Below are 201,147 nucleotides of genomic sequence, written 5' to 3'. Positions count from 1 at the left end.
TGCTGTCAAGCCCGGGGCCGCCGCCCCGACCGGCCCGCTCCCGTTGAGCTTCCGGGTCGCCACCGAGGCCAAGCTGGTGACGGACGGCTCGTTCCAGACCTTCAGCTACACCGCACCGCCGAAGAAGCGGATCGAGATCGCCGACCTGGTGCTGCAGAACCCCCGCGGCGACAGCGGGATCCTGCGGATCTCGATCGGCAAGGACATCGTGCTGGAGATCGGGCTGGCCAACTTCCGCGACCTGGACTACCACTATCTCGAGCCGCTCAACGCGGCTGTCGGGCAACCGGTCGTGGTGTCGGTGAATTGCACGGCGGCAGGCGTCGGGTCGGATCGCTGCACGCCGTCGGTCTCGTTCTCGGGCCGGCTGCTGTCGTGATCAGATCAGGCCTTCCTTCAGCGCGTACGCGACCGCGTGCGAGCGGTTGCGCAGCTGGAACCGCGTCGTCACCCCGTGCAGGACGTTCTTCACGGTGCGCGGCGAATAGCTCAGCCGGTCGGCGATCTCGTCGGTGTCGTAGCCCTCGGCGACCAGCTTGAGGATCGCGGTCTCCCGCGGCGACAGTCCCGCCAGCCGCAGTCCGCGCGGAGTCAATACGTCGTTCTGCATGTGGGAGACCTGCCGGAACAGCCGGGTGAGCAGATCCGACGGCAGCTCGGCCTCGCCGGCCGACGCCCGCCGGACCAGCTCGGCCAGCCGGTCGGGGGTTACCTCGGAACGGCGGATCAGGGCGCAGACACCGGCCTCGATCACCGAGATCAGGTCGGCGTCGTTGAGGGTGGCGACCACCAGGATGATCTTGTCCACGCCGCGCCGGCGCAGGTCGGCCAGCGAGTCCAGCGTCGCGGGGTCGGGTGACTCGGCGGCGACGACGGCGACCACGCTGTCGTCCAGCCGGTCGTCCTCGACCACCCGGACCTCCGGCCGGAACCGGAGCTGACTCTCCACCCCCGATCGCGAGATCGAATCGGCCGAGTGCACGTACACCGGAACCCGTAGCCCCATCGTTCCTCCCCATGAGTGACGCGATGCGTACTACGATGCGCGATCGGCCGGTTACCCGCCCTAGGGTCAATCCCTAGGGGTGCCCCAGCACCCACCCGGTTCACACCCGTAGGCTCGGCGAAATGACCCGGATCCTCTTCGTCACCGGTACCGACACAGGCGTCGGCAAGACCGTCGTCACCGCGGCGTTCGCGGCCACGGCGCGGGGATCGGTCGCTGTCCTGAAGCCCGCTCAGACCGGTGTGACCGCCGACGAGCCGGGCGATCTGCAGGAGGTCCAGCGGCTGACCGGGGTGGCCGATCTGCACGAAGGGGTCCGGCTGCTCGAGCCGCTGGCGCCGACGACGGCCGGACGGCGGCAGGGGGTTGTGTTGCCGTCGGTCGACGATCATGCGCGGACGATCGAGAAGCTTGCGGTGGATCGTGATCTGGTGTTGGTCGAGGGCGCGGGTGGGCTGCTCGTCGGGTTGGATGACGATGGCAACGATCTGGCGGATCTGGCAGCCCGGTTGGAGATTCCGTTCGCGTTCGTTGTTGTTGCCCGCGCAGGGCTCGGCACGTTGAACCACACCGGACTGACCGTCGAGGCGTTGCGGGCGCGGGGGTTGCCGATCGCGGGGCTGGTGGTCGGGTCGTGGCCGGCTGAGCCGGAGCTGGCTGAGCGGTGCAACTTGGAGGACTTGCCGGCCACGACCGGCGTACCGGTGATCGGGCGGATTCCGGCAGGCGCTGGTGAGCTTGAGCGGGAGGCGTTCGTTGCGGCGGCGGCCAGTTGGTTCGAGTGAGTTGCAGGTTTTGACATCTCCTGGGCTGTAGGAGATCGGTTTCTCTGCGGGTAGGACAGAGCAGAGTCCGATCTACGGTGGGGGATAGATGAAGGTATTGGGATCGATGGCGCTGGCGGGTCTGCTGCTGGCGGGAGCGGCCGGGACGGCAGCGGCCGCGGATCCGGTGGGGACGAAGAAGCTCAACGGGGTGCGGTCGGAGCAGCCGCGGATCAGGGTGCTCGGGGCTTCGGCCGCCGGGACGCTTTACCAGGTGGGGCGGGTGGGTGACCCGACACCGGCGACGACTTGGGTGAAGCCGGCCGGCGCAGCGGCGTACGAGGTGGCTTTCGGGCGGCTGTCCGGGGACAAGGTCTACAGTCCGGGGCTGCAGACGAAGTACCAGGTGATCGGGGATCCGCAGGTCAGGACCTGTCCGGCCGGTACGCCGGAGCCGGCTGACGACGGCGGCGTCGATCAGTCGGACCTTGCGGTGCGGGCGGTGACTCCGTTCGGGTGGATCAGCGCGGATGGGCGGCGGGTTGATGTCTCCGCTGGTGGTTGCGTGGTGAGCTCACCTGGCTATCCGGCTGGGGATCAGATCGTTGCTACCGGACCGGCGGGATATCTGGTTGCGCCGGCTGGACCGACCGACGGGAAGATCATCGTCACCTACGTCCCGTACGCCGCGCCGTCGGCGCAGGTCGTGCTGGGCGACGTACTGGCGGGGAGTGTCTGGGCCTACTCGCTGTCCGCGACGCATGCAGGCTGGGCGCGGTTCAACCCGGCGACGGGTGGCAGCGAGATCTGGCTGGCGACGCTCGGTACTGCGGGGTCGGGGCACGCGATTGGGGATGTGCCCGGGCGCGTCTCGCGGACCGCGGTTGCGGGTACTTCGGCTGCCAGTACGTCGGTTGGCTGGGACGTGTGCTCGCTAGGGACCGCCGACGAGTGCACCTCGGGGTCGATCACCGCGGGCGGGGTCGCGAGCACGCTGGTCGGGACGAGGACGGTTGTGTCCAACGGGAGCAAGTTCTTGTACGACGTACCGGGTGAACCGGCTTCGATCGTGAAGGCGGCGGCTGTCAGCGCGGCGGCGGTGAAGACCCGGGTGCAGGCGGTGCAGCGGCTCGTGCCGGTCACGGGGTCGGTCGCGCTGGGTGCGGATCGGGTGTTCTACAGCGACGGGCGGGGCAAGGACACGCTCTACCAGCGCAGCTACAAGGTGCAGGCCGGGGCGGTCAAGCTCGGCGCGGAGACGACGGTCGCGCCGGTGGTCCGGGCGACGCAGGTGACGACGGAGAACCGGAGTACGGCGTATCTGGACGGGCATGGCGATCTCCGGCTGATCTCGCCTGATGGGAGCCAGTCGCTGGTCTTCGTCTCGGACCAGGAAGGGCTGCGGGCCTCGCCGGATTACGCGATGAGTGTGAGCGGGCGGTGGGTGCGGTGGACGCGGGAGCAGTACGCCGGACCGCCTTGTGAGGGTGGGGTTTGCGAGGACCTCTACTCGGATCAGACCGCGATGCTGTACGACCGGGCGACCGGGACCAACACGGTGCTGGGCGAAGAGGACTTCCTGCCGGTTGCCGATGGCAAGCTTTATCACTACGACGACGACTTCGCGATCGTGCAGAAGGACCTGGCGACAGGGACCGAGACGGTGATGCGGCCGGCGGGCTCGGAGACGGTGCTGGCGGCGGACGCGGACTCGCAGTACCTGGTGTGGCTGAGCTACACGGGTGCCGGGTATCGGATCGGCTACCGCAACCTGGCGACCGGGGTTGTGATCGAAGGGGTCTCGCTTGGAGGCGAGTTGGGCTTCGGGCAGCTCAAGGTGGGTGGTGGCAAGGCGGCGTACACGGTGCAGCAGGCTGGTGATCCGCAGGTGCGGCAGGTGCGGGTGCTCGATCTGGCGAGCGGTGCGTCGACGGCGGTCGGCGAGACCCGGCTCGGCTTCGATGTCTCGGGCAACGCGCTGGCGACGATCGGTGCGGACTGGACGGCGCGGATCACACCGCTCGGCTAGCGGCTCGAGGCGCTGGATCTACACTCGCTCGGTGACCCACTGCCCTGCCCGGTACGACGAATCGCTGGGTATGTGGGTCATCGACGAGCCGGCCGAGGTACGCGAGGTGTTGCTCGATCCGGCGACGTTCCGACCGGACAACGCAGTGGTCGCTCACACTGCGTTGAGCGTGAAGGCACTGCGCGTGCTGCAGGGTGCTGGGTTCGCGCTGCCGCCGACGCTGGCGAACAACGCAGGACCGTCCCACCGCCCGATCCGCGCCGCCGTAGCCCGCTTCTTCAGCCCCGCCCGGGTCGCTGCTGTCGAACCACTGACCCGACGGCTGGTCTCCGAGCGGATTGATGCTGCTCGCGCGGCGCTGGAGTTCGGTCCGGTCGATCTGGTCGAGGCGGTTGCTGCGGAGCCGCCGGCTTTGGTGCTGCTGCATCTGCTCGGGCTGGACGATGTCGACGTACCGGCGCTGAAGGCTTGGAGCCGGGAGTCGCTCGAGTTGTTCTGGGGCTGGCCGGACGAGGATCGGCAGTTGGAGCTGGCGCACAGCGCGGCGGAGTTCTACGGATGGTTACGGCAACGAGTGGGTGCTGCGAGGCGGCTGCCCGGCGACGATCTCTTCGGCGTACTGGTCACTCTCGGCCTGTCCGATGAAGAGATCTGCGCAGTCGCCTACTTCCTGCTGATCGCAGGCCAAGAGACAACCACCCAGTTGATCTCCACCGTTTTCCATCGCTTACTCACCGCCGCCGCGGCTGTGGTGGCCGATGCGGCCGCTGTCGTTGAGGATGCGCTGCGGGAGGCGTCGTCGGTGCCGACTTGGCGGCGAGTTACGGCTCGGCCTGCCGCAGTCGGTGGAGTCGAGTTGCCTGCTGGTGCGCCGATCCTGCTCGGGCTGTCCGGGCATGGAGGGCCGGCCGATCTGGCTTTCGGGCTCGGGATTCACCGCTGCCTCGGGGCCGGGCTGGCCCGGTTGGAAGCGCGGGTTGCGGTGGAATGTGCAGGGGCGTTGCTGTCCGTAGTACGGGCTGTGGAGGATCAGCCGCCGATGATTGAGTTGTTGTCGTTCCGGGCGCCTGCCCGGGTGGTGGTGGCCAGCGCGATTACAGCCGAGCTGACCTGCACCGATACCCTTGACAAGTGACTGAGCATGAGCTGGTTCTGGTCGTCGACTTCGGGGCGCAGTACGCGCAGTTGATCGCGCGCCGGGTGCGCGAGGCCAACGTGTACTCCGAGATCGTGCCGTCGTCGATGGCGGTCGAGGAGATGCTGGCCCGGAAGCCGAAGGCGATCGTCCTGTCCGGCGGACCGCAGTCGGTGTACGCCGAGGGCGCGCCGCGGGTCGAGTCGGGGCTGTTCGAGGCCGGGGTGCCCGCGTTCGGGATCTGCTACGGGTTCCAGGCGATGGCGCAGACGCTCGGCGGCGACGTCCGGCGTACCGGGCTGCGTGAGTTCGGCCGGACCCCGGTGACCGTCGGCGCGGCCGGCACGCTGCTCGCCGGGATCCCGGTGGACCTCAGCGTCTGGATGTCCCACGGCGACGCGGTGCACGCTGCGCCGGCCGGGTTCGACGTACTGGCTGCGTCCGAGGGTGCTCCCGTGGCGGCCTTCGAGGATCTGGACCGCAAACTGGCCGGTGTGCAGTGGCACCCGGAGGTGCTGCACTCGCAGGCCGGGCAGGCCGTGCTCGAGCACTTCCTCTACGACATCGCCGGCTGCAAGGGCGACTGGACGACCACCAACCTGGTCGACGAGCAGGTCGAGCTGATCCGCAAGCAGGTCGGCGACAAGCAGGTCCTGTGCGCGCTGTCCGGCGGCGTCGACTCCGCCGTCGCGGCCGCCCTCGTCAGCAAGGCGATCGGCGACCAGCTCACCTGTGTGTACGTCGACCACGGACTGCAGCGGGCCGGCGAGTCCGACCAGATCGAGAAGGACTTCGTCGCCGTCACCGGCACCCGGCTGGAGGTCGTCGACGCGGAGGACCAGTTCCTCGGCGCGCTGGCCGGCGTCACCGAGCCGGAGCAGAAGCGCAAGATCGTCGGCCGCGAGTTCATCCGCACCTTCGAGGCGACCGCCCGCAAGCTGGACGCCGAGCGCCACATCGAGTACCTGGTCCAGGGCACCCTGTACCCGGACGTGGTCGAGTCCGGCGGCGGGACCGGCACGGCCAACATCAAGTCGCACCACAACGTCGGCGGGCTGCCGGACGACCTGCAGTTCTCGCTGATCGAGCCGCTGCGGACGCTGTTCAAGGACGAGGTCCGTGAGCTCGGGATCGCCCTCGGGCTGCCCGAGTCGCTGGTCTACCGGCACCCGTTCCCGGGCCCGGGGCTGTCGATCCGGATCATCGGCGAGGTCACCAAGGACCGGCTGGAGATCCTCCGCGCGGCCGACCTGATCGCCCGCACCGAGCTGACCGCGGCCGGCCTGGACCGCGACATCTGGCAGTTCCCGGTGGTACTGCTCGCCGACGTCCGCTCGGTCGGCGTCCAGGGCGACGGCCGCACGTACGGGCACCCGGTCGTCCTGCGCCCGGTCACCAGCGAGGACGCGATGACGGCCGACTGGGCCCGCCTGCCGTACGAAGTACTGGAGAAGATCTCCACCCGGATCACCAACGAGGTCGACGAGATCAACCGGGTCACCCTCGACATCACCAGCAAGCCGCCGGGCACCATCGAGTGGGAGTAGCCCCCACCACGGTCCAGCTCATCGTCGTCCGCCACGGTCAGTCGACCTGGAACGCGGACGGCCGATGGGCCGGGCAGGCAGATCCACCGCTGACCCAGCTCGGCAGGCAGCAAGCAGCCGAGCTGGTCCGTCGTTGCCGCGACGCCGGAGTCGGAGCCGTCGGCTGCTCCGACCTGAGCAGAGCACGAGAGACCGCCGCAATCGTCGCCAAGACCCTGGGCCTCGCCGAGCCGACGGAGTTGCCGGACCTGCGAGAGCGGTGGAGCAGGACCCTCACCGGGCTCACGGGCGCCGAGATCGAGAGCGCCTTTCCCGGGGCGTTGGCTGCCTGGCGAAACGGCACCTCGACTGCCCTTCCGGGTGACAGCGAACCTTTCGATCTGTTGGCCGACCGCGTCCAGCGAGGGCTGAAGAGTGCCGCCGCCCTTGCGCCGGTGGTCCTCGTGGTTGCTCACGCAGGTGTACTCCGCGCCGTGGCCGCACTCACGGCGACCGCCACAGCCGGGCAGCTGCTGAACACGGACGGTCGGCGAATCGCGGTGGCGGGGGATCAGTTGAAGGACGACGGGCCGGCCTTCGGGAGCCAGTAGGAGCCCCGCCATGTGGTGGATTGCTGAGAGTTCCTGCAGAATTCGGGGGGATCGGTTGTGAGGCCGTGAGTCGAGACGCAGAGTAGGGATTGTGGGGACGTCTGTGGGTGGGGTGAGGCTGTCACGCCGTCGTCTGCTCGGATTCGGGGCAGTCGCCGTTGCCACGGGTGCGGCGATGGTCGCGACGTCGAACTCGGTCTCGGCGGACACCTACGGCTCGGGGCAGCTTGACCCGTGGGAGGGGCTGAACACCTCGATCTCCTCCGACGACCAGATCCGCCGGGTGCTCGCGGCCGACGGGGTCTTCCTGTTCGGTGACAGCATCATGGTCCAGGACGGCAACCACCTGGCCCGCCGGGTGCTCACGCTGACCCACAAGCCGATGGCCATGCACAACTGGGCCGGCCAGCCGACCGAGGCCGCCGTCGACGCGCTGGAACGCTGGAAGACGAAGTACGGGCTGCCGAGCCGGATCGTGATGGCAGTCGGCTCCAACGACATCTTCAAGCCCCCCGCCTTCGGCCCGCAGGTCGACCGCGCGATGCGCATCATCGGTCCCGCTCGCGAGGTCTTCTGGGTCAACACCTACGTCTGCCGCACCCGCGAGTCCGACCTGGTCCAACGGGCCGACCGCCGCAACACCAACTGGGTCAACCGCCAACTCGACGACGCCGAACGCCGCTACCCCAACCTCCACGTAGTCCGCTGGGCCGAGTTCATAGCCACGGTCAAATCCACCCGCCACTACGTCCGGGACGGCGTCCACACCACGGTCCCCCTGGGCCAACGCTTCCGCGACGAACTAATCACCGACGCCCTGACCTCCAGCCGCCAGGTCACCGGCTCCTGAACCAATCCCGCCGTACGCCGGCAGCCGTCCTCGCTCGCCACGAGCCGGCCGCACTGCAGAACCACGGGCGTCAACCCTCCTGCTGCACGAGTTTTGATCGGCTGGAGGTCCGGCCCCGACCGCCAGCGCACACCAAACTCAACGAGCAAACGCTTACCTCGGCGTTTCGCGACCGTTCGCGGGGGTTGTGTATGCGTGGCGAGCCGGTTTATTGGTTGGTGAGCCGGGTCTCCAGGGCTGTTGCTTCTTCGGTTTGGCCTTGGGTTCGGAGGCGGTCCAGGAGGAGGTAGCCGGAGCGGTACCAGAAGTCGTCGCCGGGGGTGGTTGAGTTGAAGATCTCGCGGGCCAGGGCTTCGTCTGTGGTGCCGTGTTCGGCGATGAGGAGTTTGGCGTTGGTCAGCTGGGAGTCGAAGGCGCCGCGTTCGTAGTACGCCGCGGCTTGGTGGGCTTGGGCTACGGCTGCGGCGGGGTCGCCTTTGCTGAGTTCGAGCATGGCTAGGTCCAAGTGGATGCCTGCTTGCTGGAAGATGACTGACTCGTCGGCTGAGGGCAGGGCTTCCAGTACTGGTTGGGCTTTGGCCAAGAGCTCCGGTACCAGGGGGAAGTTGCCGCAGTAGCGGGCTGACTGGGCGGCCAGGCGGATTGCCTGGACGTACTCGATCGGCTGCTCGGCGGCTTCGAAGTACTCGGCCGCCGCGACCAGGGCGTCGACTGCTTCCTCGTCGCGGTCCATGCGCTCGAGGAGCATGCCCTCGTCCTTGCGCAGCAGGCCCAGCCAGTGCGGGTGCGCCTCCTCGGGAGCGTCGGTCAGCTGGGCGCGGACCTTGGCCAGCGCGGCGTCCAGTTCGCCGAGAGCACGGTAGGCATCGACCAGTACGCCGCGAGCGTCCGCCAACGTCCAGGCGAAGTCAGGGTCGCTCTCCAGCACCGGCGACGCCTCCTCAGCCGTCTCGGCTGCCTCGAGCGGCCGCCCGGCCATCAGGTAGGCGCGCGCCAGGTCGACCTGACCGAAGGCGACGTGCGGTTGCGAGACGGGAAGGCCGGACGCGATGGCGATCCCCTCCTCCAGATCGTCGACAGCCTCAGCCGCGCGATCCAGCTTCGCCCGGACCCGACCGCGCTGCCGGTAAGCCACCGACCGAGCCAGGTCGTCGCTGGTGGTCAGGCCGACGGTCGCAGCCGCCTCGGCCTCCTCCAGCCGGTTCAGCTGGACCAGGAGGTTGCTCAGCAGGATCGACGAGCTGGCCAGTTGGTCGGCGTCGGTCTCGGGGAGTTGGCGGGCGGCGTCGAGCTCGGCGATCGCGTCTTCGAAGCGGCCGTCCTGGGCGTAGAGCGTGGCCAGCGAGTCCTGCCAGCCGGCGCGTCGGCGGGGTTCGTCGTTGGCGATCAGCCAGCGCATCGGCTGCTCACCGGTGGCCAAGGCCTCTTCGACTTGGCCCAGGTGACCCAGCATGCGGGCGATCCGCGCACGGTTGCGCAGGAGACGGGCCTCTTCGCCCAGGTCGGCGTACAGGCTCAGGGCGCTGCGCCAGGCGTCCAGAGCGACCTCCGGCTCGTCCTGGGAGGTCAGGCCCAAGAGGTCGAGCAGACGGGCACGGTCCAGCGCAGTGCGGGACTCCTCGGGGACCTCGGCTTCGAAGGACTTCCAAGCTGCGATGGCCTCGTCCCGCCGGTAGTGCTGCCAGGCCTCCTCAGCCCGGTCCAGCCACCCACTGCCATGGGGCGTCTCAGTCGGTACCTCCGCCGGCTCCGGTTGAGGCTGCGGTACTTCGACTCGTGCCCGAGCGCGCCGCGCTGTCTCGGACAACGGCAGGTACTCCACCCAGGGCTCAGCCGTAAGTACCGACTGGATGACCTGAGTCTGATGCTGGGTCCCATTGCGCTCGTCAAACCGAGCCGCGAGCCCGAGCGCTCGATCAGCCAGCTCCGCGGCGAGCTGAGGCGCCGGTACGTCGTCACCTTGGGGCCGACGGATCATGAGGGAGCCGACTCGCCCCAGCGCAAGGGATGCGGCTGCGGCGAAGTTCATCTCCGCCAGCGTGGTCGGCGGGTCGTCGAGATCCGCCAGGTGCCGCTCCACCAGCTCAACAGCCTTTGTTTCATTGCCGGTCCGGGCAAGGAAGACGACATGGTCGGCGTAGGCCTTCAGCTCACCGGGCAGATTGCGCAGCGCTCGATAAGCCCGCCGATGTGCGTCGACCGCCTCCGAATACATGCCCTCGGCAACATAAGCCGGCAGCAACGCGGTCAGCATCTGCTGTGGTTGCTCGTTGCAGGTCAGCGTCCCGTCCAGTACGCCGACAGCCAACGCCACCGCATCGGCCGGCCGCCCGATGTCGATCAGGTGGCTGACCTTCGAGGTCGGATCGCACCCGACGCAGTCCGACAACGAGTCGCGCGGCGCGGTCGACCAGAGCCGGTACTGCTCGGCTGCTGTCTCCGCATCACCGACATGACTAGCCACCAGCCAGCGGTACTGGTGCACCGCATGCATGCTGTGCCCGCCGGTACGCCACCGCCGCTCCATGTCATCCAGTACGCCGTAAGTCTGCGCCAACGGCACCTCAGGGAACTGGCTCAACGTGCTGGGCGCGTACTTGAACGTCCACAGGAACGTATGCGTGTGATCGCTGTACCGCTCCGGCTCCGCATCCCAGTCGGCCACGCACCGCGCGAACGGCACCAACGACTTCCGCGCCTCGCCACCCATCACGTACGCCGTAACCAGGCTCAGCCGCGAGTAGAACGACAGCTCCTGGTTCTCGGCCGCGTCAGCCCGGCGGACGACGTCCTCCAGCAACGCCGACCGCGCCTTCCCGTACGGCGTACTCTCCGCGCGCTGCAGCCGATCGACCAGGTCGTCACTCATCGCGGGTCCTCCTGCGAGGGAACGGCCTGGTCGAGCAGGCCGAGGAAGGAGCGGTTCACCAGGGCGGAGTCCGCGGGGCCGATCGGGTGGTAGCCGAGCATCAACGCGTGCCCGTACAGGCCTTCCACGGCCAGCCGGGTCAGCTCGGGGTCGGTCAGCGAGACCATCCGGCGTACCAGCGGGCTGCGGTGGTTGAGCACGAGCTGCGGCCGGCTGTCGTCATGCGTGTCGAGCGCGCCGAGCACCTCGGCCCACAACGCGTCTGCCTTGCTCTTCGTACTGCGAAGCTCAGCGGCGAACTGCGCCGACCGGTCGACCAGGTAGATCGCAGGCAACCCGGCCGGGTCGAAGGCGCGCACGACGACCTCGCACCCGACCGCATCCAAAGCATCCTGGGCAAGGCGGATGAACGGCCGCAACGCCAGCTCGGTGGCCGGATCCAGACTGTCGAAGCTGGTCGAGAGCTCGGTCGGGTCGAAGCGGCTCGTGGTCAGCTCGGGGACGACGTCGGGCAGCCGTTCGAGCAGCTCGCTGTCGTAGGTGTAGCCGCCGTTGACGACCGTGAGCTGCTGCGCGGCAGCGACGGCGGCGAGCTGCCGAAACTCCTCGATCGTCGCGACATAACGGATCTCGCCATGCCGTTCGTGCAGCTCGGCAGCGGTCATCCGGCCGTGGTTGGTCTCGAACCGCAGCCAGCGGTAGACCAGCCGGAGCATCTCGTCGTCGTGCAGCGCGAGCGCCTTCACGCCGAGCTGGTGGATGCCGAGGAAGCGGTCGAGCTTGGCCGGATCGGTACTACCGAGTCTGACCAGCCAGCCGCGCAGCTGAGCGCCGAGCGCCTCCCGGGTCGCCTCGAGGTTGCCGTCGTCGAACAGGGCCTCGCGACTCGCGGTCGGGCGCAATTCGGAGGTGTCGATGACAGCGCGGACGAAGAACGCCCAGTCCGGCAGCAGCCCCTCGACGCCTTCGGCGAGCAGCATCCGCTTGAGGTAGACGCGATGGGTCGCGCGCTCAGCTGGGTTGGCGGGGAAGGGCAGCACGAACGCGACGCCGGTCAGCCCGGCGGCCGGGATGTTGAGTGGGATGACGTCGAAGGGGGTGAACCCCAACTTGTCCTGCGCGTAGCCGAGTAGTTCGGCGCGTTGCGTAGTACCGGTTGCTTCCCAGGGGGCGCGGCCGTCGGTGACCTGCTCGCCGTTGACCTTGATCTCCAGTGGGAGCAGGGCGCCGAAGAGGCGGATCAGCTCGATCACGGTGGCCTGCTTGTACCACTGCTCGGCGCCGCGTCTCGCGGTCAGCGTGACGGTGGTGCCGGCCTCGTCGCGCGGGGCGGTCTCCTGGAGCGAGTAGCTGCCGTCCGCCGTACCGACCCAGAGCGTGGTGGGCCCGTCGGCCGGGCGGGTGACCACCTCGATCTCCTCGGCCACCATGAACGCCGACAGCAGCCCGATGCCGAACTGGCCGAGGAACTCGGTCCGCGCGAAGCCGATCTCGTCCCGCTTGGAGCTCCGCCCGATCGTCGCGAGCAGCTCGGTCACCTGGCCGGGGTGCAGCCCGATCCCGGAGTCGCTGACGCTGATCCGCCGGTCATCGACCTGTACGTCGATCCGCCCAGGCGCATCGGCGTCGCCGGCCCGGCGCGCGGTGATCGCGTCGACGGCGTTCTGCAGCAACTCGCGCAGGTAGACCCGCGGACTGCTGTACAGGTGATTGCTCAGCAGATCGACGACCCCGTGCAGGTCGACCTGGAACTTCTCGCTTCCCATCCCCACTCCTTCTTCGGCCGCCCCCCAGCGGCTGGGCACACGCTACTAGCACCCGCAGTTCACCTCCGAGTTGGTGACGAAGCGTGGCCGGGGCCGTACCTTGAGAAACAGGGGGCGAGGCTGGGGAGGGCTGATGGAGCTCACGGTGGGGACGTTCAATCTGAACAACCTGTTCGACCGGTGGAACTTCGCCGGCGCGGTCGAGGTGCTGGCAGCCGGGACGAGTTCGGTGCCGGCGACGTACACGTTCGACAACGAGGACCGGCGGCGGCTGCAGCTGGACGGGCACGGGAAGCTGCTGGTCGCCAAGCCGCCGGAGGACACGGCCCGGATCGCCGAGCGGCTGCTGGCGGCCGATGTCGACGTCTGGGTGGTGCAGGAGATCGAGAACGTCGACGTGCTGCGGGAGTTCAATCGCGACCACCTGGGCGGCGCGTACGAGCACGTGATGGTGATCGACGGCAACGATTCGGTCCGGTTCATCGACATCGGGATCCTGTCACGCCGGCCGCTGGGCGGGGTGACGAGTTATCAGCGGGTGTTCCATCCCGACGTACCGGACCGGCCGATCTTCTCCCGCGACCTGGTCGAGGCGGAGATCCTGGACTCGACGGGCCGCCGGATCCTGACCATCTTCGGTACGCACCTGAAGTCGAAGTTCGTCGACTTCACCGTGGCCGACCCGGTCGCGGCGGCCGCGGCGGCCCAACTGCTGCGGCAGCGGCAGGCCGAGACGATCACCCGGATCATCGCGGCCCGCACTTCGAGCCGCCAGCATTATCTGCTGTGTGGGGACATGAACGACACGCCTGACTCGCCGGCGCTGGTCGCGTACGAGCAGGCCGGGCTGGTCAGTGCGCTGCTGTCGCCGACCGAGGTGGGGACGGTGAAGACGACCGTCGAGCTGCCCGCGAGTCCGGCGTGGACGTCGACCTTCAAGGAGACCGGGCAGCCGCGGTCCTTCGATCTGATCGACCAGATCTGGCTGTCGCCCGCGCTCGCTCCGCGGCTGACCGGCGCCTTCATCGGCCGTCGGCGCAAGCTGGCCCGCGACGGAACCGACCACGACCCAGCTTGGATCACCCTCGACCTCTAGTCTCTTGGGGTGGACCTTGAACTGCTGATCGCCCAAGTGGACCGGCTGGTGTTCGGTGCGGATCCGGCGCTGGCGCTGGAGCCGTTCGGGCGGGCGGTGGCGGCGTACGACGCCGATCCGGATCCGGAGCAGCTCGACAGCCTGCTGACCACCTTCGGGTACGTCGTGCTGCAGTTCGACGAGTATGCCGGGTTGCCGCTGGATCGCACGATGGAGCTGCTCGACGATCTGGAGCGGCGGCATCGGGCGGCCGGGAACAGCCTGCGGATCGTGCATTTCTGCCGGTGGCTGGTGGCCCGGCATCTCGGTGACGCGGAGACGGCGGAAGCGCAGTACCAGGCGTGCCTGGCCGCCGAGCGGGACGACTTCGCTTGGTGTGAGGGTTGTGAGCAGGTCTACCAGGTCAGGCATTTGATCGAGACGGGTCGCGCTGCCGAGGCCGTCGCGGTGACCGAGGCGGCCTTCGCTTCGCCGGTTGATGGTTGCCATCAGCAACCGCAGGCGTTGCTGGCGGCGGCGCTGCCGGCGTACGTCGCGGTGGGGGATCTGGCGGCGGCCGCTGATGCTCATCGGGTCGCCTATCGGCTGGTGCGTGACGATCCCGACGAGTTGTTCGCGCATGCGCAGCACATCAGGTTCTGCGTGCTGACGGGGAATCCCGAGCGGGCTCGGGAGCTCGTCCAGCGGCATGCATCCGGTCTCGACGCGCAGGTCTCGTCGGCTGACGCGCTGGCCTTCTGCATCGCGGCCGGGCGGCTCGACGAATCGTTCACCGAGCAGGCGTGGAAGCTGGCGGCGGGCTTCGACGCCCGGAACGGCAACTGGCATCAGAGCGAGCTCGCCCGCGCGCAGCTGGCCGAGCGGCCATGGGTCGCTTCGCTGGATCTCTTCGGCGACGGTGGTTGCGCTGAGCAACTTGCTGCGGTCGCTGCCCGGCCGGACGACCCGGTGGCGGGCTGGGCGCTCGCCAAGGCGCGGATCGAGATGGCGCATCGGATGCACCTTCAGGAGCGCAACCTGGAGGCTGCGGAGATCGGCGAGCAGGTGCTTGGCATGCTGACCGATTCGGCTGTTGTTGCGCTGGCCGAGGCGGAGAGCTTGCGGGTACTTCGTAATGTGCTGTTTGCCGCTTACCTGGACCTCAATGAGCCGGCGGCCGCGTTGCCCCAGGCTGAGCTGGTACTGGCCGACGTACCGCCTGATGCCGGGCCGGAGTGGCTGGGCATGGTCCTGCGCAAGAAGGGTGAACTGCTCGAACAGCTCAACCAGGACTCCGAGGCTGTCGAAGCTCTGGTGGCCGCTGCAGCCCAGTACGCGCTGGCTGGGGAGTTGCACGACCAGGTGGCGGCGCTGCGGCTTGCTGCGCAGTCGGCGCGCTATACCGGCTCGTTGGACCAGGCGGAGGGGTTGCTCGACGAGGCCCGGGCTGTGGTCGACGAGTTGCCTGCGGATGACCTGCGGAGTCCGACGAGCGATGCGGTGGTGCATTGGGAGCTGGCGCTGGTACGGGACATGCAGGGGCGGTTGCTGGAAGCGATCGAGCTGGCGACGGTGTCGGCCGAGCTGTACGAGTCGGTCGGGCAGTTGGAGAGTGCCTCGAACGCTCGTGACTACATCGCGGATCGGCAGGAGCGGCTCAGGGCTTCAGGCTCGTGAGGGCCTCGATCAGCTCTTAAGGGCCGCGATCAGCGCTTGAGGGCCTCGATGCCGTCGAGGAGGCGGTCCAGGCCGAAGCGGTAGGACTCGTCTGCGGCTTCGCGGGTGCCGTCGCCGTAGCCATTGGCGTTCCAGATCGCTGTCATCGTGGGGTGGCGGTCCTGGTCGAAGTAGGTCTCCCAGAGGTCCCAGCGCTCGGTCCACCAGGCGTCATGGCTCTGGCCGGTCTGCCGCTCCAGCTGGTCGCTCTCCGCCTCCAGACCGGCTGCAGAGTCGATGTACGTCGTGATGGCAAGGGCAGCTGTGTTGGTCTGGCGGGGGGAGAGGCCTAGTACTGCACAGGCGGACAGCAGGTACTCGCGAGCGGCCAGCATGCCAGGGCCGACGGGTGGGCGGATGGTGGAGATGCTGGCCAGCCAGGGGTGCCGGTGGAACATGGCGCGGGTCTGCTCGGAGTACAGGTTGATCTGGTCTCGCCAGCCGGTGGGGCGTGGTTCGCCGGGGGCGGGGAGGTCGCGCTCGGCCAGCACCTGGTCGACCATCAGGTCCAGCAGTTCCTCCTTGGAGGGGACGTAGGTGTAGAGCGTCATCGTGCCGACGCCGAGCGCCTTGGCGACGCCGCTCATCGAGGCGGCGGCCAGGCCCCGTTCGTCGGCCAGCGCGATGCCGGCGTCGACGACCTTGTCGAGGTCGAGAGTGGGGCGGCGGCCGAGCTTGGTCGGCCGGCTCGGCTCAGCCTGCTTGTGGTTCCGCCAGAGCAGGGCCAAGGTGCGGTCGGCCGAACCGCCGCCGCTGTGCCGTACCGCCATGTCGCCTCCCCGTTTCCTGCCGTCGAGGAACTTTCTCATATGCATGCCCCTGCTATTCTCGTATAGGCTACGGAAATTGCTGTGGGGTCGGCGTGAGGAGTGGCGGATGACGATTCTGGTGACGGGCGCGACGGGCAGCGTGGGGCGGCTGCTGGTGGATGAGTTGGTGGCTTCCGGGGTGTCTTCTGTTCGGGCGCTGACGAACAACCCTCGGCGGGCCGCTTTGCCTGCTGGAGTGGAAGTTGCGGAGGGGTATCTGGGCCGGCCGTCGACGTTGCCGGCTGCGTTGAAGGGCGTGGACACGGTCTATCTCGCGCCGCTGCCTGCTGCGGTGGATTCCTTTGTGGAGTGCGCGGTGGAGGCGGGGGTGCGGCGGGTGGTCGTGTTGTCGGGGGAGCCTGCGGAGTACGAGGCTGCGGGGGATCCGTCGGGATGGCACTACTACAAGGTGGAGCGGGCTGTGGAGGAGGCCGGCTTCGAGTGGACGCATCTGCGGCCGGGGCAGTTCATGAACAACACGCTGGATTGGGCCGCGTCGATCAAGGCCGAGGGGGTGGTGCGGGCGCCGTATCCGGAGGCGGTGCAGACGCCGATCGACTTGGCGGATATCGCGGCGGTGGCACGGGTCGTGTTGCTGGATGAGCGCTATGCCGGGCGGAAGTTGGTGATGAGCGGGCCGGAGGCGATCACGCAGCCGGAGGAGGTGGCGTTGATCGGGGCGGCGATCGGGCGGTCGGTGCGGTTCGAGGCGTTGACGCGGGCGGAGGCGTTGGCGGCCTGGGCGCCTTCGATGGGGGTGCAGACCGCTGAGTGGTTGCTGGACGGGTTCCGGATGATGTCGGAGTACCGGATGACGCCTGAGCCGACCGTGCTGGAGGTGACCGGGCGGGCTGCTTTGCCTTATCGCGAATGGGCGGTGCGCAACGCGGCCGCGTTCATTTGATTCCTGACCGAACATGTGTTCGACTGTTGTCCATGCGATGGGCTGGGCAGCGGATCGAAGCAGAGGCGCCGGGTGCGCTGCCGGGGCTGGGGTCGATCGCGGGGCTGGTGCGGAGCGTGACGACCCCGGAGTTCCGGGGCGTCACGTTCCACGAGGTGCTGGCGCGCTCGGCCCTGAACTCGGTGCCGGGCTCGGGGATGCCGTTCAACTGGACGATCAATCCGTACCGCGGCTGCACCCACGCCTGTCGCTACTGCTTCGCCCGCCCGAGCCACCGCTATCTCGAGCTCGACACCGGCCTGGACTTCGACCAGCAGATCGTCGTGAAGACCAATGTCGCGGACGTCCTGCGCCGCGAACTGGCCCGCCCGTCCTGGGGCTTCGAACAGGTTGCCCTGGGCACCAATACCGACCCCTATCAACGGGCCGAGGGGCGCTACAAGTTGATGCCCGGCATCATCGAGGCGCTGGCCGCCTCAGGCACCCCGCTCTCGATCCTGACGAAGGGCACGCTGCTCCGGCGCGATCTCTCGGTTCTTGCGGCCGCCGCCGAGGAAGTCCCAGTCGGCCTGGGCGTCTCGCTGGCCCTCGCCGACGAAGACCTCCGCCGCTTGGTCGAGCCCGGTGTCCCGTCGGTGCGCGGCCGCCTGGACCTGATCCGCGCCATCCGCGAAGCCGGCCTCCCCTGCGGGGTGATGGTCGCGCCCGTACTTCCCTGGCTCACCGACTCACCCGAGCAACTCGACCACCTCTTCGGCGAACTGGCCGAAGCCGGCGCAACCGGCGTCACCACCCTCATCCTCCACCTCCGCCCCGGCGTCAAGGAATGGTTCATGAAATGGCTGGCCGAGGATCGTCCCGACCTGGTCCCTCGCTACGACCAGCTCTACTCCCACGGCTCCAACGCTCTGCAGAGCTACCGCAACGCCTTCGAGGAGAAGGCCCGCCCCCTCCTCGACAAACACGGCTTCGGCCGAGGCTCCCGCCACCGCTCCTCAACCAATGGAGTAGTAGAAGCCTCCGGCCCAGGCTCCCAATCCGGCTGGGGCGAACCAGACCAGACAAACGCCCGCTTCCGCACCCGCCGCCAACCTGTCGACTACACCAACCGCCGCTCCACCCGGCGCACTTCTGCACCAGTCCCGCCCATCACCCCAGACCCCAACCAGCAAACGCTCTTCTAGCGCAGTTGCCGCTGCTGCACGTGAGCGCAGGTCTGGTGGTGAGGGGTCAGCTCAGGAGGTCGCGCAGTGCCTGGACCTGGGCGAGGAAGTCTTCCTCGGGGATCTGCGGTTCTGGGTGCCGCGGTGCAGGGAAGGGGAACGGCTGGCCGGGGCGCGGGTCTTCGGTGTACCTCGGCAGTAGGTGGGTGTGCAGATGCGGACTGGTGTTGCCGAGGGTCTCGTAGTTGAGCTTGAGCGGCTGGTAGATCGCGATGACCGCCCGCGCGACCCGGAGCGTCTCCAGCCAGTAGCCGGCTGCCTCCTCGTCGGTCAGCTCAACCGGCTCGACGACGTGCCGGCCCTTCCAGATCGACAACGAGTAGCCCGTCTGGACGACCGCGCTCTGCAGGTAGGCGTCGATGTACTGCCCCTGGAAGATCCGCGCACCGTACTCGTTGCGGTCCTGCCCCATGCCCTGGCAGAAGTCGCATTCGGCCCCTGACACCAGGGCGGCCCAGTTCTCCGGCCAGCGCGCGGTCATCCGCGGGTCGTCAGGATCTCGGGGCCGTCCGGGGTGATGGCTACGGTGTGTTCGGCGTGGGCGCCTCGGGTTTGGTCTGTGGAGCGGAGGGTCCAGCCGTCTTCGTCTATGAGGTAGACGCTGCCGGGGCCGTGCCAGAACCACGGTTCGATGGCGATGACGTGGCCGGGACGGAGTTTGAGGCCTCGGCCGGGGTGGCCGCCGTTGGGGACGTGGGGTTCTTCGTGCATGCGGCGGCCGATGCCGTGGCCGCCGAAGTCGAGGTTGGTGCCGACGCCGGCCCGGCGGCCGATCTCGCCGATGGCTGCGCCGACGTCGCCCAGTCGGGCACCCGGTACGGCGGCGGCGATGCCCGCGGCGAGTGCTCGCTCGGTCGTCGCGATCAACTCGAGATCCTCGGCGCGCGGCGTACCGACGACGAAGCTGGTGGCCGAGTCGGCGCACCAGCCGTCGACCGAGGCGCCGCAGTCGACATTGAGCAGGTCGCCGTCGGCCAGCCGGAGATCGCTCGGCAGGCCGTGCAGGACCGCGTCGTTGACCGAAGTACAGATCACTCCGCTGAAAGGTCGCGTCGCGAATCCGGGCTGGTAGCCGTCGAACAGTGACACCGCGCCCGCGGACCGGAGTACCTCGCGGGCGACCTCGTCCAGCTCGCGGAGCGAGACGCCGACCGAGGCATGCTTCTTGACCGCGATCAGGGCTGAGGCGACCACTCGCCCGGCGACGCGCATCTGCTCGATCTGGTCCGCGGTCTTCAGTTCCACCATCCGCTGAGGTTAACCCGCTCACAGGGCCTCAACTTTTCCGGCCGCCACGGCGTCTCCTCAGCAGGACCGCGGCGTGCGGACCTGCTGAACCGGGGGAAACAGATGACAGGCTTGGGGCGGGCTGCACGAAAGACGGTCGCAGCGTTCCTGTTGACCGCGGGCATGGTGGCGCTCACCGGCTGCATCGCGGACACCGAAGCAGCGGAGAACAAACCTGCTGCCGCACCCAAGACGAAGCCCGCCAACGGATCGAACCAGCCGGACCAGCTGACCTTGGTCGCGACCGGTGACGTCCTCCTCCACGAGCGCCTCTGGAACACCGCCAAGCGCGACGGCGACAACGGCGAATGGGACTTCGCACCACTCCTCAAGGGCGTCAGACCCCTGGTAGAACAAGCCGACCTGGCCGTCTGCCACCTCGAGACCCCGCTCGGTACGCCACCCAAGGGCTATCCACTCTTCCAAGGCCCACCGCAGATCGTCCCGGCCCTGCTCAGTACCGGGTACGACGCGTGTTCCACGGCCAGCAACCACAGCTTCGACCAGGGAGCGGCCGGCATCGACCGCACTCTGAAGCTGCTCGACAAGGCAGGCCTGAAGCACACCGGCACGGCCCGCACACCCGAAGAGGCCGAGACCCCGACGATCGTCACCGTGCAAGGCGTGAAGGTCGCCCTGCTCAGCTACACCTACGGCTTCAACGGCCTCCCGTACCCAGACGGCCAGACGTGGCGGGCCGGCAAGCTCGACGTCGGCAAGATCAAGGCGATGGCGCGGAAGGCCCGCGACAACGGTGCCGAGATCGTCGTGGTCAGCTGCCACTGGGGCGACGAATACAGCAAGAAGCCCAACGAGCAGCAGCGTACGGTCGCCAGGGAACTCCTTGCCGACAGCAACATCGACCTGATCCTCGGCCACCACGCGCACGTGGTCCAGCCGGTCGAGCAGATCAACGGCAAGTGGGTCGTCTACGGACTCGGCAACCTCGTCGCCGCGCATCGGCAGCCGGAGAGCACGAAGGCCGAGGGGCTGCTGATGAAGTTCACCTTCCGCAAGGACGGCGACCGGTGGAAGGCGGACGCGCAGTACGCGCCGTTGCTGATGACCGACACGCTGCCTGTTCGTGTCCTCGACGTACAACGCGAACTGGCCAAGCCCGACGTGTCGGCGGCCAGGAGGGACCGGCTCGAGCTGGCGCAGCGGCGTACCGGCGAGACTTTCACGTCGTTGGGCGCGCAGCCGAAAATGCTTTGATGGCAAGGCGATCCACGTTCTAGGGTCGGGGTATGTCTGTGAACTACTTCGTGATGGTCCGTCGTGCCCGGCTACGGGCAGGCGAGGGGTGCCTGGGGATGGCATCCGCTCGATAGTCGTTGGGCCCAACGTGTCGTCGACGCTGCCGGAGTCAAGCCCGGTGACCTCGTCCTCGACGTCGGGGCCGGCCTCGGCGCGCTGACCGCGCCGCTGGTCCGGGCCGGGGCCCAGGTGGTCGCCGTGGAGCTTCACCCTGGTCGCGCCGACCGTTTGCAGCGGCGGTTCGCGGACGATCCGGTCACGGTGGTCCGTGCCGATGCGAGTGACCTCCGGTTGCCGTCACGGCCGTTCCGGGTCGTCTCCAGTCCGCCGTACGGGATCTCCACCGCGTTGCTCAAGAGACTGCTTGCCCCAGGCACCCGTCTGATCGCAGCGGACCTCGTCCTGCAACGCCAGGTGGTCAACCGCTGGACCAGCCACCAGGCACCGGCCGCTTCCAGATGGAGCCGGTACTACGACCTGTCGCTCGGCCTGCGTCTTCCCCGCAAGGCCTTCACGCCCCCACCTCACGTCGACTCCGCTGTCCTGACCGTCAGGCGCCGGTAGGTCAGGCGGCGGAGCAGTACCTCGAACGGCCCGCGCATGCCATGCCGGCGCATCAGGTCGGCCAGCAGGACTGTCAGTGCCCACGTGGCGAGGGCGAGGAAGGCCGCCTGCCACTGGTGCATGCGCGGGCCGAGGTCGAGGAGGTACGGGAAGAAGCAGATGGCCCAGACGACCGACTGGAGTAGGTAGCAGGTCAGGGAGCGCTGGCCGGTCGCCTGGAGCGCAGTGACGAGCCGGCCGGGCTTCTGGATGCGCAGGGCCCAGAGAGCGATCAGCGCCGCGTACGCCGGGCCGCCGGCGAACCCTGCGACTGAGTGGAGGAATGCGACCGGTACTACGTCCTGGCTGGTCCCATGCAGGATGCCGGAGGTGTAGAGGGCCAGCGGGACACCGCCCAGGAAAGAGGCCGTGACCCCGATGACCGCCATCCGGCGCAGGAGCTGCCGGTGGGCCGCCGGGTCCTCGAAGAGGCGGAGCCGGGCGGCCCAGACGCCGAAGAGGAAGGCGCCGGCCGCAGTGATCGCCAGGGCGGGGGCGGTGATGACGATGGAGACCGCTCGGTCGAGCATCGCCTCCAGTGGGTTGTGCTCGGTCGCCCAGGGGTAGACGGACGCCACGCTGCTCGGGTCGCTCGGTGCTGAGAAGACGGCGTACAGGCTGGCGCCGAGGATGGTCCAGATGCCGGCGGACGCCCAGCACGACCATCCAGCGGCCGCGGCGGCGCAGTAGCTTGCGGGTGCCGGGCCAGTCGGCGCCGCTGGCTTCTTGGCGGCGCATGATCTGCACCATGCCGTAGCCGAACAGTGCGGCGAACATCGTGTACGACCGGCCGTCGACGAGCGTGGTCTCCAGGAAGGCGGCGATGCGGTCCGGGAGGGCGGAGGCGATCGGCGTACCGCGGATGTCGCTGACGCCGGGTGGGTGCAGGAAGCCGTGGGTGTTCGCCAGGGCGATGAAGAGCAGGAGAAGGCCGCGGGCGAGGTCCGGCCCGAGCGCCCGGGCGGAGACGGCGGTCGGCCCTGGCAGAGTCATGGCTCTGACAGTAGGGCCGGGTTCGCCGTACGGCGTCTGACTTCGGTATCCGGTCACCCGCCGAAAGGAGCGGAGCACAGTTGGTGGGCGAGCTTCACTTTGCGTTGGGCAACGAGTTCCCGCCCCGCCACCTGGGGCGCTTGTGCTGGAACCATGCTGGTGATCGCGCATCGGGGAGCGAGTGGCTACCGTCCGGAACACACGCCGCAGGCCTATCGGCTCGCTGCGGCCCTAGGCGCCGACTATCTGGAGCCTGACCTGGTCCCGACGCTCGACGGCGTGCTGGTGGTCCGGCACGAGAACGAGCTGTCCGGTACGACGGACGTCGCCGACCACGCGGTGTTCGCGGACCGGCGAATCACCAAGATCGTCGACGGGACGGCCGTGACCGGCTGGTTCGCCGAGGACTTCAACTACGCGGAACTCCGCATGCTGCGGGCCCGTGAGCGGATGCCCGCCCTGCGCGCCGCCAACACGGCGTACGACGGCCGCGAGGGGATCCAGACCTTCGACGAGGTCGTCGCACTGGCGCGGCAGGAGTCGGCCCGGCTCGGCCGCCCGATCGGGGTCATCCCGGAGATCAAGCACCCGGCGTACTTCCGCCGCCTCGGCCTGCCGCTGGAGGAGCTGCTCGCGGAGCGCCTGGTCGCGCTCGGCCTGCACAAGGGCGAGGCGATGATCCAGTCGTTCGAGCCGACCAGCCTGCGCCGGCTGTCGGTGATGACGGACGTCCCGCTGGTCCAGCTGATCGACTCCGAGAACGCGCCCAACGACTTCCTCCGGGCCGGCGACACTCGCACCTTCGCGGACCTGATCGAGCCGGCCGGCCTGCGCGAGATCTCGACGTACGCGCAGGTCCTGGCGCCGCACAAGGACCTGGTCATCCCGCGGACGCCGAGTGGTGCTCTCGGCGAGCCGACCCGCCTGGTCGACCTCGCCCACCGCGCCGGCCTGTCGGTCCAGCTCTGGACCTTCCGTGCCGAGCGCCGCTTCCTCCCGACCGGCCTGGACCTGGCCGGCGAACTGGCCCGCTTCGCCGCCACCGGCGTGGACGGCGTCTTCTCAGACCACCCCGACATCGCCGTCGCGGCCGCGGCCAAGACCTCCCTGAAGGTCTAACGCAGCGCGGACCGCAGCTCCTTCAGAACGGTCCGTGCGGGTCCGGCCAGCTCCTTGTCGATGACCTGGCTCTCCTCGAGCTCCAGCTCTACGAGCGGGTCCTGCGCGGGCCTGGTCCGGATCAGCTTCGCGCGGAGATTCGTCGGCGGGTGAGTCGAGTCGCTGCGGGTCTCCCGCAGCCGGCTGACCCGGAGCCGCCGCTCGACCTCACGGGCCGGGATCCCGCTTACGGCCCCAGCAGCCGCCTCCAGCGGGTCGGCCTCCGAGTTGAAGCGCAGTGCCTGCTCCATGGCCCGGTACGAAGTCGAGCCGAGCTCGTACCGCTCCAAGGCGCCGGCGGCCGCGTCCGAGCCGGCGATCTCCGCAGAGCGCCGGTCAGCCAGGTACTCCTCGCGCTGCTGGGCTCTCAGGTCCGCTGTCGTCAGCACCCACTGCACGGCTCGGGCCAGCGAGCCGATCGTCGCGTCGAGGAAGCTGTTGACGGCGTTGTTGCTGTAACCGTGGAAGTAATAGGTCTGGACCTCCAGCCGGTACTCGTCGGACTCGTCGTTGCGCGACGTCATCTGAATCTCCTGCAGCGCATCCACCGCCGAGCCGACGACCCAGCGATGCAGGCCGTCACCGTTCTTGCCATGGCCGAGCTCGTGCGCCAGTACGGCGACCCGCTCCTGTGGCCCGAGCCCTGCCCACAGCGGCAGGCCGATCCTGATCACCGGCGTGAACCGCCACCCGACCTTGAGGAAGCCGATCCCCGGATACGGACTGAGCTCGATGAGCCCCACGCTCCTGGTACCGATCTTGGCGGCGATCTCGTCGACCAGGCCGAAGAGCCGGGGCGCCTGCTCCCGGTGGACCACATGGGTGTCGGGGCCGAGGCGATGGGCGCGGGGGCGGAGCAGGAAGGTGACCCCGAACGGGATGACGGACAGCAGCACGCCCATCCAGAGCGGCCGGTACGAGACAAGTGCGTAGACGCCACCGATCAGGCCGGCCAGGGGGAGGACCACCAGGATCACTGTGGACAGCAGATAGGTACCGACCCGTGCGACGGTCCAGCCCGGACGGCGGATCTCTCCGTGCTCCAGCTCCCGGAACAGCGTGTCCGCGAGCCGATGCTCGCGTCGCCGTCGCCTGGCGGAGACCTGATGGGTCGGGCCGGTCGGGTCCACATTCCAGTCGCACTGGTCACACCACGTCACGTACTGCGGATCAGTGGGGATCTCGTGGTCGCACTGGGGGCAGCGGCTGGTGCCCTGGTCGGTCTGCACTTGAGGAGTGTGGCAGGAGAAGCCAGTTACGGAGTGCTGTGAGCTCAACTGTTGCAGGAACTTGCAGCTCCGGACACTAGGTCAGTGCGGCGTCGGTCGGCACGGCAGCAAGTATGAGAGCGCCTATGGCCTATCTGTTGGCGCTGTCACCTTGCTGCCGTGCGTCCGCCCGTCACGCCGCCGGCGGCTTGTCGTCGTAGATGCGAGCGGCGATGTCGGACTCGGGGGTGGACTGCTGCTGGGGCTGCTGGACCGACTGCCAGACGGCCTTGCCGTCTGCCTCGGGCATCACGATCCAGGCGATCACGTAGCCGATCAGCGCGGTGCCGCCGGTGATCAGGGTCAGGCCGACGATGGCCAGCCGGACCAGCGTGGCGTCGATGTTGAAGTACTCCGCCAGGCCACCGGACACACCGGAGAGCATCCGCTGGTTACGCGAGCGGCGAAGGGACTTACCGGACAGGTTCGAGAACGGTGCAGTGGAGTTCGTCATGTCCACTACTCTGCCGCCGCGAACCCCTTCCCCACATCGGGATCGGTACCGACCCGACCCTGGTCGCACCCCTGGTCCGGGTCAGCCGGGGCGGCCCCGGACCCCTGACTACTTTCGATATTTTCTGTCGGTGGCGGGTCGTACCGTCGGGGGATGGATGCTGAGGCGGTGACGAAGATGCTGCTCGCCTTGCCCGGGGTGGAGGAGCACGTGGGGTGGGCCGGGCAGCCTGCGTTCAAGGTGCGGAAGAAGGGCTTCGTCTACCTGTCGGCGGACGAGACCTCGGTGATGCTGAAGGCGCTGCGCGAGGAGCAGGAGGCGCTGGTGGCGGAGAGTCCGGAGATCTACACGGCCTCGTGGGCGTCCGGGCGGTTCGCCTGGCTGGAAGTCAAGCTGGCGATCGCGGACGAGGACGAGTTGGTGGAGCTGCTGACCGAGGCCTGGCGGCTGACCGCGCCGAAGATGCTGATCGCGCAGCACGAGCAACCGTCTGCTTGACCGGCGTGCGCTGTCAGGTCGCCCGGCGGTAGGCGCTCGGGGTGGTGCCCACCTCGCGGCGGAAGTGGGCGCGGAAGTTGGTGGCGCTGCCGAAGCCGGTGGCGGCGGCTATTCGCTCGACTGACCAGTCGGAGGTCTCCAGCAGTCGGCGGGCGCTCAGCACGCGCTGCAGGGCGACCCACTGCATCGGTGGCATGCCGGTCTCGGTGGTGAAGTGCCGGATGAACGTCCTGCGTGGAAGGTTCGAGTGCTCGGCCAGATCCCGCACAGTGAGCGGTTCGCCCAGGTGCTGCATTGCCCACTGGCGGGTGGCCGACAGGTCTGAGCGGGGCGGGGTCAGTACGTCGACGTACTGGCGCTGATCGCCGCTCCGGGCAGGTCCTGCCACCACGTGCTTGCCGGCCTCGTATGCGGCCGCGGCGCCGAAGTCGGAGGTGATCACGTGCAGGCAGGCGTCGATGGCAGCGCCGCCGCCGGCCGAGGTGAGGATCTTGCCGTCCTCGACGAACAGGCGGTTCTCCAGGACGTTGACGAGCGGGTGGTTCGCGCGCAGGCGGGCCACGTACTCCCAGTGGGTGGTCGCGTCCCGGCCGTCCAGTACGCCGGCTGCCGCCAGCGCGAGCGTCCCGGTGCAGATGCCGACCAGCCGGGCACCTCGGTCGGCGGCTGCCCGGAGCAGGTCCAGGTACTCAGCGGGTAGGGGGACCTCGGGGTCGTCGTACCCGGGTACGACGACCATGTCGGCGTCGGCCGCCGCGGCCAGCGGGTGCGTGGACATCGCCTCTCCGCAGACGAGCACGCGGTAACCGGCGTACCGGCCGAGGATGTGCAGCGGAATGCTCAGATCGAGCGCGATCAGGCGCGGTACGCCGAGGATCGCCACCGTCAGGCCTGGCATCATCCTTGCCCCCTTTGGCATCGTCGCTCCTGGTGACGCGCGGTACCCGAATCCTACGGTTGATTCAATATTCAGCTTTCGGATCGGGAGAGACATGACCGCGACACAGGTGGAGAGCTTCGGACTTCCGTGGGAGAGCAGCTACGGCTACGCGCAGGCTGTTCGGCACGGGGACACCATCTACCTCTCCGGGCAGCTGGGGCACCGCGGCGAGGACCTGCTGGCGCCGGCGCCGCTAGACGCGGCCGGTGAGGTGACGGACTTCTCGGGGATGGCCGAGCAGATGCGGCAGACCTACGTGAACGCTGCCGAGCTGCTGGGCCGCTTCGGCGCCGGACTGGAGAATGTAGTCGAGGAAGTGCTCTACGTGCTCGACATACCGTCGGCCTTCGAGGCGGCGGGGCCGGTGCGCAAGGCGGCATACGGGCGGGAAGACCCGCAGGTCGCCAGCACTCTGGTCGGGGTCACCCGGCTGGCGCTGCCCGGCCAGCTGATCGAGGTCAAGTTCATCGCCAAGGTCTAGAGCGTCTTGCTGACCAGCACCCATTGGGGCGACGTGCGGCTGAGTTCTGTGAAGCCTGCCTCGAGGTAGACGGACAGTGGGCCGCGGTAGAGGTCAGCGGAGGGGACCCTGCCCGAGTAGGAGAGGTCCACCGCGCAGGCCTCCAGTACTGCGGCCCCCTGGGTGCGGGCGAAGTCGATTGCTCCCTGTAGGAGCTCCCCGGCCAACCCCTGACGGCGGTGACCGACCGGTACGACGAAGCAGGTGACCACCCAGGCGTCGGGGTCGCCGCCGCGCCAGTTGGGGGAGGCGATGACCCGGGGATAGGCCGAGCGGGGAGCGACGGCGCACCAGCCCATCGGCGTACCGTCGGCTGTCGCAAGGACGCCTGGTGGTCTGTCCGAGGCGACCTGAGCGCTGAGGGCGTCACGCTTGGCTGCGGGGGAGGTGTCGGACCAGTCCTTGCCGCGGAGGCGGAAGTACTGGCAGAAGCAGCGGGCGGGGTCGCCGCGCTCACCCATCACCGTGACGACGTCCGGCCAGCGGTCCGGGGTGGCCGGGAGGACCTCCAGAGTCATGCCGGCACCGTACTGCGGACGGGGACCTGGCTTGCACTCGCTTGGGTCGAGTGCTAATACTTGGTTAGCACTCGATGGGCGAGAGTGATAACGCTCCTGCCCGGACGGTGTGACCATAGACGGCCTCGATGAGGTGCCGGAGGCGTGGCGGGACGTGACCGCCGCACCGATGACACCGTCCGTCGCGGGCATCCGGCCGGCTGAACAAAAAACTCGACGCGGGAGGACTCGCGGAGAATGCCCAAGCTGATTTCTTTCAATGAAGAGGCGCGCCGTGGCCTCGAGCGGGGTATGAACACCCTCGCCGACGCCGTGAAGGTGACGCTCGGCCCCAAGGGCCGCAACGTCGTGCTGGAGAAGAAGTGGGGCGCCCCCACGATCACCAACGACGGTGTCTCCATCGCCAAGGAGATCGAGCTCGAGGACCCGTACGAGAAGATCGGGGCCGAGCTCGTCAAGGAAGTTGCCAAGAAGACGGATGACGTCGCAGGCGACGGCACCACCACGGCGACCGTGCTGGCCCAGGCGCTCGTGCGCGAGGGTCTGCGCAACGTCGCCGCGGGCGCCAACCCGATGGGCCTGAAGAAGGGCATCGAGAAGGCGGTCGACGCCATCAGCGAGCAGCTGCTGGCGCAGGCGAAGGACGTCGAGACCCGGGAGCAGATCGCTTCCACGGCCTCGATCTCCGCCGCCGACACCCAGGTCGGCCAGATCATCGCCGAGGCGATGGACAAGGTCGGCAAGGAAGGTGTCATCACCGTCGAGGAGAGCAACACCTTCGGTCTCGAGCTCGAGCTCACCGAGGGCATGCGCTTCGACAAGGGCTACATCTCGCCGTACTTCGTGACCGACACCGAGCGGATGGAAGCGGTCCTCGAAGACCCGTACATCCTCGTGGTGAACAGCAAGATCTCGAGCATCAAGGACCTGGTCCCGGTGCTGGAGAAGGTCATGCAGACCGGCAAGCCGCTGGCGATCATCGCCGAGGACCTCGAGGGTGAGGCGCTCGCGACCCTGGTCGTGAACAAGATCAAGGGCACCTTCAAGACCGTCGCCGTCAAGGCGCCGGGCTTCGGTGACCGCCGCAAGGCCATGCTGGTCGACATCGCCGTGCTGACCGGCGGTGAGGTCATCTCCGAGGAGGTCGGCCTCAAGCTCGACACCGTGGACCTGGAGCTGCTCGGCCAGGCCCGCAAGATCGTCGTCACCAAGGACGAGACGACCATCGTCGAGGGTTCCGGCGACGCCGACCAGATCTCCGGCCGGGTGAACCAGATCCGCGCCGAGATCGAGAAGTCGGACTCCGACTACGACCGCGAGAAGCTGCAGGAGCGCTTGGCCAAGCTGGCCGGCGGCGTTGCGGTCATCAAGGTCGGCGCGGCCACCGAGGTCGAGCTGAAGGAGCGCAAGCACCGCATCGAGGACGCCGTTCGCAACGCGAAGGCCGCCGTCGAAGAGGGCATCGTCGCCGGTGGCGGCGTGGCGCTGCTGCAGGCTTCGGTCGTCGCGTTCGAGAAGCTGGAGCTCGAGGGTGACGAGGCCACCGGTGCCGCGATCGTGCGGTCCGCGGTCGAGGCCCCGCTGAAGCAGATCGCCTTCAACGCCGGCCTCGAGGGCGGCGTCGTGGTGGAGAAGGTTCGCAACCTCGAGCCGGGCTGGGGCCTCAACGCCGCAACCGGTGAGTACGTGGACCTGATCGCCACCGGCATCATCGACCCGGCCAAGGTGACGCGCTCGGCGCTGCAGAACGCAGCGTCCATCGCGGCCCTGTTCCTCACCACCGAGGCCGTCATCGCCGACAAGCCGGAGAAGGCCTCGGCCGCTCCGGGCGGCGCGCCCGACATGGGCGGCATGGACTTCTGATCTCCTAGAAGTTCCTTCTGTACAAGAAACCTGGCTCCGGGCACTTCGCCCGGAGCCAGGTTTTTTTATGTGTCTCTTGCTGCTTTGAGCAGGCGGAGTTGGCCGATTTCGGCGGCGTTCTTCATCAGTTCGGTGTTGACCCAGGCGAACTGGTCGGCGGTGGAGCGGCGGGCTTCGGGGGGCCAGGGGAAGACGGCCGGCCGGGTGAGGTCGGTGATGTCTTCGAGGATGTGGGACCACTGGTCGCGCAGGGCCCGCATCCAGCCGAGGGTCTTGGCCAGGTCGCCCGGCCACAGCACCGCAGTACGGTCCGGTGGTACCGCGCCACGGGCGTGGGCGGCCGCGGTCGACCACCACCAGCCGATGTGCCAGGTGAGCCAGCCGATCGTTGGGACCGGGATCGGGTCGAGCGCGCTGTCGGACCAGTCCGCCCGCCAGTTACCGATGCTGTCCGGGCGGACTGTCCAGCAGAGTTTGGCCGGTTCCCAGAGCAGATCGTCGGGGGTCAGGCGCTCCAGGTGGTACTCGAACAGCGCCCAGGTGAGCTCGAACTGGTTGCGCAGTACGTTCTGGATGTCTGACGTCACCGGCCGATTCTCTCAGCCGTTCTCGTTCACCAGACAGAAGGACGCGTAGTGGTCGCCGGTGTAGTACACCGACACGGGCGTGGTGAGGGCGCCACCACCGATCAGCCGGCGGGCGCCGCGGGTGGAGGAGCCGGGCGTCTTCACGGTGTACTCGTGGTAGTAGCTGCTCGGCTTGGCGGGCAGGATCCCCTCGCGGTTCTGGAAGACGGTGCCGTCCTGGCTGTACGGGAACGGGCCGCCGGCGTGGATCAGGCGGAGGGTGGTCGCCGCCTCCGACGGGAGGGTGCTGAGGCCGCAGGAGGGGATCGCGGTGACGGCGGACGGTACGGCGTACCGGGTCTGGGTTGTTGTTGAGGCGGTCGCGGGGGTCGCGGTCAGGCCGATCGAGAAGACGGCGACGGCGGCTAGCGCGCTGAACTTGTGTGCGGTGGGCGTTCGCATGCCCTTCAGCTTTCCCGTGGCAAACGACGCCGGTACATCTCAACCATGAATAATCGGTGGACTATGACCTCGGGCGGGCTCTAGTGTCTGCGTGGCGAGAACGACCCCTCGAGTGGAAGGAGCGACCGATGAAAGCTCATGTTCCGGCGCGCCTGATCCGCTCGTCCAGCTCGCACTGAGCGGAATCGCGCGCCTCCTTTCTGGAGGACCTGTGAAGATCCGTACTACCGTCGAGTCCGACCTCGACACCATCCACACCCTGATCGCCGACCAGTCGCTCAACACGGTCACGCGGGAGCGGTGGGATTCCTACCTGCTCACCGGCGCCTACCGCCACGAGTGGTCCTGGGTTGCCGAGCAGGACGGCAAGATCATCGCCCTCGCCATCTGGTGGGGGATGGAGCAGTTCGCCCATCCGTTCAGCATCGACGGCCTGTACGCCGTACCGGGTGTCGACCGCGTTGCCGTCTGGAGCTCGTTGATCCGGCATGCGCTGGACACCTTCCCGACGGACGGGGAGGAGCCGGAGTACCACATCTTCCTGCCCAACGGCTGGCGTGATCAGCCTTCCGTCGTTGACGCGTTGGAGCCGCGACTGGCGGCGGCTGGGGCGGCTGGGTTGTCTCAGCTGACTGAACGTTTGCGCTACGAGTGGACGCCGGCTGATGGATTGCCGGCCCGGTCGACCCGGTTGCGTTTCGAGCCGGCCGACGACGATGCCTTCCTCGACGTCTTCCGTCGTGTCATCGAAGGCAGCCTCGATGCGGCGACTGCGCGGGCGGTCGCGCGGGTCGGGGTCGAGGGCGCGGCGAAGGAGGACCTGGAGATCTACCAGTCGATGCCGGGGGAGCGCTCGTGGTGGCGCCTGGCCTATGACGCTTCTGGCTCGTTGGTCGGCTTCGCCCTTCCGTCGGCCAACAACGGCGGCCCGGTCGTCGGCTACCTCGGCGTACTGCCCGAACACCGAGGCCACCGCTACAGCGACGACCTCCTGGCCGAGATCACCCACCTCCTGGCCGAGACTGGCGCCGACCGCATCCGCGCGGACACCGACCTGACCAACACCCCGATGGCGGCCAGCTTCGAACGGCTTGGCTACCGCAACCACGCAGTAAGAATGGTCGCCAGCTACCCCATCCGCTAACCGATTCCCCACGCTCGGCTCCTTCCTCGCTCCCACGGCGCTGAGCTCCCGCCCCGGGGCGCGGGCTGCTTCGCACGCCCGCTTGGTGATAGCGGGTTGTTGTGGAGCCGGGCTTGGGGGCGGGCTCCAATCGCGTCTGCCTGGTCTGGTGTGTCTCCGTGGACGCGCGCGATGGTGGGTGGCGTGCGTATTCAGGTCGTACGTCATCCACCGCTGGGGATTGCCTCGGACGAGACCTGCGGTACGCCCCTCAGCCTCCGACGTCGGTCTCCGGCCGACCTGATGGTCGTGCCCGTCGGCTCGGCGTACCTCGGTGAGCCGACGTCGGGGTGAGCCGCGCACTTCTGGTGGGTTTGAACACCATCCGGTGGGCTTGGACACCGTATTGCTTGTTCAAGGTCGCCATTTGGTGTTCAAGCCCACCAGGGGTGGGCGAGGGGTGCTGGGCGCCGGCGGGGGATTTCGGGTGCGAGGGGGAGACGGGGCGGGGTGGGAGGACTATGGTTCGCTGACATGTCAGGTTGTTGTGCTGATGCGTGATATTGCGCTGATTCTGCATGTGGTGGCTGGGCTGGTCGGGGTTGTGTTCGGGCCACTGGCGGTCGTTGTCACGTTGCGGGTGCGGCGGCTCAACTGGGCCGGGGAGATTTTTCACTGGGCGGTGGCGTTGATCTGTCTGACGGCGCTGGTGATGGTGCCGTACGACTGGGGGCGGCTGTGGGTGTTCTGGCCGTTGTCGATCGCGGCGTACCTGTTCGTGTGGCTCGGTCAGCGGGCCGCGGAGTCGACGGGTGAGCTTTGGTATCGGGGTGTGCTTCGCGGGTACGGCGGTAGCTGGATCGCCTTGTGGACGGCGGTTCTGGTGGTCAATGTGGCTGGTCGTCCGTGGAGCTGGCCGTTGCCGATCGTCCTCGGTGGGGCGGGGATCGAGTGGTTCAGCGCAAGGGGCGGAAGAAGGTTCGCAGGTCAGCCGTGAGCAGGTCCGGTACCTCCATCGCGGCGAAGTGACCGCCGCGTTCGTACTCGACCCAGTGCTCGATCTTGCCGGCCGGATCGGTCAGGCTCTTGATCGCCGTCTCGTTCCCGAACACCGCCACCCCGGTCGGCGGCCCAGCGACCTCGCCGACGTCGGAGCCCCGGTCGCCGGAGTCGCCCCAGCCCTGCCCCGCGTCGTCGCCCGAGCCCCAGCTCTGGGTCGCCAGGGCCTTCCAGGCGGCCATTCCTTCGTAGACGGCGTGCGCCGACGACGCGCCCGAGCCGGTGAACCAGTACAGGCTGACGTTGGTGAGCAACTGATCGCGGTCGACGGCCTCCTCGGGCAACCTGTACGCCGGGTCCGTCCACTCCGCGAACTTCTCCACGATCCACGCCAGCTGCCCGATCGGCGAGTCGTTCAACGAGTACGCGAGCGTCTGCGGCCGCGTCATCTGCTGGACCAGATAGCCGAACCCCTCGTCCATCAACGCGTTGAACCGCTCGGCCCGCACCCGGTCGGCAGCACTCAACCCATCAAGCGCGATCGGATCGCCGAACGGCGTCGACGCAGAAATCCCGGCCAGGTGGATCCCGATCACATGCTCCGCATCCACCATCGGCAGCATCCCGGCCACCCCCGACCCAGCATCCGTGCCGTGCGCGGCGTACCGCTCGTAGCCGAGCCGGTTCATCAACGACGCCCACATCCGCGCCACCCCGAACAGGTTGAACCCACCCTCGCCAAGAGGGTTCGAGAACCCATACCCGGGCAGCGACGGTACGACGACATGAAACGCGTCCGCCGCGTCACCGCCATGCGCAACGGGGTCAGTCAGCGGCCCGATCAGCCGCTGGAACTCAACAGGTGACCCCGGCCACCCGTGCGTCAGGATCAGCGGCGTCGCGTCCGGCTCGGCCGAGCGCTGGTGGAAGAAGTGGATCCGCTGCCCGTCGATCTCGGTCACGAACTGCGGGATCTCGTTGAGCGCCGCTTCCTGCGCCCGCCAGTCGAAGCCGTTGGCCCAGTACTCCGCCAGCTCCTTCAGATACCCGGTCGGTACGCCGCGGCTCCAGTCGTCGACCCGAGGCGCCGCCGGCCAGCGCGCGCCCAGTAGCCGGGCCCGCAGGTCGTCGAGCTCATTCTGCGGAATCTCGATCCGGAAGGTCTGAATCTCGCTCTGTTCCGTCGTCATGAGACAACGGTATGAACAGTAGCGGCCAGCTTCTGGCCGCTACTGCGATCGTCTTTCAGGCCTGGCCGGCCTGCTCCTCCGGAGTCGACTTCCGTACTACGAGACGCGTCCAAGCACCCACATAGACACGATCGTCGGCGTTCAGCTCCCGCCGTTGGCCAGGACTGATCGGGTCCTCGGGCAGCGGCCCGGACGACGGCCCGACGAAGGTGCCGTTGGAGGACTGCAGATCCTCAACCCACCAGCGTTGCCCGTCCGTGGTGAGCTGCGCCTGGCGCCGGCTGACCCCGGTGTCCTCGCCACAGTCGATCTCCGGAGTGATGCCGCGACTTTTGGAGGGGCGACCGACGAGGACGCTCTTCGCGGTGACCGGGATGACCACGGGCAGACCAGGGGACGGGCACGGGTCGTCACTCTGCTGGACCTCGTACCAGTCCGGGTCGACCCAGCGCTCCACCACCCAGTCGGCGACCTCCTGCGGCGCAGGAGGTACCGGAGGCGGCGTACCGAGGTCTAGTGCGGACGCCGGCCGGGGCATGGTGCCCGTGGTGAAGTCGTAGCCGCAGTTCTCGCAGAACAGCGCGTCCGGGGCGGCCGGCTCCGAGCAGTTCGGGCAGGCCTGCGTGGTGGGTCCAGAAGCCGCCACGGCGGGCGCCGGCACCGACGCAGCCGACGGTGTAGCGGCTGCCCCGATCGGCAGGCCGCAGACGTCGCAGTAGTCGGTGGAGACGGACGGGTGCCCGCTCGGACACGTCGCTGAGGTCATTTCTTCACCCGGGTGGTCTTGGTGGAGGCGGTGTCGAGTGCCATCTCGTCAGCCTTCTCGACGGTCCGCTTGAGCCGTACGGTGCCGTTGTCCTGGTCGTCGATGTCGACCACCTTGCGCAGCCGCGTGGTCGCTTCCTCGTTGCCGGTCTGCGCGGCGAGCTGCACTGCCCGGCCCAGCTTGGTAGTAGCCGTCACCGTGTCGCCGGCGGCCTTCGCTGCAAGGCCTTCCTGGATCGCATCGGCCAGCTCGGTCTGCCCGGTGTAGTGGGCGACCTCTGGGCTGATCCGGGTGGTCAGAGCCTCGTCCTCGGACCACAGCGCCCGTACGAGCCCCTGTGCCACCACCTGGTCGCCCAGTGCCAGCTGCACCCGAGCAGCGAGCTGCTCCTGGCCGATGCCCTTGGCAGCGAGCCGGATGGCCACGTGGTAGTCGCGGGACTCATCGCCCCACGAGCCGGTCGGGTAGGACCCGGTCAGCGCGTTCACCTCGGTACGCCGGGACGTCAGGTCATCCACTGTCGGGGCAACCTGCCGTACGAACAGCACCTGCGCGCCCTGTGGAGCCCAGACCCGCATGTCGGCCTGCGCGACACCCTTGCTCATCGCGTTCTGGATGATCTTGGCGAACTCGGCTGCGAGCTGGTCCTGCGCCGGGATGATGTCGACCGTGCCGAGCAGGGCGGTCGCGATCCGGCGTACCTCGTCGACCTGCCAGGCGACGCCGACACCGCGGCAGTCGCACTGGAACTGGCCGGTGACGGACTGGATCGCCTGGGTCAGCGCCTCGGGCGTCTCGTGCTGGTTCTCGCCGTCGGTGAGCAGCAGGGCGTGTTTCTGGGTCAGCGACGGCACGGTCGCGAAGACCCGCGAGGCCAGCCGCAGCCAGGTGCCCATCGCGGTGCCGCCGTCGGCGTAGAAGCGGGCCACCGCGTCCTTGGCAGCCTGCCGGGTGAACTGGTCCATCTTCACCATCACCGGCTCGGGCGACGGCGGGAAGGCAAGCTGGGCCCGGTCGTTGCCGGAGATGACCGCGAACCAGACCCCGTCGAGGATCTGGTCGAGCGCGGTCTGCGCGGCGAAGGCGGCGGCCCGGACGCCCTCGGCGCCCATCGAGCCGGAGGTGTCGACGATGATGATCTCGCCTGCGTCGCCGCTGCCGCTCTGGCCGGCCGAGCCCGCGCCGCTGCAGGACACCGTGACGATCGCGTGCACATCTGTGCCGCCGTCGGGCAGGAACTCGTTCTGGTACACGGTGGCGGAGAACTCGGCCATCTCAGGCGTCCTTTCAATACGGCGACTAGCGGAGCAAGATCAAATACGAGCGAGTGCGACGGTGATGTTGTCCTGGCCGCCCTGGGCGTTGGCCCAGTCGACCAGTGCGGACGCCGTGGCCAATGGCTCGTTCGCATTGGCTGCAGCGGTCTGACGTACCAGGTCGGCGAGTGGTGCCGCCTCGGAGCAGTAGTTCCAGAGCCCGTCCGAGCACACGACCAGCCAGCCCGGCCCGGCCACCTTCAGCGACGTAGTACGAGGTGTGTGGTCCGGAGCGTCCTTGCCGAGCCAGCGGGTGATCGCGTGCGCCTGCGGACCCGTCTCGGCCTCATGCCGCGGTACGCCGGTAGCGATCAACTCAGCAGCCCAGGAGTCGTCCACAGTCAACGCAACAGCCTCAGTGTTGTCCGGGAACCAGTACGCCCGGCTGTCACCCACCACCCCGGCCACCAGCAGGTCGCCCTCGAGCACAGTGGCCACGAACGTGCAGGAAGCCGGGTTAGGACTGTCCGGCGAGGTGTTCGCCAGTACTGCGTCGCTAGCGGCATCCGCTGCAGCCTTGAGCCGCGCGATGACCGCACTGTTCCGGGAGGACTCAGTTCCCATCCCCTGCGCATGACCAGCAGCCAGTACGTCACGCGCTGCGCGGGCAGCGGCCAGGCTGGCCACGTCGGAGTCGAGCGAGGAGCTCACCCCGTCGCAGACCACGAGCATGGCGCGGCTACCCGGCTCTGGGTCGGCAGCGATCGCCGCTGCGTCCTCATTGCGGCTGTGCCGGATCCCGCGGTCGCAGACGGCGGCCACCCAGGGAGCGGGCTGCTCGCTGAAGTGGTCGCGCGCCTTGGTCGCCTTGGTGCCGCAGGTCTCGCAGTACCCGTCGGCGCCGATCGTGCCGCCGCAGGAGCGGCAAGGGCCGGGCAGCGCTTCCGCACCGCGCGCAGCACCCGGGTTGAGCTCGACCGTCGGCTCAGTGTCCGTGTCGATAGCCGGTGTGGCCGCAGCCGGGACGGCCGGAGTGAGCTCGGCCCCACACGCCTCGCAGAAGCGGTCGGCGTCGGAGATCGGTCCACCACAGCTGGGGCAGACCGTCTGGGTCGTACTCGTCATCGCAGCGTCCATCCTCGAACATCGTTGGCCAGGTCGACCAGGGCGACACGTTCCTGCTGGCTGTGCGCGTGGCCGGCGAGTTCACGGTAGGCCGCCTCGAGCCCGTCCCGCAGGTCCGGCTCGACCGCCTCCCGGCCGGCGATCTTCAGCCCCGGCTGTGGGCCGCTGCCGAGGACCTCCGCCAGCGCGGTCCGGAAGATGCTCGCGGTCAGGTTCGCCCGGTCGACCGGGTCGATCGTGACGCTCTCGATGTTGCTCATGGCCTCGGCCAACGCAGACAGTCCACGCCCCGATCCTGCCAGGAGACCGGCTCGCGCCCGGCGAGCCCGCACATACGACCCGCTGGTCGGCGGTACCAGGTCGAGCGCGGCGACCGCGCCGTCGAGGTCACCCCGAGTCGATCGGATCGCTGACAGCCCGAAGGCCGAGGGGGCGATGTAGTTGGCGTCGGTACGGGCACAGGTCAGGTACAGGCCCTCGGCGACGTCGTACTCGCCGCTGGCCTCACAGGAGACGGCCAGCGCGAGCTTCGGCGCCAACTCACCCGGTACCTGGCCGTAGACCGCGTTGAACGCCGACTGAGCCGTAGCGGCGTCGTTGCGAGCCAGCGCGACGAGTCCGGACATCCAGACCGCACGCCACTCCCACGGGTCATCCGCGAGGAGGTCGGAGACCGCGGTGTCGACCATGTCGTACCGCGACGGGCCGATCTCCAGCGAGGTCTGCGCGATCTCCAGCAGGATCTGGGCAGAGGACTCGGGTGCATCGACCAGCAGATTGAGCCGCTGCTCCGGGTCGGGCACGCTCACGGTCTTCAGCCAGCCGGCCATCTTGTCGCTCTCGTCCCGCACCAGCGACGGCAACCGCCGCCACAGCTCCGCCTGGTCTCCCAGACCGGCAGCGAGGTCGCCCGGGCTGCCGAAGAGCAGTGACGAGGTGGAGTGCTGCGCAGCCTTCACACCCTGCTTGTCTGCCACCACCTCCCGCAGTACGCCGAGCAGCTGCACCCGGAACTCGTCAGCCGACACGAAGCGGTCGGCCGGGTCGGGCGCGCAGGCCTTCACCAGCAGCCGGTAGACCGAGTCGTACTTCTGGAATAGCGGCACCTCCGCCACCGGGGGCAGCGTGGCGACGTACTTCGACTGGTAGCCGCGGAACTCGAAGGCGAGCACGCACAGCGTCCGGCCGAGCGTGTAGATGTCCGACGCCACCGACGGGCCGACCTCAGCCACCTCAGGGGCCTGGAAGCCGACCGTGCCGTAGATGGCCGAGTCCATGTCGTCGATCCGCCGCACGCCGCCCAGGTCGATCAGCTTGACCGCGTCGCCGACCTGGATGATGTTGTCCGGCTTGAAGTCGCAGTAGACCAGCTCGAGGTCGTGCAGGTAGGAGAAGGCCGGCATGATCTCCAGCATGTAGGCGATCGCCTGGTCGATCGGCAGCGCGTCGTACTGGCCGCGGTTGGCCTCCATCCGCTGCTTGAGCAGGGTCTTCAGCGAGGTGCCGCCGACGTACTCCATCACGATGTAGCCGGCGCCGTCGTGGGTGACGAAGTTGTAGATCTCGACGATCAGCGGGTGCTCGACCCGGGCCAGGAACTGCTGCTCGGCGATCGCGGCCGCGACGGCGTCCGGGTCCTCCGAGTTCAGCAGGCCCTTCAGCACCACCCAGCGATTGGACACGTTCTGGTCCTGGGCCATGTAGATCCAGCCGAAGCCACCATGCGCCAGGCAGCCGCGAACCAGGTACTGGCCGCCGACCAGGTCGCCGTCCTTCAGCTTGGGCGAGAACGAGAACGGGCTGCGGCACTTCGGGCAGAAGCCGTCGGTACGGCCCGGCTGGTCGCCTCGCGAGCGGCCGACCGGGTTGCCGCAGTTGGGGCAGTTGCGGCGCTCCTCGGGGACCATCGGGTTCTTGAGGATCGCCTTGCTGGCGTCGATCGCGGGGATCGGCGGTACCTGGGTCAGGCCGGCGCCCAGTCGCGCTCCGCGCAGTCGCGTGGACGACGTACCGAGCTTGCGGGTGAGCTTGGAGCCGGCCGCTGTCGCCCGGGCCGAACCCAGTGGGGTCGAGGCCAGGCGGTTGGACGCACGGGAGACCGTCGAGGCGGTACTGATCGGGTCCAGCGCTGCTGAGCTGGATCCAGCGGCAGGTGTGCCGCAGACGTCGCAGTACCCGTCCACTACCGTCCCGGAGCAACCAGGTTGCTGGCAGGCGCCAGTAGCCGTGGGTGCTCCGGAGATGCCCGGCCGTCCGGTGACAGCCGATACCGGCGGCAGACCCGAGGAGGAGGTACCTCCAGGGGTACCGCAGACATCGCAGTAGCCGTCCACGATCGTGCCGGTGCAGCCCGGCTCTTTGCAGGCGTTGGTCGTCATGTCGTCACTCCCAGATACGTCTGGTACGCCGCAACGAGCGCGCCGAGCCGAACCAGGTCAACTGGTTCCGCGTCGAGCACCTCACGGCCGCGTCGGTAGAGCTCTGCCAGGTCTTCGGTCGTTCCACTGCTCCGGGGGACGCTGCCGGCCTTCACCTGATACGCGTCCAGCCGCCCGGCCAACTCATCCTTGCGCTCCAGTGCGGAGCCGTACGCCGTCTGCGCCTGCCCCAGTGCACGCCGTACTGCGTCCAGCCGGGTCAGGTACTTCTCCAACTCGGCCGGTGTGTTCGGCACCGGCCCCAACGCGGTGACATCGGGTACTGCGAGCCGTGGCGCCGGTGTGACCGCGGCGACGCAGCGATCGGCCAGCGTCCGTACAGCCTGCCCCTGCGCTTCGAGCTCGGTCCGTACCGCGCGAGCCCGGGCCACGTCGGCCGCGCGCTCGCGCCGGGTCGCAGCCCCGACGATGAGGTCCCGCTCGGCATGTGCGGCGTCGATCTCCAGCGGGCCGATCAGCCCGCCGATATCCGCGCCACGCTTGGCCCGCTCGGTCAGATCGGTGGTACGCCGGTCGAGATCGTGGTGCGTCGCGATCGCCGCGTTGCGGGTCGCTGCGGGCTCGATCGCGACCAGGTCGTTGATCCGCTCGACTCCCGCGCGCAGCTGGCGCAGACGTGCGGCCAGGTCGGCGTCGCCGGGTTCGAGCGCGAGCTTGGCCCGCAGCGTCGACGCCAGCGCGTCCGACAAAGTGCATGCCTCAGGCAACGAAACCGCGAGCGAGCCGGCCGCGCCGCCGGTGTCCAGGCCGCCCCAGATCAGGGTCGAGATCCGTTCGGTCTCGGTGGTCCCGACCCGGCCGGAGTCCCAGGTGACCAGGATCAGCTCGTACCGGTCCGAGACCGCCTTCCAGACCGCCATCGACAACACGATGTCGCCACTCAACGCGTCGGCGTCAGCCGAGTTCAGCGCCGCCTGGTCGAGCTCGTCCAGCTCCGCCCGCCGCCGATCCCGCCAACTACCCAAGGCGTCCAGAAACGCCAGCAGCTCCTTGGCAGGAATGCTGCTGCCGATCCGACCCGGAGGAGACGGCGCACTGGCCGTCGGTGTACCAACTGTCATTACGGCGCGACTCTCCCGTAGACAGCCACCGGCGGCGTCGCCTTACCAAGCGCAGGCTCAAGCCACCGCTTGTACGACGCCTGCCACGCCGTGTTGCCGGCCGGCTCCGTCTTCATCTTTTCCAGTACGCCGTTGACGAACCTGACGAAGTCGACCTGGTCCTTGTTGATCCCGAGGCCGTACGGCTCGTCGCTGATCTTGGCGGCGGTGGTCACCCGGGCGTACGGATCCTGAGCGGCGTCGCCGGCCAGCACGGTGTCGTCACCGGAGATGCCGACGACCTTGCCCTGCTGGAAGAGCGCCAGGCAGCCCGTGTCGGTGTCCGCGGTGACCGGGATGATCTTGGGATTCGCCTTCACCATGTTGTCGAAGCTGGTCGAACCGGCCGGTGTGCAGATCTTCTGGCCGCTCAGTTGCGACAGGTTCTCGACCTTCAGATCGCGCTGGACGAGCAACTTCTGGCCCGAGTGGTAGTACTCGGCGGAGAAGGCGATCTCCTTCCAGCGGGCGCAGTTGATGGTCATGTTGCGCGCCACGATGTCGACCGTCTTGTTCTTCAGTGACGGGATCCGTTGCGGGCTGGAGATCACCCGGTACTCGACGTGTCCCTTGGCCTCGCCGAAGATCGCGGCCGCGACGGCGTTGATCATGTCGATGTCGAAGCCCTCGATCACGCCGGTGATCGGGTTGCGCGACCCCAGGTTGAGACTGTCGGCCGAGACTCCGGCGATCAGCCGGTTACGCTCCTTGATCTTGGCCATCGTCGAGCCGGCCGGCATCTCCCCACCAGGGGTCGGCAGCGGTTCGGCCGGCGCGTAGGACTGCAGTGCGTTGGTGCAGTCCTGGGCAGCGGGAGTGGCCGGCTTGGCCGGGGTCGGTGCCGGTTTGGTCGGGACCGGGGTTGCGTCGTAGGAGCTGGAGCCGCAGGCGGTGGCGGCGAAGAGGAGTGCGACTGTGCCGGCGATCAGGCGGGTCTTGTTCATCGGTACTCCTCCAGTCGCTGGGAGAATCCCCAGGCGGCGAGCAGGGCGGCGGCGATGCCGATCGGCAGGCCCAGCCAGCCGATCGGCGGCAGCCCGTCGCGGGCGTCGGTCAGCTCGGCGCGGGTCTGGTCGCTGAAGTCGGCCAGCTTGCCGGCCGACTGGTCGTCGAAGGTCTTGAACGTCGCGTTGGACGTCCCGTTGGCGGACCCGATCGCCCGGTCGACCGCCTTGTCCCAGTCGCCGCGGTCGTCGAACCCGCGGATCTCGACGTGCACCTCGCGGTAGTTGTCCCAGGCCGAGCCAAGGCCGGGCGCGACGTTGCTGACGTCCCTGAGCCGGTCGCTGGTGTTGTTCGCCGACGCCTTCCAGCCTTCTTCGAACGTGCCACCCGAACCACGCGCGATCAGGGTCAGGCTCTCGTTCGACTTCGCGTCGTACGCCGAGATCCGGGCCTGGGAGAGGGCGAGCGTGTCGGCGTACGCGTTCTTCCTGGTGTCCTTGGCCGAGCTGGATGCGCCGGCAAGTGAGGCGCCGCCGACGACCATGGTGAGCAGGACCAGCGCGGCGGCTGCTGCGACCGGCAGGTTCAGGTAGCGGTGGGTGCGCTTGGCCAGCCACCACAGGGCGAAGCCCAGTACGGCCAAGGCGACCAGGCCGCCGAGAATCAACCAGATGTTGCCTTTGCTGACGCCGTCGAACTCGGTGTCCACCCGGGCCTGGTTGGCGTCGACCAGCGCGTTCAGCAGCGGCAGGGAGTCGTCCTGCAGGGTTGCGCTGGCGTCCTTCAGGTACTGGGAACCCAGGGGCAGGCCCTGGCGGTTGTTGGCTCGCGCCTGCTCGATCAGGCCTTGGTACGTGAGCAGCGTGACGTTGAGCTCGCCCAGTGCCTTCTGGTCGGCGGGCTGCGCGGTAGCGGCCTCGGAGATCAGCTTGGCGGCGGTCGTCATCGCGTCGGTGAAGTGCTGGCGCTGGGCGGGCGGCTCTAGGCCGCCGACCAGGAAGGAGTTGGTGGCGTCCGCGTTGGCGCTGACCAGGTTGGTGTGGATCGCCTGGATCCGGACCAGCTGGGCAGTGTTCGCCTCTGCCCGGCTGAGCGCTCCGTCGGACTGGTTGAAGCCCTGTGCCGCGGTCAAGCCGAAGACGACGCTGAACACCGCGGCGACGATGAGCATCGCGCGCATCCGCCCGGGCGTGCCCTCGAAGAGCTGGGCGACCCGGCCGCTCTGACGCTGCTGGGCCGGCGGCGGCGTCGGCAGGCCCGGCGTCGCGGCCTGCGGGACCACCGGCGACCTGGTCGCGGGTGGCGCACTGGCTGTCTGTGTCACGCCGTCTCTCCTTGCTCGTCCTCAGGCTCATCCGGTACTACGGGCTGCTCCGGTACTGCATCGTCCAGCTCTGCCGCGACGGCCGGCTTGTCCGGTACTGCGGTCTCTGGCTCTTCGTCGGTCAGGTCTTCGGCGAGGATCTGACGCAATTGCTCGGTGGTCGGTGCCGTCACGTCGCGCAGCCGCCAGGCGTGCCGGCCGATCGCGGCCTCCAGCATGTTGCGCGCGAACCGGCCGTTGCCGAACGAGCGGTCCCGCCGGGTCGACGCGAGGATCACCTTGAACTCGTCCAGCGCGTTCGGCGTCAGCTCGTAGTCGGCGCCCTCGGCCAGGCCGGTGAGGATGTCGGTCAGCTCGTCGTCGGTGTAGTCCTCGAACGCGATCGTGGTCCGGAACCGGCTGGCCAGCCCTGGGTTCGCCGCGATGAAGTCCTCCATAGGCTCGGGATAGCCGGCGACGATGACGACCAGGTCGTCCCGCCGGTCCTCCATCTCCTTGACCAGCGTGTCCACAGCCTCACGCCCGTACTGGTCCGCCCCCAACTCACCCGCCGTCAAGCTGTAAGCCTCGTCGATGAACAAGACCCCACCCGCCGCCGACGCAACCACCTCGGCGGTCTTGGTAGCCGTCTGCCCCAAATACCCAGCCACCAACTCGGACCGGTCCACCTCGACCAACTGTCCCTTCGAGAGCAGCCCCAGCGCTTTGTAGATCCCGCTCACGAGTCGGGCCACTGTCGTCTTACCCGTGCCCGGATTACCCGTGAAGACCAGGTGCCGGGTGATCGTCGGACTCTTGAGCCCTGCCTCGACCCGCAACTTCTCCACCCGGAGCACAGCAACCTGCCGATGCACTTCCCGCTTGACCTTCGCCAACCCAGTCAGCTCATCCAGCTCAGCCAGCAACTCCTCAACCGACCGCTCCGGCACAGCCGGCTCCGCCTCCACGGCGGGCTGCGTCGCGCTCGCCACGGCGCCGATGCCTGTCCCCGCGCCCGGCCCCGCGGGGCCACGCCCGCTTCCAGCGCCTTCGGCGCTGTCGCTCCCGGGTGCATTCGCGCCGAGCAGTCCTGGCGTTCCGCCCAGCAACCCGGGAGCTCCGCCTACTTCCAGGCGCCTTGCGCCCGCTGCTTGTAGCTGCGCAGCAGCTGCTACCGAGGCGTTGCCGATGACTCGCATGGTCGGTTCGCCTAGCGAGCAGGCTGCTGAGGCCACCTCGGCCAGGGCTACTGCGTAGGGGACCTTCTCGGCGGAGCCCTGGGCAACGAGGTCGGTCAGCACCGCGGTGGGTGCGCCGCGCCAGCGGCGGCCGCGGACTGCTGCGTCGAAGAAGTCCTGGGTGCCGAAGCCCGGGGTTACAGCGGCCCAGTCGGCGGGAGCGCCTGGGGCTGACTCGGCCAGGGCAGCGGCCAGCGAGAGAGCCTCCGCACGGGCGACCGACTCGTCAACACCTGCACGCACAGCGACAGCAAGCAGGCCGGCTAGTGCGTCCTGCAGCGAAGTACCCCCCGCGCCGCTCATGCGCCTCCTCGTCCAGGTGGTGGTTGCAGTGGGCCGGACCCGGTGTCCGGTGGTGGTGTCGACTCCGTCGGGCCGAGGGCGAGACTGCCACCCGTCGACCCGGTACCGAACTTCTCTTGCAGGAACCGGCCATGGGCGATCAGCGCCGCCGCGTCCGCCCGGTTCACCGCGTCGAAGACCTTGTCCATCGTCGACCCCAACAGGTCCAGCTGGTCGATCAGGATCATCAGGGACGTCTTGCCGCGATCCACCGGCCGGCTGTCCGCCCACTGGCGTGGCAGCCGCAGGTAGCCCCCGATGGCCTCCGGCAGGTAGTCCGTCGCGGTCGCCATCACGGAGTACGCCTGCGCACTGCCGCCGAGGTTGCCCAGTCGCGGGATGGTCTCCCGCACGATCCGGACCACCCGGTTCACCCGAGACGCCACCACGGCCGGTACCGCGCCGTCCGCGACCAGTTGCTCGACCCTGACCAGTGACTGCAACAGGTCGTCGTTGGTCGGCGCGCGGGGGATCGGGGCAGGCTCGGGCTCCGCCTTGCGGCCGGTCAGCCGCGCAAAGAAGTCACCCAGCGCCATGCAGTCAGTCCCCGCTTCTGTGGTCAACAGAGCCGGACCGGGCCTCACCTGCACCCGGCCGGCTGCTTCCGGCGTACCTGCTGTGTACTTGTGCTCAGCGGCCGAGGTCGAGCGTGCCCGAGACGACCCGCTGGTCCTGCTTGGCGACCCGGTCCAGGTAGCTGCGGGACTTGGTCACCTCGTTCTCCAGGGTGCCGATGGTCGCCGCCATGTTGTCCAGTGCCTCCGACTTGAAGGTGTCGATCGCGTCCATCGTGGCGTAGATGTTCGCGAACGCCGCCTGCAGCTGCGGCAGTCCGATGGTCGCCGACGCCGCCTGCTGCTGGATCGCGACCGAGTTGTCCCGCAGCATCTGCGAGGTGCGCTCGATCATGCCGCTGGTGGTCGTGTTCAGCGCGGTGATCTGGTCCAGCACCAGCTTCTGGTTGCCCAGTGCCTGCGCCACGATGACCGCGGTCCGCAGCGCCGAGACGGTCGTCGTGGACGCCCGGTCGACACCCTTGATCAGCTCGATGTTGTTCTTGATCACGATGTCGATGGCCAGGTAGTTCTGGATCGACACGGCCAGCTGGACGAGCAGGTCCTGGTGCTTCTGACGGACGTAGAACAAGACGTCCTCGCGCAGCGCCTTGGCCTTGTCCGGGTCGGTCGCCTCCAGCTCGGCGATGGTCGCCGACAGTCGCGCGTCGAGCCGCTCGGCGACGTACACGTACTGGTTCAGCCGGCCCATCGCGTCCCAGAGCTGCTGCTTCTCCAGGTTCAGCGCCGCGTTGTCCTTGCCGAGCTCGTCCTGGCCGTTGCGCAGCGAGTGCAGGATGCCCTCTAGGTGGCTCTGGGCGCTCTGGTACTTGCGGAAGTAGTCCTCGATCTTGTCCCCGAACGGGATCATCCCGAGCAGCTTCTTCGGGCCGGTGGCTTCCTTCGGGTCCAGGTTCTCGACCGTACGCCGAAGCTCCAGCAGCGTCTTGCCGACCGTCGAGCCCTCGGACAGGCCGCCACTGGTCAGCGCCTTGACCGGCGACTGCAGCAGCCGGTTCGAGCTCTCCGCGGCGTGCCGGATGTCGACGTCTCCCATGCTGCGGACGTCGCCGGCCTTCTGGGCGAACTCCGGCGAGCGCGGCGCGGCCGTCATCAGCGAGGTCAGGAACGAGTCGACCTTCGAGTCCAGGCCGGGCAGCGCGGCGGGGTCGACCGCCGGGGCCAGGCTGGGCGCTGCGGTGGCAGCTACTGGCTGTGTCGGTGCCGGCGCGGTTAGTATCAGGCCAGGCGCGGTCGCGGTGGGCGGCTGCAGTGGCGACATAGCCGGTGCAGCGGCAGCTTGCTGTGCCGCCGCCGGTGCTGCTGCGGCGCCTGGTGTGTTGTCAGCTTCGGTCATCGTCGTTCCCCTCGGTGGCCTACCGCGAGCCTCGGGCCCGCGTCCCCTGTCACACACTCCGTGACGCGCACACAATCTACGCGGTTCCCGGTCATCTGCGGGGAACCTTCCCCGATCCGTGACCAGCTCCTTGCCAGACAGCGATCACGGATCCAGAATCGGTGACTGACCGAGGGGGGCCTCGATGAAACGGTTACAGCGTGGAGTGAACATCCGTTTGTTCACACTCGTCTTCATAGGAACATTGATCGCGGTGCTGCTGACCGCAACCGGGGGCCGCGCGGTACAAGCCGCGACCGACCCCGGCTATGACTGGGACGACGGAACTCTCCAGGGGTGGAGCCTGGACTGGGGCGACGCGGCTCCGGTGAACTCCACGACAGCCGCCCGCAGCGGCGACCGGTCGCTGGCGCTGCCGGTGGAAGGGGACGAGTACCCCGGCTTCCAGTCGCCCGCCAAGCCTGCCGGACTCGGTGTCGGGTCCGTGGTGACGTACTACGTCTATGCGCCCAGGAACGCCAGGACGCTCGAGGTCAAGCCTTACGTGACCGACGACGCGTTCCTGGAGCACTTCGGCGACAAGGTGGACCTCAGGCCGGGTGAGTGGACCACTGTCACCTTCACGGTGCCATCGGTGCCGAACATCCACCACCTGGGCATAGAGGTCGACAGCGCTTCGTGGAGCGGGCGCGTGTACCTCGACGACGTGCAGTGGACGGCACCGACCGAGTTGCCGCCCGTGGTGACGACGGGGCCGGCCCGGGAGGTTCGCAGTACGACGGCTGTGGTCACCGGGACTGTGGATCCGCGCGGCCTGGCTACTACTTGCCACTTCGACTACGGCACCTCCAGGCGGTACTCCGCGGCTACGCCGGACGCTGCAGCCACAGCGGACGTGTCGGCCAAGTTGACCGGCCTCAAGGCTGGTACGACGTACCACTACCGCCTGAACTGCCAGAACTCCGGTGGGCGTCTCACTGGCGCCGACGCGACCTTCACGACGGCCACCAAGGCGACGGACCCGCGCGGCGCGCTCTTCGAGGCGCAGAACCTCATCTACGGCTCGCACATCGGCGCCTGGGACATGGACGGCGGTACTGCGATCAGCAACGCCACCGCAGGTGCCAACGTCATGGCCGCCAAGATCCGGGTCATCAAGTGGCAGATGTGGAAGCCACCGTGTGAGTTGCGCCCGACCGACTGCCAGACGGAGGCGCAGTTCAACACAGCCATCGACGGGATCCGCCGGCTCGGCGCGGAGCCTTTGATTGGCCTGCCACCGATCTGGGACCAGCAGTGCGCGACAGCACCCGACGCCTGGTCGCTTGCCTGGCAGCAGTGGATCATCCGGACCGCAGGTAGCCGGGTGAGGCTCTACGAGCTGGGCAACGAGCCGGACCACTACTGCAACATGACCGGGCAGCGGTACCACGACGAGCTCTGGGTGAACGCACCAGTGCTGAAGGCCTACGCCCGTACGCTCGGCCACCAGATCTTCATCGGTGGGCCCGGCGTGGCCAACACCGATGCGAGCACCCTGGCCAACGTCGAGACGTGGCTGGCCGCGACGAAGGCCGACTACCTGGCGAACGGCCAGAACCGTGACTGGATCCCGGACTTCGTCTCGACCCATACCTATCTGACCTCGGCCGAGAACGACACCCAGGCTCATGCCCAGGCCCGGATCGACGCGTGGGGAGCCTTCTACGACCAGCTGGGGGCGTTCATCGCCACCACCTTCGCCGGCCTGACCGACGAGGGCTTCCCGATCGCCGACCAGGTGAAGCTCGCGGACACCGAGTGGAACGACACGATCGACATCGACTGGCAGGGCAACGAGGACGGCGCCTGGACCGACTTCTACATCAACGCGATGTTCGCCATGCTCCGCGGCCACGGCGTCTGGCTGTCCAACCAGTCCACCATCGCCTCCCACAACGGCGGCTCCTTCGACCTCCTCCTGCCGGACGGCAACGCCAAGCTCCTCTACGAGTCCTACCGGACAGTCAGTACGTCGGACCCGCGCAACGACTGAGCAACGGCGGGAAGGATCGGGAAGCAACGGTGGGTGCAAATTTAACGATCTTTAGAGCCTTGACGTAACGGTGAGTAATCCGCAGACTAAAAGGCTCGCCGCGGAACGGCGAGCCCCGGAGGCTCAGGCCGTCTCGGGCTGATCGTTTCGTGCAAGGGGGAGCTGTTTTGTCTTATTTAGGGGACAACGACCGGTATGCACTGGTCGGTCGCAAGGCCGAGGAATGGGCGGCCAGTCTGGTCGACCTCGGACACCGGAACACACTGCTGCACTTCAAGGACACCAAGACAGCCAGTCTGGATCTGTCGGATGCGAGTCGATTGCCGCTGGACAGACTGCTGTCGGGATCGACCGAGTCGTTGCGGGCGTTGCTGCCCGAACCGCAGGCGCTGAAGGATGCCTGCGTGCGAGCCAGGAACGTCAGGCGGCGCATCGTCGCGCTGGAGGAGGAGCAAGGGATTCAGGCTGGGCGGATCGCACACGGCCTGGTGCGGCTGACCGCCCGTCCCGGTGCGAACGGACGTTCAGCACTGGCGTTGCGAGCACCGCTGTTGTTGAGAGCTGTGGAAGTTCAGGCGAAAACGGTCAGTGAGAGCGACTACGCTCTTCAGCCGGGCGACGATGTTGAGGTCAACCCGGTCCTGCTTTACTCGCTCGTGCACGAGCATGGAGCGGAGTTCAACCTGGACGAATTCACCGAGCGGCTCAATATGGTGGCTGCGGACGCTGTCGGGCCGCAGGCCCGGCTGCAAGAGGTCTACGAAACCCTTCGAGCGGAAGTCGCCCAGTGGGACATTGAACTGGACCTCGAGGCCAAGGCCACGATCGGCCTGTTCAGCTACGAAAAGCTGCCGATGGTCGAGGACCTGCGGAAGGCAACAGAGTTGCTGGCTGGCAACGATGTCATATCGGCGCTCGCAGGCGATGCCGGCGCGTTGAGCACATTGCAGGACGACGGGCGGGGGTTTACTTTTGTCGAGGTTGATGATATTTCCCCGAATGACGAAATCCTGGTGCAGGATGCCGATTCGTCCCAGGAAAAGGCAATCGCCGCCGCCCTCGCCGGACACAATGTGCTGATTGAAGGACCGCCGGGTACCGGCAAAAGCCAGACCATCGCCAATATCATCGCCGGCGCCGCGGCACAGGGGAAGAAGGTGCTTTTCGTCGCCGAGAAGCGGGCCGCGATCGAGGCGGTGACCCAACGGCTCGCCGACGTGGATCTTGACGGTCTGGTCTTCGATCTGCACCAGCAGAAGTTGAACAAACGGCAGTTGGCTCAGCAACTGGCGCAGAGCCTCGACCGCGCCGCCACTGAGCGTCCGGTGCGGGTGGACGAACTGAACGCGGGGTACGCCGACCGCCGTCGTCGTGCGGTCGGTTACGCGAAGGAGTTGCACACGGTCAGATCCCCTTGGGAAGTCTCGGCCTTTCAGGCGATGGAGGAGTCGTACCGGGTTCCGCCTGCAGGCGAGACCCGGCTGAGGTTCCGGGGAACGATTCTGCAGACTCTGAGTGCGGAAGTGGTTGCCCGCGTGCTTCAGGATCTCCAGGAATATGTGGATTCCGGCGGGCCGAGGATCAGACGGGGAGACTCACCGTGGGCGAACGCGACAGACGTACGAACGTCGGAGGACATCGATGACATCCTCCTTGAGCTCGACCAACTCACCGCGAAGACCCTGCGCCGCAGTACCCAGGACATGGACCTGATCCTTCGGCAGACAGGTCTGGCAAAGCCGGCCGGAATCGATGGTTGGAGCGAGGTCCTCGGAGTTCTGGGCGGAATCGAGCAGGCCGTTGCAGAGTTCGGTCAGGATGTCTTCCGTAGTGACCTCGACCTGCTCTATCTGGCGACAGCGGATCGCTCGGTACGGAAAGCAGACGGCCGGAAAATGTCCTTCGGCGATCGAAGGCGCCATCTCAAGATTGCCAGAGCGATGTCGAGGCGTGGTATCAAGCGGCGACAGGATCTCCATCGGGCGATCGTCGAAGTATGCCATCAGCAGGAGCGATGGCAACGACTCGGCGGGCAACACGGCAATCCTTCCGGCGTCGAGGGACTGGCCGACATCGTCAGTCACTACAGCGATCTGCGGAACCAGCTCGCCGCAGTCGCGCTGTGTACCCGGATCGAGGACCTGGACCGGCGCCCGGCCGAAGAAGTCCAGTTGCAACTCGAGGAACTCGATGCCGACAAGGACACACTGTTCCGGATGCCTCGGCTGACCGAACTGACGACGCGGTTCGAGGCGCTCGGCCTGGGCGCACTGTTGGACGAGATCGTCGAGCGTGGCGCGGACGCCGAGCAGGCCGCCGCCATCCTTCGGCATGCCTGGCTGCAGTCCCTGATCGACCAGTTCAAGGTGTCGTCCCCGGTGCTCCGCGACTTCGTGGCACGCTTTCACACCCGGACGATCGACGAGTTCTGCACGGCGGACGTCCAACTGCGCGACATCGCTCCCAACCGGGTCCGCCGGGAAGTCGCTCGGATGCTCAGTGAGGCCATTGACGCGTATCCGGACCAAGGCAACCTGGTGCGGAACCAGGCGAACCGCAAGACCGGGCACATGCCTGTACGCCGATTGGTGGAGAACGCCTCCGACGTTCTGCTCGCGCTGAGGCCTTGCTGGGCGATGTCGCCGTTGCTGGTGAGCAAGACGCTGCCCGCCGAGTGTCTCTTCGACATCGTCATCTTCGACGAGGCTAGCCAGATCCTGCCGCAGGATGCGATCACGTCGATCGTGCGGGGCCGCCGGATCGTCGTCGCCGGCGACGACCGTCAGCTCCCACCCTCGACGTACTTCCAGCGGATGCTGGGTGGCGCAGAGGACGATGACGAAGAGGAGGACAGCGCCGGCGATCTGAAGGACTACGAGTCGATCCTTGCCCGGCTCAGCGGCCTGCTGACGCAGCGGCACATGCTTCGCTGGCACTATCGCAGCAGGGATGAGCGACTCATCGCCTTCTCCAACAACGAGATCTACGACCGGCAACTGGTCACCTTCCCGGGGGTTCTGGAAGGGAGCCCGATCAGTCTCGATGTGGTGGACGGCCGCGCAGTACCAGGCCAGGACGGTTCGGCTGCCGCCGAGGTGGAAAAGGTTGTCAAGCTGGTACTTCAGCATGCCGCAGAGCGTCCGGACGAGAGCCTCGGCGTGATTGCCATGAGTCAGAAACACGCCGACCGGATCGACGCCGCCTTGCGGCAGTCATTGCGGAACAGGCCGGAACTGGAGTCGTTCTTCGGTGACGAGGTGGGAGCGTCGCGGCGGTTCTTCGTCAAGAACCTCGAACGAGTCCAGGGAGACGAGCGTGACGCGATCATTTTCAGCGTCGGCTACGCCCGTCGCCCCGACGGCCGAGTCGCTAGGAACTTCGGTCCCCTCAACTTCGAGGGTGGCGAGCGCCGGCTGAATGTCGCGGTCACCCGGGCGAAGCGCAGGATGATGGTCGTTGCATCCTTCTCGCACTTCGATCTCGAGCCACGTCAGGATCGCAGCGGTGCGGAGCTGCTGCGCCGGTTCCTGGAATTCGCCGAGCTGGGAGGTGACCTGACCAGAGTCGGCCGCATGACCGAAGGCAAGCTGAACGGATTCGAGGACAGTGTCCACACTGCGCTGCGTGAGGCGGGTGTACCGATCTACCCGCAGTGGGGTTTCTCGGATGGATACCGGATCGACTTCGCTCTCGGTCATCCCGAGCAGCCTGGGCGGATGGTGCTCGCGGTCGAGACAGATGGGGAGCAATACCACTTATCGCACAGTGCACGCGATCGTGACCGGCTACGCCAGTCGCATCTGGAGAACCTGGGCTGGCGGTTCCATCGACTCTGGTCGACAGCCTGGTTCTCCGATCAGGGCGGCGAGCTCGAGAGCATCCTCGAGAGCTGGCGGCGGGCGATGAAGGAAGATGGGCCGCCAGCTCAGGCCGTCGCTCGCCATGCGGCTCCACCTGTACAGGCAGCGGCTCCGGCCGAACCGCCTCGGTCACAGCCGCGGCCACGGGTTCGATCCGGGCAGAAGATCAACGAATACAGCGACTACGAGCTGGTGCAGGTCTTCGGTTGGTTGCTGTCCGACGAGCTTTACCAGACGCGGGACGCGCGGATCGAGCAAGCAATGAAGGAACTTGGGTTCAGCCGCCGAGGCAAGAACATCATCGACCGCCTCACCGCGGCTTTCGAGACGGCACGGATCCAGTACAAGGGAGATCACCGATGAAGCGGACGCTCGACTCGATGACGATCGACCGGCTGGCGAAGCTCGTTGTTGACCTGGGTGGCCCCAGCGAGCGCAAGGGGTACGAACTGGAGAAGCTGTTGCAGCGGTCCGCCTGGCAGGACCCTCCCGAGTACGACGGAACAGCCCGGATCCCGTGGCTGGTGGAACAGATCGAGGCACGTAACGGCCAAGGCGAGGACGTCGAGCATCTGCTCTGCCGGGTCTGCGACCCGCTGGAGTATGACGGTGGGATCGAGATGGCCAGGTACTTCGCCGAGTTGGTGAATGCGATCCTCGCCCCCGAGCAGCTGATGATCTCCTACGTGGGGCAGCGCCCTGTACTGGCCGGAGTCTCAGGCGATGGCAGTCAGCCGGTCTACACCGAGCCGGACGACCTGGAGAGGCGGTTGCATGTCCTGATCAAGGATGGGGCGACCGTCCAGGTCCTGATGAACCGGCTGGCCGAGACGCGGATCTGCGAGGCGAACGGGGCCTACACCTTCGCGATCATCGGGATCGGAAGCCTCGTCGAAGGAATCCTGCTGGCGGTCCTGACCGACAAGGACAAGGAGTTTCGTGAGGGGCGGGCCAAAGACCAGTGGGGGAAGACGGTGAAACCCGATCGTGCCGCCCTGGCCTATCTGATTGACCGGGCGGCAGAGCGTCGCCTGATTCAGTTCGACGCGACGAAGTTCATGCACACGGTCCGGGACTTCCGGAACTTCGTGCATCCCCGCAAGGAGCTTGTCGATCAACCGGCTTTCGATCGGGACAGCGTGATGCTGTGCTGGGGCCCAGTCGGTGCTCTCCTCAACGACCTGGAGGAGAACATTGAAGAGTCGATGACGACCGGGTGATGCCGAGGTCGCGTTCGTCGCCTAGCGAACGTAGGTGACGAACGCGAAACCGTCGTGCTGGGTGCGGGCGGTTTCGCGCCAGTCGGTGCGGTCGAAGGCAGGGAAGGTGACGTCGCCGTCGGGGGACTGGTCGACCTCGGTCAGTTCCAGGCGGTCGGCGTACGGGAGGGCCTGGCGGTAGATCTCGCCGCCGCCGGCCACGTACAGGTCGTTGCCGTCAGCAAGCTTCAGGGCGTCGTCGAGGTCGTGCGCGACCTCGACGCCGTCGACCGACCAGTCGGGCTGCCGGGTGACGACGACGGTACGCCGGCCGGGCAGCGGCCGGCCGATGGAGTCGTAGGTCTTCCGGCCCATCACCAGCGTGTGGCCGAGGGTGAGCGCCTTGAAGTGCTGCAGGTCCTCACGAATCCGCCAGGGCAGGTCGTTGTCCCGCCCGATCACGCCGTTGGCGCCGACCGCGGCGATCAGGATGACGGTCATACGGCGATCGGCGCCTTGATCCCGGGGTGCGGGTCATAGTCCTTCAGAACTACATCCTCGATCTCGTAGTCGTCTATCGAGTCTCGCTTGCGGAGCTCCAGCGTCGGCAATGGGCGAGGATCTCTAGCTAGCTGGCGCTCTACCTGATCCAGATGATTGAGGTAGATGTGTGCGTCGCCCAATGTGTGAACGAATTCGCCGACCTCGAGTCGAGTCTGCTGCGCGATCATGTGGGTCAGCAGCGCATATGAGGCGATGTTGAACGGAACGCCTAAAAAGATGTCCGCGGACCGTTGGTAGAGCTGACAGGAAAGCTTGCCGTCAGCAACGTAGAACTGGAACATCGTGTGACAGGGAGGAAGGGCCATGTCGTCGATGTCAGCAACGTTCCATGCGTTGACAATGTGGCGTCGTGAATCGGGGTTCTCTTGCAGCGACTTGATGACTGCGGCGATCTGATCGATACTCCGGCCGTCGGGCGCCGGCCACGAGCGCCATTGGAAGCCGTAGACCGGCCCCAGTTCACCCGCGGGGCCAGCCCATTCGTCCCAGATCGAGATGTCTCTTTCCTGCATCCAGGTAGCGTTGGTTGATCCGCTCAAGAACCAGATAAGTTCGCCGACGACGGATTTCATGTGGATTTTCTTCGTCGTCAGTGCTGGGAATCCTGCGCTCAAATCGAAGCGACTCTGATAACCGAACACGCTCAGAGTTCCAGTGCCGGTTCGGTCACTTTTCTTCGTGCCGTTGTCCCGGACATACCTCATCAGATCCAGATACTGGTGCACGGTCTGGACCATAGCAGCCACCTGCTGGGGCGTCTCGTAGCAACTCGCCCACTGGACGACGGACGCCTGAAGCTGCCGGTTCCGAGCTCGCGGCTGGTCACTCTCAGTCGATATCGACCGACTGCCTGTCTCTCGCCGAACGACATCCGGCGCCGTTGCGTGACTCCGGTCACGCTCTCAATCGACCTGGGATCTCACCTTGGAACCGACTGCAGTGGCGTGCAAATGTTCCCTGATTCCCTCTTTGTTTTGTTTGCATTTGGTCTTCTCTGAATAGGCTCTGCTCGATAACCCAGCTTCCTAGAGCTCAGTGGTCACTGGCAGACTCGTTGGGTGAGTTCTTTTGATTACGTGGCTTCGCCTGAGTATGTGCTGACGCTGGTGCTGCAGGTGGAGAAGGCGGAGCGGCCTGGGCAGACGGATGCGCTGGAGACGGCGGCGCGGACGGTGCTGGCGATTCTGGCGGATGAGCGGTCGGTGGGTGAGGGGGAGTGGGCCGAGGCGATGCGCGGCTGGCAGGACGCGCGGATCCGGAAGGTGGTCCGCCGGGCCCGTGGTGCCGAGTGGCGCCGGGCGGAGGCGCTGCCGGGGATCACGGTGACGGGCGGGACGGCCGTAGTACGGGTATTTCCACCGGTACCACTCGACGACGTCCCCAAAGACCTGGCCAAACTCCAAGTCACCGGCACCGATCTGGAGGATCCGGACGAGTTGCCCGCCACAGCTGACGGCGAGCCGGTGCTCTGGGTGAATCCAGGACTCGAGATGTCCACCGGCAAGACGATGGCCCAGGCAGGCCACGGCGCACACCTCGCCTGGTTCGAGCTGTCGGACGCTGACCGGAAAGCCTGGCAGGAGGACGACTTCCACCTCGCCGTCCGCACCGCCACCCCGGCCCTGTGGAAAGAGTTGATGGGCAGCGGCCTTCCCGTAGTACAGGACGCTGGTTTCACCGAGATCGACCCGGGCAGCTACACGGTCATCGCGGATCATCCCGCGCTTCGGTAGCGGTGCTCGTCTAACTGTTCGTGCCGGGTCGGTCACTGCGGCTACGTTCGCCGCATGGGCAAACGAATCGCAGGAGTCCTCGCAGTCTCGACGCTGTTGCTGACCGGCTTGTCGACCCAGGTCGCCTCGGCCTCGACCTCCACCGTCAACGCGTGCGCCCCGGGCCGGGTGTGCGGCTACAACGCGGGCAATCTCGTCTTCGACATCCTGCCGGTCAACTCCGGGCAGTGCCTGCGGCTGTTCAACTCGTCAGTGGACTATGTGGACAACGAGTCGCACCTCGACCAGCGGATCTGGTCCGGTACGAACTGCACCGGTCGTAACACCCTGATCCGCTCGGGCGGCCAGGGCAGCGTCGACCTCTTCTGGAGTGTTGGCGGGTTCTAACTGATCTTGTAGTGCAAGTGGGTGACCCGGTCGCCTTCGACGACTTTGGGGTCGTCGAAGAGTTGTTGATGTCCGGTGTAGTTGCCGAAGAAGGGGCGGCCGGTGCCGAAGACGACGGGGACCAGGTTGAGGACCAGGTCGTCCAGGAGGCCGGCTTCGAGGAGTTGGCCGGTGAGGTTGCCGGCGGCGACGGCGATGTCGCGGTCGCCGGCGAGGGACTTGGCCTGGGCGACTGCTGCCTCGATGCCGTTGACGAAGGTGAACGGGGCGTCGGGGAAGGGCCAGTCGGCCGGGGGTTCGTGGGTGACCACGACGACGTGGTCACCCACCGACGGTACGCCGTTCCAGCCGTTGGTCAGGTCGAAGAGGCGGCGGCCGATCATCGTCACGCCGATGCCCGGCCAGACGGATCCCAGGTAGTCGGCGCTCGCCTGGCTGAGGTGGAACGGGCGGCCGGGGTCGGCGCCGTAGAACTCCACCGGCCCGTTGTTGTACCAGTCGAACAGTGGACCGACGGCGTCCGACGTATCAGCGACGAAGCCGTCCAGCGAGACAGCGGCGGTCGCGATCACCCGGCTCATCTGCCCTCCCCGCGGGCGAGGAGTTCGGCGAGGCGGTCCATCGACTCGTTGATGCCGTGGACCATCCCGCTCTCGACGGCCGCGTCGCGGGAGGCGATCGACGGGAAGATGGACTGGGTGTGCAGCCGTACGCCGGTGTCGGTCTTCTCGTAGGTCGCCCGCTCCAGGCAGACCTCACCGGGTGCCCCTTCCCACTCGAAGGTCTGGATCATCAGCGTCTCCGGCTCGACGGTGTGGAAGACGCCGCGGAACGCGTACTCCTCGTCGCCGCGCCGGTGGAGGTACCGGTAGCTGCCGCCCGGGCGGACGTCGTACTGCTCGATCGTCATCTCCAGGTCGCGCGGGCCGAGCCACTGGACGACGAGCTCGGGGTCGGTCTGGACCCGGAACAGCTGGGCCGGCGTCGCGTCGAACTCGCGCGTCGTCTCGAGGAACGGCGTCCCCGCGGGTGCTTCGATGGTGGTCGGGTTGGTGCTCATTTCTCCTGCTCCTTCACGGTTTCGAGGACGGCGTCGATCCGGCGGAACCTGGCCTCGGCGGCCAGCCGGTACCCGTCGATCCAGCTCGTCAGGCTCTCCAGAACGGCCGGGTTGAGATGACACGGACGGCGCTGGCCGTCCCGGCTGCGGGTGATCAGACCGGAGGCCTCGAGGACCTGCAGGTGCCGCGAGATCGCCTGCTTGGTGATCTCGAACGGCTCCGCGAGCTCGTTGACCGTCGCCTCACCGCGCGACAACCGCGCGATCAGCGCCCGGCGGACCGGATCACCGAGCGCGGTGAACGCCCGATCCAGCGCTTCTTCGTCAACCGGCATCTTTATCAACCATTCCGTTGATCAACTGATGTGTTGAATATAGGCATCGCGTCCACGCAAGGTCAAGGGTGCGGTTTTAGCAACCTGGGTTGACAGTTGATGGTTGTCAACCTAAGTTGCTAAGCATGGAGAAGTTGGTGGAGGAGGACGATCCCGGCGCCGGTCTGGCGTCGGTGGTCGCGTTGCGGCGGCTGGCCGACCGGATCGAGGACAGCCAGGTGGAGCAGGCGATGCGAGCGGGCTGGAGCTGGTCCGACGTCGCCGAGGTGCTGGGCGTGACCCGGCAGGCCGTACACAAGAAACACGCCAAGCGGCTGATCGCCGCGGGCGTCGCCCTGAGGAGGCGTTGATGACGACGAAGGTGAACGATGTCCGCGCGGTGGTGGTCCACGGCGCCCGAGCCGAAGCTCTCGAGGACGGCTCACCCACGATCGAGGCCGAGCATGTACTGCTCGCCCTGACCGAACTATCCGGTACTACGACCGCCCGCCTCCTCGCCGACGCCGGCCTGACCCATGACGCCACGCGGGCGGCGCTCGACCGCGAATGGGAACAAAGCCTCGCAACAGCAGGCGTCGCCGTATCGATCGCCGAGTTGCCCAAGGCAACACCAGATCTCGGCCGGAACCCTCAGATCGGCGAAACCGCGAAGCTCCTGCTCAAGCGCGCGATGGTCGCCGCCTCCACAACCGGCGGCGGCCGCATCGGCGCCGCCCACCTACTGGTCGGCGCGCTCGACACCACCCTCGGCCGCATCCCGCGCGCCCTGGAGCTGGCCGGCATCGACCGCCAAGGCCTCCGCGACCAGGCCTACCAAGCAGCGATCCGCAGCGAGCACTGATGACCACCACGGCCCGGCTGCCGATGGTGCGGAACCGCTTGCTGGACTGCGGATTGCTCGCAGGGCCGCTGTTCGTCCTCACCTTCCTGCTCGAAGGATTCTTCAAAGGCGACGGCTACAGCCAACTCCGCCACCCCGTCAGCTCGCTTGCCCTCGGCAACAATGGCTGGATCCAAACCGCCAACTTCCTGGTGGCAGGCGTGCTGACGGTCCTGTTCGCCATCGGCCTGTGGCGCCAGGCGCGTGTGGCACCGGCACCCCGGGCCCACCTGGGTGCAGTGCTGGTGGGTATCTGGGGAGTCGGGTTGCTCGGTGCGGGAGTCTTCACCACCGACCCGGTCAGCGGATTTCCGCTCGGAACACCCGCCACGGTCGAGTACACAACCTCGGGTGCCTTGCATGACGCCTTCTCCCTTCCGGCCTTCCTGGCCTTGGCGGTGGTGATGGTCGTCCTGGCCCGTGGTTGGCGGCTCTACTCGCTGCTGAGTGCTGCTGCCTTCGCCATCACTTTCATGCTGGCCAGCGCAGGCTTCTCGCAGACCGGATCACTGGTCGACGTGGGCGGATTCTTCCAGCGGCTCGCCGTGATCATCGGCTGGACCTGGCTGGCCGCCCTCGCCTGGCGGAGGCGCTAGACCGTTTCGAAGGCGGCCATCATCGCCATGTCCTCGTGTTCGAGGTTGTGGCAGTGGATCAGGTATTTGCCCTTGTGGGCGGTGAATCTGACCAGGACGTCGACGACCTCGGCGGGGCGGATGTCGACGGTGTCCTTCCAGCCGGCGTCGTACGGACCGGGTTTGCCGCCGCCTCGGCGGAGTACCTGGAAGGGGGCGAGATGGATGTGGACAGGATGGTGGACGTCGGTGACGAAGGACCAGACCTCGTACTGGTCGAGCTTGACCGAAGCCTGCATCTTCTGGGGATCGAAGGCCTTGCCGTTGATCGTCCAGCCCTGGTGACCATTGGCTGAGCCCCGGCGGAAGCGCCACTCGCGGTGGATCAGGCCGGACGGTTCGGGGACAGCGGCGTACGACGAAAGCTTCGCCGGGACATTGCTGTCGTCGCCGGCCCTCCGCATGACCTTGAAGCGCATGACCTGGCCGGCCCGGCCACTGTCCAGCTTGTTGAGGAGAGTGACTTCCGTGCCGGGCTGGTACGCCGAAAAGTCCACTACCACGTCGAATCGCTCAGCCGGCGCGACCACCAGCGTCTTGTGTTCGACCGGCGCGCCGAGCAGCCCGCCATCGCTTCCGATCTGCACGAATCGAGCCGGCCCGCTGTCCAGCGCCAACTCGAACCGCCGAGCGTTCGACGCGTTGAGGATGCGGAACCGATAGCGCGCCGCGTCCACCTCGAGCACCGGCCAGGGAGCGCCGTTGACCAGCATGACGTCGCCGATCACACCCTCCATGTACTTCGCCTCGACCCCCGGCCCGTCCGTCGCGGCCGGGTAGAGGAACGACCCATCGGCCGCGAAGGCCCGATCCGCCAGCACGAGTGGGATCTCCCGATCGCCGCCAGGCAACGGAAGCGCGTCCTCCTCGGCATCGCGAATCAGGTGCAACCCGAACAGCCCGCGATAGACCTGCGGAGCCGTGTAGTCCATCCGGTGATCGTGATACCAAAGCGTCGCGGCGCGTTGCGTGTTCGGATACGTGTACTTCCGACTGCCCGTCGCCACGTCGCCGCCACCCATGCCGCCGTGCCCGGCGTGCTCATGGTGCTCGCCGTTGGGCATCAGCAGATCCAGTGGCCAGCCGTCGCTCGCAGCCGGCGTGTGCCCGCCATGGAGATGCACAGCCGTCGGTACGTCGAGGTGGTTGACCTGCTCGACGACCGTCGTCCGGCCGCTGCGTACGTCGAAGGTCGGGCCCGGTAGCAACCCGTCGTACCCGAGGATCTCGGTCTTCAGGCCGGGCAGGATCTCCAGCGACGCCTTCTGCTGGACGACGCGGTAGTAGTCGATCCCCGCTTGCGTGCGCAGAGGCATCTTCACGGGCGGGATCGGCAGCGGCACCTTGAACGCTTCGGGCAGTGGCGCTTCGCTCTTGAGGAGTTCGGCGCTCTGGGCGGGGGAGGTCTCGAGGCCGCAGTTGGCCAGTGTCAGGGCGAGGCCGGTACCACCGGCTGCTCCGAGGAATCCACGGCGGGACAGCTTCATTTGTTGACCTTTCGGCGTGCTCCGGAGCGGAACGACCAGACCGTCATCCAGAGCACGGTGATCACGATGGCGGTGCCGAGTGGCACGTGGACGGCGAAGTTCTGCTGGTAGCCGAAGACGACCTGGGTGAGCTCGGCGACGATCAGGCCGATGGTGACGAGAGCCGGCCAGAGGCGGCCACGGCCCGGGCGCCAGTACAGGATCGCGGCGATGAGCTGGATGAACGCGATCAGGAACAGCGACGACCCGATCGGCCCGTGCAACTCCATCGCGTCGACCTCACCGGACAGGAAATACCCGGCGAGGATCGGCTGCGCTGCGACGAAGACGGCGTGGAGGAGCAGCGTCAAGCGCAACATCCGCAGCGTCATGCCGGCACCTCCGACGAGGATCGCGGACGCCGTACTGCCGCTGCCGGGCGGAAGGTCCAGACGGCGAAGGCGCAGACCGCCGCCACGATCGCGATGCCGAGCGGGATGTGCAGCGCGAGTTGGCGGTTGTAGCCCATCGCGATCTGGAAACTCTCCGCGGCGAGGACCGGCAGCGTCACCAGTACGGCCGCGGCGCGGCCGCCGGAGCGCCAGTAGATCGTCGCGACCACCAGTTGGCCGAGCGAGACGAAGGCGAGGCCGAGCCCGATGGGCTCGTGCAGGCGCAGCGCGGTGCCCGAGCCGTTCAGGTAGACGCCCGCGAGCACGGGTTGCAGGCAGACCGCGACGGCGTGCGCCACCGCGACAGCCCGAAGGACCACCAAAGACTTCATGGTGGTGAGAGTAGTAGTCTGTCTACATGTAGCGCGACCAGTTAAGTCCCTGGCTGAACCCTCAGGTCAGATGGCCGAGAGGTGATACCGATATGCCCGCACGTTCGCAGACCCAGTGCGGATCGGGGCCGAGCTCGGGCTCGATCCGGAGTTCGTGGTCGTGGAGGTCGTCGCAGGCGGTGCAGCGTGGCCAGCGGACGCCGGAGTCGGAGAGGCGGTCCTGGACGTCCTGGGCGACCAGGCCGGCGATGTGCTCGGCCCCGTCCGGCCATTGGTCGAGCCACCATTGCCGTCCGGCGACGGCGTCCTCCAGCAGGGACACCATGATGGCGTCGTCGAATCCCCGCGCGGCCAGGTCGTGAAGCACCTGTGCCCGGGCCGTCAGCAACACACCTGGTTCGTTCATCGCCCTTCAGAGTGCCAGACGGAACCGACAAAACCCCAGGCCGATCGGCCCGGGGTTCTGTCGCCGTGGGAGTGGCTACTGGTGATCACCCGGCAAGCGGCTCGCAGCGCGGTGCCGGGTCGAGCCGATCGGCGAGCTTGAGCTCGCGCTCGGCAGCGGTTCGCAGTACCGCGCTGAGGCGGGTCCGGACGGCGAAACCGCGGCGCGCGGCCGGCTCGTAGTACTCCTCCTGGGGAGCATTCGGCAGTGCGGACTGGGCGAGGGACCTCGCGTTCTCCACTGCGGTGTTGCCGGCGATGAAGTAAGTCATGGTCGTGCTCCCTTCCGAAGGGCGTGGTGATCAGAACCCATGGCCGGGACGGCCATCGGCGAGCTGTGGTGGGTTGATTCAGTTGCGGGGTGCCGGACCGCTGCTGGCGCGGACCACCAGCTCGGTCGGCATCGTGAGGTGCCGCTCGGTCGCGTTCGGGTCGAGCAGCAGCCGGCCGACGGCGCGGCCCTTGTCCTTGATCGGCTGCCGGATCGTGGTCAGCCCGGCCGTCTCGGCGGCGGGGATGTCGTCGAAGCCGGTGACGGTGAGATCCCGGCCGGGGATCAGTCCGCGCGTCTTCATCGCTTCCATCGCGCCGAGCGCCTGCACGTCGCTCAGCCCGGCGATCGCGGTCGGCCGGTCCTGCGAGTCGAGCACCCAGCCGGCTGCCGCCAGCCCGGACCCGAACGCGTTGTGGCCACCCGAGACGATCCTGAGCCGCGCGTCGGGCATCGTCTTGCGCAGGCCCGCGATCCTGAGCTCGCAGTCGTCGCAGCCGACCTGGTCGAGGTCCAGCTCGATCGGCTGCCTGCTGGTCGCCTGGTGGCTGTCGACCAGTACGACGACGTCGCGGTGGCCGAGCCGGGCCAGGTGCTCGCCCATCGCCGCGGCGCTGTCCAGCTCGTCGATCGCCACCCAGCCGTCGGCCAGGTCGTGACCGCGCTGCGTCGACACCATCGGGATGCCCCGGTTCTTCAGCATCTCCAGGGCCGGGTGGCCGTGGTCCACGCAGAAGATCGCGGCGGTGTCGATCGCGGCCTGGCGGACCGCGTTCGTCCCGGACTCGATGTCGACCGAGCTGATCGGCATCAGCAGCAGGCTGGTGGTGAACTCCTCGGCGACCTCGGCCAGGCCGGCCAGGAAGCCGACCGCGTACGGGTCGGAGAACGCGTAGGAGAGCTTGTCGGTGAACAGCACGCCGACAGCACCGGCCTTGCCGCTGCGCAGGGCGCGGGCGGCGGCGTCGGGACCGGCGTACCCGAGCTCTGCGGCCTTGGCCAGGATGCGCTCGCGGACTGCGGCGGACAGCTGGTCAGGCTTGTTGTAGGCGTTGGAGACGGTCGACGGCGAGACCCCGGCGGCCTGCGCCACGGTCTTGATGGTGACTCTCGGTGTCATCGGCCCGCCTCCTTCTGCATCGTTCTACTAAATCGTTCTAGAAAAACGATACAGAAGACTTTCGGAGAGTGCAACAGGTATTTCCGGCGCTGTGCCGTGGGGCGATGCAGGATGATGGCGGGCATGGGTTCGTTGCTGGAGATCATCGCTTTGCATCCGGCGGATGCCGAGGCGGCTCAGGAGGGGGGCGCGGACCGGCTGGAGCTGTGCGCCTCGATGGAGGCCGACGGCCTGTGTCCGTCGGTGTCGACGGTCAGCGCGATCCGCCGGGTGACCGACCTGCCGTTGCGGGTGATGCTGCGGTTGTCCGACTCGTTCGGTACCGACGGCGCGGAGCTGAACCGGCTGACCGCGATGGCGCAGTCCTATCTGTCGGCGGGGGCGGACGGGTTCGTGTTCGGGTTCCTGAACGCGGACAACGAGGTGGATGTCGAATCGGCCGCTTCGCTGGCGAGCACCTTCGCCGGTACGCCGTGGACGTTCCACCGGGCGGTCGATGCCGTACTCGAGCAGCAGAAGGCGTGGCGGGCGCTGCGAAGCCTGCCGGGTCTGGACTGCGTGCTGACCGCGGGGTCGTCGCTCGGGGTCGGGCATGGGCTGGACGATCTGCTCAAGCTGGCGTCCGGCGACGAGCAGGTGGCGAAGGTGATGATGGCGGGCGGGTCGCTGCAACCGGAGCATGTGCCGTGGCTGTACGGCGCCGGGGTGCGGCGATTCCATGTCGGCTCGTCGGTGCGGCAGGACGGATCGTGGACGAAGGCGTACGTGAACTCGCGCTTCGTCCGGGCGTGGCGGAATCTGCTGGATGCGCAGGACGAGAAAGCATGATCTATATCGATCCGCCGGCCTGGACGGCCCACAACCGCCTGTGGTCGCATCTCGTCAGTGACACGTCCTACGAGGAGTTGCACGAGTTCGCCCGTGCCGCCGGGATCCCCGCGCGTGGCTTCGATCGCGACCATTACGACGTACCGTCCGACCGCTACGACGACTTGGTGGCGGCCGGCGCCGTCCCCGTCTCGAGCCGGGTGATCGTCGAGCGCCTCCTCGCCTCAGGCCTGCGCCACCGCAAAGGCAGCTGAGGTGGACCTATCGGCATTCGAGGGTCTAGGCGCGGTGGTCGGTGTATCAAACCGAGGCAACCGAGAGCTGGCAGCGACCGGTGCGACGGTGGACACGCCCTTCCGGATCGCATCCCTGACCAAGACGCTGACCGCGGCAGCGACGGTGCGAGCCCTGTGGGACAACGGGTTCGAGCTGACGACGCCGGTGGCCGCGATCCTTCCTGAGCTGGAGACCGAGCTGACGGTCGAGCAGGTGCTCGCGCAGTCCTCCGGCTTGAAGCAGACGGCCGATGCCGTGACGGTTGCCGCGCTGGGTGAAGGCGACGAGGTGTTCCTGGCGGCCGCGAAGCTGGTGATCGCCGGTGGGCAGGAGTATCCACCGGGAGACCGCTGGTCCTACTACAACGGCAACTACTTCCTCGCCGGCGCCCTGCTGGAGCGATTGACCGGTCGGACCTTCGAGGACGGTCTGCAGGAGTTGATTTCGGCGGCCGGGTTGAGCTCGACTGCTTTTACTTCCGGTGACTATCCAAGGGCTCGCCGGCCCAGTGGCGGGCTCTGGTCTACGGCGCCTGACCTGTTGGGCTTCTGTGAATTTCTTCTGCAGGACAAGGGGTTGCTGGCCGCGATCTCCACGCCACGGGTGTGGACGCCTCTGGCCTACGGGCTGGGGTGGGCGGTGGGGCCGGGTGGGATGTTGTACCTGAACGGGCGACTGCCGGGGTATCGGGCGGCGATGCTTTTGTCGCCTGCGGACGAGTGGGCTGCTGCCATGGTGGTGGACGACACCGATGCGTTGCCGGCGATCGCGGAGTACCTGGATGGGCTGCAGCGACCGCTTACCGGCGTACCGATGGCTGGGTTGATCGATGGGTTCGCGGCATAAGAAAGGTGCCCCGGGCAACTAGCCCGGGGCACCTTGTCTTCAATCCATCAGTTCGGTCACCGTGCCGGCGGCGACGGTGTGGCCGCCTTCGCGGACGGCGAAGCCGAGGCCTACCGTCATCGCGATCGGCTTCTCCAGCTCCACGCCGAGCTCGATCGTGTCGCCCGGCATGACGAGGGCGATCTCACCCAGGTCGATACCACCCGACACGTCCGTGGTCCGGAAGTAGAACTGCGGCCGGTAGTCCGAGGCGAACGGCGTGTGCCGGCCACCCTCGGCGGTCGACAGCGCGTGCAGTTGCGCCCGGAACTTGCGGTGCGGCTGGACAGTGCCCGGCAGTACCAGTACCTGACCACGACGGACCTCGTCGCGCTTGATGCCACGCAGCAGTACGGCCGCGTTGTCGCCCGCCTCCGCGGACTCCAGCGACTTGCCGAACGTCTCCAGCCCGATCGCCGTACTGGTGATCGTCGGGCCGAGACCCACGACCTCCACGGCGTCGCCGAGCTTGAGCGAACCCTGCTCGACCGCGCCGGTGACAACCGTGCCACGACCGCTGATGGTGAGCACGTTCTCGATCGGCATCAGGAACGGCTCGCCCAGCTCACGGTCGGGGACCGGTACGTACTCGTCGACCGCGTCGAGCAGGTCGCCGACCGCCTTCATCCACTCGGGGTCACCCTCGAGCGCACGCAGGCCGGAGACGCGCACGACCGGTACCTCGTCGCCCGGGAAGCCGTACTCCGACAGGAGTTCGCGGACCTCCAGCTCGACCAGGTCGAGCAGCTCGGGGTCGTCGACGGCGTCGGCCTTGTTCAGCGCGACGACCAGGTACGGAACCCCGACGCGTTGCGCGAGCAGTACGTGCTCACGGGTCTGCGGCATGGCGCCGTCCTGCGCCGACACGACCAGGATCGCGGCGTCCACCTGGGCGGCGCCGGTGATCATGTTCTTCACGTAGTCGGCGTGCCCGGGCATGTCGACGTGCGCGTAGTGCCGGTTGGCGGTCTCGTACTCGACGTGCGAGATGTTGATCGTGATCCCGCGCTGGACCTCCTCGGGCGCCCGGTCGATCCCGTCGAACGCGACGAACGAGTTGAGGCTCGGGTAGCGCTCGGCGAGCACCTTGGTGATCGCGGCGGTCAGCGTGGTCTTGCCATGGTCGACGTGCCCCATGGTGCCGATGTTGAGGTGCGGCTTGGTCCGCACGAACTGGCTCTTGGCCATGATGTGTGTTTCCCCTTGCTGGTCAGAAGATTCGACTGAGCCAGGACCCACGGCACCCGTCCGTACCAGCTGGTGTTTCAGCGGTCGGAGGGGGCCGGTTGCCAGCCACCCTCCTCCGCGGGTCCTGCGTGTCAGCAGGAGGAGGGTCGGCTTCGCGCGCCGGTGAAATCGACTGAATCGACTGACGCCCACGCAGCAGCGCCTGACAGGCCCAGGCCTGACAGGTACGCAACAGAATCCACGCGGAACATGCTCATCACGGTAGGTGTCAACGCTGCCGTCGGCAACGGATATTCCCGCTAGGCCAGCTTCTCCCGGGCGTACCGGAGGGTGGCTTTTTGCATGGCCGGTTCGTGGGTTCGGAGGAAGGTTCGCAGGGACGGTTCGTCCAGGATGCCGGCGTGTTTCAGGGCGATGCCTACGGGCTTGGAGACGACTGGGTTCTTGTCGTCGAGGAGTAGTTCGGCGAGGGCGTAGAGGTCGGTCAGGTCGGCGGGGGTGCCGTAGCGGGCGAAGTACAAGGGGGCTGTGATCGCTGTCCGGCGGCGTAGTGGGTCAGCGGTTCGGGCCAGGTCGAACAGTGGTGTTCTGTCGCGGGTCAGTAGGTGGAGGCCGATCACGTGCGGTGCGGCTCGGTCGACCATGTCCCAGCTGTCGATGGCGTCGTGCCGGTCTAGATAGAGCTCATAGGCTGCTTGCCGCTCGGCGGCGGTGGTCTTTTTGGAGCGGGCTTTGAAGTCTAGGACGCAGAAGGCGGCCAGGCGCAGCTCGTACGCCGGCTCGTCCATCAGCTTCGCTACCTCGGGCAGCGGCAGGGTGGTGAAGGTTTTGGTGGTGTCGAAGGTGTTCCGCATCGGCACCCCCAGCACTTCGCCGGTACCTGGGTAGTGCTTGTGTACGACCTCGCCGGGCCGCGCCTGCGCCCGCAACCTGTTGACGAGGGCAGACGCGGTGAGCTCCACGCTGGTCAGCTTAGAGCGGTACTGACCAGCTTGGCGGCGTCGGCGACCAGTTGGTCGTTGTACTGGGCGTCTTTGACGCCGCGGGTCGACAGGATGGAGATGACGATCGGGGCGCGGCCGGGAGGCCAGGCGATGGCTATGTCGTTGCGGCCGCCGTAGTTGGCTGAGCCGGTCTTGTCGCCGACCTTCCAGGTGGCGGGGACGCCGGCGCGGATCAGTTTGGCGCCGGTGGTGTTCGTGACCATCCAGTTGATCAGCAGATCGCGCTTGGGCTTCGGCAGGACGCCGTTCTGAAGGGTGAGCTTGCGCAGGCTGGTGGCGATCGAGCGCGGCGTACTGGTGTCCCGCGGGTCGCCGGGGATCGCCTCGTTCAGGGTGGGTTCGGTGCGGTCGGTGCGGGTGACGTGATCACCGATCCGCCGGAGTTCGCGCTGCAGTCCGGCGGGGCCGCCGAGTTCGCGCAGGATCAGGTTGGCGGCGGTGTTGTCGCTGTAACGCAATGCCGCGTCGCAGATCTCGCTGAGCGTCATGCCGGTGCCGACGTGCTGCTCGGTGATCGGGGAGTAGGTGACCAGGTCTGCTTCCGTGTAGCGGATGAGCTTGGAGAGGTCGGCGTGCTGCAGCAGGATGCCGACGGCGAGCACCTTGAAGGTCGATGCGTGCGCGAAGCGCTCACCGGCGCGGTAGCCGACCGTCCGGCCCGAGCCGGTGTCCAAGGCGAACACACCGAGCCGAGCCGCGTACTGCGCCTCCAGTTTGCGGAACTGCTCGGCACCCGGCGTGGGCTTGGCGGCGGCCACGGGCGCCGGCGTCGAGGGGGCAGGTGTCGACGCGGGTGCAGCTGTTGCTTCGGGTTCCGAGGAGCAGGCGGCGCTGATCAGCACCGCGGCGGAGAGGGCGGCTAGAAGGGCTCGTCGCATGCCCTCGACACTATTCAATCGATCAATTGAGGGCGAAGAGGCGGGTGCCGTCTGTGAAGATGGGCCGGCCAGTGGCGACTGTGACGGCCGGCTGGTTGCAGGTGACGTTCTTGGTGTCGGCTACCGAGGCTGCGGTCGGGCCGGGGACCAGGGGGCGTGGCTGGACGCCGGTGGTGCCGACCATGAGGGGGGAGCAGCTGCCGTCCGCTTGTGGCATCAGGGTGACCACCCGGCCGTCCGGGAGCAGGCCGAAGCCGTCGCGGGGGAACTCGGGGTGTTGCAGCTTCGGCGGCACCTGCAGCAGGTGGTGCCACTGTGGTGTGCCGTCCGACGGGTTGAGAGCGGACACGTCGTACGTCTGGTCCTCGCCCTCCTCGGTGCTAGTCCGGCAGGTGACCAGCACGATCGAGTTGTGCGTTGCAGCGAGCTGGGCGTCGCAGGATGCTCGCCCGAGCCGCGGCCTCGGCGTACCGGGCACTGGGTCGGTCCAGAGGATGCGGCCCGAGCCGACGTCCACTGACCACTGGTACAGGGTGCCGCCAGCCGCGCCGGTCCAGACGAGCCCGGAGACCTCACGGGTGTCCGGTACTGCGACCAGCTCGCCGATCCACGTCGACGGGTCCAGCTCGGCGCTGAGCTCGAACTCGATGCCCAGGTTGACCTCCCAGCGCTGATCCCCGTCCACGAGGTCCAGCCCGCGCACTACCGCGCCGTTGCCGCCGCATGCGTCCACCACGACGGCCTGGTCGGCCAGCAGCACGCCCTGGGTGACAGTGCACTTCAGCCGCGCCCTCCAGTGCGTCGGGCTGCTCACGCCGTGCGCCACGACCTCTGTACCTTCGGCCACCAGCAGCTGGTTGGCGTCGACCGCAAGCGCAGTACCGTCCGTGTGAACCTCGGTGAGCACCCGGCCGCTCACAGCGTCCAGTACTGCGTACGTCGGCAGCTCGATCCCGCGAGGAGCGTTCCCGTTGTCGTACGGCAGATGCGCTGCGATCGTCCGGCCGTCGCTGGAGACCAGTAGTCCGTCGGAGCCGTTGGACGCGGCATCGTCGACGTCTGCTCGTGTGTACCGCCACCGGGTCTGGCCAGTGGTCGCGTCGGACATCACCACACCGTCCGACCGCAGCTCGGCCACGCCACCCGCAGTACCGGCGATAGCGCCCGTCGCTGGCACCTCCCGGCTCCAGGCGACGCCACCGTCGAGCTGCACCGGCAGTGTCCCGGGTGCCTCGTCCGTAGTCGTGCTCACCGTGTTGGCCGTCTCCAGCCTGGCCTGTACGAACGGCTCACCCGCCGACACCACGATCCAGGCGAGCAGTGATGCGCACACCACGGTCACGCCGAGACTCAGCGCCCAGGGAGGAGTCAGCGCGTACGGAGGTGCGAGCCGTAGCCGCCGCGCCAGCCCGAGCAGCGCACCGGCGACCAGTAGAGCGAAGGACGCGAGGATGAGGTACGGCCAGCGCTCACTCATGGCCGCACCGGGCTTGGCCGAGGGCCACTGCCACCAGCAGATCCCGATGGAGATCACCCCGACCACGGCGAACACCAGCGCGGGGATCGTCACCAGTCGAGGCTGCGCCCGGCGAAACCATGCACACGCCAGTCCGGCCGCGACCGCCGTACCGGCGATCGGTGCCCAGACCGGGAAGCCATTGATGTCGCCGGGCCCGGCAGGCCAGCGTGCGGCCGCTCCGAGTCCGCGGCCGAGTAGTACAGAGGCTGCGATGATCACGCCGAGCGCTGCGCCCAGGTAGATCATCGGGATCAGCCCGGCGATCGGCCGGGCGGCCTTAGGGCCCCACTGCTTCAGCTCGCGCTTGAGGTTCTCCCGGGCCGCGTGCTCCCAGTGCTCGCGGCCGTGGTCGGTCGCGTACAGGGACGTCTCGGACAGGCCCTGCAGGAACTTCGTCCGGCCCCTGGCGAAGTCGCGGTCCGCGACGTGCGCGTACTCCGCGCGGATGCCGACCGCGTATTCGTCGTACCGTTCCGCGGACATGCTCAGCACCCGCAGGTCCGCGTCGCACAGGACCGCGCCGTTCGCGTCGCCGGGCTCGCAGTCGTGCTTGGCGGTCAGCCGGATCAGCCGGCCGATCTCGGCCACCTTGGCGGCCTCGACGCCGTACGCCGACAGTTCGAGCTCGGCGAGCTGGGCGGAGACCTCTTCGTTCTCACCCGGGTCGGCCTGCGGGTCGTAGATCGCGTCGTGGAACCAGGCCGCCAGCCGGACCGCCTCGACGTCCTTGGCCACCGCGGCGAGCTCGTCGATGGTCTCGAGCATCTCGGTCAGGTGCCGCTGGTCGTGATAATGACGATGTTGCTCTGCGTAACGAGCCAGCAGATCATCGCCCAACGGCTGCGCGTGCGGCAGCAGGCGATTCCACTGGTCGCGCAGGTCCATGGCGGTGAGTCTCGCACCCTGTGACGGCCTCCTCCGACCGATCCGGCGTTCCCGGTTAGGGTCGTGGCCAAAGCGATATCGGCTCGTCACCTGTTCGGGGCCGGCGGGGTGGGGAAGGCTGAAACAGTGGACGCCATGCGCTTCGGATTGGTCGGAACCGGGCCTTGGGCTCATTTGACCCAAGGGCCGGGGTTGAAGGCCGCCGAAGACGTTGAATTGGTGGGTGTCTGGGGCCGCAACGAAGGTAAAACGAACGTATTGGCTACTGATCTAAAGGCCGCGGCCTATACCGATTACGCAGAGTTACTCGCAGACGTCGATGCGCTGGCTTTCGCTGTACCTCCGAACGTGCAGGCGTCGATGGCGCTCGAAGCCGCGGCGGTCGGCAAGCACCTGCTGCTCGACAAGCCGGTGGCCGATTCGCTGGACGATGCCCGGGCGCTGGCCGACGAGGTGAACGACGAGGGGATCGCCTCAGTGGTCTTCTTCACGGGCCGTTTCCAGCCGGAAACACGGGTGTTTTTCGATCAGACCCAGAAGACCGGCGGCTGGAGAGGTGGCTGGTCCCGGATGCTCGCTTCGCTCGACGCACCAGGCAACCCCTTCGGCGGATCGGCCTGGAGGCGGGAACAGCGGGGTGCGCTCTGGGACGTCGGGCCACATGCGCTGTCCAACCTGATCGGTCTGCTCGGCCCGATCGGCGAGCTGCGCGCAGTAGGTGGTCAGGGCGACCTCGTGCACCTCGTCCTCACCCACGAGTCCGGTGCGACCAGTACCGCGAGCATGACCCTGTCGGCGCCGCCCGGGGGCATCAGCTTCGAGACCGCCGTCTGGGGAGAGACCGGTACTGCGATCTTGCCCGCCCCCGAGACCACGGCCGTCGAAGCCTTCGCCCTAGCCGCTACCGAGTTGGTCGCAGCCGCTGAGTCCGGGGACACGCACCCTGTCGACATCACCTTCGGCGCCAACGTCGTAGAACTCCTGGCGTCGGCAGAGGCTCAACTAGCCGCAGGGCGGTGAGGGCGCGAGGGTCAGTGCAGGGCGATGACGCCTGCTGGGCCTGAGGTCAGCACCAGGTTGCCGATGGCCACTGGGTCGCGGCTGCAGGAAATGCCGGTGGGGAGAGCTACCCGGCGGAAGCCGGTGCTGTCGATGATGTTGGCCGCGCAGCCGCCCGAGCTACTACCACCCAGCGACACGACCCGGCCATCGGCAGTCACTGCGACCCGAGTGCGAGGGTCCACCGGCGCGGTGGTCTGCCAGGCGGTGTCACCGGTCTGCGTGTCGATGGCTGTGACCACCGTCTTGGTGTTCTGCTGACTCTCCGGCCCCGGGCAGTCCACTACGATCAGCAGCCGCCCGGCCGCCTTCAGCAGCGTCCGGCAGGACCAGTTCGCCGGTACCGGCCACCGCCACTTCGTCTCGCCGGTACGCGGCTCGATCGCCACCAGCGCGACCGGTACATCGGAATCACCGCCCGGCTCGGCCACCACGACCAGCCCGCCGACCACGACCGGCCGCCGGTACATGTCGGTCGGCGACTTGCTCCACAGCTTCTTGCCGCTCTTCAGGTCGAGCCCGGCCACTTCATCGGGCTCGCTGCCGCAACTGTGCCCGAGGAACGCCACCACGGTCTGCGAGGTCGCCACCGCCCCGATGTCGGTGCAGCGGCCCGGCTCGAAGGTCCACCGGTTGTCGCCGTCCGGATCAACTCCGTAGAGCTTGTCGGATCCACGTGAAAACCGCTGGCCGGTCAGCAGCGGGTCGGCCTGCTGGATGCTGTGGTCCCGGGCGCTGCCGGGCCAGGCCGCCTCGCGCTTGCCAGTGTTCGCGTCGAGCAGGAGATATCCGATGTCGGGAAATGACGCCAGCACGTACTCGCCGTTGCCGGTAGCGACGATGTCCGGCTTCTCGTCCGAGTCGGACCGGCTGTAGCGCCACCGCAGCTCCCCGGTGGCCGCGTCCAGCATCTCCACCACACCGCTCTGCCGCGGTACAGCGATCCCGTACTTCGTCCCGACAGCCTCCTCGGCGCCGGCGCTGGTCAAAGCCCGGCTGACCCAGGTGACACCACCGTCGAGCAGCGAGGCAGGCATCTGCCCGGCCGGCCTGCGTGGACCTTCCGACCGCTCGTTGGAGCCCAGCACGTACCCCCTGGCGAGCGGTTGCACGACCAGGAGGAGCAGCAGTGCGATCACCCCCGGCACCGCGAGCCATGAGAGCTGCTGGCCGAGATTCCGGGTCGGCAGGAATCGTGCGTTCCTGGTCCGTAGCAGCGAGGCGACCAAGGCCGCAGTACCGGCTACGAGAAGTAGTAGGAGGGCGGAGATGACCAGTGGGACGCGGAGGCCGATACCAACGGCAGGGTTGGTCGCTGGGACTTTCGCCCAGGCAATCAACACTGCGGTGACTGCAACGGCCACCACCGTGCCAGCGATCAGCCTTGCGCGTTGACTCGCGCTGCGGGATGTCCGGAAGAGCAGTGGCGCGCAGAAGAGCGAGAAGACGGCCAGAGCGACCGGTGGCCAACCAGCCTCGGGCTCTACGGCCGGCACCTGCCAGGGAGCTCCAGCGGCGGCTATCGAGGTCACTGTCGCCGCTATCGCGGAAAAGGTCGCAGTGGCAGCCAGAGCAGCCTGCTGCCAACCACGCCAAGGCGCTGGCAGCTCGCTGTCGAGCCCGGTGAGCTCGGCCTCCAGGTTGGCGCGAGCGAGTGCGCCCATCCGCTGCCGAGCTAGTTGAGTCCGGTAGAGATGCCCGTCGAGCAGGACGCGCACTTCGTCGTACCGGCGTCCGATGGCGGCAGTGCGGTCACCCGCGTCCCGGCGTACCTCGGATGCATGGGCGGCATAGCGGGCCGGAGCCGTCGCCATGATGCCGTTGACCGCATCCAGCAGGACGTCGCCGTTCGCATCTCGCCGCGGCGGTGCGTAGGAGTCGGTGGGTGGAGTCGCCAGGTCACCGGTGAGCCGGACGAGCCGGGCTACCTCGGCGATGCGGATCGGATCCACCCCGTACGCCGGAAGCGTCTGCTCGACCAGCCGGGCCGACGACTCGGCGTCCTCGGCGGACCCGCCACCGGGCTGGTGCACGGCCCGATGGAACCAGGCCGCGAGCCGCACCGAGGTCGGGTCGGTACTGAGCTGGATCAGGGAATCGAGAGTGCCGAGGACCGCTTCGAGGTACTGGTCGCGATAGGCGCGACGGGTCCGCTCGACGTAGCGCGCGACGAGGTCGTCCGCCAGCGGCGCAGAGCCGGGCAGCAGCTCGTTCCACCGTTCACGCAGGACCACCACCGCCACAGTCTGCCAGCCCGATCGCAACGGTGACCGCTCGATCGCCGCACCTCTGCCTTGCGGTTGCGGATCAGCGGCGTGCGGCGAGGACTCCGGAGAGCAGGCCGGGGTAGAGCTCCTCCAGGTCTTCGCGGCGCAGCTTGCTGATCCGGCGGGTGCCCTCGGTGTGGGTGGACAGCACGCCGGCCTCGCGCAGCGTGCGCAGGTGATGAGCCCGGGTCGATGCCGTCACGGGCAGCTCGATCTCGCCGCAGGCGATGCCTTCGGGGACATCCGCCAGGGCCCGGACGATCTGCAACCGGACGGGCTCGCCCAGTGCCTGCAGGACGGCCTCGACGCGGATCTCCTCGCGGTCGGGCTGCGGCAGGGCTTTCGAGGTGCTCATGGGTCCATAGTACGACGTCGGTCGAAGTTCGACGATAATCGTAGTACGATCATCATCGAACAAGTGCCTGAGCCGAACCCTGAGTCTTCTGGAAGGTTGTTTCATGTCCGCACGGATCTACCTGCTGGCCGCCGGCGCCTTCGCCGTCGGCACCAGCGCGTACGTCGTGTCCGGGGTGCTGCCCGCGGTCAGCTCCGAGCTGCACGTCTCGCTGACCGCCGCGGGCCAGCTGGCCACCGCCTTCGCCCTCTCGTACGCCGTCGGCGCGCCGCTGCTGTCGACGCTGACCGGTCGCTGGGAGCGCCGCACGCTGCTGATCGCCGCGCTGCTGCTGGCCGCGCTCGGCAACGGGATCGCGGCGATCGCGACGAACTACCCGATCCTGATCGTCGGCCGGATCGTGGCCGCTTTCGGCGCTGCTGCTTACACGCCCGCGGCCACCCTGTTCGCGACCAAGTTCCTTCCCCCGGAGGAGCGGGGTCGAGCCGTGGCCGTCGTGTTCGGCGGATTGACCTTCGCGCTCGTTCTCGGCGTACCGGCGGGCAGTCTGCTCGGTGACAGCCTCGGCTACCGCGGGGTGTTCGCGCTGATCGCCGCCGTCTGCCTCGTGGTCACGCTGGCCGTCCGGTCCGCGCTGCCGACAGTCGAGGCGCCCGAGGCCGTGAGCCTGCGTGAACGCTTCGCCGGACTGACGGATCGCCGCGTGCAGACCGTCCTCGCGATGACCGTGCTCGCAGTACTGGCGACCATGAGCGTCTTCATCTACGTAGTGCCGCTGCTGGCCGAGACTGCCCACCTCAAGGGCGGCACAGTCAGCATCCTGCTCCTCGTGTACGGCGTAGGCGCGGTGCTCGGCAACCTGGTCGGTGGTCGCGCCACTGACCGCTTCGGCAGCCTGCGGACTCTCACTGTCACCCTCACCGGCTTCACCGTCGTCATCGCCACTCTGACGCTGACCGCCACCACCGTGGCCGGCGCAGCCGTCGCGCTCTTCGTGTGGAGCCTCTTCACCTGGGCGTTCAACCCGCCGATCCAGAACCTGCTCCTGGAGATGGGTGAAGGCGGTGGCCTGCTGCTGGCGATGAATGCGTCCGCCATCTACCTGGGCGCGGGTCTGGCAGCAGCGGTCGGCGGTGTGGTCATCCACTTGGTAGGGGTACAGATGCTGCCGCCCATCGCCGCAGTACTCGGCGTGGCCGTTCTCGGCCTCCTGGTGACGCTCCGCCGCGACCCTGCGCTACAGCAGGTCGAGCACCTGGACGAGGAAGCCGAGTACGCCCCCGAAGCGGCCTAGCTGAAGGACAGGTGGGCCAGCTTCTCGGGGTTCAGCATCCACTGGACCTGGTCGATCCCGTCGGACGAGGCGCTGACGGTGATCACCACGAAGACCTCACCGTCGCGGGAGGCCACGGCGGACCAGCCGCCGTTGGTCTCGGCGAAGGTGAGGTCGGAGCCGGTCCAGAAGGTGCCCGCGAAGGCGGCGGTGACCTTGGCGATCACGTCGGCGCCGACCAGCTCGACCCTGGTAGCACGGACGATGCCGCCGCCGTCGGAGTAGCTCACGGCGTCGGCGGCGAGCAACTCGACCAGGGTCGCGAGGTCGCCTTCCTGGGCGGCGGCCATGAAGGCCGCCAGCAACTTGCGCTGCTCGTCCTTGTCGACCGGCTCGCGGCGCTCCTCGGCCAGCCGCTTGCGCGACCGGCTGACCAGCTGACGAACGTTCGCCTCGGACAACTGGACGATCTCGGCGATCTGGTCGTACGGATAGTCGAACGCCTCGCGCAGGATGTACGCCGCCCGCTGCGTCGGCGACAGCTTCTCCAGCAGCACCAGCATGGCCAGCTCGAGCGCCTCACCGCGCTCGGCGCCCAGCGTCGGGTCCGCGCTGGTGTCGACCGGCTCCGGCAGCCACGGCCCGACGTACGTCTCCCGCCGGGCCCGGGCCGTCTGGCTGGCGTTGATCGCCAGCCGGGTCGTCGTGGTGGCCAGGAACGCGGCCGGCTCCCGGACCGTACTGCGGTCGTAGGCCTGCCACTTCACCCACACGTCCTGGACCAGGTCTTCGGCCTCCTGCACGCTCCCGAGCATCCGGTAGGCGATCCCGAACAGTCGGGGCCGCACCCGCCCGAAGTCGACAGCAGCCTCGTCCAGGTCAGTAGTCACGCACCCCAGCCTACGATCAGCCCTTCAACACCTCGGGCAGGTCCTCGCTGTGCAGTACGGCGAGCGAGGTGACCGCACGCGTCAGGCAGACGTAGAGGCGGCGCAGCCCGGTCCGCTCGTCCGCCTCGCCCGCGACGATGCCAGCCGGCTCCACCAGCACCACGTGGTCGAACTCGAGACCCTTGGCCAGCCCGGCCGGTACCACGTCCACGTGGGCCTCGACGTCGTCCACATCGCCCAGTACCGCGTAACTCAGTCCCTTGCCCTCCAAAGCCTTCCGAGCGGCCGGGACCAGGGCGTCAGGAACGATCAGCCCGATCGAACCGGGCCGGTCCATCACCCGGCTGACCGTGTCGACGGCGGCGGACATGCTGTCGGCGACCAGCGTGATGTCCAGCTCACCGCGGGACCGTCGTACCGCGGTGGGCGGGGTCAGGTGGGGTGCGATCTGCGGGAGGAGGCGGGCGGCGTACTCGATCACCTGGCCCGGTACGCGGAAGCCTGCGGTCAGCTCCTCGGTGTGGGCGCCGCTCTTACCCAAGTGCCTGAGGGCCTCGTCCCAGGAGGGTGTCGCCCACGGGGTCGTGCCCTGGGCGATGTCACCGAGCACGGTCATCGAGCCGGTCGAGCACCTGCGTCCCACTGCCCGGAGCTGCATCGCGGACAGGTCCTGCGCCTCGTCCAGTACTACGTGCCCCAGACTGGGGGTCCGATCGACCAGGTCAGCGATCTCGTCGATGAGCGTGGCGTCGGCGACTGACCACTTGGCGGCTCCGGCGGACCGGGGAGCCTTCTCCCAGAGCAGGAGCGCCTGCTCGTCCTCGGTGAGGATGCCCGCCGCGTGCTCGGCCAGTAGCTCGGCGTCGGTGAACAGCTGGAACAGCAGCTTGGCCGGGTCTATCGCGGGCCACAGCGCATCGGCGTACTGCTTCACTGGACGGCTACGGGCCACTGAGTCCTGCACGCGGTCGTCAGGGGAGTCACCGGCCGCTTCCATCCGCAGTAGGACGGCGTGCGCGAGCCGCTGCGGCAGCATGGCCCGGCCGGCGCCGTACCGGACTCCGCGGGTCCGCAGCTCGTTGACCAGCTCCTCAGCCTGGTACGCCGCTACGCGCCATCGGTGGGATCCCCTAGGGACTACTAGGGGTTCCTTGGGCAGCTGGACCTGCGACCAGACCGCCCGATGCAGTACTTCGGCCAGCCGCACATCCCCCTTGAGCACGTCCAGCGCGGCCGGACCCGGCCCGGCGACCTTCACCCGGGCGACCATCTCCTCGACCGTTGTCTGCTTCGCCTCGATCTCGCCCAGCGCCGGGAGCACGTCACCGATGTACCGCAGGAAGCTCGCGTTGGGGCCGACCACCAGGACGCCCGCCCGGCTGAGCTGGTCCCGGTACGCATAGAGCAGGTACGCCGCCCGGTGCAGCCCCACGGCCGTCTTCCCGGTGCCAGGCGCGCCCTGGACGCAGATGGTCTCCTCGACGCCGGCGCGGACGATGACGTCCTGCTCGGGCTGGATGGTGGCAACGATGTCGCGCATCGGGCCCGAACGAGGCCGCTCGATCTCGGCGTCCAGGATGTCGCTGTGCTGCTCGGGGACGGCCGCGCTGGTCAGGTCCTCGTCCTCGAAGGCGGTCATCTCGCCGTGCGTGAATCCGAACCGGCGGCGGATCCCGACGCCCATCGGCTCGGTCTTGCTGGCCCGGTAGAACGGCACCGAGATGTCGGCCCGCCAGTCCACCACGAGCGGCTCGCCGGCCTCGTCGTTCACGTGCCGGCGGCCGATGTGGAAGGTCTCCTCGGCCGGTTCGAGGTAGTCCAGCCGGCCGAAGAACAGCGGGACGTCGGGGTCGTCCTCGAGCTCCTTCATCCGCCGCCAGATCGCGGCCTTGAGGAACTCGGTGTTGACCGGGTCGGCGCTGGCGATCTCCAGCGATCCGGTCTTCTCGCGCATCACGGCCAGGGCGGCGCGCGACGTACTGAGATAGGTCTTCTCGGCGTGGAGGATGGGATCGTCTGGGGGCACGACAGAACCTCCGCAAGTGCGGTCGAGGGCAGGGAAGCCCCGTCACGTTACTTGAGTGCCAGCTCCGGAGCGACTGATTTATCCGCGCCCGGCCTGTCGGCGTGCAAGCCCGGCCGGAGCAGCAGCGGCAGCGTGACGGCCAGCAGGATCAGCGCGACGATGCCGTCGAGCCAGTAGTGGTTCGCTGTCATGACCACTACGGCGAAGGTGATGATCGGGTGCAGCAGCCAGAGCCAGCGCCACTTGGTCTTGGTGATCAGGATCATCGACAGCGCGATCAGGGCCGCCCAGCCGACGTGCAGGCTCGGCATCGCGGCGAACTGGTTAGCCACCCCGCCGGAGGCGTCGGGACCGTACACCGACTGCCCGTACAGCAGGCCGGTGTCGACGAATCCCGGCATCATCCGCGGCGGCGCGAGCGGGAACAGGATGTGGCCGACCAGGGCCAGTCCGGTCAGCGCGACGATCGTCCAGCGCACGTTGGAGTAGGCCTTGGGGCGCCAGATGCTCAGCCAGATCAGCACCGCGCCGGTCAGTGGCGCGTGTACTGAGGCGTAGTACAGGTTTGCTCCCTCGACCAGATGAGGGACTTGGAGGGCCGCGTGCTGCAGCGATGCCTCATTGGGCAGATGCAGCCAGTTCTGCCACGCCAGTACGTCGCGGGCATGGCCGCGGGCCGACCCGGTGTGCTTGCCGGCGAACTGCCGGCCGGCCGTGTAGATCCCGAACATGGTGGCCAGCAGGACTGCTTCCCGCACCACCCGCCACACCACCGGCGCAGCCCCCGATGGGGCGCGCCCCCGCTCACCAGCCAGCTCCACCTGCTCCAGTGCGTGTGTCCCCATACCCCTCGACGGTACCGGTCAAAGCCTCCGGAATGGCCCAGGCAGAGCCCTGATGTTGCCCTGGGCAACCCCTGAGACACGCTTCGTGACCGCGCCGTCACCCCCCAATCCCTGGTTGTCTGCCTTCTATTACGCAACCCGGCAGGGGACTGGTCCATTCCTTTTCCGCTCAGCCCTTCACCGCACCGGTCAGTACGCCCTTGGCGAAATGCCGCTGCAGGAACGGATAGACCACCAGGATCGGCACGATCGAGACGACCAGAATGGCCATCTGGATCGACGCCTGGGGCGGCAGCCGCTCGGTGCCCAGCTCGGCGCTGCCCAGCTGGGTGTCGTTGATGACGTACGTGCGTAGTACCAGTTGCAACGGCCACAGCTTGCTGTCGTTCAGGTACAGCAGCGCGGAGAAGAACGCGTTCCAGTAGCTCACCGCGTAGAACAGGCCGATCACCGAGAGCACCGCCTTCGACAGTGGCAGCACGATGTACCCGAACGTCTTCAGCTCGCCGGCCCCGTCGATCCGGGCGCTCTCGGTCAGCTCGCCCGGCAGGTTGGCGAAGAACGCACGCAGTACGACCACGTTGAACGCGCTGACCATCGTCGGCACGATCAGCGCCCAGAGGCTGTCCAGCAGCCCGGCCCCCTTCACCACCAGGTACGTCGGGATGATGCCAGGCGAGAACAGCATGCTGAACAGCACGACGAGCAGGATCGGGCGTCCCGCGGTGAATCCCGGCCGGGCCAGCGCGTATGCCAGCAGGGCGGAGACCGTGAGGCTGAGCAAAGTACCGACGACCGTGACGAAGATGCTCACGAACAGCGCCTGGGTGACCACGCCACCGGAGAACAACGACCGGTACGCCCCGAAGTCGACCGAATGCGGGAACAGCACCAGCCCGCCCGACTCGTTGACCTGCTTGTTCGGCGCGATGCTGGTCGAGATCACCGCCACGAACGGCACGATCACCGCTGCGCAGAACACCAGCAACACCAGCCCCTTGAACCCCCGCATCGGCCACGACGGCATCTCGACGCCGTTCACGATCCGCCGGCTCATCTGCTGTACACCCCTTGCTCTCCGAAGATGTGCGCGACCTTGTTGGCTGCCAGGACCAGGACGACGCCGACGATGCCCTTCACCAGGCCGACCGCGGCGGCCACGCCCCAGGCGCCGCCGATGACGCCGTTGTTGTAGACGTAGGTGTCGAGTACTTCGCTGACGTCGCGGCCGACCGCGGCCTGCTGCAGGATGATCTGCTCGAAGCCGACGGTCAGTGAGTCGCCGAGGCGCAGGATGAAGAGCAGGATGATGATGCCGCGAAGGCCCGGCATGGTGACGTGCCAGAGCTGCTTCAGCCGGCCGGCTCCGTCGACGCTCGCCGCCTCGTAGAGCTGCGAGTCGATCTGGGAGAGCGCGGCCAGGAACAGGATCGCCGCCCAGCCGGTGTCCTTCCAGATGATCTGCGAGGTCAGCAGGACGTGGAAGAGCTCGGAGTTGCCGATGATGTCGAGCGTGGCGAGGTCGTGGGATCTGAGGTAGTTGTTCAGCAGGCCGCTGCCGCCGAGCATCTGCTGGAACAGGGCGACCACGATCACCCAGGACATGAAGTGGGGGAGGTACAGGATGCTCTGGGCGATCCGCTTGATCCGCTCGGAGAACAGCGAGTTGAGCAGCAGGGCCAGGGCGATCGGCGCGGGGAACACGAAGATCGACTGCAGGCTGGTCAGGATCAGGGTGTTCTTCAGCGCGTCGAGGAAGGCCGGGTCGCCGGTGAAGATGACCGAGAAGTTCTGCCAGCCGGCCCAGTCGCTGCCGCCGATGCCGAGGAACGGCTGGTAGTCCTTGAACGCGATCACGTTGCCGAGCAGCGGAACGTAGTGGAAGGCAACGATCAACGCCGTACCGGGCAAGGCGAACAGCAACAGCACCCGATCCCGCAGCAACCGCCGGCCGAGCGACAGTTGCTGCGCGGGTGGAGATTTGGTTGCCTTCAGCATCTAGCGCCCTGCCGCGTCGGCGAAGGCCTGCTCGAGCTCGGTCCGCATCGCGTCGCCGCCGGAGGACTTCCAGGTCTTGACCGCCGCGGTCCAGTCCGTGACCGGTTTCTTGCCCTGGACGATCTGGTTCTCCAGGTCGGTCAGCATCTTCGCGAGTTGCGTCTGCTTCTTCGACTGGGTGTCGGAGTACAGGCCGTACGACGCGTCGTAGGTGAGCCGTGGCGCGACCTTCGCCTGGATCGCGTGCTGCTTCTGCGGCACGTCGGGCTTGCCCGCCCAGTAGAGCGCGAGCGTGGAGTCGCTGATGTACTGCAGGCCGATCCCCGTCTCGACCGAGCCGATCTTGGTCGGTACCGGATCAGTCCCCGTGAGTGCGTAGTGACGGCCCGCCACGCCGTACTTGCGGAACAAGTACTCCTCCGTGCCGAACGGCGCCGCCATCCAGTTGGCCACCTTGAGCAGCGTCTCGACCGAGTGCTTGCTGTTCTTGCTGAACGCGGTGAGATTGTTCAGCGCCGACCCCATCCAGGGTGCGCCCAGGCCGCCGTCGAAGCCGGGGACGTCGAGCATGTTCACCGAGAACGCGTCGCCGGCCGAGTTGTCGGCGTAGTACTGGTTCCAGGCGACGAAGCTGTCGTAGTCGAACGCGGCCGTCCCGCCGTTGAACCACTGCTTGCGGGCGGTCGCCTTGTCGTTGAACGCGTCCGGGTTGATCACCCCTGCGGCGACCATCTTCCGGCCGGCCTCCAGCGCCTCGGCCTGCGCCTCGTGCTCGTACATCGAGGTGAACTTGCCGCCGTCCTCCTTCCAGACGTTGGGCACGCCGAGCATCTGCCGGATGGTCGACAGCGGCACCCGGGTCCAGGCCCACTTGTTCTGCTTGGCCGCCGTCATCTCCTTGGCCAGGTCGAAGAACTCCTCGAAGTTCTTCGGTGCTGGGTCCTTGATGCCCTTGGCGGCGAGCAGGTCCGCGCGATACAGCGGTAGCGAGGTCCGCGACATCCCCCGCGGGACCGGTACGCCGTAGATGCCGCCGTTGAAGACGCAGCCCTTCCAGTACTCGCTCGGGATGTTCGCCAGGAACGGGTACTTCGAGATCGCGTCGCCGGACAGGTGCTCGGTGAGGTCGATGCACTTCGCCTTCACCAGGCCGGGGATCTGCACGGTGTCGATCGGGATGTTGAGCAGATCGGGCAGGTCGCCGCCGGCGATCCGGGTGGCGAACTTGTCCTTGTACTCGTCGTTGGACGCCATGCTGATCTGCAGCTCCGAGCCGAGTCGCTCGTTGAGTGCCTGCCAGAAGGCGTTCTTGTCCATCGCCGGCGGGATGGCGCCGGGGATGTTGGTCATGAAGGTGATCGGCTGCCCGTCGCCCGGCTTGTCGGTGATCGTCTTCAGGGGATGGGCCGGGTACCTGAGGAAGCCGTCGAGCACCAGGTCCGTGCCCGGCAGGTCGGGCTTCACGCCGGTGAAGCGCGTGTAGGTGGGGAGTTTGACGGCGAGGTTGGCGGCCGCCTGGTTCTTCTTGTCGGCCGCGCAGCCGCTGATCAGCGGGGTGCCGGTGACCGCGACCGCCGCCGCGGCCAGGCCGCCACCGAGGAACGTTCTTCTGCTGAGCTGCATGGGGCCTCACTTCAGGGGAGCGATTGTGGCTGCGGCCTCACAGTGACATAGTACGTCCTATGTCTTCAAGAGTCGGCGATCCCGAAATCGTCTTCGACCCGGGTGAGAGCCGGTATCACACGTACCGGATTCCGGCGGTAATCGCTGCCGGTGGGGCGTTGCTGGCGTTTTGTGAGGGGCGGCTGCACTCTTCGGCGGATGCGGGCGAGATCGAGGTCGTCCTATGTCGGTCGGTGGATGGGGGTCGGACGTGGTCGGTGGAGCAGGTGGTTTCGGCGGCCGCGGGGAAGACCTGTGGGAATCCGGTGCCGGTGGTCGACCCGTCGAGCGGTGACATCGTGCTGGTCACTTGCCAGAACGGGGCCGATGCGGTTGAGAGCTCGGTGGCCCGGGGTGTGGATGCTGAGGACGGGCGTCGGGTGTTCGTGCAGCGCAGTGCGGATCTTGGGGTGACGTGGAGTTCGCCGGTGGAGATCACGGCTTCGGTGAAGGCCGCGGAGTGGGGCTGGTATGCGACCGGGCCGTGCCACGGAGTTGCCTTGGGCAACGGGCGGTGGGCTGGGCGGATCGTAGTACCGGCGAATCATTCGGTGGTGCCTACCGGACCTGATGGCGGGCATTGCATCTTCAGTGATGACGGTGGGTTCTCGTGGGCCTGCGGGTTCGTCGATCGCAACGACGGTGATGAGATCAATGCGAACGAGACCGCCGTGGTGGAGCTGGGCGATGGACGGCTCTACTTCAACGCTCGTAACCATCGTGGGACCGGGCCGGCCCGGGTGCACGCGTGGTCGTCGGACGGCGGGCTCACGCTTGGTGCGCCGTACGCCGGGATCGCTGGAGTTACGGCACCGGGGATCCAGGGGAGTGTGCTGCGGGCCGGCGATCGGTTGCTGATGTCGACGCCGGTGGATCCGGTCGTGCGGCGCGAGTTGACCGTCTTCGTCAGTGACGACTCGGGCGCGAGTTGGCGGCCGGGGGTTGTGGTTCACCAGGGGATGTCCGGGTACTCCGATCTCGTCGCGCTGCCTGGCGATCGGGTCGGGATTCTTTACGAGGCGGGGGAGACGTCGTCCTTCGCCACTGTGCGGTTCGCAAGCTTCGATTGGAGATCTTTGTGACCACCACCGCCCAGAAGCTCACCGGGGTCGTACCCCCACTCGTCACGCCGCTGACTTCTTCGTACGACGTCGATACCGCCTCGCTCGCCTCGCTGGTCGCACATCAGCTCGACGGTGGCGTGAGGGGTGTCTTCGTCCTCGGTACGTCGGGGGAGGGGACCTTCCTGACCGACGAGCAGCGGCAGACCGTGCTGGAGACCGTCGTCTCGGAGGTGGCGGGGCAGGTACCGGTACTTGCCGGCGCGATCGACACGTCGACGGCGCGGGCGGGGGCGCATGTGTCGGCGGCGCTGAAGGCGGGGGTGGATGGGATTGTTGCCACGGCCCCCTTTTATGCGGCGACGCATCCGGCGGAGATCGAGCGGCACTTCGTCCGGCTGGCGTCGATTGCTGGGGCGGTGCCGCTTTATGCGTACGACATTCCGTCTCGTCTGGCCGGGACCAAGCTGCCTGCGGCCTTGCTGATCGAGCTCGGGCGGCAGGGGGTGCTCGCCGGGGTGAAGGACTCGAGTGGGCAGGAGACGAGTCTGCGTCGGTTGGTGCTGGATCGGGCTGATGCCGGGCTTGATGAGTTTGTGGTGATGACCGGGTCCGAGCTGACCGTGGACTCGGCGTTGGGGTTCGGGGTGGACGGCGTCGTACCGGGGTTGGGGAATGTGGATCCGGCTGGGTACGTACGGATCTTCGATGCGGTGGCCGCGGGGGATCTTGCGGTCGCGCGGCGCGAGCAGGATCGGCTCTTCCGGTTGTTCGAGATCGTCGACGTGGCGGACCGGGGGCGGATGGGGTTGAGCTCGTCGGCGCTCGGTGCTTTCAAGGCGGCGCTGTTCCTGCTCGGGGTGATCGCGTGCCCGCTGACGGCGTACCCGTCGATCCCGCTCGACCCGGATGAGATCACCTCGGTTGGCAGGCTGCTGGAACGGGCCGGGTTACGGTGACTGCGTGAACCAGTCCTTCATCCGCGACCAGATGAAGTCGTTCATCCTCGAACGCGGCCTCCAGGCGGGCGACCCGCTGCCCAACGAGCAAGAACTGATGGCGCAGCTAGGCGTCGGCCGCCACCCCCTCCGCGAGGCGATCAAAGCCCTGCAAGCAGTAGGCATCATCGAGATCCGCCACGGCCACGGCACCTACGTGGGCCAGGTGACCCTGCAGTCCCTCGAGGACGGCCTCGCCTTCCGCATGTCCCAATCCATGACCGGCGACCTGCAAGACGTCCGCAACGTCCTGGAAGTCCGCCAGGCCCTCGAGGTCGGCCTGGCCGCCGAGGTGGTGGCCCACTACTCCACCACCGACACCTCTCGCCTGGAAGCCTTGGTCTCCGCCATGGAGTCCAAAGCAGCCGCCGGCGAATACTTCCCGAAGGAAGACTGGGCCTTTCACGAAGCCCTCTACAAACCCCTCGGCAACGCCCTGATCATCGACTTCCTCAGCGTCTTCTGGCGCACCTTCGCCGACGTGGACCCCCGCCTCCCCGGCCCCCGCTACACCCCCACCGACGCCGCCGGCTGGCACCGAGACCTCCTGACCACGTTGAGATCCGGCACCCCAGACCTCTTCGCCCACTCCATGAAGTCCCACTTCACCGGCATCCACACCCGGCTCGGCGAATGACCCTCCGAGGCTGACCCCCGAGCAGGGGCTGCTTGGGGAGGCTTTTACCCCCGTACGAGCCTAAAAACCGCCCCACCCCCCGGCGAAAGTTCTCCCCAGACTTCGCGAGTCCATCAGGACCTGATCGGGTAGCCGTTCTGGAAAGCGAGTCGATCGTCGGCGCCATCCGCGATCCGAGTGAGGAAGTCGTCCAGCGCCAGGAACGCCTGCCAGCTCTCGCCGCAGGTCACCGCCACCAGTCGCTCGACCAGCAACTGCTCCAGGTCGACGACTCGCTTCGCTTTCCAGACCTTGTCGGCGAGGCTGACGAGCAGGTCCTCCAGTACGACGCCTGCGGCGGTCCAGCTCCCGTGGGTCGCCGCGAACCGGGCGAGCCTCGGCTCGACTCCACTGCGCAGCAGAAGCTGTTCACCGGCGGGCTCGTGGAGTTTGCCGGGGCCGGACAGCTCCTCGGGGTGGACGATCTTGCCGATGTCGTGAGTCGCCGCGCCGAACAGGACTGCCTCGCGGTCGAAGTACAGGCCGGGGTACGCCGTTGCCAGCCAATCGCTCAGCTGAATGGCGACGTCGTGGACCAGGCGTAGGTGGGCGGCCAGCCTTGGTGGGGCGTTGTCGGCAAGCAACAACTCCGCCGCTGCGGGTGGTAGTTCCGGCAGCGGCGGGTCGGTCAGCGCGTTCGATAGCACCGCGGTCAGGCGAAGAGGTTTTCGGCGTCGACGATGGTGTAGGCGTAGCCCTGTTCGGCCAGGAAGCGTTGGCGGTGGGCGGCGAATTCCGCGTCTACCGTGTCGCGGGCGACTATGGAGTAGAAGCGGGCTGTGCGGCCGTCGCCCTTGGGGCGGAGGACTCGGCCCAGGCGCTGGGCTTCTTCCTGGCGGGAGCCGAAGGTGCCGGAGACCTGGACGGCTACCGAGGCTTCGGGGAGGTCGATGGAGAAGTTGGCTACCTTGCTGACTACCAGGCGGTCGATCTCGCCGGTGCGGAAGGCCTGGAAGAGGCGTTGACGTTCTTTGACCGTGGTTTCGCCTTTGATCACGGGGCATTCCAGGCGTTCGCCCAGTTCGTCCAGCTGGTCTATGTACTGGCCGATCACCAGCATGGGTTCGCCCTTGTGGTGGTCGGCGATGCGGCGGACCAGGCGGGACTTGGCTGGGGTTGAAGCGGCCAGGCGGTAGCGGTCTTCGGGTTCGGCGGTGGCGTAGACGAAGCGTTCGGTTTGCTCGAGGTCTACTCGTACTTCCACACAGTCGGCGGGGGCGATCCAGCCCTGCGCTTCGATGTCCTTCCAGGGGGCGTCGTAGCGCTTCGGGCCGATCAGGGAGAAGACGTCGCCTTCGCGGCCGTCCTCGCGGACCAGGGTTGCGGTCAGGCCGATCCGGCGGCGGGTCTGCAGATCGGCGGTCATCCGGAAGATCGGGGCGGGGAGCAGGTGCACCTCGTCGTACACGATCAGGCCCCAGTCGCGGGCGTCGAGCAGCTCCAGGTGGGTGTAGACGCCCTTTCGCCGGGTCGTCATCACCTGGTACGTCGCGATCGTCACCGGACGGATCTCCTTGCGCGCACCGGAGTACTCGCCGATCTCGTCCTCGGTCAGCGTGGTGCGCTTGAGCAGCTCGTCCTTCCACTGCCGCGCCGAGACCGTGTTGGTCACCAGGATCAGCGTGGTCGCCGACGCCTGCGCCATCGCGGCCGCGCCGACGATCGTCTTGCCGGCGCCACAGGGCAGCACGACCACCCCGGAGCCGCCGTGCCAGAACGCGTCGGTCGCCTGCTGCTGGTACGGACGGAGGTCCCACCCGTCTTTGACCAGGTCAATCTTGTGCGCCTCGCCGTCGACGTACCCGGCGAGGTCCTCGGCCGGCCAGCCGATCTTCAGCAGCGTCTGCTTGAGGTGCCCGCGCTCGGACGGGTGCACCGCGACCGTGTCGTCGTCGATGCGCTCGCCGATCATCGGCTTGATCTTGGCGGAGCGCAGCACCTCCTCCAGTACCGGCCGGTCCGTCGTGACGAGGACCAGCCCGTGCTGCGGGTGCTTCTCCAGCCGGAGCCGCCCGTACCTGTCCAGTGTCTCCGCGATGTCGACCAGGAGCGAGTGGGGGACCGGGTACCGGCTGTAGCGCAGCAGTACGTCGATCACCTGCTCGGCGTCGTGTCCGGCCGCCCGGGCGTTCCACAGGCCCAGCGGCGTCAGCCGGTAGGTGTGCACGTGCTCCGGCGCGCGCTCCAGCTCTGCGAAGGGTGCGATCGCCTTCCGGCAGTCGGTCGCCTCCGGATGGGCGGTCTCCAGCAACAACGTCTTGTCGGACTGAACAATCAACGGCCCGTCAGTCACTACAGCTTCTCCCGTCACCGGCAACAGGTGGAACACTCCACCCGACCCTCCATTGTGCCTCGTCCCGCCAAACAGCCCGCTCAGCTGCTCTGATCGCGGTAGCAGACCGTGCGGCCGTTCAGCGGCTGCATCATCCGGCTGTCGCCGCCCGGGAAGCGCAGCCGGAGGTTGTGCAGCGACGCTGCCTGGATGGACAGGTGACTCCTGAGGATCAGCCAGGACACCGGCTCGCTGTACGGCGGTGTGGTCAGGGAGCCCTCGTAGCGGAAGGTCGAGAGGTCATCCGGCAATGAGGTCGCCAATGCGGCTTGCGGGACGTATACCTCCGGCCCGCTCTCCTCCGGCACTACGCCAAGCACCTGGTCCTGCACGGTCCCGCCCTTGCCGCCGGGCGTGAGGAACAACCCGATGACGAGCGCCTCACCGCCAGGCCCGCTGTGCACGAAGTGCTGCTCCAGCGGGAACTGCCGGCCGTCCAGCCGATGTTCGGAGAAGGTATGGAAGTGGAAGTTGACCAGGTCGTACCGCACCGCGCCGAGCATCACCCAAGCTGCGCCGGCCGGGATCGGGGCGAGCACTGTCCGGCCGCTGCCTTCGTACCGGAGGGACAGGTCGAGTGTGGACGGGTAGTGGACCCGCAGGGCAGGCAGGCCCGGGATGTTCACCGCATGGATGCTGTGGATATTGATCGGGCTCTGCGGCACGGCTGAAAGGTAGCCGACCCGAAGGCAGGTCCACGGCACGGCCCAGCCCGCCGGAGCAGGCCGGGCCGTAGTGGCTCAGTGCTGCGACCGGTACTTGACCGTGCGGCCGTTGAGCGGCTGGACCGGGCGGCTGTCCCCGTCCGGGAAGCGGGTCTGGAAGTGGTGGAGCGACGACGGCAGGATCGCCCGGTGGCTCTTCAGGACCAGCCAGGAGATGTGCTCGGTGTACGGCGAGGTGGTCAGCGACCCGTCGTACCGGAAGGTGGACAGGTCGGTCGGCAAGGCAGTCGCCAGGTTGAGGTGAGGGAGGTGCACCTCGTCACCGCACTCGGTCGGCACAGTGGTGAGCACCTTGTCCTGCAGAGTGCCTCCGGCCCCGCCGGTCGTGATGAACAGCCCGATGACGAGCTTCTCGCCATTAGGCCCGGAGTGCACGAAATGCTGCTCCAACGGGAACTGCCGGCCGTCCACCCGGTGCTCGGAGAAGGTGTGGAAGTGGAAGTTGACCAGGTCGTACCGGACTCCGCCGAGGGTCACCCAGGCCGCGCCGGTCGGGATCTCGGCGAGCACGGTCTCCTCTGCGGTGCGTGACTCGCAGCCGCCGGGCTGGCCCTTGTCCTTGCTCTCGTACCGGATCGACAGGTCGAGCGCGGCCGGATAGTGGATATGTACGGCGGGCAGCTCAGGGCTGTGCACCGCGTGAAGGGTGTTGATGTTGATCGGGCTCTGCTGCGGGAGCTGCGCCGAGGCGGTCGACAGCAGGCCGGGGGTCGCTGCGGTTGCGGCGGTCGCGGCGGCTCCGAACAAGACGGCGCGACGGGATACGGAAACTGACACGGATGAACTCCGAATTCGGGCGGGAACAAGGGGTCGAACGACAGGTGCCTCATACACCTGTCGCAGAAGGTAGCTGACCCGTCACTTCCCCTTCGTGCGGGTTCCGGATAATTCGATGTCTCCGGAAACCGGTTCGTGGGAAGGTGCTGGGATGGCCGTCCTGAGTCTGACGCGCGCCGAAGCCGAGGAACGCGCCCGGCTACTGACCATCCAGCGGTACGACGTCGCCGTCGACCTCACCGACCTGCCCACCGGCACCCGCGTCGTCTGTACGTCGACGATCGCGTTCAGCTGCCACGAGCCGGGCGCGACGACGTTCGCCGACTGTGTCGCGGAGATCGAGAGCGCGACCCTCAACGGGGTCGCGCTGCCGGGTGCTGTCGACGGGCGGATCGTGTTGAGCGGGCTCGCCGCCGACAACGTGCTCGAAGTGACGACCGTGATCGCCGACAGCACGGCGGCGCAGGGCGTTCGCAAGGCGGTCGATCCGGCGGACGGGCGAGTCTACTTCTGGACCGACCTTCCCCCCGATGTCACCCGCTACGTATGGGCCTGTTTCGACCAGCCCGACCTCAAGGCTCCGCATGCCTTCACGGTCACCGCGCCGGCCGAGTGGCTCGTGCTGACCAACTCCGGCGACCCGGCGGTCGAGTCGGCGGGGGAGGCGCGCCGGTGGACTTTCCCGCCGACCCCGCCGCTGTCGACGTACAACCTGGTGATCAACGCCGGCCCGTACTACGAGTTGCGTCGCGAAGGTGCCGGGCATGATCTCGGACTGTTCGCCCGGCAGTCGCTGGCACCGATCCTGGATCGTGACGCGGAGGAGCTCTTCACGCTCACCACGCAGGGGCACGAGTTCTTCGCCGAGGTCTTCGGGATGCCGTTCCCGCAGCGGAAGTACGACCAGGTCTTCGCTCCGGAGTTCGCCGGGGCGATGGAGAACTACGGGTGCATCACGTGGATGGACTGGTTCCTGCGGCGCAGTACGCCGACCAAGGCCGAGTGGGATCTGTTCTCGCGGTATCTGCTGCATGAGCTCGCGCACCAGTGGTTCGGGAACATCGTCACGATGCGCTGGTGGGACGACCTGTGGCTGAACGAGGCGTTCGCCGAGTTCGCCAGTAACTGGGCGGCGGTCAGGGTGACCTCGTACTCCGACGCGTGGGCCGCTCACCTGGCCGGCGAGAAGCTCAAGGCCTACCTGGTCGACCAGGGGCCCACCACACACCCGATCCGCCAGCCCGTCAACGACGTAGCCGAAGGCGCCGCCACCTTCGACGCCATCACCTACCCGAAAGGCGCGTCGGTCCTCCAGCAACTGATGACCTACGTAGGCGAAACCGCCTTCTCCCAAGGCCTGACCAAGTACTTCGCCGAACACGCCTGGTCCAACGCCACCCTCGAAGACCTCATCACAGCCATAGCCGGCGAGACAGACCGCGACCTGACCCGCTGGAGCGCGGGCTGGCTGGACGAAGCGGGCACCGACCGCCTAACGCTGGAGCAAGACGACGACGCCTGGACATTGGTTGCCGAGGGCCCCAATGGTGAACCCCGCCCACAGGTGCTCGCAGTCGGCGTCTACCAGCGCGGGCCGGGGGCGCTCGAGCGCATTGCACTTGTTGAGGTTGAGGTGACCGGTCGGCGCACACCCCTTGAACTACCTGCTGGAGCTGACCTCTACCTCGTCAACGATGAGGACCTGACCTTCGCCTCCACTCGCCCGGATGCGAACACTCGGGACGGCTTCTTCGAGGATGCTGCTGGGTTGCCGACGCCGTTGTCGCGGGCTGTTGCGGTCGCCACTGCCTGGGACATGCTGATCACCGGGGAAGCAACCGCCGGCGAAGCCGTTCGGTGCTTGACCGGCGTGGTGACGGTGGAGACGTCTGAGTCGCTCATCGAGCCGCATCTCAACAGGGCCGTCGATGTGGCTCTGCTGTGGAGCCCGGAGTCGGTGCGTGACGAGCTTGCGGCCGAGGTGGCGGCCAGCTGCCGTGCCCTCGCCGCCAACCCGCGCCTTCGTAAGGTCGCGCTTCGGGGATTTGCCAGGACTGCGGCCGATCTGGACAGCGTCGCCTGGCTTCAGAGTGAGGCGGGGGATGACGTCGACCTGCAGTGGCGGGCGTTGATCCGCAAGGCTCAGCTCAAAGCCGACACCACCGCCGAGGTGAGGGCTCTGTTGGCCAGGGACCAAGACCCTGAGGCTTGGGTCAGTGAGCTGACGGTCCGCGCCGCGATCCCCGAGCACGACGAGAAGCAGGCGGTTTGGGAGCGGCTGGTCACTGAGCAGGATGTTCCGCTTGGCTCGTTGCATCAGGTGACGGCGGCATTCTGGAGCCCGGGGCAGGACGAGCTGCTGAAGCCGTTCGTCGCCAAGTTCCTCGAGCTCGTCCCCGAGATCAGCACCTGGGGCCAGATGGCTGCGACGACCTACACCCGCACACTCATCCCGGTCTTCGGAGTCGGCGAAGGCTTCGCCGAGAAGATCCAAGCGCTGGCAGCGGACGCCGAGCCGGTGGTCAGGGCCAATCTTCTGGAGAAGACCGACCTGCTGACCCGCATGCTCCGGGCCCGCGCCTGACGCCTACTTCTCGACCGGCCGGGCATTGGCGATCCGGTGCAACGCGTACGTGCGCGGCTGATCGGCGTCTTCGTCGTACGCCGTGAGCCACCCGTCCGCCACCCGCACCGGCTCGACGATCCGCTCGGCCGGCGTCCCGTTGTGGTCGACGTACGAGATCCAGGTCCGCGTATGCGCCTCAGCCGCCTCGCTCAGCACGCTGATCGTCTCGGCCGGCGCCGTCGTATCGCCCGACGTGTGCTCGGCCGGCCGCTCAGCAGCGACCCGATCACCCGAGCGGACCTTCTCGATGACCGCCTTGACCTGGTCCTCGGTCAGCTCCATCGCGTTGTCGGCGAAGTCCCGGCTGGTACGCCGACGTGGCGGCTCACCCCGCCGATGCCCAGCCGTCGTGACGTGCACAACCCCGTCGAACGTCTCACCCAGCGGAGCCAGCCCAGCGTCGCGCAACCGCGCCAGCACCAGATCAGGCGCCGACGGCGACACCACCACAGTCGGCGCAAGCCGCCGGAAGCGAATACCCGGCAGGTTGGCGCTCAGCAGCCCAGTCAGCACGTTCTCGTCATCACACCGCAAGTACGTCGACGCAGCGCCGATCCGCAGCACCCCATGCCGCCGCGCCACATCATCGATCAGGTACGTCAACGGCTGCGGCACAGGTGTACGCGAGTGCTCGGCCAACCACTTGTGCAACTGATCACTGGTCTTCCCAAGATCGAAGGCCCGTCGCACTGAACTCTCACTGAAGCGATAGACCCCACCGCCCCCATGCGACTCCATGTCAGCCATGGAAGCCAATTCATCCTGTACTTCGCGCACGAGCGGCCCCGGCGCGACAGCAGTCAGGTCAGCCTGCAGCAGTACCTCAGAGACCGGCTCCGGCACCAGCGGCTGGATAGCAGCCGCCAACTCATCAATGGTCGGCTCATCCTTCAGGAGCACCGCAGAGTGCGACGCAAGCGTGCCCAGCCCAGTCAACCCGAGCAGAGCCGCCTCAGTGATAGTCCACTCGACCAGGTCATCCCGGAACTGCCCACCCCGTCGCGGCCGATGCCACGCGACCCAAGTGACCACGGACTCGACCGCAGGCGCAGTACCTGAGGGTGCCTCCGACAAAGCCTGCAAAGTGAGCAGCCGGATCTCCGGAGCGAGCAACCGCTCCAGATCGGGCGCCAACGCATTCACCAACCGCTCACGAGCAGCAGCAGTCGCACCGCCGCTGTCCCGTCGACCGATGAGCCCGATCGCCCGCAGCCCGGTGAACCACGCGTGGACCAGCACGGCCCAGCGGTGTGCGGTGTCGAGCTCCAGCCAGTCGTCGTATGCGCCGGTAGGCAACCACATCTCGCTGTTGCCGACCTCAACAGCCGCAAGGAGCCCTGCGGAGTACGCGATCTCTAGGACGGCTCCAGCAGCCGACTCCTCGGCGCCGATCTTGGTGGCGAGGGTGCGGAGCTCACGGACACCGATGCCGCCAGTACGGAGTACCGGGGGAGGTTCTGTGCCTAGCTGCTCAAGCGTGCGGTCTACCTGGCGTACGAGATCCAGTGCGGCTCCGGCAGCGGCACGGTCGGCTATGGCGTTCGATACGGGCTTGCCGTCGAGCGGGGGAGGGGTAGGCCGCGTGGAGGCCAGCACCCGGCCGCCACGCAGGTGGAGGCCGATCTGCCGGGGCAGCACGACAGTGGTCGCGTCCTTCGGTACTACGAGCCCGCGCGCAAGCAGTTGCTCGATCGGAGACCGGGCAGACGCGATCGTCACCGGGCGCTCGGCCTTCTCGACCGTGCCGGTGGGCGGGCCCCAGGTGAGCTTGTCGAGCACCTCACGGGCTTCCGGGCCGGCGTCCTCGATCAGCTGGTCGAGATTGCCGAAGTGCCGGGTCGTGAGCGGTCCGAGCCCGGCCGGTGTCGGCCCGAGGAGCTCGTGCACGGCCCTGATCGGGCGCAGATCGTCTTCGGTACCCCAGACCAGCGCGAGCGCGAGCAGCTCGGTCACTCGCGGCTGAACCACCTCGACCGGCTGGTCGACGCCCTTGGCCAATGCCTCGACGTCCACCGGCTCGGTGAGCGCGGACAGCGCCTCCAGCAGATCGACGCTGAACTCGTCGAGCCGGTTGATCGCCCGGGCCGCGGAGGCGTTGGTGGTCGCCCGGGCCGCGAGCTGGCCGGTGTCGGCCGGAATAGGTGTTGCCAGGTCGGGCCGGTGCCGGAGCAGCTGGCCGAGGGCAAGGTCGTCCCAGCCGCGCAGTGCCTCGGCGAGGGTACGGGGGCGGGTCCGCTCGGTGTTGCTCATCCCTCCAACGGTATGCCCATTACCCCAACCCGAACGATTCGCGGCCCAACTCTTGTCGCTATTCAGCAGGTTGGGCGGGTTCAGCGGCGCCCGCGTGGCCGATCCGGCGGAAGCCGACCCGTTCGTAGACCGACGCGATCGTGTCGCTGCCGGCGGAGAGCAGGACGAGGTCCACCCCGTTGTCGAAGGCGTGCTCGACCAGGCAGCTGGTGATCGCGGCGCCCAGGCCCTGGCGGCGCATCGCCGGGAGGGTGGCCACGCCGACGACCTCGCTGGCGTCGCCGACCGGCTGGTGAATGCCGGAGGCGACGAGTCCCTGGTCGCCGTAGACGCCGGCCGTGACGGAGAATCCAGCCTCAGCCCGCTCGACCAGGGCAGCGGTCTTTTCGTCAGTGGCCGAGGCGGCGCTGGCGTCCCGCGCCTCGATCCCGCCTTCGCCGATCGCCGTCCCGGGTGTACCGAAGCCCACGTCAGCCACCGCGCGCGCCTGCCGCAGCAGGTCGGCAGAGGCCGGCAGGATCTCGCACCGCAGCGAGGTCGTGACCGGCGTGAAGTCACCCCGCTCGAGCACGAGCAGCGGGTACGAAGTCACCTCGAGCCCAGCCTCGGCAGCAGCCGGACCCAGTGAGGGGCACGTCTCGACCACCCACTCGAGGTTGAACGGCAACCCGAGTTCCGCACAACGAGCCCGCAGATCCTCGAGGTCGGCGACGGTGACGGTCGCACCCGACCCGGGCACCGGGCGAGCGTAGTACGGCCAGCTCGTGGTCGACCGGAACAAGGTGAACGGCCCAACGTCCAGCGCCTCGGCGCCGGACAGCGGAGCGGCGTGCAGGTAGTCGTCGACTCTCGAGAGATAGCTCATCACCGCGCAGTGAAGCAGCCCGCCAGGTCCGCCGACAACCGAATATGTCGAGCGAGCCGCGGCCGCTCCGACGTCACCGGTATGGACACCACACGCTCAGCAGACGGTACGACGATCGCCTACGACCGCTCCGGCTCCGGTACGCCGGTGATCCTGGTCAACGGAGCACTCTCCACCCGCAGCGGCGCCCATCCCTTGGCCGAGGCGCTCGCGTCGAACTTCACCGTCATCACCTACGACCGCCGGGGCCGCGGCGACAGCAGCGACACCAGCCCGTACGCCGTCGCGCGCGAAATCCAGGACCTCGGCGCACTCATCGACGCGGTCGGCGGAAGCGCAGCCGTCTACGGCCACTCCTCCGGCGCCGCGCTCGTCGCCATGGCCGCCAGCAGCCTCCCGGTCACCCGGGCCGTGCTGCACGAGCCGCCCTACGGGCCCGACGACGAGGAGTCGCAGCAGCAGTCCGACCAGGCCGGAGCCGCTGTGCTGCAGCTGCTCGCGGAAGGTCGCCGGACCGATGCAGTCGCGACGTTTCTCACGATGGCGGGCATGCCGTCGGAGGACGCTACCGAATACGCGAAAACCCCCGGCATGGCCGAGGTCGCGCACACGCTCGCCTATGACTTCGCCGTCATGGACCACCCCGCGAAGGGCGGCATCGTGCCGGTCAGCCTGCTCGGGACCATCCACCAGCCGACGCTCGTCGTCGCCGGGTCGGCGAGTCCCCCGTTCATGACCGAGGCAGCGCGATCCGCCGCCAAGACGCTTCCGAACGGGAGGCTCGTCGAGCTCGACGGGCAGCATCACGTAGTACCGGCAGAGGTGCTGGCGCCGGTACTCACCGAGTTTCTCAGTCGGCGATGATCTCGATCGAGACGCGGTCGGGGTAGAAGGCGACGTGGTCGCGGATGTCGGCGACGGCGTCGTAGGGGTTCTCGTAGGTCCAGACGGCGTTCACGGTCTGCTCGCCGCCGGGCACGATGCTGAAGTAGTTGGCGTCGCCCTTGTAGGGGCAGTAGGTCTCGTTGTCGGTCCGCTGCAACAGCGTCATGTCGACGTCCTTGCGCGGGATGTACTGCGCGGCCGGGTAGTTGGCCTCCTGCAGTGACAGCGCGTCACGGCTGTCCGCGATCACCTGACCGGCGACCTTCACGACGACCCGGTCCGGGTTCTTCTCGACCGTGATCGGGTGGTCGGGACCGGGGATCTTGACGGGCTTGTCAGACATGGCTCAGCTCCAAAGGGCGTGCGGCATCTACTTCAAGCGTCAACCACCCCTGGCCCCAGGGCATTCCGTCAGATCGGCAGCAGTTTGACGACCAGGCAGGGCCCGCCGTCGAAGGTGCCGCCGTCGATGCCGAGCGCCAGCCCGTCGGCGTACAGCAGCGGACCGGTCAGGTAGGCCGGGTCGATGCCGAGCTGGTCGGCCACGATGCTGTGCCCGTGTACGATCCGGCGGCCGCCGAGCCGGTCGAGCAGTTCGGCCGCGACCACCGGGCCGGCCTCGCCGCGGAACGCGTACCGCGACGTCATCCGGCGCCAGATCTCCCACCAGACGGTGATCTCGTCGCTGTGCAGCTCGGCCCGGACGTTCGCGTTGATCTCGTCGATCGAGTCACCCCAGTCGAGGTACTCCTCGGTGTCGGAGTGCATCAGCAGGTGATCGGCGTCCAGCCCGAGCATCGGCTGGTCCAGCAGCCAGGCGACGTCGTCGTCGGTGAGCAGCTCCTGGTCACGGTCCTGGCCGCCGTTCAGCGCCCAGCTGCGCTCGAAGCTGCGGGACGTGATGCCCTCGTGCGGTACGAACGTGTCGCCGAACTTGCGCATCCCTAGCGCGAGGATCTCGTGGTTGCCGAGCAGCACCCGGACCTCGCCCTGGCCCGCCTCGGCCTGCGCCACCAGTCGGCGGACCAGCGCCAGTACGCCGACGCCGTCCGGCCCGCGGTCGAAGAAGTCGCCCAGGAACCACAGCCGCACGTCCTGGTTCGACCAGTTGCCCTCGGCGTCGATCAGCCCGGCCTCCTGGAGCGCCGCGGCGAGCTTGTCCGGGTGGCCATGGATGTCGCTGACCGCATACACAGCGGTCACGCGGGGCTCACCCCCGCAGCGTCAGCACGATCAGTACGACGTTGAGGGCCGTGACGGCGGTTGCTACCAGGCATGCCAGGAGAGTAGTCGGCAACCGGTTGACAAGCTCACCCATGACGCGCCGGGAAGCCGTGAGACGTACCAAAGGCCACAGCGCGCACGGGATGCCGAAGCTCAGCACGACCTGCGAGACGACCAGCGCCCGGCTGGGGTCGATCCCGATCGCCAGGATGATCAGCGCCGGGGCGAGCGTGATGAGCCGCCGCGTCGCCAGCGGCACGTGCCGCTTCCAGAACCCCTCGAGGATGACCGACCCCGCGTACGTACCGACCGAGGACGATGCGAAGCCCGACGCGAGGAGTGCGAGCGCGAACAACAGCGCCGCCGTATGACCGAGCCGATCGCCGATCGCGGCGTGGGCGGCGTCGAGCGAGTCGGCCCCGGTGCCCTTCAGCGCAGCGGCCGCGAGCACGACCATCGCCAGGTTGACCGCGCCGGCCAGCGCCATCGCGACCGCGACGTCCATCCGGGTGGCGCGCAGCACCCGTTGCCTGCCCTTCGCGGACCGGATCGACTTCCAGTGCCGGTCCGTGACGAGGGCCCCGTGCAACCAGATCGCGTGCGGCATCACCGTCGCGCCGAGCATGCCGGCGGCGAGCACGATCGACTGGGTGCCGTCCAGGCGCGGTACCAGACCGCCCACCACGCCCGACGCGGACGGATGCGACTGGAACGTCGACACCACGAACCCGACCAGTACCACCGCCAGCAACCCGACGATCGCCGCCTCGAACGGCCGCTGCCCGCGCTTCGACTGATAGATCAGCAAGGCGAACGAGACCGCGCCGGTGATCACGCCACCCAGCAGCAGCGGGATCCCGAACAGCAGGTTGAGCGCGATCGCGCCGCCGACCACCTCGGCCAGGTCGGTCGCGACCGCCACCAGCTCGGCCTGCGCCCACAACCCGGACGAGGTGGATCGCTTGAAGTGCTCCCGGCACAGCTGCGGCAGGGTCCGGCCGGTCGCGATGCTCGCCTTGGCCGCCAGGTACTGCACCAGGACGGCCATCAGGTTCGCGCCGACCACGACCCAGCAGAGCAGATACCCGTACGTCGCGCCCGCGGCGATGTTCGTCGCGAAGTTGCCCGGATCGACGTACGCGACCGCCGCCACGAAGGCGGGACCGAGCAGCAACAGACCCGAACGATTCAGTTGTCGCCTGAGCGGAGCCGGTGCGTACATGGCTCGACCTTAGGTACCGGACCCCGTTCCGTCATCTGCGCAAGCGTAGGAGAGTCGTCTCAATCTGAGACGGCCGCGATCAGGCCCCGGTCTTGGGGGCGCCGAGCACCTTGATCGCCTTGGCCGCTGCGTCGCCGAGCGCGCCGTCCAGGACATCGGGGGTGTCGAAGCTCATCGCGAGCACGACATCGCCGATCCCGGTGAAGCCGAACAGCACCTCGCCGCCGTCCAGCGGCCCGCCGTCGGCCACGAACCGGCCGCCGACCGGGCCGGTGCCTGCCTTGGGTACAGAGATCTCGCTGACCTCGACCGTCGAGCTGCCGGTGCCGGGGACGGTCAGTTTGGCCGACTTGCAGGACCTGATCGCCGCCCTGGTGCGGTTCAGCAGCGCGGTGGCGGCGGCGGGTGAGCCCATCGCGTCCAGCTCTTCGTCGAAGAACGGGCCCTGCTGGCCGCCGGTGAACGAGCGGGTCGCGACGACCTTCGCGCCGGGCGGGGTCTTGGCGTTGAAGAGCAGGACGAGGTCCTTGCACCGGGCATCGGTCGACGACAGCTTGGTGTCGTCCGCCTCGTCGGGGGAGTTGTCGATCGAGAAGCCCGACGGGAGATCCGGCAGCTCCAGGAGTGCCTTGGTCAGCTCCGCCTTGGTCCGCGCCGCGGGCACCGGGGCCGACTGAGTGACCGAGGGGGTCGTCGGCGCCGGGGTGGTGCTCGGCGGCGGGGTCGAGGACGACGTGCTGGTGCTCGGCGACGTCGCGGCCTTGTCCGAGCTGCCGTTGCAGGCTGCGAGTGTCGTCGCAAGCCCGGCGGCGAGGACGAGGGACAGGAAGGATCGGCTGTTCACCATGGGTGGAACCTTTCGGGTCGGGACGTGACGAAACGATTGCCGACCAGACTTCCCGGCGCACCTGGGTGCACCATATCCCTCCGCCGGCCGCTCGGTGGCCGTTTTGCAGCTTTGTGCAACGTGTCAGGCCCAGTTCCACCGGACGTCGAGGGAGATCTGGATGGTCTGCTCGCCGGGCGTGATGGTCAGGGCCGAGTCGTAGGCCCCGGAGCCCTTGGCGACACTGAGCGCCATCGGGATCGGGCCGTGGCCGTAGGTTTCGGTGACGGCGGCGATGGAGCCGAGGGACTGGCCGGCCAGCTCGGCCAGCTGAGCGGCCTTCTCGCGCGCCTGGGCGAAGGCGAGCTGCCGCGCCTGGTCCATCAGCGGCTGCTTCTCCGCCACGTCGAAGTTCAGCCCGTCCATCCCGAGATCGTTGCCGACGGCATCGACCGCGGCGTTCAGCAGGGCCCCGAAGCCGGTCAGGTCCCTGGTCGTCACGGTGAGCGAGTGCGACGCCCGGTAGCCCGCCACCGACATCGAGTCCTTGTACTGCGGGTAGACGTTGACCGTGCTGGTCTCGATGTCCGACGCCTCGACCCCCCGCGCACTCAACGCAGCATGAACAGCGTCGGTCTTCTCGGCTACTTGTGCGACAGCAGCCGCCACATCGCCCGCATCATGACCGACACTCAGAGTCAGCCGCAGTAGATCCGCCGGCGCAGTAGCCTGCCCGGTTCCGGTAACCGTGATCCCAGTGTCCATACGGGCCAGTCTGACAGGAGAAGCGTGATGCGCAGGAAGACGTTGGTGGCAAGCGTGTTGGCCGGAGTGCTGGTGGCCGGGTTGTCGGTCGTCGGCGCCGACGCGGCTGGGCGCGATGACAAGGTCGTGCGGGCATTCGAGGCGACGACGCGGAGTACGGCGTGGACGCAGGTCGCGCGGATCCCGTTGAAGTTCCCGACGTACCACCCGCAGGGGTTCGCGTTGGTGGGTGACCGGATCTACCTGTCGAGTGTCGAGGTGCTGGAGGCGCCGGTGCCGTATCCGGTGCCGGTGGACGGGTACGACCGGACGCCGGGCAAGGGGATCGGGCATGTCTTCGTGCTGGATCGCCAGGGCAACCTGTTGAAGGACATCCGGGTGGGCGAGGGTACGGCGTACCACCCCGGCGGGATCGACTACGACGGGGAGAACGTGTGGGTGCCGGCCGCGGAGTACCGGCCGAACTCTCGGGGGATCGTCTACAAGATCAACCCTCGGACGTACCGGGTGAGTGAGCAGTTCCGGGTGAAGGATCACGTCGGCGGGGTTGTGCGGGACCGGCGTACCGGGCTGGTGCACGGGGTGAGCTGGGGGTCGCGGACGCTGTATGCGTGGACCGCCGCTGGCAAGCAGGTGGACAAGCAGCCGAACCAGAGCCACCTGCTGGACTACCAGGACTGCGACTACGTCGGCCGGAGTAAGCAGTTGTGTGGTGGGGTCACTGGGCTCAAGACGCCGACCGGCGGCAACTTCGAACTCGGAGGGCTGGCACTGCTCGACCTGAACGACGACAACCGCATCCTGCACGAGATCCCGTTCCCTGCGTACTCCACCGCCGGCCACTCCGTCACCAGGAACCCAGTGGCGCTGGAGGTCGACGGGTCCAAGCTGCGGCTCTTCACTGCACCGGATGACGGCGAGGGTGCTACCGGTACGGAGCTGCTGATCTACGAGTCGCCCATCAGCTAGCGCGCGGGACGATGCGGGCGGGGATGTCGTGCTGATGGCAGAGGGCGAGCAGGCCGGTGCCGTCGATCAGTTGCAGCGGCTTCCCGTTGGCGAACTGGTAGCTGGACGGGCCGAAGCCACTGGTGGTGATCAGGATGCCCTTGGTGGCTCCGGCGTCCAGCACCGTCCCGAAGAGGTCCCGCACGGCCGATGGCGGGACAGTACGCGTGTAGAGCTTGGCCTGTACGACGAACTTGCCGCCGGTGATCGGTCGGGGGTCGTAGGCGACGCAATCGATGCCACCGTCGTTGCCACTGCGGAACAACCGCGTCTCCAGCCCCATCCGGGTCAGCAGGTTGTGCACCAGGTGCTCGAACTCGTCAGGGGTGAGCTCCAACAGGTTCGGGCGGCTGTCGATCTCGCTGATGACGTCGATGGGCCGGATGGTGCGCGGGTCGGCCAGGTCGAAGTCCAGCACGGGTTCGACCGGCTGCAGCTCCTCTGGGTGCCTGGAGACCTCTGCGGCGAAGTAGTGGCGGACGCAGGCGACTGGGTCGAGCTGGTCAAGTACCAGGGCTTCGAACTGCTCGCGGGTGGCCCTGAGGGTGATGAGGCACGGGCGGACGGTCTGGCCGGTCGGGAGGTCCACGGACTCGACCATGCCGTTGAACACGACGGTGTCGACCACGTTGTAGCGGTCGCTGCCGAACACCACGTGCAGGGCCCGCAAGGCCAACTGGGCAACGAGTTGCTGGTACAGGAGCCGTACTTGCTTCTCTGGGCGCGGCACAGCGACTACCGCGTCTGCCTCGCGGTCGTAGCGATACGACGCCTCGGCTGGTACGACGCTGAGGTCCGGGAGGTCCCATTCGACGGCCAGCAACGTCGACTCGGGCACGTAGCCGACCCTCCGTCGGCGGGGGAAGTCTTGGGGCTCGGTGACCCGTTCGAGGGCCTTGCGGAAGTAGCGGGTGACCGCCTCGCGGTCGTGGTTCTCGACAGCGCGCTGGTAGGCGTCGATGCGGGCGTGCTGCTCCTCGGTGGTCTCGTCCAGCCGGCGCTGCTGCTCGGCCTGCTCCCGCAGGGCTCGTGCCACCCGCTCGCGCCGGGTGTCCTCGGCCGCCCGGTGCCGGTTGATGGCCTCCGCGAACCGGTCCTCGGCCTCGGCCAGCCGCCGCGCGTACCGGCGTTCGGTGCCCCACCAGCGGAACCGCCCCAGCCGCGGGGGCACGAACGCGTCCCAGACAGGTCCGGGACGCGCCGCGAGCTCAGCCGCCGGCACGGTCGGCGGGGCCCGTCGGGGCGCCCGCTTCAGCGTCTGCAGATCGGTGCCGTGGACATCGATCGCCAGCGCGCCGGCCAGGATGCCACCCAGCTCCAGGACGCGCTCCTGCACCGCAGCGGTACGTTGTGCCGCCTCGGCGGTACGCCCGGGCGGCCGGTCGCTGCGGGCGTGACCTTGCGCGGTTCGGCCCATCGCCTCACACCTCTCACCCCAAAGGTAACCGCCCCACCACGCTCCGCAACCGAAATGACACAGAGTTGGCAAGGACATTGCTTGCCGTCCACCCCTTGTTTCCAACCGCACACGCAGCTGCAAACGCACCGTGGCCGACCGCCGCAACCCCAGCCGGGCGGTAACTCTGCGCGACTCCCGGTGTCGTCTTGTCGTTGGTGGGGTGTGGGGTGACGATGGCTGGATGAGGCTGCCTTCTTATGCGTCCGGGGTTTCTGCGGTTCCGTTGCTGGGGGAAACGATCGGGCAGAACCTGAGACGGACGGTCGCGGAGTACGGGGACCGGGAGGCGATGGTCGAGGTCGTCAGCGGGCGGCGGTGGACTTATGCCGAGTTCGGGGCTGTGGTCGACGAGTTCGCCCGGGGGTTGATCGGGCGGGGGATCGCGAAGGGCGACCGGGTCGGGATCTGGGCGCCCAACTGTGCCGAGTGGACGATCACGCAGTACGCGACGGCGGCGGTCGGGGCGATCCTGGTCAACATCAATCCGGCGTACCGGACGCACGAGCTGGCTTATGCGCTGAATCAGTCGGGGGTGAAGCTGCTGATCTCGGCGACCGAGTTCAAGACGAGTGACTATCGGAAGATGGTCGACGAGGTGCGGCCGGACTGTGCGGCGCTGGCGGATGTCGTCTACATCGGTACGCCGGACTGGGACGCGGTCGTCGAGGCCGCCGGTGACGTCAGCGTCGAGCAGCTGGACGAGCGCGCGGGCGAGTTGAGCTTCGACGACGCGATCAACATCCAGTACACGTCGGGGACGACCGGCTTCCCCAAGGGCGCCACCCTCAGCCATCACAACATCCTCAACAACGGGTACTTCGTCACCGAGACGATCGGCTTCGGCCCGGACGACCGGCTCTGCATCCCGGTGCCGTTCTACCACTGCTTCGGCATGGTGATGGCGAATCTCGGCTGCACGACACACGGTGCCTGCATGGTGATTCCGGGGCCGGCGTTCGACCCGGCGGCGACCCTGAAGGCGGTTCAGGACGAGCGGTGCACGGGGCTGTACGGCGTACCGACGATGTTCATCGCCGAGCTCGGGTTGCCGGACTTCGCGTCCTACGACCTCACCTCGTTGCGGACCGGCATCATGGCCGGTTCGCCGTGTCCGATCGAGGTGATGAAGCGTTGTGTCGCCGACATGCACATGGCCGAGGTGGCGATCTGCTACGGCATGACCGAGACGTCGCCGGTCTCCACGCAGACCCGGCGTGACGACGATCTCGACCGACGTACGTCGACAGTCGGCCGCGTGATGCCGCACGTCGAGGTGAAGCTGGTCGATCCGGCGACCGGTCTCGTCGTACCGCGCGGTGAGCCGGGGGAGCTGTGCACCCGTGGGTACTCCGTGATGCTGGGCTACTGGGACGAGCCGGAGAAGACCGCCGAGGCGATCGACCAGGCACGCTGGATGCACACCGGCGACCTCGCCGAGATGCGCGACGACGGGTACGTCAACATCGTCGGACGGATCAAGGACATGGTCATCCGCGGCGGCGAGAACGTGTACCCGCGGGAGATCGAGGAGTTCCTTTACACCCACCCGGATATCGCGGACGTGCAGGTGATCGGCGTACCGGACGACCGGTACGGCGAGGAACTCTGCGCCTGGATCAAGCTCAAGGACGGGGCTCGACCGTTGGACGCGGCCGCGGTGAAGGAGTTCGCCACCGGCAAACTCGCCCACTACAAGATCCCCCGCTACGTCCTGCTGGTCGACGACTTCCCGATGACCGTCACCGGGAAGATCCGCAAGATCGAGATGCGCGAGAAGTCACTCGGCCTGCTCGGACTGAAGTAGCCGGTGCCCTGCGTTGAGGAGGGTTTTGTCCGGAACTGGGGAGGGTTTTACCCCCGACTCGGTATATTTCCCTCCCCACTCGGGCAAGTCACTGGGTGCGGTGTCACCGGCGAACGGGTTCTGGCGGCACCTGGACGTGGGTGACGACGTCGGCCGACCGTTGCGGACAACGCGGTAGCCAGCGCGCCCAGGCTGAAGGTTGCCCCTAGCAAGCAAACGGCGATCCAGCCGGCCGCTTCGTACAGGGCGGTCGAGAGGATCGCGCCGAGTGCGCTGCCGATCGAGTAGAAGATCATGTAGCCGGCGATGAGGCGGCTGGCCGCTTCCGGGTGGAGCTCGAGGATGCAGCTCTGGTTGCTGACGTGGATGGCCTGTACGGCGAGGTCGAGGGCGATCATGCCGAACGCCAACGGCCACAGGGACTGTGGGGTCCAGACGATCAGGAGCCAGCTTGCGACCAGCAACGCCGAGGCGGCCGTCGTCACCAGTTGGCCGCGGCCCTGGTCGTTGAGCCGCCCGGCTGGACCTGCGGCGACGGCGCCGACCGCCGCGATCAGGCCGAAGGCGCCGATCTGGGTGTGGGACAAGGACTGCTCGGTGAGTGGGAGCACGACCGAGCTCCACAACGTGTTGAACGCGGCGAAGATGAAGAAGGCCATCAGGGCGCGGGCGCGGAAGACCGGCTCCTCGGTCCAGAGCCGCGCGGTCGAACGCAGCAGGGCGTAGTAGGACAGGTGCGGCCGGGGTTGCGGGGCGGCTTTGAAGAGGGTCAGGGCTATCAGGAGGCTCAGGCCGCACGAGATGAGGTAGACCGAACGCCAGCCCGCTAGGTCAGTGAGTGCGCCTGACGTCGTACGGGCCAGGAGGATGCCGATCACGACGCCGCTGGTGACTGTGCCGACTGCGCGTCCTCGCTCGGCGGGTGCGCTCAGGGAGGCGGCGAAGGCGACCAGGGATTGGGTGACGACGGCGAGCAGGCCGACTGCGGCCAAACCGATCAGCAGTATGGCGGCGTTGCGGGCTATGCCGACGAGGAGCAGGGCGACGGCCAGTACTACGAACTGCACCCGGATCAGCTTGCGGCGGTCGAGGAGGTCACCGAGGGGGACGAGGAAGAAGAGCCCGAGGCCGTAGCCGAGCTGGGTGACGGTGACGAAGACGCCGACCGTGCCGGGGGAGATGCCGAGGTCCGCGCCCATCGTGGCCAGCAGAGGCTGCGCGAAGTACACGTTGGCGACCGCGACGCCGGCGGCGACGGCCAGGAACAGTCGCTGAGGTTGCATGTTGAAACCGTAAACTCAAGTGGTAGCATTTTGCAACCATGGTGAAGCGAACGAGTTTCGGCGACGCGGAGTGCCCGGTCGCGCGGTCCGTCGACGCGGTCGGCGACTGGTGGTCGCTGCTGATCGTGCGGGATGCTTTCGACGGGAGCCGGCGGTTCGGCGAGTTCCAGCGCAGCCTCGGCGTCGCCAAGAACATCCTCAGCGCGCGGCTCAAGGCGCTGACCGACAACGGCATCCTCGAGCTGGTCCCGGCCGGCGCGCACAACGAGTACGTCCTCACCCCCAAAGGCGAGGCGCTGTTCCCGGTGATCGTCGCGCTGCGCCAGTGGGGCGAGGCGTTCTCCTTCGCGCCAGGGGAGCCGCACTCGGAACTACTGGACACCCGCGACGGGAAGCCGCTGCGGCCGTTGGAGGTCCATGCCGCCGACGGCCGGCTCGTCACGGCGGCCGAGACCGAGGTCCGCAAGCTCGCGTGAGCGCGGCCCACCTGGCTGTCCGCTGAGAGATCGTGGTTACCCACCCGAAACTCAGCAGGGCAGTTCGGAAACCGGAGTTTGTTCCGGGGGCAATCGTGCGGCAATCGGGCGGTTCTTCACTGGATGACATCCAGGCCGCACCGAATCCCCGGGAGCCGACATGCCGCAGGTCAGTCTTCGCGAAGACGCGCACTACCCGGTGGTCGTCGTCGGCGGCGGCCAGGCCGGCCTGGCGACCAGCTGGCAACTGACCGCCCGCGGCCTCGACCACGTCGTACTGGAGGCCGACCGCGTCGGCAGCGAGTGGCGCAATCGGCGGTGGGACTCCTTCTGCCTGGTCACGCCCAACTGGCAATGCAGGCTTCCCGGTTTCCCGTACGCCGGACCCGACGCCGACGGCTTCATGCTCCGCGACGAGATCGTCGCCTACCTGGAGTCGTATGCGAACTCCTTCGACGTACCGCTGGCCGAAGGCGTGCGGGCGACTGGCCTCGAGCAGACAGCGCAGGGCTTCCGGCTGACCACGGACGTCGCAACCGTGACGGCCGATCAGGTCGTCCTCGCGACCGGTCCTTACCAGCGGCCGAAGATCCCGCGGTTCGCCGATCGGCTGCCGGGCGGTTTGCAGCAGCTGCATTCTTCGCAGTACCGCAATCCTGAGCAGCTCGACGCCGGCGAGGTTCTGGTCGTCGGCACCGGGCAGTCGGGTTGCCAGATCGCCGAGGATCTCCACCTGGCCGGGCGGCAGGTCCACCTGGTGACGGGGTCGGCGCCACGCGTCGCGCGGTTCTATCGCGGCCGGGATGTCGTCGCCTGGCTGGACGAGATGGGCTACTACGCCAAGGGGATCGACGAGTTCGACGATGTCGACGCTGTTCGGTTCCGGGTCAATCACTACGTCACCGGCCGCGACGGCGGGCGCGACATCGATCTGCGCCGCTTCGCGCTGGAGGGCATGAAGCTCTACGGCCGGCTGGTGGAGGTACGGGATGGCCTTTTGTGTTTGAAGCCGGATCTTCGCGCCAATCTGGATCACGCCGACGCGGTCTCCGAAGGCATCAAGGACTCGATCGACGCCTTCATCGCTTCGAAGGCCATCCAGGCGCCGGTCGAGGCACGCTACCAACCTGTTTGGGAGCCTGCCGACGAGCCGGAAACCCTTGACCTGCAAGGCATCAGCGCCGTCGTCTGGAGCACCGGCTTCAGCCGTGACGACGCCTGGATCCGGGTCCCGGTCTTCGACGGCCGCGGCTACCCGACCCATCACCGCGGCGTGACCAGCGTCCCCGGCCTGTACTTCGTGGGCCTGCCATGGCAGCACACCTGGGGTTCGGGCCGCTTCGGCGGGGTCGCGGACGACGCGGCGTACCTGGCCGAGCAGATCGTCCAGCGCCGGATGCAGACCGGGGTGCGCTGGATCGCCGGCCTGCCCCGTTCCCAGAAGACGGTTGCGTAGGGCAATAGACATGTCGACAAACGACGCGCACCGGCATCTCGGTGTCCTCCCGGCCTACCCCTTCTACGGCGGCCCACCGGTCAATCCGGACCTCACCGCCCGCGCCACGATCGACGAGTTGCTCGCCGATCTCGACGCCGAGGGCACCGAGCGCGCAGTGGTGATCCCGAACTACGGCGTACCGGATGTCGCGGTCTCCTTCGGCTTCAACGAGCTCGTGGTCGAGGCGGCCGCCCGCGACGACCGGATCCGGGCCGGGCTGTGGGTCTCGCCGCGACCGCAGGATGCCGAGCTGACGGCCAAGGCGCTGACGCTCGCGACCGAACCCGGCGTACGGGCGCTGAAGTTGAGTTTCCTGCTCGGCGGTCACCCGGCCGACGAAGAGGTCCGGCCGCAGCTGGACGAGATCTTCAAGACAGCAAGGCGAAACGGCCTCGTCGTCCACGTTCACACCTCACCCGGGGCCGCGTCCGACATCGACCACATCGGTCTGCTGGTCGAGACGTACGCCGACCAGGTGCCGCTGCATCTCGTCCACTTCGGCGGCGGGATGAGTGGGCACATCAAGCTGATCGGCTCGCGCTTCTTCGACTGGATCGCGGCCGGCAAGCGCGTCTACACCGATCTGTCCTGGGCGATCGGATTCGCCCCGGCCTGGCTGGCCGCCGAGATCGAGCGGCGCGGCATCGGCCACGACCGGGTGCTGTTCGCCAGCGACCAGCCCTGGGGCGACCACGCCGGCGAGTACGCCAAGGTCCGCGCCGCGATGGGCGACGGCGAACTCGGCGACCACGTTTTCCACCACACCTTCAACCATCTCTACGACTGACCCCGAGGAGTAGCAATGCCCGAACTGGCCGAACTGACCGAGCTCGAGACCAAGAGCCTGGAAGAGATCCCGCACCCGTCCCTGCCGCAGGGCTCCAGCATCTACGGCGGTACGAAGGTCTTCCCCGACTACCAGGCCGAGGACGGCGAGACCTACTTCACCCTCGTGCACGGCATCGCGCACGAGTCGTCGGTGAGCTTCGTCGCGATCCTGCAGGCGACCCGGGCGCAGCGGAAGGGGTTCGAGTCGGCGATCTACTTCTACGGTCCCGGTTCGCTGAACTGTCTGGCGACGCGAGGCTTCCCGACCACCGGCAACTCCGCGTTCCCCGGCGAGCACAACATCAACGAGTCGCTGAAGACGTTCATCGCCGAGGGCGGCAAGGTGTACTGCTGCCGCTTCGGGTTGTCGCTGCACGGGGCCCGCGAGGAGGACCTGATCGAGGGGGTCATCCCGACGCATCCGCTCGATGTGCAGGACGCGTTGATCCACTATGCCCGCAAGGGCGCCATCATCAACTCGACGTACATGTTCTGAGGGGTTGCTCATGAGCGTTGGTACCGACGAAGCTCTGGCGGCCCGGGCCGAGATGGCCGTGTACGGCGTTCAGGTGGACGCCCCGGTCCGCCGCAGCAAGGGCGCCGGCCCGAGCGACGACGGGCACCTGGTCGTCGACGGTGCCAACGCCACCCTCCCCATCGTTGCCGACAGCCCCTATCAGGTGCGGGACGGCGGGGTGTACCGCAACGGCCTCAGCCTCGGGCTGTCGGTCGAGCCGGTCCGTCGTCCGCGCTTCTACGACCTGACGACGGCTGACGGCATCCCCTACCAGCAGATCGCCTTGCTGCATGGGAAGGACGTCCTGGCCACGACCGTCGTCCAGACCTGCATCCGGTACGACGAGTCGACGCGTTGCCGGTTCTGCTCGATCGAGGAGTCGCTGCGTGCTGGAGCGACCGTCGCAGCCAAGACCCCACGCCAACTGGCCGAGGTGGCCGAGGCCGCTGTCCGTCTGGACGGCGTCACCCAGATGGTGATGACCACTGGTACCACCACCGGCCCCGACCGCGGCGCCCGGAACCTGGTCCGCTGCGTCCGAGCCGTCCTCGAAGCCGCCCCCGGCCTACCGATCCAGGTCCAGATCGAACCCCCGGGCGACCTCTCCGTCATCACCGACCTGTACGAAGCGGGCGCGACCTCCATCGGCATCCACGTCGAATCCCTCGACGACGAGATCCGCCGCCACTGGATGCCCGGCAAATCAACGGTGCCGCTGGCCGAGTACGACGCGGCCTGGGACGAGGCCGTCCGCGTCTTCGGCCGCAACCGCGTCTCGACGTACCTCCTGATCGGCATGGGCGAAGACCCCGACGACTTGGTAGCCGGCGCCGCCAACCTCATCTCCCGCGGCATCTACCCCTTCGTCGTCCCCCTCCGCCCCATGCTCGGCACCCTCGCCCGCGCCGACGGCGTCACCCCACCCGACCCCCGGTTGGTGCAAGACATCACCGCCCGAGTCTCCGCCCTCCTGAAGGAAGCGGACATGCGAGGCGCCGACCAAGCCGCAGGCTGCGCCGCCTGCGGAGCCTGCAGCCTCCTGTCAGCAGCCGGCGCATGAGCAGCTCTCAGGCACTCGGCCTACAGCCCGGTGCTGCGGCGTCTGCGCCGCCGCAGCTGAGCGCAATGGCGGCTGTGCCGGCACAGCCGACCGGGGTCCGGCGGGCGGCTGATGTGCACGCCCTCTTGGGCGACCCGGCGCCGCGCTTTCTGATCGAGCGAGCGGCTGACGCTGAGACGCTGCAGGCGTACTACGCCCTGCGCCACCAGGCGTTCGTCGAAGCCCAAGGACTGTTCGCGGGCAGCGATCGCGACGACCGGGACGACGATCCGCGCACCGTTGTGCTCGTCGCCCGGGCGCAGTCCGGGGAGGTGGTCGGAGGTGTCCGGTTGGGCCCGGCCGTGGACGGCCCGGACATCGGCTGGTGGCAGGGCGGCCGCCTGGTGACTGCGTCCGGCGCACACCGCTCAGCTCCTCACCGCGACGCTCCCGCACATCGCGCGGTGCCGGGTGCCCGCCCCACCGCAGGCGGTCACGCGGTACCGGGTGCCCGTCCCACCGCAGGCGGTCAGGCGGATAGCGGGGTCGCAGCGGCTGGCGGTGCCGCACCCGGGGTCGGGGCGGCGCTGGTTCGGGCTGCGGCGGCTTGGGCTGAAGCGAGTGGGGTGTTGCGGTTTGAGGCGACTGTGCAGACGGGGACCTATCGGTTCTTTCAGCGGTTGGGGTGGGAAACGGTTCGGCCGGTGGAGGTTGCCGGGAGACCACATGTGTTGATGCGGTGGCCGATCGGCAGGGTGCAGCAGTTGGTGGCGGCTACCAAGTCGGAGTTGGGGGAGTTGTTGCAGGGGGTGGGGCCGGAGGGGTTTGTTGGGGATGACGGGGCTCCGGTGCCGGGGAGTGATTTGGTGGCGGCGTGTGATGCGATCGTGCCGGCGATGGTGGAGCGGGATCCGGAGTGGGCTGGGTGGTGTTCCGTGCTCGTCAACGTGAATGACTTGGCGGCGATGGGGGCTACGCCGGTTGGGTTGCTGGATTCGGTGGGGGCTCGGGATGGGGCGTTTGTCGCGCGGATACTGAGTGGGCTGAGGCGGGCGGCGCAGGCTTACGGGGTGCCGGTGTTGGGTGGGCATACGCAGTTCGGCGTACCGGCTGCGCTTAGCGTCACCGCGTTGGGGAAGGCGGAAGAGCCGGTACCTGGGGGAGGCGGCCGCCCGGGGGATGCGGTGAGGTTGACGGCTGATCTTGGAGGTGGTTGGCGTCCGGGGTATGCGGGGCGGCAGTGGGATTCGACCGGTCATCGGAGCAGCGAAGAGTTGCAGACGATGGTGAAGGCCGTGGGCCGGGCGAAACCCAAGGCGGCGAAGGATGTCTCGATGGCGGGGGTCGTGGGGACGCTGGGGATGCTGGCTGAGGCCAGTGGGTGTGGGGCGGTCCTCGATGTTGCGGATGTTCCGAAGCCGGCCGATGCGTCGATGGGGGATTGGCTGACTTGTTTCCCCGGGTTCGCGATGGTGACCGCGGGTCCGCAGGAGCTTGAGGCCGGCCCGGCTGAGAGTCGCGTCTGTGGGCGGCTCACCGAAGGGCAGGGCGTGAGTCTGCGGTGGCCGGACGGCGAGATCACGGAGGTCATCCCGGCCGGGGTGACCGGAATGGGAGCGGCATGACGACCCTGCGGATGGCGGCCGTCGCCGCCAACTTCGATCGCGACCTCGAGGCCGACTTCCAGCGCATCGCGCGGCTGATCGCCGACGCCCGCGCGGCCGGCGTACAGCTTCTCGCCCTGCCAGAAGGCGCCCTCGGCGGTTACCTCCTGAGCCTCGACGGTACTGCGGACTCTCCGCCCGCCTTCGCCCTCGACGGCGACGAGATCGCCCGGCTGTCGAAGCTGGCCGGCGACCTGACCGTCATCGCCGGGTACGCCGAATCCGACGGCGGGCTGATCTACAACAGCGCGGTCTGCGTCAACGGCGACGGCGTCCTCGGCCATCACCGCAAGGTTCACCAACCGCTGCAGGAGGACGCGCACTACGCGGCGGGTGATCGCTTCGAGGCGTTCGATACTCCGGTCGGGCGGCTGGGCCTGATGATCTGTTACGACAAGGCGTTCCCCGAAGCGGCTCGTACGCTCGCGATGGACGGCGCTCAGATCATCGCCTGCGTCTCGGCCTGGCCGGGCGCTCGGACCAACCCCGATCCCGACCTCTCCAAGGACCGCTGGAAACGCCGCTTCGACCTGTTCGACCGCGCGCGTGCGTTGGAGAACCAGGTCGTCTGGCTGTCCGCCAACCAGTCCGGCATGTTCGGCGCGCTCCGCTTCGTCGCCAGCGCCAAGATCGTCGACCCCGGCGGCGAGATCATCGCCGACACCGGCATCACCGAAGGCATGGCCATCGCCGAGCTGGATGTCGAAGCCGCACTGGAGCAAGCCCGCCGCTCGATGGGCCACCTGCGCGACCGCCGCCCGGAAACCTACGGAACCCCAGAGCTCGTACGGACCTGAGAATGCTGAAGATCGGCGCGGTGGCGGCCGGGTTTACCCGGGATCTGGAGTTTGATCTGGCTCGGGTGGAGCAGCTGATTCGGCATGGGCGGCGGGAAGAGGTGCAGCTGCTGGTGCTGCCTGATGCGGCGCTCGGCGGCTATCTGTCCGATCTCAGCCGGTCCGATCACGACGATCTGCCACCCGCGCTCAAGCTGGACGATCCGTTGATCGCCAAGATCATCGCGATGGCCGGCGAGATGGTTGTCTGCTTCGGGTTCTGTGAGTCCGACGAGGGCAACCGCTACAACACCGCCCTCTGCGTCACCGGCGACGGCGTACTGGGCCGCCATCGCAAAGTCCACCAGCCGCCGGGCGAACGCGCCGTCTACACAGCCGGCGACCGCTTCGAAGCCTTCGACACCCCGATCGGCCGGCTCGGCCTGATGATCGACTACGACAAGACCTTCCCCGAAGCAGCCCGCGCACTGGCCGTCGACGGCGCCGACATCATCGGCTGCCTCAACGCCTGGCCGACGAGCATCACCAACCGCGCGCCGCGGATGAACGAGGACCGCCAATCCCGCCTCTTCGACCTGTACGACCGTTCGCGCGCCGCCGAGAACCAGGTCGTCCTGGTCTCCTCCAACCTGACCGGCTCGATCGGCGGGATGCGATTCCTCGGCCAGTCGAAGGTGGTCGGCCCCGGCGGCGACATCGTGGCCCGCACCTGGTCGAAGGCCGGGATCGCGATCGCGTCCCTCGACGTACGGGCCGAGATCGAGACGGCGCGCCGTGTCCTGCACCACCTCGACGAGCGCCGCCCGGAGGCGTACTGATGCGCATCGCTCTGCTGAGCTACTCGACCAAGCCCCGCGGCGGCGTCGTGCACACCCTCTCGCTGGCCGAAGCCCTTGCAGCAAAGGGTGCCGACGTCACCGTCTGGTCGCTCGGCCGCGGCGGCGACACCACCTTCTACCGCGCCGTCGACCCGCGCGTGCGGCTGTCGGTGGTCCCGTTCCCGGACCAGCCGGGTGAGGGGGTCGGCGACCGCATCCTGCGTTCGATCGCGGTACTACGCGACGCCTTCGACCCAACCGCCTACGACATCGTCCACGCCCAGGACTGCATCAGCGCGAACGCCGTCGGCCGCTGCATCCGTACGGTCCACCACCTCGACACCTTCACGACTCCCGAGCTGGTCGCCTGCCACGAGCGCGCGATCGTCACGCCCTACGCGCACATCTGCGTCTCCACCGCCGTCGCCGCCGAACTCGCTACCGGATGGGGGCTCAAGGCAACGGTCATCCCGAACGGTGTCGACGCACCCCGCTTCGCCGCGGCAGCAGCCGGTACTCCGGACGCCGCGTCAGCGCGCGCTGCCTGGCGAACCCGCTTCGGCCGGTACGTCGTCACCGTCGGCGGCATCGAGCCGCGCAAAGGCTCCCTCGAACTCCTGGAAGCATTCGCCCTCATCAACGACCCCGACCTCTCCCTCGTGATCGCCGGCGGCGAAACCCTCTTCGACTACCGCGACTACCGAGCGATCTGGGAGAAGCGCGCAGCCGAACTCGGTGTCACTCCACTCGTCCTCGGCCCGGTCCCCGACCCCGACCTCCCGTCCCTGGCGGCTGCCGCCGAGGCCTTCGCTTTCCCTTCGATCAAAGAGGGTTTCGGCCTCGCCCCACTAGAAGCCCTCGCCGCCGGCGTGCCCCTGGTCGTCTCCGACCTCCCCGTCTTCCACGAGATCTTCGGCACCGCAGCCTCGTACGCCGCCGGCCCCACTCAACTCGCGGCCCAACTCACCACCCCGACCGACCCAGCCCGTCGCGCGGCCGGCCAAGCGCTCGCAAGTTCCTACACCTGGGAAGCAGCCGCCACCGCCCACCTGGAGTTCTACTTTAAGACTGTCTGAAGGCGGCGCCTGACGATCGACCCATGCGGACCTCACTCAAGAAAGCAGCCGGTATCGGCGTACTGGCAGTCTCTATCGTCACCATCGGCTCGGTCGCGTCGGCGGCGGCACCGGAGCCAACCGTCAACGGCTGCGTCGGCAAGCTCACGGGCCTCCTCCGGGTCGTCGACCCGGCCAGGAACCAGCGCTGCTCGGGCCTCGAGACCCCGATCAGCTGGGCGCAACGCGGCCTACCGGGAGCTCCTGGCGCGCCCGGCGCGACTGGCGCGACTGGTGCCCAGGGACCCGCGGGACCGCAGGGTCTGCAAGGACCGGCCGGGCCTGCTGGGAGCAGCAATGCGCTCTGGGCCAGGGTGAAGACCAGGGACAGCGAGGACCACCAGAGCTATGTCGCCAGTTTCGTCGCCCAGAAGCACGCGATCGGTCTCAGCTACAACCAGCAGAACTCCCACTACCGGGTCCAGTTCGACCGTCCGGTCGACCAGTGCGGCGCCCAGGCGACCATCATCTCGAGCAACAACAAGCTCGCGATCGTCGACTATCCCGCCGACGCCCCCGACAGCATCGAAGTCACGCTGTGGATCGACGACTGGAGCTCGGCGCTGCCGGGGGACTTCGTGCTCACCGTGAACTGCTAGTTCTTGCGGAAGACGATCCAGCGTAAGGCGCAGTACATGTAGATGCCTTCGCAGGCGCCGGCGATGATCCGGGCGAGGTGGTACTCGATACCGAGTGCGCTGAGCCCGGCGCCGGCGCCGAGGATCCAGACGACGTAGTTGACGACCACCACGACGACGTACACCACGAGCTGTGGCCGCGCCGTGGGAGTGGAAGTTGAGCGCCCGGTTGAGCACGTAGCTCAGCCCGAAGGCGCACGCGTAGGCGATCGTGATCGACAACCACAAGGGCAGCTCGATCCACGACCGGAAGATGGTGAGCAGGCCGAGATCCACGCCGAAGGTGAACCCGTTGATCACGATGAATCCGAGCAGGCTGGGCGGTACGACCCGCGACAGCCCCCACGGCAGACGGCGTACGACGGCCGCCATGGCCGCACTGAACGACGCGCCACGCTGCTCGGCACGGGTCAGCACCGTTGTCATGCGGCCCAGCCTGCCAGACCACCCCAACCAGCCGACGCCGGGCAACCAGCGAACGGTGGGCGGCTAGCGAACAGCGGCCAGGGCTGCTGAGTCCTCGTCGCCGAAGACGTCTTCGAGTTTCTCGGGTGAGTAGTCGAGGTCGATGCCGGCGACATCCGCGCCGACCGCCGATTCGATCGCCCCGAGGCGGCGGGTCGCGCGGTCACCGGCGTACGTCATCAGGGCGGTCGGGTCGATCTCCGGTGGGATCTCGGGCATGTTCTCCAGGGCCCACTGGATCTGGGTGAGGGCGTGGGGGAGCAGCTCCTCCATGGTGTCGGTGACGACCTGCCAGTTGGACTCGTCGGCGGCGATGTGGCGACGGCAGGTAAAGGTGCCCCATGCCATGTGGCGACGCTCGTCGTCGCCGATGCGGCGTACCAGCTCCTGCATGCCAGGGAGGACGCCGCGGGCGGTACAGAGCAGGTTCCACGCGTGGTAGCCGGTAAGGGCCAGGGTGCCTTCCACTACATGGTTATAGGTGACAGAGGCCTTCACCTGGTTCGCAGGGGAGGGGTCATTCGCCAGGGACTTCAGTGCGACCGGCAGGGCCTCGTAGAAGATCGCCCGGTAGCCCGGGTTGTTCTCGATGTACTTGTGCAGGTCGTCCTTGACCCCGACCGCGTCCAGCCACATCCGGAAGACCGCGGTGTGCTTGGCCTCCTCGAAGCAGAACTGGGTCAGGTACATCTCGTCTCCGAGCCGGCCCTCCGCGGCCATCGCGGCCAGGAAGGGCTGGATGTCCTCGGTGACGGCCTCTTCGCCGGCGATGAACTGCGCGCACAGCATCAGCGCTGCCTCGCGCTCGTGGTCGGTGAAGGTCTGCCAGTCGAGCGCGTCCTGGCTGAAGTCGATGTCGCGCGGGTTCCAGAACTTGCGGTTGCCCTTGTCGAACAGCCGCAGCGGCAGTGCGTCCCAGTTCAGCCCGCCCTCCCGCAGCGAGCTGAAACCCTGCCGATGAAGGGGATTCGTCATGTCATGACCTCCGAGCGCTGAGGAAGGGACCGAGCACCCGGGCGACCTGATCGGCGACCACGGCCGGAGCCGCACCGGGGTTGACGATGTGACTCAGTACTACGCGCAGCGCGACGTCCACGCAGGTAGTGGCGTCCTCGGCCGGTACTTCGGGCCAGTGCTCGCGTACATGCGCGTCCAGCCGTTGATGGCTGAGCTCCAGCACCTGCTGACCCCGTGTAGTCAGCAGCTGGCTCGCCTGGTCCGACCCGGGCTGCCCGAGCGCCGCCTTCACCAGCGGGTTGTCTGACGCGAGCCGCAGCGCGCACTCGACCGCGGCCCGCAACCCGTCGATCGGATCGGTGTGCGCGGCCAGCGCGGCGTTGACCTCGACCAGGAACCGCTCGGTCTCCCGCGCCGCGACGGCCTGCAGCACACCCCACTTGTCGCCGAACTCGTTATAGACGGTCTGCCGCGACACCCCGGTACGCCGGCCGACCTCGGCCATCCGCAACCCGTCGTACCCGCCGGCGACGACCGCCTCGTAGGCAGCGTCCAGCAACTCGTCCCGCAGCCTGCGTTTGGTCCGATCGCTGAACGAATCCATACCGCTCAGGGTTTACATTTCGAGCCCGGATGTCAAGAGTCAAGACATCCGGGCTGCGAATGTCAACTGGAGAAGTGCGTCGCGTCTCCGGTCCGAGCCGTACTGCGGACGCCGTCGACGCTGACCGGGATGTCGCCGGCCAGCGTGATCCGGTGCAGCCGCCGCGGCTGGTCGTCGTAGTCGGCGACGCCGTAGTGCTGGGTCGCCCGGTTGTCCCAGATCGCCAGGTCACCCGGCTGCCACTGCCAGCGGACGGTGTTGTCCAGGTTCGTGACGCGGTTCTGCAGCAGCTGGAACAACGCGGTCGTCTCGGCCGGGCTGAGCCCGACGAACCGGCGGACGAAATGCCCCAGTACCAGCGAACGCTCGCCCGTCTCGGGATGCACCCGGACGACCGGGTGCTCGGTCTCGAACAGCTTCGACACGAACTGCTTGCGATGCTCCTCGATCTTCACGTCCACCCCGCCGATCCGCAGCTCATCCGCCGCGCCGACGTAGTCGTACACGTTGCTGTGCACGGCCCAGAGCTTGTCGACCAGCGCCTGCAGCGCGACCGGCAGCTTCGCGTACGCCGCAACGGTGTTGGCCCAGGTCGTCGCGCCGCCGTACGCCGGCAGCGTCACCGCCCGCAGGATGCTGATCGCCGGGATCCGGTCGACGAACGTGACGTCGGTGTGCCAGCTGTTGGCCTTGCCGTAGTCGGAGTCGATCGGCAGCACGTGCTCGTTGCCGTCGAGGCCGGTGGAGGTCGGGTGGGCGAGCGTCGGCGTACCGAGCAGCTTGGCGAAGGCGAGCTGGCCGGCGTCGTCGAGGTGCTGCTGGTCGCGGAAGAAGATCACTTTGTGGTCGAGCAGGGCCTGCCGGATCGCGGCGACGGTCTGCGGGCGGAGGTCGCCGCCGAGGGCGACATTGCCGACGACGGCGCCGATCGCGCCGCCTGCCTTGGTGACGGTGATGGCGGGTGCTTCGAGCTGAGTTGTCATAACAGCTATATTCCAGCTGAATTAGTAGACTATTGGGCCGTTTCGGGATGCGAGACCGGTTGCGGGAACCGGCCACGTAAGGTTGGGGACGTGTCAACCGCCGAGATCCGCCCGCCGCAGCCCACCGCCACCGATGTGCCGGAGCTGGTCGTCGGGTTCGACCTGGACATGACGCTGATCGACTCGCGGCCGGGGATCAAGGCCGTCTGGGACCTGCTGGCGGCCGAGACCGGGGTGGCGATCGACACCGAGCTCGTGGTCAGCCGGCTCGGCCCGCCGCTGACCTGGGAGATGGCCAACTGGTTCCCTGCGGACCAGGTCGACGCGATGGTCGCGCGGTACCGGGAGCACTACCCGGAGCACGCGATCACCGGCAGCCTGCCGCTGCCCGGGGTTGAGGAGTCGCTGGCCGCAATACGGGCGCTCCGGGGCCGCACGGTCGTGGTGTCGGCGAAGTACGCGCCCAGTGTTGAGCTGCACCTGCAGCACCTCGGTCTGGACGTGGATGAGCCGGTTGGCGACCTGCACGGCGCAGAGAAGGGCATTGCGCTGCGGGAGCATCAGGCGACGATCTATGTCGGTGACCACACGGCTGACATCGACGGTGCGCGCGCTGCTGGTGCAGTGGCGGTGTCGGTGGCCACTGGGCCGTTCACTGCGGATGAGCTGCGTGCCTACGGGGCGGACGTCGTACTGAACGACCTGACCGAGTTCCCGGCCTGGCTGGACGAGTACGTGCTCGAGCAGCGGCTGTCAGCGCTGATGGAGCGGCTGTCCAGCTACGAGAGCCTGGTAGTCGCCTTCAGTGGTGGTGCCGACTCTGCCTTCCTGCTGGCCGCAGCGGCGCGCGCTATCGGCCCGGCAAACGTAGTGGCCGCCACTGCGGTCAGCCCGAGCCTCCCGGTCGCTGAGCTGGAGCCGGCCGCTCACTTCGCCGACAGCATCGGCGTACGGCATGTCACCCCGCACACGCACGAGATGGAGCGCGAGGGGTACCAGGCCAACGCCGGTGACCGTTGCTACTTCTGCAAGGCCGAGCTGGTCGAGACGCTGCAGCCGATCGCGGACGAGTTCGGGATCGAGGCGATCGCGACCGGGACGAACGCCGACGACGCCATCGCCGGGTTCCGGCCGGGTATCCGGGCCGCCTTCGAGCGCGGCGCGATCACCCCGCTGCGCGACGCCCGGCTGACCAAGGCGCAGATCCGCGAGGCGTCCCGCAGTTGGGGGCTCGAGACCTCGGACAAGCCGGCCGCTGCCTGCCTGTCCAGCCGGATCGCGTACGGCATCCGGATCACGCCGAACCTGCTCGCCCGGGTCGACCGGGCCGAGATGGCGGTCCGCAACCACCTCACGCCGTACGGGGTCCAGAACGTCCGGGTCCGCGACCTCGGTGAGTCGGCCAGCATCGAGATCGACGCCAACCTGCTCGGCACCGTCGACAACTCGGCACTGGTCGAATTGGTCCGCGCCGAAGGGTTCGCCGCGGCGGCCGTCGATGCCCGCGGATTCCGGTCCGGGTCGATGAACGAACGCTTGACAAATCCGGACCGTTATCGCTGACCCGTCGCTGCGGGACGTGTGGATGCGGAATCGTTCCCGCATCAGGTAATTTCCGGGGCGTGGGTACCCAGAGTCACGTACGCTGGGGCTTCCGTCCTGTTCCGACGATCAACACCGAAGAGGTTCCCGTGCCTGTTGGCAAGGTCAAGTGGTATGACTCCGAGAAGGGGTTCGGCTTCCTCAGCAAAGAGGAAGGCGGGGACGTCTATGTCCGTGCGGAGGCACTGCCGGCCGGTGTGACCAACCTCAAGCCGGGCCAGAAGGTCGAGTTCGGGGTCGTCGAGGGCCGCAAGGGCGAGCAGGCGCTGCAGGTCCGGCTGATCGACCCGCCGCCGTCGGTGGCCAAGGCGATGCGGCCGAAGCCGGAGGAGATGGCGCTCGTCATCGAGGACCTGATCAAGCTGCTCGACAACATCGGCGAGGGCTACCGCCGCGGCCGCCACCCCGACAGCAAGGCCGCCCGCGGCGCCGCCACCGTACTGCGTGGAGTCGCCGACCGGCTCGACATCTGATCCTCCCGGACTACGCCCGCCGGGCGATCAGTGCCTCGATGCCGTCCAGCACCGTGTCGAGGCCGAAGATGAACTCGCCGGCGTCGTAGTCCACATCGAAGTCCTCCGCGGGCCTCGACTGCAGATTCCTGGCGATCGTCGGGAAGCGGTCGGGGTCCGCGAGCATTGCCAGCCGCTGCACGTAGAGCCGGTTGGCCTGGGAGACCTCTTCCGACCCGGACGGCGTACCGACGGTGAGGGCGCCGGCGCCACGCACGTAGATGTTCACGAGCAGCATCGCCGACAGGCTGTCGGCCGGGCTCAGGCCGGTGTCCTCGAACGCGCGCAGGCCGTTCTCCATCCACTCCAGCTGCAGCGGTGACAGCGGCGGCTCGACGATCGGGATCTGGAGCACCCAGGGGTGCCGCCGGAGTCCGTCGCGGAAGGCGACCGCCCAGGTGGTGATGCGCTCGCGCCAGCTCGCCTCGGGATCGATCGGGGCCGGCGGTCCGAACGCCTGCTCGAGCATCACGACGTACAGCTCGTCCTTGGAATCGACGTACCGGTAGAGCGACATCGTGGTGAAGCCGAGCTCGGCGGCCACCTTGCTCATCGAGACCGCGCCGAGGCCGGCCGCGTCGGCGAGCTTGATCGCGGCGTTGCCGATGTCGCTGATGTGGAACGTCGGCTTCGGCCCCGGGCGGGCCGGTCCCTCCATTCCCCAGAGCTGCTGGAGCACTCTCGGCAGATCCTCGGCAGTCATCGCTAAGTCCTCTCTCCGGGCTATCTGTTTACATCATAGACAGATCGTGTGTATGGTCTGTGTATGGCGCACACAGTGTGCGGCGTAGACAGATCATCTGGAGGGGTAGACATGAGCACCTCGGAGCTCACCGGTCACCGGGCCGGCCGCAAGGAATGGATCGCTCTCGGCGTGCTCGCGCTGCCGCTGCTGCTGGTCTCGATGGACGTCTCGGTGCTGTACTTCGCGGTTCCCTACATCTCGGCCGACCTCGGGGTGAGCGCCACCCAGCAGCTGTGGATCTTCGACATCTACGGCTTCGTACTGGCCGGCCTGCTGATCACCATGGGGTCCCTCGGCGACCGGATCGGCCGGCGCCGGCTGCTGATCTTCGGGGCGATCGCGTTCGGGGCCGCATCGGTCGCCGCGGCGTACGCGCAGTCTCCGGAGCAGTTGATCGCGGCTCGTGCGGTGCTCGGGATCGGGGGCGCGACCTTGATGCCGTCGACCCTCGCGCTGATCCGCAACATGTTCCACGACCCGATCCAGCGCGGGAAGGCGATCGCGTTCTGGAGCGCGGTGATGCTGGGTGGGATCTCGCTCGGGCCGGTGCTCAGCGGCGTACTGCTCGAGCACTTCTGGTGGGGTTCGGTGTTCCTGATCAACACCCCGGCGATGCTTCTGCTGCTCGTCCTCGCGCCGCTGCTGCTGCCGGAGTTCAAGGCGGCCGTGGCTGGGCGGTTCGACCTCTTCAGCTCGGTGCTGTCGCTGGCCGCGGTACTGCCGGTGATCTGGGGGATCAAGGAGCTGGCGGCCAACGGTGTCGAGGGTTTGCCGATCGTCGCCATCGTCGTCGGGCTGCTGATCGGCTACGTCTTCCTTCGCCGGCAGCGGACTGCTGACCACCCGATGATCGAGCTGGCGATGTTCCGCAACCGCGCCTTCAGTGGGGCGCTTGCTGCCAACACCATCGGCACCCTGGCGCTGGTCGGCAACGCGGTCTTCATGACCCAGTACCTGCAGCTTGTACTCGGCATGGGCCCGCTCAAGGCCGCCCTCTGGTCGCTCGCTCCCTCGGTCGTCGTCGGCGGCGCCGCCCCGCTGGGTGCGGCCCTGGCCCGCAAGATCGACCGTGCGTACGTCCTGGGTCTCGCGTTCCTGGTCGCCGCTTCTGGCTTCGCCGTACTGACCCAGATGCACGTAGACGGCCACCTGATCGTCCTGCTCGGCGGCGCCGGTCTCCTCGCCGGCGGTCTGGTCATGGTGATGTCCCTGGTCACCGAGGCCATCGTCGGCTCGGTAGCTCCCGAGCGCGCCGGCTCAGCTTCCGCCCTGATGGAAACCTGCAGCGAATTCGGCGGCGCCCTGGGAATCGCCATCCTCGGCAGCATCGGCACCGCCGCCTACCGTCACGACCTGACCCTGCCGTCCTCGATCCCGGCCTCCGCAGCCAACGCCGCCCACGAAGGCCTGGCAGGCGCTACCGCCGCCGCTTCCCAACTCCCCGCCAACCTGGCCACCACTGTCCTGGATGCAGCCCGCCACTCCTTCAGCCACAGCATGAACGTCACCGCCCTGGTCGGCACCATCCTCCTAACCGCAACCGCCGTCACCATCACCCTCGTACTCCGCGGCACCACCCCGACCCCCAACCCCACCCCCGTTGCCGCCGCCGCAGACCTCCCCGAAGAGGCCGCCCCCCTCGAGCGCACCACAGCCGCACTCAACTGACCCCACCCCCACCGAAGGGTCCACCCGAACCCCCGGGTGGACCGAAGGGTCCACCCGAACCCCGGGTGGACCCTTCGCCACTTCCTGCCCCGCCCCAGCAACTGGGGAGCCTTATGCCACCCGCCGGGGAGGATTTTCCCCCCGTACAAGGGCAAAATCCTCCCCGCATCCCGCATCCCGCATCCCGCCCCCGCCTACCCGCACCCGCGCACCCGCGCACCCGCGCACCCGCACCGGCGCACCCGCACCCGCGCACCCGCACCGGCGCACCCGCACCCGCGCACCCGCACCCGCGCACCCGCACCGGCGCACCCGCACCCGCACCCGCACCCGCACCCGCACCCGCACCCGCACCCGCGCACCCGCACCCGCACCCGCGCACCCGCACTCGCATCGGCGCCTGCCTCGGTCGACTGCGGCAGCGTCAGGTGGTGCGACGGTCTGGCAGCTCGTCGCAGTTGAGGGGTTGACCGCTGAGGTGGTGGGTTGCCTGCTCAGAATCCGGGGAGGCAACCCACCATCTGAGGGGTCAACCCCTCAGATGGGCGGCGGCTCGGACGTGTCGGCGTGCAAGCGGCCGGATAGGATGAGGCCGGTCTCCACCGGGGTGCGGGCGGCCGACCAAGACAGTCCGGTCTCCACCGGGTGCGGGCAGCCGGCCAGGACGGTCCGGTCTCCGCCGGGATGCGGGCGGCGGGCCAGGACGGTTCGGTCTCCAGCGGGGTGGGGCAGTGGGGTCAGCGGGGTGGGCGGCGTCGGCGGAAGGGGTTGGCTCGGCGGGGTGGTTGGGGGGTGCCGGGCGCGGGTGAGGGGTCGCCTAGTTGGCTTGGCGGTGTGCCCGGGTGTGGTTGTGGGGGCTTGTTCTCGACGGTTTTGTCGGCTGCCCACGGAGCTTCGTCGACGGTTGTTTCGTCCTCGTCGGGCTGGCCGCTCCACCAGCGGCCGGTTGGTGCGGCCGCTGGGCGGGGTGGCGGTTCGGGGGAGCGGTCGGCGTGGGCTTCTGGTGCGGCGCCGGTGCGAGGGGTGCTGGGTTGTGCGGTGTCGTGCGGGTGGTCTGAGGACTGGATGACGGTGGGGTCGACGCGGAGTTCGACGGTGGGTTCCGTGGCGCGGGGGGTTGCGGCGGCGCGGGCGCGGGCGGCTCGGCGTTCGGCGATCGACTCGGGTTCGGTGGTGAGCGGGTCGCTGGTGAGGATCGTGCGGGTGGTGCTCGGCTCGCGGGTCGGCCGTCCGGCGTCCGCCTCGTGGTCGCGCGCGGGCCGGGGCTCGTGGCTGGAGCGGGTGCTGCCGGGGTCGTCGGCCGCGCGACTGATACCGGGCTCGTGGTCGGGTACGGGGCGGGTTTCGCGGTGTTCGCCGGGGATGACTGTGCGGGGGCCTGAGCCGTCGGTGCCTGGTGAGCGCGGGCGGGACGGAGGATGCGGGGCCGGCTTCTGGCGGATGACCAGGAAGACGGCAAGGACCAGGACGGCGGCGAGGAAGCCGAAGCCGAGGCGGGGGATGAGGGGGAGCAGGATGCCGCAGCCGCCGCCGATCACCCAGGCGAGTTGGAGGACCGTCTCCGAGCGGGCGAAGACCGAGGTGCGGACCGTCTCCGGGACGTCGCGCTGGATCATCGCGTCAAGCGACAGCTTGCCGAGTGAGCTGCACAGGCCGGCCACCAGGCCGAGCACGATCAGCAACGGGAAGCCGTACAGCACGGCGACAGCGATCGCGACAACCGTGTCCGCAAGCAGTACGGCGAGCACCACGGCCTCGGGTTTGCGGGCCTTGAGCAACGATCCGCTCAACGTGCCCAGGCTGTTGCCGATGCCGGCGGCCGCGATCACCGCGCCGGCCGCGACCACGCCGTCGATACCGCTGATCGGTTTGTCTCGCAGCAGGAACGCCAGGTACATCGTCAGGAAGCCGGACACGAAGCGCAGGCCCAGGTTGCAGCGGATGCCCCGGGCCACCGCGGCGGTGATCGCCTTGCGGCGAGCGTCGCGTCCCGCAGTACCGGTCATCTCTTCGCCGGCAGGCGAGTCGACGCGAGCAGGCAGCCGGATCGCGAGGATCAGCCCGACAAGATAGACGAGCGCCGCCCACCGCAGCGACCACTCCGGCCCGATCGCGGCGAAGGCTCCGGCGATACCCGCGCCGATCGTCGCGCCCGCCACACCCGCGAGCGAGATGCGTGAGTTGGCGGTGACGAGGGTGACTTCCTTGGGGAGCAGACGCGGTACTGCGGACGCACGCGTCACGCCATAAGCCTTCGACGCGACCAGACACCCGAGCGCTGCCGGATACAGCCACGTCGAGCTGTCGTGGATCGACGCCGCCAGACTCCACACCAGGAACCCGCGCAACCCGAGCGTCGCCCCGATCGCCCACCGCCGGCCGTGCCGGAACCGGTCGAGCACCGGCCCGATCAACGGCGCCATCAACGCGAACGGCGCCATCGTCAGCAGCAGGAACAACGCGACCCGGTCCCGCGCCTGCGAACTCGGTACGGCGAAGAACACCGTCCCCGCCAGCGACACCGCGAACGCCGTGTCCCCGGCCGAGTTCACGAACCCCAGCTCGATCAACCGCGACAACCCGGACTCCCGAGCCCCCTGCGCCCCGGTCAACCCACGGATCCGCCGCCCGGTCGCCTTGCCCACCCGCCCGGTTACACCGGCCGTCTTCTTCGACACGCTCGCAAAGCCGGCCGCGCCGACCTTGGACGCATGCCCGACCTTCTTCCCCGCCGCACCGACCTTCTTGGTGGCCTCCCCGAGCCGCTCCCCGGTGCTGCGCTCGCCCGGCCGAGGCCCCGTGCTGCCGTGTTCCGGGCCCGGTCGTTGACCGCCTTCGGCGCCTTGGCGCGGGCGGTTCTGGGGGTCCGGACGGTCCATGTCACCATCCTGCCTTGTGAGGGGGACAGACCGGAGTCTCCACGCGGTTCGGATCGTGGCGGCGGCCGTGCGAGAATGACCGATTGTGACTCCCGTCAAGACTCCGGAACCGGTCCGCGCCAAGCCTGACGCCATCAGCGTCGCGGCGGTCGAGCCTGCCCGCGAGGCGGCGATCGACGAGGCCGGCGCCGCCCAGGTGGGCGATCACCTCGGTTATCTGGTCGAGGGTGAGCGGCTCGTCACGCACTACTTCGCGTCCACCCACCCCGGCTACCGCGGCTGGCGCTGGGCGGTCACGCTGACCCGCGCCTCCCGCGCGAAGAACGTCACGATCAACGAGGTCGTGATGCTGCCGGGCGAGGAAGCCATCGTCGGCCCCGACTGGGTGCCGTGGTCGGAGCGCGTCCAGCCCGGCGACCTGCGGCCCGGCGACCTGTTCCCGACGCTGCCGGACGACCCGCGGCTCGAGCCCGGCTACACCGAGACGGGCGGGCCTGACGAAGTACTGGCCGTCGTCGAGGAGCTCGGCCTCGGCCGTGAGCGCGTGCTCTCCCCAGAAGGTCGCGAGGACGCCGCCGAGCGCTGGTACGCCGGTGACTTCGGCCCGGCCTCGGCGATCGCGCAGGCGGTTCCGTACAAGTGCTTCGCCTGCGGCTACTGGATCCGGCTGAACGACAGCCTCGGCCAGGCGTTCGGCGCCTGCACCAACGAGATGGCGCCGGGCGACGGCCGGATCGTCTCCTACGACTACGGCTGCGGCGCGCACTCGGACGCCGTCATCGAGGCACCGGATCACCCGTCGACCGAGCACGCCTTCGACACCACCGGGTACGACGACCTGTCGATGGACGCCGTCGAGCCCGACGTCCAGGTGACCGAAGCCGCGCAGGCCGAGATAGAGGAAGCCGAAGCCGTGCAGGAAGCCGACGCCGCCGCGCAGGTGGAGGAGGCCGACGCGGTCCAGGTCGAGGTCGAGGCAGCCGCCGAGCCCCCGTCGGACGACGAGGTCCAGGCGACGACGGCCGGCGAAGCCGAAGACGACATCGACGACTTCCCGATGCCCACCGCCGAAGAGATCGCGGCGGAAGCCAGCGCGAACTACTAGCAGTCGCGCGGCGACCGGGGTCAGTCCTCGGTCGCGGGGCGGTGGCCGGCCTGGATGGCGGCCCAGCGGCGACGGCAGTACAGCAGGCCGATCCAGCCGAGCCCGAAGCCCGCGACGGTGACCCACAACCACCACTCGTCGCCGTCCTTCTTCAGGTCCGAGCGGAAGATCAGCACCACCACGAAGGCGACCGCCCAGGCGCAGATCCCGAAGATCACCGTCGGGATGCCGGACAGATCCAGCGGCTTCACCTCGGCGTGCACGATCTCGCCACGGGCCAGCTGGCTGGTCGGGTCGGTGCGCTTCTTCGGAGCCGAAGCCGGTACCTGCTCGGAATCTGCCACCCTCCCACCTTAGAGCCATGCCCATCTCAGGCGGCGCGCTACCCACCTGACCGGATTACCTCGCCAATGGCACACCGCACCTGGCACGATTCCGCCATGAGCTCAGGCTTCCTGGATTCCTTCTTCAAGATCAGCGACCGCGGGTCGACGCTGGGCCGTGAGGTGCGCGGCGGGCTCGTCACGTTCTTCACGATGGCCTACATCGTGGTGCTGAACCCCCTCATCATCGGCACCGTCAAGGACGGCGCCGGCCAGTACATCGGCGGCGGTACCGACCCGGTGGCCGCGATCGCCAAGGTCGCCGTGGCCACCGCGCTGGTGGCTGGTCTGGTCACGATCGCAATGGGGCTGGTCGCGAACTTCCCGCTCGCGCTGGCCGCCGGCCTCGGCCTGAACGCGTTCATCGCCTTCAGCGTGGCGTCCAAGATGACCTGGGCGGACGCGATGGGCCTGGTGGTGATCGAGGGCATCATCATCTTGATCCTGGTCCTGACCGGCTTCCGCAAGGCGGTCTTCGAGGCCGTTCCGGTCCAGCTGAAGATCGCGATCAGCGTCGGCATCGGCCTGTTCATCGCCTTCATCGGCGTGATCGACGCGGGCTTCGTACGCCGTCCTTCGGCGCCCGGCGGCCCGCCCGTCGAGTTGGGTGTCGGCGGCAACCTCCGCGGCTGGCCGGTGCTCGTCTTCGTGGTCGGCCTGGTGCTGGTGATCGCCCTGTACGCCCGCAAGGTGAAGGGCGCGATCCTGATCGGCATCCTGGCCGCGACCGTGCTGGCGATCGTGGTCGAGGCGATCTTCGACGTCGGCGGCCGGACCACCGAGAACCCGGGCGGCTGGGGCCTGAGCGTGCCGAAGCTGCCGGACGACTGGTTCAGCAAACCCAACCTGGACACGATCGGCGAGTTCAACCTGTTCGGCTCGTTCGACAAGATCGGCGTGATCTCCGCGCTGCTGCTGATCTTCACCCTGATGCTGGCCGACTTCTTCGACACGATGGGCACGATGACGGCGATCGGCGCCGAGGCCGGGCTGCTGGACCAGGACGGCAACCCGCCGCACGCGCAGCGGATCCTGATCGTCGACAGCGTCGCGGCCGCGGCCGGTGGCGCCGCCTCGGTGTCCAGCAACACGTCGTACATCGAATCGGCCTCGGGTGTCGGTGAGGGCGCCCGGACCGGCCTGGCCAGCGTCGTCACCGGGATCTGCTTCCTGATCTCGATGGTGGTCGCGCCACTGGTCACGCTGGTGCCCTACGAGGCGGCCACCCCGGCGCTGGTGCTGGTCGGCTTCCTGATGATGACGCAGGTGAAGGGGATCGACTTCGACGATCTCGAGGTGGCCATCCCGGCGTTCCTGACCATCATCCTGATGCCGTTCACGTACTCGATCACGGCCGGCATCGGGGCCGGGTTCGTCTCCTACGTGCTGCTCAAACTGGTCCGCGGCAAGGCCCGCCAGATCCACCCGCTGATGTGGGTCGTCTCGGTCCTGTTCGTCGTGTACTTCGCGATCGGACCGCTGGGGGACTGGCTCACCTGAGCCTGGAAACCGATTACTCGCAGTTAGTTGTTTGCTAAATCATCGTCAGGCTCCTTGGGCCGGACGACGCTTTCCGGCTACGCTCCCCCGGGTATACGGCGACTCGGGGGAGTTCGGTGTGAGGCAGGGAAAGGCTCGTTTGATCGAGCGGGACCAGCACGTCCAGGAACTGCTGGACGTGATCGGAGCAGGCGACAGCACGACCGTCCTGGTCACCGGCGAGGCAGGGATCGGCAAGACCAGTCTGATCCGGGAGATGGTGGCCCGGGTCGGCCCGGAGTACCGGGTGCTGGTCGGATCCTGTGACGACTTCCTGGCGCCGCCGCCGTTGCAGCCGATCCGGGACGCCTTCCGGGTCGCGGGCGGCCCGATGGCGACGGCGACCGAGCCGGAGGCGGTGTTCAACGACCTGCTGGCCGAGTTCCGGCGGCCGACCGTGCTGGTGATCGAGGACGTGCACTGGGCCGACGACGCGACCCTCGACGTGCTGCGCTACCTGGTGCACCGGCTCGACCAGTTGCCGGGCGCAATCGTCGTCCTGACCTACCGCGAGGACTCGCTCGACGCCCGGCATCCGTTGCGTGGCTGGCTCGGGTCGCTCGCCGACGTACCGATCCGGCGGATCGGCCTGCAGCCGCTGTCCCGGGCGGCGGTCCGCTGGCTGGCGGCGGACAGCGGCCGGGACGCCGACGAACTGTACGAACTGACCGGTGGCAACCCGTTCTACGTGACCGAGGTCCTGGCCGGCCCGGTCGACGCGATCCCGGCGACCGTCGTGGATGCCGTTCTGGCCCGTTTCAGCCGGCTCGACAAGGAGAGCCTGGCGGTCGTCGAGCAGCTCGCGGTCATCCCGACGACGATCGAGCTGGAGCACATCACCAGGGTGATCGGCAGCCGGCTGGACGGATTGAGCCAGGCGGAGCAGTCCGGCGTACTGGAGACGCACGGCAACACGATCGGCTTCCGGCACGAGCTGGCCCGGCGGGCGGTCGAGCAGGCCCTGCCGCCGCTCCGCCGCAAGCTGCTCAACGCCCATGTACTCGACCTGATCATGCACTGCGACGACAACGGCCACGGGGCGCGAGTCGTTCACCACGCGGTCGAAGCCGGCAACATCGACGTACTGCTCGAGCATGGTCCGCAGGCGGCCCGCGAGGCCAGCCTTGCCGGGTCGCACCGGCAGGCTCTCGCGCATCTGGAAGCCGTACTGCCGTACGCCAACCGCCTGGACGTGCCGGAGCGAGCGGTGCTGCTCGACGACTACGCGTGGGAGCTCCACATCGCGCACCGGTTCGCCGACGCGGTCCAGGCCGGGCACAAGGCGCTGGCGCTGTTCGGCCAGCTCGACGAATCCGTCGCGCTGGTGGAGACCCAGATGCGGCAGTCGCGGTTCCTCTACATGGCAGGTGACACGGCAGCGGCGATCGCCATGTCAGACACGGCGATCGCGATCGCATCGCGGGTCGGGACTGTCGCAGTACGGGCCTCGGCCGCTGCTGGTCGGGGGATGCTGCTGGCGCTCACCGGTGATGCTGTCGAGGCGATACCGGAGCTGGAGCGGGCGCACGAGCTCGCCTGCGAGGCGGGGCGGTCGGACATCGACGCGCTGTGCCACAACTACCTCGGCCTGGCCTGGTGCGATCTGGGATCGCCGACCGGGTTGAAGCACCTGCGGACGAGCATCGAGCTGGCGACGCTCACGGGTGACTACGAAGCCGTTGCCCGCGGCTACACCAACCTGGCCGAGATGCTGTACCGCGAGACGCACTGGACCGAGCTGGCCGAGTGCTTGCGGGACGGGCTGGAGTACGTCCGGGAGCGGGGCTTCGGCTCGCATGCCTACAACCTGGAGGTCCACCAGGCATTGCTGGACCTGCGGCTGGGGGAGTGGGCCGCGGCCGAGGAGCGGCTGCGACGGCTGATCGACTCGGTGGACGACCAGGGCATGCTGTCGGTACTGAGCCTGTCCAGCCTCGGCCGCGTACTGGCTCGGCGGGGTGCTCCGGAAGCGGGCGGCCTGCTCGCCGACGTGTGGCAGCGGGCACGGCGGCAGCGGTCGTTGACCGGGCTCGCCTATGCGGCGACGGCGTACGCCGAATGGGCTTGGCTCAACGATCGGCCGGACCTACTGATCAGCATTCGCGAGGAGATCCGGCATCTGACCGAGATCCAGGCGTTCCGCCGGTTGCCCGGGAGCTATGGCTGGACCAATCCGGATGACCCGTACGAGCAGGCGCTCGGGCTGGCCGAGTCGGCCGATCCGGACGACGCGCTGCAGGCGCTGGAGACGCTGGACAGGCTTGGTGCGGCGCCGGCCGCTGCGATGGTCCGGCGCCGCCTGAAGGAGCTCGGCGTGGCTAGGATCCCCCGAGGCGCCCAGACACGGACCCGGCAGAACCCTCGCGGGCTCACCGAGCGCCAGCTCGAAGTACTGGTACTGCTCGCAGACGGCCTCACCAACCCGCAGATCGCGGCAGAGTTGGTGCTGTCCACCAGAACAGTCGACCGCCACGTCTCCGCCATCCTCGCCCGCCTCGACGCCCGCACCCGCCAGGAAGCAGCCGCAGCCGCCCGCTCCCTAGGCATCTCCCGAGAACGCTCCGCCTAACGCCGGCTCCTGCGGGCGCTCCACTTGGCAGCGGCGGCTCCAACCTCGCCGGGGTGGAGTGGTGAGCGGGGCCGGCGAGGACCCCGCTCACCACTGGGGAGGGTCAGACCAGAGGGCGGTTGCCTCGGATGAGGTTGGTGGGGTCTACGCGGTTCTTGATCTCGCGGAGGCGTTGGAGGGTGGCGGCGGGGTAGACGTCTTCGACCGGCTCGCCGTGGGCCATCGTCGGTGGTAGGAGACCGCCGGTCCAGGGTGCCATCCCGCCGACGACGGTGCTGATCTCCGCGTGAAGTGCGGGTGCGTGCTCGGGTGCCATCACCATGCCGCCGAGCAGCAGGAAGTACGGATCGTCCATCGTGCCGACCGCAGACTCCTGCGCGCCCGGCCGGGCGAAGGCGCCACCCACGTGCCGGATCTCCAGCAGCATCAGCGGTGACGGCTGCGGCCGGTCCAGGGCGAGCTCCAGCAGCGCGTCGATCGTCGCCGGGCCGAACTCCTTCAGCATCACGACCTTGCCGACGCCCGGCATCGGGTCCTCAGGCTCCTGTGCGATCTCGCCGACCTTGTCGAGCGGCACCTCGCCGACGGTGTCGACCAGCGGATCGGCGACCGCGCGGATCGGCGCGAGCAGCTTCTCCGCCTCGTCCCCGTCGCCGAGATAGGTCGAGTCGATCGCGACCATCCAGCGCCCGCGCATCGGCGGCGGGACCATCTCCAGGTCGGGCATGTTGATCAGCCAGGCCCACAGGCTGAACTCGTCCGGCGCGGTCGCGGTCACCTCGCTGAAGGCGCGCAGGAGTTGGCGGGCGTCTTCGGCGTACCACATCATCCGGCCGCCGTAGATCGCCGGCTCGGGCAGCAGTTCGATCTCCATCGCGGTGACGATGCCGAACTCGCCACCGCCGCCGCGCAGCGCCCAGAACAGGTCCGGGAAGGCGTCCTTGGTGACCCGCAGATGGTGGCCCTCGGCATCGACCAGCTCGAACGCGCGGACGTGGTTCGCCGCGAAGCCGTGCTTGCGACCGAACCAGCTCACGCCGCCGTTGAGGGTGTAGCCGACCACGCTCGGGTCGCCGCTGCTGCCCGGCAGCGAGGTCAGGCCCGTGCCGGTCAGCGCCTTGTTCAGGTCGCGCCAGCGGACGCCGGCACCGACCCGCGCCACCCCGTCGGCGATGTCGATCGAATCCAGTGCGTTGGTGCGGAGCAGGATCATCGCCTCGCTCCCGGTCGCTTGGGTGGCGCCGTGCCCCACCGGCTGAGCCCCCACGGTCAGCCGGTGGCGGCGCGCCAGGCGGATCGCCGCCTGGACGTCCTCGGTTCCCGTCACGTGTACGACGGCGGCCGGACGCTGGTCGACCAGCAGGAACCACGCCTGCCGCTGCACGTCGTACTCCGGGTCGCCGGGGCCGAACACCTCGCCCTTGACGGCCGCGCGCAACTCCTCGATCAGTGTCATCCGGCCTGCATCCTTCGCTAGTACGTTTCGGTGCCTCCATTGGACGTCGATGGAACCGCTGCCCACATCGGTCACGGCTGCTCACATTTGCGGGTCCGGCTACCCACATCAGCCGGTATTGGTAGACTGTCTGTCATCTGGGTGTCCCTGTCAGGGCTGCCCAGACTCCTGTTTATGGACACCAACGCTTTTCCCACCCAGTCGGCCCGCACCCGCCGCTTCACCCTCGGCCTACCCCGCGACTTCACCCTGTCCCCGGACGGCCACCGCGTACTTTTCCTGCGCTCCCAAGGCCCCGAAGACCCAGTCGTCTGCCTCTGGCTCCATGTCGGCGGTGAGGAACACCTGCTGGCCACCGACGTCGGCACCTACACCACCGACGCCGCGATGAGCACCGTCGCCTACACCACCAACGGCGAACTCTGGAGCCTGACACCTACTGCTGCCGAAGGCGGCTCGCCCAAGCACCTGCCGACCGCAGGTCCGGTGACCGACCCGCGCCTCGATCCCACCGGACACCGGATCGCCTACGTCACAGACCGCGCGCTCAGAGTGATTTCAGTTGCTGATGGCAACGATAAGCTGGTTGCCGCCGACGCCGACCCCGAGGTGAGCTGGGGCGTGGCGGAGTACATCGCCGCCGAGGAGATGTACCGGACCCGCGGACACTGGTGGTCGCCCGATGGCACCCGCTTGATGGCGGCCAGAGTCGACCTGACCCCGGTCCAGCGCTGGTGGATCGCCGACCCCGCCAACCCCGCCGAGCCACCCCGCCAGATCCCCTACCCCGCAGCGGGCACCCCCAACGCCCTGGTCTCACTCCACACCTTCGACCTGGCCGGCGGCTCCACACAGCTGCGCTGGGACAGTACGGCGTACGAGTACCTGGCCACCGCCGACTGGGACGCCCACGGCCCGCTCCTCAGCGTGCAGTCCCGGGACCAGCGCACCCTCCAGATCCTCGCCGCCGACCCCACAACCGGCGATACCCACCTACTGCACGAGCAGCGCGACCCATCCTGGGTGCAACTCATCGATGGTGTCCCCGCCCGCACCGCCTCCGGCAAACTCGTCCACACCGAGGACTCAGGTGAGACCCGTTACCTGACGGTCGACGGCACCCGCGTCACCCCGGACGGCCTGCAACTCCGCGTAGTACTCGACGTCACCGGCGAGTCAGTCCTCTTCCTGGCCAGCGACGAGCCCACCGAATGCCACCTCTGGCTGTACGACGAAACAGGCCTCCAGCAACTAAGCGACGGCCCCGGCTCCCATGAGGGCTACCGCGCCGGCAACACCCTCCTGCTCAGCTCCAACGCCGAGGCGGGCCGTACCTACGTCGTACGCCGCAACGGGCAAGACCACCCCATCACCTCCCACCGCGCCACCCCCGCAGCCACCCCACGCATCACCTGGCTCCAAGCGGGCGACCTGCAGATCCGTACCGCCCTACTACTCCCGTCCTGGCACACACCCGGCTCCGCCAAGCTCCCCGTAGTCATGGCCCCGTACGCCGGCCCCGCGATGTCCCTGGTCATGAAGGTCGCCGCCCCCTGGTTCTACAAGGCCCAGTGGTACGCAGAGCAAGGCTTCGCCGTCGTCATCGCCGATGGGCGCGGTACGCCGGGCCGCGGACCCGCCTGGGAGAAGACCGTCCACCGCGACCTCCTTGCGGCTCCCATCGAAGACCAGATCACGGCACTGCACGCCGCTGCGGAGTACTGCCCCGACTTGGACCTGACCCGCGTCGGGATCACCGGCTGGAGCTTTGGCGGCATGCTCGCGACCGCCGCCGTACTGCGCCGCCCGGACGCCTTCCACGCAGGCATCTCCGGAGCAGGGCCGGCTGAGCAGCGCATGTACGACACCCACTGGCGCGAGCGCTTCCTGGGGCATCCAGACGAGTACCCGGATGACTACTACCGCTCATCCACCGTCAACGAGGCCGCCAAGCTCGAGCGCCCGTTACTCCTGGTCCACGGCCTTGCGGACGACAACGTATTCGCTGCTCACAGCCTGCGCCTCTCGGCAGCCCTACTGAAGGCAGGTCGCCCGCACGAGTTCCTGCCGCTGACAGGTGCCGCTCACTCGCCCACTGACGAGGCCACAGTGGTCGGCCTGCTCCTGCACGAACTCAACTTCCTGAAGACGACGCTGGGAGCAGGCGAGCCCGCAGCTCCAGGTACTCCGCCCGAGCGGTGAACAGCTCACGCAGCTCGATGGTGACGTTGTCGAGGAAGTCGGTGCGGTACGTCGCGTCCGTCATCAGCGAGATCGAGTAGTACAGCCCGGTGAAGGTCGCGATACCGGCCGCGACCTTCACCAGCGTCGCGCCGAGCAGCAGCGGATGGTCGAGCAGGATGATCTGGTGCGACCAGCTGCCGGGGTCGATGCCCCACAGCTCGTAGACGTGCCGGCTGATCGCGAGCAGCCCGAAGCCGACGAAGAACAGGCCGACCCCGGCGCTGACCACGAGCACCTGCATCCATTGCCGGATCACCAGGCTGATGCTGAGGTTCAGGCGCTGGATCCGGCGCAGCGGCGGACCGGAGCCGGTGTCGCGCTCGATCTGGTCCAGCTCGCGCGGCAGCCGTAGTACCAGGAACAGGTTGCTGAGCACGGCGAAGGCAGCGGCCAGGAAGACGATGAACACCGTCGGCATGCCGGCGAACACCTGCCACATGTCGGCGGTCATGAACAGCACCAGCGAGAACACCAGCAGCAGCGGCAGGGCGCGGACCAGGCTGGCCACCGAGCTCCCCAGCTCGGAGCCGAGCCGGTGCAGGCCCCAGAACGTCGTACCGATCAGGCCGTAGCCGACCACCAGGTAGATCACGCCGACGAGCAGCAGGTTGCCGACGGCCACGCCGAAGAACTGCCGCAGCTGGACCTCGGTGGCCAGCGGCAACAGTGCCGGCAGCAGCACGAAGACGGCCAGCTCCGGGGTGCCGAAGCGGGTCGGGAAGGACCAGAACCGGCGGCCGCGGAAGCGGTTCAGCAGTCCGAAGCCGGCGATCAGCACGGCCAGCCCGCCGATCGCGGCCAGCAGGTTCTGCCACCAGGTCCACTCCAGCGAGGTGGCGCCGAGCATCTCCACCAGGAAGACCAGGACCAGTACCGGCGTCGCCCGGTTGAAGATGTCGTGCGCCGGCGAGAAGTCCTCGACGAACAGCGGCAGGCCCGCGCGCCGGAAGCGCTGCTCGTACCGGGCCAGCTCCGGTGGTGTCCCCATGCGCGGAACCCTAGCGTAGCCGCCCGGTAACCCGCTTTATTTAGCAAAGGTAATGAGTTAAGCTAAAGACATGCCCGAAATCGTCGCCCAGCAGGTGAAGAGTGATGTCGGGCTGGCCAGCGCCCTGAGGTCGTCCACGTTGCGGTTGTCCCGGCAGATCCGCCGGCAGCGCGTCGAGGGCCACGACCTGACCGCGAACCAGCTCGGCGTGCTCGGCGCGCTCGGCAAACACGACGCGATGACGATCGGCGAGCTGGCCGCGCACGAGCAGGTCAAGCCGCCGTCGATGACGCGGATCGTGTCGAACATGGAGGAGGCGGGCCTGGTGGTCCGCCGGCCGCATGCGACCGACAAGCGCCAGATCGTGGTCGAGCTGACCCAGGCCGCGCACGACCTGATCCACGCCAACCGGCGCCGGCGCGACGAGTGGCTGCAGACGAAACTGAAGAAACTCACCCCTGAGGAGCGCGACATCCTGCGCAAGGCAGCACCTGTTCTCGAACGCCTGGCGGCCCAGTGAGTCCGACCTTCCGCGCGTTCAAGGTCCGCAACTTCCGGCTCTACGCCAGTGGCGCGATCATCTCCAACATCGGCACCTGGATGCAGCGGGTCGCCCAGGACTGGCTGGTCCTGGAGCTGACCCACTCCGGCACCGCCCTCGGCATCGTCACCGGCCTGCAGTTCCTCCCCGCCCTGCTGATCTCCCCGTACGCCGGGCTGATCGCCGACCGGTTCCCCAAGCGCCGCGTGCTGACCATCACCCAGATCGCCATGGGCGCAGTCGCGCTCGTCCTGGGCACGATGACGGTGACCGGCATCGTCGAGGCCTGGCACGTCTACGCGCTCGCCTTCCTGTTCGGGATCGGCACCGCGTTCGACGCGCCGACCCGGCAGGCGTTCGTGGTCGAGATGGTCGGCAAGGACGAGCTGTCCAACGCGGTCGGCCTCAACTCGGCCTCCTTCAACGCGGCCCGGCTGATCGGCCCCGGGCTGGCCGGGTTGCTGATCCACTGGATCGGTACCGGCCCGGTGATCATCATCAACGGCTTCAGCTACGCCGCGGTGATCCTGTCGCTGCACCTGATGCGCTCGAAGGAGCTGCACACGCCGAAGGTGGCGGCCCGGGAGAAGGGCATGATCCGGGACGGGATGCGCTACCTGTGGCGCCGGCCGGACCTGATGATGGTGCTCGTCGCGGTGTTCTTCGCCGGTACGTTCGGGCTGAACTTCCAGATGACGTCCGCGCTGATGGCCACCCAGGCCTTCCACAAGGGCGCGGGGGAGTACGGCATCCTCGGCTCGATCCTGGCGATCGGCTCACTGGCCGGCGCGCTGCTGGCCGCCCGGCGGGTTCGGACCCGCGCCCGGCTGGTGATCGGCGCGGCCCTCGCCTTCGGCGTGATGGTCGTCGTCAGCGGCCTGATGCCGACGTACCTGTCCTTCGCCGTCGTCCTGCCGCTGGTCGGTTTCACCGCCCTGACGATGCTGACCGCGGCCAACGCGACGATGCAGCTGGGCATCGAGCCCACCATGCGCGGCCGGGTGATGGCCCTCTACATGACCGTCCTGATGGGTGGTACGCCGCTGGGCTCGCCCTTCATCGGCTGGATCGGCCAGGAGTTCGGCGCTCGCTGGTCGCTGATCGTGGGTGGATCCATCACGATGCTGGGCACCACCGCCTCGGTCCTGTACTTCTCCCGCCGCCGCGGTCTGGCGATCCGGCCCCGCCTGCTGCCCCGCCCCCGGCTGGACATCCTCACCCCGACGACGGACCTCCTGGGCGAGAAGTCCACCCTCACCGAAACCCCGGTCGCAGCACCCACCTCGCCCCACCCCGAGCCCGCCAAACCCCAGGTGGCCTAGCCCTCGGCTCACCCACGCCGCGGGCGGGGTGAGTCGTAAGGGCCAGATAATGGCTGCCGGTGCGGCGGGTTGGGGGACATGCGCACAATGGGGTGTGACTCATTACGACTTGGTGGTTGTCGGGACCGGCTCCGGGAACACGATCGTGACGAAGCAGTTCGCGGACCGGAAAGTGGCGATCGTCGAGCGCGGCATCTTCGGCGGGACCTGTCTCAACGTGGGCTGTATTCCGACCAAGATGTTCGTCCATACGGCCGACCTGGCGGCGGTACCGTCGCACAGCTCGCGGCTCGGGGTCGACGAGAAGCTCACCGGGGTGCGCTGGCCGGACATCCGGGACCGGATCTTCGGGCGGATCGATCCGATCTCCGCCGGCGGAGCGGAGTACCGGGAACACCACCCGAACAACGTCAACGTCACGCTGTACCACGGCACCGGACGGTTCACCGCTGAGCGCGAGCTGACGGTGACGGCGAACGACGGCGGCTCTTCGGAGGTACTGACGGCTGATCAGTTCGTCCTCGCCGCGGGGAGCCGGCCGATCGTGCCGTTCATCCCGGGGCTGGAGGAGACGGGGTTCCACACCTCGGACACGATCATGCGGCTGCCGTCGTTGCCACGGCGGCTGGGGATCATCGGGAGCGGGTTCGTCGCGGCTGAGTTTGCGCATGTGTTCTCGTCGCTCGGGGTCGAGGTGACGCTGATCGCGCGGTCCGACCGGATGCTGCGGCACGAGGACAGCGAGATCGCGAAGCGGTACACGGAGCTTGCTGCGGAGAAGTACACGGTGAAGCTGCTGCACGAGACGGTGCATGTGTGGCGGCGCAACGACGCGATCGTGCTCAAGACGCTGAGCCCGGCGGGTGCGGACGAGATCCTTGTCGACGAACTGTTGGTAGCCGTCGGCCGTACGCCGAACTCGGACCTGCTCGACGTCGGCGTCACCGGGGTCGAGACGGAGAAGGACGGCCGGGTGGTGGTCGACGAGTACCAGCAGACGGCGGTGGAGGGGATCTACGCGCTGGGCGACGTCTGTTCGCCGTACCAGCTGAAGCATGTCGCCAACCACGAGGCGCGGGTCGTCCAGCACAACCTCCTGCACCCCGACGACCGCATCAAATCCGACCACCGCTACGTCCCCCACGCCGTCTTCGGCTCCCCCCAGGTCGCGTCCGTCGGCCTGACCGAGGAGGAGGCCATCGACCAAGGCATCCCGTACGCCGTCGGTCGCGAGGCCTACGCCGACATCGCCTACGGCTGGGCCATGGAAGACACCACCGGCTTCGCCAAAATCCTCGCCGACCCCGACAGCGGCCTGCTCCTAGGCGCCCACATCATCGGCCCCCAAGCCTCCACAGTCATCCAGCCCATCATCCAAGCAATGTCCTTCGGCCTGGACGCCCACACCATGGCCCGAGGCCAGTACTGGATCCACCCCGCCATGCCAGAACTAATAGAAAACGCCCTACTCAACATAAAACTCAAAAACTAAGAACCAAGAGCAACAGCCAAGAGCAACAGACAGGCCCGGCTGTAGCTGTGGTTCAGGCGGTGCCGGGCGTCAGGCTTGCTTGGTTTGCCGAACGACTGACAAGCATTGACCCGCGCCACACGGCTGCGTCAGATGTGTCGACCGGTGACAGCTCGACCGAACTGCTTGCTTGGTTGCCATTCTTGGTCGGCTCATCGGCTGACGTCGGGGAGGATGAAGGCTGGGGGCCGCGCTCGGGACCCAGGCAGCGGCTCCGGGTGGGCGCGCCTCTGGAGTAAGTTCGGCATTGGAGCCGCGACGACTGCGAGCTGTCTCCGGCTGTTCCGGGCACTGGCAACGAGGTGGGTCTGGAGCTGAGCATCAACAGCCTCGGCCGCGAGCCGACGCCGACCGGCTCGCCACCTGGGACGCCAGGTTCGTGATTGGTCGTGCGGTGGACTGTGGATAGCCGCTATCTGGTAACTAACTTGCGCCAGGCGACGAATAGTTTCCCCGTTGGCCGCATCGCACCTCAGATGAGTCGGGCGGGCGCCCGCCTTGGCGGATGAGTGACCCTCTAGTTGTCGCGGCCTTGCCAGGTTGTTATGCAGGCTTCGTTGCCTTCGGGGTCGGAGAGGACCCAGAAGGAGGGGGCTCGGAGGTCGGAGAGTAGGTGGCCGCCGGCGGCTAGGGCTGCTTTGAGGCGGTGGGGGGCCTCGTCGTGGGGGACGGAGATGTCTAGGTGGATTCGGTTGCGTTGGGGGCGGGGGTGGTCCATTTGCTGGAACCAGATCGCGGGGCCCTGGCCTAGGGGGTCAATGAGCGGGTCAGTCGGGCCGTCGGCTCCGGCCTCGGGGGCGTACCCGAGTGCTGCCTTCCAGAAGGGTCGGATTGCGGCGATGTCCAGGGCGTCGATGCCTAGTTCGATGAGTTGGACGGATCGGGGGGCTTCTGGGGTGGTGTCGGGGGCGGTGCGTGAGCCGGCCTCTTGGACAGCGGCGGAGATTTGGTGGGCGAGGTCTATGTCGCGGGTGGTGGCCGCGGCGTGGGCGAGTGACTGGAGAGTGAGGATCACCCGGGTGGGGCGGACGTCTACTCGGAGGTGCTGGTCGGCGTCGTCGCCGCAGGTACCGACCACCAGCGACGTGATCCGGGCTGCCTCGGCCAGGGAGCCGACCGGTACGGAGGTTTGCAGTGTGCCGAGTACGAAGCGCCATCCCGCATCGCTGACGGCTTCTGAGGTTTCCGTCCGGCTCAGCGTCTTCTCCATGGCTACATCCTTGCAGCCCGGCCAGCTCAGGCAGTGCCAGGTGAACTAGCGGAAGGCGGCTATGACTTCGGCTGCGGTTTCGAGGGGGGTTAGGTCGTCGTTCAGATCGGGGAGGGTGAGCATTACTTCGGTGGCGCCGGCTTCGGATAGTTCTCGGAAGCGGCCTATTTGGTCGGGGATGGTGGCTGCGTTGACGGTGGCGGCGTACTTGGCTGGGTCTTGGTTGCGGGGGCGGAGGCGGTCGATCAGGGCGGTGAGGTGTTGGGGGGTCTTGCCGATGAGAGTGGTGGAGAGTTGGGTCAGGCGGGGTGGTTCTTTGTCGGGTGGGGTGTTTGCCTGAAGATAGGCGGCTTTCTCGTGGACTTTGGCCGCGTTGCCGAAGACGTTGACGGCGTCGGCGTACCGGGCTGCTAGGCGGAGGGTGCGGTTGCCGCTGCCGCCGACGAGGATCGGTAGTGGGTCCTGGAGAGGGCGGGGGTAGCAGGCAGTTTCCGGTACGTCGAGGACCTTGCCTCGCCAGGGTTTGTTGCCTGGGCCCCACAACACGGGGAGCAGCTGCAAAGCGTCCTCCAGCAGGGCGTACCGATCGCCGACAGGAGGAAACTCCCAGCCGTATGCCTTGTGTTCGGCCTCGAACCACGCCAACCCCAGCCCACACACCGCCCGGCCACCACTCAGCACATCGAGGGTCGCGACGATCTTTCCTAGGTGCGCGACGTTGCGATAGGTGATCCCGCTGACGAGCGTCCCAAGCTGTACCCGCGACGTACAGGCTGCCAGATACGCGAGCGTCGTCCAGCTCTCGAGGAAGTCCTCCCAAGCCCGCCCGACCTGCGGGATCTGCCGGAAATGATCCATCACATAGATCGCATCGAACCCAGCCGCCTCCGCCGCAGCGCCGACGTCCTTGATCCACTGACCAGTCGTCTTCCGCCCCGCCTTGTGCGTATAGCTGCTCAACTGCAACCCGAACCGCAACCGGGCCGGCGCCTCCCGCTGCCGCTGCGCCGCTTCCCCCGCACCCACGAACGCCTCCGGTACGACGCGTACCGCCGTAGGCGCGAGCACGTCGTCATACCCTTCGCCGCCCAACTCCTTCTTGACCGCTCCCCAAGCCTTGAGTTGCCCGGTCAGCACATCCGCCGGAATCCGCTTGGCCCGCTCCCGATTCCGCCGCCGGCACTCCTCCGCCGGGGTATCGAACCCCACCGCCACACAAGCAATCCCGCGCTCCCGAGCCATCGCCAGCCAATTCAGCCGCCGCTCCCGATCCAGCCCGAGCGTGTCGATCACGGTCGTCAGCCCCCGCCCGACCCGCTGCCGAACCACCTCCTCCAGCAACGCGAACGCATCCGCACTGGCCGCCAGATCGTCTTCCCCGGCCCCGACCAACGCCCGCAACCGATCGCTCGACACGATCAGATCCGGCGCGAACGTCTCCGCGGCCCACGTCGACTTCCCCGCCGCCCCCGGCCCCACCAACACCACCACACAAGGCGCCGGCAGATTCCGCCCCTCGATCTCCATACCCCAGTCTCACCCCGCGATTCGGGAACGCGCGAACCGGATGGGGACTTTCGGCGTCTCATCTTCTGCAAGGCCCCGAAGCGGGCCGTCTGATCAACGAGGAGTCGTCATGTCCCGCAAGCTCGGTGCCTTCATCAACTTCGGCATCGGTTTGTCGGCGGTGTTCGTGATCGTGGGGGCGGTCGCGTTCGGGATGGGGCAGGCGAATCAGGCGGCGGCGAGTGCGCCGGTGAAGACGGTCGCGCCGGCGAAGGTGTCGGCTCCGGTCGCCCCAGCGAAGGTGTCGGCGACGCCGGTGACGAAGCCTGTTGTTGCCAGTGGCAAGAAGGTTCTGTACTTCACCTTCGACGACGGGCCGGATCCGGTGTGGACGCCGCAGGTGCTCGAGGTGCTGGCGAAGTACGGGGCTCATGCGACCTTCTTCGAGCTGGGGAGCATGCAGGCGGAGCACCCGGAGCTCAAGGAGCAGGTGCTTGCTGCGGGCAACAGCATCGGGAGTCACTCGATCTCACACGCGCAGTTGACGAAGGTGTCGGCGGCCAAGCGGCATCACGAGATCTTCGACGGGCCGGCCTCGAAGTGCTTCCGGCCTCCGTACGGTGCGGAGAACGCGAAGGTGAAGGCCGACATCAAGGCGGCGGGGATGCGGCCGGTGCTGTGGGATGTCGACACGCTCGACTGGCAGAAGCCGGGCAAGCAGGCGATCGTGAAGAGCATCCTCACCACCGTCCACAACGGAAGCGTGATCCTGATGCACGATGCCGGCGGGAACCGTAGTCAGACGGTCGCGGCGCTCGACCAGGTGCTGGAAACGCTCCAAGCCCAGGGATATGCCTTCGCGGCGATGGACTGCTGACCTCTAAAGTCGGGGGATGCGACTGTTTGTGGCGGTCATCCCGCCGGTGGAGGTTGTCGAGCATCTGGCCGAGTTCGTCGGCCCCCGAAGAGATCACCCGGACGAGGACCTCCGCTGGGCGTCGGACGAGAACTGGCACATCACGCTCGCGTTCCTGGGCGACGTGCCGGAGTACAAGACCGAAGACCTGGCCGAAGGGCTCGAGCGGGCAGCCAACCGGCAGAAGCCGTTCGACCTCCGGCTCAAGGGGTCGGGAGCGTTCCCGAGCGTGGCGGACGCCCGGGTGCTGTTCACCGGCGTCCAGGACGAGTCCGAGGCCCTGCCGCACCTGGCGATGACAACGCGGTCAGCGGCGAACAAGGCCGGCGTGACCGTGGACGGGCGCAAGTTCACCCCGCACCTCACGCTCGCGCGTTTGAAGCAGCCGATGGACGTGGTCCGGTGGGTGCGGGTCTTCGACACCTACGAGGGACCGTCCTGGACAGCGGAAAGTATCGAGTTGGTTTCATCGCGTCTCGGCGAGGGCCCGAGCCATGGTGCGGCGTACGACACAGTGGGCGAATGGGAGTTCTTAGGCTAACCTTCGGAAGGTTAGCCGTACCTAATACCTGGAGTTCCCGCCATGCTCGCCAACTATCTGATCGGTCTTCGTGAAGGTCTCGAAGCCTCGTTGGTGGTCAGCATTCTCGCCACCTTCCTGGTCAAAGCGGGCCGGCGGGACAGACTGAAACTGGTCTGGGCCGGAGTCGTCGCGGCGCTGGCCGTCGCGGCCGTCGGCTGGGGTCTGCTGCAGTTCGTCACCGCGCTGACGGCCAAGTCGTTCACCACCCAGGAGACGATCGGCGGGGTGATGTCGATCGTCGCGGTCGGCTTCGTCACCTGGATGATCTTCTGGATGCGCAAGGCCTCCCGCACCATCGCCAGGGAGCTGCGCGAGCGGATGGGTCAGGCGCTGGAGCTCGGCTCCGGCGCCGTCGTCCTGCTCGCCTTCCTGGCGGTCTTCCGCGAGAGCATCGAGACGGCCTTCATCGTGTACGCCTCGGCGGCGACCGCGACGACGGCCGCGCCGCTCACCGGCGTACTGCTCGGCCTGATCACCGCGGTCGGCCTCGGCTTCGCGATCTACCGCGGCGCGGTGAAGATCAACCTGGCCGTCTTCTTCAAGTGGACCGGCGCGCTGCTGGTCCTGGTCGCGGCCGGCATCTTCGCCTACGGCTTCCACGACCTGCAGGAGGCGAACATCCTGCCCGGCCTGCAGAACCTCGCCTTCGACATCTCGCACGTGATCCCGCCGGACAGCTGGTACGGCGTACTGCTGAAGGGGATCTTCAACTTCAGCCCGGCCCCGACCGTGGTCGAGGCGATCGCGTGGCTGGTCTATCTGGTACCGGTGCTCTTCCTCTACTTCCGCCCGGTCAGGTCAACAACGCCGCCGCCCGCGGTGCCCGCTCGAACCGTCCAGGAGAACTCATGATCACCACCCGCCGGGCCGCCGCCATCGGCGCAGTACTGCTGCTGGCCGGCCTGACCGGTTGCGCCGACGACAAGCCCGCCGCCGGCGCCGAGGACGGCACCGGTCCGGTGACCGTCAAGGCCACCGACTCCGAGTGCGGTCTGAGCCGTACCGACGTGAAGTCCGGGACCAGCACCTTCTCGGTCTCCAACGGCGGCAGCAAGGTCACCGAGTTCTACGTGTACGCCGAGGGCGACCGCGTCATGGGCGAGGTCGAGAACATCGGCCCCGGCCTCAAGCGGGAGCTGATCGTCGAGCTGCCGACCGGGAAGTACCAGGCGGTCTGCAAGCCGGGCATGGTCGGCGACGGCATCCGTGGCGACCTCACCGTCACCGGCGACGCCGCCGCGCAGGTGGACGAGGACACCGCGCTGAAGCAGGCCGCGGACAGCTACCAGCGGTACGTGAACTCGCAGGCGATCGCGCTGGAGCAGAAGACCGCCGAGTTCGTCACGGCGGTGAAGGCCGGCGACGTCGCCAAGGCCAAGGAGCTGTTCCCGGTCTCGCGCACCTACTGGGAGCGGATCGAGCCGGTCGCGGAGTCGTTCGGCGATCTCGACCCGAAGATCGACGCCCGGGTCAACGACGTCGAGCCCGGCACCGAGTGGACCGGGTACCACCGGATCGAGCAGGCGCTGTGGGAGAAGAACACCACGGCAGGCATGGCGAAGTACGCCGATCAGCTGCTGGTCGACGTCAAGACCGTGGTCGCCAAGGCCAAGGTCGTGAAGCTCAACCCGCTGCAGCTGGCCAACGGCGCCAAGGAGCTGCTCGACGAGGTCGCGACCGGCAAGGTCACCGGTGAGGAAGACCGCTACTCGCACACCGACCTGTGGGACTTCCAGGCCAACGTCGAGGGCTCGCAGGCGGCAGTACAGGCCTTGCGCCCGGCGCTGCAGCAGCGCGACCCCGCCCTGGTCACCACGCTGGACACGAACTTCAAGGCAGTCTTCGCCGCGCTGGACAAGTACCGCGTGGGCGACGGCTTCAAGCCCTACACCGCGACCGACGCCGAGAAGAAGGAGCTCGGTGCGGTCGTGGACGCGCTGGCCGAACCGGTCAGCAAGGTCGCCGGCGTGATCGCGAAGAAATGAGCGAGCGCCAGGGAATCTCCCGCCGCGGCCTGCTGGGCGCGGCGGGAGCGGCCGTCGCCACGGGCGTCGCCGGATATGCCGCACACTCGGCCCTGACGACCGAAGAGTCGCAGGCCGCTGACAACTCAGGTCCGGTCGAGTTCCACGGAGCTCACCAGGCCGGGATCGTCACACCCGCCCAGGACCGGCTGCACTTCGCCACCTTCGACGTGACGGCGACCAAGCGCGACGCGGTCGTCTCGTTGCTGAAGGAGTGGACCGCGGCTGCCGCGCTGATGACGGCTGGGCGCGACATCGGCCAGTACGGCGCGGTGAACGGCCCGGGGGAGGCTCCGCCCGAGGACACCGGCGAGGCGGTCGGTCTGCCGCCGGCGCGGCTCACGTTGACGATCGGGTTCGGGCCGAGTTTCTTCGTCGATGCCAAGGGCAACGACCGGTTCGGGCTGAAGGCGAAGCGGCCGGGTGCGCTGGTCGATCTGCCGCATTTCATCGGCGACAACCTCGATCCCAACCGCAGCGGTGGCGACATCGCCGTACAGGCGTGTTCGGACGACCCGCAGGTCGCGGTGCACGCGATCCGCAACCTGGCCAGGATCGGCTTCGGTACGACGGTCGTGCGCTACTCGCAGCTCGGATTCGGCCGGACGTCGTCGACAAGCAGGGCGCAGACGACGCCGCGCAACCTGTTCGGCTTCAAGGACGGTACGAACAACCTCAAGCTCGAAGACACCACGAAGCTCGAGGAGCAGTTGTGGGTCCAGCCCGAGGACGGCCCGGACTGGATGGTCGGCGGCTCGTACCTGGTGTCGCGGCGGATCCGGATGACGATCGAGATCTGGGACCGGACGTCGCTCGGCGAGCAGGAGCAGATCATCGGCCGCGGTAAGGGCACGGGTGCCCCGCTGGGCAAGGCGGACGAGTTCGACCCGATCGACTTCAACGCCAAGACCTCCGACGGTACGCCGAAGCTGGCCGCGGACTCGCATGTCCGGCTGGCGCACCCGCAGTTCAACAAGGGCGCCGAGCTCCTGCGACGCGGCTACAACTTCGTCGACGGCTCGGACGGCCTCGGCCGGCTCGACGCGGGGCTGTTCTTCCTCGCGTACCAGCGTGATCCGCGCAAGCAGTTCGTCCCGATCCAGCAGCAGCTGTCCCGGTCCGACGCGATGAACGAGTACATCCGCCACGTCGGCTCAGGCATCTTCGCCTGCCCGCCGGGTGTTGCGGCGGGCTCCTTCTGGGGCGAGAAACTCTTCAGTTAGATCACCGTCGAAGTGTTGGGCCCGCTGACCTGGAGCGGACCTTAGGGTTTCGGCCGTGAACAGGAACAAGAACTTCACGGTGGTGTTCTGTCTGGCCGCGACGTTGGTCGTGGCGGGCTGTGGCGGCGATGGCGGCAGCATGGGGGCGGTGCCCACACCGCCTCCGAGCCGCGCCGCCACGGCTCCGCAACCGACCAAGCCGAGCAAGCCGGTGAGCAGTGCGCCGAAGCCGGCGGCCTGCAACGGGTGCTTCCCCGGGATCACCTATGCCGGTCTGGTCAAGACGCTGAAGACCAAGGGGTACGCCTGCAAGGTCGACCGGATCCTCGGGACCGAGTGCGAGAAAGGCATCATGGAGCTCCACATCGAGACCGATTACAAGCTGAAGAACCAGATCAGCAACATCGATGTGACCGGGCGGGCCAGCAGCAAGGGCGAGTACCCGCAGGGGCCGAGCGTGGCGTTCACCAGGTTGCAAGCGGCACTGCCGGTCGCGCTGCCGATGTTCATCGCCGATCCGGCGGTCCGCAAGCAGATCATCGCCTTCGCCGCGAAGAACAGCAGTCACGCGGCGACCGGTCCGGACGCGGTGCGGGACGCCAAGGCAGGTGGGTTCCGGATCTCCTGCCAAGGCGTCCACGGCTTCACCGTCCGGAAGAACGGCCGAAGCGCCTCCAGCTACTCGACGTCGGTCGACATCTACGGCCCATCGGCGTACTGACCTACTACTTCACGGCTCCAGCGGTCACTCCGGCGACGAAGTGGCGTTGGGCCAGGAGGAAGCCGATGACGACCGGGATGCTGACCACGAGGGCAGCGGCCATGATCTGGTTCCAGTAGATGTTGGTCTGGGTCGAGTACTGCCGTAGTCCGACCGACAACGTGCGGTTGGACTCGGTCGTCATCACCGAGGCGAAGAGCACTTCACCCCATGCGGTCATGAACGAGTAGATCGCCACCGCGATCACGCCCGGCCGGGCGGCCGGCAGGACGACGCGGGCCAGCGCGCCCATCGGACCGCAGCCGTCGACGAGCGCTGCCTCGTCGAGTTCGCGGGGGATGCTGTCGAAGTACCCGGCGAGCATCCAGATCGAGAACGGCAGGCTGAACGTCAGGTACGTGATGATCAGGCCGAGCCGGGTACCGACCAGCTGCACCCCGACCGAGTTGTTGATGTTCACGAAGATCAGGAACAACGGCAGCAGGAACAGCACGCCCGGGAACATCTGCGTCGACAGCACCGTGGTGGTGAAGGCGGTCCGGCCGCGGAAGCGGAACCGGGAGACCGCGAACGCGGCCAGGATCGCGATCGCGACCGAGCAGACCGTGGCCGCCACCGAGACGATCGTGCTGTTCACGAAGTACCGGGCCAGCGGCACCGTCATCCACATGTCCATGAACGGGTCGAAGGTGATCTTCGACGGCCACCAGGTGAAGGCGCCCTGGACATCGCTCAGCGGCTTCAGCGAGGACGTCACCATCACGTAGAGCGGGACGAGCACGAACAGCCCGAGCACGATCAGCACGACCGCGCGATAAGCCTTGAATCCCTTGGTGTCACGCACGACGAGACCTCCGGCCGGTGACGATCAGATAGGCGCCGGTGACGATCATCAAGAAGATCAGCAGCAGCACGGACATCGCCGCGCCGGAGCCGAAGTTCCAGGTCAGGAACGACGCGTTGTAGATGTGGAAGGTGATCAGGTCGCCCGCCGGCGGCTGCGCGTTGCCGAACAGCACGTACGGCGTGTTGAAGTCGCTGAACGTCCACAGGAACAGCACCAGCACGAGCACCAGGTTGACCGGCCGCAAGGCGGGCAGCGTGATGTTGCGCCACTGCCGGATCGACCCGGCGCCGTCGACCGCGGCCGCCTCGTAGACGTCGCGCGGGATGCTCTGCAGCCCGGCCATCAGGGTGAGGAAGGCGAACGGCCACAGCTTCCAGACCGCCACGGTGATCAGCGAGACGAGCGCGTTGCCGCCGATCAGCCAGAACGGCCGGTCGGAGGTGAGGCCGAGGTTGTCGACCAGCACGTGGTTCAGCGCGCCGGTGTCGCGCTGGAGCATGAAGTTCCAGGTCAGGATCCCGGCGTACGCCGGCAGCGCGTACGGCACCAGGAACAGCGTCCGTACGACGCTGCGCCCCTTGAACGGTGGTTGCAGCGCAACGGCCGCCGCCATCCCGAGAATCCACGAGATCACCAGCGTGATCAGCGAGAACGCGACCGTGACGCCGAAGGACTTCAGCAGGCCCTCGCCGACCGCGTTGTGGAAGTCCACGGCCACCCGGTAGTTGTTGAAGCCCGCCCACGGCGCCGCCGACCAGTTCGAGATGAAGAACTTGGTCAGCTTCACGAAGCTCATCCAGATGCCGACCAGCATCGGGATGATGTGGATCAGCAGCTCCAGCAGGACCGCCGGAGCGAGCAGCAGGTAGGGGAGTTTCCGGCTCAGCCCCGGACGGCGGTCGAGCCCCCGCTTCGCCGGCTTGGTAGCCGGCGAAGCGGGGGCCTGCTCGGTGACAACTGCCATCAGCTACCGGCCGCCACTTGGTCCTGGGCCGTCTGCAGCGCTGCCTTCACATCGTCCGCGCTCACGGTGCCGCCGGTGGCGATCTTGGCGAACAGGCCGTTCATCGCCTTGCCGACGGTGCTCTCGAACTGGTCCTCGGCCGGTACCAGCGGCAGCGGCTTGGACTTGGTGTTGTAGACGTCCTGGAAGGTCGCTGCCTCGGCCGCGTCGGTGGTGAAGACGGGCTTGGCGTCCTTGAGCACCGGCAGCGAGGAGAACGGCTTGCCCAGCGTCGTCTGGGTGGTCGCGTCCGTCATGTACTTGACGAACTTCAGCGCCGCGTCCTTGTGCTTGGTGTTCTTGAAGATCGACAGGTTGATCCCGGCCACGTGGCTGGCGGTCTGGTTCGGTGAGCCGGCCGGCGCGGGGAACGGCACGACGCCGTACTCGCCGGCCTTCATCCCGTTGGCGACGATCGAGGAGTCGGCGTTGTTCTGGTTGATCACCATTGCCACCTTCTTGGTGGCGAAGTCGTTCACCGACTTGGTGCCGTTGTCGTACTGCGCGTTCGACGGGTTGGCGACCTTGTCCTTCTGCATCAGGTCGAGGTACCGCAGCACGCCCTGCACGTTGCCGTCACTGGTGAAGGTCGGCTTGCCGTCCTTGTCGAACCAGTCGGCGCCGTTCTGGGCGCCGTTGATGAAGGCGAAGTGCACGTTCTCGGTGTAGCTGCCGGCCGCCAGCGCCATGCCCCAGGTCTTCTTCGCCGGGTCGGTCAGCTTCTGCGCGGCCGAGACCATCTCTTCCCAGGTCTTCGGCGGCTGCAGGCCGGCCGCGGCGAACATCGCCTTGTTGTAGTACAGGCCGTAGGCCAGACCGTAGAGCGGGACCGAGGTCGGGTCCTCGCCCTCCTTGCCGCCGGTCGCCAGAGCCGTCGGCACGAACTTGTCCTTACCCCCGATCGCGGTCATCGCGTCGTTGTCGAACGGCAGGAACGCGCCGGTCGCCTGCAGGGACGCGGCCCAGGTGTTGCCGATGTTGAGCACGTCGGGGCCCTGGCCGGAGGTGGTCGCGGTCTGGATCCGGGTCTGCAGGTCGTTCCAGCCGATCACCTCGAGGTTGACCTTGATGCCGGTGTCCGCGGTGAACTTCTGCAGGACCGGCGTCAGCACCTCTTTGTCGTTGTCCAGGCTGGTGCCCTGGTTACTGGCCCAGTAGGTCAGCGTCTGGTCTCCACCACTATCGCCGCCGGAGGAGTCGCCTGAATCGCTGCCACCACAGGCGGCCAGGCTCAATCCCAGGGCGGTCACCGCTGCTGCGGCTACAAACGAACGCAGTCTCACGTCGGACTCCCTCGTCCCATCGAGCCTCCGGCAGGAGAGCGGAGGCTGGTGCGGCCATAGTGGCCTAACCGGTTAAGTAGCGGAACCCTAACCGGTTCAGTTGACCCGGTTTCGTTACTTCACCGTGACTTTTCAGGCTGGGTTTTCAGGCCGGCGCCGTCGAGTCCCGCACGCGTAGTACCCCAGAAGGCGTTTCCCAATGCAGCCCCGACTCGCCGGCCGCGATCCGGAAGAGCAGATCGGCCGCCATCCGGCCGCGCTCCATCGTCTGCTGGTCCACGGCGGTGATGCCCGGCAGTGCGAGCTCGCACAGCGGCGAGTCGTCCCAGGCGATGATCGAGAGCTCGTCCGGTACTGCGGTACCGAGCTCGACGGCGACCCGGAGAGCGGCGACGGCCATCAGGTCGTTGCCCAGGACGAGCGCGGTCGGGCGCTTCTTGCTCTTCAGGAGCTTGCGGGTCAGCGCGGCGCCGTCGGCGTACTGGTAGTTGCCTTCGAGATGGGTGACCCGGATGCCGCGCGCCTCGGCGTGCTCCTTGAGGAGCTTCACCCGCAGTTGCTCGTGCACGAAGGTGAAGGGGCCGCTGACGTGCGCGATCTCCTTGTGGCCAAGCTCTTCCAGGTGGCCGACCAGGAGTCGCACGGTCTGCTCCGGCGAGCTGATCAGCCGGCCGACGCCGTCGTCGGGTGCGTTGGAGCTGACCACGACGCAGGGGACGCCGAGCTCCTTGAGCAGCGGGATCCGGGGATCGTCGTTGTGCTCGTCGAACAGGATGAACCCGTCGACGCGGCCCTGCCGGCTCCAGCGGCGGAGTACGTCGAGATCCTGGCCCTGCTCGCCGGTCAGCCGGAGCAGGAGCGAGGAGTCGACCTCGTTCAGGTACTGCTCGATGCCGACCAGCGTGCGCATGTAGAACGCCTCGGTCGAGATCAGCGCCGGGTCGCGGGCGATCACGATGCCGATCGTCCTGGTGCGGCTCGCGGACAGGGCGACGGCGGCGGAGTTCGGGTGGAAGCCGAGCTCGGCGGCGAGGCTGAGCACGCGTTGCCGGGTCTCCTCGCTGACGCCGGAGCGGCCGTTCAGCGCGTACGAGACCGACGCCTTGGAGATGTCGAGCCGGCGCGCGAGGTCGCTGATCGTGACGCGCTGACTGCGCTGCCCCCCACTGCTGCCGCCTTGCATGGGCGGAACGTTAGCAGCGCGAATTTCTGGATAGCGTTATCCCATGACCTCGTCCGGTATGACCTCCGCCGCTCTCCGCCTGGATTTCCTCCCCTGGGAGTACGCCGGCGCGTCCCTTGCCGAGCGTGAACGGCAGGCTGCGCGGTGCCGTGCGCTGACGGGCTCGGTCTCACTGGCCGCCGATGCTTATGTCGCGGAGAGTGCCGCGGTGTTCTGTGAGGAACTGCGGATGGGGGCGCGGTCCTACATCGCCGCCCACGCCTACGTCACCGGCTCCGTCCTGATCGGCGCCGACACCACCATCAACCCGTTCACCGCGGTCCGCGGCAAGGTCGTCCTCGGCGACGGCGTCAGAATCGGCGCCCACACCTCCCTGCTCGCCTTCAACCACGGCACCGCCCCCGACCGCCCCATCTACACCCAACCCCACACCTCCCTCGGCATCACCGTCGGCGACGACGTCTGGATCGGCTCGAACGCGATAATCCTCGACGGCGTGACGATCGGCCCCCACAGCATCATCGGCGCCGGCGCAGTAGTGACCAAGAACGTCGAAGCCTGGTCGATCGTCGCAGGAAACCCAGCCCGCAAACTCCGCGACCGCCGCGACCCAAAGCCCGCCACCCCCACCGCGCCCACTCCCACCGCGCCCACTGTCTCGGGCCCCGCCCCCACCCGCGCCCCCGCCGCGCCGCAGGCGCGGCTTGCTGAGCTCGCCGCCGGCTTTGCCGGCAAGGCCCGGGCGCAGGCGGATGCCTTGCTGGCAAGGTGTTTTGATGGTGAGAAGTTTGTGGATCAGCCTGGCGGTGAGGCTGCTGTCCGACCTTGGTGCGATGCCATCGAGATCGCCGATCTGCTCCTTCGACGTGCACCGGCCGGCCACTCGACGGCTGAGCTCATCAGCCGGTTGCGCGCGGCCGAGGTGTCTGTGCTGGATGGTCCCGGGAGCTATCACGTGCTCTGCGTCGGGTACGCCCTGCAACTGCTTGGTAGTTGCTTCGAGCATCCAATCGCAGTGGACTTCGAGATCGACCGTCTCGACGGGTTGCCGTGGGCAAGGAACGCGTGGAGTGCGGGCGCGGCCATCGACTCCGTCGGTACGGCGATCGCCCGGAACCTCAAGGACCACAGCGATTCCACCATGCTCTACCCGCTGATGGGCTGGCTGACGACCAACGCCGACCCAGCGACCGGTATGTGGGGCCAACCTCACCCCGACGACGGCTGGCTGCAGGTCGTCAACGGTTTCTATCGCCTCACACGCGGCACCTACGCGCAGTACGGCCTCCCCTTGCCCTACCCCGAACAGGCGATCCGCACCCTGCTGGCCCACTCGCAAGACCAGCGAGTCGAGTTCAACGCCTGCAACGTCCTCGACGTCATCCACCCACTCTGGCTAGCCGGTAAGCAGACCGACCACGGCCGCCCGGACGGACGCCGATGGGCCGAGCAGATACTGGCCGAAATCCTGGACCGCTGGATCGACGACGAAGGTTTCGCCTTCGCCCCGGACGCCACCGACAACCGCGCGATCCCCGGCCTGCAAGGCACCGAGATGTGGCTCGCGATCATCTGGCTCCTCACCGACTACCTCGGCTTCTCCGACGCACTCGGCTACCACCCCCGCGGCGTACACCGCCCCGAACCGCTCATCACTCTCAGTCGTTGAACCAGCCGTCGGCGTGCAGGGTGCCGCCGAGGCGGCCGGCGTACTGGCTGAAGAAGATCCGGGAGGAGAGTTCGCGGCGGCTGGAGACGCCTACCTTCTCGAAGATGACCTTGAGGTGGTCCTGGACGGTGTAGGGCGACAGGTGCAGGGCAGCGGCGATCTGGTTCGTACTGTCGCCGAGCAGCACGTGCTGGACGACGTCACGTTCGCGATCGGTCAGGCCGTACGCCTCGACGACGAGTGGAATGACCTTGGCCGCGCCGGCGGCCTCGATCGTCACGGCAATCTGGGTGGTGAGGCCGTTGCGGTCGCGGACCGGCGTACCGTGCAGCGCGAGCCACTCACCAGACCTGCTGCGCAGACGCAGGTGCGGCAGGTAGTTCGCGGACCCAGCCGCAGCCGCGCGGGCAGCCGACACGACAGTGGTGATCGTCGACGGCAGCCTGCCCCACAGGTCCCCGCCGAGTTCAGCGATTCGCTCCTCCGCGGTGTCGCTGGCCGAGATGACCTCGTTGGCGCCGTCGAAGATCACTACCGCCGCCGACGACGTGTCCCGCCTGGTCTGCTCGAGGTTGGCCGAGATCAGTCCGCGCCGGAGGCCCAATGCCATCGTGGTCTCGATCCGGTGCATGAACTGGGCCTCGGCCGGGGAGAAGCCCACCCGGCCGACAGCGCGGTACAAGGTGCAGACGCCCCACATTCGCTCGTCACTGCGGACTACACCCCTCAACTCGTGCTCCAGGCCGAGCGTGGGCAGGTAGTCGCGCTGCCGGGGGCTGTGCAGCCGGTTGCCGTTGGTCGCTTCGTCGAGGATGCCGACCGCGACATCGCGACGGGCCAGGTCGGCGAAGTGGTTGAAGTCCGGCACCTCGTACTCGTACTGGACGAACAGGGCCTCGTCGGAGTGCTCCAGATCGACCATCACCCGCCCGGTGATCAGATGCGTCGCCGGATCCGTGAGCCCGATACAGATCGAGTCGAACGGGATTGCCCTTTCGAGCAACTCGACCGCGGCGAACGAGAAGTCCTCCCAGGAAAGCCCTGCCCGGGCAGCCGCTTCCAGCCCGGCCCGCGCCGACTCCGCGTGGTAGGTCTTCACCAGATCCCCAGATTACTGGGATACCGGCCCGCCGCCGCAGCGACGATCGTCGTACCCATGACCGACAACCTGCTCATCATTTCCCCCGCCACCCCCACCCGCGTAGCCGCCGGCGCGTACCGGCGTCCTTGAACCAAGTATGGGCAGATGCCTGTGGCAACCAGAACCCCAGAAACCTGGGATAGCGCTCGGTTCCGCCGGTGGCGAGGCTTCTCGGCATGATCGAATCACTGCGTGAAGTGCTGACCGGCCGGGTGGTTACACCCGAGGACGTGGATTGGGAGTCTGTACGGACGGCCTGGAACCTCACGGTCGACCAGCGGCCGTTGGCGGTCGTCGAGGCGGCTGGGCCGAGCGATGTCGAGCACACCGTGGCGTACGCCGCCGCCCATGGCCTGAAGGTCGCGGCCCAGGCCGGTGGGCATGGCGCGACCAAATCCCTCGACCAGACCATCGTCGTGCGTACCAACGCGCTGGACGACATCTGGGTCGACTCCCACGCCAGGATCGCCCGGGTCGGAGCAGGGGTGCGGTGGGGTGCTCTGCAGTCGGCTCTGGACGGTACCGGCCTCACTGGGCTGCTCGGCTCGACCGGGAACGTCTCGGTGGTCGGCTTCTGCACCAGCGGCGGTCTCTCCTGGCTCTCCCGCCCTTACGGCTCGGGGGCCGCTAGCTTGCGGGCGGCAGAGATCGTCGACGCCTCGGGTTCCCGACGGTGGATCGATGACTCCACCGAGCCGGACCTGATGTGGGCGCTCCGCGGTGGCGGCGGCAACTTCGCCGTCGTCACCTCGGTCGAGGTGGAGCTGTTCCTGGCGCCGGAGCTCACCGGTGGCCGGCTCATGTTCCCGATCCATCAGGCCGAGGCGGTACTGACGGCGTACCAGGAGGCAACCGAGTCAGCGGCCGGCCAGGTCACCCTGTGGGCGTACCTGACCCACTTCCCGGATGCGCCGTTCATGCCTGAGCCCATCCGTGGCCAGTCGTTCTGCATGATCGACGCGCTCACCCCGTTCGACCCGGCCGCGCTCGACGCAGCCCTGGCCCCGATCCGGTCGGCCGGTACTGCGGTAGTCGACTCAGTCGGTCCGCAGACGCCTGGTTCGATCGGGGAGATCACCCAGGAGCCGGTGGAGCCGACGCCCTTCACCATCCAGACAGCGACCTTCGACGAGCTCACTCCTGAGCTGATCGGAGTACTGCTGAAGCATGCCGCGCAGCCGTCCCTGATCTTCCAGGTGCAGCTCAGGCACTTGCGGGCGAGCCAGGAGGTGGCCCACGAGGGGGTGGCGGCCGCAGACCCAGCTGCGAAGTACTCGTTCAGTGCGCTGGCGATCCTGCCGGTACCTGAGCTGGAGCAGCCGGCGTCGCAGGCCCTGCTGGCGCTGAAGGACGCAGTGGCCCCCTGGCACGCGGGGGACTCGGTCCCGTCGATGCTGCCGACCGAGGGGACGCTGCAGGACGTGATCAGCGAGCCGGACCACGCCAGGCTCCGGGAGATCAAGCAGAGGGTCGATCCGCTGGGCGTATTGGTCGGTAACTACCCACTGGCCTGACCTGGTCGGGAGGGGGTCCACTAACCTGAGCCGGTGGACCCCCGGACCCGACGGCTCGTCACCTCTGTCGTACTAGCGGCGCTGGTCGCGATCGTGGTGATCGCGGCGCTGGTGAAATGACTACCAGGTCGTCGTACCTGCTCCGAGCTGGTTTGGTCCGCAACGTGCGGACCGGGGAGCACCTGACCACCTTTGTGGTGTCGGGGGTCTCGACGGTTCTGATCACCCGCCTGATCCTGGGGCTGAGCGGCTACCCGCAGATCGGCGGCAAGGGCCTGCACATCGCGCACGTCCTGCCCGGTGGGCTGCTGATGCTGCTGGCGATCTACCTGCTGCTCGCATACATCGGCCCGGTGGTCCGGCCCGCAGCCGCGCTGGTGGGCGGGGTCGGCTTCGGCCTGTTCATCGACGAGGTCGGCAAGTTCATCACCTCGGACAACAACTACTTCTACCAACCCACCGCGGCGATCGTGTACGTCATCTTCGTGCTGATCGTGCTGGGCTCCAGGTACGTCAGCAACCGGCGGCCGATCGACGAGCGGGAGCAGTTGGCCAATGTGGTCGACAACACGGTCGAGGGAGTCGCCGGTGGACTGTCCCGGCGTCGGCGGGCGCAGGCGTCCGCGCAGTTGAGGGCGGTCGGGCCGGAGGTCGTCGGGCGGCCGCAGACTCGTGCGCTGCTGGCTGCTTGTCCGCCTGACGAGGTGGAGCTCGCTGCGCCGATCGACGCCGCCTGGAAGAAGCTGCACCGGGGATTCGACCGGCTGGCGACCCATCCGCTGGCGCCTGCGGTGGCGGTCTTCGTGCTGACGCTGCAGGCGCTCGGTGCTCCTGTTATCGCGGCAGGGCTCCGGTTGGGTGACGGGCGGTTGCTGACGGACTTTCCGGTGGTCGGGGTGGCTGCCGGGAGCTTGCTGTCGGCAACCTTCACGATCCGGGGCGGGTTCCGGTTGCGGGCTCGCGATCGGGTGCGTGCTGTGCGGCTGTTCGAGCTCGCAGTACTGGTGTCGCTGCTAGTGACTCAGGTGTTCCAGTTCGCTGGTACGCAGTTCGCCGCGGTCGGTGGGATGACGCTCGACCTCGTCCTGCTCGGCTTGCTCGGTGCTGAGGCCGAGCGGCTGCGGCGAGCGGCCGCCCCAGTTCTCGTTGCGGCCGAAGAGGACCGGGGCGATGGTGGCGAGTAGGTAGAGCCCACCGGCGACCAGGAAGGTCGGGGTCAGCCCGATACCGGCAATGGTCGCTCCGGCCAGTACGCCGCCCAGCGGGACGCCTGCCCAGCCGACGGCCTCGGCCAATGAATTGACCCGGCCCAGCATCGGCCGCGGTACCCGCTCGATGAACAGTGCCCCGAGTACTGGGTTGATGAAGCCGCCACCCACACCGCCGACGGCATAGGTCACCAGTACGACCCACAGGGGTACGTCCAAGGCCAGGACTACGAAGCGCGGAGCGCCGCAGATCAGGAAGCTGAGGATGAACGCGGTCCGGCGGGGTATGCGCTCGCCGATGCCGGCTGCGACCAGGGCGAACGCGGTGGCGGTGATGAAGAAGGCGGTCAGCACCATGCCCGTCTGGCCCGGGCCGTAGCCGTGTGTGCGCATCCAGACCGGGATCATCACTGCTACTACGGCTGCGTCCAGCAGGTTGGTGAGAGCGATCATCAGGACCAGCGGCATCATCAGCCTGTCCTTGCGCAGGAAGGTCCAGCCCTCGCGAAGGCGCTGGGTATAGCTGCCTTCCTCCTGCTCTTTTGCGATGGTCCTGTGGCGGCGAGGGGCCCAGATGACGAACAGGACGGCGCAGAAGCCGAAGGAGGCAGCGTCGATCCAGAGCGCGTTGACCTCGCCCAGTACGGCGATCAGGCCGCCGGCCAGGCCGAACGCCAGGAAGCCGGCTAGGCGTTCCGTGGTGCTCTCGAGGCCGGTCACCCGCTCGAGCGGTACTCGGGCGGCCTCGGCGATCTCGGGGACGAGCGTTCCCTTGGCGGCGTCGCCCGGGCCGCGGAGTGCGCCGGCGATGCCCACGAGGACCAGGAGGGTCGCGAAGTTCAGTGCGTTGATCGTGTGGAGGAGAGGGATCAGCGCGACCACCAGCATGCTGCCGGCATCGGCGACGATGCTGATCCGGCGGGGGCCGATCCGGTCGATCAGCGGGCCGCCGAAGGCCTTGCTGAGCACCAGGGGGAGCATCTCCGCGAGTGAGACCAGGCCTGTCTTGGTGGGGGAGCCGGTGCTGATCAGTACGAACCAGGGGATGGCGATCGCGCTCACCCTGGTGCCGCAGATCGAGACGACGTTGGCGACCAGGAACGAGATGAGGGGCGCGCGGTTCGGCGTACCGGCGGTTGTCATCGGGTCTCCCGGGGGAAGGCCTGGATCTGGACGGTGACCTGCTCGGTGCCGTCGGGCAGGGGCTGGGTGAGGTCGGTGCTGTACTTCTCGAAGACGGCCTGGATCTCGGTCATCATCGACTTGAGTCCGGCCGGGCTGAGCTGGAACAGGTAGTCGGAGATCAGGCTGGCCTCGACCCACTCGGGTGACTGGGTCTGCAGCTCGTCGATCGCGCGGAACAGGTTCTCCGCGTAGAGCTGGCCGATGCCGTGCAGGAAGCCCATCGTGAGCTCGGGCTCGCTCTCGAGCAGGGCGCCGGTGTCGAACGACGTGCCCAGGTGAGCCGCCTTCCACCAGCGGTCGCGGGCGTTGCCGCGGCTGTCGTCCTCCAGCACCAGGCCGGCCTCGGCCAGTTGGCGGAGGTGGTAGCTGGTGGCGCCGGTGTTGACGCCTAGGCGGTTGGCGAGCGTGGTGGCGGTGGCGGGGCCGTACAGCCGGAGCAGGCCGAGCATCCGGTTGCGCATCGGGTGCGAGAGGGCTCGCAGCGCGGCGCCGGCCAGCTCGACGACCGGGTGGCCTGCCTGCTGCTCGGTCGCGTGCTGCTCGGTCTCGTGCTGGTCGTCGGTCATGGGTTCAGAGTAGGACTGCAAAATGTGTTTGCAAAGAGATTTTGCAAACTGATTGTGCGATTGGTTGTCCACAGGGCTGAAATCCGTCGTCGGAGCGGGCCCGGATCGCGGCATCTTCTCTGGTGAGAACCCGTTTCGACACGAAGGAGAAGACACATGGTCCGGGTGATGCTCGAGGACGCCGACTACTGCGACGTCCCGTCCGACCTGATGACATTCGACGACGGCGTGGTCGTCTTCTGGCGCGATGGCGAGGAGGTCGGCCGGCACCGCCTGCTCCGGATCAGAGCCCTGGAGTTGCCGGCAGGCCGCTCCTACGGCCGCCGCGTGGAGGAGGCCCGCAAGACGTACCCCAACGCGTTCCGGCTCTGGACCGCGGAGCAGGAGGAGTTGCTCACCCAGATGTTCCAGGACGGCGCCGGCAAGGAGGCTTTGGTAACCGCCCTGGGGCGCCAACCCGGCGGCATCGAGACGAGGCTGAAGGCGCTCAACCTGCTCCCTGAGGACGGCAAGTTGGTGTAGTCGAGGCGAGACCCTTTTGTGATCTCGCGGAGCGGTCGGCGACAATGGCGCGATGCAGGCTGACCAGGAAGCGATTGAGCGTGCCGGCGACGCGGGCGAGGAGTCTGTCGCGCGTGCCGCGGTTCGGGAGGCTTTGCTGGAGCCGGGGGCGTTGGTGCGGGCGGTCGGATCTGGGCGGCGGCGTGGGGCGGACGCGCCCAAGTACCAGCGGGTGGAGTTGCGGTATGTGGACCTCAAGGGGGTCCGGCGGCTCCAGGTGACCGAGTTCGACGAGCGGCAGGCGCACACCCGCAATGCGGACGCCGACGGTGCGAGCAAGGTCGTGGACGAGCTGCTGGGGCTTCCGTACGGAAACTGGCATGTCGAGACGACCTCCGAGACACTCCGGCTGCGCTACACCAAGAAGGGCCGGTCGCTGCTGCACCGGCAGGCCGAGCAGCACGAGCAGGAGACCTCGCACGACCGGGCGAAGCACCGGCTGCTCGATCCTGCCGCGCCGTTCCTGGTCGAGTTGGGGATCAGCGACCATCTCGGCCGGGTGAAGCCGTCGCGGCAGGCGAAGTACAAGCAGATCGAGGAGTTCTGCAAGCTGCTGCTGCCGGCCCTGGAGGACGCGGTGTCCGCGGGCCGGATCAAGACCGGGCGGCCGTTGCAGGTGGTCGATCTCGGCTGCGGGAGTGCGTACCTGACGCTCGCGGCGTACCACCTGCTGACCGATGCCGGGCATGACGTGCGGATGACCGGCATCGATCACAACCCGGCCGCCCGCAAGCGCAACACCCAGCGCGTCACCGCGCTGGGCTGGCAGGACCACCTGGAGTTCGTGGACGCGACCATCGCGGACGCCCAGCTCGACACGCCGCCGGACGTCGTGCTCGCGCTGCACGCCTGCGACACCGCGACCGACGACGCGCTGGCCCGGGCGGTCGGCTGGGAGGCGCCGCTGATCCTCGCGGCGCCTTGCTGCCACCACGACATCCAAAAACAACTCAAGAGCGTCGAACCACCGGCGCCTTATGCGCTTCTCACCAGATATGGCATCGTTCGGGAGCGGTTCGCCGACGTCCTGACGGATTCACTCCGGGCGGCGGTGCTCCGACAAGTCGGCTACCGGGTAGAGGTGGTGCAGTTCGTGGACAGTGAGCACACGCCGCGCAACCTGCTGCTCCGTGCTGCCCGGACAGGCGCGGCGGCCGGCCCGGAGGTGCGCGCGGAGTACGACACGCTGACCGCGGAGTGGCAGGTCACGCCACATCTCGCGACACTGGTGCTCGCCCCCGACCGCGAGGCGGTGCTTTGAGCTTGCTGCGCAATGCCCTGACCCTGACTGCCGTGGCTCTGCTGAGTCTGGCCGGGGCCGCGATCCCGGTCGGTGCCGCCGATGCGGCCGATCCGACTCCCGGGGCGCCGAAGAAGCTGTTCACGATCGACGACTCCCGGGTGGACGAGTCGTCCGGGCTGGCGAAGAGCTCGCGCTACGAGGGCATCTGGTGGACGGTGAACGACTCCGGCGACACCGCCCGGGTGTTCGGCGTCGACAAGACCGGCAAGGTCCGGGTCCAGCTCAAGTTCAAGGCGCCGGTCAAGGACGTCGAGGCGATCGCGGTCGACACCGACGGCACCATCTACATCGCCGACATCGGCGACAACAACCGCAACCGGGACATGATCGAGGTCTACACGATCCCCGAGCCGAACCAGCTCGAGGACGAGGAGAACGTCAGGTTCCACCGCTACGACTTCACCTACCCCGACGGTGCGCACGACGCCGAGACGCTGCTGATCGAGCCGGCCAGCAAGCGGCTGTTCTTCGTCACCAAGGTCAAGAAGAAGGCGGGCACGATCTACGCCGCGCCCGAGGACGCGTCCCGCGAGGGCACCAACAAGCTGACCGAGTACGCCGACGCGCCCGCCTCGGAGTACGGCGTGACCGACGGCACCTTCATGCCGGACGGCAAGACGGTCGTACTGCGGACCTACCTTGACGTCGCGACCGTGGCTTGGGGCGATACGCCGACGCTGGTCGCGCGGTCAGCCACGCCGGTCGCGCAGGGGGAGTCGGTCGCGGTGGGGCCGACCGGCAGCGACATTCTGGTCGGTAGCGAGGGCAAGAACTCGCCGGTCTACGAGATGGCCGCGCCGGCCAAGAAGACCGCCGCAAAACCGCCGGCGTCCACGAACCCGGCGGCAACGCCGAAGCCGGCCGCGAACAGCAGCTCAACCGAGCCGAAGAAGAGCCACAGCCTGCGCTGGATCGTCGTCGGCGCTGCCCTGCTGGCGCTCATCATCACGTTCATCACGTTCCCCGCCGGCCGCCGCGAACGCCTCGACCGAATGGCCGAGAACGCCCGCCTCACCGGCCAGCCACCCCCCAACCCCCACGGCCGCCGCCGCTCCAACGCCTAGCCGGATCCAATCGTTTTCGCGAAGTGCACCCGGCGATGGCCGTGCTGTTCCTCGCGATGGGTCTCGGTGTAGCCGTGGCGTGGGTAGTAGGCGAGATTCTCGGTCATCTTCTCGTGCGTGTAGAGCACGATCCGCGAGTATCCGCGAATCTGGGCCTGCTCCTCAACGAAGGCCAGCAGAGTGCTACCCACCCCCTGTCCCTGGGCCTCTGGAGACACCGCAATGACGTCGAGCAGCAGCGCATCCGCCTGCTCTTCGAGCAACACGAACCCGAGCAAGCCGTCGCCAGGGGCGGGCGTGCGCTCAGCCTCGGCCAGCCAGACCTTGTGGTCGGCTATTGCGGTGGCGTAGTCCAGCGTCATCGGCATGGCGGGGCGGCCGATTCGTTCGGTGTACCGCTCGAAGGCGGCGATCGCGAGGGCGGTCACGGCCGGTGAGTCAGCCGCGACGGCGGGACGGATCGAGGTCATACCCCATCAAAGCAACCGGCCGCCGTCCCGTGCGGGAGCGGCGGCCGGTCGAGGGCGATCAGGTCAGCGGAGCTTCTCGACGGTGTAGTCGATGGCCTGGGTGAGCTTTTCGACGTCGTCGGGGTCGACGGCCGGGAACATCGCGACCCGGAGTTGGTTGCGGCCGAGCTTGCGGTAGGGCTCGGTGTCGACGATGCCGTTGGCGCGCAGCACCTTGGCGACGGCCGCGGCGTCGATCGAGTCGTCCAGGTCGATGGTGCCGATCACCAGCGAGCGGGCGTCGGCGTCCTCGACGTACGGGGTGGCGTACTCGGACTTCTCAGCCCAGGTGTAGAGCCGGTTGCTGGAGTCGGTGGTGCGGCCGACGCTCCACTCCAGGCCGCCCTGGCTGTTGATCCAGTCGGTCTGCTCGGCCATCAGGAACAGCGTGGACAGCGACGGGGTGTTGTACGTCTGGTTCTTGCTGGAGTTGTCGACCGCCGTCGCCAGGTCCAGGAACGCGGGGATCCAGCGGCCGGAGGCGGTGATCTCCTCGACCCGGGCCAGCGCGGCCGGCGACATCAGCGCGATCCACAGGCCGCCGTCGGAGGCGAAGCACTTCTGCGGCGCGAAGTAGTAGACGTCGACCTCGTTGATGTCGACCGGCAGACCACCGGCGCCGGAGGTGGCGTCGATCGCGACCAGCGCGCCCTCGTCAGCGCCCTCGACCCGCTTGATCGGCGCCATCACGCCGGTGGAGGTCTCGTTGTGCGGCCAGGCGTACAGGTCCACGCCGGCCTCGGCGACCGCGGCCGGGCGGGTGCCCGGGTCGGCCTTGATCACGGTGGGGTCGCCCAGGTGCGGCGCGAGCTGGGCGGCCTTGGCGAACTTGGACGAGAACTCGCCGAAGCTCAGGTGCTGGCTCTTCTCCCGGATCAGGCCGAAGGTCGCGATGTCCCAGAACGCGGTCGAGCCGCCGTTGCCGAGCACGACCTGGTAGCCGTCGGGCAGCTGGAAGAGGTCGGAGACACCCTGCTGGACGCGGGCCACCAGGTTCTTCACCGGGGCCTGACGGTGCGAGGTGCCGAGCAGCTTGGCCCCTTCGGTGGCAAGGGCCGCCACGGCCTCCGGGCGCACCTTGGACGGACCGGCACCGAACCGGCCGTCGACGGGCTTGAGCTCTGCGGGGATCACGATGTCGCTGGTCACCAGCGGTTCCCTTCGTCGTCTGGCTGAATCCTGCCGACGACGCTGTCAGCACTTCACAGTCTTCCACATCTCCCCACGCCGTTGGCCGCGGGTCTCAACTGAGCTATTCGTGCTTGCGGGTGACCTTCTCCTGCCCGGTCATCACGGCGACCGGCCCGTCCTCGCCGGGCACCCACTCACCGCAGGCGCCGCCGCCCTCGGCAATCCCCAGCTCCAGCGGCGAACCGTCCATCCGCAGTGCCGGGTGGTAGTACTCGGCGACCTGGGCGGCCTCGCCCTGGATGTAGTGGCCGATCAGTGCGCGCCGGAAGCGGTCACTGCTGACATTGGGCGCGCTGCCGTGGACCAGAGCGCCGTGGAAGAACAGCACGTCACCAGGAGCCATCTCAACCGGTACTGCCGCCTCCTGCGACGGCAGCGGGACAGTGACGTCGGTGAAGCTCACCTTGGTGTCAGCCTTCTCGGTGCAGAGGATCGGCCACCGGTGGCTGCCCGGTACGACCTCCAGGCACCCGTTCTCCACATCGACCGTGTCGAGCGCCATCCAGGCCGCCACGCAAGTGCCCGGCTCGGCCTTCAGATAGAAGTTGTCCTGGTGCAACGCCTGCCCCCGCGACCCCGGCGGCTTGAAGTAGATCATCGTCTGTACTGCGTAAGGCGACCGCCCGAGCAACCCCGTCATCACCTCGTCCAGCCGCTGGTCGATGAGCCACTGCAGCGACAACTCGTCCCACCGATGCATCTGCGCCATCCGCGGATACCGACGCAACGGATCCCGGCTGCCAGCCTGTACGCCGACCACATCGCCCGGGTAGGACCCCCGCCCGCGCAACTCCATGTAGTGGTCCCGCAACCGCTCCACCTCGTCCGTCGCGAACAACCCGCGCACCAGCGTGTACCCCGCCGTGTCGAACTCCTGCTTGTACGAAACGCTCACCGCTGGCTCCTCACGCACTAGGCTGACAGGAAGATTCTCCTCATCCACAACCCCTGCAGCGACGGATGATCCACGCAAGGAGTTGACCTTTTGACGCATTCCCCCGTCCTCGCCAAACCGGTCGCCCTAGAACTCCACTCGCCGCCGACCTTCTGGCGATGCGAGCCGTCCTGGTCGTGGGTGTCGCCGCCGCAACATGATCACCTGCTCTGGTGTGTCCTCGACGGCATTGGCCGGCTGGAGCTCAACGGCCGCACTCGAGAGCTGGGACCGGGCGTCTGCGCGGTGTTCGCGCCAGGGGATGCGCCTACCGCCAGCCACGATCCGCGGCGGCGGTTGCTGGTGTTCGGGATGCATTTCGCCGTGGACCCGCAGGGCGTAGTACCGGCGACGCGGTGGGCTGAGGTGCAGGACCGGGTGCTGCTCGGGGCACTCGCGCGGAGCAGCGATACGGCGTACAGGCGGGGTGATCCGCTAGGGCGACGGCAGGCCGAGCTATGCCTGGAGCAGTTACTCGGACTGATCTGGGACGCGGCACACAGTCCTCAGCCCAGCGCGACCGACACTGCCGTCCAGGAGGTCGCGCAGGCGATCAGGCAAGACCCCAGCCGGGACTGGAGCGTCGCGGAGATGGCCGCCCAGGCGCTGCTCTCCAGAGCCCAGTTCACCCGGAGATTCGTCGCCCAGCACGGCACCTCACCCGCGCAGTACCTGATCCAGGCCAGGGTGGAGCGAGCGCACCAGCTCCTGACGGAGACTGCCATGACAGTCACCCAGGTTGCTGCCGCGCTCGGCTACACCGACGTCGCTTACTTCAGCCGCCAATACAAGTTCCGCACCGGCAGCTCACCGAGCCAGACCCGCTAGAGGGCCCACTTCTCGTTCCAGCCCTCGATCTCCGTCGCCGGGCGGGAGGCAGGGCCCGAGTAGATGGCAGAGGGACGGATCAGGCGGCCCGTGCGCTTCTGCTCGAGCACGTGGGCGCTCCAGCCGGCAGTGCGGGCGCAGGTGAACATGGAGGTGAACATGGGCGGCGGGACCTCGGCGAAGTCGAGCACGATCGCGGCCCAGAACTCGACGTTGGTCTCGAGGACCCGGTCCGGGCGGCGCTCGCGCAGCTCGGACAGGGCAGCCTGCTCCAGTGCCTGGGCCACCTCGTAGCGGGGTGCGTCCAGCTCTTGCGCCGTACGGCGAAGTACCCGCGCGCGGGGGTCCTCGGCCCGGTACACGCGGTGGCCGAAGCCCATCAGGCGCTCGCCGGCGTCCAGCAGACCCTTCACGTACGAGCGGGCGTCGCCACTCTTCTCGACGCCCTCGATCATCGTCAGTACCCGAGCAGGAGCGCCACCGTGCAGCGGTCCGGACATCGCGCCGACAGCACCCGACAGGGCCGCGGCGACGTCGGCACCGGTGGAGGCGATCACCCGGGCGGTGAAGGTGGAGGCGTTCATGCCGTGCTCGGCGGCAGACGTCCAGTACGCGTCGACTGCCTTGACGTGCTTGGGATCGGGCTCGCCACGCCAGCGGATCATAAAGCGCTCGGTGATCGTGCTGGCCTTGTCGACCTCACGCTGCGGAACCATCGGTTGCCCGATGCCACGAGCGGCCTGGGCGACGTACGACAGCGCCATCACGGCCGCGCGGGACAGGTCGTCGCGCGCCTGCACGTCATCGATGTCGTAGAGCTGGCGCAGACCCCAGGCCGGGGCCAGCATCGCCAGGGCGGACTGGACGTCGACCCGGACATCACCAGTGTGCACGGGGAGCGGGAAGGGCTCGGCAGGCGGCAGGCCGGGGGTGAAGGCGCCGTCGACGAGCAGGCCCCAGACGTTCTCGAACGGCACCCGGCCGACCAGATCCTCGATGTCCACCCCGCGATAGCGAAGCGCCGAACCTTCCTTGTCCGGCTCCGCGATCTGGGTGTCGAAAGCGACCACACCCTCGAGACCGTGCTGAACATCGACCTTTGGATCTGACATCCCCTGAGACTCCCTTGTCCGGCTGTTGGATCTAGGCGCTCAGGCAGCATAGTTCTCCGCCTGACCGCGCGGACAGATCTGTGACCGGTTCGGCGTGAACCGCCGGCTGTGCGAGACTCTGGGCCCGGACCAGCCTGCCCACTGGTCTGGTACTGATCCGACCATCTCGCCGGGATGCAACTTTTCCGGCCACGATCGCATCTGGCAGGGCATGGAAACTGTTGTGGCATACGCCTTCGACCGCTTCGCGGGACCTGAGAAGGCGGCAGCGGGCGTACGGCGCGTCGAGGCGTACTACGGCGACCTCTGGCAGGGCCAGGCCCGGCGCGACGGCTGTGACGCCGGTACTGTCGGGCTGCACAGCTGGAACCGGCGCAATCCCGACAACCAATGGCCCGCGTGGCGTGACGACGACGACCTCTGTGTCGCCAGCCTGCACGTGCCACTCGGCTACCAACAGATAGTCGGCGACCTCGTACCGCAACGAGCCGCGACGCCACTGGCGCGGGCAGTGCTCGCGGATCCGGCTCGCATGGCGGAGCTGGCGCCTCCTTTCCTGCTGTCGGTGCTTGACCCCGCCGACGAGCGCCTGGAGCTCTTCACCGACTCCGTTGGCCTCGGCCGGCTGTTCCAGCTCCGTACTGCGGATGGCTGGGTGTGGAGCAACCGTGCAGCCGCCGCATGCCTGTTCGCCGACGTGCCAGCTGCCGCATCGGACCGGGGCTGGCGGTACGCCGCCGGCTGCGGCTGGTTCATGGGCGACACCACCCCGTACGACCGGGTGCTGACCGTGCCGGGCGCCACCCGCATCGTGACGGAGGGACGGCGCAACCGTCGTACTGTCACGCGGATCGAGGCAACCAGCATCTGGTCCGGGCCCAGCGGCGGCGAACTGCCGCAGCGGCTGATCGAAGAGACCGCCGAAGCTCTACGCGGCGTCGCCCGGTCCGTGAGCAAGCTGTGGCCCGGTACGCCGACGGTGGATCTCAGCGGAGGCAGGGACTCGCGCGTTGTCGCCGCGGCGTTCCTCTCGGCCGGCGTGGAGCTCAAGCTCAACAGCTATGACGCCGTACCGGGGGAGCTGGCCGTAGCCGAGGAGTTGGTGGCAGCCCTTCCGTACAAGGTCGAGCACATCGTCACCGGCAAGCTCGCGCCGGTGACTACTGACGTACCGGCACCGGTACCACCGCCGATGACGCCCGTGATCGAGCGGATCCGGCGCTGGCATCGATTCGCCGAAGGGCTGCGCCCGGCGAGCTACATCTTCCACAACCCGCCGGAGGGGCTGACCGACGTCGCGCACCTGGCTATCGGTGGCGCGGGTGGCGAGATCGCTCACGGGCACTTCTACCCGCAGGACGTGCTGAAGCTCGATCAGTACCCGCTGGAGGAGAAGCTGGAGTTGTTCAACGAGCGTCTCCAGAAGCGGCTCATCCCTGCGGTCGGCCCGTCTGACGCGGTCAGGGACGCAGTGGCCGGGCAGATCGACAACGTGTTCCGCGAAGCGATCCAGGGCGGCTTCGAGGACGCCACGATGCTCGACTACTTCTATGTGGTCGAGCGCCTGCGCCGCTGGGGCAGCGCGGGGGAGCGGACCGGCATCGTGTCGCCGCTGCTCGTGCCGGCCTTCGTCCGAGGGGCTTTCTCGATGAGTGCGCCGCAGCGGCTGGAGAACGCGCTGCACAGAGCGCTGGTACGTGAGCTGGTGCCGGAGTGGGCGGACATCCCGTTCTTCAAGCCGCAGCCTGTCGCCGGGGCCGCGCCTCGTCCGCCGGCGCCCGTGAAGCGGCTGGGCGCTGCGCCTGACCGCGACCTGATCGGCGAACTGCTCACGACCGACCAGACCGGGGACTTCGACCCGGTGGAGGTGCAGCAGCTCTGGACTGCGTCACTGGCCGGCGAGAGCACGGTCGGTCAGGAGGTGGCGCTGCGCCAACTCCTCTGGCGAGCCGTCTTCGACGACCACCTCGCCGAGGTCAACAAGCACATGACCCACCCACCCGCGCCGAAACCCAGGCCCACGCCCGCACCAGTACCTGCACCAGCAACAGCACCGGCACCGGCACCAGCACCGGGACCGGCACCAGCGCCGGCGGCCAAGCCAGTGCCCGCAGCGCCGCAGGGGACAGCACCGGTGGTGAAGCAGCGCAGCTCCTTCAAGACCAAGCTGCGCCGCAACCCGACCGTTCGCCGACTCGTGCGCAGCCCTGCCGGCCGCGCCCTCCGCAAGATGCTCCGCTCCCGCTAGCCCCGCTGAGTCGATGGAGAACTGACAGGCCTCGTACCCTCGACCCGTGGACCTTCAAGACATGCGGGAGACGTACGGCCTGGGTGAGCTGCTCGAGGAGCAGGTAGATGCCGACCCACTGAAGCAGTTCGGGGTATGGCTGGCCCAGGCCGCCGATGCGGGCCTGCACGAGCCCAACGCAATGGTCCTGGCGACTGTTGACCAAGACGGCAGACCGTCGGCGCGGACGGTGCTGCTCAAGGGCCTCGACGAGCGCGGCTTCGTCTTCTACACCAACCAGCAGTCCCGCAAGGCCGACGACCTGGCAGTCAACCCGGCCTGCGCCCTCGTCTTTCCCTGGCACGCCATGGAACGCCAGGTCCGGGTCGAAGGCACCGCCACCAAGCTCCCGACCGACGAGGTCGACGCGTACTTCGCGAGCCGCCCGCGCGGCTCCCAGCTAGGCGCCTGGGCCTCACAGCAGAGCCAGCCGGTCGAGTCCCGCGAGGAGCTTGACCTGCAGTACGAGTCGTACGAGCGGCAGTGGCCGGAGGGCACCGAGATCTCCACCCCGTACTTCTGGGGCGGCTACCGAATCGCCCCGGCGACCATCGAGTTCTGGCAAGGCCGCACCGGCCGCCTCCACGATCGCCTGCAGTACAAGCGCACAGAAGCCTCCTGGCACCTCCAGCGCCTGCAGCCCTAGGCCCGCGTCAACTCCCGCTCCACAGCAGGCTCCTCAACGCCCGGGCCGGTCTCCCGGAAGCCGTGGCGCTTCCACCAGCGGGCCAGTGGCGCCGGAGCCCACCAGTTGGCGCGACCCAGTAGTCGCATCGTTGCGGGGACCAGCAACGCCCGTACGACGGTCGCGTCGATGGCGATCGCGATCACCAGCCCGACCCCGATCATCTTCACGAACACGATCCCCGACGTCGCGAACGCGCCGACCACGATGATCAGCAGCAACGCCGCGCTGGTGATGATCCCGCCGGTCCGCTGCAGCCCGAGCGCGACCGCCTGGCTGTTGTCGCCGGTCCGGTCGTACTCCTCCCGGATCCGGCTGAGCAGGAACACCTCGTAGTCCATCGACAACCCGAACAGGACGGCGAACAACAGCACGGGGTTGGTCGCATCGAGGAAACCCGCCGAGGTGAAGTCGAGGAACCCGGACAGATGCCCCTCCTGGAAGATCCACACCATCGCGCCGAACGACGCCGACAGCGACAGCACGTTCATCAGCAACGCCTTGGCCGGCAGCACGACCGAGCCGAAAGCCATGAACAGCAAGGCGAAGGTCACCAGCACGATGAACCCGGCCATCCACGGCACCCGCTCGCGCAGTACGTGCAACAGATCGACCAGCGCCGCGGTATCGCCACCGGCCTCGACCGTAACCCCCTCAGGCGGTTGGACTGCACGGACCCCAGCGACCACGTCCCGCGCCGGCAACTCCTGCGACGTGTAGTGCGTGTGCACGACAACGGAGGCAACGCCGTCGCGATAGCCACCCAGTCGCACATCGGTGACGTCCTTCACCTGCCGAAGCTCCGCGAGATAAGGCGTCAACGCCTCAGGCGACGACGTCCGCGCTGCAACCAGTACGTCGGACCCGCCGGCCGCCGCGAAGTCGCTCTGCAGCACCTCCGTCACGGTCCGGCTGTTGGCGCCCGCAGGCAATGCGCGGTGATCGACCCCGCCCAATTGTGCTTGCAGGAAAGGGATTCCGAGGACCAGTAGCAACGGCACCAGCACGACGACGTACCGGATCGGCCGGCGCATCACGCTGTGGGCGAGCTTGTACCAGGCGCCGTGTTCACTGGAGCCGAGCCCACCGCCGCGCCGAAGGAACGGGAGTCGCAGGTTGTTCACGCGATGACCGAGCACGGCCAGCAACGCGGGCAAAGCCGTCAAAGCCGCGACCATCGCGACGAGGACCGCGGCAGCGCCGCCGTACGCCATCGAGCGCAGGAACATCACCGGGAACAGCACCAGGCTGGAGATCGCCACCCCGACGGTGACCCCGGAGAAGGCGACCGTCCGGCCGGCCGTGCTCATCGTCACCGACAGGGCCGTCTCGACATCATTGCCGAGGGCAAGCTGTTCGCGGAACCGGGTGACGATGAACAGCGCGTAGTCGATCGCCAGGCCGAGCCCGATCATCGTCACGATGTTGATCGAGAAGACCGACACGTCGGTGAAGGTGGTCAGTGCACGCAGGACGACGAAGGCGCCGAGAATCGCCAGCCCGCCGACGAACAAGGGCAGGCCGGCCGCCACCAGCCCGCCGAAGACCACTACGAGCAGGATCAGCACGATCGGCAGCGAGATCGACTCCGCCTGCACGATGTCGTGCTCGGTCTGCGTGTTCACTTCGTCGAACACGGCCACCTCGCCGCCGACCTTCACGTCGAGGCCGGCCGGCGAGGTCCGGACCTGCGAGGCGATCTTGTGGAAGGTCTCCAGCCGCTGCTCCGGATCGGCGCCGGCCAGCGTCAGTACGGCGTACGTCGAGTGCTGGTCCTTCGACACGAAGGCAGCCGACTTGGTGGTCCAGAAGGTCTTGGTGCCGATCACGTCGGTGGACGGGAGCTGGGCGAGATGGCTCTCGACGGTCTGCCGGAAGGCCGGCGATGAGACCGTCTGCGAGTCGCTGCGGTAGAGCACGATCACGTCCGTGCCGGTCCGGCCGACGGTCTGCTCGATCGTCTTCACGGCCCGCGCCGCCTGCGTGTCCGGCGCCTCGAACCCGCCGTTGGCCAGCGAGCCGAAGACGCCCGTGCCCCAGGCGATCGCGGCGACCACGAAGAGACCGGTCAGCGCCAGCACCAGGCGGCGGCGCCGGTAGGTGAACCTGCCGAGTGTCTCGAACACGAAGCCCTCCCGAGGGCGTACTTTGAACAGTGATCGCCAGAGTGAACACCGTTAACAGTTAACGGTGTAAACTCTAGGCGGCTCTAGGGTGTGCTTGTCAAGGGAGAGATGTGTGGAGCTGACCCGGCGAGACCGGCAACGGGCCGCGACGGTCGCCGAGATCAAGGCCGCGGCGCGCAAGCTGCTGGTCGAGGGCGGCGCGTCGTCCGTCGGCCTGCGCGCGGTCGCCCGCGAGCTCGGCCTCAGCGCCCCTGCGCTCTACCGGTACTTCGGCAGCCACGAGGACCTGATCTCCGCCCTGATCGCCGACCTGTACGACGAACTGACCGACGCGCTGGTCGCGTTGCGCGACGGCGACCCCGAGGCCGACCTCGGCGACAAGCTGTTCCTGATCGCCGGCGGGCTGCGGGACTGGGCACTGGCCCATCCGGCCGAGTTCGGGCTGCTGTTCGGGGCGCCGGTGCCGAATCCGGACGCCGACGACCACGAGCTGACGCCTGGCCACCTGGCGGCGATGCGGTTCGCTGCGGTGTTCAAGGAGCTGGTGGCCCAGATCTACCAGCAGCAGCCGTTCCCGCACCCGGCCGAGGATGAGCTCGGCCCGGAGCTGCTGGCCCAGCTACGGCGCAAGTCGGAGTTCTTCGACGGCATGCCGGCCGGTGCCGTCTACCTGTCGCTCACCTACTGGACGCGGCTCTACGGGCTGATCTGCATGGAGGTCTTCGGCCAGCTGCACTGGGCCTTCGAGGACGCCGGCGCCTACTTCCAGGCCCAGCTCTTCGAGATCGGCGAGGCCCTCGGGCTCGACTGCCCGGTGCCAGATTAAAAAAGAGACCCGCAGGCGCTTCCTGGGACACGACCGGGTGGTCGAACCAAGGGTCAGGCGGACTTTCCTGACTACCTGCGGGCCCGGTGACTGGCGTGAAACTGGCTAGCCACATGCCCACCACAAAACTTCAGTGGTTGACGGGACTCAGCCCGCCATCACCTCACGAGTCCGATTGCAATTCATGCGTTGGACCACCTCCCTTCGCGTGTACTCAGAACCTACGTCGCGAACCACCCGCGTTCAACCAGTTTTCGTGATCCCATATGAGCCATGTCCGTACTGCCCTCGCACCTCGAGCTGGTCCAGGGCATCGTGCTGCCGAAACCGGTCGGCGCCGACCCGGTCCTGGACTTCCTCAACACCCGTTCCGGCTTCGACGGCCGCGGCCCCGCGGTGGACGAGTGGCTCACCTCGTATGAGGCGTTCGTGATCTGGAACGGGTACGTCGGGCTGCTCTCCGACGCGAGCGTGTTCCGGCTGATCGAGCAGGCCTCGCTCAAGCCGACGGACGCGACCCGGCGGCTGGACGCGGTCCGCGAGTTCAGGGTCGACCTGTACGACGTACTGACCGACGAGGCCGCATCGGGTTCGTTCGAGGCGGTTGCCCGGGCGGTCGACCGTGCCCTCGCCAGACGGCACCTGAGCGCGGTGCCGGCTGATGGGCTCGGGGTGCGGGCGTCCTGGGAGTTGCCGGAGGATCTGGGGCTCCCGCTGGACCAGCTGGCGCTGCTTGCGTCGGAGCTGCTGACCGGTGCCTCCAGGGATCACATCCGGCTGTGCCCGGGGGACAACTGTGGCTGGCTGTTCATGGATCCCCGCGGACGTCGCAGGTGGTGCTCGATGGCCACTTGCGGCAACCGGGCCAAGGTCAGGGCATACGCGGCCCGCTCCCGCTAGCTCTTGCAGCTAGCTGCAATTGTCGGCGGAGGCCCAACATTCCAGGCGGCCAAGACGTGTAAACAGGTATGGAGAACTGGGGCGGGGTGTCGCGGCGGGTGTTGCTCGCAGGGGCGTTGGGGGTCGTCGCGATAGGGACCCCGCTCTGCTGGCAGGAGGTCGGGTCCGGAACACGATCGAAACCGGCCCGAGCTCCGGTGCCGACGCCGGTGGCTTCGGTCGGCTTCGGCTCGGGTGTGCCGGCGGACTGGAGGAAGTATCCCCGGTTGATCTCCGGGCGGACGCAGATCGAGCGCGTGGTCCGGATGGATGGCGTCTTCATGTTCGGGGACAGCCTCGGGGTGGCCGGCGGTCCTGTCCTGGCGGAGCGGCTCGTGGCCCGCACCCATGACACTGTCGCCATGGACGCCTGGTCGGGTCGGCCGACCGCACCGGCCGCGGATGTTCTCACGCACTGGGCCCGGACCTACGGACTGCCTGGCCGGATCCTGATGGAGACCGGGAGCAACGACATCTTCAACCCGCCGGTGTTCGCCGCCCAGATCGAGCGGGTGATGCAGATCGTCGGCCGGACCCGGACCGTCATCTGGGTGAACGTGTGGGTCGCGCGCCCCCGCACAGCCGCCGCGGACCGCGCCAACAGCGCCTCGATCAACCGGCAACTGGCAGCGGCCACCCGTCGCCACTCCAACCTGCAACTCGTCCACTGGGCCGAGTTCGTCAAGGCAGACCCGAAGCGCGAGCGCCGGTACCTCCGCGACGGCGTCCACACCACGCCGCTGGGCCGGGATGCCCGCAACGAGCTGATCATCCGGGCACTGGCGGCAGCGAAGGTCAGTTGAACAGAGCCGGGTCGACCAGGATCCAGGTGTGCCGGGCACGCGCCAGTACGCGGCCGTCGGAGTCGTACAGGGTGCTGGCGGTGTGCGTCTTACGGCCGTCCTCGCCGAGCACCCGGCCCATCACGACGCAGGGCTCGCCTGGACGCGGGCGGGCGTCGATACAGGCGGTCATCTGACCGAGCACTGACGGACGGCCCTCGAGATCGATCGCCCAGCCGCCAGGGCAGTCCAGTGCCGACCAGAGGTAGACCGGGTCGACCAGGCGGTCGCTAGCAGCCAAGTCAGCTGCCGGATGCCAGGTACAGGCGGTCCTGCCGTCGCCTAGCGGCCCTGGCTTCAACTGCAGCCCCTCGTGGTTCTCCAGCCCGCAGACGAAGCAGCCGGGGAACGGGTGGTCTACCAGCCCCCTGTACTTCGCCTCGGCCGCCAGCGCCTCGTCCGGGCCGACCGGGTCGACAGTGGCGTCGGCCAAGGTGTCCAGGCTCACCGGGACGCCTTCCGCAACGGGAGTGGATCCGGCCAGCTTGGCGCCGGACGGATCCACCGAGAGCTCCAGGTCGGTTTCCATCGGCGGAGGCACCAGTAGACGCACCCGGGGGACCGTGTCCGCAGGGGCCACCGCAGCGAGCGCAGTACCGACCAGACCTGCGACATAGCCCCCGTTGCCTGACTTGGCCGGCCCCCGAAAGCGCGGCGCGATCCGCATCGTGGTCATGCGCAGAGACCCTAGCCCCGCCGATTGCGCGCCGTAGCGCGGGGATTCCCGTGTTTTCTGAGCTTCTTTCCAGATTTACTGCTCTGACCACTCTCATTCAAACGTCCGTTTGAACTATGCTGAGGCCAGGCTACGGCGCGTGAGCAGGTGGGGTGCCTGAGCGAGCAGTGGCCGGGGGGAAGGAGAACTCTGTGGAAACACCCGTGGAATCCACCCGGGAGAGATTGCTCAACATCGCCGAACAGAGATTCGGCGAGGGGGGTTACGAGGGGACGTCGCTGCGCGCCATCACAGTCGCGGCGGCCGCCAACATCGCGGCGGTGAACTACCACTTCGGCTCGAAGGAAGCGTTGCTGCGTGCCGCGGTGGCGCGGGCGATGGCGCCGGTCAACACCGAGCGCCGGCGCCGTTTGGACCAATTGGAGGCGAAAGGCGAGCCGAACGCCGAGCAACTGATCCGGGCCTTCATCGAGCCGGGCCTGGATCTCGTACTACGCCGCGGCGAGCGCGGGCCGGTGGTCGCCCGGTTCATCGGCCGGGTCGCCTTCGACCCGAGCCAGCGGATCCGGGAGCTGTACGCGGCCGAGTCCGATCCGGTCGAGGCCCGCTATCTGGCCGCGTTGCAGAGAGCTTTGCCGAGCGCGTCGCCGGAATCGGTCGCCTTCGGCTACGTGAACATGCTCGGACTGCTCGCCCTGCATCAGTCGCAGGCGTTGACGAGACCACCGGGCGCGGAGCCACCCGGCATCGACGGCGGGGAGGATCCGGGCAAGCTGGCCGAGGACCTGATCGCCTTTCTGGTAGCGGCTTTCGACCGGGGACTGCGCTGACCGGGCTCCCCGAAGTTGTCCAGAAACTGCTCACGGATGTTCGAACCGGCAGGTAACGCTGCATAATGGCGCTCCGTGGACCCCTGTGAAGTCGTGGTTGCCGTCGATCTCGGTGGAACCCGGATGAAATGCGGCCTGGTCGCCGCCGACGGTGCCGTGCTGCACCGGGAGACCAGGCCGACTCCGCGTGAGGCCGGGGGCCGCGCAGTGCTCAGCGCCCTGCTCGAAACCGTGGTGGAACTGGCCCAGAAGGCCGCCGCCGACGGTCACCGCGTCCGCGCGGTCGGAGTGGTCGTACCGGGCATCATCAACGCCGAGCGCGGAACCGTCAGCGCGGAGAATCTCGCCTGGTCGGACACGCCCGTGCTCGCCGAGCTGCGGGCCGCGATCGGGCTCGACCAGCAGGTCCTGCTCGCTCACGACGTGCGCGCCGGCGGCTATGCGGAGCTCCGCCAGGGCGCACTCACCGGTACGACGAACTCGCTGTTCCTCCCACTAGGCACCGGCATCGCCGCCGCGATGGTGGTCGACGGCAAGCTGGTCAGCGGCGACGGGTACGCCGGTGAGCTAGGCCACACCAGATTCGTCCACGGATCGGCCGCCGAGCAATGTGCCTGCGGCCAGTGGGGCTGCTTGGAAACGATCGCGTCCGCTGCCGCGCTGGCCCGTCGCTACGCCGTCCGCACCGGCCGGGTGGTCGACGGAGCGCGCGAGGTGATCGAGTTGCTGGCGCAGGGCGACGCCGACGCCGCAGTGGTCTGGCGCGAGGCGCTGGCCGCGTTGACCGATGCGTTGGTCATGTACACGACCCTGGTCGCGCCGACCCGGATCGCGATCGGTGGTGGGCTGGTCGGGGCGGGGGAGACCCTGCTGGCGCCGCTGCGCGAAGGTGTGCACGCGCGACTGACGTTCCAGCGCGAGCCGGAGATCGTGGCCGCCGAGCTGGGAGAAGAGGCCGGGATGCTCGGCGCCGCATGGATGGCCTGGGACCGGGTGGCTGCCGACGAGAGCGGAGAAGAGACGGTATGACGACCTACAGGGTGGCGCGGCTCGTCACCCCGGACGATGTCCTCGAGAACGCCTGGCTGCAGGTGTCCGGCAGCGACATCTTCGCCTTCGGGCGGCGGTCCGACGGGATGCCGGCCGACGGTCAGCGGCCGGAGGAACTCGGCGACGTGACGGTCGTGCCGGGGTTCGTCGACATCCACACGCACGGCGGCGGCGGGTCGACGTACTCGACCACCGATCCCGAGGAGGCACGCAAGGTCGCGGCCTTCCACGCCAAGCACGGCACCACCACGACGATGGCCAGCCTGGTCACCGCGCCGCTCGACGACCTCGTGTCGCAGACGGCCTGCCTCGCTGACCTGGTCACCGATGGCGTGATCGCCGGTGTGCACTTGGAAGGGCCGTTCCTGTCGGCCGCCCGGTGTGGCGCTCACGAGCCGACACTGCTGCGCGATCCGGTCGAGGGCGACGTGGCCAAGGTGCTCAGCGACGCGGTGGCGATGGTGACCATCGCGCCGGAGTTGCCGAGTGGGCTGGACGCGATCCGGCAGGTCGTCGACGCGGGTGTCGTCGCGGCGCTCGGGCACACGGATGCGACGTACGAGCAGATGATCGCGGGAGCCGATGCCGGTGCGACGGTAGCGACCCACTTGTTCAACGGCATGCGGCCGTTCCATCACCGCGATCCCGGTCCGGTCGGCGCCGCGCTGAACGATCCGCGGCTGCTGCTCGAGGTGATCAACGACGGCATGCATCTGGACCCGCAGGTGGTCCGGGTCGCGCTCGCCGCGGCGGGGGTCGACCGGATCGCGTTGATCACCGATGCGATGGTCGCGACCGGGATGCCCAACGGGCGGTACATGCTGGGCAGTCTCGAAGTAGACGTGAAGGACGGGCTGGCGACGCTTGCCCACGGCACCCATTCGATCGCCGGCAGCACGCTGACGATGGACGTCGCCTACCGCAACGCGGTCAAGGCCGGGGTGTCCCTGGTCGACGCGTCGCGGATGGCCTCGACGACGCCTGCCGGGGCCTTCGGCTGGTACGGCGTCGGCTCGATCGAGACCGGCAAGCGGGCCGACCTCGTGCTGCTGGACGAGGACTACCGAGTCCAGAAGGTGATGCGGGCCGGCTCGTGGCTGGACTGATCGGCACCGTCACCCTCAACCTGGCGCTCGACGTCACCTACGGCGTCGACGAGTTGGTGGTTGGTGGCAGTCATCGCGTCAAGGCGCCGCTGCAGCGGGCCGGTGGCAAGGGGGTCAACGTCGCCCGGGTCGCCGCGACGCTGGGGCATCAGGTGCTCGCGCTCGGGTTCGTGGGTGGGCTGACCGGCGAGATCGTCGCCGAAGAACTGTTCGACGCCGGCCTGACCGCGTTGCTCACCCCGATCCGCGGTGAGACGCGGCGGACCGTTGCCATCGTCAACGGTGTCGACGGCGACGCGACGATCTTCAACGAGGCCGGGCCGTCGGTGTCCGAGGACGAGTGGCGAGCCTTCCATGACCGGATGCCGTGGGCTCGCCTCGGCGTGCTCGCCTGCTCGGGAAGCTTGCCGCCTGGGCTACCTGCCGATGCCTATGCGGAGTTGGCGGTGCGCGCCCGGCATCACGACGTCCTGTCGGTGATCGACGTCGGCGGGGATGCTTTGGTGGCGGCCGCGAAGGCCGGTGCGGTGGTCCGGTCCAACGCTGCCGAGCTTCGCGAAGCGTTGGGGGAGCTCAGCGTCGAAGAGGGCGCCCGGCAGTTGGTTGCGGCCGGCGCGACCGCGGCGGTGATCACGGACGGCGCTCGCGGGATGGTTGCTGCTAGCAATCAAGGTGCCTGGCGGGCGCTGCCGGTCGAGAGGGTCGCCGGCAATCCCACCGGCGCAGGGGATGCCTGTACTGCGGTCGTCGCGGCCGCCGTCGCCGGGTCACCCGAGCCCGACTGGCCAGTGGTGCTCAAGTCGGCCGTGGCCGCATCTGCGGCTGCCGTGCTGACCCCCGTCGCCGGGGACATCGATCTCGAGGCGTACCGACGGTGGCAGCCGCAGGTCGTCGTACAAAGTCTTTAGAACAAGGGAGTTCATCATGCCGCTCGTATCCGGGGCCGAGGTTGTGCTGGGTGCCGCCAAGGACGGTCGTGGGGTCGGCGCGTTCAACGTGATCCAGCTGGAGCACGCGACCGCGCTGATCGCCGGTGCCGAGCAGCTCGGCGCGCCCGTCATCCTGCAGATCAGCGAGAACGCGGTCAAGTACCACGGCTCGCTGAAGCCGATCGCCGTCGCCACACTGGCAGCTGCGGCCGCCGCCACCGTGCCGGTCGTCGTGCACCTTGACCACGCGATGGATCGCGACCTGGTCACCGAGGCGGTCTCGCTCGGCTTCACCTCGGTGATGTACGACGCGTCGAAGCTCGACTACGCCGACAACGTCGCGGCCACCACCGAGGTGACGAGCTTCTGCCACGACCACGGCGTCTTCGTCGAGGCGGAGATCGGCGAGGTCGGCGGCAAGGACGGCGTGCACGCGCCCGGCGCCCGTACCAAGCCCGAGGAGGCTCTCGCCTTCGCCGAGGCGACCGGGGTCGACGCGCTGGCCGTCGCGGTCGGGTCGTCGCACGCGATGACCGAGCGGACGGCTGAGCTCGACTTCGAGCTGATCGCCGCGTTGCGGGCCGCAGTACCGGTTCCCCTTGTTCTGCATGGTTCTTCCGGTGTCGCGGATGCTGATCTGACGCGTGCGGTCGAGGCGGGGATGACGAAGGTCAACATCGCCACCCACCTCAACAACGTCTTCACCGCGACCGTGCGGCAGGTACTCGCCGACCAGCCGAACCTGGTCGACACCCGCAAGTACCTCGGCCCCGCCCGTACCGCGGTCGCCACCGAGGTCACCCGGCTGCTCACCTTGCTGAAGGCGGTCTAGAACTCAGGGCGGTCTAGAGGGAGCAGTTGCCCCGGACCCAGCCCGCGCGGAGGTCGTTGCGGGCGGTCTGGACCTGGCTGCGGGCGACCGGGTCCGGCACCTCGTAGTCGTCGATCAGCCGGGTCAGCGCGAACTCGATCGCGGCCACCACGGCGTCCTCCTGGGAGACCTCCGCCTCGTTCACGCCGGACACCCCGGCCGTCAGCGCGACCACTCCGGCCAGCTCCTGCGGGGTCAGCCGGAGCAGGAAATCTGTTCTGGTCGGCACGAATCCTCCCTGTGTCCCGTCAGCGACGACGTTGGTAGAGTCATCCTGCAATGCAACGACCATGTTTCACAAGGGGAGTCCGATGACGGCAGCGGCGGTGGACGAGACCCTGCGCGCGGCCACGGTCGCGGTACTGGCCGAGCACGGCTGGGACGGCGTCACCCTCGAGCGGGTCGCCGAGCGGGTCGGGCGGTCCCGGGTGACGCTGTGGCGCCAGGGACTGACCGTCGAAGGTCTGCTGAACGCGCTGCTGGACGAGCTGGCCGAGGACTACCGGGACACGATGTGGCCGGTGCTGACCGCGACCGGCACCGGGCGTGAGCTGCTGGTCCGGTCGCTGAACGCGCTCTTCGACGTGATCGACCGGCATGTCCCGCTGATGCTGTCGTCGGATCTGGTCTTCCACCAGGAGCAGGCGCGGAACGGGTCGGTCTCCTTCCTCGACCCGTTCGAGCGGTTCCTGCGCGAGGGCGAGGCGGACGGTTCGCTGCATCCGCACGGCCGGATCAGCGACGTCGCCGAGGTGCTGATGGTGGCGGCGGCCTTCACCTACGTGCACATGCGCGGCCGGCACCACTGGTCGCGCTCGCGGGTCCGCACGCTGACGCTCGACCTGGTCCTGCGCGGAATCGTCGATCCCTAGCCGGATGCAACATAGGTGTTGCATAAACCGCAACGAGGGCGTTACATAGTTCCCATCAGTCGCAGCACAAGAGGGGACAATCCGATGACCTTGCCGTACGCCGAACCGCTGACCCGTGTCGAGTTGGGACCGCGAGTGATCCCGGAGCCGCCGCGCGTCGGCGAGCCGGGTGGGGATCCCTGCGGCCTGTGCAAGTGGTTCGCCGACTTCGACGAGTCCGAGCACACGCCGATCTGGAGCAACGACGAGTGGGTGCTGTGCCGGGCCACCGAGGTGACCATCCCCGGCGTGGTGTGGCTGGCCAGCCGCGGCCATCACGACTCCTTCGCCGACCTGCCGGACAAGCTCGCCGCTTCCTACGGACCGGTCGTCGCCAGGATCGAACGAGCCATCCTGAGCGTCGGCGACATCGCCCGGGTCCACGTCTACCGCTGGGGCGACGGCTCGTCCCACTTCCACATCTGGTTCTTCCCGCGCCCCCTCGGCATGCTCGAGGCCCGCCGCGAAATGCTCCCGCTCTGGGCAGACCTACTCCCAGAGGCCCCCAAGGCCGAGGTAGCCGAAGCCGAAGAGAAGATCGCCGCAGCGATGGCCGCCGGTGACTGAGAACCCCGGCGGCTCCAGGCCAGGCACCGGACCCCAGCCGGCCGACGAAGCCCTGTCGCCCAACGACTCCCGGCCGGCGCTTGCGCGTCGGCTGGGGGTCGGGGACGCGGCGGTCATCGGGCTCGGCTCGATGGTTGGCGCCGGGGTCTTCGCCGTCTGGGCTCCGGCCGCGAAGTCGGCGGGCGCTCTGCTGCTCGTCTCTTTGGTCATCGCCGCTTTCGTCGCCTACTGCAACGCGGCCGCGTCGGCTCAGCTGGCCGCGGTCTATCCGGTCTCGGGCGGCACCTACGCGTACGGTCGTGAGCGTCTCGGCCCATGGTGGGGCTACACGGCCGGCTGCGCGTTCGTCCTCGGGAAGACGGCATCCTGTGCCGCGATGGCGCTGACTTTCGCCACGTACGTAGTACCGGGCCACGAGTGGGTGCGAAGACTGGTCGCCTTGGCAGCCGTGATCGTGCTGGCCGCCGTGAACTATCGCGGCGTCACCAGAACCGCGGCTCTCACCCGCATCCTCGTCGCCTGCTCCCTCGCGGTTCTGGCCCTCGTCGTGATCCTGCTGCTCTCCGCCGACCACGTCACGAACTGGACCACTGACACCAGCCCGTACGGCGTCCTGCAAGCCGCCGGCCTGCTCTTCTTCGCCTTCGCCGGCTATGCGCGCATCGCCACCATGGGCGAGGAGGTCCGCGACCCCGCACGGACCATCCCCCGGGCCATCCTGATCGCCCTCTTCGTTGCCGTAGGCATCTACCTGGTGATCGGCGTCAGCCTCCTGCTGGCCCTCGGCCCGGCCCGGATCGGCGAGGCGTCAGCCCCGCTCGCGACCGCAGTGCAAGCAGTCGACGCCGCCTGGGCTCAGCCGATCGTCAGAGTAGGCGCCGCACTGGCCAGCCTCGGAGCACTCCTCGCGCTGATCGCCGGCATCGGCCGGACCACGCTCGCGATGGCCCGCACCAAGGACCTTCCGACCTGGCTGGCCGCGGTGCACCCACGTTTCCAGGTGCCGCATCACGCGGAGATCGCGCTGGCGGCAGTGGTCGGCGTACTGGTGCTGACCACCGACCTCCGTGGCGTGATCGGGTTCTCGTCCTTCGGGGTTCTCCTGTACTACGCGATCGCCAACGCCTCGGCGTACACGCAACCGGCCGGGCAACGGCGATGGCCGCGAGTCCTCAACATCCTCGGACTGCTGGGATGCGTCGTCCTCGCGGCCACCCTGCCACTGACCTCGGCCATCACCTGCGCGGTGCTCCTGGCCCTGGCCCTGCTGGCCAGATGGGTCAGGCTCAGGTCAGGTCGCGCTTGATCCGCCAGAAGCTGAAGCCGGTCAGGGCCGCGGCCAGGAAGAGGAACAGACCGGCCTCGCGCCACTGCAGGTCCCAGAACCGGCTGGCCGGGAAGTACTTGATCTGTTGCCGGTAGCCGTCGTTCGCGAGCCGCTGGAAGCAGCTGCTCATCGGCGGCCGCGGCGTGGTCTCCTCCACGCCCGGCGGTGGCGGGCCGCAGGCTGCGATGTAGCTGGGCAGCGTCTTCTGAATCTGGCCCGCGGAGTTGACGGTGTTCTCGGAGATCTTCCAGAAGCCCTCGCCCGGCAGCCTCGCCTCGATGTGCATCACTTCGGCGTTGTCCTCCGGTCCGGAGAGCTGGAGCCCGCGCAGGTTCTCGGTGGTGACGATGACGCTGGCCTGGTCCGGCGTCATCAGGTGCGGCCGCAGCAGGACCGGCGACAGCGCCTCCACCGCGACCACGGCCGCCAGTGTGAGGGCGATCGCGACGATGCTGCGCCGGGTGACCAGCCCGAGCGTGACCCCGAGTGCGAATCCGAAGGCCGCGTAGCCGATCGGCACCACCCCTCGGGCGCCGAACACGGCCGGCAGCATCCGGGGGATGTTGTACGGACCGGCGGCCTGCCCGCTGTCGATGGCGTCGTCGATCGGGTTGGACCACCAGCTCACCGCGAGGCTGAGCAGACCGGTCACGGCGATCGCGCCCAGGCCGGTGACCGCCAGCTTGACGACGAGCCAACGAGTCCGGCTGATGCTCTGGTTCCAGACCAGCCGGTGGGTGCCGGCCTCGAGCTCCCGGGCGATCAGGGGCGCGCCCCAGAACGCGCCGATCACCGGGGGAGCGGCATACACGGCGACCTGACCCACGTAGTACAGGTACTGGTTGATCCGGTCGAACCGGATGCGGTCGAGGAACCCGGCGTGCTGGAGCGCGTAGTCGTGCAGCAGTCCGGGGCCGGTGACGGCGAGGAAGGCGACCAGGACCGCGACCGCCGCCGCGATCACGATGGCCTGGACGCGGAACTGCCGCCAGGTGAGCCAGATCATCGCTGCACCTCCAGTACGGGCCGGTCGTTGTGCCGGGACGGATGGGAGCGGCCCATGTAGGCCAGCACGAGGTCTTCGAGGGTGAGCTGGGTGACCGTCCAGGCCGGGTCGAGGATGTGCTCGTCGGTCCGGATCAGAAAGGTCGACTGGCGATCGGTGTGGCTCGCGGAGATGACGTGCTGCCCACTGGGCAACGACTTCTCGTCGCGGCGCGGTCCGACCAGGCGGTAGTGGGTGGCGAGCAAGGTGTCGATCTCGCCGCTGACCTGCACGCGCGAGTCGACCAGTACGACGAGGTAGTCGCAGGAGCGCTCGACATCGGAGACCAGGTGCGAGGACAGTACGACGCTCAGCTCCTGCTCGGCGACGGCCTCCATCAGGTCCTGCAGGAACTCCCGCCGGGCCAGTGGATCGAGCGCCGCGACGGGCTCGTCGAGGATCAGCAGCTCGGGGCGCTTCGCGATGCCGAGGGTCAGCGCGAGCTGGGCGCGCTGACCACCGGACAGCTTGCCGGCCCGCTGCTTCGGGTCGAGCCCGAGCCGCTCGATCCGGCCCTTGGCGATCGAGTCGTCCCAGCCCGGGTTGAGCCGGGCGCCGAGCTTGAGGTGGTCGGCGATGCTCAGTCGCGCGTACGTCGGGGTGTCCTGCGCGACGAACCCGATCTTGGCCTGCTGCGTCGTACCGGCCGGGTTACCGAGCACCTCGATCGAGCCGGTCGTCGGGGTGAGCATGCCGACCGCGAGGTTGAGCAGGGTGCTCTTGCCGGCGCCGTTCGGGCCGACCAAGCCGACGACGCGACCGGCCGGAACCTCCAGGGTGCAGTCGGTCAAGGCCTGCTTGCGGCCGTACTTCTTGCCGAGGCCACGGGCTTGAAGGGCGGCGCTCATGCTATTTCCTCCTGAGCGCCGGACCGAAAGGTGGTCTGGAACAACGCCTCGATGCTGTCGTCGTCCAGGCCGGCCTTACGGGCCTTCGACAACCAGTTCACCAGGTCCCGCCGGAGCGGGCCGTGCGCGGCCAGGCTGTGATCGGTCAGCGTCCGGGTGACGAAGGTGCCGCGCCCCGGCCGGGCCGCGACCAGGTCCTCGTGCTCCAGTTCGCGGTACGCCTTCAGCACCGTGTTCGGGTTGATCGCCAGTTGCCCGACGACGTCCTTCACCGTCGGCAACTGATCACCCTCCCGCAACAGCCCCAGCCGCAGCCCGTTCTTCACCTGCTGAACGATCTGCTGGTACGGCGACACCCCCGAGCGGCCGTCCAGATGGAACTCGATCATCCCCATCTCCATTCATCTAGTTAACTAGTACAATACCTAGATGACGGAGAAGGTCAAGAGTCAGCGGATCGCGTCGTACCGGCGCAGCGCCTCCAGCCGGGCCTCGGCGTGGTCGACGATCGGCTCGGGATAGTCCGGTGTGCCCAGCTCGGGGATCCAGCGGCGCTGGTACTCGCCGTCGGGATCGAACTTCTTCGCCTGCGTCGACGGGTTGAAGACCCGGAAGTACGGCGAGGCGTCGGCGCCGCAGCCGGCCACCCACTGCCAGTTCAGCGAGTTGGACGCGAGATCGCCGTCGACCAGGTTCTGCATGAACCAGCGGGCGCCGAACTTCCAGTGCACATGAAGGTCCTTGACCAGGAAGGACGCCACCACCATCCGGACCCGGTTGTGCATGAAGCCGGTCGACGCGAGCTCTCGCAGGCCCGCGTCGACGATCGGATAGCCGGTCATCCCACGGCACCAGGCGTCGAAGGCGTCGCCGGGTTCGTCGTACTCCATCTTGTCGAACTCAGGTCGCAGCGGCTTCCACGCGGCGTCCGGGTGTCCGGCCAGCAGGTCCGCGCAGAACTCCCGCCAGGCAAGCTCACGTCGATACCCCTCCGCACCGGCGCTGCGCCTGCGGGCGAGATCGGCGAGCATCGTCCGCGGATGGATCTCCCCGTACTTGAGCGGCACCGACATCCGCGAGGTCGCGTCGAGATCCGGCCGGTCGCGGACCTCCCCGTACTCCGCGACTTCGTCGAGGTACGCCTCCCACTGGTCGCGAGCTGCCCCTTCGCCCGCAACCACCTTGCTCGACGGAAGCCGGTCGCCCTTGGCATCGACCCATTCGACGTCGGGCGGCGCATCGACGGGCTGCCGCCAGCCGTGTTCGAGCCAGGCGTGGAAGTACGGCGTGAAGACTCGGTAGGACGACCCTTGTTGCGTCAGCACTCGCCCCGGCGCAACGGCGTACGGGGAACCGGTGCTGACGAGCGGACATCCGAGCGCCTTCTCGACCGCCGCGTCGCGCCGCCGCCCGTACGGTCCGTAGTCCGCCGAGATGTGCACACTCACCGCATCGACCTCGGCCGCCAGCGCCCGCACCACCTCGACCGGATCTCCGCGCCGGACAACAAGTCGCCCACCCAGCGACTCGGACAGACTCCGCAAGGATCCGGCCAGATGTTCCCGCCGCGGCCCACCTGATTGATCCCACAACAAAGGATCGAGCACGAACAGCCCGACCACGCTGCCGTCGCCCGCCGCAACCGCATCCAGCAACGCCGGATTGTCGGCCAACCGAAGATCCCGCCGAAACCACATCACCGCAGTAGCCATCCTCAGATCCTCGCGGATGAACAACTTTCGACGACACTCCGCGAGATCCGAACACACGATTGGGTAAGGCTTGCCTCAGTAGGTGAGAATGGATGTCGTGAGCGAGCTGATCGATACCACCGAGATGTACCTGCGGACCGTCTACGAGCTGGAAGAAGAAGGCATCCTGCCGCTGCGCGCGCGGATCGCCGAGCGGCTCCACCAATCCGGACCGACGGTCAGCCAGACGGTGGCCCGGATGGAGCGCGACGGGCTCGTCACGGTCGAGGGCGACCGCCACCTCGAGCTCACCCAGGTCGGGCGGATGCAGGCCACCCGGGTGATGCGCAAGCACCGGCTGGCCGAGCGGTTGCTGGTCGACGTGATCGGGCTGGAGTGGGAGGACGTGCACGCGGAGGCCTGCCGCTGGGAGCACGTGATGAGCGACGCGGTCGAGCTGCGGCTGCTGAAGATCCTCGACAACCCGACCGAGTCGCCGTACGGCAACCCGATCCCGGGCCTGGAGGAGCTGCAGAAGGAGAGCCTGGCGACCCCGATCGGCGAGTTCCGGATCGGTGTCGAGCCGCTCGACAAGGTGCTCGACCAGGCCACCGGCGACAGTGTCCGGGTGCTGGTCCGGCGGATCGCCGAGCCGGTGCAGAGCGACGACGACGCGATGTCGGTGCTGCGCCGCGCGGGCGCGCTGCCCGGCCGCGAGGTCGACTCGATGCTCGACGCGGAGGGTGTCCTGATGGGCAGCCGCGAGGCCGGCGGCGTGATCAGCGACGAGACGGCCGGCCACATCTTCGTCAGCCTGGTTTAAGACTGCACCAAGAAATGGTACGGACAGCGCTCGATGCTGTACTGACAGTGTTCAGGCAGTAACGTCTGTCGGCGATGCCTGAGAACGATATCGACTGGCCGGGGTACCTGCGGGAGTTCCACACCGCAGCCCCGGGCAGCACTGAAGCCCTGTTGTCACGAGCGGTGGCCGGGGACCACACGCCCTATCGCTGGCTGGTCCGCGCGGTCTCCGGCGAGGCGCGACGCGTCCTCGACCTCGCCTGCGGCAACGGCCCGGTCGCCCGCGAGCTGTACGGGCGGTGGGTGGTCGGCGTCGACAACAACGCGGCCCAGCTGGCCGGAGCGCCCGGTCCGAAGGTCCAGGCGGATGCGCTGCACCTGCCCTTCGCCAACGAGGCCTTCGACGTGGTCACCTGCTCGATGGGGCTGGCGGTGCTGCAGCCGCTGCCCGAAGTACTGGCCGAGGCTGCTCGCGTACTGCGACGCGGCGGCGTCCTCGCCGCCACGGTCCCCGCGGTGCGGCCGCTGCGCCGGGGTGACCTTCGCACGCTCACCAGCCTGACCACCCGGCTGCGCTCGACGCCGCAGTTCCCAGGTGGCGGGGAGATCAAGGACCTGAAGGACCAGCTGCGCGGGGCCGGCTTCGACGTGATGGAGTCCCAGCGCGAGCGGTACGCGTACACCGTCCGCTCCCTCGACGACGCCCGCCGCCTGGTCGGCGCCCTCTACCTGCCCGGTACGTCGGACGCCCGCCGCGAAGCCGCCGCCGTCTGGCTGGCCAAGAACGGCGAGACCAAGGACGGCTTCGAGGTGGCCATCCCCGTCCGCCGCATCACCGCGATGCGGACGAAGGTCGCCCTCGCCTGAGTCACAGGTACCGTTCATGCTGTGCCTGCTCTGACCTGGTCGATCCGTGCGCTGGATCGTGCGCTGGACGGCGAGCGGTTCTACCGCGAGTTGCTGGCGGACGAGCCGGCCGCCTTCTGGCTGGACGGCAGCCTGACCGATCGGGGTGTTCGCCGGCTCTCGGTCCTCGGCACCTCGACCGGCGCCGACGCGGACGTCCTCGTCCGGGACGTCGCCGACGGAGACGTGTTCACCGAGTTGCAGGACCTGCTCAGCACTCGATCGGCTCAGCTGGGCGAAGTACCGGCTGTTCTGCGGGAGGTCTTCAGCGGCGGCTATGTCGGCTACTTCGGGTATGAGCTGAAGGCCCTCACCGGTGGCGCCGCCGCGCACGAAGCGCCGACCCCGGACGCCCTGTGGATCTGGGCCAACCGCTTCGTCCTGCTCGACCACGACGAGGACCGGGCGCTGCTCGTCGCCCTGCATTCCCCGGGCGACCGGTCGGCAGGTGAATGGCTCGACCGGGCAGAGACAGCGGCGGCAAGCTGGTACATGGGCTGGCGGGAAGCGCCGCCGATCGCCGAACTCGACCTGGAAGCCCACCTCGAGCAAGACCGCGTCACCTACCTGGCCGGCATCGACGCCTGCATGGCTGCCCTCGAAGCCGGCGAGACCTACGAGGTCTGCCTGACGAATCGCGTCCGTCTCCCCGCCATCGACGACCCGTTCGAGTTCTACCTGTGGCAACGACAGAGCAACCCCGCCCCGTACTCCGCCTTCCTCCGGTACGGCGACCTGGCCGTCGCCAGCTCCTCGCCCGAACGGTTCATCACCGTCGACGGCGACGGCTGGGCCGAATGCCGCCCGATCAAGGGGACCGCGCCGCGCGTCGAGGACCCGGCGCAGGACCAGCTCGTCGCGAAGGCGCTCGCCGAGGACGAGAAGACCCGCGCCGAGAACCTGATGATCGTCGACCTGATCCGCAACGACCTCGGCCGGGTCAGCCGGCCGGGCACCGTGCAGGTCCCACAGCTGATGGCGGTCGAGAGCTACCAGACCGTGCACCAACTCGTCACGACCGTCCGCGGCCAGCTGCGCGATGGCGTGGATGCCGTGGACGCAGTACGGGCGTGCTTCCCACCCGGCTCGATGACCGGGGCGCCGAAGATCCGCACGATGGAGCTGCTCGACGAGCTCGAGTGGTCGGCGCGCGGGGTGTACTCGGGCGCGCTCGGCTACCTGACCGTGGACGGCCGGGCGGATCTCAGCGTGGTGATCCGGACCGCCGTGATGACTCCGGGGGAGACCGTGGTCGGGGCGGGTGGGGCGATCGTGCTCGACTCGGATCCGGTCGCGGAGTACGACGAGATGGTGCTCAAGGCAACAGCAACGATCCAGGGGGCGGGTATGAGTGTTCTGCGGGTGGCGGATTCCTTCTTGGTGGCCAATGGCAAGATCCGCGGGCTCGACCTGCACCGGCGGCGGTTCACCGGAGCATGCGCGGCGCGCGGCGTCGAGGCGGGGGACTACTTCGACGACCAGGTGAAGCGCCTGCCCGGCTTCGGTCGCTGGTTCCCGCGCTTCGAACTGGATGCTGACGGCAAGCTTTCCGTCCAGCTCCGGCCGGCGCCACCGCAAGGCGGCCGCATCCGCGTGGTGGTCCACGACGGCCCCGACCCGCGCACCCAGCCGCTGGTGAAGGGCCCCGATCTCGAGGCCCTCGGTGAGCTGAAAGCCCAAGCCGCCAAGGCTTTCCATGCCGACGAGGTCCTGATCGCCGACCCCGACGGCATCGTCGTCGAGGCGGCGTACTCGGCCGTCCTCTGGTGGGAGGACGACACCCTTTGTGTCCCGCCCACCGACCGTCCCTACCTCGCCTCGGTCACCTCGGAACTGGTACGCCGAATCGCCACCGCCGAAGGCATCGAGGTCGCCGAGCGCCCCCGCACCGCCACCGACCTCGCCGGCACCGAGGTCTGGCTGGTCAACGCACTCCACGGCATCCGCCCGGTCGAGGCCTGGAACCACGACCCGATCGACCCGCTGCCCTTCACCCGCTCCACCGCCTGGCAGCAGATCTTGCTCGACTCAGCCGCCGTCATCTGAGTCGTCACCCAAACTGCCGGCTGCTGCTTGGGCGGGGCGGGGCCGATTCCGCCGGTCAGGGGTTGGGGAGGATTCTCCCCGGAGCCGGGGAGGAATTTAACCCGAATCCGGGGGATTTCCCTCCCCAAGCCCGCTACTTCCGGGGGGATGCCCTTCCCAGGCGGTCCGGTTCGTAAAACTGATATCACTATGCTACCTTTGAGATACTGAGTTCGACTCGAAGGAAACAGGGGTGTGCGATGAGTGCGGATGTCGACGTGATGGTGGAGATGCCCAAGCCGAAGGTCAGCGAGCGGTCGGCGGGGGATCTGAACGGATGGCCGATGCTCGGTCTGGCGTTCGTGCTCGGGGTCGGCGGAGCCGCGCTGTTCATCGTCGGGACGACCGGTGATCAGGTCGCGCTGACGATCATCGGTGTCGTCCTGTTCGTCGCCGCCCTGATCGTGGCGGCGGGTCTCACCCCGGTCGCGCCGGGCCGGGCTCGAGTGCTGCAGATCCTCGGCCGGTACGCCGGAACGATCCGCGTCGACGGCCTGCGCTGGGTGAACCCGATCTCCGCCCGCAAGGAGATCTCCACCCGGATCCGCAACCACGAAACGGCCGTTGCCAAGGTCAACGATGCCGACGGCAACCCGATCGAGATCGCCGCGGTGGTGGTCTGGCAGGTGCAGGACACCGCGCAGGCGATGTTCGAGGTCGACGACTTCGTCCGGTTCGTCGCGATCCAGACCGAGACCGCGGTCCGGCACATCGCGAACAGCTACCCGTACGACGTCCACGAGGCGACCGACCGGATGTCGTTGCGGGACAGTACGGACGAGATCACCCAGAAGCTCTCGACCGAGATCGGTGCCCGGGTGCGTGCGGCCGGCGTCCACGTGATCGAGTCGCGGATCACCCACCTGGCCTATGCGCCTGAAATCGCGCAGGCGATGCTCCGTCGCCAGCAGGCGGGCGCTGTGGTCGCGGCCCGGCAGCAGATCGTCGAGGGCGCCGTGGGCATGGTCGAGCTCGCGCTGGCACGGCTGTCCGAGCGTCAGGTGGTCGAGCTGGACGAGGAGCGCAAGGCGACGATGGTCAGCAACCTGCTCGTCGTGCTCTGCGGTGATCGCGACGCCCAGCCCGTGGTCAACGCCGGTTCGCTCTACCAGTAGGGCGGGCTCGTGGCCGTTGAACGCAAGAAGATCCTGCTCCGGCTGGATCCCGTGGTCCACGACGCGCTGGCCCGGTGGGCAGGCGACGACCTGCGCAGTACGAACGCGCAGATCGAGTTTCTGCTCCGCCGCGCCCTCGCCGACGCCGGCCGGCTGCCCGGCAACGTCGGCAAGATGCGCGGCCCGGGCCGCCCGGCCAAGGAGGAAGAGGACGCCTAGCCCTCGCTGCCGCGGGCGGCGATGACGCTCAGGCTGTGCGCGATCGAGGTCAGCGCCAGCGCGCTCACCGAGTCGTAGGTCCCGGCCTTCAACTTGCCGGCCACCTCCGCCGCCTTCGCGGCCAGTTCACGGGCGACCTGCAGTTCCTGCTCATGATTCGAAGCCATGTGGTCACGCTACGCGTCGAGTTCGGTGAACAAGGTGAGTTGCACGCCGCCGGGGCCTTCGAGTCGCGCGTTCAACGAGTTCCAGGGTGTCCGGGTCGGCTCGGCCACCACCTCGGCGCCGGCGGCAGCCAGCTTGGCGGTCGTCGCCGCCGAGTCGTCCACCTCGAAGGCGACGCGGTACTTGCCGGCCACCCGCCGTCCGACCTCGACCCGGTCGATGAACTCGGCCTGGTTCGGATCCGCGATCTCCAGCGTCGCCCGGCCGGCCTCCAGGATCGTCACCCGCCCGTCCGCCGACTCGTAGGCCTCCCGTTCGGTCAGTCCCAGCACGTCGCGATAGAACCCGACGGCCGCCTCGTAGTCGTCGACCGTCACCACCAGCCGCAGTTCCCGCACTCCGTCTGCCACGATCCGCTCCTCGATCCGTTGCGCTTCGCCGAATTGTCCGATTGCACGGTACCGATCCAGGGTGCTACGGTTCATTAGTCAAGTAATGAACCTATGAACCGAAGAACCTAGCAGCAGGGGTGGAGGTGAGCGCGGTGTTCGACGATCGCAGCCCGATCTATCTGCAGATCGCGGAGCAGATCAAGAACGACATCGTCAGCGGCGCGCTGGCCGAGGACGAGCAGGTGATGTCGACCAACCAGTACGCCGCGTTCTACCGGATCAACCCCGCCACCGCCGCCAAGGGTTTCGCCCAGCTGGTCGACGAGGGCGTGCTCTACAAGAAGCGCGGGATCGGGATGTTCGTCAGCCCGAATGCTCGCGAGCTTCTCCGGACCGGCCGGCGCGACTCGTTCTTCGCCGACGTGGTCGACCCGATGATTCGTGAGGCCAAGGCGATCGGCGTACCGCTGTCCGACGTCGTGAAGCACATCCAGAAGGATGGTGAGAAGTGAGCGGCCTAGGTGTGAGGACCGAGAACCTGACCGTCGCATTCGCCGGCGTACCGGCCCTGGACGGGCTGGATCTGCGGCTCGCGCCGGACAAGATCCACGGTCTGCTCGGCCGCAACGGCTCGGGCAAGAGCACGCTGGCCGCCGTCCTGGCCGGTTTCCGGCAGCCCGATGACGGGCGGGTGCTGATCGAGGGCGACGAGCTGGGTGCGCTGCCGCCGTACGAGGACGCCGTCGTCACCAGCCGGATCTGCCTGATCCGCGAGTCGGGTGACCTGGTCGACTCCGCGCCCGTCCGGCATGTGCTCGAGCTGGCGAGCAGCCTGCGGCCGTACTGGAACGAGGACCTGGCGGGCGAGTTGCTCGACAAGTTCGAAGTACCGACGAAGAAGAAGGTGCAGAAGCTCTCGCGCGGTAAGAAGTCGGCACTCGGGGTCGTGCTGGGACTGGCCAGCCGCGCGCCGCTGACGATCTTCGACGAGAGCTACCTCGGGATGGACGTGCCGTCGCGCAACCTGTTCTACGACGCGCTGCTCGCCGACTACACCGAAGTACCGCGGACGATCATCTTGTCCACCCACTTGGTCAGCGAGGTCAGTGCGCTGCTCGAGGAGGTCGTCATCCTCGACAACGGCCGGCTCGTCACCCAGTCGCCGGTCGACTCGCTGCGCGGCCGCGGCGCCTCGATCGTCGGCCCGGCCCGGGCGGTCGACGAGTTGACCGCGGGACTGACCGTGCTCGCCGAGCAGCGGCTCGGTGGTACCAAATCGTCAACGGTGCTTGGCGATCTGGACGACATGCTGCTCGCGCAGGCGAAGTCGGCCGGGCTCGAGATCGGTCCGGTCGGCCTGCAGGAACTGTTCGTCCACCTGACCGGTACGACGCGCTCGAAGGAGGGCTCCGCATGACCACCCAGTCCATCGCCCGTACTGCGGCCCTGCCGCGCGGCGTCACCTCGTCCGGGCGGCTCAAGCGAGTGGTCAGCTCGATGGCGATCGGCCTCCGCCCGATGATCGTCGGCTACTGGGTCGTGATGACCGGGTCGTTCCTGATCGGCGGACTGGTCTCGCAGCTGATCGGTGGCGGCCTCGACCACAGCATCTGGGACTACGGCACCCAGTCGCCGAAGTACTTCTCCGCGGCGATCGGCATCACCCTGGCGCCGGCGCTGTTCAACCTGCTGATCGCGCACGGGGTCACCCGGCGGATGTTCTCCGTTGCCGCCGGCATCCTTCTGGTCGGCGCCGCGGCCGCGACCGCCCTGCTGTGGGTGGTCGCCTACCAGATCGAGCGGGTGATCTACGACTGGGCCGGGCTGACCCAGACGCTGGCCAATCCGCATCTGTTCACCAAGACCTCGCAGGTGGGGCTGATCTTCACCGAGTTCTTCCTGCTGATCATCGCGCACGAGGCCGCCGGCTGGCTGATCGGCATCAGCTTCTACCGGTTCGGTTTCTGGAAGGGTCTCCTGCTGCTGCCGCTCGGCGTCCTGCCGGCTGCCGCGGCGGAACTCCTGCTGGTCGCACAGTGGCTCGCTGACGCGCTGCGTACCACCAGCTATCACCGTCCATCGCTGGCGATCGGCGTACCGGGAGTGCTGGTGGCCAGTGCCCTCGGCCTGTACTTCGGTTACCTGATGCTTCGCCCGATGGCGCTCAAACCCGCCAAGGGCTGACTCCACAAACCCTTTGGCAGTAGGTAGGGAGGCTCCGCCATGCCCGGAAACAGCCGTGACGACGACCTGGTGGTCGTCAACTTCCTCCGTAAGACCTACGGCGCGACCGTCGCCGTCGACAACGTCTCGCTGACCGTGCGCGAGGGTGAGATCTTCGGCATCCTCGGCCCGAACGGCGCCGGCAAGACCACCACGGTCGAGTCGATCGCCGGGCTCCGCCGGCCGGACGCCGGTACGGTCCGGGTCGCCGGTCTCAATCCGTACAAGCGGCGCAGCCAGATCACCTCGCTGGTCGGCGTCCAGCTCCAGGCCAGTGAGCTGCCCGAGCGGATCAAGGCCCGCGAGGCGCTCGAGCTGTACGCGTCGTTCTACCCGAACCCGGCCGACCCGGCGGAGTTGCTTGAGCGGCTCGGGCTGACCAAGGTCCGCGACACCGCCTTCGGCAAGCTGTCCGGTGGGCAGAAGCAGCGGCTGTCGATCGCGCTGGCGCTGATCGGCAACCCGAAGCTCGCCATCCTCGACGAGCTGACCACCGGCCTCGACCCGCAGGCGCGGCGGGACACCTGGGAGCTGGTCAAGCAGATCCGCGACTCGGGCGTGACGATCATCCTGGTCACTCACTTCATGGAAGAGGCCGAGTACCTCTGCGACCGGATCGCCATCATCGACGCCGGCTTGGTCGTCGCCCTGGACACTCCGGCGGGCCTGGTCGACGCGGCCCGTACCGAGCAGCGGATCAGCTTCCGAGTCCCTGGCGTCTTGGACGACGCGGTGCTGAAAGCCCTCCCCGCGGTGAACTCCGTGATCCGCGACGGCGACCGGATCGTTGTCACCGGCAACGACAACCTGCTGGTCGCGGTCGTCACCGAACTCGCGAGCCGCGGCCAGGCGCCGCTCGACCTGCACACCGAACAGACGACGCTGGACGACGCCTTCCTGGCGCTGGTGCCCCCTGATCGGCGGCACTCGAGCGATGCCGATCAGGGGACACCAGTCGGCCGGACCTTCGAAGGAGCGGAGCGATGAGCCAGACCCTCACTCTCACCCGGATCGAGAGCAAGCTGTTCCTGCGCGAGTGGGCCGGGCTGTTCTTCGTCTTCGTGCTGCCGGTCGGGCTGTTGACGATCTTCTCGCTGATCGGCGACGGCGGCGGGTCGAGCGACGGCGTACCGGCGAGCTTCCTGCCCACGATGGCGATCGGGATCGGGATCGGCATCCTGGGGATGGCCACGCTGCCGATGATCCTGGCCGGGTACCGCGAGAAGGGCATCCTGCGGCGGATGTCGACCACCCCGGTACGCCCGGTGAAGCTGCTGATCGCCCAGCTGCTCCTGCACCTGGCCGCGGGCGTCGTCGTGATCGCCCTCATCCTCGGGCTGGGCTCGGCCGTCTTCGGCGCCGACCTCCCGGCCGCGCCGTTGCCCTTCGCCCTCTCGGCCGTTCTCTTCACGGTCGCCGAGCTGTCGATCGGTGTGCTGATCGCCGGCCTGGTCTCGACCGCCAAGGGCGCGAGTATCGTCGGCAACATCCTGTTCTTCCCGAGCATGTTCTTCGCCGGCGTCTGGACGCCGGGCGATCTGATGCCGCACGCCATCCGCTGGGTCCGCGACATCACTCCGATGGGCGCCGGGATGACCAGCATGCAGGATGCGTGGTCGGGGCACTGGCCGGGCCTGGAACACGTCGTCGCGTTGCTCGCGGTAACCATCGGTTGTGTTGCATTGGCGGCTCGATTCTTTCGCTGGCAATGAAGGTTATGCACAGGGGTTGTGCATAACATCGATCGTTTCTGTGGATGGTCGGGTACACACTGTGGACGACACGCTGACGGTGGCAGATTCGCCGATCCTCTTTGCCAGAAAGGGTTGTGCGCGCACCGGACGGGGAGGTAGAAATGTCGACACGCTGTTCCTCAGGGAACGGCGGGTCGGACGGAAACCGAGGACCCTCGCGGTGGGGATCCCCACTGAGGTAGACCGGTGACGGGGTCTGCCGGACCCGACGGACCCGTCTGGGAAGCTGGAGACGTCACCTTCCTTCAGCTCTTGCAGGCCCCTCCGACTCATACTCGGAGGGGCCTGCTTCTTTGTCGTCCACAGGGTGAAACGAAACCGGCCGGTGCACGAATGCGCACCGGCCGATTACTTGGTAGAGCGTTCAGCGAAGCTTGACCGTCAGTGTCGAGTGGCTCCCGTGACCAGTCACCTGGACCTCGGTTCCACGCGCGGTGGTCACCAGCTTGTACTTCGCCGCGCGACCGTCGAGGCTCACCGCCTGCACCTTCGCGCCGACCGGAAGTACCGCACCGACCGTGAGGGTTGCCGACAGCCCCTTGCCGCGGACCTCGGTCCGAAGTTCCTTGCCTGCAAGGGATGCCGCGACATCGATCGACCCACGGCCGAGCCGGATGTTGCTACCGGCCACCTTCTGCTGCCCGCCCGGGATCTGCGGTACGACGGTCAGCATGCCGTGCCCGAGATCCGGATCGACGCCGAGCTGCTGGTGCACGACCGGCCAGAGGATGCCGTACGCGCCCCACGCCTGCAGCGTCATCGAGCGGTCGGTGAACGCCCGGTCGATGTTGGCCGGCGAGTCCGGCGACGGCGCGATCTCCGGCATGGCGCCCGGCGTCTCCCAGACCTTCGGGTCGAGCTGGATCCGCGCGTTCCCGGTCGTGTAGACCTGCTGCTGACTCTTCCCCAGGCGACCGAAGTTGCCCTCGGCAACCGCCATGATCGAGGTGTTCAGCGAGAAGATGCTCCGCTCACTCTTCACACCCGACACGACGGTGTCGCAGGAGGCTCCGGGGTTGCCCGCAGGATCCGAGGTCGGCCCGGTGCCGGTGTGGAACAGCCCGAATTCGCCTGTGTAGCAAGGCTTCTCGCGCTGGTCGAGTGCGGTCTTGGCGTGCTCGGTGGAGGCCAGGGGAGTGGTGGGCCGGCCGGGGCGGACCAGTTCGGCCTCCATCGGGGTGACGCCGGTCCAGTGCCGCTGGAAGATCGGCGTGTTGTCGTTGGCCGGGTTGGCAGGGTCGTCGATCGAGTCGGCGTACCCGAAGGCCTGGTCGACCCACCACTGGCTCTCGAACCGCTTCTCGACGTCGGTCGCCTTGGCCGTCGCCCATTGCCGCGTCGCCTGGTCGTGCTTCGAGGCGGCGAGGTCGGCGAGGTCGCGCAGTCCGCGAGCGAGGTACACGGTGCTGTCGAGTTTCTCCGAGCCCATGCCGTTGCGCTCGACGTTGGCGAGGCCCTCGAGCCAGCCGTCGCCGTCCTGGTCGAGTTCGCGGTAGACGTACTTCAGGTTGCGCACGCTGAAGTCGTACATCTCGTCGCGGAACCGGTCGTCGCCCGTCCAGCGCCACAGCAGCGCCACGATGCTGGGGAACTTGACCGTCTCGTCGGTGTTGCCGGCGCTGGTGTTCGAGCCGAAGTAGACGTCGCCGGTCGGCGTCACCTCGTGGGCGACCTTGCCGCTGCGGTTGTTGAGGATGTCGCTGACGTCGCGCAGTGCGCGCAGGTGGGACTTCACCGTGTCGAACTGGCCGGCCGCGACCGCGGCGTACGAGGTGTATTCACCGTCGGTCGCGAACAGCCAGGGGTAGTCGGGGAAGCCGGCGCCGAACCAGCGGGCGGTGTCGACGGTGCCGCTGGGTGCCGGGTACGCCTTGCCTTCGTTGACGTCGCGGATCTGCAGGTTGTGCGCCTCCTGGACGGAGTCGGCGAGGTTCTGCTTGCTCCACTCGACGCTCTGCTGCAGCAGCCGGTCACCAGGCAGGTCCACTGCGGACATCTCGTCGATCGCGGCGCGGCTCTTCTTCTTTGCCTGCAGCAACTTCTCGGGGTTGCTGATGGCCTGCTTGTACTCGCGTTGTGCGGCTGTTCTGCCTTCGTCCGATCCCGCGACGGCGAACCAGACCGTCGTCGTCCGGCCGGGCTTCAGATCGACGCTGTAGGTGAGGCGTCCGCCGGTGCCTTTGCCGAAGGCGGTGTCGTCGCAGTGCTTGGGTGCGTCGCCGTCGGCCGGGCAGATGACTGCTGGGTCCTGTGGGCCGCGGTTGTTGGCACCGAGGGCGTGGTTGGTCGGTTTGATGGTTGATCCGACGATCGCGGCGTAGTCGTGTTCGGCGGCGTTGGCTATCGGTGGGGTGCCTTGCTCGCGGAATTGGAGGGTGCCGTCGCTGTACGAACCGGTGTCCGGGAGGTTCATCTGGGCGGCGTTGGGGGTCGTCCAACCCCAGGGATAGGACTGCATCAGCTCTGAGTGTGCGTCTACATCGAGCGCGACTGTCTTGGCGGTGGTCGATTCGAAGGTCAGGCCGACCACTGTTGCGCGGACTCCGTCGGGGACGAAGTCGGTGCGCTCGACGCTGACGGCGCCGGGGTAGCTGATTCGCTGGTAGCCCTGGCCGCTTGTGTACTTCGCGGCCGCGGTGTCCTTGCCGAGCCAGGATCCGTCGACGCCGAACCAGAGTCCGTCGAGCAGCTTCAGCGGGGCGGTCCAGAAGCCGCCCATCTCACCGCGGGTGTGCCAGCCGGTCGCGGGGTAGAGGCCGTTCTCGTCGCCCATCGCGTAGGCCCGATCCCCGACAACCAACGACCGCCGATCCGCCAGCCTTGTCGACTCCGACAACTCACTCGACCGTGTGGTCGCCGCCTGGGCGTCGACCGTTGCGCCCGCGCCTGCGATGGAGGCTGCGCTCGCGTCTGTGGCGGAGGCTGGGCTCGCGCCTGGGGTTGCGGTGGCGAGGGAAGGGATGCCGCTGAGGGCGAGGACTGTTGCTGCGGCGAGGAGGCCGGCAGGGGCGGCGTACCGTCTTGTGCTTCGTCTTGTGGTTGGTCTGCTTCGTCCGACAGGGCGGGGTGTCATGACGTACTTCCTCCTTCTGGTGGCGTCTGAGCGCCACCTGCGTCAGCCGGGGGCCGAGCTGCCCCTGACCACCAGCTCCGGTTGCAGGAGCCGTTCCGTCGGACCCTTGGGATCCGGTGTCGTGAGAATGTCGATCAGCTCGCCGGCGATCTCGTCCATCGGCTGCCGGATGCTCGTCAACGCCGGCGACACCACCGACGCCAGCGGCGAGTCGTCGAAGCCGGTCACGGCGACGTCGACTCCGGCCACCAGCCCCCGGCGGCCGAGCTCGCGCAGCGCCCCCAGCGCGAGAATGTCGCTGATGGCAACGATCGCGTCGATCGCGGGGTCGGCGTCGAGCAGTTCCGCAGTACTGCGGGCGCCCTCGTCGATGGTGTCTGCGCGGCAGCGGACGGCCAGCTCGTCGTGGTTCGGCAGCCCGAGCTCACCGCACCTCGCGCGCCACCCGCTCAGCCGGTTCTCCGCCAGGCCGGACGTCTGCGGCCAGCTGAGGAAGCCGATCCGTCGGCGGCCGGTGTCGTACAGATGCTGAACCGCGGTCGCGCATCCGCCGGCGCCGTCGACGTCGACCCAAGGGCCGGGCTGGGTGGACTCCTCCCACACCCTCCCGAACGACACGAACGGGATCTGCTGCTCCTTGAGCCACGCGTGCCGCGGGTCGTGCGTCTCGGTCTGCGACAACACGAACCCGTCCACCAGGCGCCGGGCGTGCAGATCCTCGTAGACCGGCATGCCCTCGACGCCGACCGGTGCCGTGAACAACAAAATGTGCCGTCCGCTGCTCTCGGCGGAAGTGCACAGCGCATGCAGGAACTGGTCCATCACCAGGTGGACCTGCCCGTGCGGCCAGCTCGGTACGCAGTACCCGATCAGCTCGACGGCGCTCGTCCGGAGGCTGCGCGCGTTACGATTGGGACGGTAGTTGAGCAGCTCGATCGATCGGGTCACCCGCTGCAGGGTGTCCGGGCGTAGTCGATGAGGCGCATTGAGGGCGTTGGAGACGGTCTGCACCGAGACCTCCGCGTGAGCGGCAACCTGCTTCAACGTAGCCACGAACCAACCTCCCACCGCACCAGAAGCCACCCGTTTTAACGTTCAAATCCACCAGCAGTCTCACCGCCAAACCCTCCCGTGTCAACGGCTGACCAGTACCCACCCCCCACTCACGCCCCTGGCACCCCAGCCCCGCCACGCCGCTTCCCGCTCCCACCATCTCAGGGGACAACCCCGCAGTTGGTGGGTTGCCTGGCCAGAATCTCGCGGGGCAACCCACCGGTTGAGGGGATAACCCCGCAGATGTGTTCGTGCAGGGCTTCGCCCTCAGTGAGGTGGCCCGGCGCGGAGGATCTCGCGAGCGGCGGCGACCGGCCCTGGCGCGATCCACCGGCCCCACCAGGTGGCGCCGGCCTCGGCGAACGCCGCCGGATCGCCACCACTCGCCTTCACCTCGAACCGGCGTTCGCCCCCACCCGGCCGGCGTTCGCCCCCACCCGGCCGGTCTTCGCCCGCCCCGACTTCGCCCGCCTCGACCTCGTCGGCCTCGACTTCGCCCGCCTCGACTTCGTCCGCCTTGGCGGCTTGCTTGTCTGCAAGGAGTTGGCGGATGTCTTCTGGGGTTGTTTGTTGTGGGGCTGTGGTGGTGCCTTTGTAGGCGCAGGAGCCGTCCCAGCGGAGGATCCGGCGGCGGACGGACGGGACGAGGAAGTTGCCACCCACCCAGATCGGGATGCGTGGACGCTGGAGTGGGGTGGCGGTCAGTTGGACGCCGTCGAGTTGGTAGTGCTTGCCGGCGTACCGGACGGGTTCACCGGTCCACAGCGCGGTGATGATCTCCAGCGACTCGTCGAGCTTCTCGGCCAGCTCGCGTGGAGTGCCGGTGAGGAACGGGTCGCCCGGATCGCCGATCCCGACGCCGAGGATCAGCCGCCCACCCGATAGGTGATCCAAGGCAACGGTCTCGGCGGCGAGCTGCCACGGATGCCGGCGGGGGACCGGCGTCACCGTAGTACCGATCCTGATCGACGACGTTGCACAAGCCATCGCCGCCAGACAGATCCACGGATCGTACGTCGGTTCCGCCGCGTCCCCCTGATAGACGAGATAGTCCTCCAGAAACACCCCGTCCCACCCACAGTCCTCCGCCATCCGCGCCAGCTCAGCCAGCCCGCGCGGATCCCGCCCCACCCCCACCGCCCCGAACGTCACCGAAAACCGCATCCCCCGAAGCTAGCCGCCCTCACCGACAGAACCCTCCCGCCGGCCGGCGTCCCCGCCGACCATGCCCG

At 68.1% G+C, this 201,147-nt stretch carries 189 protein-coding genes and 3 pseudogenes; 96 read left to right on the top strand and 96 right to left on the bottom strand.

All coding sequences use genetic code 11. The features are described from left to right. On the top strand, nt 1–379 hold a 379-nt coding region (locus tag ABD116_RS34020), incomplete at its 5' end, for a hypothetical protein (RefSeq protein ID WP_343980057.1). Here ABD116_RS34020 and ABD116_RS34015 read toward each other — a convergent pair. After that, nucleotides 380–1,006 (bottom strand): helix-turn-helix transcriptional regulator, encoded by a 627-nt coding sequence (locus tag ABD116_RS34015; protein WP_343980054.1) that lies wholly within the window; start codon nt 1,004–1,006, stop codon nt 380–382. 122 nt (nt 1,007–1,128) lie between these two features. On the opposite strand from ABD116_RS34015, the gene bioD reads away from it, so the two are divergent. The 6 genes from bioD (at nt 1,129) to ABD116_RS33985 (ending at nt 7,921) form a co-directional block, all read left to right on the top strand. Beyond that, nucleotides 1,129–1,791, top strand: coding sequence for a dethiobiotin synthase (bioD, locus tag ABD116_RS34010; protein ID WP_343980051.1), 663 nt, complete (start codon nt 1,129–1,131; stop codon nt 1,789–1,791). An 88-nt stretch (nt 1,792–1,879) separates the two neighbouring features. Next, nucleotides 1,880–3,799, top strand: a complete 1,920-nt coding sequence (locus tag ABD116_RS34005) for a hypothetical protein (protein ID WP_343980048.1) — start codon at nt 1,880–1,882, stop codon at nt 3,797–3,799. Nucleotides 3,800–3,830: 31 nt separating this feature from the next. After that, nucleotides 3,831–4,934: a cytochrome P450 family protein gene (locus ABD116_RS34000; protein ID WP_343980045.1), complete on the top strand. Its 1,104-nt coding sequence runs from the start codon at nt 3,831–3,833 to the stop codon at nt 4,932–4,934. Then, a complete protein-coding gene (guaA, locus tag ABD116_RS33995) occupies nt 4,931–6,481 on the top strand; it encodes a glutamine-hydrolyzing GMP synthase (protein ID WP_343980042.1) in 1,551 nt (516 codons plus the stop codon). Before ABD116_RS34000 ends, guaA begins: the two co-directional genes overlap by 4 nt. Then, a complete protein-coding gene (locus ABD116_RS33990; RefSeq protein ID WP_343980040.1) occupies nt 6,472–7,071 on the top strand; it encodes a histidine phosphatase family protein in 600 nt (199 codons plus the stop codon). The genes guaA and ABD116_RS33990 overlap by 10 nt, the downstream gene beginning before the upstream one ends. Before the next feature lie 91 nt (nt 7,072–7,162). Continuing rightward, the gene (locus tag ABD116_RS33985) at nt 7,163–7,921 is read left to right on the top strand and encodes an SGNH/GDSL hydrolase family protein (protein ID WP_343980037.1); all 759 of its coding nucleotides are present in this window, start codon (nt 7,163–7,165) and stop codon (nt 7,919–7,921) included. Nucleotides 7,922–8,129: 208 nt separating this feature from the next. Here the strand turns inward: ABD116_RS33985 and ABD116_RS33980 are convergent, their stop codons facing one another. After that, nucleotides 8,130–10,790, bottom strand: a complete 2,661-nt coding sequence (locus ABD116_RS33980) for a hypothetical protein (protein ID WP_343980033.1) — start codon at nt 10,788–10,790, stop codon at nt 8,130–8,132. Continuing rightward, a complete protein-coding gene (locus ABD116_RS33975) occupies nt 10,787–12,556 on the bottom strand; it encodes an HSP90 family protein (protein WP_343980031.1) in 1,770 nt (589 codons plus the stop codon). Before ABD116_RS33975 ends, ABD116_RS33980 begins: the two co-directional genes overlap by 4 nt. Nucleotides 12,557–12,689: 133 nt before the next feature. Here ABD116_RS33975 and ABD116_RS33970 point away from each other — a divergent pair, with 133 nt between their 5' ends. Both ABD116_RS33970 and ABD116_RS33965 read left to right on the top strand, forming a co-directional pair. After that, nucleotides 12,690–13,652 (top strand): endonuclease/exonuclease/phosphatase family protein, encoded by a 963-nt coding sequence (locus ABD116_RS33970; RefSeq protein WP_343980028.1) that lies wholly within the window; start codon nt 12,690–12,692, stop codon nt 13,650–13,652. Between the two features lie 9 nt (nt 13,653–13,661). Then, complete coding sequence (locus ABD116_RS33965) at nt 13,662–15,308, top strand: hypothetical protein (RefSeq protein WP_343980025.1); 1,647 nt, start codon at nt 13,662–13,664, stop codon at nt 15,306–15,308. A 29-nt stretch (nt 15,309–15,337) separates the two neighbouring features. Here the strand turns inward: ABD116_RS33965 and ABD116_RS33960 are convergent, their stop codons facing one another. After that, entirely contained in the window at nt 15,338–16,117 is a 780-nt protein-coding gene (locus ABD116_RS33960) for a TetR/AcrR family transcriptional regulator (RefSeq protein WP_343980023.1), read from the bottom strand. A 106-nt stretch (nt 16,118–16,223) separates the two neighbouring features. On the opposite strand from ABD116_RS33960, the gene ABD116_RS33955 reads away from it, so the two are divergent. Both ABD116_RS33955 and ABD116_RS33950 read left to right on the top strand, forming a co-directional pair. After that, entirely contained in the window at nt 16,224–17,060 is an 837-nt protein-coding gene (locus tag ABD116_RS33955; RefSeq protein WP_343980020.1) for an NmrA family NAD(P)-binding protein, read from the top strand. 32 nt (nt 17,061–17,092) lie between these two features. Beyond that, nucleotides 17,093–18,244, top strand: coding sequence for an Rv2578c family radical SAM protein (locus ABD116_RS33950; RefSeq protein WP_343980016.1), 1,152 nt, complete (start codon nt 17,093–17,095; stop codon nt 18,242–18,244). A 46-nt stretch (nt 18,245–18,290) separates the two neighbouring features. Here ABD116_RS33950 and ABD116_RS33945 read toward each other — a convergent pair whose 3' ends face one another. Then, complete coding sequence (locus ABD116_RS33945) at nt 18,291–18,764, bottom strand: HIT family protein (RefSeq protein ID WP_343980013.1); 474 nt, start codon at nt 18,762–18,764, stop codon at nt 18,291–18,293. Further along, a complete protein-coding gene (gene map / locus ABD116_RS33940) occupies nt 18,761–19,531 on the bottom strand; it encodes a type I methionyl aminopeptidase (protein ID WP_343980010.1) in 771 nt (256 codons plus the stop codon). Before map ends, ABD116_RS33945 begins: the two co-directional genes overlap by 4 nt. Nucleotides 19,532–19,633: 102 nt before the next feature. Between map and ABD116_RS33935 the strand changes: the two genes are divergently transcribed. Further along, a complete protein-coding gene (locus ABD116_RS33935) occupies nt 19,634–20,785 on the top strand; it encodes a CapA family protein (protein WP_343980008.1) in 1,152 nt (383 codons plus the stop codon). A 63-nt stretch (nt 20,786–20,848) separates the two neighbouring features. Then, the gene (locus tag ABD116_RS33930; RefSeq protein WP_343980005.1) at nt 20,849–21,391 is read left to right on the top strand and encodes a 23S rRNA (adenine(2058)-N(6))-methyltransferase Erm(C); all 543 of its coding nucleotides are present in this window, start codon (nt 20,849–20,851) and stop codon (nt 21,389–21,391) included. Here the strand turns inward: ABD116_RS33930 and ABD116_RS33925 are convergent. Beyond that, entirely contained in the window at nt 21,352–22,008 is a 657-nt protein-coding gene (locus ABD116_RS33925) for a DUF418 domain-containing protein (RefSeq protein WP_343980002.1), read from the bottom strand. The genes ABD116_RS33930 and ABD116_RS33925 overlap by 40 nt on opposite strands. Before the next feature lie 568 nt (nt 22,009–22,576). Between ABD116_RS33925 and ABD116_RS33920 the strand changes: the two genes are divergently transcribed. Further along, nucleotides 22,577–23,542, top strand: a complete 966-nt coding sequence (locus tag ABD116_RS33920; protein WP_343979999.1) for a glycerophosphodiester phosphodiesterase — start codon at nt 22,577–22,579, stop codon at nt 23,540–23,542. On the opposite strand, the gene ABD116_RS33915 is transcribed toward ABD116_RS33920, so the two are convergent. Next, a complete protein-coding gene (locus tag ABD116_RS33915; protein ID WP_343979996.1) occupies nt 23,539–24,810 on the bottom strand; it encodes a M48 family metalloprotease in 1,272 nt (423 codons plus the stop codon). The genes ABD116_RS33920 and ABD116_RS33915 overlap by 4 nt on opposite strands. 172 nt (nt 24,811–24,982) lie before the next feature. Beyond that, entirely contained in the window at nt 24,983–25,303 is a 321-nt protein-coding gene (locus ABD116_RS33910; protein ID WP_343979993.1) for a PspC domain-containing protein, read from the bottom strand. 153 nt (nt 25,304–25,456) lie between these two features. Here ABD116_RS33910 and ABD116_RS33905 point away from each other — a divergent pair, with 153 nt between their 5' ends. Next, nucleotides 25,457–25,801: an MmcQ/YjbR family DNA-binding protein gene (locus tag ABD116_RS33905; protein ID WP_343979990.1), complete on the top strand. Its 345-nt coding sequence runs from the start codon at nt 25,457–25,459 to the stop codon at nt 25,799–25,801. Between the two features lie 13 nt (nt 25,802–25,814). On the opposite strand, the gene ABD116_RS33900 is transcribed toward ABD116_RS33905, so the two are convergent. Further along, entirely contained in the window at nt 25,815–26,720 is a 906-nt protein-coding gene (locus ABD116_RS33900) for a GlxA family transcriptional regulator (RefSeq protein WP_343979987.1), read from the bottom strand. 73 nt (nt 26,721–26,793) lie between these two features. On the opposite strand from ABD116_RS33900, the gene ABD116_RS33895 reads away from it, so the two are divergent. After that, entirely contained in the window at nt 26,794–27,222 is a 429-nt protein-coding gene (locus tag ABD116_RS33895) for a RidA family protein (protein ID WP_343979984.1), read from the top strand. On the opposite strand, the gene ABD116_RS33890 is transcribed toward ABD116_RS33895, so the two are convergent. Further along, nucleotides 27,219–27,779 carry a GNAT family N-acetyltransferase gene (locus ABD116_RS33890; protein WP_343979981.1) on the bottom strand — a complete coding sequence of 187 codons (561 nt, stop codon included), beginning with the start codon at nt 27,777–27,779 and terminating at the stop codon, nt 27,219–27,221. The genes ABD116_RS33895 and ABD116_RS33890 overlap by 4 nt on opposite strands. Before the next feature lie 237 nt (nt 27,780–28,016). On the opposite strand from ABD116_RS33890, the gene groL reads away from it, so the two are divergent. Continuing rightward, nucleotides 28,017–29,642: a chaperonin GroEL gene (groL, locus tag ABD116_RS33885; protein WP_343979978.1), complete on the top strand. Its 1,626-nt coding sequence runs from the start codon at nt 28,017–28,019 to the stop codon at nt 29,640–29,642. A gap of 65 nt (nt 29,643–29,707) precedes the next feature. Here groL and ABD116_RS33880 read toward each other — a convergent pair whose 3' ends face one another. Beyond that, nucleotides 29,708–30,229 carry a DinB family protein gene (locus tag ABD116_RS33880; protein ID WP_343979975.1) on the bottom strand — a complete coding sequence of 174 codons (522 nt, stop codon included), beginning with the start codon at nt 30,227–30,229 and terminating at the stop codon, nt 29,708–29,710. A 12-nt stretch (nt 30,230–30,241) separates the two neighbouring features. Then, entirely contained in the window at nt 30,242–30,670 is a 429-nt protein-coding gene (locus ABD116_RS33875) for a guanyl-specific ribonuclease (protein ID WP_343979973.1), read from the bottom strand. 211 nt (nt 30,671–30,881) lie between these two features. Between ABD116_RS33875 and ABD116_RS33870 the strand changes: the two genes are divergently transcribed. The 3 genes from ABD116_RS33870 (at nt 30,882) to ABD116_RS33860 (ending at nt 32,790) form a co-directional block, all read left to right on the top strand. After that, entirely contained in the window at nt 30,882–31,814 is a 933-nt protein-coding gene (locus tag ABD116_RS33870; protein WP_343979970.1) for a GNAT family N-acetyltransferase, read from the top strand. 183 nt (nt 31,815–31,997) lie between these two features. Continuing rightward, nucleotides 31,998–32,147, top strand: coding sequence for a hypothetical protein (locus ABD116_RS33865; RefSeq protein ID WP_343979967.1), 150 nt, complete (start codon nt 31,998–32,000; stop codon nt 32,145–32,147). A gap of 199 nt (nt 32,148–32,346) precedes the next feature. Next, nucleotides 32,347–32,790, top strand: coding sequence for a hypothetical protein (locus ABD116_RS33860; protein ID WP_343979964.1), 444 nt, complete (start codon nt 32,347–32,349; stop codon nt 32,788–32,790). Here ABD116_RS33860 and ABD116_RS33855 read toward each other — a convergent pair. The 11 genes from ABD116_RS33855 to ABD116_RS33805 all read right to left on the bottom strand — a co-directional run bounded on the left by ABD116_RS33855 (nt 32,750) and on the right by ABD116_RS33805 (nt 46,406). Continuing rightward, nucleotides 32,750–33,982 (bottom strand): epoxide hydrolase family protein, encoded by a 1,233-nt coding sequence (locus tag ABD116_RS33855; RefSeq protein ID WP_343979961.1) that lies wholly within the window; start codon nt 33,980–33,982, stop codon nt 32,750–32,752. The genes ABD116_RS33860 and ABD116_RS33855 overlap by 41 nt on opposite strands. Nucleotides 33,983–34,037: 55 nt before the next feature. Then, complete coding sequence (locus ABD116_RS33850; RefSeq protein WP_343979959.1) at nt 34,038–34,748, bottom strand: FHA domain-containing protein; 711 nt, start codon at nt 34,746–34,748, stop codon at nt 34,038–34,040. Further along, nucleotides 34,745–36,022: a vWA domain-containing protein gene (locus ABD116_RS33845; protein ID WP_343979956.1), complete on the bottom strand. Its 1,278-nt coding sequence runs from the start codon at nt 36,020–36,022 to the stop codon at nt 34,745–34,747. The genes ABD116_RS33850 and ABD116_RS33845 overlap by 4 nt, the downstream gene beginning before the upstream one ends. A 39-nt stretch (nt 36,023–36,061) precedes the next feature. Beyond that, the gene (locus ABD116_RS33840; RefSeq protein ID WP_343979952.1) at nt 36,062–37,129 is read right to left on the bottom strand and encodes a protein phosphatase 2C domain-containing protein; all 1,068 of its coding nucleotides are present in this window, start codon (nt 37,127–37,129) and stop codon (nt 36,062–36,064) included. After that, the gene (locus ABD116_RS33835) at nt 37,126–39,507 is read right to left on the bottom strand and encodes a serine/threonine-protein kinase (RefSeq protein ID WP_343979949.1); all 2,382 of its coding nucleotides are present in this window, start codon (nt 39,505–39,507) and stop codon (nt 37,126–37,128) included. Before ABD116_RS33835 ends, ABD116_RS33840 begins: the two co-directional genes overlap by 4 nt. Beyond that, nucleotides 39,504–40,628: a hypothetical protein gene (locus ABD116_RS33830; protein ID WP_343979946.1), complete on the bottom strand. Its 1,125-nt coding sequence runs from the start codon at nt 40,626–40,628 to the stop codon at nt 39,504–39,506. Before ABD116_RS33830 ends, ABD116_RS33835 begins: the two co-directional genes overlap by 4 nt. Beyond that, entirely contained in the window at nt 40,628–41,611 is a 984-nt protein-coding gene (locus ABD116_RS33825; protein WP_343979944.1) for a glutamate ABC transporter substrate-binding protein, read from the bottom strand. The genes ABD116_RS33830 and ABD116_RS33825 overlap by 1 nt, the downstream gene beginning before the upstream one ends. Then, nucleotides 41,608–42,936: a hypothetical protein gene (locus ABD116_RS33820; protein ID WP_343979940.1), complete on the bottom strand. Its 1,329-nt coding sequence runs from the start codon at nt 42,934–42,936 to the stop codon at nt 41,608–41,610. Before ABD116_RS33820 ends, ABD116_RS33825 begins: the two co-directional genes overlap by 4 nt. Further along, nucleotides 42,933–44,456: an AAA family ATPase gene (locus ABD116_RS33815; protein ID WP_343979937.1), complete on the bottom strand. Its 1,524-nt coding sequence runs from the start codon at nt 44,454–44,456 to the stop codon at nt 42,933–42,935. The genes ABD116_RS33820 and ABD116_RS33815 overlap by 4 nt, the downstream gene beginning before the upstream one ends. After that, complete coding sequence (locus tag ABD116_RS33810) at nt 44,453–45,031, bottom strand: hypothetical protein (RefSeq protein WP_343979934.1); 579 nt, start codon at nt 45,029–45,031, stop codon at nt 44,453–44,455. The genes ABD116_RS33815 and ABD116_RS33810 overlap by 4 nt, the downstream gene beginning before the upstream one ends. A gap of 94 nt (nt 45,032–45,125) precedes the next feature. Next, nucleotides 45,126–46,406, bottom strand: coding sequence for a toxic anion resistance protein (locus ABD116_RS33805; RefSeq protein ID WP_343979932.1), 1,281 nt, complete (start codon nt 46,404–46,406; stop codon nt 45,126–45,128). Nucleotides 46,407–46,659: 253 nt separating this feature from the next. On the opposite strand from ABD116_RS33805, the gene ABD116_RS33800 reads away from it, so the two are divergent. From ABD116_RS33800 to ABD116_RS33790, 3 genes are all read left to right on the top strand, one after another. Then, nucleotides 46,660–48,441: a hypothetical protein gene (locus tag ABD116_RS33800; protein WP_343979929.1), complete on the top strand. Its 1,782-nt coding sequence runs from the start codon at nt 46,660–46,662 to the stop codon at nt 48,439–48,441. Between the two features lie 167 nt (nt 48,442–48,608). After that, entirely contained in the window at nt 48,609–52,664 is a 4,056-nt protein-coding gene (locus tag ABD116_RS33795) for an AAA domain-containing protein (RefSeq protein WP_343979927.1), read from the top strand. Next, complete coding sequence (locus ABD116_RS33790; protein WP_343979923.1) at nt 52,661–53,521, top strand: hypothetical protein; 861 nt, start codon at nt 52,661–52,663, stop codon at nt 53,519–53,521. The genes ABD116_RS33795 and ABD116_RS33790 overlap by 4 nt, the downstream gene beginning before the upstream one ends. A gap of 21 nt (nt 53,522–53,542) precedes the next feature. Here ABD116_RS33790 and ABD116_RS33785 read toward each other — a convergent pair whose 3' ends face one another. Both ABD116_RS33785 and ABD116_RS33780 read right to left on the bottom strand, forming a co-directional pair. After that, the gene (locus ABD116_RS33785; RefSeq protein ID WP_343979921.1) at nt 53,543–54,001 is read right to left on the bottom strand and encodes a dihydrofolate reductase; all 459 of its coding nucleotides are present in this window, start codon (nt 53,999–54,001) and stop codon (nt 53,543–53,545) included. Continuing rightward, the gene (locus ABD116_RS33780; protein ID WP_343980073.1) at nt 53,998–54,789 is read right to left on the bottom strand and encodes a thymidylate synthase; all 792 of its coding nucleotides are present in this window, start codon (nt 54,787–54,789) and stop codon (nt 53,998–54,000) included. The genes ABD116_RS33785 and ABD116_RS33780 overlap by 4 nt, the downstream gene beginning before the upstream one ends. A gap of 333 nt (nt 54,790–55,122) precedes the next feature. On the opposite strand from ABD116_RS33780, the gene ABD116_RS33775 reads away from it, so the two are divergent. Both ABD116_RS33775 and ABD116_RS33770 read left to right on the top strand, forming a co-directional pair. Beyond that, nucleotides 55,123–55,797, top strand: coding sequence for a peptidyl-tRNA hydrolase (locus ABD116_RS33775; RefSeq protein ID WP_343979919.1), 675 nt, complete (start codon nt 55,123–55,125; stop codon nt 55,795–55,797). Between the two features lie 54 nt (nt 55,798–55,851). Then, nucleotides 55,852–56,184, top strand: a complete 333-nt coding sequence (locus ABD116_RS33770; protein WP_343979916.1) for a hypothetical protein — start codon at nt 55,852–55,854, stop codon at nt 56,182–56,184. Here the strand turns inward: ABD116_RS33770 and ABD116_RS33765 are convergent. The 3 genes from ABD116_RS33765 to ABD116_RS33755 are packed head-to-tail and all read right to left on the bottom strand — an operon-like array spanning nt 56,181 to nt 57,579. Further along, on the bottom strand, nt 56,181–56,765 hold the full coding sequence (locus ABD116_RS33765; RefSeq protein ID WP_343979913.1) for a dihydrofolate reductase family protein: 585 nt from the start codon (nt 56,763–56,765) through the stop codon (nt 56,181–56,183). The two genes, ABD116_RS33770 and ABD116_RS33765, sit on opposite strands and share 4 nt — an antisense overlap. After that, complete coding sequence (locus ABD116_RS33760) at nt 56,762–57,244, bottom strand: SRPBCC family protein (protein WP_343979910.1); 483 nt, start codon at nt 57,242–57,244, stop codon at nt 56,762–56,764. The genes ABD116_RS33765 and ABD116_RS33760 overlap by 4 nt, the downstream gene beginning before the upstream one ends. Continuing rightward, a complete protein-coding gene (locus ABD116_RS33755) occupies nt 57,241–57,579 on the bottom strand; it encodes an ArsR/SmtB family transcription factor (RefSeq protein WP_343979907.1) in 339 nt (112 codons plus the stop codon). The genes ABD116_RS33760 and ABD116_RS33755 overlap by 4 nt, the downstream gene beginning before the upstream one ends. Before the next feature lie 125 nt (nt 57,580–57,704). On the opposite strand from ABD116_RS33755, the gene ABD116_RS33750 reads away from it, so the two are divergent. The 3 genes from ABD116_RS33750 to ABD116_RS33740 are packed head-to-tail and all read left to right on the top strand — an operon-like array spanning nt 57,705 to nt 59,055. After that, a complete protein-coding gene (locus tag ABD116_RS33750; protein WP_343979904.1) occupies nt 57,705–57,929 on the top strand; it encodes a hypothetical protein in 225 nt (74 codons plus the stop codon). After that, complete coding sequence (locus tag ABD116_RS33745; protein ID WP_343979902.1) at nt 57,929–58,420, top strand: Clp protease N-terminal domain-containing protein; 492 nt, start codon at nt 57,929–57,931, stop codon at nt 58,418–58,420. Before ABD116_RS33750 ends, ABD116_RS33745 begins: the two co-directional genes overlap by 1 nt. Further along, the gene (locus ABD116_RS33740; protein ID WP_343979900.1) at nt 58,420–59,055 is read left to right on the top strand and encodes a DUF998 domain-containing protein; all 636 of its coding nucleotides are present in this window, start codon (nt 58,420–58,422) and stop codon (nt 59,053–59,055) included. Before ABD116_RS33745 ends, ABD116_RS33740 begins: the two co-directional genes overlap by 1 nt. On the opposite strand, the gene ABD116_RS33735 is transcribed toward ABD116_RS33740, so the two are convergent. The 6 genes from ABD116_RS33735 to ABD116_RS33710 all read right to left on the bottom strand — a co-directional run bounded on the left by ABD116_RS33735 (nt 59,052) and on the right by ABD116_RS33710 (nt 63,179). Continuing rightward, on the bottom strand, nt 59,052–60,581 hold the full coding sequence (locus ABD116_RS33735; protein WP_343979897.1) for a multicopper oxidase family protein: 1,530 nt from the start codon (nt 60,579–60,581) through the stop codon (nt 59,052–59,054). The genes ABD116_RS33740 and ABD116_RS33735 overlap by 4 nt on opposite strands. Then, nucleotides 60,578–60,952, bottom strand: coding sequence for a hypothetical protein (locus tag ABD116_RS33730; protein ID WP_343979894.1), 375 nt, complete (start codon nt 60,950–60,952; stop codon nt 60,578–60,580). The genes ABD116_RS33735 and ABD116_RS33730 overlap by 4 nt, the downstream gene beginning before the upstream one ends. Further along, on the bottom strand, nt 60,949–61,344 hold the full coding sequence (locus ABD116_RS33725) for a hypothetical protein (protein WP_343979891.1): 396 nt from the start codon (nt 61,342–61,344) through the stop codon (nt 60,949–60,951). Before ABD116_RS33725 ends, ABD116_RS33730 begins: the two co-directional genes overlap by 4 nt. Nucleotides 61,345–61,405: 61 nt before the next feature. Further along, the gene (locus ABD116_RS33720) at nt 61,406–61,750 is read right to left on the bottom strand and encodes a hypothetical protein (protein ID WP_343979888.1); all 345 of its coding nucleotides are present in this window, start codon (nt 61,748–61,750) and stop codon (nt 61,406–61,408) included. A gap of 85 nt (nt 61,751–61,835) precedes the next feature. Continuing rightward, nucleotides 61,836–62,060, bottom strand: a complete 225-nt coding sequence (locus ABD116_RS33715) for a hypothetical protein (RefSeq protein WP_343979885.1) — start codon at nt 62,058–62,060, stop codon at nt 61,836–61,838. Nucleotides 62,061–62,138: 78 nt separating this feature from the next. Then, nucleotides 62,139–63,179 carry a LacI family DNA-binding transcriptional regulator gene (locus tag ABD116_RS33710; protein ID WP_343979882.1) on the bottom strand — a complete coding sequence of 347 codons (1,041 nt, stop codon included), beginning with the start codon at nt 63,177–63,179 and terminating at the stop codon, nt 62,139–62,141. Between the two features lie 123 nt (nt 63,180–63,302). Between ABD116_RS33710 and ABD116_RS33705 the strand changes: the two genes are divergently transcribed. From ABD116_RS33705 to ABD116_RS33695, 3 genes are read left to right on the top strand one after another with little or no spacing between them, the layout of a single operon-like run. Beyond that, nucleotides 63,303–64,007, top strand: a complete 705-nt coding sequence (locus ABD116_RS33705; protein WP_343979880.1) for a copper homeostasis protein CutC — start codon at nt 63,303–63,305, stop codon at nt 64,005–64,007. Continuing rightward, entirely contained in the window at nt 64,004–64,261 is a 258-nt protein-coding gene (locus tag ABD116_RS33700) for a DUF4031 domain-containing protein (RefSeq protein ID WP_343979877.1), read from the top strand. The genes ABD116_RS33705 and ABD116_RS33700 overlap by 4 nt, the downstream gene beginning before the upstream one ends. A gap of 1 nt (nt 64,262) precedes the next feature. Further along, on the top strand, nt 64,263–65,129 hold the full coding sequence (locus ABD116_RS33695; protein WP_343979874.1) for a serine hydrolase domain-containing protein: 867 nt from the start codon (nt 64,263–64,265) through the stop codon (nt 65,127–65,129). Nucleotides 65,130–65,168: 39 nt separating this feature from the next. Here ABD116_RS33695 and tuf read toward each other — a convergent pair whose 3' ends face one another. The 4 genes from tuf to ABD116_RS33675 form a co-directional block, all read right to left on the bottom strand. After that, nucleotides 65,169–66,356, bottom strand: a complete 1,188-nt coding sequence (tuf, locus tag ABD116_RS33690; protein WP_343979871.1) for an elongation factor Tu — start codon at nt 66,354–66,356, stop codon at nt 65,169–65,171. 299 nt (nt 66,357–66,655) lie between these two features. Further along, nucleotides 66,656–67,318 carry a DNA alkylation repair protein gene (locus ABD116_RS33685; protein WP_343979868.1) on the bottom strand — a complete coding sequence of 221 codons (663 nt, stop codon included), beginning with the start codon at nt 67,316–67,318 and terminating at the stop codon, nt 66,656–66,658. Between the two features lie 5 nt (nt 67,319–67,323). Then, nucleotides 67,324–68,238 (bottom strand): class A beta-lactamase, encoded by a 915-nt coding sequence (bla, locus tag ABD116_RS33680; protein ID WP_343979864.1) that lies wholly within the window; start codon nt 68,236–68,238, stop codon nt 67,324–67,326. Nucleotides 68,239–68,260: 22 nt separating this feature from the next. Continuing rightward, a complete protein-coding gene (locus tag ABD116_RS33675; protein ID WP_343979860.1) occupies nt 68,261–70,642 on the bottom strand; it encodes a hypothetical protein in 2,382 nt (793 codons plus the stop codon). A gap of 135 nt (nt 70,643–70,777) precedes the next feature. On the opposite strand from ABD116_RS33675, the gene ABD116_RS33670 reads away from it, so the two are divergent. Continuing rightward, the gene (locus ABD116_RS33670; protein ID WP_343979856.1) at nt 70,778–71,662 is read left to right on the top strand and encodes a Gfo/Idh/MocA family protein; all 885 of its coding nucleotides are present in this window, start codon (nt 70,778–70,780) and stop codon (nt 71,660–71,662) included. 11 nt (nt 71,663–71,673) lie between these two features. Here the strand turns inward: ABD116_RS33670 and ABD116_RS33665 are convergent, their stop codons facing one another. Continuing rightward, on the bottom strand, nt 71,674–73,938 hold the full coding sequence (locus tag ABD116_RS33665; protein WP_343979853.1) for an outer membrane protein assembly factor BamB family protein: 2,265 nt from the start codon (nt 73,936–73,938) through the stop codon (nt 71,674–71,676). Nucleotides 73,939–74,008: 70 nt separating this feature from the next. Next, nucleotides 74,009–74,323 (bottom strand): ArsR/SmtB family transcription factor, encoded by a 315-nt coding sequence (locus ABD116_RS33660; RefSeq protein ID WP_343979849.1) that lies wholly within the window; start codon nt 74,321–74,323, stop codon nt 74,009–74,011. A 103-nt stretch (nt 74,324–74,426) separates the two neighbouring features. On the opposite strand from ABD116_RS33660, the gene ABD116_RS33655 reads away from it, so the two are divergent. Then, on the top strand, nt 74,427–75,617 hold the full coding sequence (locus ABD116_RS33655) for an MFS transporter (protein WP_343979846.1): 1,191 nt from the start codon (nt 74,427–74,429) through the stop codon (nt 75,615–75,617). Here ABD116_RS33655 and ABD116_RS33650 read toward each other — a convergent pair. The 6 genes from ABD116_RS33650 to ABD116_RS33625 all read right to left on the bottom strand — a co-directional run bounded on the left by ABD116_RS33650 (nt 75,614) and on the right by ABD116_RS33625 (nt 82,978). Beyond that, nucleotides 75,614–76,486 carry an RNA polymerase sigma-70 factor gene (locus ABD116_RS33650; RefSeq protein ID WP_343979843.1) on the bottom strand — a complete coding sequence of 291 codons (873 nt, stop codon included), beginning with the start codon at nt 76,484–76,486 and terminating at the stop codon, nt 75,614–75,616. The genes ABD116_RS33655 and ABD116_RS33650 overlap by 4 nt on opposite strands. A 16-nt stretch (nt 76,487–76,502) precedes the next feature. After that, nucleotides 76,503–78,512, bottom strand: a complete 2,010-nt coding sequence (locus ABD116_RS33645) for a HelD family protein (protein WP_343979840.1) — start codon at nt 78,510–78,512, stop codon at nt 76,503–76,505. 47 nt (nt 78,513–78,559) lie between these two features. Further along, complete coding sequence (locus ABD116_RS33640; RefSeq protein WP_343979838.1) at nt 78,560–79,357, bottom strand: phosphatase PAP2 family protein; 798 nt, start codon at nt 79,355–79,357, stop codon at nt 78,560–78,562. Nucleotides 79,358–79,526: 169 nt separating this feature from the next. Then, nucleotides 79,527–80,414, bottom strand: coding sequence for a carbohydrate ABC transporter permease (locus ABD116_RS33635; RefSeq protein ID WP_343979835.1), 888 nt, complete (start codon nt 80,412–80,414; stop codon nt 79,527–79,529). Further along, nucleotides 80,411–81,355, bottom strand: coding sequence for an ABC transporter permease (locus ABD116_RS33630; protein ID WP_343979832.1), 945 nt, complete (start codon nt 81,353–81,355; stop codon nt 80,411–80,413). Before ABD116_RS33630 ends, ABD116_RS33635 begins: the two co-directional genes overlap by 4 nt. After that, nucleotides 81,356–82,978 carry an extracellular solute-binding protein gene (locus ABD116_RS33625; RefSeq protein WP_343979829.1) on the bottom strand — a complete coding sequence of 541 codons (1,623 nt, stop codon included), beginning with the start codon at nt 82,976–82,978 and terminating at the stop codon, nt 81,356–81,358. A 59-nt stretch (nt 82,979–83,037) separates the two neighbouring features. On the opposite strand from ABD116_RS33625, the gene ABD116_RS33620 reads away from it, so the two are divergent. Genes ABD116_RS33620 through ABD116_RS33610 form a run of 3 tightly spaced genes read left to right on the top strand, consistent with a single transcriptional unit; the run spans nt 83,038 to nt 85,713 of the window. Then, nucleotides 83,038–84,099, top strand: a complete 1,062-nt coding sequence (locus ABD116_RS33620; RefSeq protein WP_343979826.1) for a sialidase family protein — start codon at nt 83,038–83,040, stop codon at nt 84,097–84,099. Continuing rightward, nucleotides 84,096–85,037 (top strand): dihydrodipicolinate synthase family protein, encoded by a 942-nt coding sequence (locus tag ABD116_RS33615; protein WP_343979823.1) that lies wholly within the window; start codon nt 84,096–84,098, stop codon nt 85,035–85,037. Before ABD116_RS33620 ends, ABD116_RS33615 begins: the two co-directional genes overlap by 4 nt. Nucleotides 85,038–85,041: 4 nt before the next feature. Then, the gene (locus tag ABD116_RS33610; RefSeq protein ID WP_343979820.1) at nt 85,042–85,713 is read left to right on the top strand and encodes a FadR/GntR family transcriptional regulator; all 672 of its coding nucleotides are present in this window, start codon (nt 85,042–85,044) and stop codon (nt 85,711–85,713) included. 113 nt (nt 85,714–85,826) lie between these two features. On the opposite strand, the gene ABD116_RS33605 is transcribed toward ABD116_RS33610, so the two are convergent. The 4 genes from ABD116_RS33605 to ABD116_RS33590 form a co-directional block, all read right to left on the bottom strand. After that, nucleotides 85,827–86,399 (bottom strand): HD domain-containing protein, encoded by a 573-nt coding sequence (locus ABD116_RS33605; protein WP_343979818.1) that lies wholly within the window; start codon nt 86,397–86,399, stop codon nt 85,827–85,829. Nucleotides 86,400–86,404: 5 nt separating this feature from the next. Beyond that, entirely contained in the window at nt 86,405–88,045 is a 1,641-nt protein-coding gene (locus tag ABD116_RS33600; RefSeq protein ID WP_343979815.1) for a DNA repair helicase XPB, read from the bottom strand. Nucleotides 88,046–88,125: 80 nt separating this feature from the next. Beyond that, nucleotides 88,126–88,749, bottom strand: coding sequence for a carbonic anhydrase family protein (locus ABD116_RS33595; protein ID WP_343979812.1), 624 nt, complete (start codon nt 88,747–88,749; stop codon nt 88,126–88,128). A 75-nt stretch (nt 88,750–88,824) separates the two neighbouring features. Then, entirely contained in the window at nt 88,825–89,586 is a 762-nt protein-coding gene (locus tag ABD116_RS33590) for a carbonic anhydrase family protein (RefSeq protein WP_343979809.1), read from the bottom strand. 151 nt (nt 89,587–89,737) lie between these two features. Here ABD116_RS33590 and pepN point away from each other — a divergent pair, with 151 nt between their 5' ends. After that, complete coding sequence (gene pepN, locus ABD116_RS33585; protein WP_343979806.1) at nt 89,738–92,170, top strand: aminopeptidase N; 2,433 nt, start codon at nt 89,738–89,740, stop codon at nt 92,168–92,170. A gap of 3 nt (nt 92,171–92,173) precedes the next feature. On the opposite strand, the gene ABD116_RS33580 is transcribed toward pepN, so the two are convergent. Then, on the bottom strand, nt 92,174–94,462 hold the full coding sequence (locus tag ABD116_RS33580; RefSeq protein WP_343979804.1) for a helicase-associated domain-containing protein: 2,289 nt from the start codon (nt 94,460–94,462) through the stop codon (nt 92,174–92,176). Between the two features lie 58 nt (nt 94,463–94,520). Next, nucleotides 94,521–95,327 carry a GNAT family N-acetyltransferase gene (locus ABD116_RS33575; protein ID WP_343979801.1) on the bottom strand — a complete coding sequence of 269 codons (807 nt, stop codon included), beginning with the start codon at nt 95,325–95,327 and terminating at the stop codon, nt 94,521–94,523. Between the two features lie 81 nt (nt 95,328–95,408). Here ABD116_RS33575 and ABD116_RS33570 point away from each other — a divergent pair, with 81 nt between their 5' ends. Further along, nucleotides 95,409–96,191 carry an alpha/beta fold hydrolase gene (locus tag ABD116_RS33570; RefSeq protein ID WP_343979798.1) on the top strand — a complete coding sequence of 261 codons (783 nt, stop codon included), beginning with the start codon at nt 95,409–95,411 and terminating at the stop codon, nt 96,189–96,191. Here the strand turns inward: ABD116_RS33570 and ABD116_RS33565 are convergent. From ABD116_RS33565 to ABD116_RS33545, 5 genes are all read right to left on the bottom strand, one after another. Further along, nucleotides 96,178–96,555, bottom strand: a complete 378-nt coding sequence (locus ABD116_RS33565) for a DUF427 domain-containing protein (protein ID WP_343979795.1) — start codon at nt 96,553–96,555, stop codon at nt 96,178–96,180. The two genes, ABD116_RS33570 and ABD116_RS33565, sit on opposite strands and share 14 nt — an antisense overlap. Before the next feature lie 68 nt (nt 96,556–96,623). Then, the gene (locus ABD116_RS33560; RefSeq protein WP_343979793.1) at nt 96,624–97,415 is read right to left on the bottom strand and encodes a metallophosphoesterase; all 792 of its coding nucleotides are present in this window, start codon (nt 97,413–97,415) and stop codon (nt 96,624–96,626) included. 7 nt (nt 97,416–97,422) lie between these two features. Continuing rightward, a complete protein-coding gene (locus ABD116_RS33555) occupies nt 97,423–98,658 on the bottom strand; it encodes an Nramp family divalent metal transporter (protein WP_343979791.1) in 1,236 nt (411 codons plus the stop codon). 79 nt (nt 98,659–98,737) lie between these two features. Next, nucleotides 98,738–99,505, bottom strand: coding sequence for a hypothetical protein (locus ABD116_RS33550; protein ID WP_343979788.1), 768 nt, complete (start codon nt 99,503–99,505; stop codon nt 98,738–98,740). 123 nt (nt 99,506–99,628) lie between these two features. After that, nucleotides 99,629–100,249 carry an SIMPL domain-containing protein gene (locus ABD116_RS33545; RefSeq protein ID WP_343979786.1) on the bottom strand — a complete coding sequence of 207 codons (621 nt, stop codon included), beginning with the start codon at nt 100,247–100,249 and terminating at the stop codon, nt 99,629–99,631. A gap of 27 nt (nt 100,250–100,276) precedes the next feature. Here ABD116_RS33545 and ABD116_RS33540 point away from each other — a divergent pair, with 27 nt between their 5' ends. Further along, nucleotides 100,277–101,218: a DUF6454 family protein gene (locus ABD116_RS33540; protein ID WP_343979783.1), complete on the top strand. Its 942-nt coding sequence runs from the start codon at nt 100,277–100,279 to the stop codon at nt 101,216–101,218. On the opposite strand, the gene ABD116_RS33535 is transcribed toward ABD116_RS33540, so the two are convergent. Further along, nucleotides 101,211–102,674, bottom strand: a complete 1,464-nt coding sequence (locus ABD116_RS33535) for a restriction endonuclease (protein WP_343979780.1) — start codon at nt 102,672–102,674, stop codon at nt 101,211–101,213. The two genes, ABD116_RS33540 and ABD116_RS33535, sit on opposite strands and share 8 nt — an antisense overlap. 223 nt (nt 102,675–102,897) lie before the next feature. On the opposite strand from ABD116_RS33535, the gene ABD116_RS33530 reads away from it, so the two are divergent. Continuing rightward, entirely contained in the window at nt 102,898–104,520 is a 1,623-nt protein-coding gene (locus ABD116_RS33530) for an AMP-binding protein (RefSeq protein ID WP_343979777.1), read from the top strand. Between the two features lie 47 nt (nt 104,521–104,567). Here ABD116_RS33530 and ABD116_RS33525 read toward each other — a convergent pair whose 3' ends face one another. After that, nucleotides 104,568–105,803: an MFS transporter gene (locus ABD116_RS33525; protein ID WP_343979774.1), complete on the bottom strand. Its 1,236-nt coding sequence runs from the start codon at nt 105,801–105,803 to the stop codon at nt 104,568–104,570. A gap of 38 nt (nt 105,804–105,841) precedes the next feature. On the opposite strand from ABD116_RS33525, the gene ABD116_RS33520 reads away from it, so the two are divergent. From ABD116_RS33520 to ABD116_RS33500, 5 genes are all read left to right on the top strand, one after another. Then, a complete protein-coding gene (locus ABD116_RS33520; protein WP_343979771.1) occupies nt 105,842–106,279 on the top strand; it encodes a winged helix-turn-helix transcriptional regulator in 438 nt (145 codons plus the stop codon). Between the two features lie 160 nt (nt 106,280–106,439). Next, nucleotides 106,440–107,735, top strand: a complete 1,296-nt coding sequence (locus ABD116_RS33515) for an MSMEG_0569 family flavin-dependent oxidoreductase (protein WP_343979768.1) — start codon at nt 106,440–106,442, stop codon at nt 107,733–107,735. A gap of 10 nt (nt 107,736–107,745) precedes the next feature. Then, nucleotides 107,746–108,564 (top strand): amidohydrolase family protein, encoded by an 819-nt coding sequence (locus ABD116_RS33510; RefSeq protein ID WP_343979765.1) that lies wholly within the window; start codon nt 107,746–107,748, stop codon nt 108,562–108,564. Nucleotides 108,565–108,579: 15 nt separating this feature from the next. Further along, the gene (locus ABD116_RS33505; RefSeq protein WP_132190819.1) at nt 108,580–109,101 is read left to right on the top strand and encodes an MSMEG_0572/Sll0783 family nitrogen starvation response protein; all 522 of its coding nucleotides are present in this window, start codon (nt 108,580–108,582) and stop codon (nt 109,099–109,101) included. Between the two features lie 10 nt (nt 109,102–109,111). Further along, nucleotides 109,112–110,182: an MSMEG_0568 family radical SAM protein gene (locus tag ABD116_RS33500; protein WP_343979758.1), complete on the top strand. Its 1,071-nt coding sequence runs from the start codon at nt 109,112–109,114 to the stop codon at nt 110,180–110,182. Between the two features lie 20 nt (nt 110,183–110,202). Here ABD116_RS33500 and ABD116_RS33495 read toward each other — a convergent pair whose 3' ends face one another. Beyond that, nucleotides 110,203–110,586, bottom strand: coding sequence for a hypothetical protein (locus tag ABD116_RS33495; RefSeq protein WP_343979754.1), 384 nt, complete (start codon nt 110,584–110,586; stop codon nt 110,203–110,205). Nucleotides 110,587–110,895: 309 nt separating this feature from the next. Between ABD116_RS33495 and ABD116_RS33490 the strand changes: the two genes are divergently transcribed. The 5 genes from ABD116_RS33490 to ABD116_RS33470 are packed head-to-tail and all read left to right on the top strand — an operon-like array spanning nt 110,896 to nt 115,154. Next, complete coding sequence (locus tag ABD116_RS33490) at nt 110,896–111,786, top strand: MSMEG_0567/sll0787 family protein (RefSeq protein ID WP_343979751.1); 891 nt, start codon at nt 110,896–110,898, stop codon at nt 111,784–111,786. Continuing rightward, nucleotides 111,783–112,622 (top strand): carbon-nitrogen hydrolase family protein, encoded by an 840-nt coding sequence (locus ABD116_RS33485; RefSeq protein WP_343979748.1) that lies wholly within the window; start codon nt 111,783–111,785, stop codon nt 112,620–112,622. Before ABD116_RS33490 ends, ABD116_RS33485 begins: the two co-directional genes overlap by 4 nt. Before the next feature lie 2 nt (nt 112,623–112,624). Continuing rightward, complete coding sequence (locus ABD116_RS33480) at nt 112,625–113,440, top strand: carbon-nitrogen hydrolase family protein (RefSeq protein ID WP_343979745.1); 816 nt, start codon at nt 112,625–112,627, stop codon at nt 113,438–113,440. Further along, nucleotides 113,440–114,516, top strand: a complete 1,077-nt coding sequence (locus ABD116_RS33475) for an MSMEG_0565 family glycosyltransferase (protein WP_343979742.1) — start codon at nt 113,440–113,442, stop codon at nt 114,514–114,516. Before ABD116_RS33480 ends, ABD116_RS33475 begins: the two co-directional genes overlap by 1 nt. Nucleotides 114,517–114,539: 23 nt before the next feature. Continuing rightward, nucleotides 114,540–115,154, top strand: a complete 615-nt coding sequence (locus ABD116_RS33470) for a collagen-like triple helix repeat-containing protein (protein ID WP_343979739.1) — start codon at nt 114,540–114,542, stop codon at nt 115,152–115,154. Here the strand turns inward: ABD116_RS33470 and ABD116_RS33465 are convergent. The 5 genes and pseudogenes from ABD116_RS33465 to ABD116_RS33445 all read right to left on the bottom strand — a co-directional run bounded on the left by ABD116_RS33465 (nt 115,151) and on the right by ABD116_RS33445 (nt 118,202). After that, nucleotides 115,151–115,318 (bottom strand): hypothetical protein, encoded by a 168-nt coding sequence (locus tag ABD116_RS33465; RefSeq protein ID WP_343979736.1) that lies wholly within the window; start codon nt 115,316–115,318, stop codon nt 115,151–115,153. The genes ABD116_RS33470 and ABD116_RS33465 overlap by 4 nt on opposite strands. Nucleotides 115,319–115,385: 67 nt before the next feature. Further along, nucleotides 115,386–115,565 (bottom strand): annotated as a pseudogene (locus ABD116_RS41870) (hypothetical protein); the annotation flags it as partial. A gap of 117 nt (nt 115,566–115,682) precedes the next feature. Further along, nucleotides 115,683–116,633, bottom strand: a complete 951-nt coding sequence (locus ABD116_RS33455; RefSeq protein ID WP_343979730.1) for a R2-like ligand-binding oxidase — start codon at nt 116,631–116,633, stop codon at nt 115,683–115,685. Nucleotide 116,634: 1 nt separating this feature from the next. Next, nucleotides 116,635–117,219 (bottom strand): TetR/AcrR family transcriptional regulator, encoded by a 585-nt coding sequence (locus tag ABD116_RS33450; protein WP_343979727.1) that lies wholly within the window; start codon nt 117,217–117,219, stop codon nt 116,635–116,637. 62 nt (nt 117,220–117,281) lie between these two features. Further along, nucleotides 117,282–118,202 carry a TauD/TfdA dioxygenase family protein gene (locus ABD116_RS33445; RefSeq protein WP_343979725.1) on the bottom strand — a complete coding sequence of 307 codons (921 nt, stop codon included), beginning with the start codon at nt 118,200–118,202 and terminating at the stop codon, nt 117,282–117,284. Nucleotides 118,203–118,292: 90 nt separating this feature from the next. Between ABD116_RS33445 and larE the strand changes: the two genes are divergently transcribed. Continuing rightward, complete coding sequence (larE, locus tag ABD116_RS33440) at nt 118,293–119,765, top strand: ATP-dependent sacrificial sulfur transferase LarE (RefSeq protein WP_343979722.1); 1,473 nt, start codon at nt 118,293–118,295, stop codon at nt 119,763–119,765. Nucleotides 119,766–119,893: 128 nt separating this feature from the next. Continuing rightward, on the top strand, nt 119,894–120,277 hold the full coding sequence (locus ABD116_RS33435; protein ID WP_343979719.1) for a cold-shock protein: 384 nt from the start codon (nt 119,894–119,896) through the stop codon (nt 120,275–120,277). Nucleotides 120,278–120,287: 10 nt separating this feature from the next. On the opposite strand, the gene ABD116_RS33430 is transcribed toward ABD116_RS33435, so the two are convergent. Beyond that, entirely contained in the window at nt 120,288–121,019 is a 732-nt protein-coding gene (locus tag ABD116_RS33430; protein WP_343979716.1) for a TetR/AcrR family transcriptional regulator, read from the bottom strand. Nucleotides 121,020–121,130: 111 nt separating this feature from the next. Between ABD116_RS33430 and ABD116_RS33425 the strand changes: the two genes are divergently transcribed. Next, entirely contained in the window at nt 121,131–122,729 is a 1,599-nt protein-coding gene (locus ABD116_RS33425) for an MFS transporter (RefSeq protein WP_343979713.1), read from the top strand. A 737-nt stretch (nt 122,730–123,466) separates the two neighbouring features. On the opposite strand, the gene ABD116_RS33420 is transcribed toward ABD116_RS33425, so the two are convergent. Then, on the bottom strand, nt 123,467–125,608 hold the full coding sequence (locus ABD116_RS33420; protein ID WP_343979710.1) for an MFS transporter: 2,142 nt from the start codon (nt 125,606–125,608) through the stop codon (nt 123,467–123,469). An 82-nt stretch (nt 125,609–125,690) separates the two neighbouring features. Here ABD116_RS33420 and ABD116_RS33415 point away from each other — a divergent pair. Next, a pseudogene (locus ABD116_RS33415) lies at nt 125,691–126,458 on the top strand (DUF3027 domain-containing protein); the annotation flags it as partial. 275 nt (nt 126,459–126,733) lie between these two features. Here the strand turns inward: ABD116_RS33415 and ABD116_RS33410 are convergent. Continuing rightward, complete coding sequence (locus tag ABD116_RS33410; RefSeq protein WP_343979705.1) at nt 126,734–127,057, bottom strand: DUF2530 domain-containing protein; 324 nt, start codon at nt 127,055–127,057, stop codon at nt 126,734–126,736. 96 nt (nt 127,058–127,153) lie between these two features. Between ABD116_RS33410 and ABD116_RS33405 the strand changes: the two genes are divergently transcribed. After that, nucleotides 127,154–128,596: an NCS2 family permease gene (locus tag ABD116_RS33405; RefSeq protein WP_343979702.1), complete on the top strand. Its 1,443-nt coding sequence runs from the start codon at nt 127,154–127,156 to the stop codon at nt 128,594–128,596. A 118-nt stretch (nt 128,597–128,714) separates the two neighbouring features. Further along, a complete protein-coding gene (locus ABD116_RS33400; protein ID WP_343979699.1) occupies nt 128,715–131,204 on the top strand; it encodes an ATP-binding protein in 2,490 nt (829 codons plus the stop codon). A 103-nt stretch (nt 131,205–131,307) separates the two neighbouring features. Here the strand turns inward: ABD116_RS33400 and ABD116_RS33395 are convergent, their stop codons facing one another. Then, entirely contained in the window at nt 131,308–132,660 is a 1,353-nt protein-coding gene (locus ABD116_RS33395) for an FAD-binding oxidoreductase (RefSeq protein ID WP_343979695.1), read from the bottom strand. A 174-nt stretch (nt 132,661–132,834) separates the two neighbouring features. Here ABD116_RS33395 and ABD116_RS33390 point away from each other — a divergent pair, with 174 nt between their 5' ends. Beyond that, a complete protein-coding gene (locus ABD116_RS33390; RefSeq protein ID WP_343979692.1) occupies nt 132,835–134,862 on the top strand; it encodes a S9 family peptidase in 2,028 nt (675 codons plus the stop codon). Here the strand turns inward: ABD116_RS33390 and ABD116_RS33385 are convergent. Further along, nucleotides 134,795–135,892, bottom strand: coding sequence for a hypothetical protein (locus ABD116_RS33385; RefSeq protein WP_343979689.1), 1,098 nt, complete (start codon nt 135,890–135,892; stop codon nt 134,795–134,797). The genes ABD116_RS33390 and ABD116_RS33385 overlap by 68 nt on opposite strands. A 70-nt stretch (nt 135,893–135,962) precedes the next feature. Between ABD116_RS33385 and ABD116_RS33380 the strand changes: the two genes are divergently transcribed. The 3 genes from ABD116_RS33380 (at nt 135,963) to ABD116_RS33370 (ending at nt 139,247) form a co-directional block, all read left to right on the top strand. Next, the gene (locus tag ABD116_RS33380; RefSeq protein WP_343979687.1) at nt 135,963–136,412 is read left to right on the top strand and encodes a MarR family winged helix-turn-helix transcriptional regulator; all 450 of its coding nucleotides are present in this window, start codon (nt 135,963–135,965) and stop codon (nt 136,410–136,412) included. Further along, nucleotides 136,409–137,755, top strand: a complete 1,347-nt coding sequence (locus ABD116_RS33375; protein ID WP_343979685.1) for an MFS transporter — start codon at nt 136,409–136,411, stop codon at nt 137,753–137,755. Before ABD116_RS33380 ends, ABD116_RS33375 begins: the two co-directional genes overlap by 4 nt. A 94-nt stretch (nt 137,756–137,849) precedes the next feature. Next, complete coding sequence (locus ABD116_RS33370) at nt 137,850–139,247, top strand: mycothione reductase (protein WP_343979682.1); 1,398 nt, start codon at nt 137,850–137,852, stop codon at nt 139,245–139,247. A gap of 556 nt (nt 139,248–139,803) precedes the next feature. Here ABD116_RS33370 and ABD116_RS33365 read toward each other — a convergent pair. Both ABD116_RS33365 and ABD116_RS33360 read right to left on the bottom strand, forming a co-directional pair. Continuing rightward, entirely contained in the window at nt 139,804–140,496 is a 693-nt protein-coding gene (locus tag ABD116_RS33365; RefSeq protein ID WP_343979679.1) for a VOC family protein, read from the bottom strand. A gap of 45 nt (nt 140,497–140,541) precedes the next feature. After that, nucleotides 140,542–142,023, bottom strand: a complete 1,482-nt coding sequence (locus ABD116_RS33360) for an LLM class flavin-dependent oxidoreductase (RefSeq protein ID WP_343979676.1) — start codon at nt 142,021–142,023, stop codon at nt 140,542–140,544. Nucleotides 142,024–142,132: 109 nt separating this feature from the next. Between ABD116_RS33360 and ABD116_RS33355 the strand changes: the two genes are divergently transcribed. From ABD116_RS33355 to ABD116_RS33330, 6 genes are read left to right on the top strand one after another with little or no spacing between them, the layout of a single operon-like run. Then, nucleotides 142,133–142,879, top strand: a complete 747-nt coding sequence (locus ABD116_RS33355; RefSeq protein ID WP_343979673.1) for a polysaccharide deacetylase family protein — start codon at nt 142,133–142,135, stop codon at nt 142,877–142,879. Nucleotides 142,880–142,895: 16 nt separating this feature from the next. After that, nucleotides 142,896–143,459, top strand: a complete 564-nt coding sequence (gene thpR, locus ABD116_RS33350) for an RNA 2',3'-cyclic phosphodiesterase (protein WP_343979670.1) — start codon at nt 142,896–142,898, stop codon at nt 143,457–143,459. Between the two features lie 42 nt (nt 143,460–143,501). Beyond that, the gene (gene efeU, locus ABD116_RS33345) at nt 143,502–144,353 is read left to right on the top strand and encodes an iron uptake transporter permease EfeU (protein ID WP_343979667.1); all 852 of its coding nucleotides are present in this window, start codon (nt 143,502–143,504) and stop codon (nt 144,351–144,353) included. Next, complete coding sequence (gene efeO / locus ABD116_RS33340; protein WP_343979664.1) at nt 144,350–145,486, top strand: iron uptake system protein EfeO; 1,137 nt, start codon at nt 144,350–144,352, stop codon at nt 145,484–145,486. Before efeU ends, efeO begins: the two co-directional genes overlap by 4 nt. Beyond that, the gene (gene efeB, locus ABD116_RS33335) at nt 145,483–146,748 is read left to right on the top strand and encodes an iron uptake transporter deferrochelatase/peroxidase subunit (protein WP_343979661.1); all 1,266 of its coding nucleotides are present in this window, start codon (nt 145,483–145,485) and stop codon (nt 146,746–146,748) included. The genes efeO and efeB overlap by 4 nt, the downstream gene beginning before the upstream one ends. Before the next feature lie 55 nt (nt 146,749–146,803). Next, on the top strand, nt 146,804–147,469 hold the full coding sequence (locus ABD116_RS33330) for a hypothetical protein (protein WP_343979658.1): 666 nt from the start codon (nt 146,804–146,806) through the stop codon (nt 147,467–147,469). Between the two features lie 4 nt (nt 147,470–147,473). Here ABD116_RS33330 and ABD116_RS33325 read toward each other — a convergent pair whose 3' ends face one another. From ABD116_RS33325 to ABD116_RS33310, 4 genes are all read right to left on the bottom strand, one after another. Beyond that, nucleotides 147,474–148,313, bottom strand: a complete 840-nt coding sequence (locus ABD116_RS33325; RefSeq protein ID WP_343979656.1) for a carbohydrate ABC transporter permease — start codon at nt 148,311–148,313, stop codon at nt 147,474–147,476. Then, nucleotides 148,306–149,280 (bottom strand): carbohydrate ABC transporter permease, encoded by a 975-nt coding sequence (locus tag ABD116_RS33320; RefSeq protein WP_343979653.1) that lies wholly within the window; start codon nt 149,278–149,280, stop codon nt 148,306–148,308. Before ABD116_RS33320 ends, ABD116_RS33325 begins: the two co-directional genes overlap by 8 nt. Next, a complete protein-coding gene (locus tag ABD116_RS33315) occupies nt 149,280–150,602 on the bottom strand; it encodes an ABC transporter substrate-binding protein (protein ID WP_343979650.1) in 1,323 nt (440 codons plus the stop codon). Before ABD116_RS33315 ends, ABD116_RS33320 begins: the two co-directional genes overlap by 1 nt. 145 nt (nt 150,603–150,747) lie before the next feature. Further along, entirely contained in the window at nt 150,748–151,785 is a 1,038-nt protein-coding gene (locus ABD116_RS33310; RefSeq protein ID WP_343979647.1) for a LacI family DNA-binding transcriptional regulator, read from the bottom strand. Between the two features lie 43 nt (nt 151,786–151,828). On the opposite strand from ABD116_RS33310, the gene ABD116_RS33305 reads away from it, so the two are divergent. Continuing rightward, a complete protein-coding gene (locus ABD116_RS33305) occupies nt 151,829–153,454 on the top strand; it encodes a DapH/DapD/GlmU-related protein (protein ID WP_343979643.1) in 1,626 nt (541 codons plus the stop codon). On the opposite strand, the gene ABD116_RS33300 is transcribed toward ABD116_RS33305, so the two are convergent. Then, entirely contained in the window at nt 153,444–154,553 is a 1,110-nt protein-coding gene (locus tag ABD116_RS33300) for a helix-turn-helix transcriptional regulator (protein ID WP_343979641.1), read from the bottom strand. The genes ABD116_RS33305 and ABD116_RS33300 overlap by 11 nt on opposite strands. 218 nt (nt 154,554–154,771) lie before the next feature. On the opposite strand from ABD116_RS33300, the gene ABD116_RS33295 reads away from it, so the two are divergent. Together ABD116_RS33295 and ABD116_RS33290 are read left to right on the top strand one after the other, a co-directional pair. Further along, complete coding sequence (locus tag ABD116_RS33295) at nt 154,772–156,109, top strand: FAD-binding oxidoreductase (RefSeq protein ID WP_343979638.1); 1,338 nt, start codon at nt 154,772–154,774, stop codon at nt 156,107–156,109. Between the two features lie 116 nt (nt 156,110–156,225). After that, the gene (locus tag ABD116_RS33290; RefSeq protein WP_343979635.1) at nt 156,226–157,293 is read left to right on the top strand and encodes a hypothetical protein; all 1,068 of its coding nucleotides are present in this window, start codon (nt 156,226–156,228) and stop codon (nt 157,291–157,293) included. Nucleotides 157,294–157,311: 18 nt separating this feature from the next. On the opposite strand, the pseudogene ABD116_RS33285 reads toward ABD116_RS33290, so the two are convergent. Beyond that, a pseudogene (locus ABD116_RS33285) lies at nt 157,312–158,460 on the bottom strand (MFS transporter); the annotation flags it as partial. Next, the gene (locus ABD116_RS33280; protein ID WP_343979632.1) at nt 158,457–159,068 is read right to left on the bottom strand and encodes a helix-turn-helix domain-containing protein; all 612 of its coding nucleotides are present in this window, start codon (nt 159,066–159,068) and stop codon (nt 158,457–158,459) included. The gene ABD116_RS33280 and the pseudogene ABD116_RS33285, both read right to left, overlap by 4 nt. Nucleotides 159,069–159,224: 156 nt before the next feature. Here ABD116_RS33280 and ABD116_RS33275 point away from each other — a divergent pair, with 156 nt between their 5' ends. The 3 genes from ABD116_RS33275 to ABD116_RS33265 are packed head-to-tail and all read left to right on the top strand — an operon-like array spanning nt 159,225 to nt 161,996. Further along, the gene (locus tag ABD116_RS33275) at nt 159,225–159,590 is read left to right on the top strand and encodes a hypothetical protein (RefSeq protein WP_343979630.1); all 366 of its coding nucleotides are present in this window, start codon (nt 159,225–159,227) and stop codon (nt 159,588–159,590) included. Nucleotides 159,591–159,642: 52 nt separating this feature from the next. Next, nucleotides 159,643–160,890 (top strand): class I SAM-dependent methyltransferase, encoded by a 1,248-nt coding sequence (locus ABD116_RS33270; RefSeq protein WP_343979628.1) that lies wholly within the window; start codon nt 159,643–159,645, stop codon nt 160,888–160,890. A gap of 32 nt (nt 160,891–160,922) precedes the next feature. Then, nucleotides 160,923–161,996 (top strand): hypothetical protein, encoded by a 1,074-nt coding sequence (locus ABD116_RS33265; protein WP_343979625.1) that lies wholly within the window; start codon nt 160,923–160,925, stop codon nt 161,994–161,996. On the opposite strand, the gene ABD116_RS33260 is transcribed toward ABD116_RS33265, so the two are convergent. The 3 genes from ABD116_RS33260 to ABD116_RS33250 form a co-directional block, all read right to left on the bottom strand. Continuing rightward, the gene (locus ABD116_RS33260; protein WP_343979623.1) at nt 161,993–162,466 is read right to left on the bottom strand and encodes a GNAT family N-acetyltransferase; all 474 of its coding nucleotides are present in this window, start codon (nt 162,464–162,466) and stop codon (nt 161,993–161,995) included. The genes ABD116_RS33265 and ABD116_RS33260 overlap by 4 nt on opposite strands. Nucleotides 162,467–162,529: 63 nt before the next feature. Continuing rightward, nucleotides 162,530–163,654 (bottom strand): phosphoserine transaminase, encoded by a 1,125-nt coding sequence (gene serC, locus ABD116_RS33255; protein ID WP_425552198.1) that lies wholly within the window; start codon nt 163,652–163,654, stop codon nt 162,530–162,532. Nucleotides 163,655–163,757: 103 nt separating this feature from the next. Next, nucleotides 163,758–164,591, bottom strand: a complete 834-nt coding sequence (locus tag ABD116_RS33250; protein WP_343979621.1) for a phytanoyl-CoA dioxygenase family protein — start codon at nt 164,589–164,591, stop codon at nt 163,758–163,760. Nucleotides 164,592–164,681: 90 nt separating this feature from the next. On the opposite strand from ABD116_RS33250, the gene ABD116_RS33245 reads away from it, so the two are divergent. After that, nucleotides 164,682–165,458: an AraC family transcriptional regulator gene (locus ABD116_RS33245; protein ID WP_343979619.1), complete on the top strand. Its 777-nt coding sequence runs from the start codon at nt 164,682–164,684 to the stop codon at nt 165,456–165,458. Here ABD116_RS33245 and ABD116_RS33240 read toward each other — a convergent pair. After that, the gene (locus tag ABD116_RS33240; protein WP_343979616.1) at nt 165,455–166,570 is read right to left on the bottom strand and encodes a citrate synthase 2; all 1,116 of its coding nucleotides are present in this window, start codon (nt 166,568–166,570) and stop codon (nt 165,455–165,457) included. The two genes, ABD116_RS33245 and ABD116_RS33240, sit on opposite strands and share 4 nt — an antisense overlap. Before the next feature lie 211 nt (nt 166,571–166,781). On the opposite strand from ABD116_RS33240, the gene ABD116_RS33235 reads away from it, so the two are divergent. Together ABD116_RS33235 and pdxH are read left to right on the top strand one after the other, a co-directional pair. Next, complete coding sequence (locus ABD116_RS33235; RefSeq protein WP_343979613.1) at nt 166,782–168,818, top strand: hypothetical protein; 2,037 nt, start codon at nt 166,782–166,784, stop codon at nt 168,816–168,818. Between the two features lie 61 nt (nt 168,819–168,879). Continuing rightward, a complete protein-coding gene (pdxH, locus tag ABD116_RS33230; protein WP_425552205.1) occupies nt 168,880–169,503 on the top strand; it encodes a pyridoxamine 5'-phosphate oxidase in 624 nt (207 codons plus the stop codon). Here the strand turns inward: pdxH and ABD116_RS33225 are convergent. After that, nucleotides 169,500–171,668, bottom strand: coding sequence for an MMPL family transporter (locus ABD116_RS33225; protein WP_343979607.1), 2,169 nt, complete (start codon nt 171,666–171,668; stop codon nt 169,500–169,502). The two genes, pdxH and ABD116_RS33225, sit on opposite strands and share 4 nt — an antisense overlap. A gap of 112 nt (nt 171,669–171,780) precedes the next feature. Between ABD116_RS33225 and ABD116_RS33220 the strand changes: the two genes are divergently transcribed. From ABD116_RS33220 to ABD116_RS33210, 3 genes are all read left to right on the top strand, one after another. Continuing rightward, a complete protein-coding gene (locus ABD116_RS33220) occupies nt 171,781–172,494 on the top strand; it encodes a TetR/AcrR family transcriptional regulator (protein WP_343979605.1) in 714 nt (237 codons plus the stop codon). 273 nt (nt 172,495–172,767) lie between these two features. Beyond that, a complete protein-coding gene (locus ABD116_RS33215) occupies nt 172,768–173,394 on the top strand; it encodes a CGNR zinc finger domain-containing protein (protein ID WP_343979602.1) in 627 nt (208 codons plus the stop codon). 197 nt (nt 173,395–173,591) lie between these two features. Beyond that, nucleotides 173,592–174,236, top strand: a complete 645-nt coding sequence (locus tag ABD116_RS33210) for a GDSL-type esterase/lipase family protein (protein ID WP_343979600.1) — start codon at nt 173,592–173,594, stop codon at nt 174,234–174,236. Here the strand turns inward: ABD116_RS33210 and ABD116_RS33205 are convergent. Then, nucleotides 174,229–174,951 carry a hypothetical protein gene (locus tag ABD116_RS33205; RefSeq protein ID WP_343979598.1) on the bottom strand — a complete coding sequence of 241 codons (723 nt, stop codon included), beginning with the start codon at nt 174,949–174,951 and terminating at the stop codon, nt 174,229–174,231. The genes ABD116_RS33210 and ABD116_RS33205 overlap by 8 nt on opposite strands. A 191-nt stretch (nt 174,952–175,142) precedes the next feature. Here ABD116_RS33205 and ABD116_RS33200 point away from each other — a divergent pair, with 191 nt between their 5' ends. From ABD116_RS33200 to ABD116_RS33180, 5 genes are all read left to right on the top strand, one after another. Further along, entirely contained in the window at nt 175,143–175,781 is a 639-nt protein-coding gene (locus ABD116_RS33200) for a TetR family transcriptional regulator (protein WP_343979596.1), read from the top strand. Between the two features lie 75 nt (nt 175,782–175,856). After that, nucleotides 175,857–176,810 carry an ROK family protein gene (locus ABD116_RS33195; protein WP_343979592.1) on the top strand — a complete coding sequence of 318 codons (954 nt, stop codon included), beginning with the start codon at nt 175,857–175,859 and terminating at the stop codon, nt 176,808–176,810. Continuing rightward, a complete protein-coding gene (gene nagA, locus ABD116_RS33190) occupies nt 176,807–177,937 on the top strand; it encodes an N-acetylglucosamine-6-phosphate deacetylase (protein ID WP_343979590.1) in 1,131 nt (376 codons plus the stop codon). Before ABD116_RS33195 ends, nagA begins: the two co-directional genes overlap by 4 nt. Then, nucleotides 177,925–178,845 carry a 1-phosphofructokinase family hexose kinase gene (locus ABD116_RS33185; protein WP_343979588.1) on the top strand — a complete coding sequence of 307 codons (921 nt, stop codon included), beginning with the start codon at nt 177,925–177,927 and terminating at the stop codon, nt 178,843–178,845. Before nagA ends, ABD116_RS33185 begins: the two co-directional genes overlap by 13 nt. A gap of 16 nt (nt 178,846–178,861) precedes the next feature. Next, nucleotides 178,862–179,698 (top strand): class II fructose-bisphosphate aldolase, encoded by an 837-nt coding sequence (locus ABD116_RS33180; protein WP_343979585.1) that lies wholly within the window; start codon nt 178,862–178,864, stop codon nt 179,696–179,698. 13 nt (nt 179,699–179,711) lie between these two features. Here ABD116_RS33180 and ABD116_RS33175 read toward each other — a convergent pair whose 3' ends face one another. After that, the gene (locus ABD116_RS33175) at nt 179,712–179,966 is read right to left on the bottom strand and encodes a hypothetical protein (RefSeq protein ID WP_343979581.1); all 255 of its coding nucleotides are present in this window, start codon (nt 179,964–179,966) and stop codon (nt 179,712–179,714) included. Between the two features lie 82 nt (nt 179,967–180,048). On the opposite strand from ABD116_RS33175, the gene ABD116_RS33170 reads away from it, so the two are divergent. The 3 genes from ABD116_RS33170 to ABD116_RS33160 all read left to right on the top strand — a co-directional run bounded on the left by ABD116_RS33170 (nt 180,049) and on the right by ABD116_RS33160 (nt 182,521). Then, nucleotides 180,049–180,609, top strand: a complete 561-nt coding sequence (locus ABD116_RS33170; protein ID WP_343979578.1) for a TetR/AcrR family transcriptional regulator — start codon at nt 180,049–180,051, stop codon at nt 180,607–180,609. An 84-nt stretch (nt 180,610–180,693) separates the two neighbouring features. Next, nucleotides 180,694–181,215 carry an HIT family protein gene (locus ABD116_RS33165; RefSeq protein WP_343979575.1) on the top strand — a complete coding sequence of 174 codons (522 nt, stop codon included), beginning with the start codon at nt 180,694–180,696 and terminating at the stop codon, nt 181,213–181,215. Beyond that, entirely contained in the window at nt 181,208–182,521 is a 1,314-nt protein-coding gene (locus tag ABD116_RS33160) for an APC family permease (RefSeq protein ID WP_343979571.1), read from the top strand. The genes ABD116_RS33165 and ABD116_RS33160 overlap by 8 nt, the downstream gene beginning before the upstream one ends. Here ABD116_RS33160 and ABD116_RS33155 read toward each other — a convergent pair. The 4 genes from ABD116_RS33155 to ABD116_RS33140 are packed head-to-tail and all read right to left on the bottom strand — an operon-like array spanning nt 182,502 to nt 186,147. Further along, nucleotides 182,502–183,548, bottom strand: a complete 1,047-nt coding sequence (locus ABD116_RS33155; protein ID WP_343979568.1) for an ABC transporter permease — start codon at nt 183,546–183,548, stop codon at nt 182,502–182,504. The two genes, ABD116_RS33160 and ABD116_RS33155, sit on opposite strands and share 20 nt — an antisense overlap. Then, complete coding sequence (locus ABD116_RS33150) at nt 183,545–184,435, bottom strand: ABC transporter ATP-binding protein (RefSeq protein WP_343979565.1); 891 nt, start codon at nt 184,433–184,435, stop codon at nt 183,545–183,547. Before ABD116_RS33150 ends, ABD116_RS33155 begins: the two co-directional genes overlap by 4 nt. Beyond that, on the bottom strand, nt 184,432–184,824 hold the full coding sequence (locus ABD116_RS33145) for a GntR family transcriptional regulator (protein ID WP_343979562.1): 393 nt from the start codon (nt 184,822–184,824) through the stop codon (nt 184,432–184,434). Before ABD116_RS33145 ends, ABD116_RS33150 begins: the two co-directional genes overlap by 4 nt. Before the next feature lie 60 nt (nt 184,825–184,884). Next, nucleotides 184,885–186,147, bottom strand: coding sequence for a cryptochrome/photolyase family protein (locus tag ABD116_RS33140; RefSeq protein ID WP_343979559.1), 1,263 nt, complete (start codon nt 186,145–186,147; stop codon nt 184,885–184,887). 88 nt (nt 186,148–186,235) lie between these two features. Between ABD116_RS33140 and ABD116_RS33135 the strand changes: the two genes are divergently transcribed. The 5 genes from ABD116_RS33135 (at nt 186,236) to ABD116_RS33115 (ending at nt 191,255) form a co-directional block, all read left to right on the top strand. Then, nucleotides 186,236–186,949, top strand: coding sequence for an iron-dependent transcriptional repressor DtxR (locus ABD116_RS33135; protein WP_425552203.1), 714 nt, complete (start codon nt 186,236–186,238; stop codon nt 186,947–186,949). A gap of 74 nt (nt 186,950–187,023) precedes the next feature. Beyond that, nucleotides 187,024–187,797, top strand: coding sequence for a class I SAM-dependent methyltransferase (locus ABD116_RS33130; protein WP_343979552.1), 774 nt, complete (start codon nt 187,024–187,026; stop codon nt 187,795–187,797). A 21-nt stretch (nt 187,798–187,818) separates the two neighbouring features. After that, nucleotides 187,819–189,882: an aminodeoxychorismate synthase component I gene (gene pabB / locus ABD116_RS33125; protein WP_343979548.1), complete on the top strand. Its 2,064-nt coding sequence runs from the start codon at nt 187,819–187,821 to the stop codon at nt 189,880–189,882. A gap of 239 nt (nt 189,883–190,121) precedes the next feature. Continuing rightward, complete coding sequence (locus ABD116_RS33120; RefSeq protein ID WP_343979545.1) at nt 190,122–191,036, top strand: SPFH domain-containing protein; 915 nt, start codon at nt 190,122–190,124, stop codon at nt 191,034–191,036. A 9-nt stretch (nt 191,037–191,045) separates the two neighbouring features. Then, nucleotides 191,046–191,255, top strand: a complete 210-nt coding sequence (locus ABD116_RS33115; protein ID WP_343979542.1) for a type II toxin-antitoxin system antitoxin — start codon at nt 191,046–191,048, stop codon at nt 191,253–191,255. Here the strand turns inward: ABD116_RS33115 and ABD116_RS33110 are convergent. Both ABD116_RS33110 and ABD116_RS33105 read right to left on the bottom strand, forming a co-directional pair. Further along, the gene (locus ABD116_RS33110; protein ID WP_343979539.1) at nt 191,252–191,422 is read right to left on the bottom strand and encodes a hypothetical protein; all 171 of its coding nucleotides are present in this window, start codon (nt 191,420–191,422) and stop codon (nt 191,252–191,254) included. The two genes, ABD116_RS33115 and ABD116_RS33110, sit on opposite strands and share 4 nt — an antisense overlap. Nucleotides 191,423–191,431: 9 nt before the next feature. Then, nucleotides 191,432–191,830, bottom strand: coding sequence for a VOC family protein (locus ABD116_RS33105; RefSeq protein WP_343979536.1), 399 nt, complete (start codon nt 191,828–191,830; stop codon nt 191,432–191,434). A 134-nt stretch (nt 191,831–191,964) separates the two neighbouring features. Here ABD116_RS33105 and ABD116_RS33100 point away from each other — a divergent pair, with 134 nt between their 5' ends. The 5 genes from ABD116_RS33100 to ABD116_RS33080 are packed head-to-tail and all read left to right on the top strand — an operon-like array spanning nt 191,965 to nt 195,747. After that, entirely contained in the window at nt 191,965–192,324 is a 360-nt protein-coding gene (locus ABD116_RS33100; RefSeq protein WP_343979533.1) for a GntR family transcriptional regulator, read from the top strand. Beyond that, complete coding sequence (locus ABD116_RS33095) at nt 192,321–193,229, top strand: ATP-binding cassette domain-containing protein (protein ID WP_343979530.1); 909 nt, start codon at nt 192,321–192,323, stop codon at nt 193,227–193,229. Before ABD116_RS33100 ends, ABD116_RS33095 begins: the two co-directional genes overlap by 4 nt. Continuing rightward, nucleotides 193,226–193,996, top strand: coding sequence for a hypothetical protein (locus ABD116_RS33090; RefSeq protein WP_343979528.1), 771 nt, complete (start codon nt 193,226–193,228; stop codon nt 193,994–193,996). The genes ABD116_RS33095 and ABD116_RS33090 overlap by 4 nt, the downstream gene beginning before the upstream one ends. Nucleotides 193,997–194,035: 39 nt before the next feature. Then, nucleotides 194,036–195,022, top strand: a complete 987-nt coding sequence (locus tag ABD116_RS33085; RefSeq protein WP_343979526.1) for an ABC transporter ATP-binding protein — start codon at nt 194,036–194,038, stop codon at nt 195,020–195,022. Then, the gene (locus tag ABD116_RS33080; protein WP_343979523.1) at nt 195,019–195,747 is read left to right on the top strand and encodes an ABC transporter permease; all 729 of its coding nucleotides are present in this window, start codon (nt 195,019–195,021) and stop codon (nt 195,745–195,747) included. The genes ABD116_RS33085 and ABD116_RS33080 overlap by 4 nt, the downstream gene beginning before the upstream one ends. Before the next feature lie 406 nt (nt 195,748–196,153). On the opposite strand, the gene ABD116_RS33075 is transcribed toward ABD116_RS33080, so the two are convergent. The 3 genes from ABD116_RS33075 to ABD116_RS33065 all read right to left on the bottom strand — a co-directional run bounded on the left by ABD116_RS33075 (nt 196,154) and on the right by ABD116_RS33065 (nt 201,079). Continuing rightward, nucleotides 196,154–198,862: a glucosidase family protein gene (locus ABD116_RS33075; RefSeq protein WP_343979520.1), complete on the bottom strand. Its 2,709-nt coding sequence runs from the start codon at nt 198,860–198,862 to the stop codon at nt 196,154–196,156. A gap of 42 nt (nt 198,863–198,904) precedes the next feature. Then, the gene (locus tag ABD116_RS33070) at nt 198,905–199,915 is read right to left on the bottom strand and encodes a LacI family DNA-binding transcriptional regulator (RefSeq protein WP_343979517.1); all 1,011 of its coding nucleotides are present in this window, start codon (nt 199,913–199,915) and stop codon (nt 198,905–198,907) included. A 267-nt stretch (nt 199,916–200,182) separates the two neighbouring features. Then, on the bottom strand, nt 200,183–201,079 hold the full coding sequence (locus ABD116_RS33065) for an LLM class flavin-dependent oxidoreductase (RefSeq protein WP_343979513.1): 897 nt from the start codon (nt 201,077–201,079) through the stop codon (nt 200,183–200,185). Between the last annotated feature and the right edge of the window lie 68 nt (nt 201,080–201,147).

The sequence above is a fragment of the Kribbella koreensis genome, assembly GCF_039525325.1.
Taxonomy (GTDB): Bacteria; Actinomycetota; Actinomycetes; order Propionibacteriales; family Kribbellaceae; genus Kribbella; species Kribbella koreensis.
Note: the sequence above shows the minus strand (reverse complement) of the source record. Positions and strands in the feature narration are given on the sequence as shown.

What these genes read in the sequence shown, in the direction of transcription:
- ABD116_RS34015 (WP_343980054.1), bottom strand. Translation starts at nt 1,006, where the DNA reads ATGGGGCTACGGGTTCCGGTGTACGTGCACTCGGCCGATTCGATCTCG.
- bioD (WP_343980051.1), top strand. Translation starts at nt 1,129, where the DNA reads ATGACCCGGATCCTCTTCGTCACCGGTACCGACACAGGCGTCGGCAAG.
- ABD116_RS34005 (WP_343980048.1), top strand. Translation starts at nt 1,880, where the DNA reads ATGAAGGTATTGGGATCGATGGCGCTGGCGGGTCTGCTGCTGGCGGGA.
- ABD116_RS33980 (WP_343980033.1), bottom strand. Translation starts at nt 10,790, where the DNA reads ATGAGTGACGACCTGGTCGATCGGCTGCAGCGCGCGGAGAGTACGCCG.
- ABD116_RS33975 (WP_343980031.1), bottom strand. Translation starts at nt 12,556, where the DNA reads ATGGGAAGCGAGAAGTTCCAGGTCGACCTGCACGGGGTCGTCGATCTG.
- ABD116_RS33970 (WP_343980028.1), top strand. Translation starts at nt 12,690, where the DNA reads ATGGAGCTCACGGTGGGGACGTTCAATCTGAACAACCTGTTCGACCGG.
- ABD116_RS33960 (WP_343980023.1), bottom strand. Translation starts at nt 16,117, where the DNA reads ATGGCGGTACGGCACAGCGGCGGCGGTTCGGCCGACCGCACCTTGGCC.
- ABD116_RS33955 (WP_343980020.1), top strand. Translation starts at nt 16,224, where the DNA reads ATGACGATTCTGGTGACGGGCGCGACGGGCAGCGTGGGGCGGCTGCTG.
- ABD116_RS33950 (WP_343980016.1), top strand. Translation starts at nt 17,093, where the DNA reads ATGCGATGGGCTGGGCAGCGGATCGAAGCAGAGGCGCCGGGTGCGCTG.
- ABD116_RS33945 (WP_343980013.1), bottom strand. Translation starts at nt 18,764, where the DNA reads ATGACCGCGCGCTGGCCGGAGAACTGGGCCGCCCTGGTGTCAGGGGCC.
- map (WP_343980010.1), bottom strand. Translation starts at nt 19,531, where the DNA reads ATGGTGGAACTGAAGACCGCGGACCAGATCGAGCAGATGCGCGTCGCC.
- ABD116_RS33935 (WP_343980008.1), top strand. Translation starts at nt 19,634, where the DNA reads ATGACAGGCTTGGGGCGGGCTGCACGAAAGACGGTCGCAGCGTTCCTG.
- ABD116_RS33920 (WP_343979999.1), top strand. Translation starts at nt 22,577, where the DNA reads ATGCTGGTGATCGCGCATCGGGGAGCGAGTGGCTACCGTCCGGAACAC.
- ABD116_RS33910 (WP_343979993.1), bottom strand. Translation starts at nt 25,303, where the DNA reads ATGACGAACTCCACTGCACCGTTCTCGAACCTGTCCGGTAAGTCCCTT.
- ABD116_RS33905 (WP_343979990.1), top strand. Translation starts at nt 25,457, where the DNA reads ATGGATGCTGAGGCGGTGACGAAGATGCTGCTCGCCTTGCCCGGGGTG.
- ABD116_RS33900 (WP_343979987.1), bottom strand. Translation starts at nt 26,720, where the DNA reads ATGCCAAAGGGGGCAAGGATGATGCCAGGCCTGACGGTGGCGATCCTC.
- ABD116_RS33895 (WP_343979984.1), top strand. Translation starts at nt 26,794, where the DNA reads ATGACCGCGACACAGGTGGAGAGCTTCGGACTTCCGTGGGAGAGCAGC.
- ABD116_RS33890 (WP_343979981.1), bottom strand. Translation starts at nt 27,779, where the DNA reads ATGACTCTGGAGGTCCTCCCGGCCACCCCGGACCGCTGGCCGGACGTC.
- groL (WP_343979978.1), top strand. Translation starts at nt 28,017, where the DNA reads ATGCCCAAGCTGATTTCTTTCAATGAAGAGGCGCGCCGTGGCCTCGAG.
- ABD116_RS33875 (WP_343979973.1), bottom strand. Translation starts at nt 30,670, where the DNA reads ATGCGAACGCCCACCGCACACAAGTTCAGCGCGCTAGCCGCCGTCGCC.
- ABD116_RS33860 (WP_343979964.1), top strand. Translation starts at nt 32,347, where the DNA reads ATGCGTGATATTGCGCTGATTCTGCATGTGGTGGCTGGGCTGGTCGGG.
- ABD116_RS33855 (WP_343979961.1), bottom strand. Translation starts at nt 33,982, where the DNA reads ATGACGACGGAACAGAGCGAGATTCAGACCTTCCGGATCGAGATTCCG.
- ABD116_RS33850 (WP_343979959.1), bottom strand. Translation starts at nt 34,748, where the DNA reads ATGACCTCAGCGACGTGTCCGAGCGGGCACCCGTCCGTCTCCACCGAC.
- ABD116_RS33845 (WP_343979956.1), bottom strand. Translation starts at nt 36,022, where the DNA reads ATGGCCGAGTTCTCCGCCACCGTGTACCAGAACGAGTTCCTGCCCGAC.
- ABD116_RS33840 (WP_343979952.1), bottom strand. Translation starts at nt 37,129, where the DNA reads ATGACGAGTACGACCCAGACGGTCTGCCCCAGCTGTGGTGGACCGATC.
- ABD116_RS33835 (WP_343979949.1), bottom strand. Translation starts at nt 39,507, where the DNA reads ATGACGACCAACGCCTGCAAAGAGCCGGGCTGCACCGGCACGATCGTG.
- ABD116_RS33830 (WP_343979946.1), bottom strand. Translation starts at nt 40,628, where the DNA reads ATGACAGTTGGTACACCGACGGCCAGTGCGCCGTCTCCTCCGGGTCGG.
- ABD116_RS33825 (WP_343979944.1), bottom strand. Translation starts at nt 41,611, where the DNA reads ATGAACAAGACCCGCCTGATCGCCGGCACAGTCGCACTCCTCTTCGCC.
- ABD116_RS33815 (WP_343979937.1), bottom strand. Translation starts at nt 44,456, where the DNA reads ATGAGCGGCGCGGGGGGTACTTCGCTGCAGGACGCACTAGCCGGCCTG.
- ABD116_RS33810 (WP_343979934.1), bottom strand. Translation starts at nt 45,031, where the DNA reads ATGGCGCTGGGTGACTTCTTTGCGCGGCTGACCGGCCGCAAGGCGGAG.
- ABD116_RS33805 (WP_343979932.1), bottom strand. Translation starts at nt 46,406, where the DNA reads ATGACCGAAGCTGACAACACACCAGGCGCCGCAGCAGCACCGGCGGCG.
- ABD116_RS33790 (WP_343979923.1), top strand. Translation starts at nt 52,661, where the DNA reads ATGAAGCGGACGCTCGACTCGATGACGATCGACCGGCTGGCGAAGCTC.
- ABD116_RS33785 (WP_343979921.1), bottom strand. Translation starts at nt 54,001, where the DNA reads ATGACCGTCATCCTGATCGCCGCGGTCGGCGCCAACGGCGTGATCGGG.
- ABD116_RS33770 (WP_343979916.1), top strand. Translation starts at nt 55,852, where the DNA reads ATGGGCAAACGAATCGCAGGAGTCCTCGCAGTCTCGACGCTGTTGCTG.
- ABD116_RS33765 (WP_343979913.1), bottom strand. Translation starts at nt 56,765, where the DNA reads ATGAGCCGGGTGATCGCGACCGCCGCTGTCTCGCTGGACGGCTTCGTC.
- ABD116_RS33760 (WP_343979910.1), bottom strand. Translation starts at nt 57,244, where the DNA reads ATGAGCACCAACCCGACCACCATCGAAGCACCCGCGGGGACGCCGTTC.
- ABD116_RS33755 (WP_343979907.1), bottom strand. Translation starts at nt 57,579, where the DNA reads ATGCCGGTTGACGAAGAAGCGCTGGATCGGGCGTTCACCGCGCTCGGT.
- ABD116_RS33750 (WP_343979904.1), top strand. Translation starts at nt 57,705, where the DNA reads ATGGAGAAGTTGGTGGAGGAGGACGATCCCGGCGCCGGTCTGGCGTCG.
- ABD116_RS33745 (WP_343979902.1), top strand. Translation starts at nt 57,929, where the DNA reads ATGACGACGAAGGTGAACGATGTCCGCGCGGTGGTGGTCCACGGCGCC.
- ABD116_RS33740 (WP_343979900.1), top strand. Translation starts at nt 58,420, where the DNA reads ATGACCACCACGGCCCGGCTGCCGATGGTGCGGAACCGCTTGCTGGAC.
- ABD116_RS33735 (WP_343979897.1), bottom strand. Translation starts at nt 60,581, where the DNA reads ATGAAGCTGTCCCGCCGTGGATTCCTCGGAGCAGCCGGTGGTACCGGC.
- ABD116_RS33730 (WP_343979894.1), bottom strand. Translation starts at nt 60,952, where the DNA reads ATGACGCTGCGGATGTTGCGCTTGACGCTGCTCCTCCACGCCGTCTTC.
- ABD116_RS33725 (WP_343979891.1), bottom strand. Translation starts at nt 61,344, where the DNA reads ATGAAGTCTTTGGTGGTCCTTCGGGCTGTCGCGGTGGCGCACGCCGTC.
- ABD116_RS33720 (WP_343979888.1), bottom strand. Translation starts at nt 61,750, where the DNA reads ATGAACGAACCAGGTGTGTTGCTGACGGCCCGGGCACAGGTGCTTCAC.
- ABD116_RS33715 (WP_343979885.1), bottom strand. Translation starts at nt 62,060, where the DNA reads ATGACTTACTTCATCGCCGGCAACACCGCAGTGGAGAACGCGAGGTCC.
- ABD116_RS33710 (WP_343979882.1), bottom strand. Translation starts at nt 63,179, where the DNA reads ATGACACCGAGAGTCACCATCAAGACCGTGGCGCAGGCCGCCGGGGTC.
- ABD116_RS33705 (WP_343979880.1), top strand. Translation starts at nt 63,303, where the DNA reads ATGGGTTCGTTGCTGGAGATCATCGCTTTGCATCCGGCGGATGCCGAG.
- ABD116_RS33700 (WP_343979877.1), top strand. Translation starts at nt 64,004, where the DNA reads ATGATCTATATCGATCCGCCGGCCTGGACGGCCCACAACCGCCTGTGG.
- tuf (WP_343979871.1), bottom strand. Translation starts at nt 66,356, where the DNA reads ATGGCCAAGAGCCAGTTCGTGCGGACCAAGCCGCACCTCAACATCGGC.
- bla (WP_343979864.1), bottom strand. Translation starts at nt 68,238, where the DNA reads ATGCGACGAGCCCTTCTAGCCGCCCTCTCCGCCGCGGTGCTGATCAGC.
- ABD116_RS33675 (WP_343979860.1), bottom strand. Translation starts at nt 70,642, where the DNA reads ATGGACCTGCGCGACCAGTGGAATCGCCTGCTGCCGCACGCGCAGCCG.
- ABD116_RS33670 (WP_343979856.1), top strand. Translation starts at nt 70,778, where the DNA reads ATGCGCTTCGGATTGGTCGGAACCGGGCCTTGGGCTCATTTGACCCAA.
- ABD116_RS33660 (WP_343979849.1), bottom strand. Translation starts at nt 74,323, where the DNA reads ATGAGCACCTCGAAAGCCCTGCCGCAGCCCGACCGCGAGGAGATCCGC.
- ABD116_RS33655 (WP_343979846.1), top strand. Translation starts at nt 74,427, where the DNA reads ATGTCCGCACGGATCTACCTGCTGGCCGCCGGCGCCTTCGCCGTCGGC.
- ABD116_RS33640 (WP_343979838.1), bottom strand. Translation starts at nt 79,357, where the DNA reads ATGGGGACACACGCACTGGAGCAGGTGGAGCTGGCTGGTGAGCGGGGG.
- ABD116_RS33635 (WP_343979835.1), bottom strand. Translation starts at nt 80,414, where the DNA reads ATGAGCCGGCGGATCGTGAACGGCGTCGAGATGCCGTCGTGGCCGATG.
- ABD116_RS33630 (WP_343979832.1), bottom strand. Translation starts at nt 81,355, where the DNA reads ATGCTGAAGGCAACCAAATCTCCACCCGCGCAGCAACTGTCGCTCGGC.
- ABD116_RS33625 (WP_343979829.1), bottom strand. Translation starts at nt 82,978, where the DNA reads ATGCAGCTCAGCAGAAGAACGTTCCTCGGTGGCGGCCTGGCCGCGGCG.
- ABD116_RS33620 (WP_343979826.1), top strand. Translation starts at nt 83,038, where the DNA reads ATGTCTTCAAGAGTCGGCGATCCCGAAATCGTCTTCGACCCGGGTGAG.
- pepN (WP_343979806.1), top strand. Translation starts at nt 89,738, where the DNA reads ATGGCCGTCCTGAGTCTGACGCGCGCCGAAGCCGAGGAACGCGCCCGG.
- ABD116_RS33580 (WP_343979804.1), bottom strand. Translation starts at nt 94,462, where the DNA reads ATGAGCAACACCGAGCGGACCCGCCCCCGTACCCTCGCCGAGGCACTG.
- ABD116_RS33575 (WP_343979801.1), bottom strand. Translation starts at nt 95,327, where the DNA reads ATGAGCTATCTCTCGAGAGTCGACGACTACCTGCACGCCGCTCCGCTG.
- ABD116_RS33570 (WP_343979798.1), top strand. Translation starts at nt 95,409, where the DNA reads ATGGACACCACACGCTCAGCAGACGGTACGACGATCGCCTACGACCGC.
- ABD116_RS33565 (WP_343979795.1), bottom strand. Translation starts at nt 96,555, where the DNA reads ATGTCTGACAAGCCCGTCAAGATCCCCGGTCCCGACCACCCGATCACG.
- ABD116_RS33555 (WP_343979791.1), bottom strand. Translation starts at nt 98,658, where the DNA reads ATGTACGCACCGGCTCCGCTCAGGCGACAACTGAATCGTTCGGGTCTG.
- ABD116_RS33550 (WP_343979788.1), bottom strand. Translation starts at nt 99,505, where the DNA reads ATGGTGAACAGCCGATCCTTCCTGTCCCTCGTCCTCGCCGCCGGGCTT.
- ABD116_RS33545 (WP_343979786.1), bottom strand. Translation starts at nt 100,249, where the DNA reads ATGGACACTGGGATCACGGTTACCGGAACCGGGCAGGCTACTGCGCCG.
- ABD116_RS33540 (WP_343979783.1), top strand. Translation starts at nt 100,277, where the DNA reads ATGCGCAGGAAGACGTTGGTGGCAAGCGTGTTGGCCGGAGTGCTGGTG.
- ABD116_RS33535 (WP_343979780.1), bottom strand. Translation starts at nt 102,674, where the DNA reads ATGGGCCGAACCGCGCAAGGTCACGCCCGCAGCGACCGGCCGCCCGGG.
- ABD116_RS33530 (WP_343979777.1), top strand. Translation starts at nt 102,898, where the DNA reads ATGAGGCTGCCTTCTTATGCGTCCGGGGTTTCTGCGGTTCCGTTGCTG.
- ABD116_RS33525 (WP_343979774.1), bottom strand. Translation starts at nt 105,803, where the DNA reads ATGCAACCTCAGCGACTGTTCCTGGCCGTCGCCGCCGGCGTCGCGGTC.
- ABD116_RS33520 (WP_343979771.1), top strand. Translation starts at nt 105,842, where the DNA reads ATGGTGAAGCGAACGAGTTTCGGCGACGCGGAGTGCCCGGTCGCGCGG.
- ABD116_RS33515 (WP_343979768.1), top strand. Translation starts at nt 106,440, where the DNA reads ATGCCGCAGGTCAGTCTTCGCGAAGACGCGCACTACCCGGTGGTCGTC.
- ABD116_RS33510 (WP_343979765.1), top strand. Translation starts at nt 107,746, where the DNA reads ATGTCGACAAACGACGCGCACCGGCATCTCGGTGTCCTCCCGGCCTAC.
- ABD116_RS33505 (WP_132190819.1), top strand. Translation starts at nt 108,580, where the DNA reads ATGCCCGAACTGGCCGAACTGACCGAGCTCGAGACCAAGAGCCTGGAA.
- ABD116_RS33500 (WP_343979758.1), top strand. Translation starts at nt 109,112, where the DNA reads ATGAGCGTTGGTACCGACGAAGCTCTGGCGGCCCGGGCCGAGATGGCC.
- ABD116_RS33490 (WP_343979751.1), top strand. Translation starts at nt 110,896, where the DNA reads ATGCGGTGGCCGATCGGCAGGGTGCAGCAGTTGGTGGCGGCTACCAAG.
- ABD116_RS33485 (WP_343979748.1), top strand. Translation starts at nt 111,783, where the DNA reads ATGACGACCCTGCGGATGGCGGCCGTCGCCGCCAACTTCGATCGCGAC.
- ABD116_RS33480 (WP_343979745.1), top strand. Translation starts at nt 112,625, where the DNA reads ATGCTGAAGATCGGCGCGGTGGCGGCCGGGTTTACCCGGGATCTGGAG.
- ABD116_RS33475 (WP_343979742.1), top strand. Translation starts at nt 113,440, where the DNA reads ATGCGCATCGCTCTGCTGAGCTACTCGACCAAGCCCCGCGGCGGCGTC.
- ABD116_RS33470 (WP_343979739.1), top strand. Translation starts at nt 114,540, where the DNA reads ATGCGGACCTCACTCAAGAAAGCAGCCGGTATCGGCGTACTGGCAGTC.
- ABD116_RS33455 (WP_343979730.1), bottom strand. Translation starts at nt 116,633, where the DNA reads ATGACGAATCCCCTTCATCGGCAGGGTTTCAGCTCGCTGCGGGAGGGC.
- ABD116_RS33450 (WP_343979727.1), bottom strand. Translation starts at nt 117,219, where the DNA reads ATGGATTCGTTCAGCGATCGGACCAAACGCAGGCTGCGGGACGAGTTG.
- ABD116_RS33445 (WP_343979725.1), bottom strand. Translation starts at nt 118,202, where the DNA reads ATGACAACTCAGCTCGAAGCACCCGCCATCACCGTCACCAAGGCAGGC.
- ABD116_RS33430 (WP_343979716.1), bottom strand. Translation starts at nt 121,019, where the DNA reads ATGACTGCCGAGGATCTGCCGAGAGTGCTCCAGCAGCTCTGGGGAATG.
- ABD116_RS33425 (WP_343979713.1), top strand. Translation starts at nt 121,131, where the DNA reads ATGAGCACCTCGGAGCTCACCGGTCACCGGGCCGGCCGCAAGGAATGG.
- ABD116_RS33420 (WP_343979710.1), bottom strand. Translation starts at nt 125,608, where the DNA reads ATGGACCGTCCGGACCCCCAGAACCGCCCGCGCCAAGGCGCCGAAGGC.
- ABD116_RS33405 (WP_343979702.1), top strand. Translation starts at nt 127,154, where the DNA reads ATGAGCTCAGGCTTCCTGGATTCCTTCTTCAAGATCAGCGACCGCGGG.
- ABD116_RS33395 (WP_343979695.1), bottom strand. Translation starts at nt 132,660, where the DNA reads ATGACACTGATCGAGGAGTTGCGCGCGGCCGTCAAGGGCGAGGTGTTC.
- ABD116_RS33390 (WP_343979692.1), top strand. Translation starts at nt 132,835, where the DNA reads ATGGACACCAACGCTTTTCCCACCCAGTCGGCCCGCACCCGCCGCTTC.
- ABD116_RS33385 (WP_343979689.1), bottom strand. Translation starts at nt 135,892, where the DNA reads ATGGGGACACCACCGGAGCTGGCCCGGTACGAGCAGCGCTTCCGGCGC.
- ABD116_RS33380 (WP_343979687.1), top strand. Translation starts at nt 135,963, where the DNA reads ATGCCCGAAATCGTCGCCCAGCAGGTGAAGAGTGATGTCGGGCTGGCC.
- ABD116_RS33365 (WP_343979679.1), bottom strand. Translation starts at nt 140,496, where the DNA reads ATGGAGAAGACGCTGAGCCGGACGGAAACCTCAGAAGCCGTCAGCGAT.
- ABD116_RS33360 (WP_343979676.1), bottom strand. Translation starts at nt 142,023, where the DNA reads ATGGAGATCGAGGGGCGGAATCTGCCGGCGCCTTGTGTGGTGGTGTTG.
- ABD116_RS33355 (WP_343979673.1), top strand. Translation starts at nt 142,133, where the DNA reads ATGTCCCGCAAGCTCGGTGCCTTCATCAACTTCGGCATCGGTTTGTCG.
- thpR (WP_343979670.1), top strand. Translation starts at nt 142,896, where the DNA reads ATGCGACTGTTTGTGGCGGTCATCCCGCCGGTGGAGGTTGTCGAGCAT.
- efeU (WP_343979667.1), top strand. Translation starts at nt 143,502, where the DNA reads ATGCTCGCCAACTATCTGATCGGTCTTCGTGAAGGTCTCGAAGCCTCG.
- efeO (WP_343979664.1), top strand. Translation starts at nt 144,350, where the DNA reads ATGATCACCACCCGCCGGGCCGCCGCCATCGGCGCAGTACTGCTGCTG.
- efeB (WP_343979661.1), top strand. Translation starts at nt 145,483, where the DNA reads ATGAGCGAGCGCCAGGGAATCTCCCGCCGCGGCCTGCTGGGCGCGGCG.
- ABD116_RS33320 (WP_343979653.1), bottom strand. Translation starts at nt 149,280, where the DNA reads ATGGCAGTTGTCACCGAGCAGGCCCCCGCTTCGCCGGCTACCAAGCCG.
- ABD116_RS33310 (WP_343979647.1), bottom strand. Translation starts at nt 151,785, where the DNA reads ATGCAAGGCGGCAGCAGTGGGGGGCAGCGCAGTCAGCGCGTCACGATC.
- ABD116_RS33305 (WP_343979643.1), top strand. Translation starts at nt 151,829, where the DNA reads ATGACCTCGTCCGGTATGACCTCCGCCGCTCTCCGCCTGGATTTCCTC.
- ABD116_RS33295 (WP_343979638.1), top strand. Translation starts at nt 154,772, where the DNA reads ATGATCGAATCACTGCGTGAAGTGCTGACCGGCCGGGTGGTTACACCC.
- ABD116_RS33290 (WP_343979635.1), top strand. Translation starts at nt 156,226, where the DNA reads ATGACTACCAGGTCGTCGTACCTGCTCCGAGCTGGTTTGGTCCGCAAC.
- ABD116_RS33280 (WP_343979632.1), bottom strand. Translation starts at nt 159,068, where the DNA reads ATGACCGACGACCAGCACGAGACCGAGCAGCACGCGACCGAGCAGCAG.
- ABD116_RS33275 (WP_343979630.1), top strand. Translation starts at nt 159,225, where the DNA reads ATGGTCCGGGTGATGCTCGAGGACGCCGACTACTGCGACGTCCCGTCC.
- ABD116_RS33270 (WP_343979628.1), top strand. Translation starts at nt 159,643, where the DNA reads ATGCAGGCTGACCAGGAAGCGATTGAGCGTGCCGGCGACGCGGGCGAG.
- ABD116_RS33260 (WP_343979623.1), bottom strand. Translation starts at nt 162,466, where the DNA reads ATGACCTCGATCCGTCCCGCCGTCGCGGCTGACTCACCGGCCGTGACC.
- ABD116_RS33240 (WP_343979616.1), bottom strand. Translation starts at nt 166,570, where the DNA reads ATGTCAGATCCAAAGGTCGATGTTCAGCACGGTCTCGAGGGTGTGGTC.
- ABD116_RS33235 (WP_343979613.1), top strand. Translation starts at nt 166,782, where the DNA reads ATGGAAACTGTTGTGGCATACGCCTTCGACCGCTTCGCGGGACCTGAG.
- pdxH (WP_425552205.1), top strand. Translation starts at nt 168,880, where the DNA reads ATGCGGGAGACGTACGGCCTGGGTGAGCTGCTCGAGGAGCAGGTAGAT.
- ABD116_RS33215 (WP_343979602.1), top strand. Translation starts at nt 172,768, where the DNA reads ATGTCCGTACTGCCCTCGCACCTCGAGCTGGTCCAGGGCATCGTGCTG.
- ABD116_RS33205 (WP_343979598.1), bottom strand. Translation starts at nt 174,951, where the DNA reads ATGACCACGATGCGGATCGCGCCGCGCTTTCGGGGGCCGGCCAAGTCA.
- nagA (WP_343979590.1), top strand. Translation starts at nt 176,807, where the DNA reads ATGACGACCTACAGGGTGGCGCGGCTCGTCACCCCGGACGATGTCCTC.
- ABD116_RS33180 (WP_343979585.1), top strand. Translation starts at nt 178,862, where the DNA reads ATGCCGCTCGTATCCGGGGCCGAGGTTGTGCTGGGTGCCGCCAAGGAC.
- ABD116_RS33170 (WP_343979578.1), top strand. Translation starts at nt 180,049, where the DNA reads ATGACGGCAGCGGCGGTGGACGAGACCCTGCGCGCGGCCACGGTCGCG.
- ABD116_RS33165 (WP_343979575.1), top strand. Translation starts at nt 180,694, where the DNA reads ATGACCTTGCCGTACGCCGAACCGCTGACCCGTGTCGAGTTGGGACCG.
- ABD116_RS33155 (WP_343979568.1), bottom strand. Translation starts at nt 183,548, where the DNA reads ATGATCTGGCTCACCTGGCGGCAGTTCCGCGTCCAGGCCATCGTGATC.
- ABD116_RS33150 (WP_343979565.1), bottom strand. Translation starts at nt 184,435, where the DNA reads ATGAGCGCCGCCCTTCAAGCCCGTGGCCTCGGCAAGAAGTACGGCCGC.
- ABD116_RS33145 (WP_343979562.1), bottom strand. Translation starts at nt 184,824, where the DNA reads ATGATCGAGTTCCATCTGGACGGCCGCTCGGGGGTGTCGCCGTACCAG.
- ABD116_RS33140 (WP_343979559.1), bottom strand. Translation starts at nt 186,147, where the DNA reads ATGGCTACTGCGGTGATGTGGTTTCGGCGGGATCTTCGGTTGGCCGAC.
- ABD116_RS33135 (WP_425552203.1), top strand. Translation starts at nt 186,236, where the DNA reads ATGGATGTCGTGAGCGAGCTGATCGATACCACCGAGATGTACCTGCGG.
- ABD116_RS33130 (WP_343979552.1), top strand. Translation starts at nt 187,024, where the DNA reads ATGCCTGAGAACGATATCGACTGGCCGGGGTACCTGCGGGAGTTCCAC.
- ABD116_RS33120 (WP_343979545.1), top strand. Translation starts at nt 190,122, where the DNA reads ATGAGTGCGGATGTCGACGTGATGGTGGAGATGCCCAAGCCGAAGGTC.
- ABD116_RS33110 (WP_343979539.1), bottom strand. Translation starts at nt 191,422, where the DNA reads ATGGCTTCGAATCATGAGCAGGAACTGCAGGTCGCCCGTGAACTGGCC.
- ABD116_RS33090 (WP_343979528.1), top strand. Translation starts at nt 193,226, where the DNA reads ATGACCACCCAGTCCATCGCCCGTACTGCGGCCCTGCCGCGCGGCGTC.
- ABD116_RS33085 (WP_343979526.1), top strand. Translation starts at nt 194,036, where the DNA reads ATGCCCGGAAACAGCCGTGACGACGACCTGGTGGTCGTCAACTTCCTC.
- ABD116_RS33080 (WP_343979523.1), top strand. Translation starts at nt 195,019, where the DNA reads ATGAGCCAGACCCTCACTCTCACCCGGATCGAGAGCAAGCTGTTCCTG.
- ABD116_RS33075 (WP_343979520.1), bottom strand. Translation starts at nt 198,862, where the DNA reads ATGACACCCCGCCCTGTCGGACGAAGCAGACCAACCACAAGACGAAGC.
- ABD116_RS33065 (WP_343979513.1), bottom strand. Translation starts at nt 201,079, where the DNA reads ATGCGGTTTTCGGTGACGTTCGGGGCGGTGGGGGTGGGGCGGGATCCG.